At 69.0% G+C, this 226,327-nt stretch carries 214 protein-coding genes, 27 pseudogenes and 2 riboswitches (1 of these 243 cut by a window edge); of the genes and pseudogenes, 131 read left to right on the forward strand and 110 right to left on the reverse strand.

Annotated features, from left to right (window positions below):
* The 3 genes from A6P39_RS00005 to A6P39_RS00015 all read right to left on the reverse strand — a co-directional run.
* Positions 1-1,128, reverse strand: a 1,128-nt coding sequence (locus A6P39_RS00005) for an ADP-ribosylglycohydrolase family protein (protein WP_275883749.1), incomplete at its 3' end; no start/stop codon positions are given.
* Positions 1,129-1,145: 17 nt separating this feature from the next.
* On the reverse strand, positions 1,146-1,295 hold the full coding sequence (locus tag A6P39_RS00010; RefSeq protein WP_331454057.1) for a hypothetical protein: 150 nt from the start codon (positions 1,293-1,295) through the stop codon (positions 1,146-1,148).
* A 528-nt stretch (positions 1,296-1,823) separates the two neighbouring features.
* Complete coding sequence (locus tag A6P39_RS00015; RefSeq protein ID WP_067045793.1) at positions 1,824-3,224, reverse strand: 3'-5' exonuclease; 1,401 nt, start codon at positions 3,222-3,224, stop codon at positions 1,824-1,826.
* A 264-nt stretch (positions 3,225-3,488) separates the two neighbouring features.
* Between A6P39_RS00015 and A6P39_RS00020 the strand changes: the two genes are divergently transcribed.
* The 5 genes and pseudogenes from A6P39_RS00020 (at position 3,489) to A6P39_RS00045 (ending at position 8,408) form a co-directional block, all read left to right on the forward strand.
* Positions 3,489-4,223 carry a TnsA-like heteromeric transposase endonuclease subunit gene (locus A6P39_RS00020; RefSeq protein WP_079133386.1) on the forward strand — a complete coding sequence of 245 codons (735 nt, stop codon included), beginning with the start codon at positions 3,489-3,491 and terminating at the stop codon, positions 4,221-4,223.
* Between the two features lie 38 nt (positions 4,224-4,261).
* A pseudogene (locus tag A6P39_RS00030) lies at positions 4,262-6,383 on the forward strand (Mu transposase C-terminal domain-containing protein).
* A gap of 225 nt (positions 6,384-6,608) precedes the next feature.
* Entirely contained in the window at positions 6,609-7,463 is an 855-nt protein-coding gene (locus A6P39_RS00035; RefSeq protein ID WP_275883751.1) for an ATP-binding protein, read from the forward strand.
* Positions 7,460-7,855 (forward strand): annotated as a pseudogene (locus A6P39_RS45245) (TniQ family protein); the annotation flags it as partial. The gene A6P39_RS00035 and the pseudogene A6P39_RS45245, both read left to right, overlap by 4 nt.
* A 163-nt stretch (positions 7,856-8,018) precedes the next feature.
* Positions 8,019-8,408 carry a hypothetical protein gene (locus A6P39_RS00045; RefSeq protein WP_275883753.1) on the forward strand — a complete coding sequence of 130 codons (390 nt, stop codon included), beginning with the start codon at positions 8,019-8,021 and terminating at the stop codon, positions 8,406-8,408.
* 228 nt (positions 8,409-8,636) lie between these two features.
* Here A6P39_RS00045 and A6P39_RS00050 read toward each other — a convergent pair whose 3' ends face one another.
* The 4 genes from A6P39_RS00050 to A6P39_RS00065 form a co-directional block, all read right to left on the reverse strand.
* Positions 8,637-9,077 (reverse strand): hypothetical protein, encoded by a 441-nt coding sequence (locus A6P39_RS00050; protein WP_275883754.1) that lies wholly within the window; start codon positions 9,075-9,077, stop codon positions 8,637-8,639.
* A gap of 444 nt (positions 9,078-9,521) precedes the next feature.
* Positions 9,522-10,175: a hypothetical protein gene (locus tag A6P39_RS00055; RefSeq protein ID WP_067045785.1), complete on the reverse strand. Its 654-nt coding sequence runs from the start codon at positions 10,173-10,175 to the stop codon at positions 9,522-9,524.
* Between the two features lies 1 nt (position 10,176).
* Positions 10,177-10,428, reverse strand: coding sequence for a hypothetical protein (locus A6P39_RS00060; protein ID WP_067045783.1), 252 nt, complete (start codon positions 10,426-10,428; stop codon positions 10,177-10,179).
* Positions 10,429-10,614: 186 nt separating this feature from the next.
* Complete coding sequence (locus A6P39_RS00065) at positions 10,615-11,049, reverse strand: MarR family winged helix-turn-helix transcriptional regulator (RefSeq protein ID WP_067045781.1); 435 nt, start codon at positions 11,047-11,049, stop codon at positions 10,615-10,617.
* A gap of 84 nt (positions 11,050-11,133) precedes the next feature.
* Between A6P39_RS00065 and A6P39_RS00070 the strand changes: the two genes are divergently transcribed.
* The gene (locus tag A6P39_RS00070; RefSeq protein WP_067045779.1) at positions 11,134-12,003 is read left to right on the forward strand and encodes an alpha/beta fold hydrolase; all 870 of its coding nucleotides are present in this window, start codon (positions 11,134-11,136) and stop codon (positions 12,001-12,003) included.
* A 77-nt stretch (positions 12,004-12,080) separates the two neighbouring features.
* Here A6P39_RS00070 and A6P39_RS00075 read toward each other — a convergent pair.
* Positions 12,081-12,389 (reverse strand): annotated as a pseudogene (locus A6P39_RS00075) (transposase); the annotation flags it as partial.
* A gap of 165 nt (positions 12,390-12,554) precedes the next feature.
* On the opposite strand from A6P39_RS00075, the pseudogene A6P39_RS45250 reads away from it, so the two are divergent.
* Positions 12,555-12,803, forward strand: a pseudogene (locus tag A6P39_RS45250) (transposase); the annotation flags it as partial.
* A gap of 272 nt (positions 12,804-13,075) precedes the next feature.
* On the opposite strand, the gene A6P39_RS00085 reads toward A6P39_RS45250, so the two are convergent.
* From A6P39_RS00085 to A6P39_RS00105, 5 genes are all read right to left on the reverse strand, one after another.
* On the reverse strand, positions 13,076-13,300 hold the full coding sequence (locus A6P39_RS00085) for a hypothetical protein (protein ID WP_159396051.1): 225 nt from the start codon (positions 13,298-13,300) through the stop codon (positions 13,076-13,078).
* Complete coding sequence (locus tag A6P39_RS00090; RefSeq protein WP_067045773.1) at positions 13,270-13,983, reverse strand: hypothetical protein; 714 nt, start codon at positions 13,981-13,983, stop codon at positions 13,270-13,272. The genes A6P39_RS00085 and A6P39_RS00090 overlap by 31 nt, the downstream gene beginning before the upstream one ends.
* 156 nt (positions 13,984-14,139) lie before the next feature.
* Complete coding sequence (locus tag A6P39_RS00095; protein WP_159396050.1) at positions 14,140-14,976, reverse strand: nucleoside 2-deoxyribosyltransferase domain-containing protein; 837 nt, start codon at positions 14,974-14,976, stop codon at positions 14,140-14,142.
* Positions 14,977-15,138: 162 nt separating this feature from the next.
* Positions 15,139-15,336 (reverse strand): hypothetical protein, encoded by a 198-nt coding sequence (locus A6P39_RS00100; RefSeq protein WP_067045768.1) that lies wholly within the window; start codon positions 15,334-15,336, stop codon positions 15,139-15,141.
* A gap of 90 nt (positions 15,337-15,426) precedes the next feature.
* A complete protein-coding gene (locus tag A6P39_RS00105; protein WP_067045766.1) occupies positions 15,427-15,732 on the reverse strand; it encodes a hypothetical protein in 306 nt (101 codons plus the stop codon).
* Between the two features lie 17 nt (positions 15,733-15,749).
* Here A6P39_RS00105 and A6P39_RS00110 point away from each other — a divergent pair, with 17 nt between their 5' ends.
* From A6P39_RS00110 to A6P39_RS00130, 5 genes are all read left to right on the forward strand, one after another.
* Positions 15,750-16,070 (forward strand): hypothetical protein, encoded by a 321-nt coding sequence (locus A6P39_RS00110; RefSeq protein ID WP_067045764.1) that lies wholly within the window; start codon positions 15,750-15,752, stop codon positions 16,068-16,070.
* Complete coding sequence (locus A6P39_RS00115) at positions 16,031-16,411, forward strand: hypothetical protein (protein WP_275883755.1); 381 nt, start codon at positions 16,031-16,033, stop codon at positions 16,409-16,411. The genes A6P39_RS00110 and A6P39_RS00115 overlap by 40 nt, the downstream gene beginning before the upstream one ends.
* Positions 16,408-16,992, forward strand: a complete 585-nt coding sequence (locus A6P39_RS00120) for a hypothetical protein (RefSeq protein ID WP_275883756.1) — start codon at positions 16,408-16,410, stop codon at positions 16,990-16,992. Before A6P39_RS00115 ends, A6P39_RS00120 begins: the two co-directional genes overlap by 4 nt.
* A 335-nt stretch (positions 16,993-17,327) precedes the next feature.
* Positions 17,328-17,657, forward strand: a complete 330-nt coding sequence (locus A6P39_RS00125) for a hypothetical protein (RefSeq protein ID WP_067055517.1) — start codon at positions 17,328-17,330, stop codon at positions 17,655-17,657.
* Positions 17,658-17,729: 72 nt separating this feature from the next.
* Entirely contained in the window at positions 17,730-18,743 is a 1,014-nt protein-coding gene (locus A6P39_RS00130; protein WP_067055516.1) for an NAD-dependent epimerase/dehydratase family protein, read from the forward strand.
* Here the strand turns inward: A6P39_RS00130 and A6P39_RS00135 are convergent, their stop codons facing one another.
* Positions 18,744-20,069, reverse strand: coding sequence for a hypothetical protein (locus tag A6P39_RS00135; RefSeq protein WP_067055513.1), 1,326 nt, complete (start codon positions 20,067-20,069; stop codon positions 18,744-18,746).
* 261 nt (positions 20,070-20,330) lie between these two features.
* Here A6P39_RS00135 and A6P39_RS00140 point away from each other — a divergent pair, with 261 nt between their 5' ends.
* From A6P39_RS00140 to A6P39_RS00185, 10 genes and pseudogenes are all read left to right on the forward strand, one after another.
* Positions 20,331-20,897, forward strand: a complete 567-nt coding sequence (locus A6P39_RS00140) for an ATP-binding protein (RefSeq protein WP_159396198.1) — start codon at positions 20,331-20,333, stop codon at positions 20,895-20,897.
* On the forward strand, positions 20,894-21,490 hold the full coding sequence (locus tag A6P39_RS00145; RefSeq protein ID WP_234379257.1) for a hypothetical protein: 597 nt from the start codon (positions 20,894-20,896) through the stop codon (positions 21,488-21,490). The genes A6P39_RS00140 and A6P39_RS00145 overlap by 4 nt, the downstream gene beginning before the upstream one ends.
* 121 nt (positions 21,491-21,611) lie before the next feature.
* Entirely contained in the window at positions 21,612-21,977 is a 366-nt protein-coding gene (locus tag A6P39_RS00150; RefSeq protein ID WP_067055507.1) for a hypothetical protein, read from the forward strand.
* Positions 21,978-22,162: 185 nt separating this feature from the next.
* A complete protein-coding gene (locus A6P39_RS00155; protein WP_067055504.1) occupies positions 22,163-22,741 on the forward strand; it encodes a hypothetical protein in 579 nt (192 codons plus the stop codon).
* Entirely contained in the window at positions 22,735-23,400 is a 666-nt protein-coding gene (locus tag A6P39_RS00160) for a hypothetical protein (protein WP_079133806.1), read from the forward strand. Before A6P39_RS00155 ends, A6P39_RS00160 begins: the two co-directional genes overlap by 7 nt.
* Before the next feature lie 86 nt (positions 23,401-23,486).
* The gene (locus tag A6P39_RS00165; RefSeq protein WP_067055501.1) at positions 23,487-24,290 is read left to right on the forward strand and encodes a hypothetical protein; all 804 of its coding nucleotides are present in this window, start codon (positions 23,487-23,489) and stop codon (positions 24,288-24,290) included.
* A 12-nt stretch (positions 24,291-24,302) separates the two neighbouring features.
* Entirely contained in the window at positions 24,303-25,844 is a 1,542-nt protein-coding gene (locus tag A6P39_RS00170) for a B12-binding domain-containing radical SAM protein (protein WP_067055498.1), read from the forward strand.
* Positions 25,841-26,500: a dTMP kinase gene (locus A6P39_RS00175; protein WP_067055494.1), complete on the forward strand. Its 660-nt coding sequence runs from the start codon at positions 25,841-25,843 to the stop codon at positions 26,498-26,500. Before A6P39_RS00170 ends, A6P39_RS00175 begins: the two co-directional genes overlap by 4 nt.
* Complete coding sequence (locus tag A6P39_RS00180; protein WP_067055491.1) at positions 26,497-26,940, forward strand: NUDIX hydrolase; 444 nt, start codon at positions 26,497-26,499, stop codon at positions 26,938-26,940. Before A6P39_RS00175 ends, A6P39_RS00180 begins: the two co-directional genes overlap by 4 nt.
* Before the next feature lie 765 nt (positions 26,941-27,705).
* A pseudogene (locus A6P39_RS00185) lies at positions 27,706-27,783 on the forward strand (oxidoreductase); the annotation flags it as partial.
* A 396-nt stretch (positions 27,784-28,179) separates the two neighbouring features.
* On the opposite strand, the gene A6P39_RS00190 reads toward A6P39_RS00185, so the two are convergent.
* The 12 genes from A6P39_RS00190 to A6P39_RS00245 all read right to left on the reverse strand — a co-directional run bounded on the left by A6P39_RS00190 (position 28,180) and on the right by A6P39_RS00245 (position 41,152).
* Positions 28,180-29,442, reverse strand: a complete 1,263-nt coding sequence (locus A6P39_RS00190; protein ID WP_067055485.1) for a cation:proton antiporter — start codon at positions 29,440-29,442, stop codon at positions 28,180-28,182.
* A complete protein-coding gene (locus A6P39_RS00195; protein WP_067055480.1) occupies positions 29,439-30,530 on the reverse strand; it encodes an aminotransferase class I/II-fold pyridoxal phosphate-dependent enzyme in 1,092 nt (363 codons plus the stop codon). Before A6P39_RS00195 ends, A6P39_RS00190 begins: the two co-directional genes overlap by 4 nt.
* A gap of 16 nt (positions 30,531-30,546) precedes the next feature.
* Positions 30,547-31,026, reverse strand: coding sequence for a flavin reductase family protein (locus A6P39_RS00200; RefSeq protein WP_234379255.1), 480 nt, complete (start codon positions 31,024-31,026; stop codon positions 30,547-30,549).
* A 65-nt stretch (positions 31,027-31,091) separates the two neighbouring features.
* The gene (locus A6P39_RS00205; RefSeq protein WP_067055474.1) at positions 31,092-32,732 is read right to left on the reverse strand and encodes a tryptophan halogenase family protein; all 1,641 of its coding nucleotides are present in this window, start codon (positions 32,730-32,732) and stop codon (positions 31,092-31,094) included.
* A 42-nt stretch (positions 32,733-32,774) separates the two neighbouring features.
* Positions 32,775-34,181 carry an FAD-binding oxidoreductase gene (locus tag A6P39_RS00210; RefSeq protein ID WP_067055472.1) on the reverse strand — a complete coding sequence of 469 codons (1,407 nt, stop codon included), beginning with the start codon at positions 34,179-34,181 and terminating at the stop codon, positions 32,775-32,777.
* Positions 34,181-34,894, reverse strand: a complete 714-nt coding sequence (locus A6P39_RS00215; protein ID WP_067055469.1) for a hypothetical protein — start codon at positions 34,892-34,894, stop codon at positions 34,181-34,183. Before A6P39_RS00215 ends, A6P39_RS00210 begins: the two co-directional genes overlap by 1 nt.
* An 88-nt stretch (positions 34,895-34,982) precedes the next feature.
* On the reverse strand, positions 34,983-35,732 hold the full coding sequence (locus tag A6P39_RS00220; protein WP_067055466.1) for an SDR family oxidoreductase: 750 nt from the start codon (positions 35,730-35,732) through the stop codon (positions 34,983-34,985).
* On the reverse strand, positions 35,729-36,400 hold the full coding sequence (locus A6P39_RS00225) for a DUF6875 domain-containing protein (protein WP_067055463.1): 672 nt from the start codon (positions 36,398-36,400) through the stop codon (positions 35,729-35,731). Before A6P39_RS00225 ends, A6P39_RS00220 begins: the two co-directional genes overlap by 4 nt.
* Positions 36,401-36,419: 19 nt before the next feature.
* Positions 36,420-37,610 carry a cytochrome P450 gene (locus tag A6P39_RS00230; protein WP_067055461.1) on the reverse strand — a complete coding sequence of 397 codons (1,191 nt, stop codon included), beginning with the start codon at positions 37,608-37,610 and terminating at the stop codon, positions 36,420-36,422.
* Positions 37,611-37,615: 5 nt separating this feature from the next.
* Complete coding sequence (locus tag A6P39_RS00235) at positions 37,616-38,077, reverse strand: PPC domain-containing DNA-binding protein (RefSeq protein ID WP_067055458.1); 462 nt, start codon at positions 38,075-38,077, stop codon at positions 37,616-37,618.
* Positions 38,078-38,128: 51 nt separating this feature from the next.
* Positions 38,129-39,949, reverse strand: a complete 1,821-nt coding sequence (gene asnB / locus A6P39_RS00240; RefSeq protein WP_275883757.1) for an asparagine synthase (glutamine-hydrolyzing) — start codon at positions 39,947-39,949, stop codon at positions 38,129-38,131.
* A gap of 1,017 nt (positions 39,950-40,966) precedes the next feature.
* Positions 40,967-41,152 (reverse strand): hypothetical protein, encoded by a 186-nt coding sequence (locus A6P39_RS00245; RefSeq protein ID WP_159395937.1) that lies wholly within the window; start codon positions 41,150-41,152, stop codon positions 40,967-40,969.
* Between the two features lie 33 nt (positions 41,153-41,185).
* Between A6P39_RS00245 and A6P39_RS00250 the strand changes: the two genes are divergently transcribed.
* Positions 41,186-41,356: a hypothetical protein gene (locus A6P39_RS00250; protein WP_275883758.1), complete on the forward strand. Its 171-nt coding sequence runs from the start codon at positions 41,186-41,188 to the stop codon at positions 41,354-41,356.
* 81 nt (positions 41,357-41,437) lie between these two features.
* On the opposite strand, the gene A6P39_RS00255 is transcribed toward A6P39_RS00250, so the two are convergent.
* Positions 41,438-41,749 (reverse strand): DUF6624 domain-containing protein, encoded by a 312-nt coding sequence (locus A6P39_RS00255; RefSeq protein WP_331454193.1) that lies wholly within the window; start codon positions 41,747-41,749, stop codon positions 41,438-41,440.
* Between the two features lie 25 nt (positions 41,750-41,774).
* Positions 41,775-41,966, reverse strand: coding sequence for a hypothetical protein (locus A6P39_RS00260; RefSeq protein ID WP_107304220.1), 192 nt, complete (start codon positions 41,964-41,966; stop codon positions 41,775-41,777).
* Positions 41,967-42,183: 217 nt separating this feature from the next.
* Here A6P39_RS00260 and A6P39_RS00265 point away from each other — a divergent pair, with 217 nt between their 5' ends.
* Positions 42,184-43,098 (forward strand): transposase, encoded by a 915-nt coding sequence (locus tag A6P39_RS00265; RefSeq protein WP_275883969.1) that lies wholly within the window; start codon positions 42,184-42,186, stop codon positions 43,096-43,098.
* A 66-nt stretch (positions 43,099-43,164) separates the two neighbouring features.
* Here the strand turns inward: A6P39_RS00265 and A6P39_RS00270 are convergent.
* Positions 43,165-43,964, reverse strand: a protein-coding gene (locus A6P39_RS00270; protein WP_275883970.1) for an IS5 family transposase whose coding sequence is annotated in 2 segments (ribosomal slippage) — positions 43,165-43,626 and positions 43,629-43,964 — 798 coding nt in all. Because the reading frame shifts where the segments join, the coding sequence is not laid out codon by codon here.
* A gap of 101 nt (positions 43,965-44,065) precedes the next feature.
* On the reverse strand, positions 44,066-44,980 hold the full coding sequence (locus tag A6P39_RS00275) for a transposase family protein (RefSeq protein ID WP_199840913.1): 915 nt from the start codon (positions 44,978-44,980) through the stop codon (positions 44,066-44,068).
* Positions 44,981-45,059: 79 nt separating this feature from the next.
* On the opposite strand from A6P39_RS00275, the gene A6P39_RS00280 reads away from it, so the two are divergent.
* From A6P39_RS00280 to A6P39_RS00295, 4 genes are all read left to right on the forward strand, one after another.
* A complete protein-coding gene (locus tag A6P39_RS00280; RefSeq protein ID WP_234378735.1) occupies positions 45,060-45,716 on the forward strand; it encodes a transposase in 657 nt (218 codons plus the stop codon).
* A 98-nt stretch (positions 45,717-45,814) separates the two neighbouring features.
* Positions 45,815-46,747: a non-homologous end joining protein Ku gene (ku, locus tag A6P39_RS00285; protein ID WP_067039954.1), complete on the forward strand. Its 933-nt coding sequence runs from the start codon at positions 45,815-45,817 to the stop codon at positions 46,745-46,747.
* A 194-nt stretch (positions 46,748-46,941) separates the two neighbouring features.
* A complete protein-coding gene (locus tag A6P39_RS00290; protein ID WP_067039957.1) occupies positions 46,942-47,460 on the forward strand; it encodes a UTRA domain-containing protein in 519 nt (172 codons plus the stop codon).
* A gap of 291 nt (positions 47,461-47,751) precedes the next feature.
* Positions 47,752-48,495 (forward strand): hypothetical protein, encoded by a 744-nt coding sequence (locus A6P39_RS00295; RefSeq protein WP_159395944.1) that lies wholly within the window; start codon positions 47,752-47,754, stop codon positions 48,493-48,495.
* Between the two features lie 45 nt (positions 48,496-48,540).
* On the opposite strand, the gene A6P39_RS00300 is transcribed toward A6P39_RS00295, so the two are convergent.
* Positions 48,541-48,936, reverse strand: a complete 396-nt coding sequence (locus A6P39_RS00300; RefSeq protein WP_159395945.1) for a hypothetical protein — start codon at positions 48,934-48,936, stop codon at positions 48,541-48,543.
* 33 nt (positions 48,937-48,969) lie between these two features.
* Here A6P39_RS00300 and A6P39_RS00305 point away from each other — a divergent pair, with 33 nt between their 5' ends.
* Entirely contained in the window at positions 48,970-49,494 is a 525-nt protein-coding gene (locus tag A6P39_RS00305; protein WP_067039959.1) for a GNAT family N-acetyltransferase, read from the forward strand.
* Positions 49,495-49,868: 374 nt separating this feature from the next.
* Here A6P39_RS00305 and mobF read toward each other — a convergent pair whose 3' ends face one another.
* Together mobF and A6P39_RS00315 are read right to left on the reverse strand one after the other, a co-directional pair.
* Entirely contained in the window at positions 49,869-51,740 is a 1,872-nt protein-coding gene (mobF, locus tag A6P39_RS00310) for a MobF family relaxase (protein WP_079133148.1), read from the reverse strand.
* A 361-nt stretch (positions 51,741-52,101) separates the two neighbouring features.
* Positions 52,102-53,677: pseudogene (locus A6P39_RS00315) on the reverse strand (IS1182 family transposase).
* Between the two features lie 616 nt (positions 53,678-54,293).
* Between A6P39_RS00315 and A6P39_RS00325 the strand changes: the two are divergent.
* Together A6P39_RS00325 and A6P39_RS00330 are read left to right on the forward strand one after the other, a co-directional pair.
* Entirely contained in the window at positions 54,294-54,599 is a 306-nt protein-coding gene (locus A6P39_RS00325) for a small hydrophobic protein (RefSeq protein WP_067040367.1), read from the forward strand.
* A gap of 796 nt (positions 54,600-55,395) precedes the next feature.
* A complete protein-coding gene (locus tag A6P39_RS00330; RefSeq protein ID WP_234378752.1) occupies positions 55,396-56,802 on the forward strand; it encodes an IS630 family transposase in 1,407 nt (468 codons plus the stop codon).
* Between the two features lie 799 nt (positions 56,803-57,601).
* Here A6P39_RS00330 and A6P39_RS00335 read toward each other — a convergent pair.
* Positions 57,602-58,021 (reverse strand): hypothetical protein, encoded by a 420-nt coding sequence (locus tag A6P39_RS00335; protein ID WP_067040358.1) that lies wholly within the window; start codon positions 58,019-58,021, stop codon positions 57,602-57,604.
* Between the two features lie 145 nt (positions 58,022-58,166).
* Between A6P39_RS00335 and A6P39_RS00340 the strand changes: the two genes are divergently transcribed.
* Genes A6P39_RS00340 through A6P39_RS00350 form a run of 3 tightly spaced genes read left to right on the forward strand, consistent with a single transcriptional unit; the run spans position 58,167 to position 62,383 of the window.
* Positions 58,167-60,323 carry an MMPL family transporter gene (locus tag A6P39_RS00340; protein WP_159395960.1) on the forward strand — a complete coding sequence of 719 codons (2,157 nt, stop codon included), beginning with the start codon at positions 58,167-58,169 and terminating at the stop codon, positions 60,321-60,323.
* A complete protein-coding gene (locus A6P39_RS00345) occupies positions 60,324-61,001 on the forward strand; it encodes a response regulator transcription factor (RefSeq protein WP_067040355.1) in 678 nt (225 codons plus the stop codon).
* Entirely contained in the window at positions 60,998-62,383 is a 1,386-nt protein-coding gene (locus A6P39_RS00350; RefSeq protein WP_159395959.1) for a sensor histidine kinase, read from the forward strand. The genes A6P39_RS00345 and A6P39_RS00350 overlap by 4 nt, the downstream gene beginning before the upstream one ends.
* Before the next feature lie 46 nt (positions 62,384-62,429).
* Here A6P39_RS00350 and A6P39_RS00355 read toward each other — a convergent pair whose 3' ends face one another.
* On the reverse strand, positions 62,430-62,552 hold the full coding sequence (locus tag A6P39_RS00355) for a hypothetical protein (RefSeq protein ID WP_267893289.1): 123 nt from the start codon (positions 62,550-62,552) through the stop codon (positions 62,430-62,432).
* 9 nt (positions 62,553-62,561) lie between these two features.
* On the opposite strand from A6P39_RS00355, the pseudogene A6P39_RS00360 reads away from it, so the two are divergent.
* Both A6P39_RS00360 and A6P39_RS00365 read left to right on the forward strand, forming a co-directional pair.
* A pseudogene (locus A6P39_RS00360) lies at positions 62,562-62,859 on the forward strand (transposase); the annotation flags it as partial.
* 15 nt (positions 62,860-62,874) lie between these two features.
* Positions 62,875-63,402 (forward strand): annotated as a pseudogene (locus tag A6P39_RS00365) (transposase); the annotation flags it as partial.
* Positions 63,403-63,526: 124 nt separating this feature from the next.
* On the opposite strand, the gene A6P39_RS00370 reads toward A6P39_RS00365, so the two are convergent.
* The gene (locus A6P39_RS00370; RefSeq protein WP_067040349.1) at positions 63,527-63,772 is read right to left on the reverse strand and encodes an Lrp/AsnC ligand binding domain-containing protein; all 246 of its coding nucleotides are present in this window, start codon (positions 63,770-63,772) and stop codon (positions 63,527-63,529) included.
* Between the two features lie 55 nt (positions 63,773-63,827).
* Here A6P39_RS00370 and A6P39_RS00375 point away from each other — a divergent pair, with 55 nt between their 5' ends.
* The 3 genes from A6P39_RS00375 to A6P39_RS00385 all read left to right on the forward strand — a co-directional run bounded on the left by A6P39_RS00375 (position 63,828) and on the right by A6P39_RS00385 (position 65,550).
* Positions 63,828-64,358, forward strand: coding sequence for a GNAT family N-acetyltransferase (locus tag A6P39_RS00375; RefSeq protein WP_067040346.1), 531 nt, complete (start codon positions 63,828-63,830; stop codon positions 64,356-64,358).
* A 230-nt stretch (positions 64,359-64,588) separates the two neighbouring features.
* Entirely contained in the window at positions 64,589-65,272 is a 684-nt protein-coding gene (locus A6P39_RS00380) for a GmrSD restriction endonuclease domain-containing protein (RefSeq protein WP_079133164.1), read from the forward strand.
* Positions 65,269-65,550, forward strand: coding sequence for a hypothetical protein (locus tag A6P39_RS00385; RefSeq protein WP_067040343.1), 282 nt, complete (start codon positions 65,269-65,271; stop codon positions 65,548-65,550). Before A6P39_RS00380 ends, A6P39_RS00385 begins: the two co-directional genes overlap by 4 nt.
* 441 nt (positions 65,551-65,991) lie before the next feature.
* Here the strand turns inward: A6P39_RS00385 and A6P39_RS00390 are convergent, their stop codons facing one another.
* The 5 genes from A6P39_RS00390 to A6P39_RS00410 all read right to left on the reverse strand — a co-directional run bounded on the left by A6P39_RS00390 (position 65,992) and on the right by A6P39_RS00410 (position 69,359).
* The gene (locus A6P39_RS00390) at positions 65,992-66,321 is read right to left on the reverse strand and encodes a hypothetical protein (RefSeq protein ID WP_159395958.1); all 330 of its coding nucleotides are present in this window, start codon (positions 66,319-66,321) and stop codon (positions 65,992-65,994) included.
* Positions 66,322-66,694: 373 nt separating this feature from the next.
* Positions 66,695-67,378 (reverse strand): hypothetical protein, encoded by a 684-nt coding sequence (locus A6P39_RS00395; RefSeq protein WP_067040340.1) that lies wholly within the window; start codon positions 67,376-67,378, stop codon positions 66,695-66,697.
* 264 nt (positions 67,379-67,642) lie between these two features.
* Positions 67,643-68,502, reverse strand: a protein-coding gene (locus tag A6P39_RS00400; RefSeq protein ID WP_443053044.1) for an IS5 family transposase whose coding sequence is annotated in 2 segments (ribosomal slippage) — positions 67,643-68,148 and positions 68,148-68,502 — 861 coding nt in all. Because the reading frame shifts where the segments join, the coding sequence is not laid out codon by codon here.
* A 61-nt stretch (positions 68,503-68,563) separates the two neighbouring features.
* Positions 68,564-68,920 (reverse strand): hypothetical protein, encoded by a 357-nt coding sequence (locus A6P39_RS00405; protein WP_067040332.1) that lies wholly within the window; start codon positions 68,918-68,920, stop codon positions 68,564-68,566.
* 112 nt (positions 68,921-69,032) lie between these two features.
* A complete protein-coding gene (locus tag A6P39_RS00410) occupies positions 69,033-69,359 on the reverse strand; it encodes a hypothetical protein (RefSeq protein ID WP_234378751.1) in 327 nt (108 codons plus the stop codon).
* Between A6P39_RS00410 and A6P39_RS00415 the strand changes: the two genes are divergently transcribed.
* Positions 69,340-69,771 carry a hypothetical protein gene (locus A6P39_RS00415; RefSeq protein ID WP_067040326.1) on the forward strand — a complete coding sequence of 144 codons (432 nt, stop codon included), beginning with the start codon at positions 69,340-69,342 and terminating at the stop codon, positions 69,769-69,771. The genes A6P39_RS00410 and A6P39_RS00415 overlap by 20 nt on opposite strands.
* Positions 69,772-69,847: 76 nt before the next feature.
* Here A6P39_RS00415 and A6P39_RS00420 read toward each other — a convergent pair.
* A pseudogene (locus A6P39_RS00420) lies at positions 69,848-70,815 on the reverse strand (aldo/keto reductase).
* Between the two features lie 11 nt (positions 70,816-70,826).
* Positions 70,827-71,423 carry an NADPH-dependent FMN reductase gene (locus A6P39_RS00425; RefSeq protein ID WP_067040323.1) on the reverse strand — a complete coding sequence of 199 codons (597 nt, stop codon included), beginning with the start codon at positions 71,421-71,423 and terminating at the stop codon, positions 70,827-70,829.
* 102 nt (positions 71,424-71,525) lie between these two features.
* On the opposite strand from A6P39_RS00425, the gene A6P39_RS00430 reads away from it, so the two are divergent.
* Complete coding sequence (locus A6P39_RS00430) at positions 71,526-72,362, forward strand: helix-turn-helix domain-containing protein (protein ID WP_067040320.1); 837 nt, start codon at positions 71,526-71,528, stop codon at positions 72,360-72,362.
* A 265-nt stretch (positions 72,363-72,627) separates the two neighbouring features.
* Here A6P39_RS00430 and A6P39_RS00435 read toward each other — a convergent pair whose 3' ends face one another.
* From A6P39_RS00435 to A6P39_RS00450, 4 genes are all read right to left on the reverse strand, one after another.
* Complete coding sequence (locus A6P39_RS00435; protein ID WP_067040314.1) at positions 72,628-73,407, reverse strand: NAD(P)-binding domain-containing protein; 780 nt, start codon at positions 73,405-73,407, stop codon at positions 72,628-72,630.
* Positions 73,408-73,487: 80 nt separating this feature from the next.
* Entirely contained in the window at positions 73,488-73,898 is a 411-nt protein-coding gene (locus tag A6P39_RS00440; protein ID WP_199840694.1) for a hypothetical protein, read from the reverse strand.
* A gap of 86 nt (positions 73,899-73,984) precedes the next feature.
* On the reverse strand, positions 73,985-74,962 hold the full coding sequence (locus A6P39_RS00445; protein ID WP_067040311.1) for an aldo/keto reductase: 978 nt from the start codon (positions 74,960-74,962) through the stop codon (positions 73,985-73,987).
* A gap of 10 nt (positions 74,963-74,972) precedes the next feature.
* Positions 74,973-75,935, reverse strand: a complete 963-nt coding sequence (locus A6P39_RS00450) for an alpha/beta hydrolase (protein WP_067040308.1) — start codon at positions 75,933-75,935, stop codon at positions 74,973-74,975.
* A gap of 131 nt (positions 75,936-76,066) precedes the next feature.
* Here A6P39_RS00450 and A6P39_RS00455 point away from each other — a divergent pair, with 131 nt between their 5' ends.
* From A6P39_RS00455 to A6P39_RS00470, 4 genes are all read left to right on the forward strand, one after another.
* Positions 76,067-76,720, forward strand: a complete 654-nt coding sequence (locus A6P39_RS00455) for a TetR/AcrR family transcriptional regulator (protein WP_067040305.1) — start codon at positions 76,067-76,069, stop codon at positions 76,718-76,720.
* Between the two features lie 374 nt (positions 76,721-77,094).
* Positions 77,095-78,231 carry a tyrosine-type recombinase/integrase gene (locus A6P39_RS00460; protein WP_234378750.1) on the forward strand — a complete coding sequence of 379 codons (1,137 nt, stop codon included), beginning with the start codon at positions 77,095-77,097 and terminating at the stop codon, positions 78,229-78,231.
* Positions 78,228-80,342, forward strand: coding sequence for a tyrosine-type recombinase/integrase (locus tag A6P39_RS00465; RefSeq protein WP_199840693.1), 2,115 nt, complete (start codon positions 78,228-78,230; stop codon positions 80,340-80,342). The genes A6P39_RS00460 and A6P39_RS00465 overlap by 4 nt, the downstream gene beginning before the upstream one ends.
* 234 nt (positions 80,343-80,576) lie before the next feature.
* The gene (locus A6P39_RS00470) at positions 80,577-81,035 is read left to right on the forward strand and encodes a hypothetical protein (protein WP_234378749.1); all 459 of its coding nucleotides are present in this window, start codon (positions 80,577-80,579) and stop codon (positions 81,033-81,035) included.
* Between the two features lie 174 nt (positions 81,036-81,209).
* On the opposite strand, the gene A6P39_RS00475 is transcribed toward A6P39_RS00470, so the two are convergent.
* On the reverse strand, positions 81,210-81,473 hold the full coding sequence (locus A6P39_RS00475) for a hypothetical protein (RefSeq protein ID WP_067040300.1): 264 nt from the start codon (positions 81,471-81,473) through the stop codon (positions 81,210-81,212).
* Between the two features lie 228 nt (positions 81,474-81,701).
* Between A6P39_RS00475 and A6P39_RS00480 the strand changes: the two genes are divergently transcribed.
* Complete coding sequence (locus tag A6P39_RS00480; RefSeq protein ID WP_199840697.1) at positions 81,702-81,848, forward strand: hypothetical protein; 147 nt, start codon at positions 81,702-81,704, stop codon at positions 81,846-81,848.
* Positions 81,849-82,020: 172 nt separating this feature from the next.
* Here A6P39_RS00480 and A6P39_RS00485 read toward each other — a convergent pair.
* From A6P39_RS00485 to A6P39_RS00495, 3 genes and pseudogenes are all read right to left on the reverse strand, one after another.
* Positions 82,021-82,380: pseudogene (locus tag A6P39_RS00485) on the reverse strand (helix-turn-helix domain-containing protein); the annotation flags it as partial.
* A gap of 89 nt (positions 82,381-82,469) precedes the next feature.
* Positions 82,470-83,009, reverse strand: a complete 540-nt coding sequence (locus tag A6P39_RS00490) for a GNAT family N-acetyltransferase (RefSeq protein WP_331454060.1) — start codon at positions 83,007-83,009, stop codon at positions 82,470-82,472.
* A gap of 392 nt (positions 83,010-83,401) precedes the next feature.
* The gene (locus A6P39_RS00495) at positions 83,402-84,805 is read right to left on the reverse strand and encodes an ISL3 family transposase (protein ID WP_331454061.1); all 1,404 of its coding nucleotides are present in this window, start codon (positions 84,803-84,805) and stop codon (positions 83,402-83,404) included.
* Between the two features lie 94 nt (positions 84,806-84,899).
* Between A6P39_RS00495 and A6P39_RS00500 the strand changes: the two genes are divergently transcribed.
* Positions 84,900-85,226: a hypothetical protein gene (locus A6P39_RS00500; protein WP_234378748.1), complete on the forward strand. Its 327-nt coding sequence runs from the start codon at positions 84,900-84,902 to the stop codon at positions 85,224-85,226.
* The gene (locus A6P39_RS00505) at positions 85,223-85,804 is read left to right on the forward strand and encodes a DUF6262 family protein (protein WP_067040294.1); all 582 of its coding nucleotides are present in this window, start codon (positions 85,223-85,225) and stop codon (positions 85,802-85,804) included. The genes A6P39_RS00500 and A6P39_RS00505 overlap by 4 nt, the downstream gene beginning before the upstream one ends.
* A gap of 163 nt (positions 85,805-85,967) precedes the next feature.
* Here A6P39_RS00505 and A6P39_RS00510 read toward each other — a convergent pair whose 3' ends face one another.
* Complete coding sequence (locus tag A6P39_RS00510) at positions 85,968-86,513, reverse strand: AAA family ATPase (protein ID WP_067040291.1); 546 nt, start codon at positions 86,511-86,513, stop codon at positions 85,968-85,970.
* Positions 86,514-86,795: 282 nt separating this feature from the next.
* On the opposite strand from A6P39_RS00510, the gene A6P39_RS00515 reads away from it, so the two are divergent.
* The 3 genes from A6P39_RS00515 (at position 86,796) to A6P39_RS00525 (ending at position 89,318) form a co-directional block, all read left to right on the forward strand.
* Complete coding sequence (locus tag A6P39_RS00515; protein WP_067040288.1) at positions 86,796-87,443, forward strand: hypothetical protein; 648 nt, start codon at positions 86,796-86,798, stop codon at positions 87,441-87,443.
* Positions 87,440-88,474 carry a TniB family NTP-binding protein gene (locus tag A6P39_RS00520; protein WP_067040286.1) on the forward strand — a complete coding sequence of 345 codons (1,035 nt, stop codon included), beginning with the start codon at positions 87,440-87,442 and terminating at the stop codon, positions 88,472-88,474. The genes A6P39_RS00515 and A6P39_RS00520 overlap by 4 nt, the downstream gene beginning before the upstream one ends.
* 394 nt (positions 88,475-88,868) lie before the next feature.
* The gene (locus tag A6P39_RS00525) at positions 88,869-89,318 is read left to right on the forward strand and encodes a hypothetical protein (protein WP_159395956.1); all 450 of its coding nucleotides are present in this window, start codon (positions 88,869-88,871) and stop codon (positions 89,316-89,318) included.
* Between the two features lie 224 nt (positions 89,319-89,542).
* Here the strand turns inward: A6P39_RS00525 and A6P39_RS00530 are convergent.
* Positions 89,543-89,815: pseudogene (locus A6P39_RS00530) on the reverse strand (BREX system ATP-binding domain-containing protein); the annotation flags it as partial.
* A 209-nt stretch (positions 89,816-90,024) separates the two neighbouring features.
* On the opposite strand from A6P39_RS00530, the gene A6P39_RS00535 reads away from it, so the two are divergent.
* Positions 90,025-90,291 carry a hypothetical protein gene (locus A6P39_RS00535; protein WP_067040277.1) on the forward strand — a complete coding sequence of 89 codons (267 nt, stop codon included), beginning with the start codon at positions 90,025-90,027 and terminating at the stop codon, positions 90,289-90,291.
* Positions 90,292-90,435: 144 nt separating this feature from the next.
* Here A6P39_RS00535 and A6P39_RS00540 read toward each other — a convergent pair whose 3' ends face one another.
* Positions 90,436-90,987, reverse strand: coding sequence for a hypothetical protein (locus tag A6P39_RS00540; RefSeq protein ID WP_199840692.1), 552 nt, complete (start codon positions 90,985-90,987; stop codon positions 90,436-90,438).
* 125 nt (positions 90,988-91,112) lie between these two features.
* On the opposite strand from A6P39_RS00540, the gene A6P39_RS00545 reads away from it, so the two are divergent.
* A complete protein-coding gene (locus A6P39_RS00545; RefSeq protein WP_067040274.1) occupies positions 91,113-91,655 on the forward strand; it encodes a DUF6882 domain-containing protein in 543 nt (180 codons plus the stop codon).
* A gap of 78 nt (positions 91,656-91,733) precedes the next feature.
* Here A6P39_RS00545 and istB (A6P39_RS00550) read toward each other — a convergent pair whose 3' ends face one another.
* Positions 91,734-92,504, reverse strand: a complete 771-nt coding sequence (gene istB, locus A6P39_RS00550; protein WP_067040271.1) for an IS21-like element helper ATPase IstB — start codon at positions 92,502-92,504, stop codon at positions 91,734-91,736.
* Between the two features lie 342 nt (positions 92,505-92,846).
* On the opposite strand from istB (A6P39_RS00550), the gene istA (A6P39_RS00555) reads away from it, so the two are divergent.
* Both istA (A6P39_RS00555) and istB (A6P39_RS00560) read left to right on the forward strand, forming a co-directional pair.
* The gene (istA, locus tag A6P39_RS00555; protein ID WP_443052791.1) at positions 92,847-94,199 is read left to right on the forward strand and encodes an IS21 family transposase; all 1,353 of its coding nucleotides are present in this window, start codon (positions 92,847-92,849) and stop codon (positions 94,197-94,199) included.
* A pseudogene (istB, locus tag A6P39_RS00560) lies at positions 94,196-94,964 on the forward strand (IS21-like element helper ATPase IstB). The gene istA (A6P39_RS00555) and the pseudogene istB (A6P39_RS00560) overlap by 4 nt, the downstream one beginning before the upstream one ends.
* 57 nt (positions 94,965-95,021) lie before the next feature.
* On the opposite strand, the pseudogene A6P39_RS00565 reads toward istB (A6P39_RS00560), so the two are convergent.
* Positions 95,022-95,984: pseudogene (locus A6P39_RS00565) on the reverse strand (IS21/IS408/IS1162 family transposase); the annotation flags it as partial.
* A gap of 56 nt (positions 95,985-96,040) precedes the next feature.
* Between A6P39_RS00565 and A6P39_RS45255 the strand changes: the two are divergent.
* Positions 96,041-97,116 (forward strand): IS630 family transposase gene (locus tag A6P39_RS45255; RefSeq protein WP_443052792.1). Its coding sequence is split into 2 segments (ribosomal slippage): positions 96,041-96,530 and positions 96,530-97,116, totalling 1,077 coding nucleotides; the frame shifts between segments, so codons are not numbered across the junction.
* Positions 97,117-97,419: 303 nt separating this feature from the next.
* On the opposite strand, the gene A6P39_RS00580 is transcribed toward A6P39_RS45255, so the two are convergent.
* Complete coding sequence (locus tag A6P39_RS00580; protein WP_275883762.1) at positions 97,420-98,856, reverse strand: HEPN domain-containing protein; 1,437 nt, start codon at positions 98,854-98,856, stop codon at positions 97,420-97,422.
* Positions 98,857-98,892: 36 nt separating this feature from the next.
* Here A6P39_RS00580 and A6P39_RS00585 point away from each other — a divergent pair.
* Positions 98,893-99,692 (forward strand): IS5 family transposase gene (locus A6P39_RS00585; RefSeq protein ID WP_275883970.1). Its coding sequence is split into 2 segments (ribosomal slippage): positions 98,893-99,228 and positions 99,231-99,692, totalling 798 coding nucleotides; the frame shifts between segments, so codons are not numbered across the junction.
* Positions 99,693-99,959: 267 nt separating this feature from the next.
* On the opposite strand, the gene A6P39_RS00590 is transcribed toward A6P39_RS00585, so the two are convergent.
* Positions 99,960-101,855 (reverse strand): 3'-5' exonuclease, encoded by a 1,896-nt coding sequence (locus tag A6P39_RS00590; protein ID WP_067056300.1) that lies wholly within the window; start codon positions 101,853-101,855, stop codon positions 99,960-99,962.
* Positions 101,856-103,175: 1,320 nt separating this feature from the next.
* Between A6P39_RS00590 and A6P39_RS00595 the strand changes: the two genes are divergently transcribed.
* From A6P39_RS00595 to A6P39_RS00620, 6 genes are all read left to right on the forward strand, one after another.
* Positions 103,176-103,532: a hypothetical protein gene (locus tag A6P39_RS00595; protein ID WP_159396216.1), complete on the forward strand. Its 357-nt coding sequence runs from the start codon at positions 103,176-103,178 to the stop codon at positions 103,530-103,532.
* Entirely contained in the window at positions 103,529-105,595 is a 2,067-nt protein-coding gene (locus A6P39_RS00600) for a DEAD/DEAH box helicase family protein (protein ID WP_067056306.1), read from the forward strand. The genes A6P39_RS00595 and A6P39_RS00600 overlap by 4 nt, the downstream gene beginning before the upstream one ends.
* Positions 105,588-107,939, forward strand: a complete 2,352-nt coding sequence (locus A6P39_RS00605) for a stress protein (protein ID WP_275883763.1) — start codon at positions 105,588-105,590, stop codon at positions 107,937-107,939. Before A6P39_RS00600 ends, A6P39_RS00605 begins: the two co-directional genes overlap by 8 nt.
* 522 nt (positions 107,940-108,461) lie before the next feature.
* Positions 108,462-109,613 (forward strand): Mu transposase domain-containing protein, encoded by a 1,152-nt coding sequence (locus tag A6P39_RS00610; protein WP_234379287.1) that lies wholly within the window; start codon positions 108,462-108,464, stop codon positions 109,611-109,613.
* Entirely contained in the window at positions 109,610-110,419 is an 810-nt protein-coding gene (gene istB / locus A6P39_RS00615; protein ID WP_234379289.1) for an IS21-like element helper ATPase IstB, read from the forward strand. Before A6P39_RS00610 ends, istB (A6P39_RS00615) begins: the two co-directional genes overlap by 4 nt.
* Positions 110,409-111,059 carry a hypothetical protein gene (locus A6P39_RS00620; RefSeq protein WP_199841046.1) on the forward strand — a complete coding sequence of 217 codons (651 nt, stop codon included), beginning with the start codon at positions 110,409-110,411 and terminating at the stop codon, positions 111,057-111,059. Before istB (A6P39_RS00615) ends, A6P39_RS00620 begins: the two co-directional genes overlap by 11 nt.
* 60 nt (positions 111,060-111,119) lie before the next feature.
* Here the strand turns inward: A6P39_RS00620 and A6P39_RS00625 are convergent, their stop codons facing one another.
* The 5 genes from A6P39_RS00625 to A6P39_RS00640 form a co-directional block, all read right to left on the reverse strand.
* Positions 111,120-111,599, reverse strand: coding sequence for an HIT family protein (locus A6P39_RS00625; RefSeq protein WP_067056319.1), 480 nt, complete (start codon positions 111,597-111,599; stop codon positions 111,120-111,122).
* A 118-nt stretch (positions 111,600-111,717) separates the two neighbouring features.
* Positions 111,718-112,104: an HNH endonuclease gene (locus tag A6P39_RS45260; protein WP_443052793.1), complete on the reverse strand. Its 387-nt coding sequence runs from the start codon at positions 112,102-112,104 to the stop codon at positions 111,718-111,720.
* 329 nt (positions 112,105-112,433) lie between these two features.
* Positions 112,434-116,114 (reverse strand): hypothetical protein, encoded by a 3,681-nt coding sequence (locus A6P39_RS00630; RefSeq protein WP_067056322.1) that lies wholly within the window; start codon positions 116,112-116,114, stop codon positions 112,434-112,436.
* A gap of 208 nt (positions 116,115-116,322) precedes the next feature.
* Positions 116,323-116,769, reverse strand: a complete 447-nt coding sequence (locus A6P39_RS00635) for a hypothetical protein (RefSeq protein ID WP_067056325.1) — start codon at positions 116,767-116,769, stop codon at positions 116,323-116,325.
* A gap of 27 nt (positions 116,770-116,796) precedes the next feature.
* Positions 116,797-118,341 (reverse strand): restriction endonuclease fold toxin-2 domain-containing protein, encoded by a 1,545-nt coding sequence (locus tag A6P39_RS00640; RefSeq protein ID WP_067056328.1) that lies wholly within the window; start codon positions 118,339-118,341, stop codon positions 116,797-116,799.
* Between the two features lie 318 nt (positions 118,342-118,659).
* Here A6P39_RS00640 and A6P39_RS00645 point away from each other — a divergent pair, with 318 nt between their 5' ends.
* The gene (locus A6P39_RS00645) at positions 118,660-119,127 is read left to right on the forward strand and encodes a hypothetical protein (RefSeq protein WP_067056353.1); all 468 of its coding nucleotides are present in this window, start codon (positions 118,660-118,662) and stop codon (positions 119,125-119,127) included.
* Positions 119,128-119,172: 45 nt separating this feature from the next.
* Here the strand turns inward: A6P39_RS00645 and A6P39_RS00650 are convergent, their stop codons facing one another.
* Positions 119,173-120,462: a NucA/NucB deoxyribonuclease domain-containing protein gene (locus tag A6P39_RS00650; protein WP_234379290.1), complete on the reverse strand. Its 1,290-nt coding sequence runs from the start codon at positions 120,460-120,462 to the stop codon at positions 119,173-119,175.
* A 430-nt stretch (positions 120,463-120,892) separates the two neighbouring features.
* Here A6P39_RS00650 and A6P39_RS00655 point away from each other — a divergent pair.
* Positions 120,893-121,332, forward strand: a pseudogene (locus A6P39_RS00655) (transposase); the annotation flags it as partial.
* Between the two features lie 37 nt (positions 121,333-121,369).
* On the opposite strand, the gene A6P39_RS00660 reads toward A6P39_RS00655, so the two are convergent.
* Together A6P39_RS00660 and A6P39_RS00665 are read right to left on the reverse strand one after the other, a co-directional pair.
* On the reverse strand, positions 121,370-122,071 hold the full coding sequence (locus A6P39_RS00660) for a DUF6308 family protein (protein ID WP_067056356.1): 702 nt from the start codon (positions 122,069-122,071) through the stop codon (positions 121,370-121,372).
* A gap of 360 nt (positions 122,072-122,431) precedes the next feature.
* On the reverse strand, positions 122,432-122,962 hold the full coding sequence (locus A6P39_RS00665; protein WP_159396218.1) for a hypothetical protein: 531 nt from the start codon (positions 122,960-122,962) through the stop codon (positions 122,432-122,434).
* Between the two features lie 859 nt (positions 122,963-123,821).
* Between A6P39_RS00665 and A6P39_RS00670 the strand changes: the two genes are divergently transcribed.
* Both A6P39_RS00670 and A6P39_RS00675 read left to right on the forward strand, forming a co-directional pair.
* On the forward strand, positions 123,822-124,670 hold the full coding sequence (locus A6P39_RS00670; RefSeq protein WP_234379291.1) for a DegT/DnrJ/EryC1/StrS family aminotransferase: 849 nt from the start codon (positions 123,822-123,824) through the stop codon (positions 124,668-124,670).
* Entirely contained in the window at positions 124,655-125,086 is a 432-nt protein-coding gene (locus A6P39_RS00675; RefSeq protein WP_067056333.1) for an arsenate reductase/protein-tyrosine-phosphatase family protein, read from the forward strand. The genes A6P39_RS00670 and A6P39_RS00675 overlap by 16 nt, the downstream gene beginning before the upstream one ends.
* Here A6P39_RS00675 and A6P39_RS00680 read toward each other — a convergent pair.
* From A6P39_RS00680 to A6P39_RS00700, 5 genes are all read right to left on the reverse strand, one after another.
* Entirely contained in the window at positions 125,040-126,257 is a 1,218-nt protein-coding gene (locus A6P39_RS00680; protein ID WP_275883764.1) for a UDP-N-acetylglucosamine--N-acetylmuramyl-(pentapeptide) pyrophosphoryl-undecaprenol N-acetylglucosamine transferase, read from the reverse strand. The two genes, A6P39_RS00675 and A6P39_RS00680, sit on opposite strands and share 47 nt — an antisense overlap.
* Before the next feature lie 113 nt (positions 126,258-126,370).
* Positions 126,371-126,646 (reverse strand): hypothetical protein, encoded by a 276-nt coding sequence (locus A6P39_RS00685; protein WP_275883765.1) that lies wholly within the window; start codon positions 126,644-126,646, stop codon positions 126,371-126,373.
* An 18-nt stretch (positions 126,647-126,664) separates the two neighbouring features.
* Complete coding sequence (locus A6P39_RS00690; RefSeq protein WP_234379293.1) at positions 126,665-127,498, reverse strand: hypothetical protein; 834 nt, start codon at positions 127,496-127,498, stop codon at positions 126,665-126,667.
* A gap of 26 nt (positions 127,499-127,524) precedes the next feature.
* Complete coding sequence (locus tag A6P39_RS00695) at positions 127,525-127,950, reverse strand: transposase family protein (protein WP_067056339.1); 426 nt, start codon at positions 127,948-127,950, stop codon at positions 127,525-127,527.
* A 331-nt stretch (positions 127,951-128,281) separates the two neighbouring features.
* Positions 128,282-129,019, reverse strand: a complete 738-nt coding sequence (locus A6P39_RS00700; protein WP_067056342.1) for an SDR family oxidoreductase — start codon at positions 129,017-129,019, stop codon at positions 128,282-128,284.
* Positions 129,020-129,239: 220 nt separating this feature from the next.
* On the opposite strand from A6P39_RS00700, the gene A6P39_RS00705 reads away from it, so the two are divergent.
* Positions 129,240-130,064 carry a helix-turn-helix transcriptional regulator gene (locus tag A6P39_RS00705; RefSeq protein WP_067056345.1) on the forward strand — a complete coding sequence of 275 codons (825 nt, stop codon included), beginning with the start codon at positions 129,240-129,242 and terminating at the stop codon, positions 130,062-130,064.
* A gap of 350 nt (positions 130,065-130,414) precedes the next feature.
* On the opposite strand, the gene A6P39_RS00710 is transcribed toward A6P39_RS00705, so the two are convergent.
* Both A6P39_RS00710 and A6P39_RS00715 read right to left on the reverse strand, forming a co-directional pair.
* A complete protein-coding gene (locus A6P39_RS00710) occupies positions 130,415-131,920 on the reverse strand; it encodes an FAD-dependent monooxygenase (RefSeq protein ID WP_067056350.1) in 1,506 nt (501 codons plus the stop codon).
* 1,063 nt (positions 131,921-132,983) lie between these two features.
* Positions 132,984-133,733 carry a transposase family protein gene (locus tag A6P39_RS00715; protein WP_067045886.1) on the reverse strand — a complete coding sequence of 250 codons (750 nt, stop codon included), beginning with the start codon at positions 133,731-133,733 and terminating at the stop codon, positions 132,984-132,986.
* 349 nt (positions 133,734-134,082) lie between these two features.
* Here A6P39_RS00715 and A6P39_RS00720 point away from each other — a divergent pair, with 349 nt between their 5' ends.
* Both A6P39_RS00720 and A6P39_RS00725 read left to right on the forward strand, forming a co-directional pair.
* Positions 134,083-134,562, forward strand: a complete 480-nt coding sequence (locus A6P39_RS00720; RefSeq protein ID WP_159396055.1) for a hypothetical protein — start codon at positions 134,083-134,085, stop codon at positions 134,560-134,562.
* Positions 134,563-134,589: 27 nt separating this feature from the next.
* Positions 134,590-135,651 (forward strand): transposase, encoded by a 1,062-nt coding sequence (locus tag A6P39_RS00725; RefSeq protein ID WP_234378911.1) that lies wholly within the window; start codon positions 134,590-134,592, stop codon positions 135,649-135,651.
* Positions 135,652-135,736: 85 nt separating this feature from the next.
* Here A6P39_RS00725 and A6P39_RS00730 read toward each other — a convergent pair whose 3' ends face one another.
* Positions 135,737-136,063: an AraC family transcriptional regulator gene (locus tag A6P39_RS00730; RefSeq protein WP_331454062.1), complete on the reverse strand. Its 327-nt coding sequence runs from the start codon at positions 136,061-136,063 to the stop codon at positions 135,737-135,739.
* A 79-nt stretch (positions 136,064-136,142) separates the two neighbouring features.
* Entirely contained in the window at positions 136,143-136,697 is a 555-nt protein-coding gene (locus A6P39_RS00735; RefSeq protein WP_331454063.1) for an AraC family transcriptional regulator, read from the reverse strand.
* A 116-nt stretch (positions 136,698-136,813) separates the two neighbouring features.
* Between A6P39_RS00735 and A6P39_RS00740 the strand changes: the two genes are divergently transcribed.
* Both A6P39_RS00740 and A6P39_RS00745 read left to right on the forward strand, forming a co-directional pair.
* Positions 136,814-137,896 (forward strand): aldo/keto reductase, encoded by a 1,083-nt coding sequence (locus A6P39_RS00740; RefSeq protein WP_067045890.1) that lies wholly within the window; start codon positions 136,814-136,816, stop codon positions 137,894-137,896.
* Positions 137,897-137,957: 61 nt separating this feature from the next.
* Positions 137,958-138,710 carry an SDR family NAD(P)-dependent oxidoreductase gene (locus A6P39_RS00745; RefSeq protein WP_067045892.1) on the forward strand — a complete coding sequence of 251 codons (753 nt, stop codon included), beginning with the start codon at positions 137,958-137,960 and terminating at the stop codon, positions 138,708-138,710.
* On the opposite strand, the gene A6P39_RS00750 is transcribed toward A6P39_RS00745, so the two are convergent.
* Positions 138,711-139,349 carry a DUF4277 domain-containing protein gene (locus A6P39_RS00750; RefSeq protein WP_267893319.1) on the reverse strand — a complete coding sequence of 213 codons (639 nt, stop codon included), beginning with the start codon at positions 139,347-139,349 and terminating at the stop codon, positions 138,711-138,713.
* A 23-nt stretch (positions 139,350-139,372) separates the two neighbouring features.
* Here A6P39_RS00750 and A6P39_RS00755 point away from each other — a divergent pair, with 23 nt between their 5' ends.
* From A6P39_RS00755 to A6P39_RS00785, 8 genes are all read left to right on the forward strand, one after another.
* On the forward strand, positions 139,373-140,797 hold the full coding sequence (locus tag A6P39_RS00755; protein ID WP_267893318.1) for an IS1380 family transposase: 1,425 nt from the start codon (positions 139,373-139,375) through the stop codon (positions 140,795-140,797).
* A gap of 393 nt (positions 140,798-141,190) precedes the next feature.
* Complete coding sequence (locus A6P39_RS00760) at positions 141,191-141,562, forward strand: hypothetical protein (protein WP_067045896.1); 372 nt, start codon at positions 141,191-141,193, stop codon at positions 141,560-141,562.
* A 757-nt stretch (positions 141,563-142,319) separates the two neighbouring features.
* Positions 142,320-143,069, forward strand: a complete 750-nt coding sequence (locus A6P39_RS00765; RefSeq protein ID WP_067045886.1) for a transposase family protein — start codon at positions 142,320-142,322, stop codon at positions 143,067-143,069.
* 628 nt (positions 143,070-143,697) lie between these two features.
* Positions 143,698-144,033: a hypothetical protein gene (locus A6P39_RS00770; RefSeq protein ID WP_159395947.1), complete on the forward strand. Its 336-nt coding sequence runs from the start codon at positions 143,698-143,700 to the stop codon at positions 144,031-144,033.
* Between the two features lie 909 nt (positions 144,034-144,942).
* The gene (locus A6P39_RS00775) at positions 144,943-147,924 is read left to right on the forward strand and encodes a DEAD/DEAH box helicase (protein WP_079133152.1); all 2,982 of its coding nucleotides are present in this window, start codon (positions 144,943-144,945) and stop codon (positions 147,922-147,924) included.
* The gene (locus A6P39_RS00780; RefSeq protein ID WP_067039975.1) at positions 147,921-149,264 is read left to right on the forward strand and encodes an SWIM zinc finger family protein; all 1,344 of its coding nucleotides are present in this window, start codon (positions 147,921-147,923) and stop codon (positions 149,262-149,264) included. Before A6P39_RS00775 ends, A6P39_RS00780 begins: the two co-directional genes overlap by 4 nt.
* A 176-nt stretch (positions 149,265-149,440) precedes the next feature.
* The gene (locus A6P39_RS45265) at positions 149,441-149,812 is read left to right on the forward strand and encodes a DUF6233 domain-containing protein (RefSeq protein ID WP_443053045.1); all 372 of its coding nucleotides are present in this window, start codon (positions 149,441-149,443) and stop codon (positions 149,810-149,812) included.
* Positions 149,813-150,250: 438 nt separating this feature from the next.
* Positions 150,251-150,781: an IS5 family transposase gene (locus A6P39_RS00785; RefSeq protein WP_159395946.1), complete on the forward strand. Its 531-nt coding sequence runs from the start codon at positions 150,251-150,253 to the stop codon at positions 150,779-150,781.
* Positions 150,782-150,875: 94 nt separating this feature from the next.
* Here the strand turns inward: A6P39_RS00785 and A6P39_RS00790 are convergent, their stop codons facing one another.
* The gene (locus A6P39_RS00790; RefSeq protein WP_067039987.1) at positions 150,876-152,018 is read right to left on the reverse strand and encodes a D-alanyl-D-alanine carboxypeptidase family protein; all 1,143 of its coding nucleotides are present in this window, start codon (positions 152,016-152,018) and stop codon (positions 150,876-150,878) included.
* Between the two features lie 554 nt (positions 152,019-152,572).
* Here A6P39_RS00790 and A6P39_RS00795 point away from each other — a divergent pair.
* Complete coding sequence (locus tag A6P39_RS00795; protein ID WP_331454064.1) at positions 152,573-152,986, forward strand: hypothetical protein; 414 nt, start codon at positions 152,573-152,575, stop codon at positions 152,984-152,986.
* Here A6P39_RS00795 and A6P39_RS00800 read toward each other — a convergent pair.
* Entirely contained in the window at positions 152,910-153,212 is a 303-nt protein-coding gene (locus tag A6P39_RS00800) for a WhiB family transcriptional regulator (protein WP_067039972.1), read from the reverse strand. The two genes, A6P39_RS00795 and A6P39_RS00800, sit on opposite strands and share 77 nt — an antisense overlap.
* A gap of 573 nt (positions 153,213-153,785) precedes the next feature.
* Between A6P39_RS00800 and A6P39_RS00805 the strand changes: the two genes are divergently transcribed.
* The 3 genes from A6P39_RS00805 to istB (A6P39_RS00815) all read left to right on the forward strand — a co-directional run bounded on the left by A6P39_RS00805 (position 153,786) and on the right by istB (A6P39_RS00815) (position 156,888).
* Positions 153,786-154,079 (forward strand): hypothetical protein, encoded by a 294-nt coding sequence (locus A6P39_RS00805; protein ID WP_067039984.1) that lies wholly within the window; start codon positions 153,786-153,788, stop codon positions 154,077-154,079.
* 623 nt (positions 154,080-154,702) lie between these two features.
* Positions 154,703-156,121 (forward strand): IS21 family transposase, encoded by a 1,419-nt coding sequence (gene istA / locus A6P39_RS00810; protein ID WP_067039969.1) that lies wholly within the window; start codon positions 154,703-154,705, stop codon positions 156,119-156,121.
* Positions 156,118-156,888: an IS21-like element helper ATPase IstB gene (istB, locus tag A6P39_RS00815; RefSeq protein ID WP_067039965.1), complete on the forward strand. Its 771-nt coding sequence runs from the start codon at positions 156,118-156,120 to the stop codon at positions 156,886-156,888. Before istA (A6P39_RS00810) ends, istB (A6P39_RS00815) begins: the two co-directional genes overlap by 4 nt.
* A 676-nt stretch (positions 156,889-157,564) precedes the next feature.
* Here the strand turns inward: istB (A6P39_RS00815) and A6P39_RS00820 are convergent.
* Positions 157,565-158,835: pseudogene (locus tag A6P39_RS00820) on the reverse strand (IS256 family transposase).
* Between the two features lie 202 nt (positions 158,836-159,037).
* Here A6P39_RS00820 and A6P39_RS00825 point away from each other — a divergent pair.
* The 3 genes from A6P39_RS00825 to A6P39_RS00835 all read left to right on the forward strand — a co-directional run bounded on the left by A6P39_RS00825 (position 159,038) and on the right by A6P39_RS00835 (position 160,238).
* Positions 159,038-159,208: a hydrophobic protein gene (locus tag A6P39_RS00825; RefSeq protein ID WP_067040255.1), complete on the forward strand. Its 171-nt coding sequence runs from the start codon at positions 159,038-159,040 to the stop codon at positions 159,206-159,208.
* 247 nt (positions 159,209-159,455) lie between these two features.
* Positions 159,456-159,935, forward strand: a complete 480-nt coding sequence (locus A6P39_RS00830; protein ID WP_067040252.1) for an ATP-binding protein — start codon at positions 159,456-159,458, stop codon at positions 159,933-159,935.
* A 105-nt stretch (positions 159,936-160,040) separates the two neighbouring features.
* A complete protein-coding gene (locus A6P39_RS00835; protein WP_067040268.1) occupies positions 160,041-160,238 on the forward strand; it encodes a hypothetical protein in 198 nt (65 codons plus the stop codon).
* A 166-nt stretch (positions 160,239-160,404) separates the two neighbouring features.
* On the opposite strand, the gene A6P39_RS00840 is transcribed toward A6P39_RS00835, so the two are convergent.
* Positions 160,405-160,623, reverse strand: coding sequence for a hypothetical protein (locus tag A6P39_RS00840; RefSeq protein ID WP_067040248.1), 219 nt, complete (start codon positions 160,621-160,623; stop codon positions 160,405-160,407).
* 474 nt (positions 160,624-161,097) lie between these two features.
* Here A6P39_RS00840 and A6P39_RS00845 point away from each other — a divergent pair.
* Positions 161,098-161,806: pseudogene (locus tag A6P39_RS00845) on the forward strand (sigma-70 family RNA polymerase sigma factor); the annotation flags it as partial.
* Positions 161,807-161,825: 19 nt separating this feature from the next.
* On the opposite strand, the gene A6P39_RS00850 reads toward A6P39_RS00845, so the two are convergent.
* Complete coding sequence (locus tag A6P39_RS00850; RefSeq protein WP_067040245.1) at positions 161,826-162,161, reverse strand: ANTAR domain-containing protein; 336 nt, start codon at positions 162,159-162,161, stop codon at positions 161,826-161,828.
* A gap of 70 nt (positions 162,162-162,231) precedes the next feature.
* Here A6P39_RS00850 and A6P39_RS00855 point away from each other — a divergent pair.
* Positions 162,232-162,552, forward strand: a pseudogene (locus A6P39_RS00855) (Mu transposase domain-containing protein); the annotation flags it as partial.
* A 193-nt stretch (positions 162,553-162,745) separates the two neighbouring features.
* Here the strand turns inward: A6P39_RS00855 and A6P39_RS00860 are convergent.
* The 4 genes and pseudogenes from A6P39_RS00860 to A6P39_RS00870 all read right to left on the reverse strand — a co-directional run bounded on the left by A6P39_RS00860 (position 162,746) and on the right by A6P39_RS00870 (position 164,609).
* Positions 162,746-162,928, reverse strand: a complete 183-nt coding sequence (locus A6P39_RS00860; protein WP_067040242.1) for a cold shock domain-containing protein — start codon at positions 162,926-162,928, stop codon at positions 162,746-162,748.
* A 23-nt stretch (positions 162,929-162,951) separates the two neighbouring features.
* Positions 162,952-163,011, reverse strand: a pseudogene (locus A6P39_RS45270) (hypothetical protein); the annotation flags it as partial.
* 259 nt (positions 163,012-163,270) lie between these two features.
* A complete protein-coding gene (locus A6P39_RS00865) occupies positions 163,271-164,125 on the reverse strand; it encodes a SigB/SigF/SigG family RNA polymerase sigma factor (protein WP_067040239.1) in 855 nt (284 codons plus the stop codon).
* A 211-nt stretch (positions 164,126-164,336) separates the two neighbouring features.
* A complete protein-coding gene (locus A6P39_RS00870; protein ID WP_331454065.1) occupies positions 164,337-164,609 on the reverse strand; it encodes a DUF5133 domain-containing protein in 273 nt (90 codons plus the stop codon).
* Positions 164,610-164,729: 120 nt separating this feature from the next.
* On the opposite strand from A6P39_RS00870, the pseudogene A6P39_RS00875 reads away from it, so the two are divergent.
* The 3 genes and pseudogenes from A6P39_RS00875 to A6P39_RS00885 all read left to right on the forward strand — a co-directional run bounded on the left by A6P39_RS00875 (position 164,730) and on the right by A6P39_RS00885 (position 166,744).
* Positions 164,730-165,096, forward strand: a pseudogene (locus A6P39_RS00875) (ANTAR domain-containing protein).
* 292 nt (positions 165,097-165,388) lie between these two features.
* Complete coding sequence (locus tag A6P39_RS00880) at positions 165,389-165,841, forward strand: hypothetical protein (protein WP_199840690.1); 453 nt, start codon at positions 165,389-165,391, stop codon at positions 165,839-165,841.
* 69 nt (positions 165,842-165,910) lie between these two features.
* The gene (locus A6P39_RS00885; protein ID WP_067040234.1) at positions 165,911-166,744 is read left to right on the forward strand and encodes a transposase family protein; all 834 of its coding nucleotides are present in this window, start codon (positions 165,911-165,913) and stop codon (positions 166,742-166,744) included.
* A gap of 117 nt (positions 166,745-166,861) precedes the next feature.
* Here A6P39_RS00885 and A6P39_RS00890 read toward each other — a convergent pair whose 3' ends face one another.
* The gene (locus A6P39_RS00890) at positions 166,862-167,743 is read right to left on the reverse strand and encodes an SDR family oxidoreductase (protein ID WP_067040231.1); all 882 of its coding nucleotides are present in this window, start codon (positions 167,741-167,743) and stop codon (positions 166,862-166,864) included.
* An 88-nt stretch (positions 167,744-167,831) separates the two neighbouring features.
* On the opposite strand from A6P39_RS00890, the gene A6P39_RS00895 reads away from it, so the two are divergent.
* A complete protein-coding gene (locus tag A6P39_RS00895; RefSeq protein ID WP_067040228.1) occupies positions 167,832-168,410 on the forward strand; it encodes a TetR/AcrR family transcriptional regulator in 579 nt (192 codons plus the stop codon).
* A gap of 289 nt (positions 168,411-168,699) precedes the next feature.
* Positions 168,700-168,807 (forward strand): DUF6233 domain-containing protein, encoded by a 108-nt coding sequence (locus tag A6P39_RS00900; RefSeq protein ID WP_267893288.1) that lies wholly within the window; start codon positions 168,700-168,702, stop codon positions 168,805-168,807.
* A gap of 5 nt (positions 168,808-168,812) precedes the next feature.
* Here the strand turns inward: A6P39_RS00900 and A6P39_RS00905 are convergent, their stop codons facing one another.
* Together A6P39_RS00905 and ku (A6P39_RS00910) are read right to left on the reverse strand one after the other, a co-directional pair.
* Positions 168,813-169,172 carry a low affinity iron permease family protein gene (locus A6P39_RS00905; RefSeq protein ID WP_067040225.1) on the reverse strand — a complete coding sequence of 120 codons (360 nt, stop codon included), beginning with the start codon at positions 169,170-169,172 and terminating at the stop codon, positions 168,813-168,815.
* Between the two features lie 12 nt (positions 169,173-169,184).
* Positions 169,185-170,108, reverse strand: coding sequence for a non-homologous end joining protein Ku (ku, locus tag A6P39_RS00910; RefSeq protein ID WP_067040222.1), 924 nt, complete (start codon positions 170,106-170,108; stop codon positions 169,185-169,187).
* Positions 170,109-170,203: 95 nt separating this feature from the next.
* Between ku (A6P39_RS00910) and A6P39_RS00915 the strand changes: the two genes are divergently transcribed.
* The 4 genes and pseudogenes from A6P39_RS00915 to A6P39_RS00930 all read left to right on the forward strand — a co-directional run bounded on the left by A6P39_RS00915 (position 170,204) and on the right by A6P39_RS00930 (position 173,166).
* Positions 170,204-170,416 carry a hypothetical protein gene (locus A6P39_RS00915; RefSeq protein ID WP_067040219.1) on the forward strand — a complete coding sequence of 71 codons (213 nt, stop codon included), beginning with the start codon at positions 170,204-170,206 and terminating at the stop codon, positions 170,414-170,416.
* A gap of 51 nt (positions 170,417-170,467) precedes the next feature.
* Positions 170,468-170,746: a hypothetical protein gene (locus A6P39_RS00920; protein ID WP_159395955.1), complete on the forward strand. Its 279-nt coding sequence runs from the start codon at positions 170,468-170,470 to the stop codon at positions 170,744-170,746.
* 122 nt (positions 170,747-170,868) lie between these two features.
* Positions 170,869-171,285, forward strand: a pseudogene (locus A6P39_RS00925) (helix-turn-helix domain-containing protein); the annotation flags it as partial.
* A gap of 846 nt (positions 171,286-172,131) precedes the next feature.
* Entirely contained in the window at positions 172,132-173,166 is a 1,035-nt protein-coding gene (locus A6P39_RS00930) for an alpha/beta fold hydrolase (protein WP_067040262.1), read from the forward strand.
* Positions 173,167-173,319: 153 nt separating this feature from the next.
* Here the strand turns inward: A6P39_RS00930 and A6P39_RS00935 are convergent, their stop codons facing one another.
* The 3 genes from A6P39_RS00935 to A6P39_RS00945 form a co-directional block, all read right to left on the reverse strand.
* The gene (locus A6P39_RS00935) at positions 173,320-173,814 is read right to left on the reverse strand and encodes an SDR family NAD(P)-dependent oxidoreductase (protein WP_267893287.1); all 495 of its coding nucleotides are present in this window, start codon (positions 173,812-173,814) and stop codon (positions 173,320-173,322) included.
* Between the two features lie 13 nt (positions 173,815-173,827).
* Positions 173,828-173,953 carry an SDR family NAD(P)-dependent oxidoreductase gene (locus tag A6P39_RS00940; RefSeq protein WP_267893286.1) on the reverse strand — a complete coding sequence of 42 codons (126 nt, stop codon included), beginning with the start codon at positions 173,951-173,953 and terminating at the stop codon, positions 173,828-173,830.
* A 122-nt stretch (positions 173,954-174,075) separates the two neighbouring features.
* On the reverse strand, positions 174,076-175,035 hold the full coding sequence (locus A6P39_RS00945; RefSeq protein ID WP_067040209.1) for an SDR family NAD(P)-dependent oxidoreductase: 960 nt from the start codon (positions 175,033-175,035) through the stop codon (positions 174,076-174,078).
* Between the two features lie 160 nt (positions 175,036-175,195).
* Here A6P39_RS00945 and A6P39_RS00950 point away from each other — a divergent pair, with 160 nt between their 5' ends.
* From A6P39_RS00950 to A6P39_RS01000, 11 genes and pseudogenes are all read left to right on the forward strand, one after another.
* Positions 175,196-175,780, forward strand: a complete 585-nt coding sequence (locus A6P39_RS00950) for a TetR/AcrR family transcriptional regulator (RefSeq protein ID WP_079133162.1) — start codon at positions 175,196-175,198, stop codon at positions 175,778-175,780.
* Between the two features lie 70 nt (positions 175,781-175,850).
* Positions 175,851-176,105: a hypothetical protein gene (locus A6P39_RS00955; RefSeq protein WP_067040206.1), complete on the forward strand. Its 255-nt coding sequence runs from the start codon at positions 175,851-175,853 to the stop codon at positions 176,103-176,105.
* A 585-nt stretch (positions 176,106-176,690) separates the two neighbouring features.
* Positions 176,691-178,364 carry an NAD-dependent malic enzyme gene (locus A6P39_RS00960; RefSeq protein WP_275883766.1) on the forward strand — a complete coding sequence of 558 codons (1,674 nt, stop codon included), beginning with the start codon at positions 176,691-176,693 and terminating at the stop codon, positions 178,362-178,364.
* Positions 178,361-179,842 (forward strand): class II fumarate hydratase, encoded by a 1,482-nt coding sequence (gene fumC / locus A6P39_RS00965; protein WP_067047483.1) that lies wholly within the window; start codon positions 178,361-178,363, stop codon positions 179,840-179,842. The genes A6P39_RS00960 and fumC overlap by 4 nt, the downstream gene beginning before the upstream one ends.
* 576 nt (positions 179,843-180,418) lie before the next feature.
* Positions 180,419-180,973, forward strand: coding sequence for a hypothetical protein (locus A6P39_RS00970; protein WP_234378955.1), 555 nt, complete (start codon positions 180,419-180,421; stop codon positions 180,971-180,973).
* Positions 180,934-181,635: a hypothetical protein gene (locus A6P39_RS00975; protein WP_234378954.1), complete on the forward strand. Its 702-nt coding sequence runs from the start codon at positions 180,934-180,936 to the stop codon at positions 181,633-181,635. The genes A6P39_RS00970 and A6P39_RS00975 overlap by 40 nt, the downstream gene beginning before the upstream one ends.
* A 219-nt stretch (positions 181,636-181,854) precedes the next feature.
* Positions 181,855-182,949 (forward strand): LLM class F420-dependent oxidoreductase, encoded by a 1,095-nt coding sequence (locus A6P39_RS00980; RefSeq protein WP_234378953.1) that lies wholly within the window; start codon positions 181,855-181,857, stop codon positions 182,947-182,949.
* A 69-nt stretch (positions 182,950-183,018) separates the two neighbouring features.
* A pseudogene (locus A6P39_RS00985) lies at positions 183,019-184,597 on the forward strand (IS1182 family transposase).
* Positions 184,598-185,383: 786 nt separating this feature from the next.
* On the forward strand, positions 185,384-186,112 hold the full coding sequence (locus A6P39_RS00990; protein WP_067039885.1) for a hypothetical protein: 729 nt from the start codon (positions 185,384-185,386) through the stop codon (positions 186,110-186,112).
* 350 nt (positions 186,113-186,462) lie between these two features.
* Complete coding sequence (locus A6P39_RS00995; protein WP_067039888.1) at positions 186,463-186,720, forward strand: hypothetical protein; 258 nt, start codon at positions 186,463-186,465, stop codon at positions 186,718-186,720.
* Positions 186,721-186,825: 105 nt separating this feature from the next.
* Positions 186,826-187,058, forward strand: a pseudogene (locus A6P39_RS01000) (transposase); the annotation flags it as partial.
* 33 nt (positions 187,059-187,091) lie between these two features.
* Here A6P39_RS01000 and A6P39_RS01005 read toward each other — a convergent pair.
* Positions 187,092-187,526, reverse strand: coding sequence for a VOC family protein (locus A6P39_RS01005; RefSeq protein WP_067039892.1), 435 nt, complete (start codon positions 187,524-187,526; stop codon positions 187,092-187,094).
* Between the two features lie 635 nt (positions 187,527-188,161).
* Positions 188,162-188,356, reverse strand: a complete 195-nt coding sequence (locus A6P39_RS01010; RefSeq protein ID WP_067039894.1) for a hypothetical protein — start codon at positions 188,354-188,356, stop codon at positions 188,162-188,164.
* A gap of 208 nt (positions 188,357-188,564) precedes the next feature.
* On the opposite strand from A6P39_RS01010, the gene A6P39_RS01015 reads away from it, so the two are divergent.
* Both A6P39_RS01015 and mihF read left to right on the forward strand, forming a co-directional pair.
* Positions 188,565-188,813 carry a helix-turn-helix domain-containing protein gene (locus A6P39_RS01015; protein WP_067039928.1) on the forward strand — a complete coding sequence of 83 codons (249 nt, stop codon included), beginning with the start codon at positions 188,565-188,567 and terminating at the stop codon, positions 188,811-188,813.
* A 274-nt stretch (positions 188,814-189,087) separates the two neighbouring features.
* On the forward strand, positions 189,088-189,402 hold the full coding sequence (gene mihF / locus A6P39_RS01020) for an integration host factor, actinobacterial type (RefSeq protein ID WP_067039897.1): 315 nt from the start codon (positions 189,088-189,090) through the stop codon (positions 189,400-189,402).
* 176 nt (positions 189,403-189,578) lie between these two features.
* On the opposite strand, the gene A6P39_RS01025 is transcribed toward mihF, so the two are convergent.
* From A6P39_RS01025 to A6P39_RS01035, 3 genes are all read right to left on the reverse strand, one after another.
* On the reverse strand, positions 189,579-190,109 hold the full coding sequence (locus tag A6P39_RS01025) for a hypothetical protein (RefSeq protein ID WP_067039900.1): 531 nt from the start codon (positions 190,107-190,109) through the stop codon (positions 189,579-189,581).
* 2 nt (positions 190,110-190,111) lie between these two features.
* Entirely contained in the window at positions 190,112-190,669 is a 558-nt protein-coding gene (locus tag A6P39_RS01030) for a helix-turn-helix domain-containing protein (RefSeq protein ID WP_067039903.1), read from the reverse strand.
* Between the two features lie 342 nt (positions 190,670-191,011).
* A complete protein-coding gene (locus A6P39_RS01035; protein ID WP_067039906.1) occupies positions 191,012-191,596 on the reverse strand; it encodes a DUF6262 family protein in 585 nt (194 codons plus the stop codon).
* Between the two features lie 239 nt (positions 191,597-191,835).
* On the opposite strand from A6P39_RS01035, the gene A6P39_RS01040 reads away from it, so the two are divergent.
* From A6P39_RS01040 to A6P39_RS01050, 3 genes are all read left to right on the forward strand, one after another.
* Complete coding sequence (locus A6P39_RS01040) at positions 191,836-192,009, forward strand: hypothetical protein (RefSeq protein ID WP_159395942.1); 174 nt, start codon at positions 191,836-191,838, stop codon at positions 192,007-192,009.
* 231 nt (positions 192,010-192,240) lie between these two features.
* The gene (locus tag A6P39_RS01045) at positions 192,241-192,699 is read left to right on the forward strand and encodes a Crp/Fnr family transcriptional regulator (protein ID WP_067039909.1); all 459 of its coding nucleotides are present in this window, start codon (positions 192,241-192,243) and stop codon (positions 192,697-192,699) included.
* Between the two features lie 44 nt (positions 192,700-192,743).
* Positions 192,744-193,400, forward strand: coding sequence for a CBS domain-containing protein (locus tag A6P39_RS01050; RefSeq protein WP_067039912.1), 657 nt, complete (start codon positions 192,744-192,746; stop codon positions 193,398-193,400).
* Positions 193,401-193,482: 82 nt separating this feature from the next.
* On the opposite strand, the pseudogene A6P39_RS01055 reads toward A6P39_RS01050, so the two are convergent.
* Positions 193,483-193,647 (reverse strand): annotated as a pseudogene (locus A6P39_RS01055) (amino acid permease); the annotation flags it as partial.
* A gap of 687 nt (positions 193,648-194,334) precedes the next feature.
* Here A6P39_RS01055 and A6P39_RS01060 point away from each other — a divergent pair.
* The 3 genes from A6P39_RS01060 (at position 194,335) to A6P39_RS01070 (ending at position 197,250) form a co-directional block, all read left to right on the forward strand.
* A complete protein-coding gene (locus tag A6P39_RS01060) occupies positions 194,335-195,612 on the forward strand; it encodes a vanadium-dependent haloperoxidase (RefSeq protein ID WP_067039914.1) in 1,278 nt (425 codons plus the stop codon).
* A 157-nt stretch (positions 195,613-195,769) separates the two neighbouring features.
* Positions 195,770-196,219 carry a multicopper oxidase domain-containing protein gene (locus A6P39_RS01065; protein WP_199840682.1) on the forward strand — a complete coding sequence of 150 codons (450 nt, stop codon included), beginning with the start codon at positions 195,770-195,772 and terminating at the stop codon, positions 196,217-196,219.
* A 191-nt stretch (positions 196,220-196,410) separates the two neighbouring features.
* The gene (locus tag A6P39_RS01070) at positions 196,411-197,250 is read left to right on the forward strand and encodes a multicopper oxidase domain-containing protein (protein ID WP_199840683.1); all 840 of its coding nucleotides are present in this window, start codon (positions 196,411-196,413) and stop codon (positions 197,248-197,250) included.
* A gap of 396 nt (positions 197,251-197,646) precedes the next feature.
* Here the strand turns inward: A6P39_RS01070 and A6P39_RS01075 are convergent, their stop codons facing one another.
* Together A6P39_RS01075 and A6P39_RS01080 are read right to left on the reverse strand one after the other, a co-directional pair.
* On the reverse strand, positions 197,647-198,258 hold the full coding sequence (locus tag A6P39_RS01075; protein ID WP_067039916.1) for a sulfocyanin-like copper-binding protein: 612 nt from the start codon (positions 198,256-198,258) through the stop codon (positions 197,647-197,649).
* Positions 198,255-198,530 (reverse strand): SHOCT domain-containing protein, encoded by a 276-nt coding sequence (locus A6P39_RS01080; RefSeq protein ID WP_234378734.1) that lies wholly within the window; start codon positions 198,528-198,530, stop codon positions 198,255-198,257. Before A6P39_RS01080 ends, A6P39_RS01075 begins: the two co-directional genes overlap by 4 nt.
* 319 nt (positions 198,531-198,849) lie before the next feature.
* Between A6P39_RS01080 and A6P39_RS01085 the strand changes: the two are divergent.
* The 3 genes and pseudogenes from A6P39_RS01085 to A6P39_RS01095 form a co-directional block, all read left to right on the forward strand.
* Positions 198,850-199,055, forward strand: a pseudogene (locus A6P39_RS01085) (hypothetical protein); the annotation flags it as partial.
* Positions 199,056-199,406: 351 nt separating this feature from the next.
* A complete protein-coding gene (locus A6P39_RS01090) occupies positions 199,407-199,976 on the forward strand; it encodes a hypothetical protein (protein WP_067039919.1) in 570 nt (189 codons plus the stop codon).
* Between the two features lie 33 nt (positions 199,977-200,009).
* Positions 200,010-200,381 (forward strand): hypothetical protein, encoded by a 372-nt coding sequence (locus tag A6P39_RS01095; RefSeq protein WP_159395943.1) that lies wholly within the window; start codon positions 200,010-200,012, stop codon positions 200,379-200,381.
* A gap of 123 nt (positions 200,382-200,504) precedes the next feature.
* Here the strand turns inward: A6P39_RS01095 and A6P39_RS01100 are convergent, their stop codons facing one another.
* Positions 200,505-201,221, reverse strand: coding sequence for a class I SAM-dependent methyltransferase (locus A6P39_RS01100; protein ID WP_234378733.1), 717 nt, complete (start codon positions 201,219-201,221; stop codon positions 200,505-200,507).
* A gap of 91 nt (positions 201,222-201,312) precedes the next feature.
* On the opposite strand from A6P39_RS01100, the gene A6P39_RS01105 reads away from it, so the two are divergent.
* Positions 201,313-201,663, forward strand: coding sequence for a DUF6233 domain-containing protein (locus A6P39_RS01105; protein WP_079133145.1), 351 nt, complete (start codon positions 201,313-201,315; stop codon positions 201,661-201,663).
* A gap of 225 nt (positions 201,664-201,888) precedes the next feature.
* Here A6P39_RS01105 and A6P39_RS01110 read toward each other — a convergent pair whose 3' ends face one another.
* Positions 201,889-202,293: a hypothetical protein gene (locus A6P39_RS01110; protein ID WP_067039925.1), complete on the reverse strand. Its 405-nt coding sequence runs from the start codon at positions 202,291-202,293 to the stop codon at positions 201,889-201,891.
* Between the two features lie 124 nt (positions 202,294-202,417).
* The gene (locus A6P39_RS01115) at positions 202,418-203,686 is read right to left on the reverse strand and encodes a SpoIIE family protein phosphatase (protein ID WP_067055372.1); all 1,269 of its coding nucleotides are present in this window, start codon (positions 203,684-203,686) and stop codon (positions 202,418-202,420) included.
* Between the two features lie 195 nt (positions 203,687-203,881).
* On the opposite strand from A6P39_RS01115, the gene A6P39_RS01120 reads away from it, so the two are divergent.
* Positions 203,882-204,523, forward strand: coding sequence for a carbonic anhydrase (locus A6P39_RS01120; protein WP_067055375.1), 642 nt, complete (start codon positions 203,882-203,884; stop codon positions 204,521-204,523).
* A 46-nt stretch (positions 204,524-204,569) separates the two neighbouring features.
* Here A6P39_RS01120 and A6P39_RS01125 read toward each other — a convergent pair whose 3' ends face one another.
* Entirely contained in the window at positions 204,570-205,547 is a 978-nt protein-coding gene (locus tag A6P39_RS01125; protein WP_067055378.1) for an L-threonylcarbamoyladenylate synthase, read from the reverse strand.
* Positions 205,548-205,928: 381 nt separating this feature from the next.
* On the opposite strand from A6P39_RS01125, the gene A6P39_RS01130 reads away from it, so the two are divergent.
* Positions 205,929-206,735: a restriction endonuclease gene (locus tag A6P39_RS01130; RefSeq protein WP_067055381.1), complete on the forward strand. Its 807-nt coding sequence runs from the start codon at positions 205,929-205,931 to the stop codon at positions 206,733-206,735.
* Between the two features lie 332 nt (positions 206,736-207,067).
* A complete protein-coding gene (locus tag A6P39_RS01135) occupies positions 207,068-207,388 on the forward strand; it encodes a hypothetical protein (protein ID WP_159396195.1) in 321 nt (106 codons plus the stop codon).
* 11 nt (positions 207,389-207,399) lie between these two features.
* Here the strand turns inward: A6P39_RS01135 and A6P39_RS01140 are convergent, their stop codons facing one another.
* Positions 207,400-207,903 (reverse strand): hypothetical protein, encoded by a 504-nt coding sequence (locus A6P39_RS01140; RefSeq protein ID WP_159396196.1) that lies wholly within the window; start codon positions 207,901-207,903, stop codon positions 207,400-207,402.
* A gap of 311 nt (positions 207,904-208,214) precedes the next feature.
* Between A6P39_RS01140 and A6P39_RS01145 the strand changes: the two genes are divergently transcribed.
* A complete protein-coding gene (locus A6P39_RS01145) occupies positions 208,215-210,605 on the forward strand; it encodes a hypothetical protein (protein ID WP_067055390.1) in 2,391 nt (796 codons plus the stop codon).
* Positions 210,606-210,761: 156 nt separating this feature from the next.
* Entirely contained in the window at positions 210,762-212,639 is a 1,878-nt protein-coding gene (locus A6P39_RS01150) for an exo-alpha-sialidase (RefSeq protein WP_234379245.1), read from the forward strand.
* Positions 212,640-213,236: 597 nt separating this feature from the next.
* Here A6P39_RS01150 and A6P39_RS01155 read toward each other — a convergent pair.
* From A6P39_RS01155 to A6P39_RS01170, 4 genes and pseudogenes are all read right to left on the reverse strand, one after another.
* Positions 213,237-213,748: pseudogene (locus tag A6P39_RS01155) on the reverse strand (CorA family divalent cation transporter); the annotation flags it as partial.
* 72 nt (positions 213,749-213,820) lie between these two features.
* The gene (locus A6P39_RS01160; protein WP_067055393.1) at positions 213,821-214,267 is read right to left on the reverse strand and encodes a hypothetical protein; all 447 of its coding nucleotides are present in this window, start codon (positions 214,265-214,267) and stop codon (positions 213,821-213,823) included.
* A gap of 87 nt (positions 214,268-214,354) precedes the next feature.
* Complete coding sequence (locus A6P39_RS01165; protein WP_067055396.1) at positions 214,355-215,101, reverse strand: MgtC/SapB family protein; 747 nt, start codon at positions 215,099-215,101, stop codon at positions 214,355-214,357.
* A gap of 34 nt (positions 215,102-215,135) precedes the next feature.
* Positions 215,136-216,776, reverse strand: coding sequence for an NRAMP family divalent metal transporter (locus A6P39_RS01170; RefSeq protein ID WP_067055401.1), 1,641 nt, complete (start codon positions 216,774-216,776; stop codon positions 215,136-215,138).
* Positions 216,777-217,086: 310 nt separating this feature from the next.
* Positions 217,087-217,269: riboswitch (M-box (ykoK) riboswitch) on the reverse strand.
* A gap of 607 nt (positions 217,270-217,876) precedes the next feature.
* Positions 217,877-218,048, forward strand: a riboswitch (M-box (ykoK) riboswitch).
* A gap of 346 nt (positions 218,049-218,394) precedes the next feature.
* On the opposite strand from A6P39_RS01170, the gene A6P39_RS01175 reads away from it, so the two are divergent.
* From A6P39_RS01175 to A6P39_RS01190, 4 genes and pseudogenes are all read left to right on the forward strand, one after another.
* Entirely contained in the window at positions 218,395-219,741 is a 1,347-nt protein-coding gene (locus A6P39_RS01175; protein WP_067055451.1) for a magnesium transporter MgtE N-terminal domain-containing protein, read from the forward strand.
* Positions 219,738-221,030, forward strand: coding sequence for an NRAMP family divalent metal transporter (locus tag A6P39_RS01180; protein WP_234379247.1), 1,293 nt, complete (start codon positions 219,738-219,740; stop codon positions 221,028-221,030). The genes A6P39_RS01175 and A6P39_RS01180 overlap by 4 nt, the downstream gene beginning before the upstream one ends.
* A gap of 162 nt (positions 221,031-221,192) precedes the next feature.
* Positions 221,193-221,378: pseudogene (locus A6P39_RS01185) on the forward strand (IS30 family transposase); the annotation flags it as partial.
* A 95-nt stretch (positions 221,379-221,473) separates the two neighbouring features.
* Entirely contained in the window at positions 221,474-221,794 is a 321-nt protein-coding gene (locus tag A6P39_RS01190) for an IS30 family transposase (RefSeq protein WP_234379253.1), read from the forward strand.
* A gap of 617 nt (positions 221,795-222,411) precedes the next feature.
* On the opposite strand, the gene A6P39_RS01195 is transcribed toward A6P39_RS01190, so the two are convergent.
* A complete protein-coding gene (locus tag A6P39_RS01195; protein ID WP_067055406.1) occupies positions 222,412-224,874 on the reverse strand; it encodes a SpoIIE family protein phosphatase in 2,463 nt (820 codons plus the stop codon).
* 432 nt (positions 224,875-225,306) lie between these two features.
* Here A6P39_RS01195 and A6P39_RS01200 point away from each other — a divergent pair, with 432 nt between their 5' ends.
* Positions 225,307-225,942 (forward strand): TetR/AcrR family transcriptional regulator, encoded by a 636-nt coding sequence (locus A6P39_RS01200; protein WP_067055409.1) that lies wholly within the window; start codon positions 225,307-225,309, stop codon positions 225,940-225,942.
* A gap of 31 nt (positions 225,943-225,973) precedes the next feature.
* On the opposite strand, the pseudogene A6P39_RS01205 reads toward A6P39_RS01200, so the two are convergent.
* Positions 225,974-226,327: pseudogene (locus tag A6P39_RS01205) on the reverse strand (cytochrome P450); its annotated part runs 68 nt beyond the window's last position; the annotation flags it as partial.

Genomic DNA, 226,327 nt, shown 5'->3' on the forward strand with positions numbered 1-226,327 from the left:
GGAGGGCTCTGGGTAGGCGAACGTTGCGGCTTCACGCCCTTGGGAAATGTCCCACATGCGGCGCGCCTCGGAGTCGATGGCCTTGGCATCTTGCACGGTGCCAGGTGGCGGGCCCGCCGTGACGGCGCCTAGGAGTGCGCCAGCCATGGTGGCGATGGTGTCGGTGTCGGAGCCAAGAGTGTTAGCGGCGAGGAGCAGACCCGCTTCTGGTGAGTCGGCGTAGGCATGTGCGAGAACCGCGGCAAGCAAGGTGGTGACTGTGCCTGATCCGCGAGTCGCGTCGTTGAAGCCGCCCCACCGCTCCACCAGGGCCGCATAGGTCTCGGCGGTCAGGCGAGATTTGGGTTCGAAGACTTCGAGCGCTGCGCGGCATTCGTTGGCGACGGTGATCGCGGCTGAGCGGAAGTCGATGCCTGCCGCATCACTCCATGTGGGCAGCCACAGATACGCGAGTTCGTCGTCCTTCGCGATAACGTCCGGTACTTGCTCGAGCCAGTCGATTGCGGGGCGCCACTGCTTGGGACCAGGGAGTTCGTTGCTGTCGAGGGCGTGGGCCAGCAGGACGGCGTGCAGAACCGCGCCGAGGATGCCTCGGGGGTGACCGTGGGTGCTGACGGCGTTCCGTACGACGTCGCGGGTGATGTTGTCCCAGTTGGTGAGGTCCCGTGCGGACCAGACGTGAGGCTGGATGCGCATAGCGGCCCCGTTGCCGCCAATGTCGACGTAGCGGGCGGCTTTGGTGGCGAAAATGTTCTGGGACCACTTGGCTTCGACTCTCATCAAGCCGGTGGCTGCCGCTTTGGTCCCACGGCCGGCGCCGAGGGCGTAAGCCTGCCAAGCAACGACTTCAATCTTCGCGAAGGCCTCGGCGTCGAATTCCCCGTCTCCGCGGATGGCGCGTGAAGTTGCCAGGCGCAGCTGGGTGTCGTCGGAGTACGCGCCTGCGGGAAGCGGCATGTCGCGTCCGTAGCGTCCTCCCACGCGCCTTTTCCAGGGGACGGTGGTGGTGACGTCATCCCGTCCGATGCGGCGACGTACGCCATCGGCGTCGGTCAGTTCGGTGATGAAGCCGAGTGCGTCTCCGTACGCAGCCCACTGGGCCGAGGCGCGTACTGCCTCCCATTGCATGGCGCTCACCGTAGTCCTTACCTGCCGAACGTGACCGGGTCGACGATGATGTCGACCTCATCATGTTCGCTGACACTGACAATGGCCTCAGCCTTCGCTGCGTCCTCGTGCGTGAGGACGTAGATGCGCTGCAGGTGGCGGGTGGAAACGGCCTGCGGGTAGAGCACCTCTGCCTGGGGATTCGTCGGGAGGTGGGGCGCTCGGTTCCAGCGCGGCATCGTCTTGTTGAAGCCCTTGGGGACGCGGTCGGCGAAGAGGGCTTCGCCCCGGGCAGCCCTTCGACGGGGGTGATGCCGTCGTATCCCATGTTGCCTGGGGCGAACAGGACGCCGGGGTGCGTCATGATCACTGGGTCGAAGCTGAGGACAGCCCAGAACAGGTCTTCGTCTGCCCACCAGTCGTCGCTGCTGATGCGAAGGAAGCGGTGGTTGGGCTCACTAATGCTGAGGTTCACGTAGGACCAGTACTGCGGCGCTTCTCTGCGGATCTTGGTGTTCTGGTGGTAAATGCTCTCCAGGTACTGGTCTTGGGCCAGGAGCGCCCGGGCCTTGCAAAGCCGCTGCACGAGGATGCCGAGGAGACCTCGGTTCGTGGTGAAGTGCACCACCTCGGTGATCTTCCGTTCCTGAATGAGCGCGCCGATCCCTCAGCGGGTCTTTCGCCGTCCGATATGGACGGGCTGGGCTCCGTGGTGGTCATACGGCCTTCACCTCGTAGGTGTCCGGGTCCATGCAGGCGATGAGGTCGCTGGCCTCGGAGGGCTTGTAGGTGATGGTGAGCGTCTTGCGGGCGCGTCCGGCGGACATGGCCAGCAGGCGCAGATGGGCGTCTCGTTCGCTGTCGCCGGGCTCGGTGGCGTGCGGCATAACCTCGCTGTTGAGTCCGACGATGATCACGTGGTCGAACTCCAGCCCCTTGGCGGAGTGCATGGTAGACAGCGCGACATTCACCGGGCCGGTGGGCCATTCCCCGTTGCGGGTGAGTTCGACCCAGGCCAGTCCGGCCGCGTTCAGGCGCGTCTTGACGTAGTCGAACCATCCGCCGCCCTTGGCGTGGAGGATGGCAACGGACTCGTCGTTTTCCGGGCCGAGCTCGTTGAGGAACTGCACGAGGTGGTCCATCTGCTGGGTGAAGGTGCCCTGGACGAGCAGGGGCTTGTCGCCATCCTCCTCACACGAGGAGAGATCAGGGATCGCAGCGTCGTCCGTGGTTTCCACGTCGCGCAGCAGAGGGGCGGCGAAGGCTGCGATCTGGCGGGTGTTACGGAAGTTCTTCGACAGCAGCTTGCTGTTGTGCGGGCCCACGCTCAGGCCGACTTCGGCCCAGGTGAAGCGCTGGGGGTAGATACGCTGGGCGGCATCGAGGACGAAGGTGAGAGTGTGCTCGTCGGTGACGTGGTTGAGGACGGCCCGGACCTGGTTGGCGGAGAAGTCCTGGGCCTCGTCGACGACGACCACGTGGTAGGGGTCGTCGGCGCGCTTGGCAGCCATCGCGTTGGCCAGGTCGGACCAGTCCCAGGCCTGCTGCGGCTTCTTCCACTCCTGGAAAGGAAGGATCACCTCATCCAGCAGCCGGCGGCGCAGCGAGGCCGGCATGCGCGGGGAGCGGCCGCGGCCCTGTCGCTCGCACTCGATGTACTCATGCAGGCTGTCCGACATGAAGCGGCCTAGGACATAGTCCACTTCGGAGCGTACGAAGTCGTCGGACAGGGGCAGGGCCGCGGCCAGGGCGTCCAGCTTTCCGTTGCGCTCGTGCTCGCGGAGGATCCGCTCGTAGGGCACGCGGTCGGTGGCCCACTTGGCAAAGGTGGAGATCGTCAGCTCGACGTCGTTGCCTTTGATCTGCTCCTCGGTGAGTTCCTCGATGTATCCGCGCAGAGTCTTGTTGTAGGTGAGGACCAGGACGCGGACCGGGCCGTCGATGAAGCCGTCACGGCGGCGCCGCTGCCAGTACCGGACGGTGAACTTCAGCCGGTAGAGGGCAGTGGTGGTCTTGCCGCTGCCGGCGGCACCCCGGACGACGAACACCCCCGGCTTGTGATTGTTGATCACCGTGAGCTGCTCACTCGTCGGCTGCGTCGGCCTGAGAACCTTCATCCTCGCGGTCCCTCCCCAAGACTCGCTCCCCCGAACCTGAGGCCATGTTAGGAGTGACTGGCACCAGCCGGGTTGAAGATCGGACAAGCAGTCCGTCGCAAGTTTGCAGATAGTGACACATCCATCACCCATTCGGGTGATGGATGATGAGGTGCCCCTCCCTCAGAGAAGGCAGGCACTTGGCTGTCCGGCGTGGAGCAGCAGGGTGTCAACGGGTGGAACGGGGCAGGCGTCGAGGCGGCGTTCGCCACCGCTACCGGACACATGACGCAGCTGCCGTGGGACCAGTCGGCGGCATCGGTACGGTTCGAGGACCTGGGGCCGGTGTCCGCGTTTCCGGTCGTGCCGGGCCGCCGGTGGGGGCCGGGCTGGTGGTGGTCGGCGACCACCGGACGGCACGTCGTTCACGGTTCAACAGCGATGCGTACCCAGTTGATGGTCCTGGACCGGGACCCGGATGTGACCGGCCTGTCCGCGCGTCCGGTACGGCTGCTGTGGCGGGATCCCGACGGGCGGGTGCGCTCGTGGGTGCCTCAGTTGTTCGCCCGGTACGCCGACGGCACCGGCCTGCTCGCCGACTGCCCCTCCAGCCCGGCCGCCGGCAGGGACAGGGCGCAGCGGGTGCGGATGGTCCTGGAGGCGGCGTGCGCCCGCGTGGGCTGGTCATATCGGCGCCTCGAGCCACCTCCAGCGGTGCTGGCGGCGAATCTGCGGTGGCTGGCCGGCTACCGCCACCCCCGTTATCAGGGCCCGCCCCGGCTCAGGGCCGCGCTGGCCGATGCGTTCGCCGCACCCCGGCCGCTAGCCGACGGGGCGGCATCGGTGGGTGATCCGCTGCAGGTATTGCCGGCCGTCTATCACGCGCTGTGGTCCGGGCGCCTTGCGACGCGGCTCGATGAGCCGCTGCACGAGCGGGCGCTGATCTGCGCTGACGCAGAACGTGGTGAGGGCGTCGAAAGGCGGCTGAGCAACGTCGGCGGCGATCCGGAGAGAGGTTGAGCCCAGTGGGCGGCACACACGGTAAGAGCCGGCGGCCGATGGTGGAGGTCGGCGCGCACGTCGTCTACCGGGGCAGACCTGGCAGGTCGCTGCGTTGCAGGGCCAGCGGGTCTACCTGTTGCAGGAAGACGGCACTGAAGAAGCCTTGCTGTTGGGGCGGTTGTTCGCCGATCCGGGCTTCGAAGTGGTGGGCGCGCAGGCGCCGGACACGGTACCGCAGTGGGGGCTGTTCGAGACCGTTCCGCTGGCGGCCCAGCAGCGGGCGCTGGCGTGGCTGCCCCACATCCGGGAGGTCGAGACCGGGTGGCCGCACCCTGAGGGCAGCCGCGAGGGACAGGCGATGCGGCCGAGTACGACCCGGAGCAGTGGACCCTGGCGCAGCGGGATGCAGCCAAGGCGAAGGAGCTGACCGCGCTCGGCTTCACCCGGGTGACCCGCACGACGGTCGAGCGGATGCGGCACGCCTACCGCAAGCAGGGCTTGTGGGGGCTGGTCGACAAGCGCACGGTGCCGACACGCGGCCGTCATCCGACGGGGTATGCCGACGAGCGGGTCGTGGCCGCGGTGCTGGAGGCGCTACGGCGTCAGCGAGGCCGGTCGAAGGGGACGGTAAAGGGACTGCAGGTGCTGGTCGGGCAGATCCTGGAGGACACGCACGGGCGCGGGGTGGTGGAGATGCCGTCGCGGTCGTCGTTCTACCGGCTGGTGAGTGTGCTGGCCGACCCGGCCGAGCGTCCGGGACGTCCCGCGCGCACCGCCACCGCACCCGCCCGCGCCTCGTCGGCGCCAGTGGTGCTGCGGCCCGGGGAACAGGTGCAGATCGACACCACCCGCCTGGACATCATGGCCGTCTTGGAGGACGGCAGCCTGGGGCGGCCGGAGCTGACCATCGCCGTCGACGTCGCCACCCGCTCCATCCTGGCCGCCGTCCTGCGCCCGAACAGCACCAAAGCTGTCGACGCAGCCTTGCTGCTGGCGGAAATGGCCGTCCCCCATCCCGCCCGGCCCGCCTGGCCCAAGGCGCTGCAACTGTCGCGGGCCGAGGTGCCCTACGAGCGGATGCTGTCGCTGGACGAGCGGCTGGAGGGCGCGGCCGCCCGCCCGGTGGTCGTGCCCGAGACGATCGTCGTCGACCGCGGCAAGATCTACCTCTCGCAGGGCTTCGTCGCCGCCTGCGAGACGCTCGGGGTGAGCGTGCAGCCCGCCCCTCCGAGGCGACCGCAGGCCAAGGCTGTGGTGGAGCGGACCTTCGGCGCGATCAACGACCTGTTCTGCCAGCACGTCGCCGGCCACACCGGCTCCAACCCCCAGCGCCGCGGCTTGGCGACGGCGGCCGAGGCGCGGTGGACGATCCCGCAGCTGCAGGACTTCCTCGACGAATGGATCACCTGCGGCTGGCAGAACCGGCCCCACGACGGACTGCGCCACCCCGTCCTTCCCAAAACCGCCCTCACACCGAACCAGACGTGGGCCGCTCTGATCACCATCAGCGGCTACGTGCCCGTCCCGCTGACCGGGGCCGACTACCTCGAGCTGCTGCCGGTGCGCTGGCAGCCCATCACCGAACGCGGCATCCGCCTCGACTACCGCACCTACAACCACGAAGTCCTCGACCCACACCGCGGCCAGCGCTCCGGTGTCGCCAGCAAAGACGGCAAGTGGGAGGTCCACCACAACCCCCACGACGCGCGTCAGATCTGGGTCCGTCTCACCGACGGAAAGCTCCACGAGATCGGCTGGATCCACCGCGACCACGTCCACCAGCCCTTCAACGACGCCCTCTGGCGCCATATCCAGACCGAGGTCGAACAACGCGGGGACCGCGAGACGCACGAAGCCGACCTCGCCGACGCGCTCGACCAGCTCCTGCGCCGCACCCGCCACCCCGCCGGGACCGAGCACAACACCCGCCGCCGCAGAACCCCCCGCTCCGCAAGTACGGCAGCACAGCTGCCCGATCTGCCAGGCCAGCGGCGCCTCCTCAACACGGAGACCGCACCGGCCCCGGCCCCGGAGTGGAGCGAGAGCCTTGACGACCTCATCACCGTTGATGCGGCGGCCGAGACGGACACGAGCGATCCGGAAGGCGCGGGCGTGCTGGCGGCCGAGGCAGGCGGATACGGGCTGTGGGACGCCGAAGCGGAGGCCGAGCAATGGTGAACACCTCACCGGGCACGGGCAAGGCGGCGGGCAGGTCCCCGTCGGCAGTGGACCGGCCTCCCGGTGCCGCGGCAAGCACCGACGGCGACGCCGCTGAGGCGCAACAGCAGTCGGTGACCACCTGGGACGGTTTCCAAGCCTTCGCCACCACCCCGTGGCAGCCCTCCCCGCCCGGCGCGCCGCAGCCTCGCCGAACGCCTCGCCTACCACTCGCGGTTCGTCACCGTGCGCACCCCGGCCATCGACACCCTCGCCAAAAACGTGCGTACCCTGATGATCCTCGGCCGCCACCAGACGGTCACCGCACGGCCGTCCCTGATCGTCACCGGCCCCGCCGGCGCGGGGAAAACCACCGCGCTGCTCCAGGTCGGACGCGCCTGCCACCTCGCCCACACCCGCCGCCACGGCCCCACGGCAGCAGCCGGGCAGGTGCCCGTCGCCTACGTCCTGGTCCCGCCCGCCGCCAGCGCCAAGACACTGGCCACCGAGTTCGCCCGCTACCTCGGCATCCCCGTCGCCGCCGGCATGTCCCAGGCTCAGATCACCAACGCCGTCTGCCACACCTACACCGCCGCCCGGGTGCAACTGGTGATGATCGACGAGGTCCACCGGCTCAACCCCCGCACCACCACCGGCGCCCAGACCGCGGACCTGCTCAAAGACCTCACCGAACGCATCGGCGCCACCTTCGTCTACGCCGGCATCGACGTCACCGCCACACCCCTGTTCACCGGAGTACGCGGCGCGCAGCTCGCCGGACGCGCCTCCCTCATCGACTGCGCCGCCTTCCCCGCCCGCCTCGGCGACAGCGAGCCCTTCCGCGACCTCGTCAAAGCGATGGAGAGCGCACTCGACCTGCGCCACCACCGGCCCGGAACCCTTCCCCAGCAGGCCCCCTACCTCCATGAACGAACCGCCGGCCGCATCGGCAGCCTCGCCCGCCTCATCCGCCAGGCCGCCATCACCGCCCTCATCGACGGCACCGAACGCATCACCAAAACCACCCTCGAAGCAGTCCGCCTCGACCACCTCGCCGAACAGCACTACCGACCCCGAAACCGCAGTACCAGCACCCCATGACCCGGACAGACGTCACGGCCCGGGATACGGCCGCAGCCGTCCCCGCGCAGCGCAGTGTCGTCACCGCAGGGACATGGCTGCAGATCCCGTCAGCCGCGCCGGGCGTGCTCCACGTACGGCCGCTGACCGGCGAAGCGACCGCCTCATACGTGCAACGGCTTGCCAGCGCCTATCAGCTGACGCCTCCCCAGCTCCTCGACGGCGTCGGCGTCACCCTCCACGGTCACGGCGCCCTGCCGGCAGCCGAACTCCACCTCAATCACACCGCGGCCCGGCATCTCGCCGCCCTGGCCCGCATCCCGCTGCCCCACCTCAGGCGCGCCCTACCCCACCTCGCCCTGCTGGGCAACGCCCACGACACCCAGGCGGCCGCGACCTGGAAGCGGATGGAGGCCGGGCAGCAGCCCGTCCGCGCCTGCACTCTGTGCATCCGCCACCGCAGTCACGGCACCACCGACACCGCCTGGGTTCATCGGCCGCCGCACCGGCTGATGCCCACGCCACCACCAAGCCGCCTCCGACCCACGACTCACCACCACCGTCCACACCCAAGGCGTGCCCGAACTCGCCGCCGCGCACCACACCCACCAGCACCTGCTACGGCACCCCCGCGCCGCCACCGCCTGGACCACAGCACGCGCCATCACCACCCGCTGGTACGACCACCAGCAACACTTCACCCACCGCTGGCACCCCCGCCTCAACCAGCTCTGTGCGACCAACCCCCACCTGACCACCACAGGCAGCGCCTCCCCCGCACTCCTGACCCGCGACCTGGTGATCTATCCGGAAACCGTTGCCCTCGCCCGCGCACTCGCCACCCTGCCGAACCGGCCACATCGCGACGACGCCCTCAGCCTCATCGCCTGCCGGCTCGGCCTCGCCCGCCTGACCCCCAACGCGAACGACCCACTCCGCGTCTTCCTCACCCACACACGCCACTGACCAGCAGCATCACCGCCCAGGCAGCCGCGGGATTGACTCGCCTCGTACGGCCTCAGCTGCCGACGGTGCGGCCGGTCTGCGCCCACCGGCCATCCTGAGTGACACCGAAGCTGAGCCGCCAAGGCTTGTGCCCTTCGACTTCGCAGTCGGCCCACAGCCTGATCGTCGCGTTCTGGTACTGCCGCCGCCAGCGTTGCTCACCATCAGTGCCTTCGTACCAGGCCGGCTTTACGGAAGGGTCAAGTGCGAGCCGAGTACGGTCACCTGCTTCCAGCGGGAACGGCGTGACGGTCCGACCGAGTTGGTCGGCGCCGTCGACTCCGGGCCGGAACCGGTAGGGCCCCAGACGACCTGTGCGATCTCGTCCGGCGTCGGACCGCCAGCGAGTCCGGGTACCCCAGTACGGTCGAAGTCGTCGCGAATGATGAGTCGTATGCTCAGTCGGCCCAGCTGGGCCGGACCATCGAAGCGGACGTAGAGCAGCCCATCTGACTGCTCAAGTTTCAGCCGAAGCTGTGGAGTCAGCGCGTTGTGCCAGCGGTCCCGTTCGATCTGAGCGACAGATGCCGCGGTGCCGTTCGCCTGACGTGAAGCCTTCCAAGCGCCGAATGCAGCGAGTCCGCTGAACGCGGCTGAAGCGGCCGCGATGGATGTGTCTGCAATGCCCATGCGGGACTGTAGCCCAGATGGCGCAGTTGCCATTGGACGCACCAGTACGCCTCCAGGAAAACCGAGATCATTCCCACCCAACTACAGGACCGCAGCCCAACCACCCGAACAAGCAAACCGAACACGCAACCAGGCCACGCCCATCACGCCCGAACGCAGCCGCTCCAACCGTCCCCAGTCCCACCCCCAAAGACGGGGCACCAGTCCCAAACGACCAAGCCCCTGAAAATCAGGGCTCCGTCACAACGGCGCGGAGCAGCTGGAGGACATCGACCCCGCCTGGCCGGTGGAGTGGCAGCGTGCCGTCCACCTCACCCGCCAGCACCTTCAGGCCGGCGGCACCCTGCACCACTCACCCCGATCCGAGGAGTCGCAGGCATGGTTCGTCCCTACAGACGGCCGGCCGCGAGGAGGACGACAGCTCCAAGGGCGCCCGCGCCCGCGCTAGTGGCCAGCGAGACCAGCCAGGCGCGCCACCAGCCCGGGGGCCGGTCGGCCGGTCCCTCCCGCCCGGACTCGGCGCACAGGTACCCCGCGAATCCCGCGCCCGTGAGGAGAGCGGCTAGGAGCCAGGCGGGGGCCCTCGGCCAGGCGGTGCCTACTCGCGGTGAGCATGCGGGCCTGGACGAGCGCCCCCGCGAACAGTGCCAGGAACCTGAGCCAAGTCCACGGCGTGAGCAGGACGTAGGTGACGGGCAGCAGCAGGCCCAGGCCCCCGGCGCCGTAGGTGGTGTCGAACTCGTTGAACCGGACGGAGTTCGCGGACGTGCCTGCCGCCCCGGTCACGGTCGATCTGAACTCCCGGTCGGCCTCGTCGGTGCCCGCGACGAAGCCGACCGGCCGGTAGACATAGCTGTGGTCGTCGGATAGACCGGTGCTCCAACGTACGGTGACGTCCGTTCCCTCGGCGTCCGTATGCACCGTGTGCGTGCGGCCGGCCTTGATGTCCGCCACTAGCGCGCGCGTCGACCCGTGGGCCGGTACGACGCGCAGCAGCGTGGTGACGAAGGACAGCAGCAGCAGGAAGAGCCCCCAGCGGCCCAGACGCCACACCCTGTCGGGCCAGGTGTCGGCGACCCTGCCGACCTGCTGTGGCATCTCAGCCCACCTCCATGGTCCAGTAGTAGGTCTGGTACACGCTGGCGCCACCGTATCCCTGCTTGACGTCGCCGCCCCAGGGCGCCCAGTTGGGAATGTGCAGCAGAGAGGCACGTCCCGCGTCGTTGAAGGCCGCGAACGCCACGGTGAAGCTGCGGCTGCTGCGGTTCTCGTTGATCACCTGGTAGACCACGTCGTATCCGCCGGTGAAGGCGTCGGGCAACGTCGTGCCGACGCGGCCGCCGGTCGCCATACCAGCCAGGTCTTTTGGCAGGTTAGAGGTCGCGCAGATAGGCGGTCGGCAGACGGGGGCAGGCACGGTTCCGTGATCATGGAATTGCGACACTCTGTGACCACCGGAGATCCTGTGCCCGCGCTGCCATCATGGCTGACCGTACCGCTGTGGTGTTGGCGGCATCCCGGCGGTGGCTGCTGGCGTCTACGCGTCGTAGCCGGGAGCGGCTGCTCGAAGGGCGGCGGTCAGGTAGCGGTGAACGATGTCCAGTTCGCCCGGGGTGAAGTCCTCGGCCGCCTCGACCAGGTTGGCGATGAGCGGGCCGAAGAAGGACCGACCCAGTTCCACGGCTTTCTGCTCCACCGTCAGCACGACGCGTCGTCGGTCGTTTTCATCGCGCCTGCGGCGGACGAGCCCCAGGCGCTCCAGCCGGTCGAGCAGGGCAGTGGTGCCGGCCGAGTTGAGCCGCAGCGCCGCACCGAGTCGTCCCGGGGTGACGTCGGTGCCCGCCCGGTCGGCGTCAAGCAGGTGGATGAGGGCCCGCAGATCGGTCGGGTGCAGGCCGTTTCGTGCTGCGAACTCGGCGCCGCGCAGATCGAGTTCCACGGTCACTGCGCGCAGTAGATGGACCAGCCGCATCGCGGGGTTGATGTCATCACTCACCGGGCTAGTATCTCGCCAAGTGAGATACTTGGTCAACGAGACGATTGCCGGGGGTTCACCGTGTCCTCATCCCAAGAGTTCTTCGCCGCTTACGACGCTCTGCTCGCCCGCTGGCCGACCGGTACCGCCGAGATCGACGTTCCCACCCCGTACGGGACCACCCGTGTCCACGCCTTCGGCCCCGCTGACGCCACTCCAGTCCTCCTTCTACACGGAGGCGGTTCCACCGGCGCGGTCTGGTTCGCCAATGCCCCAGCTCTTGGCACACAACACCGGGTGCTGGCGGTCGACATCCTGGGCGATGCCGGACACAGCATCCCCGGCGGGCGCCCGCTGCGCACGACCACCGACCTGATGGCCTGGTTGGACGCGCTGCTCGACGGTCTCACCGTGTCCCGCACGCACCTTGTGGGCCACTCCTACGGAGGGTGGATCGCCCTGACCTATGCCCTGCACGCCGCGCCGCGGGTCGATCGGCTGGTACTGCTCGACCCGACCCAGTGCTTCGCCAGCTTCCGCCCGGGTTTCCTGCTGCGCTCGCTGCCGATACTGCTCCGCCCGACGCAAGCCCGCGCACGCGCCTACCTGGATCGCGAGACCGCAGGGACCGACACCGACCTGGGCTGGAAGCGGCTCTATGCCTTGGCGGTGTCGGGCTTCGCGAACCGGAAATTGGTCGTCGGCCGACGCCCGGACCCCACGGCACTGAGCGTTCCGCTCCTGGTCCTTCTCGCCGGCCGCAGCGACGCCCACGACGCCGCCAAAGTCGCAGCCTGCGCCCGCAAAGCCGTACCGGACGCCCGGATCGAGATCCTCGCCGAACTCACCCACTTCGCTATGCCCACCGCCATGCCAACCCAGACGAACCACCGGATCACCGACTTCCTGGCAGACAACCAGGAGAATCGAGCCGCCCCGGGCGCGGTTTGAAGGAGATCACGCGGAGCGGACTGCGCTGGGGCCATTCAGCAGCTCGATCCACACTGCGTGGGAAGGTACGCGGTCGTTCACGGTCGGCGCCGGGGGCGTCCCTCCCAGCGGTGGGTGGTCCAGGCTCGGCGGATGAGGCTACGCACGGTGATGACGGTGTCCGCGAAGTCGAAGAAGGTGTTGACGACCTCGATCCGGCGTTCGTAGCAGCGTGCAAGCCGGCAGAAGGCGTTCTGCCAGGCGTGGGTGCGCTCTACGTGCCAGCGTTGGGTGGACTGGATCGGGGCCTTCTCGCCCTTGTGGGCGATCCGGCCGCGGAGTCCGCGTTCGTCGAGAGTGGTGCGGGTCTTGCCCGAGTCGTACCCGGCGTCCAGGTGCACGGTGATGGCGTGATCGTGTCCCTCGTCGTGGTGTTCGGGATCAGCGGGTGGGAGTGCGCGGGCGTCTGCCCGGGGCGCACTGCCACGGGTGAGTACCGCTCCCTGAACAGGGGATGGGCCACCGCGTAACTCTCCTTGGTGAACAGTCAGTTCAACCACGAGGAGTACACGATGGCCCTGTCCCAGTCTGAGCTGATACGGCTGCTTGAGTCACTACGCTCGACCGACGGAATCGAGCTGATCCGCGCCATCGCGGAGCGGATGGTGCAGGAGCTGATCGAGGCCGAAGCGAGTGCCCACATCGGCGCCGAGTGGAACGAGCACACACCGACGCGGACCAACATCCGAAACGGGCACCGTGAGAAGGTACTCACCACGCTCGCCGGCGACCTGGACCTGGAGATACCGATGGCCTCCACCTGGGTAGCGGACGGGAAGCCTTGGGACGGCCGGGCCGCTGCAACCGCGCTTCAACCCACGAGGGCCTCTCTGGTCGCCGGCGCAGATGTCGCAATCCACACCAGGCCAGAAGGCCCTCACCCATTTCAAGATCCCTCACCCGAGACCTGCATCACCAACCTGCGTGGACAGAACACCTAGGCCGCTCATTCCCCGTGCGCCCAGCCCGCCTCCGAGGAGGTCGGGCTGGGCTCGGCGTCGCCGCTTTACAGGGCATCAGCGCGGCGAGGACGTCACAGATGCTGCTGGAGAGAGTCGCTGTGGAGCTGCTCCAGGACCTTCTCCATGCCGAGCAGGCCGGAGTCCAGGCTGATCTGCTGGAGCCAGCTGTCGATGAGCGCACGGCGCTCTGCAGGGTCGTGCTGGTCGACGCCCGGGTCAGCGAGCAGGTTGGCCCCACGGGAGGTGCCGACGTCCGGCACCAAGGTCAGTCCGTTCCCGGCGAGCAGGTCTGACACAGCGGCACCAACAAACCGAGCTTGCTCAGCGCGGTGGTCCAGTCAGTGACAATGGCCTGCTGCGCAGCCTTCAGCGTGACCTTCCCGGAGCAGACCGCGGTGTGCAGCTTCGTCTCCACCGGATCCTTCAGGTTGTTCACCGTCCCCGCCTTGTGCCCCGGATCGGCCGGCTCCACCCAAAGATTCCGAGCGTCGTTCGGGTCGCCGCCCAACTGAAGGCTGATGTCGTGGTCGTACTCCGCGTCGCCGAGACTGCCGGTGTAGCCGTAGGAGGCGGCGTTCAGCTTCTTCTCCTTGCCGGTGATCGCCGCCGGCGGCCGGATGTCCTTGGTGTAGCCGCCCTTGCGGCAGATCGTCTGTGCCAGATTCGCCTGCGTCACCGCCGGCGACACCGCACCCGGCGTGCACTTCATATCCGGCAGCGGCTCACCCCCCTCGTACCGGTAGTGGCAGCTGCCCGCGGGTGGCTGCTGCTGCACCGTGTACGTCTTCTGCGGCCCCGCACCCACCGGGATCTCGCCCACCGACCCTGCGGCCGGCGCCGAGCCCGACGGGCTGGCGGCCGACGCACCGTTCTTTCCCGCCGACCCTCCACCGGATTGCGTCCCGGACGACGAACACCCCGCCAGGACAAGGCAAGACAGCATCACCAGCGGGACAGCGCGACCACGCAACGAACTCATGACGACCCCTCACGGACGAGCAGCAGCTGAGCGAATGCTCCCCCACCCGTGCACGCGACTACTCCCCGGGGGCCGGGCGCACAGGCGCGCGGACCTTCATGCGGTCGAGCCCCCTGGGCCACAGGGCCGCGACGTGCTGTCACCTGCTCCGCACCGTCAGCATCGCCACGCCACACGAGGGGGTTGCGTACGAGGTGGGTCAGGGCCGAGGGGGTGCAGTTGGCAGAAGGGCCGCGGCCGCGCGGACGGTTGCCTGAAGACGTGTACCGTCACGTCCGGGCGCGCGTGGCGCAGTTGCTCCACCACGTCCAGGCGGCGCGGGTAGTGAGGGTGCGCGCCGACCGCGAGGCGGGTGCCGCGGGCGGCATGGGCTCCCAGTTCGTACAGGGCGACGGGCTGGACGGCGTCCGCGCAGAACCAGAACAGGATGACGTCGGCGATGCGCAGGTGCTCGTACTCCCAGGCAATCTGTTCCCCGGCCGCTGCCGCCTGCCCGGCCGGGTAGCTCTCACGGCGCGGGTTGAGAACAACGGCCGGGGAAGCGATCGCGTCGAGTTGGAGCACGGCGCGCATCTGCCAGTTCGGGCATCCGGTGATGCCGCCGCCCAAAAACAGCGAGGCGGCCTCGCCGTCGTAGCGTGCGGGCGCCTCGATGTAGCGCAGGGGGCGGGGCGGCAGCAGCGGGAAACCGGTGACGGCGATCGCGTGCAGCAGGTCCCGCACGAGGGCCTGGGCATCGGGGCTGGCGTCCGGGTAGGCCCGGAGTACCGGGGCCAGCCGCCAGGAGTCCAGCATCGGGTGCGGGCGCAGCATCTGCTCGATGGACGACGTCGCCAGGAGCCCGCCGGCGGACAGGCCGTCCAGTCCACCATCGGTAGCCGCGTGCGTGGACAGGATCCGGGCGCGGTGTTCCTCGGTCGCCTCCGGCCGCCAGCGGCCGTGCAGGTAGTCCGCGGTCAAATCCTCGGCCAGGCGCTGCAATTCGTCCCTCACACCGGCCAGCGTACGCAGCGAGGAGGTGCCGAATGCGGGTCGGGCCCTCCTTGCGGAGGGCCCGACCGTGGGGGTTGAGGTGCCAGAGGCTCTGGTCGTTCCCGTGGAGCAGACGCCGGAACGCGATCCGGGACAGAGGACCGCTGCGTTCTGCCTCTGGGGTCAGCAGACGTCGGCGAGTTCTTCGATCTGGTCGGCCAGGCGCTGGTCGGGGTGATGGAACTCGCCGCAGGCGTCCTCGACCTTGAGACGCTCCACGGCTTCACGCAGGACCTGTTCGTAGGGGGTGTGGAGCCAGATCCGCTGCTTGGGACGGCGGGCGAAGTTGATGTCGATGTCGAGGGCGAGGGCCTGGCTCATCCAATGCTCTGCGTCGCGGAGGTCGCCGCGGCGCAGGTGGAGGAGGTGGAGGCAGTAGGCGGCGGTGGCGTTTCCGGCGCCGGCGGCGTACTACCACCACCACTGCGCTCCCTCGGGTTTTGTGGCCAGGTTGAGCAGGCAGCCGAAGTGCAGGGCTCCGTCGATGTCGACGGGGTCGTCGGCGATGCCGGCCAGGTGCTCCGCGGCGTGGTCGCTGCGCAGGAGGTCGCAGGACAGCGCCGTCAGAGACCGGTCGGCGCAGTCCAGGCGGGTCGGGTGCTGGCCCTGCGGTGCCGGCTGGCCGCCGAACATGAGCACGGCGGTGACGTCCCGGACGATCTCCTGCTTCAGGTCGTCGAGGACCTCGTCAGTGATCGTGCCTGGAATAACCGCCAACGGGGAGGGTCGCACAGATGAGCGACAGCGCGCAGAATGCGGGGCACGGCGAGGAGATCCACCCGGTGCTCGGCCGGATGGGCACCTCGGGCGACCCAGCCGCGAAGGAGGCACTGCGCGAGCGCGCGGAGCACTTCACCCACACCGAGCCCGCATGGAAGGCGCGGCGCCGAGACACCGCCGATGTCGACCTGGACCCGCAGGACGACGCGGTGGAGTGGGCGCACACGTTCGTCCGGGGCGGCACCGACAAGACGGTGACAGCCGTGGACACCGATCCCCAGGGGAGCGCCACGGTGTGGCAGCTCGGCGCCGACGGCGAGGCGAGCCGGGCATAAGCACCGGATACAGCCCGATGGGCTACCGGCCCGAGCCGACCGAGGCACCCCCGACTGCCGCCCCCTGCGCGCCGGCCGACGACACCACGCCCGCGGAGAGGGAAGCGGCGCAGGCCGAGCGGCTGCGGCTGCACTGGTTCAACCATGTACGCCTGCGCGGGGCCAAACACAACACCGATGACGACTGGTTGCAGCTCGGATACCTGAACGGGCGCGCCGCGGCGCTGATCGAGCAAGGCCTACTGCCCGCCGCCCGTGAGGAGTTCGGCCGCATGCGCGCCATGGCGGAACGCTGGCGCGACCACCCCGAATACCTCAACGCGGTGGAACCCCCGGCATGAGCATCCAGCGACTGGAGCGACTGACGCCCGGAGGTACGGACACGTCCGATCTCGTCGTGTACGAGGGCGAGGTGGTCGAGGACGACGACAACGCCGCGGCGCTGGTGCGCTACCTCATCACCCAACACACCATGCTGGGGCCCGGGCAGCTGCCCCCGCTCGCCGACGCCCGGCCGGCCTGGACGGATGCCGACTTCCGGCTGACCGCCGAGGACGTCGCCGAGTTCGCCGAACCTGACCTCGCCGAGAACACCATCGTCAACCGGGACTCCACCGTGCGCGCCTTTGAAGCCTGGTGCGCCGAGCAGAACCCGCCCCGGCTGGCGCGCCCGTGCACCACGGCCACCTACACCTCCTACGGCCTGCGCCAGCAAGAAGGGCGAGTTCAAGCCGGACAGCGTCGGGCAGTACATGTCCCGCATCTACAACTGGCAGCCGGTGGATCTGCGTCCGGACCCCAGCCGCTTCAAGGGCCGCCTGCGCGCCTGGAAGAAGGAGTGTGTGAAGTCCGGGGGCGAGGTCGACCGGGCGGCCGCCGTCACCATCGAGTACAACCTGCGCATCATCGCGGCGATCGATGAGAGCACCAACATCGGCAAGCCCGACGCCTTCCTGGCGGCCCTGGCCTACAGCAACCTGCACCGGGAGATGGAGCTCGCCGACCAGCTCATCAAGCGCGTGAAGGTCCACGACACCGGCCTGTACGTGACCACGGCGACGTCCAAGACCGACCAGGCGGGCAAGGGCACCGGCCGGTTCATCCAGGACCGGGCAGACCTCCAACTCGTGCGCCGCGCCCGGGCCTGGCTGAGTGTGCTGCGCGAACTCGACGCGGCCGGCCCCGACGACCCGCTGTTCCGCGCCCTCACCCAGAAGGGCCGTCTGGTGAAGTACCCCCGAAGGCCGCAAGCGCCGGATGAAGATGCGCCCGGGCTCCCTAAACGAACGCCTGCAGCTGCTCGCCGACCGCGCCGGGGTGCCCTACATCGACGGCAAAAAGGTGCGCTCGCACTCGTGGCGGGCCGGAGCGAACACCGACATGATCGAGGCGGGAGTGCCGCTCGCCGAGCGCAACAAGGCCGGCCGGTGGGCGGACGGCTCCCGCACCGCGGACACCGTCTACGACCGCCGCCACGGCGTCGGGGAGCGCGATCCGCTCGCCGCGGTGCCGCTGTACGGCGGCCCCGCCCGAGCCGCGGTCGCACAGGCCCGCCACGAGCAGGCTGCGCAGGAAGAGGCGGGCTGATACAGGCCGTTGGGCGCCCGAACGGTGGATCGCCCTTCCACCCGTGCGGGCGCTCACGGCAGGATCACCCCCATGAGACTTCTGGTCATGGGCGGGACCTGGTTCCTGGGCAAGCACATCGTGGACGGAGCGCTCACGCGCGGGTGGGAGGTCACCACCTTCAACCGCGGGCGCTCCGGCCGTGACGCGGACGGCGTCGAGCCGGTGCACGGAGACCGTACGAGCCGCGTCGACCTGGAACGCCTCGCCGGGCACGGGCCGTGGGATGCCGTGATCGACACATCGAGCAGCGAACTCCCGCCGCGTGACGTCCTGGCCGCTACGACCGCGCTACGCCCGGCCGCCGGCCGGTGGGTGCACATCTCCACCGTGTCCGTGTACGAGGGATGGCCGCACCAGCCCCTCACCGACGCCTCACCGCTGCTGGAATGCCCGGCAGACGCTGACGAGTCCTACGGATACACCGGCGAGGACGGCTCACCCACCAAGTACGGCTTCCAGAAGGCGGGCGGAGAGCGTGCCGTGAGCGAAGTGTTCGGCGACGCCGCGGTGATGCTGCGCCCGGGCGTCATCCTCGGGCCCGGCGAGTACGTGGGCCGACTGCCCTGGTGGCTGGAGCGGGCCAAGCGCGGCGGCCGCATCCTCGCACCGGCCCCCGCTGAGCAGCGGATTCAGCCAGTCGACGTCCGCGATGTGGCCCGGTTCACCCTCGACCAGGCCGCCAGCTCCACGAGCGGCGGCTACAACATCACCCACCCCGAGGGCATGACCTTCCACGGCTTCCTCGACGCATGCCTGTCCGAGACGGGAGGGGCCGGGGCGCCAGTGTGGGTGGATCCGGACGTGCTGGTCGAGCAGGGCGTGAAGCAGTGGACCGAGCTGCCCCTGTGGCGCACCCACGCCGGAGTATGGGCGGTCGACTCCAGCCGTGCCGTAGTGGCGGGACTGGAGTGCCGGCCGCTCGCCGAGACGATCCGGGACACATGGCGGTGGTGGGCGGCCGATGGGCGTCCCGTGGACCACCCGCGATGGGCAGACCACGGGATTGCCGCGGAGAAGGAAGCGAAGATCCTCGCCTCTGTGTGATCAGGCCTCGATCGCGAGGAGGCCCACGTGCGGGCCGATCCTGTGAGGCGGGGAGACCCTGTTGAACTCCTCGATCTGCTCCCGCAGCGTCGCCGGGAGCTGCGCCCCGTGGTACTCGGGGCGGGCGAGATGGCGGGCGAGGCGCGCCGTACGGACGACGATGCCCGTCTTCCGGGCGTCTGCCGGCACCGTCCACACCATTTTCAGTGCCTCGGCCGCGCCGTCCACGTCACCGGCGAGGAGACGGGCGTGCGCGAGGTCGGCGGCCGCGCTCGCCCGCACGTGACTCGACTGGCGCTCCGGCGGCCGCTGCTCGATGAGGTCCAGCGCCCGCCGGGCGTCCGCCTCGGCCTGCGCCGCGTCCCCGATGAGGAGCCCGGTCGTGCTGGTGGACATGGCCTGCCGCTCCGGGGTGAACGCGAACTCGCCGCCGACCCCGTCGTGCAGCTCGTCGCGCTGGCCGTGGCCCTCTTCGCCGGAGAGCTGGATGGCGCGCCGGGCGGAGACCACGTCGCCCAGGTGCGCGTGGGAGCGGGCCTTGATGGCGAGCAGCCGACGGTGGGCGACGTCGCCGAGACCGCCGTAGGACAGCGCCTTGGTCGCCTTGGCGACCGCCTCGGTCGGGTTGCCGGTGTGGTAGGCGATGTAGGCCAGCGTCCCGTAGGCGTAGGCCTCCAGGGGCGTGAAGCGGGTGGCCTCGCCGAACACCGCGGCGGTGCGGGCCAGGCTGCGGGCTGACTGGAAGTACCCGAGGTCGAACGCGGCGACCGACAGCAGAGCGGCGGTCTGCCCGTTCAGGATCATCAGGTCTTGCTGCTGGATGGGGACCTGCGTCCGGTCCCGGTGGCTTTCGATCGACTGGCGGAGGGCATCCGCCGCCTCGTAGGCCTTCGCCGGGGGCATCAGGTGGTATCCCTGAGCCACGGCTGTCACCTGGTCGCGCAGTTCCTCGATGGTGTTGTCGGAGATGGACGCCGATGCACTGGTGTCGGCGGCCCGGTGGGCTTCTTCTGCGGTCATTCGAACTCGCTCTTCCAGGTCATACGCGGGTGCCTGGGGATCGCCCTCGGGCGGCGGCCTGAACAGCTCCTCAGCTGTGTGCTCGGGCCACATCGCCTCAAGAATCTGACAGGTCTCGGGGCCCGGCAGCCCTTGTAACTGGCCGCCCGTCCACCGCCTGAACTGCGTCTCACCGCACGTCGGGTTGTTGGGACTGTGCCCGAAGAGCCGTACACCGACCTCGGTGAACTTCTCCTCGAACCGCCGGTAGGTGAGCTTGTCGCGACGGCAGAGCCAGGCGAGCAGCGTCCTCGGTTCAGTCCTCATTCCGCTCCCAGTCTGCGACGCCGCAGTCGGCTGGCCTCCGAATCGATCCCTTCTCCGGAAGGGGATACCGCCGTTCCTCGCTGCGGCAACCTCCCCCGCACAGAAGCCACTTCCAAGCTACCCCGGGGCCACCTGTGTCGCACGGAAGTGTTGAAGAGGCCATGTTGCAGGCCATGGCGAAGCCATGTGGCGCAGGTGAACTCTGATCGCCTACTTCGCTGAGAGTGCCCGACCGACACACAGAAACCATGGGAGTCCCCCGTGAACCCCGCTACGCAGCAGTGCACCACTTCGGCTCAGGACGATGACGCGCTCACGTCCGCGGCATCCGAGGACATCACCGCCTCGCATCCGGTGAGCGCGACGCTGGTTCTCATGCCGTTACAGCCGGAATCCCTTGCGCGCTTGCAGTGGGACGGCGGTCTCCTGGCGAACGAAGGCATCCGCCGCAACGCCCGGTTGATGGCGCGTACCCGCCTGACCGTGGCCAACTGGACGGGCGACGTCGAAGCCGGCGCCCGGATCGCGGCAGAGCTGGCGAGCAACGCCGCCCAGCACGGCAAGCCGTTCACGGACGGGCGCGTCGTCCTGCGGCTCCATCTGCCGTCCGACGATGACGAGCTGTGCATCGAGGTAGACGACGCCGACCCCGAGTTCTGCGACTTCGAGGCGGCGGCAAGCGGCCTGCGGGGGGCGGAATCCGGGCTGGGCTTCGCCAGGCGCCAGGGCGCACGGCTGACCTGGGAAGTGAAGCGCGACAACGGCCGGGGCATCGGCAAGACGGTGCGGGCGCTGGTGCCCGCCGCCCGTGAGGAGGCGTCGGCGTGAGCATCGCTCAGCAGCTTCCCCAGCGGGCGAGGACCGCGCCGGAGCGGGCCATACCGCAGGCAGGGCCGCCCATCTTCCAGCAGCAGCCCATCGAGGTCGACCCCGCCTCCGTCGCTCCCGACATGCGCGACCTGGCCACGCGGGTGCGCCAACTCATGAGGGTGCGCCGGGACCAGGTGCTTCAGCTGCCCCTCGGCGGAAACTTCTTCGACATCGTCGTCACGGCGAGCGGCCCGGAGGCGCACGCCGCCGTATCCGTCATGGACGGAATCCAGCGCGTCGGCGATGAGCGGGCCGACGCGTGCGGGCCGGTGATCGAGGATCCCCAGCGGTCATGGCTCATCTGGCTGGTCCCGCCGGGCACGAGCAAGCAGTGGGCGCCGCACCGCCACGCGACGTGCCTCGGCCGGCCTCATCACCTCGCCCTCCCCGCGGTCACGTCGACGGAGCCGCCCGGCCCCTACTGGCTGCGCCCCTTCCGCGGCGACCGACTGGTTCCCCCCATGGCCCTGCGCCAGTTGCTGGAGCAGTTCCAGCCGGGCCCGGCACCGCACGAAGCGGTGCTCGGCTCGCTGTTGAGCACGATCTCGTGATTCAGCTCCCTTCCGCCAGTACGGCTCCCCCCGACCGCAAGGGAACGCCATGCCGATGCCCCTCAGACCGCTTCAACCGCAGGCCCGTGCCGCCCGGCTCGAAGCCCTTCGCCGGGAGCACATGGAACAGATCATCGCCAAGGCAGCCGCTCATCGCCGCACCGTGCGAGTTGCTCCGTACGTTCTCGCGCTGACCGGCGACGAGCGGCGCGCGGACCTCGACCTGATTGTGAAGTACGCCGAGGAGAGCGGCTGGCAGGTCACCCGGACGACCTTCGCCGACATGGCCCAGTCGCCGGCCATCACCCGACGGCCCGGGTTCGGAGCGGCCTGCCGGTACGCGGCGCAGGGCTACGCCCACGGCATCCTCGCCATCGCCCGGCCAGCCATAACGACCGACAACGACGCGTACGCCGCGGTGCTGGAGCACCTGCACGTCCGCGGACTCTTCCTCGGCTACCTGCCAGCGGCCGACACCACCCCGTAGACCCCTGCCTGGTGGCCAGGACGACCTCCCCCTTGGCCACCAGGCAGGACCAAGCTCCGCCCGTTTCCTGGCAACGGTAGTTGGCGCGGGCGGAGAGCGGCGCTGGGGCCTGCGCCCCCGCCGGGTCTCAGCGCCGCTCACTTGGACCTGGCACATCATCCGAACTCACTTGAAGGGGCCGCTCAGTGGATGCCGTTCTCCCGGGATTCGTCGACCAGCTCTTGACGCAGAGCCAAGATCCCAGCCACATCCCGGACATCACCGTGTTGGCTGCCACCGGTTGGCTCGCCCCCCTCGCCTCTCGCATCCTGCCCCTGCTCGACACCGGCACGTACCGCTCGGCGCGGTCGTTCCTCGCGCACGGCTATGCGTACGTGCGGCTCCAGGCAGACGGCGACGACGCCACGGTCTACCTGCGTATCTCGGACACACGCGCCCTGACGCCGTGGCGCGTACACGCGCCGTCAACGGTCCTCAACGTGGCCGGTGCCACCGCGCTGGAGTCGTACGCCAGCCGTGAGGACGCACGCGTCGGCCGGCCGCAGTATGCGCGCACGTTCGGCGCCGGGGAGTTCTTCACCGTGCACCCGGACACGCTGTGCTCGACTCGGGCCACCTTGTCCACGGTGCAGGTGCTCGCCACCACGGAGCCCGTAGCCGAACGTGAAGGGCCCCTGTCCGGCGAGGCGTACGCCATGTATGCCCGCCGGGCCCGCCGGTACCTCGAACAGGCCTCTCTCGCCCGGGTAGGTCGCTCGTGCTGACCTCCACCGCCTCATGGCTGGACAATATTCCGCCGCTGGACATGGATGACCCGCGCAAGTTCCAGCGGATCAGCCGCAACGTGCTCGACCGCCTCGCCGACGACCGGCCTCTCCTCGCCCAGCTCGTCAACGACGTCCTGCACGACCCGGATCGTCTGTCCGCCAGCTGCGTCACCTTGCTGCTCAGCCGGCTGTCGCTGTACCAAGCCCCGGACCGCGGGTTCGAGATTCGGCTGAACATGAGCCCCCGGCCGGACAACCAGCTCGTCCCGCACGACCATTGCTACGCCTTCGCCACCCGCATCCTCACCGGCGGCTATGTGCACGTCGTACGGCGTCGCACAGACGGCTGGACGGGCCCGTTCACCGGCGCGGACCTGGAACCGGCCGTCGTGACCGTCGAGCGGCCCGGAAGCGCCTACACGCTCGGCGACTCGATGGTGCACCAGGCCGTGATGGACCCACACACGGTCACCCTGTTCGTGCGCGGCCCGCGCCGTAAAAAGCTGTCCCATGCGGCCGAGGAGCTGATGCCTCCCCGGGACAGCTGGCCGGCGGCCGCCATCCCGGGGGATGCGCCAGAGGAGTCCCGGCCGTGCACGCTCGCCGAGTACCAGCGCATGCGCACCTACCTGATCGAACGCGACCTCATCGGCTGATGCCTCAATTCCGTGGCCGCGGCGCGTCGTACGGCTGCGACGCGAGAGGCTACGGCAAGCACATCCGGCACACCGAGGAGCAACCGATGAGCACCGTTCTGACCACCGATCACCCCGCCTGGCAGGCGTACGAGGACGGCACGCGCGCCCGTGCCGTCCGCACGACCTCCGGCATCTGGACCGTCTTCCACGACCGGGACGGCCTGCACATGGCGTGCGTGGACGGCACCGAGGACGTCAAGCCCGAGTTCGTCGCCACCGACCTCGCGCACCTTCCGCCCGCCGCCCCGGCCGCCCTCCGTGAAGGCCTCGCCGCCCTCGGCGTCACCCAGCGGCTCGCGAACCCGTGGCTGTGGGACGCCATCACTACGGCGGTCCTGCGGCAGGTTGTCCGCGCTGACCAGGCCCGCAAGGTCTACCGCACCTGGTGCAGCACCTACGGCACCACCGTCGAAGGCCCCCGGGGTCCGCTCGCCGCGGCGCCCGGGCCGGACTCCGTCCTCGCCCTGGCCGACGAACAGTTCGCCAAGGTCGGAGCGAAATTCCACCGCACCGCCCTGACGGCCGCTGCGACGCACTACAAGCGGCACCACAACGAGTGGGAGCAGCTGAAGGCCGGCGCCCTGGCCGCCGCACTCACCCGCATCCCGCGCATCGGCCCATGGACCGCTGCTGCGGCCGCCACGGACTTCACCGGCGACTTCAGTGTCTACCCGCACGACGACCTGGCCGTGCGCACGTGGGCCGCCAAGATCGCCTCCGCCTACCCCTGGCCCGACAAGAAGGACAAGGCGTTCGGTCCGCTGTGGACCGGATGGGCCGGGCCCGACCGCACCGCTCTGCACACCCTCACCCTCGCGACCCTCACCTGGGGGGCGCATGCCAGATGACTTGGAGGACGCATGCAGCAGTTAACGCTGATCGCGGGCGCCGACGACCCTCACACGCTCGACGCCCTGTTCATCAACGCGCCGCTGCGTGACTACACTCTGCGGCCCCGGACCAACGACTACACGCTTCCCGTGCTGGGCATGGCGTACATCGCCACCTACGCCCAGCAGTGCGGTTTCAACGTCGGCGTGCTCGACGCCGAGGCCCACGGCCTGGGCCTCGAAGCCACTGCCCGGATCGTCAACGAGGCCGCGCCCCGCTGGGCCGCCATGAACCTCCTCGCGCCCACCTACGAAATGTCCGCGCGGATCGCCACCCAGCTCGACCCGGGCATCGCGCTCATGGTCGGTGGCCACCACGCCAAGGCCATGCCGGACAGGGTCCTCGCCGATCCCCGCATGCGCCACCTACGCGCCCTGGTCCTCGGTGAGGGAGAGTTCCGGGTCGCCGCCCTCCTGGAGGACGAACAGAACCGGCGCTCGCTGCCGGGCGTCCTGTGGCGCGACCACCTGCTCGGCACGCGGGCCGCCGGCATCCCGGCGGACCCGAAGACCAGCGCGGCAGTACTGGGCCCCGACATCAACGGCCTGCCGTACGTGAATCGCGCGTTCCTACCCCAGGACCCCTACCAGGCGGCGCCGACGGCGACGGACCGCCGCCTGGCCGGCCAACGGCCCTGGCTCGGCGGGATCAGTGCCCGAGGGCACATGGAAGCCAACATCGTCGGCAGCCGCGGCTGCCCCTACAACTGCACGTTCTGCGGCGCCGCCGTCTCCGCCAACCTCGACGTCACGATCCGCGTGCGCTCCCCCGAGAACATCATCGGAGAGCTCGACCAGCTGCACGAGCACTACGGCGTGACCGCTTTCCGCTTCGTGGACGACCTGTTCCTTGGCGTGGGCCGGGTCATCGATGAGCAGATGGACGCCTTCACCCGCCACAGGATCGGTGACCGGTACGTGTGGGACGCCACCGGCCGGATCAACGTCCTCAACCGGCTCACCGACGCTGACCTGGACCGTCTCGTCACCAACGGGCTGCGGGAAGTTGCCCTCGGTATCGAATCCGGCAGTGACCGCATCCTGGCCGCGATGGACAAGCGGATCGACGCCGAGATGTCTGAGCGCGTCGCGCGCCGCCTGGTCGCCCACGGCATCGGCGTGAAGGGCTACTTCATCCTCGGCTTCCCCGGCGAGACCAAAGCGGACCTGGACGCCACCGTGCAGCACATCCGCAACCTGTGGGCCGTCGCCGACCAGAACCCCGGCGACGTCCGCGCCAGCGTCTTCGAGTTCCGTCCCTATCCGGGCACGCCCGTGTGGACCACCCTCACGGACGAGGGCTGCTACAACCCGGATGACCTCCTCGCCTACGGGGACATCGACCTCACCCAGGACGGCGCCGACGAGTCCATGCGCCAGCGCGACGAGTTCAACTTCAGCGTCGGCATCCAGTTCGGCGACGTGCCCCTGAGCGAAGTCCGTTCCACGCTGGCGATGCTCACCCGGGAGCAGCACGAACGGAACCAGGCCGGCATGGGGGCAGCGGCATGACCGGGGACCGCAACGGCTTCTTCGTATCGATCGACGGGCCGAGCGGCGTGGGGAAGTCCACCACCATTCGGGAGCTGCAAGCCCTGCTCTCCGCGCGGGGTGTCCCTGCTCAGTGGACCGTCGAGCCGCCACGGGGAGACTTCCTCGGGGACTTCACCCGGACCCACGGTGGCCAGCTTCACGGCATGGCCCTGGCCTGCCTTGTCGCAGCCGCCCGATACCGGCACGTCGAGACCACCATCGACCCCGCCCTCAGCCGCGGCGAGCTGCTGATATCCGACCGGTACATGGCCTCGACCCTCGTCCTTCAGAAGCTTGACGGCGTACCGATGGATTTCCTGCTCCTGCTCAACGACTACGCCCCAAAGCCCGACCTGGCGGTGATCCTGACCGCCTCCCCCGGCACGATCGCCGACCGCATCACCAAGGCCGGCATCACGCACCGATTCCGGGCCGACCCAGAAGCGCCCGCCCGGGAGGTCGAACTCTACCGCGACGCCGCGAACCTCCTCGAAGACCTCAGGGCCAAGGTGCTCGTGATCGATAGCACCGCCATCCCCCCATCGGAGGTCGCGCGCCGAATCGCTGACGCGCTCCCCGCGATGCCACTACCGTCAGATGCTTCAGCCATCACCCCAACCCCCCAGGAATCATGAGCGGACAGCCGGCACAGCCCACCATCGACACACACGTCCTTCTCCGTGACGGCGACAAGATCCTTCTCTCACAGAGAGGGGGCCCCTACGGCTACCGCCGGTGGCATCTGCCCTCCGGCAAGCTCGACCAGGGCGAAGCCCTCACCGTCGGGGCAGCTCGCGAACTGTTCGAGGAGACCGACGTCAAGGTCGACCCCGACCACCTGGAGCTCCTGCACGTCGTGCACCACCGGCAGGAAGACGGCTCCGAGCGCATCGGGTTCTTCTTCACGGCCACCGAGTGGGAGGGAACGCCCACGAACAAGGAGCCCGAGAAGTGCCTGGCGCTCCAGTGGTTCGCCGACCATGATCTTCCCGAGGACATCATCGAATACCCGGCCGCAGGCCTGTACAGCTGCCTCAACCGGACCAGCGCCCTGACGCTGCACGGCTGGCAGTAACTGCACCGCACCGGCCGGGCCCCAGACGGCCCCGCTCGTCCACTCCCCCCGTGGATGGGCGGGGCCTTGCCGTTTCTCCCGAACATCTCGGGGTCATCCGAGACCCTTTTCTGCACAGCTGGGATCGGGGAAATGCGCACCGATTTGTTCAGTGCGCAGACCCTGGTGGGTGCCTTCCTGGGCAATGGGCCCACCACCTCCAACACCGCGCCGCCGACCACGGCAGCACCCGCGCCCTGTACCGCCTGGCCGAGATCCAGGAGAAGGCCGGAGACCGGGAAGGCGCCGAAACTGCCCAGGCGCCACCTCAGCGGCCACACGTCGCTTGTCGCGAGGCAGTGCGGGCAGGCGCGGCTGCCGGTCAGCTGGAGCCACTGTTTGTGGAATCCATCCGGTCGGGCGGGTGGCCGCCGCCGTGGTCCAGGCCGCCGACCGCTCCTGGGCGCGCCACCCTGCCCAGGCACGCGGACCAGGCCATGGCCGTCAAACAGTAGCGGCAGGCCCCCGATCCGGACCAGTAGGAGCCGTCGGCCAGCAGCGCCAGCCCCGGCGGCCGTCGGGTGCTGGTCGCGCGAATCAGGAACTGCGTCCCTTGAGCTGCGACGTCTGTGAGCAAGCATGTGCGCTCCGCCGTCATGCTGCTTGGCCACCCGGGTGCGCGCCTCCTCCAGGCCCGCGTGTGGACGCTCGGGCATCCGTCGTGGGCCGCCTAGAACATCTTGAGTTCGCGCATTCCGAAGGGGCTTCGATGGCTCATTGGCGGCGGCGGGGGGGTTCGCCATCGAGCAGCCGGCGACCGTCGACGTGAACGAGATCGTCGTCCGGCCCACGGCCCAGAACTGAACCCGCCCAAGTCCGAGGCGCATTGCAGGCTCGGCCCCCCGGTCCCTCCTTGAGGCCTTTGCCTCCAACCGCCCTGCTGCACCCAATTCCACCAAACACGGGCCCGGACCCTGCCCGTTCGTACGCATGCGTGAACGATTGCGCACCCGGGAGGATGCAGCCGACACTCCGGGGTCACCCGTCGAAGGAGAAGACGTCGTGGACTCACGGTGCTGCCCACGAGCGCCACGGTGTACCCGTCGGCGGTGAGCCGGTGCGTGACAGCGGCCCCATGCCTGAGAGCCCGCAATGATCTGTCCGGCCCGGCATCGGCTGGTCCGACATGGGGCAAGGGGGAGGACGCAGACCGCTGCCTCCGGCACCTTGCCGCCGGGCTTGCGACTCCCTCACGGCCCGCTACGCGCGCAGTGTCCCCTGCGGAGTCGACCGCTGCTCCGCACCCAGCTCTCTCTTCGGCAACTGAGCCGCCGGAGCCACTGCTTTCAGGGCCGGGACCGTCATCACCGTGGTGGCCAGGGTCATGAGGATCATCAGGGAGTAGAAGGTCTGGTCGATGAGGTGCAGCTCCAGACCGGTGGACACGATGACGATCTCCGTGAGGCCGCGGGTGTTCATGAGGACTGCGGCGATCAGGGACTGACGGGGCTCGGCGCCGCACAGGTGTGCGCCTGCGTAGGCGCCCAGCGTCTTGGTGGCGGTGGCCACGGTGATGAGGAGGCCGAGGGTGAGGACCGTCTGGCCGCTGAACCCGGCGATGTCGACCTTGCTGCCCGCCATGAAGAAGTACAGCGGCAACAGCAGGCCGCCGGCCTGCCGCATCCGGGTGGCGATGCCCGTGCGGAGCAGGGACGGCATGGAGCGCGGTACCGCCGCCCCGAACGCGAACGCCCCGAAGATGAAGTGGATGCCGAGCCATTCGGTTGCGGCGGCCGATCCCAGGAGGCCGACGGCCAGGACCAGGAACGCCGTGTCCGCGCCGCCCGCCCCGCGACGGGCGGCGCGGCGCAAGAGCGCGGCGAGGAGGGGGCGGACCGCGCCGACCATGACCAGTGCGCACAGCGGAAGCAGGGCGAGCCGCACCGGCACGGCGGCGTGTGCGTACGCAATGACGGCGGCCAGACACACCCACGCCGCCACGTCCGTGACGGCGGCCGCGACAAGGACGACGGCTCCCGTGGGCTCGCGGCCCAGGTGGTGGTCGGCCAGGATCCGGGCCAGCACGGGCAGCGCCGTCACGCACATGGCCACCCCGACGAAGAGGACGAAGGCCGCATGGCTGCCCGGAGCATGGGCGGATGCCAGCGGCAGGGCGAGCGCCATCCCGCCGAGGAGCGGAAGCAGGAGCCCACCTGCCGCGATACCGCACGAAAGGCCTCTGCCGCCGTGCGGGAGGGCGTCCTTGGTTTCGAGGCCCACGAGGAACATGAACGTTGCCAGACCCACGTCGGCCAGGCCGGTGAGGGCCGGGCGCGCGTCGGCCGGCAGTACGCGGCCGCTCACCGCCGGGGACAGGACCATGGGGCTGGCCAGGATCCCGGCGACGATCTCGCCCACCACCGGCGGTTGACCCAGGCGGCCCAGCACGGCGCCGAGGAGCTTGGCGGCGGCGATGACGAGCGCGAGGACGAGGAAGAGGTCCGCCTGGGCGTTCCCGGTCACGTGTCCGCCGTTCGGAAGAGCCGGGCCGCATCGAGCACGCGCCGGTGGGCTTCGTCGCCGCCCACCGTGATGCGCACACCCGCTCCCGGATAGGCCCGGACCCGCACACCGGCCGCGAGTGTGACCTGGGCGAAGCGTTCCGTCGCGGCTCCGAGCGGGAGCCACAGGAAGTTCCCGAACGACGGCAGCGGATCGAGTCCCTCGGCGCGCAGGCCGGCCGACAGCAGCGAGCGCCCACGCCGTACGGTGTCGAGCCGGGCCGCGAGCTGTCCGTGCTGCTCCAGGGAGACCTGCGCGGCGTGTTCGGCGGTGCGGGTGACCGAGAACGGGAGCAGTGTCTTGTAGGCCAGGCCGGCCAGGTCGGGGGCGGCCAGGGCGTATCCGGCACGCAGCCCGGCGAGGCCGTACGCCTTGGAGAACGTGCGCAGGAGTACGAGCCGGGGAGCTGTGCGCAGCAGGTCCAGGTTGTGCGTCTCCTCGTGCTCGTCGAACTCCACGTACGCCTGGTCGAGGACGGTGACGACGTGGGGTGGCAGCGATCCGAGGAAGGCGGCCAGCTCGGTGCGCGGGATGCGGCGGCCGGTGGGGTTGTGCGGGGAGCACAGGACGACGATGCGGGTACGGGTGTCGACCTTTGCCGCGAAGGCGGACAGGTCGTGCTCGCCCGAGGGTGTCAGTGGGACCGGCGTGCCCTGGGCGCCCGCTGTCGTGATGAGGAAGGGGTACGCGTCGAAGCCGGGCCAGGGGTAGAGGACTTCGTCGCCGGGGCCGCACAGCGCGAGCAGCAGCTGGTGGAGGACGGCGCCGCTGCCGGGGCCGACCACGATTTCTTCGGGATCGGTGGCGAAGTGCCGGGCGACGGCTTGCCGCAGCGTGCGCGCCGTGGGGTCAGGGTACAGGTGGACGCTGCGCGCGCTGAGGCGCAGCGACTCGACGACCGCGGGGAGCGGAGGCAGAGTCAGTTCGTTGTTGGCCAGGTCGAGCAGGCCGTCGGCGTGCTTCGCCGGCGGATCCGCCGCGCGGTAGGCGGGAAGCCGAGAGATCTCCGTGGTACGGAGCGGGGCAGGGGGTACCTGGTTCGTGGGCATGGACGTCCTCGGCGGCTCAGTGGGACGGGGTGTTGTCGGACGGGGGGCACTGGTGCGGCCATGTCGTGAAGCGCCGCAACCCGTACAGGAGCGGGATGCCGGCACTGCGGACGATGGTGCGGACTTCGCCGAGCACCAGGGTGTGGTCGTGAACGTCGAGCAGTCCGGTCACACGGCAGTCGGCCACGGCGAACGCGTCGTCCGCGAGGTGCGGCAGACCGGAGGGTGAGCGGCGCCAGCACAGCCGCGCGAACCGGTCGGGCTCGGGCCCCGCGAACAGTTCGGCGGTGCGCCGCCCGCCGCTGTGCAGGAGGTTGACGGCGAAACCGCCGTGCGCGGTCACCGCCTCCAGCGTGGCGCTGCCTCTGCGCAGGCTCACCAGCAGCGTGGGTGGGGCCACGGTGACGCTGGTGAGCGAGGAGCAGGTCATGCCCCGCGGCGTGCCCTCGGCGTCCAGGCTGGTCACCACCGCGACGCCGGTGGGAAAGGAGCTCATCAGATCGCGGTAGCGCCGTTGGTGCGCAGCGCCGGCGACCTTCCGGTGCGGTGCGGTCGCGCCGCTCATGAGGCGCCGTGCAGGTGGCGCAGCAGCTGGTGGGTGGAGGGCAGGGAGCGCACCCACTCGTGCTGTTTCCGTTTGATGTCCGCGAACAGCTGCTCGGCTCGGGCGACGGATTCCGGTTTGTGGGCGAGCGAGGGCAGCGGATGGCGGGGGAGCATGCCGAGTCCGGCGAAGATGCAGTAGTAGCTGCCGTTGGTCCAGAAGTTGCGGAACTCGGCCTCGAAGTTCCCGTAGTAGGTGCCTTCGTCGCTGATGGGCAGGTTCACCGGCAGTCCGGCCCGGTAGGTCTCCGCCTTGTCCTTGATGCCGTCGGCGAGTTCCAGCTCCTTGTTGGCCCGCCAGAACGGTGTGTCCGTGCGGGGTGAGAAGTAGTAGTGGGCCTGGAGGAAGTCCCGGGTGTCGTCGAACATGTCCTGGATCTCGCGGTTGAACCGGTCGACCAGCACCGGGTCGAAGGTGCGGTCGGGGAAGTGTTTGGCGAGCATGTGGATGGCGGCGTAGACGAAGTAGATTCCGCTGGACTCCAGGGGTTCGACGAAGCAGGACGCCAGGCCGATGCCGACGCAGTTGCGCACCCACGCCCGCCGGTTGCGGCCGACGCGGAAGCGGATGTGGTTGAACGGTGTCTGTTCGGGGTCGAGCCCCCACAGCCGGGCGAATTCGGCGGTGGCCTGGTCACGGTCGGCGAAGCGGCTGGAGAAGACGTAGCCGCTGCCGAACCGGCCGAGCGTGGGTATCTTCCAGGTCCAGCCGGCGGGCATGGCGATGGAGGAGGTGTAGGGCTCGACGCCGTGTGTCTCGTCGTCGTGGGGCACGGCGGTGGCCACGGCGCTGTCGCACAGCAGGTGGTCGCTCATGTCCAGGAACGGCTCGCCCATGGCCTGGTTGATGAGCAGGCCGCGGAAGCCCGAACAGTCGATGAAGAGGTCGCCGTCCAGCAGCCGCCCGGACTTGGTGCGCAGTGCCGTGAGGTAGCCGCGCTCGTCGGTGAGGGCTTCGGTCATCTCGTCCTCGACGTGCTCGACGGCCTGCTTGGTCACCGCGAAGGTGCGCAGGAAGTCGGCGACGAGCTGTGCGTCGAAGTGCCAGGCGTAGTTGGTGGCGCGGCGTGAGTCGAGCCAGCGGGGCGCCTTGCGGGCGTCCATGATCGCCGTATCGACGAAACAGGCGTGGTCGTAGGGCTCGGTGGTCTCGCCGCGCAGTGTCTTGGCGGCCCAATAGTGGGACAGCGGGATGTGATCGGCGGACGGCAGCAGGCCGAAGGGGTGGTGGAAGGTGTCCGGGTGCCCATCGACCGTACGGGGGCTCGGACTGCCCTCGCCCGGGGTGCGCCAGTTGATGAACTTGACGGCCATCTTGTAACTGGCGTTACACTCGCGCATCCACTCCTCTTCGGCGATGCCGAGGTAGTCGAAGAAGGCGCGCTGGAGGTTGGGGATGGTGGCTTCGCCGACGCCGATGCGCGGGATGCTGGGCGCTTCGAGAACCGTGATCTGCACGGTGTTCTGCAACGCCTTGCCGAGGTAGGCCGCGGTCATCCAGCCGGCGGTGCCGCCGCCGAGAATGACGACCTTCTGGATCCGGGTGTCGTTGCGAGTGTCGTTGTGGGTGTCCAGGTGGCTGTCGGTGCGGGTGCTCATGGGCGTTGTCCTGATTCGTCGGTGATGAGGCGGAGGCGGAGGTCAGTCGGTGAGCAGGCCGCGGGCGTGCAGGTCGGCGACGACCGGGCCGGGGAGCCGGGCGGCACGGGCCTGGGCCCGGGTGAGCGCGGTGGGAATGCTCTGCTCGAACGTGAAGAGGCCGTGCGGGTCGTAGCGGCGCTTGACCTCCATGAGGCGCGGCAGGCCGTCGCCGTAGTAGGCGTGCAGCCAGTTCTCCAGATCGAGGTCCGGGCTGTTGACGTAGGCCCCGCCGGTCATGAACGGGAGCATCTCCGCGCGGGTGCCGGACAGCCAGTCCAGGTGTTCGGCGTCGCTGCCGGGATCGCTCCAGTGGCCGAGGTACTCCACGCACAGGAAGGCCGCCCGGTGCGCGAACGCGGAGTGATCGGGCGGCACGTCGGCCAGGACCGCTCCGCCCAGGCCGTACAGACCCGTCTTGACGCCGGGCGGCGCCTTCTCGTGCCGGCGGCCCAGGGTGCGCAGCGCCTCGGCGCCGAGTGGGCCTTCGGCCAGTGCGGGGGTGAACTTGGCGCGTACCGACGGCACTTGCTCGGTCCAGGTGCCGATGCTGTCCCCGTACGGCAGGGCGCGTACGGATGTCGCGCGAGGCCGGCAGGCGTTGGTCAACGGTCGGAGCAGGGCGGTGAGTTCACGCTCACCCCCTTCGAACAGGCCGGTGGCCAGGGCCCTGTCGGCGGAGGCGGGGAACAGGTTGAAGCGGGAGTTCACCCGCGGGTCCGCCTGGCTGAGCCAGTGCTGCCAGGCGTCGAGTGCGGCGATGCCGTCGCGCGCGTCCCATTCCAGCGTGAACAGGGTCACGTCGCCGATCGGGCGCATCGCGAAGGTGTAGGAGGTGACGATCCCGAAGTTCCCGCCACCGCCTCCGCGTGACGCCCAGAGCAGGTCCGGATGGTGGTCCGCGTCGACCGTCAGTTCCTCGCCGCGGGCGTCGATCAGGGTGAGTGCGACCAGGTGGTCGATGAGCAAGCCGCGGGAACGTACCAGCATGCCGATGCCGCCGCCCAGGACATGACCGCCGATGCGGATGTCGGGGCAGACGCCCGCGGGGATCGTGCCGCCGAGCGCCCACAGCGCCGCGTACGCCTCGCCGAGCAGGACACCCGGGCCGAGGGTGGCGCGGGTGCGGTCACCGTAGACCGCCAGCGCCCCCAGGCGCGACACGTCGATGACGATGCCGTCGTCGAGGCCGCTGAACCCCTCGCTGTTGTGGCCGCCGGAGCGGATCCGGAACGGGATGCCGCGCTCCCGGACGTAGCGGAGCGCCGCTGCCGTCTCGTGGCTGTCACCCGGCAGGACGACGGCCCTGGGCCGGTAGTCGAAGCGCTCGTTCCACAGGCGGCGCGCCCTTTCGTAGCGCGTGTCGCCGGGTGTCACCACCGTGCCGATGGTGTCCGGATACGCCCCCATCAGGCGGCGTCCTCGTGGCCACGGGCGAAGAACCTGATGGGCGTCCGCGCCGCCCGCTCCCCGTCGGCCGACGGCGGCTTCCAGGCGGCGAAGGTGTGGGTGACACCGCTGCCGCGGCTCTCCAGATAGCAGATGATGTTCAACGGCCAGCCGGCGCTGCGGAAGAGGTACTCGTCCATACGGCTGGGGTTCTCGCTCAGCAACTCCCTGCGTTCGTGCGGAGGGCCCACACGGTGCCAGTCCGGGTGCATGTGGACCGAGCCGAGCATCTCCAGGTCCGCCGCCTCGAACTCGCGGACCACCTTGAGGAGCTGGCGCGAGTCGCACCAGAATCCGCGCTCGCCGTCGTCGTACTGCTTGCCGAAGCGGGGCACGATGGTGTCCCGGAACTCCTCCAGCGGTACGTCGTCGACCGCGCGGACGTTGGCGGCGAAGGCGACGCGGCGAACGGTGAGGGCGTCGCCGTCCAGCGTGCCGCCGAGGAGGCCGAAGCTGTTGGGGCGGTGCAGACGCGAGCCGCCCGCGGCCACGGAGGCCAGCCCGAGCCGGTACTGGGCGACGGCGTCCTCGATGAACTCGGTGAAGACATCCGCGTCCGCGACGATCGCCGTGATGGCCGAAAAGGGGCTCACGGGCGCCGGAGCCTTCTTGTCGGGCTGCGCCGGGTGAGCGGTGCGTGGTGTGCGGGCTTGCGCCGTCCCGGATTCGGGCATGACGGCGCTCCTTTCCGTGTGCGGGGGTGGGTGCGGTCCGTGCGCCTTCAGGCGGGCACGGGTGACCGGGATGAGGTGGCCGGGCGGGTCAGACGATGCCGCCGTTGGACCGGACGACCTGTCCGTTGATCCATCCGCCGGCCGGGCCGACGAGGAAGCTCACCAGATCGGCGACGTCCTCGGGGCGGCCGATGCGGCCGAGCGGCACCTGCTGGGCGAGAGCCTCGATGTCCTCGGGGGTTCTGCCACGCAGGAACAAATCGGTGCCGGTCGGGCCCGGAGCCACGGCGTTGACCGTGACGTCGCGCCCGGCCAGCTCCCGCGCGAGGTGACGGACCAGTACCTCTACGGCGGCCTTGCTCGCGTTGTACACGGCCTGTCCCGGCACGCCCAGGGCCATCGATGAGCTGGAGAAGGCCAGGACGCGCCCGCCGGGCCGCACGTGCCGGGCCGCGGCCCGCAGGAGACGGCAGGTTCCCAGGAGGTTGACGTCGACCACGTGGCGCAGGTCCGCGTCGTCGGTCTCGGCCAGGGGGCCGCGTCGGCGGGCGTGGGCACCGGCACAGCCGATGACGATGTCGACGCCGCCGAACTCCTTGTCGGCCGTTGCGAACAGCGCGTCGACGGTTTCCGCACGGGCGATGTCACCGCGTACCGCGACGACGCGGACCGCCGTGGCCTTCTCGATCCGGCGCACCAGCGCATCGGCGGACGAGGAGTCCTGTGCGTAGCCGACGACGAGGTCGACGCCGCTGTCGGCGAGGCGCTGTGCGAGGGCCGCGCCGATGCCACGGGTGCCGCCCGTCACGATCGCGACCCGCCGGGTGGAGGCCGTCATCGCTCCTCCTCCGTGATCTCGCCGAGCGCAGCCTGGCCCCGGGCCGCCCATGGCGAGCCCTCGGCGCCCTCGAAGCGGCGCTCGTAGGCCTGGAGGAATCCGATGCGGTCGGAGACGGGATCGTCGGGGCGGTTGAGGAAGGGCAGGTCGGAGTCGACCATGTGCCGGATGGCGAGGAGCGGCACCGGGCTGCGCAGCGGCCTGAACCCGGGGTTGTGCAGGCCGCCCTGGGCGCTGCGCGGATGGAACTTGCCGATCATGAGGCCGGAGGCGACGAAGCTCGCCTTGAGCCTGCGGTGGGTCTCGTCCACCAGCTCGGCGGCGTCCTCCTCCGCGACGTCGGGCAGGATCACCACGATCGCCTTGTCCAAGGAGCCGGGCCCGGACGTCGGTTCCATCGCGAGGAAGGCGGTGCGGTGGGCGGCGATGGCCTCGTCGATGGCACCGCGGGTGCGGCCCTGGGTGCGGACCACGGTGAAGGCGACATGGTTCGCCGCCAGTGCGCGCGGCATGTAGGGGCAGACCGAGCCGCCGCGCCCGAGACCGGGATGCGGCCGGCACAGGAACTCCTCGCACCAGGCGGCGATGCGTTCGATGACGGGCAGGTCGCGGCTGAGGCGGGCCAGTTCGTCGTAGCGGTAGAGGGAGGGTGCTGCTGTCGTGTTCATGAAGCCCCCGTCCGGAAGATCACCAGGTGATGGGCAGACAGGCCAGGGCATGGGTGACCATGCCGGGCTGCCACGGCACTTCGTCCGCAGGGACGGCCAGGGCCAGCCCCGGAAGGTCGTGTACGAGGATGGAGAGGGCCTCGTGCAGCTGGATGCGCGCCAGATGGGCGCCGATGCAGTAGTGCGGTCCCTTGCCGAAGGCGAGGTGGGTGGGTGACGGCCGGTGGATGTCGAACCGGTCCGGGTCCGGGCAGCGTCGCTCGTCGCGGTGCGCCGAGGAGATCAGCGGCATGACGCCCTGCCCTTTGGCCACCCGCCCCGAAGGCAGGTCCACGTCTTCCTGGGCGACGCGCAGGAAGCCCACGTCGGCGGGGAAGTCGTGGCGCAGGATCTCCTCGACGGCCGGCACCACCAACTCGGGGTCGGCCACCAGGTCCTCGTACTGGTCGCGGTGCCGCAGCAGGCTGAACACCCCGCGCCCCAGAGTGGTCATGGTGGTCTCGTGGCCGGCGAGGAGCAGGGACCGCGCGGTGTCGATGAGCTCCGCCTCGGTGAGCCGGTCCTCGCCGTCGCGCGCCGCGATCATGGCGTCCAGCAGGTCCGTACCGGGCTCGCGCCGATGGCGCTCGACCAGGTCCGTCAGGTAGGCGTAGAACTCGGTGAGCCCCTTGGCCCGTGCGGCCGCCCGGTCGGGCCCGATGGTCATGGCCGTCTCGGACCAGTCACGGAACCGGTCGAGGTCGCAGTCGCCGACGCCGAGGATCTCCGCGATCACCCGGATGGGCAGCTGACGGGCCAGGGCGGTCATCAGATCGGCCGGTGGGCCGGCCGCCACCATGTCGTCGACGAACGCCTGCGCGATCGCGCGGATGCGCGGGCGCCATGCCTCGCTGCCACGCACGGAGAACGGGCGGGACAGAATCCGGCGCAGCCTGGTGTGGCGCGGCGGGTCCAGGTTGATCAGGGTGTCGCGATCCTCGGACATGTCCGCGTCGGGCTGGAGCCGGGGAGAACCGGGCCGGTTGAGGTCGCGGCTGAAGCGGGGATCGGTGAGCACGGCCTCGACGTCGGCGAAGCGCACCGCCACGCGGACGACGTCACCGCTGGGCAGCACGGCGTCGCCCAGCGGGTCGTGGGCGCGTCGCCAAGCGCAGCTGCGCGGTACCTCGCCCAGCGGCTCGTCGGGGAAGGGAAATGCCTCGGGTGCCATGGTGTTCAGTCCTCGAAGGTGAGCAGGGGGACGTCCCACAGGTCGGTGTGGACCGGCCGGCGCATCGCCGGCGCGAGGACCTCGATCACGAGCATTTCGGTGAGGTACTGAACGGTGGCCGATATCAGGTGACTTGAGTACGCGAGTGCCGCCTGCTGTTTGAGGCCGACAGTGACGTGCACGTGCGGGACGATCTCGTCCTTGGCGGGGTCGTAGGAGAAGGTGCCGCAGCCCATGGCCTCCACCTTCTCCAAATGGACCGGAAGGCGCACGGGCGCTTCGGGGTCTTCCACCCGCTGGCAGGTCCCCGCGATCTCGGTCTCGGCGAAGGCGGCGAGGAACATGGGGACGTATCCCTGCTGGATCCCGTTGTCCCTGCAGAAGCGGGCCAGGGACGGCAGGAAGTGCTCGCCGTGGTCGAAGTTGACTCCGAAGGTCCGGCCGGGTTTCAACTCGTGGGTACGCATGGGTGGTTCACTCCTGTCGGGCAGGTGTGCAAGGGGGAGCGGAGGACGGCGTCACAAGGTGATGCGCAGGTCCTGGGACTGGAGCCAGGTGTTCAGGTCCAGAACCATCTCCAGGCTGATGCGGGTCAGGGTGGACGTGGTCGCCCGGGGCGGTGAGTCGAGCAGGCTCCGGACGGCCCGCTGGTCGAGGAGCGGCAGCACCGGAGCGGTGCCGTCGGCGACCAGCCCGGCGAGGGAGGCCCGCAGGGCGAGGCCGTAGGCGGGGTCCTGGGTGGCCGGGTAGGGGCTCTTGCGCCGCTCCAGGACCGAGGCCGGCAGTACGTCCTGGACGGCGGCGCGCAGCAGGCTTTTCTCCCGCCCGTCGAACGTCTTCATCGACCAGGGCGTGTTGAAGACGTACTCCACCAGACGGTGGTCGCAGAACGGAACCCGCACTTCGAGCCCGTGCGCCATGCTCAGGCGGTCCTTGCGGTCAAGGAGCATCGTCACGAAGCGGGTCAGGTGCAGATACGAGATCTCCCGCATCCTGCGCTCCGTCGGATCGGTCGCGTCGAGGTGCGGCACCTCGGCCAACGCCTCGCGGTAACGGTCGCGTTCATACGAGACGACGTCGAGTTCCTTGCGCAGCGCCGGGTCGAAGAGATCGTCGGGGCGCTGTCGGCGCATCATGAACACCAGCCAGGGGAAGGTGGGCGCGGCCACCGCCTCGGGCAGGTGGAACCAGGCGTACCCGCCGAACACCTCGTCTGCCGACTCGCCGGACAGGGCCACCGTCGAGTGCTCCCGGACCGCCTGGAACAGCAGGAGCAGGGAGGTGTTCATGTCCCCACTGAACTGCGGGTGTTCCCATGCCCGGACCACATCGGCGCGCAGCGCGGGCTCGGCGAGCCGGGTGGCGTCGAGCACGATGTCGGTGTGGGTGGGACGCAGATGCCGTACGACGTCGTGGACGTACGGTCCGTCGGGTGAGCCGCGCATCCCGTCGTCCTCGAAGTGGTCGGCGAGGCCGGCGAAGTCCACGGCGAAGGAGCGCAGGCCGCCGTGGCGCAGCCCCAGGGCGGTGATGGCGCTGGAGTCGAGGCCGCCCGAGAGCAGGGAGCACAGCGGGACGTCGGCCACGAGCTGCCGCTCGACGATGTCTTCCATCAGTTCCCGCACCGTCGTGATGGTGGTGTCGAGGTCGTCGGTGTGGTCATGGGCCCGCAAGGTCCAGTACCGCCGCTTGCGCAGGCCCTCGCGCCCGAAGCGCAGGAGCTGTCCGGGGCGCACCTCGTGCAGCCCCTTGTAGAGGGAGTGCTCGGGAGTCCGGGCGATGGTGAGGATCTCGCGCAGGCCGTCGGCGTCGACGGCCCGCGGCGCCCGCGGATGCGCGAGGATCGCCTTGGGCTCCGACCCGAACAGAAGCCCCTCGGCGGGTAGTTGGCAGTAGAAGAGAGGTTTGACGCCCAATCGGTCGCGCACCAGCAGGAGCTCTTCCGTTCGGGTGTCCCAGATCGCGAAGGCGTACATGCCGTTCAGCCGCTCGACCACCTCTTCTCCCCACTGGAGGTAGCCGTGCAGGACCACTTCGGTGTCGCTGCGCGTATGAAAGCGGTGCCCCTTGGCTTCCAACTGAGCACGCAGCTCACGGAAGTTGTAGACCTCCCCGCTGTAGGTCAGGACGGCGGCCGTGGCCTCTGCGGCCATGGGCTGCCGGCCTCCGTCAGGGTCGATGACGGCCAGTCTCCGATGGCCCAGCGCCGCGTGGGGGCTCAGCCATGTTCCCGTGTCGTCGGGGCCGCGAGGGGCGAGCGTTTCGGTCATGGCGGACACGACGGCCCGCTCGGTGAGGAGGTTTCGTTCGAAGTCGACCCAGCCTGCGATACCGCACATTCGGCTGTCCATTCATGGTGTCCCGCGTACAGCGTGTCTCACCGTCACGAGGCGAGAGCGCGCTCGTATGCCGCCTGTTTTCGGACTTTCGCGTCCGCAGAGCGCGGAAACTCGACTGGAAGGTCCACCCGAGATCAGGACCTGTATCGGGAACTGGCAGTGCGCGCCAGCATCCGCCCCGTGGATGCACCGGAGACATTATCAAGGGTTTCGAAGTCGGGATTTCTCACGGTGTGGCTCTGGCCAGGATCAAGACGCATTGAGGCGGAGAGGAAACGGACACGCGACGACGGGATACGGGCATCTCGACATCACACTTCGGGCAATCCCCAGTTGCCGCAACGCAGTGACGGGAGCCGGAAGTGCGCAAACGGGCATGGGATCTTGCTTGGGTGGGTTGTGCTCGGCGCAGACTTGGCGTGGAAGGCGCGCTTCTAGCGAATTAGTGAAACATGTATATTTGAATGCCGAATTATTTGCCCAGAGTATTCACAATGTTTCGGCGGCGCCCTGTTGCTTTCTTTGTGGACTTGATGGTTGGGGGGCATGCAATTCTCTGCCGTGGTGGGCTTGGGTTTGTATCGAATCGCGATCTCGAAGCGGGGGGATCTACGCGGTGGCTGCTTCCACGCGCCGATGACCGCAGTGATTTCCTCGGCTCCAGGTCGACCTGCAGGGTCGCCGCCGATGCGGCTGGTTCGTCACGGCCCGGTTGAGGGAGCGGGCCACGGGCCGGACGCCTGGCGGACGTCCAGCAGCGCCCGCTCGCCGAGGTCGGCCAGGGCGCCGAGTCCGTCGGCGCGCAGGAGGGTGTGGTCGCGGCGGGCGGCGGGTCAATTCCCGCCTCGATCTGGCGGTCATTCACTATCTCGCCACCCCCTCGCCCTCGTCGCCGAGGAACACGCGGAGATCCTGGACGCCCCGGAGTAGCTGGATGGCGCACAACTCCACCCGGCCCAGAGCGCGGCGGACCAGGTCCACGTCCCCACGCGCCGAGCCTACGTGTGCGGGCGCACCTCAGCTGGCGGTGCCGGCCAGGCGACGCATGATCGTCATGAGTTCGTCGGGCGGGGAGATCCTCATCGTCCGGCTTTCCCGGTCGAAGACCGTGATCGATGTCAGGGTGCCGACGCGCCACCAGAACACCCGGGGGGACAGGCGTCCGGGGCCATCCTCGTAGGCGCCCTGCCCAAACTGCGCCAAGCCGTTGATGGCTCCGTGCGGTTGCAGGGCGCCTTGACCAAGCTCGCCCACAGCGGAACCACCAACTCCGGGTGGGCGACGCACATGAAGGTGATGGACACCCAGGACGCAGCAGCCTGGATCACGGAGCACATCGGCCCGCGCGGCGGTGTCCGCTACCGCCTGTGCCGTATCTGCACACCCGTGCTGCCCGCCGCCGAGTGACGCAAGGCGGGCGTGCAGCAATCAACTCGTCCCAGTTCTCCGTTGTTGGGGTGTCGTCCCTCGTAGCGGTGCTGTCTCGGGTCAGTGGCGTGCCGCGCTCAACGCCCTGTCCCGCATGCGTCGCTCGTACTCGGCGTGCGGCTTCAGGCCGAAGGCAGCCCGCCGTTCGTTCAGCCGCTGCGGATCTTCGATCAAATATGCCTTGATCCCGGTGCCGGTGCCGTCGTCCTGATACTGCGTCCCGTACAGCTGCGGTCGCCCCTCGGCCACACGCACGCGATCAGTGAGATAGACGTAGTGGATCGCGGGCACCTGCCCGGCGAGCGCCGCGTGCGTGACCAGCTCCATGGCCCGTCGCTGGAAGGCTGCGTCGTGGTCGGCGTGCTGCGCGATGAGCCACGCCGCGTCCGTGCCCTCTTCACCGACGAGGTCGACGCCCGGCCAGCCGTGCTGAACCGACGACCATCTTCAGCCAGGCGGTGTTGTCCCGGTCGGTGGCCTTCACCGACAGCCCGTCCTCGCGCTCTTTGGATCGCGCGGCGCGCTGCCGGGCCTCCTGGTCGGCGCGCTTGCGTGTCAGCAGCTCGGCGGCGATGTCGGGCAACAGCATGGCGGGGTCCTACCTTTCTTGATGTGGGTCTGAGCTGGTCATTCGTAAGATCGGCAGGCCCGGGGGTCCTGGGTATGGCTGGCATGGTGCCGCCGTCGGATGGCTCAAGGAACTTGGCCGCCCAGGGCCCCGCGACGACTCGACCGCTAACGAGTTGGTGCGTGATAGCGGGTGAGGTGTCGTGCCAGGCAGGTGGCATGATCTGGTTGTGGCGATCATGGTTAATCGGGCGGTGCTGGCGGATCGGCTGTTCACTGGGATCTCTCGACGGCATCTCGCCTGCCTGGTTGAGGAGTTGGCGGTGCCGTGGCAGGCCGGACTCGAGGGCCGACGCCATGCTGCACGAGGAGGAGTCCGGAAGCGGGCCGCGGGTGCCGGCGCCCGCCACCAGCTGGTGTTCGTCGACCGGCTGGTGGCCACGCTGATCCATCTGCGGCACGACCTGCCGCATTCGGTGCTGGGGCTGCTGTTCGACGTCGACCGCTCCACCATCACCCGTGCGATCGCAGAGATACGTACGCTCCTGGCCGAGCGGGGGTGCGCGGTCCCCGACCGTCCCGGCCTGCGACTGCGGACGCTGACGGACGTGTTCGCCTACGCCCAGGCCGAAGGCGTCGAGCTGCGGCTGGACGCCACCGAGATCCAGGTCCGCAGGCCGCCGACCAACCGCGGCGGTCGCCGTGCGTTCGTCTCGGGCAAGAAGAAGCAGAACACGATGAAGGCCACCGTGATCGCCGACTGGCGGGGCCGCACGTTATGGACCGATGCCCTGCGGCCTGGACGTATGCACGACGCCACGGCCGCCCGCAACGAAGGCATCGCCGTCTGCTTCCAGCACTTTCCCGATGTCGAGGTCCTCTTGGACGACGGCTACCTGGGCCTGAGCCGCGACCACCGCGGGCAAGCGATCACACCGCCCAGAAAACCCCGGCCCGGAGCATTGCCCGGCAGAGTCGAACAGTGGGAACGCGACCGTCACGGGCACTCCTCCGACCGCATCACCGTCGAACACGCCCTCGCCGACCACAAACGCTGGAAGCAACTGATGCGCTGGACCCATCGCCGCGACCGCCTGCCCGACACCTACCGCGCCATCGCCAACCTCGTCTCCGACCGCACCAACAACACCTGAGAACAGGCCACGACCAGGCCAAACACGCCTCACCCGCTATCACGCACCAACTCGTAAGAGGTCATCTCATTTGGTGAGTCTGCGGTAGCAGATCAGGGTGCAGGCGATGCTGGTGAAGGCCAAGAAGTGGACGGCCTTGCGTTCATAGCGGCGGTGCAGGCGGCGGCATCCGGCGAGCCAGGCCATGGTGCGTTCGATGGTCCAGCGGTGGCGTCCCAGGCGCTGGGAGGACTCGATGCCTTTACGGGCGATGCGGTGCCGGATGCCGCGCTGGCGTAACCATCGGCGCAGGTGGTCGTAGTCGTAGCCCTTGTCGCCGTGGAGCTTGGCCGGCCGTCGTCGGCGCGGACCGCGACGGGAGCGGATGGGCGGGATGCCGCGAACGAGCGGTTCGAGGGCCTGGCTGTCGTGCAGGTTGGCGCCGGAGATGCCGATGGAGATGGGCAGTCCGGTCCGCTCGGTGATCAAGTGGATCTTCGAACCGTACTTGCCTCGATCTACTGGATTCGGACCTGTCAGGCCCCCCTTTTCAGGGCCCGCACGTTCACCGAGTCGATCGCACAGCGAGACCAGTCCAGTTCACCCCGGGAGCCGAGTTCGTCGAGGACCAGGCGATGGAGCTTCGCCCACACCCGGGCTTTCGACCACTCGGTGAAACGCCGGTGAGCCGTTGGTCCCGACGGTCCGAACGAGGCGGCCGGCAGCTGCTGCCACGTACAGCCCGACGTGGCCACGAACACGATCGCAGCCAGCACCTCCCTGTCACCGTGCCGGCGCCGGCCGCCTCCCTGAGGCCGACTCGGCGCCTCCGGCACCACTCGCTGGAACAACTCCCACAGCCCATCCGGCACCAGCCGCTCAACGATCCCCACACCCGGAGCCTATCGAACGCCCCAAATGAGATGACCTCTTACGAGTTGGTGCGTGATAGCGGGTGAGGCGTGTTTGGCCTGGTCGTGGCCTGTTCTCAGGTGTTGTTGGTGCGGTCGGAGACGAGGTTGGCGATGGCGCGGTAGGTGTCGGGCAGGCGGTCGCGGCGATGGGTCCAGCGCATCAGTTGCTTCCAGCGTTTGTGGTCGGCGAGGGCGTGTTCGACGGTGATGCGGTCGGAGGAGTGCCCGTGACGGTCGCGTTCCCACTGTTCGACTCTGCCGGGCAATGCTCCGGGCCGGGGTTTTCTGGGCGGTGTGATCGCTTGCCCGCGGTGGTCGCGGCTCAGGCCCAGGTAGCCGTCGTCCAAGAGGACCTCGACATCGGGAAAGTGCTGGAAGCAGACGGCGATGCCTTCGTTGCGGGCGGCCGTGGCGTCGTGCATACGTCCAGGCCGCAGGGCATCGGTCCATAACGTGCGGCCCCGCCAGTCGGCGATCACGGTGGCCTTCATCGTGTTCTGCTTCTTCTTGCCCGAGACGAACGCACGGCGACCGCCGCGGTTGGCCGGCGGCCTGCGGACCTGGATCTCGGTGGCGTCCAGCCGCAGCTCGACGCCTTCGGCCTGGGCGTAGGCGAACACGTCCGTCAGCGTCCGCAGTCGCAGGCCGGGACGGTCGGGGACCGCGCACCCCCGCTCGGCCAGGAGCGTACGTATCTCTGCGATCGCACGGGTGATGGTGGAGCGGTCGACGTCGAACAGCAGCCCCAGCACCGAATGCGGCAGGTCGTGCCGCAGATGGATCAGCGTGGCCACCAGCCGGTCGACGAACACCAGCTGGTGGCGGGCGCCGGCACCCGCGGCCCGCTTCCGGACTCCTCCTCGTGCAGCATGGCGTCGGCCCTCGAGTCCGGCCTGCCACGGCACCGCCAACTCCTCAACCAGGCAGGCGAGATGCCGTCGAGAGATCCCAGTGAACAGCCGATCCGCCAGCACCGCCCGATTAACCATGATCGCCACAACCAGATCATGCCACCTGCCTGGCACGACACCTCACCCGCTATCACGCACCAACTCGTTATACACCGCCGTGGCTCTGCGGCCCGGCGCCGGAGCCGAGCACCACGAGGCCACCGTCGGCCTGGACCTGCTGGCCGACGAGGAGAACCCGGTGGACGCCTTCGGCGACACCGCCTACTCCGCCGGCGACACGCGCCAAGCCCTCCACCAGGCGGGACACCGGCTGTTCTTCAAACCCGCCCCGCTACGGCCCGCCGTCCCCGGCGGCTTCACCCTGGACGACTTCACCATCAACACCACCGCCGCCCTCGTGACCTGCCCCGCCGGGCACACGGTCCCCCTGGCGGACCCCGGCGGACAGCACCACCAGCGCAAGGCCGCCTTCAAGGGCCTGTGCACCCGATGCCCGCTGCGTGAGCGGTGCACCAAGGCCAAGGCCGGCCGCATCCTGACCATCCGCCCCCACCACGACCTCCAGGCCGCGGCCCGCCACCAAGCCGCCACCGACCCGGACTGGCAAGCCGACTACCGGCGCTGGAGACCACCGGTCGAACGAGCCGTCGCCTGGCTCGTCCAGCACGGCAACCGCCGCCTGCGCTACCGCGGAACCATCAACAACAACACCTGGCTCCACACCCGAGCCGCCGCCCTCAACCTCCGCCGACTGATCAACCTCGGACTCACCCACACCGGCGGCAGCTGGCAACTCGCCCCGCCAACCGCATAGCAACAGGGGCTGCCCGGCCTCCGGCCGGACAGCCCCCCACCAAGATCTTCATGAGGCTTCTAGGCTGGTGGTGCTCGGGGCTGCCCTGGAGGTGTGCCATGCCGAGCGTGTTCAGCGGCGCCCTCGTGTTCGGGCTTGTCAGCGTCCCGATCACCGTCGTCGGCGCGACCGAGGAGCACAGCGTCCGCTTCCGCCGGATCCACACTGTCGACGGCGGCCTGGTCCGCAACCGCTACTGGTGCGAAGTGGAGGACCGGGAGGTCTCGTACGGGGAAATCGGCAAGGGATACGAGCTGCCCGGCGGCCGCGTCATCCCGGTCACGGACGAAGAGCTGCGGGCCCTGCCGCTGCCCACCGCCCGCGCGATCGAGCTGATCGCGTTCATCCCGGCCCCCGCCGTCGACCCGCTCCGGATCGGCACGGGCTACTACCTCCAGCCACAGGGCGCCATCGCGCTGAAGCCGTACGTGCTGCTGCGGATGGCCTTGGAGCGCGCTTCCCGCGTCGCGGTCGTCCGGTTCGCGTGGCACGGCCGTGAGCGGGTCGGTCTGCTCCGGGTCCGCGGGGGAGTGATCGCGTTGCACGGTCTGCTGTGGCCGGACGAAGTCCGCGACCCCGCCGCCGTGGTCCCGCCGCCGGTCCAGCTGGAAGACGAGGAGATCGACGAAGCCCTGGCCCTGGTCGAGGCCATGACGCGCGACAGCCTCGAAGGTCCGCAGTTCGCCGATCACTACACCGACGCGCTGCACGAGGTGATCGAGGCGAAGCGGGACGCCCGCCAGCTGCCCGAGGTAGCGGAGCCGGCGGCCCGGCCGGGTCAGCTGGTGGATCTGATGGCCGCGCTGCAGCAGTCGGTCGACGAGGCCCGGGCGGCGCGCGGCGAGACGGGCGACGCGGAGGCGCACCAGGCGCCGACCGCGCCCGCGAAGAAGGCCACGGCTGGGGAGTCGGCGCGAAAGGCGCCAGCCCAGACGGCTTCCTCGAGGAACGCCGGGCGCAACGGTGGTCGGCGAGGCGCGCCAGCACGCTGACCTGCCGTGGTCGGGGTCATGGTCGGCCTGTCCCCCGCCGTGGCCAGGTCTGCGGGGTGTGCGCGGATAGAACTGCTTCCCGCGGCTGTCGCGTGGGAAGGAGGTGTCGGCGCCGGTCGTCGGCTTGCCCGCCCGGGCTGCACGACATCGTCCGCGCGACGCGCGGTGCAGTGGGCGGGTGCACTGCATCGTCGGTGCGCGCCCCGGGTGCCGGGCGCCCCGCACTCACCTCCGGCGGCGGCGTAGGCGCGCCCGCCGTCACCAGGACCGCGCTGGACGGACCCCCGGCACTGCTGTTGGACCAGCAGGACCAGGACGCCATCAACGTGGACCGCCTGATCCACGATCCGGCCACCGGCGCCCGCATGGCCCACCGTGTTCTGATCCCGATGGCCACCGCCGCCGATGTGCCCACTCTGGCCGAGCAGCCGGACGCCGAGATCATCGACCTGTACCGACAGCTTGCCGAAGCCGGACTCAGCCTGTCGTTCACCGAGCATGTCACCGCCCGCGCCCCCTATCCCGACGAGCGGACCGCACTCGGACTGAGCGACGCCAGCCCCCTCCTGATCACTTGCCGCGTGACCACCGACGCCGACCAAGGCCGCCCGTTGCTGTGCGAGGAGTTGAAGGTCCCCGCCACCACGTGCCAGCTCACCTACCCTGTGACCCCGACCAAGCCAGCCGGCAAGCGCACCGCCCGCCCCAAGTAAAGGCGTACAGCTCTCCGCATCCACGGTGACGTTGCCTGACGAGCGTTCAGGGTGACCCGCTATCCTATGTTCGGTTGTTCACTGACTGTGACGGTGTGAGGCAAGCTCGTCTAGCGCGTTAGGTCGAGTGAAACGGGGGCGGGAATGCTGGGGTCGTTGCTAGAGAATTTGATCATGGTTCTGCCAGGGCTGTTCTTAGTCCTGATGTTGATCAAGTTGGCCCGATCGCAGCGTCAAGGGCCCCACAGAGCGCGGATCAGCCCGCCTGTCCCGAAGACATCGCCGAGCGGAATGAGCGGCACACCAGCCTCGGCCGAGGAACGCCAGGCCAGGGCCGTGGAACGCCAAGCCAGGGCCTGGGAACGCCACGACAGGGCCGTGGAAGAGAAACGGAGGCGCGCGCCCGAATTACGAGCTGACCCGGAAATCGTCCTGGACAGCTACCTGCAATGGCTCAAGGGTCCGCAAAGAGAGCCATTCGGGGGGTGGAACCGCCAGTTCACACAGGCGGAGATGCACGAGGCACGCGACAGAGCACACCGCGAGAGCCTGGCGATAGAAGACGAACGCGGCTGGCGGCTCACCCGCCGTGGACGCCGCCTATTCGAAGAACACGCGGGAGACAGGAAGCGTATGGCCGAGGCAGAAAAGAAGAAGCCGCACGTCAAGATCGACGCACGCGGAGCCGGCACGGTGGCAAACACGATCGAAGGCAACGTCTTCGGGGGCACCGTGAACAACTACGCAGCCCCAAGTACACCGACACCGCCGGAAGTGGACCTGTCGGCCGTGTTGGAGCTGACGGAGACCCTGCGCAGACTACTTCGCGACGCTGAGGGTCTATCGGACCTTGATCGCGGTCGAGCCACACGCGACCTCGATGAGGTGGACCGCGAACTGAACGCCCCAGAGGGAGAACAGGAGCCGCGTCGCATCCGCGCGGCTCTGGAAGGCCTTGGCTCCTCGTTGCGAGGTCTAGACGGACTCGTCGAAATAGTGAATCAGCTCTGGGGCCACCTACGAGTCTGGTTCTGAGCCTGATAGCGCTGGAGCTCTTTCGATAGCGCCGCCGCCCCTCTCTCAACCGCTTACCGTGTGGCCCTCGACGCGGACCAGGGCCGCCCGTTGCTGCGTGAGGAGTTGAAGGCCCCCGCCGCCACGTGCCAGCTCACCTACCCCGTGACCCCGACGAAGCCAGCCGCCAAGCGCACCACCCGCCGACGATCCGAACACCGCCACGGGTTCGGCCGGCCGCCGGGATACTGCCGTGAACGGCGCCGGACCGGCGGTGGCTTCGGCGACGTGAACAGCGCCGCGCGCAGCCGGGATTGGCTTTATCGAGCAGTAGTGACGTCGCTTGTCGATGAGTTTGGGAGGCGCCCCGTTCCACGGATGGGTGGTGTTGATGAGTTTGGGAGGCACCGGGTCTCTTGCCAGGGCAGCATCGGGATGCTCCTGGTGAGAGGTGCTGGTCATGCCGCTGATGTCAAAGGTCGAGTATCATCTGACATGGCCTATGTGATCACTGCCGCTCATCCTGACGACGCCGCGGTATTGGGACCCTTGCATCTGCGGAACTGGCTGGAGAACTACCTCAACGCAGACGCGGGGGTCGATGAGGCCTGGATCCGTGAGCACCGCGGTTCGTCCGCCACTGCGGAAGGCATCACGCAGTGGCGAGAGTTCATCGAGGTAGCGAACCAGCACCCTGCCCCACACTTCTGCCGTGTCGTCCGGTCCGAGACGGAGATCGTCGGCTATCTCTGCGGCCACCAGGACGAGTCGGGATCGGTCACCCTCGGACCGATGTATCTGCTGGACCACGCCCAGGGGCACGGACTCGGCGGCTACATGATGACCGAGTTCCTCACCTGGGCAGGACCTTCACGCATCCGTCTGGGGGTCGCCGATTACAACGAACGGGCGATCCGGTTCTACCAACGCCACGGCTTTGAGATTGCAGGCGAGCGTTACCTCTGGCGAGGAAGAATGCCAACCCTGCCTATGGCCCGCGAGGCCCACGACTGCAGCTGAGCACAGACATCGGGCCGTGCCCGATCACCGCACCGCCGTCATTTCTCGTCAACATCTCAAGCAGGGATCAACAACTGCCGTCGAAACTCGTCGAGAAGCGCTGTCCCTTGGGATAAACGAAGCCACGGGATGCGTCCGCGAGTTGCTGGAGGTACTCCAGGCGTTCCGGCGACAGGTACGGCAGGATCGGGGCAACCATCGAGTCTCCCGCGCTCAAAGGAGATCGGTCCCCCGCACCCTCCCCGCTCCCGGCCGGCTCCGGGGTCGGACGGCCGGTCGCGTCCGGGCGCCTGGCACGGTGATTTCGTCCCCCGTCCCGCCGGACGGTCTCCGTCGCCCCGTTGCGCACCGCACGCCGTGGCGGTCCCCAGCCGTCACGGCTGGAAGCCCTGGCCGCGGCCGGGCCGCTGATGCTGCTGCTCATGCTCTTGGCGGTGCGGGTCGGCCGGGAGTTCACGGCCCTCCATCTCGCGACGGCGGGCGTCGGCCGCGCGGGTAAGGGCAGCGAGCCGCTCCAGGTTTTTGGGTGTCCGCATCCATGTCGCCGGGTCGGTCGTACGGCCCTCCAGATGCTCCTCGGGCATCGCAGCCTGCTGATGGACGTGGACGGCTGTGGCCCGCTGCGCCGGAGTGAGAGCGGCGTCCCGGCCCGGGTGGTCGACACCGTGCGGCGCGTCGGCCGCCCGGTCGTGGTGGTGGCCGTAGGCGCGCGCGCCGGCCGACGCCGCCGCGGCCGGGGCGTCGTCCAGAGCGGCGGGCACGGTGCTGGCGGCGCGGATCGCGTTCTGTACGGCAAGGCTGGCGACCTTGGCCCGCTCGTAGCGGGTAGCGGCCCGAGGCGGCTTGCCGTCGGCACCAACGATCCACCACCGGCCGGGCCAGACGAAGTCGGCGGTGTAGGTGAGCTGGTCGGGGGCGGGGGTCCGGCGGCCGGCTTGGGGAACGGTGAGCTGGCGGGAGTGGCGGGACAGGGCCGCATCGGCGATGTCGTCGTCCAGGCCGCGCGTGAACTCACGGCCGCGCAGGGTCTCCAGCAGGTGCCGGTGGGCTTCTGCCAGGACGTGGCGGCGGGCGAAGGTGCCGCGCACGGTGAAGACGACCGCGGCGACGTCGACGGCGGCGAGCGCGGTGTCCACCAGCGGGCCCACCCGGGCTCGGATCATCTTCCCGGCTGCCCGGCAGCGCTGAAGGAGCCCGTCGACCATCTGCTTGCCGAACTTGAGGAGCGCGGATGCCCGCCACCATGCGAGCAGCTGCCTCAAAGGTCGCGGGGTCTTCTTCTCGGGGCGGGTGTCCTGCGCCGCCCACCACCCGAGACCGTGGCGGGCGCGCTCGCCGGGAAGCCGCCCGTGGGTCTTCACGTACTGGTCGGTGATGCCCCCCAGGGCGTCCTCGATCCGCTGGCGGCGGGTGGACGACCAGTCGATCAGCTCCTGGTCGACCCCGGCTATCTCCATCACCGGGCGCAGGCCCGGCGTCACCTCCCGGGGAACGGTGGCCAGGCCGAACTCCTCGCACACCTCCGTCGTCATCGTGAGGGTGTAGAGCGTCCCGGCCGCAACGACGTGCTGGTACAGGCGGACGGTGTCCAACGCGTACCAGGTGCCGTCCGGGCGCTGTACTCGGTTCAGGATCAGGCAGTGCTCATGGAGTAGGGGGAAGCCGTCCCGGTTGTCGAAGTGACGGAACGCCGCAACGACCAGGGCAGGGGCCTTTGCGCGCTGGCGGCCTGACGACCACCGGGTTTCCGCGATCTCATCCTCCAGCCAGCGCAGCACGGTGGCGATGGCCCGCTCGTGCGCTCGCTCGATGACCCGCCGGGTGTGGTCGTCGCCCAGGGCCCACAGCACGATCAGGGACGCCTGCGGCCGGAAGACGAAGTCGAGGGCGAGCAGTGGGATCTGCTTCCGCTGCTCGATCTCTTCGATGGGCTGCCCAACAACGGTGGCCAGCCGTGCCGTCTCCCGGTCTGCGCCGTCGTCCAGCAGCTCGCGCTCCATCCGGTCGGCATCCGGGTGCCGGACCTCGCCGAATACCAACTCCATCTGCCGTTCCGTCACCGTCTCCCCGGCGGTGAGCCCGAGCGCGGACAGACCTCGGCCCATCCACACCCCGGGCGGGAGCCCAGCCTTCGCTTGGGCGTCCTTCAACTGCTGGCGAGCCGGACGGCGACCGTCCCCGAAGGCCACACCACGCACGTAGTACCGCCAAGCATTCCGCCTCTGAACCTTCGCCACACTGAGCATGCCCACAGGTGACACCGGCTCTGAACTGCAAAAAAGCGCGATCCCGTGCGGCGGGAGGGTTCACCAGAACTTCACGGCTGATCCCGCCGGGCGGGTGCTGGCGGCAAGGCCGCCCCCGCCTGACGAACACCATCTTTCGCGCTCATCGCCCCTACAGAGGGCCATCCAAATGCTGCGCGGCGACCAGCCACGCAAACCTGCGCCGCTCCTTCTCCGAGGTCGTCTTCGAGGCGGTCGTGCCCGACTTGAGTCACCAGCTTGGCCCACGTCTCCTCCCGGCCCCGAACAGAACCCGCCCCTAGAAGCCTCATGAAGATCTTGGTGGGGGGCTGTCCGGCCGGAGGCCGGGCAGCCCCTGTTGCTATGCGGTGGCCGGGGCGAGTTGCCAGCTGCCGCCGGTGTGGGTGAGTCCGAGGTTGATCAGTCGGCGGAGGTTGAGGGCGGCGGCTCGGGTGTGGAGCCAGGTGTTGTTGTTGATGGTTCCGCGGTAGCGCAGGCGGCGGTTGCCGTGCTGGACGAGCCAGGCGACGGCTCGTTCGACCGGTGGTCTCCAGCGCCGGTAGTCGGCTTGCCAGTCCGGGTCGGTGGCGGCTTGGTGGCGGGCCGCGGCCTGGAGGTCGTGGTGGGGGCGGATGGTCAGGATGCGGCTTACTTGGCCTTGGTGCACCGCTCACGCAGCGGGCATCGGGTGCACAGGTCCTTGAAGGCGGCCTTGCGCTGGTGGTGCTGTCCGCCGGGGTCCGACAGGGGGACCGTGTGCCCGGCGGGGCAGGTCACGAGGGCGGCGGTGGTGTTGATGGTGAAGTCGTCCAGGGTGAAGCCGCCGGGGACGGCGGGCCGTAGCGGGCGGGTTTGAAGAACAGCCGGTGTCCCGCCTGGTGGAGGGCTTGGCGCGTGTCGCGCGGTAGGCGGTGTCGCCGAAGGCGTCCACCGGGTTCTCCTCGTCGGCCAGCAGGTCCAGGCCGACGGTGGCCTCGTGGTGCTCGGCTCCGGCGCCGGGCCGCAGAGCCACGGCGGTGTATAAGCCGGTCTCGGGCCTCGATGGCCAGGTGGGCTTTGTATCCGTCCTGCTGGTGGGTGCGGGTCTTGTGGATGTGGCGGGCTTCGGGGTCGACGGTGGACACGACGCGGCCTGGAGCGGTCCCCTGGCTGATGCGCCAGCGTCCGTCGCGGCCGTCGGAGTCCTCGGCCGGCTCGACATCCTGCCCGGCGACCAGGGCCAGCAGGCCGAGTGCGTTGGCCGCCTTCTCGCCCAGTTCCTGCTCGGGCAGGTGGCCCAGCAGCCTGAGTGCGTCGGTGACCAGAGCGTCGACGAGTGCGGCGCGGGCCTGTTCGTCGTTCCAGGCGATACGGGGCTTGCCGGGATCGGTGTAGTCGTGCGCGGTGCACTGCACCGCGGCCACCTCGGCCGCGCCGGGGACCTCGCGGATCACCGCGCGGACGGCGGCGATGAGCTGGGTGACGGTGTCCTGGGTGGCGACCGCGTCGTCCAGCACGGTGGAGTCCAGCGCCCGCCGGTGCTTGCCCCTGAGGACACCGGTGACCCTCACGACCTCGCGCACGGCCTCGAACACGCGGTTCGGCCGAACCGAGCGGGAAAGGCGGCGGCGGAAGTAGGCCAGCAACGACGCATCGAACGCCAAGTCGTGCAGACCCAGCCCGCACGCGGCCTTCCACCGCAAGTCACACCGCAGCTCCTGGACCGTCTCGAAGTCCGACAGCCCGTGCAGGGCCTGCAGCGTGATCGCCGCGGCCAGGATCTGCGGCGGCATGCTCGGCCGCCCGTTCGCCGACGGGTACAGGTCCGCGAACATCTCAGCCGGAAACAGCGCACCACGGTGCTCGGCCAGAAACGCGAACACACTCCCCGCCGGGATCAACTCCCGGCAGGTCTCCCACACATCCGGCCCGACCGTCTCCCCGGCCCATTCCCCCATCACCACGAAACGAGTCTGGCCCCGCCACTCACGCGGCGGGGCCAGAACCCCAAGATCTTCATGACCCTTCTAGCACCAAACCAGCTCATGCCGCCTGGCACCTCCTTATCCAGGGCGTGAATCGGCTGCTGCGGTGACCTCCTTGGCGGCCCCGGTGCTGTTCGGCGCGAACGGCGGGCACATTCCACGCTCCCAGCCGCGCGAACGGCGAGACAGTCGAGCTGATCCAGCCCGAGCCACCTTCCTGCCCAACCCGCCCCCGCCTGATGTGGGTTCGGGGGTAAACGGGTCGAAGCACGTTTGGGCACGGGGGCGAGGCGGACCGGTATGGAACAGACAGCAGGCGGCAAGGACGGGCAATCGCTGCTGGGGGACGTCATCTCAGTGTCCGGCGCGCGTTCGAGGGAAGCGAGGAAATCGCCGTCGCCCGCGACCTCGCCCGTGGATTCCTCACCGATGTCCAGGCCCTGCACGGGCTGCCGGTGTCCGGACGCGCGATGGGCATGGTGCAGCTCGTGGTCAGCGAGCTGCCGCAGGTCTGCGTACGTCTGCCGACGGCGAACCGGGGTACCCGCACACCGAAGCCGAAATGTCCCTACACCTGAGGGAGTTGATGATGGCAGGCTTCGGGCACGGAACGCGCGGGTACCCCCGGTCACGTGGCCGGACGTGGCAACGGACCGGGCCGGACCGTGCGACGCTCGGGATCATCGGCACGATCTGTGCCGTTGCCGGCTTCTTCGCACTGGGCATCGCCCTCGGCCCGCTCGCGATGTTCTGCGGCTGGCAGGCCATGGGCCGCAAGTGGTCCAACGACCGCGACATCCCCGCCCTGGTGGCGCTGGTCCTGGGTGCGATCGACACGTTGCTGGCCGTCATCGCCCTGGCGGGCGCGGCGACGTGGGGCCACGGGCCGTTCTAGCCGACGGCAACCGGCCATGGGGGCGGGCCGCCTGCCGGTGCCGCCGTGGCGTGGCCCAGAGCGGGCCCACACCGCGGAGCCGCACGTCCGGCTCCGCGGCCCGGCAGGGCACTCGTCAACTCCGCTGCTGCTCCCGCTCGTCCACCAACCGAGCCACCTCCGCCCGCAGCAGGCGAACCTCCTCGCACCAACGCCCGCAAGTACGCACCCGGCCCGTGCCTGCTGACCATGGAGATCAACGGCGGCGCCATCAAGGTGACTGTCTGGGAACCGCCACGTTGGCCGGCGGGCTTGTCCGCGAGCTGCTCCACCTGGTCCACATGTCCGTCTCCTCGTGCTGACCTGAGCACCAGGGAGATGCCGCGCCCGGCAGGACGCGGCATCCCCGCGGCGACCGGCTCCAGGTAGAGTTCTGCAGCTTCGAGTCGAGGAGACAGCCGTTCAGCGGGTTGCCGGGAGCAGCGCGCGGACAAGGCGGCCGTCGACCGCGAGCGAGACGGCGAGCGGAGTCCGTAGCCCCGGCCACTCATTGCCCCTTTGACCCGTATCTGGTTCAGACCCCAATCGGGATTGAAGGTGATGGTGCCGCTGATCGAGTTGCTGCGGACGTGCGGGCTTTGCTCGAAGAACTGCAGGCCGGTGGTCTGGTCGGCCTGCCTGCGAACGGCCAGCGGCGGTGTGGATGCCGTGAGCGCGGTGTACAGACCGCTGTAGATGCCGGTGGTGGTGAGTTCCTGATGGAGGGTGTCGTGACTGGCGAACACGCGGGGACCTTCAGCCGATCGGTTCGCCCGCCATGCCCATCCGCACTGCCTGTCCGATAGCCCTGAGCGCCCCCGAACGCGTGCGGTTGAAGAAGATGGCCTACGGCCACAAGACCGAGCACCGGCTGCGGGTGCGTGCGCAAGTCGTCCTGCACGCCGCGCGCGGACGCTCCAACGCGCGCATCGCCCGGGAGACGGGGCTGCACCTGGACACCGTGCGCCGCTGGCGTGGCCGGTTTGCTCAGGCGGGCCTGCCCGGACTCAAAGACCGTCAACGCTGCGGCCGTCCCGCCTCGTTCACACCGCTGCAGGCCACCGAGGTCAAGGCGCTGGCCTGCCGACTGCCCGCCGAGACCGGAATGCCGCTCTCACGCTGGTCGTGCCCGGAACTGGCCCGCGAGGCCATCACCCGCCAGATCGTCACCGCAGTGTCGCCCTCCACCGTGCGACGCTGGCTGGCCGAGGACGCGCTCAAGCCCTGGCAGCACCGCTCCTGGATCTTCATCACCGACTCCGGCTTCCGCACCAAGGCTGCCCGGGTGCTGGACCTGTACGCCCGCACCTGGCAGGGCCAGCCCCTCGGCGAGGACGAGCACGTCATCAGCGCCGACGAGAAGACCTCCATCCAGGCCCGCTGCCGCTGGCACCCCACCCTCGCTCCCGGCAAGGCCCGCGCCATGCGGGTCAACCACACCTACGGACGCGGCGGCGCCTTGGCCTACCTGGTCGCCTACGACGTCCACCAGGCCAAGGTATTCGGCCGCACCGAGGCTCGGACCGGTATCGACCCGTTCATGGCCCTGGCCGCCCAGGTCATGAGCCAGGAACCGTACGTCAGCGCCAAGCGCGTCTTCTGGATTGTCGACAACGGCTCCTCCCACCGCGGGAAGAAGGCCGCAGACCGGCTGACCGCCTCATTCCCGAACGCGGTCATGGTCCACACCCCAGTGCACTCCTCCTGGTTGAACCAGGTGGAGATCTTCTTCTCCGTGCCCGTACAGGAGACGATCCACACCACCGCCCAAGGAGACCGGGTAGTCCGCACCCCTCGCTGGTCGCTGCTAGCCACCCTCGTCTACGGCCCCGGTGGCCCGCGCACCATCTCCCCGAGTTCGTCGGCCTCCCGCCGACGCCGCGCGATCGCCCAGGCCGCCGTGGACACGGGCCAGTACCAGGTGCTGGCGGGACAGGCCCGCGCCGCCGACCTGCCCCGCCCCACGCCGCATTTCACCGTCGTGCAACGAGCCGACGGCGCCGAAGGCCCGTGGCGCACCCAGCTGACCGACCGCGACCTCGGCGAAGAACTACGGGCCCTGCAAGGCGCCGTGTACTGCTTCGTGGCAGCGCTGTCGATGATGCGCGACTCCGAGATCCAGGAGATCCGCCGCGGAGCCCTCACCCACCACTACGGCACCCCGCCCTGCGCTCGTACAAGCTGAAGAACGAGGCGGAGCCCCTCGAGGAGAAGTGGTGGATCATCCAGCCCGTCGCCACCGCTCTGACTGTCCTCGAACGCCTGTCACAGCACCGCACCCACCTGTTCACCACCTTGGCCACCCCCGGCACCTCGGGCCGCGGCCGGGGAACGAGCCGGCGCGGCCTCAGCGCCCCGTACGTCATCGACACCTTCATCGCCCACGTCAACGCCCACCGCCACACCACCGGCCTCGAAGCCATTCCCGACGCGCGGGTGCGACCACACCAGTTCCGCAAGACCATGTCCGTCATCTGCGCTCAGGAACCCGACGGCGAGATCGCGCTCGGAATCCAGCTCACCCCTACGCCGCCCCCGACGGCGCCTGGATGCGCGAGTTCGACGACCGACTCGCCACCGCCGCAGCCACCAAACTCACCAGCCTGCTCACCGCCCGCACCACCGGCACCCCCATCGCCGTCGGCCCCGCGGCAGCCCGCCTGCAAGCCGGCCTCGACCGCGCCGCCGCTCAACTCCTCGCCCCCGCAGACCCGCAAAGGACACCGGCAGGGCTCCAAGCACTCGCCGCTGATCCGCGCGCAGCTGCCGATCTCAACCGGTCCGAACTCCCCGAGCTGCACTTCGGCACCCTCAACCACTGCCTATGGCAGCCGGAATGGGCCGAATGCACCAAGCAACTCCCAGAGAAGGAGGGCAGTGCGCCACTCATCGGGGGCATGCCAGCCCGCACGCTGCCGCAACTCCGCCGTCACCGCCGATCACGCCCCCGTCTGGCTGGCCGAACAACACGACCTCACCCAGCACTACGCGACCGCCGCCTGCCACCCGCCCGTCGAGCAGCCCTCCAAGCCCGCCTCGACGACGTCGAAACCATCACCACCGCCCTCGCACAGGACCAGTAAATGGCCGTCTCCCCAACCACCGAAACCAAACTCCGCGCCGCCATGACCCGCCTCCTGGCCGGACAGCCCCAGCACACCGACGGAGCCCTGACCAAGGAAAACCTCGCCCGCGAAGCCGGCGTCAGCCACGCCACCGTCCACCGCGCCACCGACGTTCTCGCTGAATGGAACACCCACGTCCCCCACCCCATCAGACGCACCCCCGGCGAACGCGCCCGTGACGAGACCCTCAACAACCTGCGCGCCCAGCTGACCCAGGCCCGCGGCCAAGCGCGCGAACTCCAGGGCCAACTCGACGCCCTGGCCACCGTCGCCGCGCACCTGTACGCCGAAACCTGGCCCTGCGCAGGCGCCTGCACGGCTCTCCTCCTACCGCGGCATACGGGACGAGTGAAAGCTGCTCGTAAGCATGCGGTTTCTAGCGTCCTGAGCGAGCTGTCACCGACTCTTGGAGGAAACCGTGGACGTGCTGAGCAGGTGGGTGGTCCGGCACCGGTTGTTGGTGTTCGCGGCCTGGCTGGCCATCACCGTGGTGGGCGTCCTCGTCGCGCCGAGCGTCTCGGGCCGACTGCAGCCCGGCATACACATGAGCGGTTCGGCCTCTACAGCCAACGCGCAGATCGAGGCCCGGTACGGCGGCGCCACCTCGGACCCCGGCGTGCTGGTCCTCGGACTGCCGAAGGGCGAGGCCGTGAATGCGCCGGCTGCTCGGGCCGGACTCCGGGCGGTGGACGCGGCGATCAAGAAAGCCGATCCCCAGGTACGGCTGGTCTCGTACGCCTCGACCGGGGCCAGGACGCTGGTGGGGAACGGGGGGACCAGCACCGTCGTGCTTGCGTACCCGCCGCACACGGGCGACGACATGGCGACCGGACAGATCGACGCGCTGGTCGACGCGGCCAAGGCGGCGGCGCCTCGGCTGACCGTGCACGGCACCAGCGTGAAGGCGTTGGAGGCCGGCAACACCTCGGGCAGCGGCAACTCCAGCGTCATGACCGAGTTGATCTTCGGTGTGCTCGGTGCGCTCATCGTGCTGGCGTGGGTGTTCGGCTCGCTGCTGGCGGCACTGCCGATCATCATGGCGCTGATCTCGGTGCTGACGATGCAACTGCTGATCTACGCACTGACCTGCATCATGCCGTCGTCCTCGCCGCTGAACCCCGCGGTGCAGTACATCGTCGCGCTGCTCGGCCTCGGTCTGTCCATCGACTACTCGCTGCTGGTGGTGACCCGCTGGCGTGAGGAGCGCGCCGCGGGCCGGAGCAACGAGGAGGCGGTACGGGCCGCGGTCAGGCGCGCGGGGCACTCGGTCTGGTTCAGCGGCCTGGTCGCCTCGCTCGGCCTGTTCGCCCTGATCGTGGTGCCCAACTCGCTGGCCCGCGGGATCGGCGTCTCCGGCCTCTTCATCCCCTCGACGGCTGTGCTGGTCGCACTCACCCTGCTTCCCGCGGTGCTGTCGAAGGTCGGTCCCCGGGTCGACTGGCCGCGACGGCGCCGGGCCGGGTCCGCGAGCCGCTTCTGGACCTGGTGGGCCGGACTCGTGATCCGCTACCGGGTGCTTGCGGCGGCCCTCGGCCTGGCGATCCTCGGCGCGCTGGCCGGGGTGGCAGCCACCATCAACATGGGGCTGCCGACCCCCTCGCACCTGGCGACCAGCGGCGTCTACACCGACGGCCTGCACGCCCTGCAGGCGGCCGGCTTCCCGGCGGGGACGCTCACCACGGTGCCGGTGTACGTGCCACACGCCCCGGAGGCCGCCTCGGTCGCCTCCTCCCTGAACTCGGTGGCGAGCCTGCACGGGGCCGTCGCGCCGGCGGGGGCACCCTGGCGGCACGGCGGCAGCGCCATGGTCTTCGCCATCCCACAGCACGAGGTGGGAACCTCGGTGGGCGGGACCTCTCTCGCTGACATCCGGCACACCGTGCCGCACGGCGTGCGCGTCGGCGGCGAGGGCGCGGTCAACCTCGACCTGACCCATTCCACCTACGGGGCGTTCCCGCTGCTGTTCACGGTGGTGGCCCTGGTGACGTTCCTGCTGCTGGCGCGCGGCCTGAAGTCGATCCTGCTGCCGGCCAAGGCGGTGCTGCTCAACATCCTCTCGGTCGCGGCCTCCTACGGCCTGCTGGTGCTGGTCTTCCAGCACGGCCTGGGGATGCAGACCTTCTGGGGCGCGCGCAGCTACGGCGCCGTGGGCACCCTCGCCCCCGTGCTGATCTTCGGCTTCCTCTTCGGGGTCTCCATGGACTACGAGGTGTTCATCCTCGCCCGCGTACGAGAGGGCTACGACCGCTCGGGCTCCACCCGGGGGGGCGTCGTCGAGGGCGTCTCGCGCACCGGAAGGCTGGTCACCAGCGCCGCGCTCATCCTCTTTCTCGCGCTCGCCTCCCTGTCGACGGCGAACGACATCACCGTCCGTCAGATCGCGGCCGGCCTGGCGGCCGGGGTGCTCCTCGACGCCGTCGTGGTGCGCATGCTCCTGCTCCCGGCGCTCGTCTCGCTCTTCGGGAAACTGAACTGGTGGATGCCGCCGCGCGCGGCCCGGCTGATGCGGATCCATCCCGCCCCGCCGCGGCTGCTGGACGAGCCGGAGCAGGAGCCGGTGGCGATCGGGGATGCTGGATAGATGCGCGTGCTGGTGGTCGAGGACGACCGGGACCTGGCCGAGTCGCTCGCCTGGGGACTCAAGGCCGAGGGCTACGTCGTGGACGTGGCGGACAACGGTGTGGACGGGCTGTGGAAGGCCCGCGAAACCCCACCCGATGTGATCATCCTGGACGTGATGCTGCCGGGGATGGACGGCTACCGGGTCTGCCGCACCCTGCGCGAGCAGGACCTGTGGATGCCGATCCTGATGCTGACCGCGATGGACGAGGACCTGGACCACGCCGAGGGTCTGGACAGCGGAGCCGACGACTACCTGGCCAAGCCGTTCTCCTACCCCGTGCTGCTTGCCCACCTGCGCTCCCTGACCCGCCGCGGGCTCGGCGCCAGGCCGGCGGTGCTCACCGCCGCCGGCCTGGCGCTGGACCCGGCCAGCCGCACGGTGACCCGCGGTGGCCGGGAGCTGGATCTCACCACCCGCGAGGTATCGGTCCTGGAGCACCTGATGCGGTGCAAGGGACGTGTCGTGTCCAAGTCCGAGCTGCTGGAGCACTGCTGGGACGTCAACTTCGAGGGCGGGCCGTCCGTGGTCGAGGTCCATGTGCACCGGCTGCGGCGGAAGATCGAGACGCCGGGCGGTCCGCCATTGATCGAGACGGTCCGCGGCGAGGGCTACCTGATCCGGGAGGACGGGCAGTGAGCGGCCGACGCGTGGGCCGCCGGGCCTGTTGGAGCACCGTACGTGCCAGGGTCACCGTCGTCGCCGGGCTCGCGCTCACGGCGGCAGTGACCCTCGGCCTGGTCCTCTTGTACCTGCTCCAGGTCGGATCCGCGCACCGCACCGCCGACGACCAGCTGCGCACCTACGCCGCGCAGGTCGAGCAGTCCGCGCGGGGCGGCCGCTGGCCGCATCCGCTGCCCGCCTCGGCCCTGGACCCCAACGCCCAGGCACAGGTGCTCACCCCGGACGGCACGGTCCTCGCCGCCAGCCGCGCCCTGCAGGGGCAGGGTGCCGTCTACGCCCTGCCGCCCGGCGCCGGAACCCCCGTACGACAGAACGCCGCGGACACGGCGGTGAACGGCGAGGTACGCGTGCTCGGCAGCCGGGCCACCGTCGGCGGCAAAGCGGTGACGATCATCACCCTCACCACCACCGACCTGCTCAGCCAGGTCAGTGAGACCTTCGCTCGACTGCTGTTGGTGGGCGTGCCCGGCATCCTGTTGCTGGCCTGCGGCACTGTGTGGCTGGTCGTGGGCCGGGCGCTGCGCCCGGTGGAGCGGATCCGCCGCTCGGTCACCGAGATCACGGCCGCGGACCTGTCGCGGCGTGTACCGCAGCCGGGCACCCACGACGAGATCGGTGACCTCGCCCGCACGATGAACGACATGCTCACCCGGCTCGACGACTCCGCGGCGCGGCAGCGGCGCTTCGCCGCCGACGCCTCGCACGAGTTGCGCACCCCACTGGCGGCGATCCGCACCGCGCTGGAGGTCGGCCTCGCCCACCCAAAGACCGCGCCCTGGCCGGAGATCGCCCGGCGAGCGGTACGTCAGTCGGAGCGCCTGGAGACGCTCGTGCACGACCTTCTCATCCTTGCCAGAAGCGACGACCGCCAGCTCGTGACGCGACGGCGTCGGGTCGATCTCGGCGAGCTGGTCGAGGAGGTACGCGCGACCAGCGCTGCGCCGCGGGTGCCCGTGGGCATCGACCGCGCGAAGACCGTTGTGGTGGTCATCGGCGACGCCGAGCACCTGAGCCGCATGGTGCGCAACGTCCTCGACAACGCCGTCCGTCACGCCCGGCACTCGGTCCAGATCTCGGTCCGGGACGCACCGCCCGATCAGGTGAGGATCGAGATCGCCGACGACGGTCCCGGAATCCCGCCCGAGGAACGCGAGCGCGTCTTCGACCGCTTCGTCCGGCTGGACGCCAGCCGGGAACGCACCAGCGGATCGAGCGGCCTCGGCCTGGCCATCGCCAAGGAGATCGCGACCGCACACGGCGGCCATATCGTCATCGACGAGGCCCCCGGCGGCGGTGCACTCGTCCTGATCACCCTGCCACGTGCCGCCACCGGGTGACCGCCTGGTGGGCTGAGACGCAGGTCCGTTCCGCCAAGAGGGGCCCTCAGTGCCGGACGCGGCGCAGCTCGAACAGCTTCTGGACGCCGAAATCGGCGGACCTCGACCCATCGATGACGGTCTGCTCTTCTTCTTGGATCAGTTCGGCCTTGTTTGTGATCGCGGGCATTGCCTCCGGGCGGGCTTTGGCGGCGTTGCTCCGGTGTCCCGCGACTCCGGGAAGATCAGCGGCAACCTGAAGCGCCCCAGCGATACAACCGACGCCTGCAACGTGTCTTCTACACCTCGGCGTTGTTCAGCATCCGCTACTGCGAGGACTCCAGACGTTTTACGAACGCAAGCGATCCGAGGGCAAGCGGCACACACCCGGGCAGTCCTCGCTCGCCCTTGCGCACCGCCGGGTCAACGTTCTCTGGGCTCTCCTCCGCGACGGTCGATGCTACGAGCCCGCAACGCCAAGCACCCTGGCAGCTTGACACACAGCATTAGGAATCCGGGAGGACTCATTCGACTGCCTGACCCTGCGTGGGGACGAGCTGTTCGAGCTCGTGGACGCGTTGCTGTGCGCGGATGGCCCGGTGACGTCGCCGGTGGACCTAACGTCGGTGGCCGAGCACCGACGTGGGCACGGCGCGATGTACGAGGCGGTGAACAGCGGGAACGCGGATGTGCCCCGGCTGAGGCAGGTGCTGGCCGGTCTGCCGATGCCGCGGGCCGCCGACGGACGCCTGGTCCTGGCGGTCGACGTCAGCAACTGGCTCCGCCCCGACGCGCCGACCAGCGCGGACCGCCTGTTCTGCCACGTCTACGGGCGCAGCGGACGGTCCTCGGACCAGTTCATTCCCGGCTGGCCGTACTCGTTCGTCGCCGCCCTCGAGTCGGGCCGGACGTCCTGGTGCCAGCTCCTGGACGCCTTACGTCTCGAACCCGAGGACGACGTCGCTGAGGTCATCGCTGTCCAGCTCCGCCGGGTGGTCACCGACCTCATCGAGATGGGCAGCTGGCACTTCGGCGACCGCAAGACCAGGACGGCCACTTGGATCGAAGAACCGGCGGCCCGCCACCCGCTACGACGTGGGCAAGACCGTGAAACGGCCCGCGAATATCACCGACCGAAACCGACTCAGACCATAAAGGACAAGCTCAGCGTCGCGTGCGAGCGCTGGACGGCTCGACGAGGCGATCGTCCAAGAGGCGGGTGCCGGCCTGTTTGACGTACTTCAGCACGGGTGAGACCTCCATGCTCTGCAGTCCGGTCAGGGACCCGATGCGTTCCGAGGTGAACTCGAACAGTTCGTCGAGGTCCCGGGTGTGTGCGACGGCATGGATGTTCCAGGGCCCGGAGATGGCTGCGGCGAAGGCGATCTCGGGTTCCTGCGCGACTGCCAATCGCGTCGTACTGGTACAGGCCGTCGCGCAAGGTGGTGCGGCTGGTGATCGGCCAGTGCAGTACGGGGCCGAACTGCGCCGCTTCGGCCACGCGGACCTGCCCGCTATCCGTCAGACCCTCCTGGACGTACACGCGGACGCCTACGCCGACGAGATGGACGACGAGTTCAACCAGCGCTTCCCCTGGTTCATCGACCACTGGGGCAGCAACCCCGGCTACGCCTGCGTCATCGCCTACGACGATGCCGAGCCGGTCGGCTTCGCCTACGGGGCCCCGGCCGCACCCGGCCGCGAATGGTGGAGCGAGCACCTCACCGAACCCCCGGCCGACGACTCGACCTTCAGCGTCTCCGAGCTGATGGTGCGCCCGCGCTGGCGCAAGACCGGCACCGCCGAACGCCTGCACGCCGCGCTCATCGCAGACCGGCCCGAGGCGCTGGCCGTGCTCCTGGTCGACCCCGACCACCCCAAGGTCCAAGCCCTCTACGAAACATGGGGCTACGCCCTGGTCGGCCAAAGGCAGCCCTTCCCCGACAGCCCCAACTACGCCGTCATGCTCCGCCACCTGACCCAGCCGGTTCCCTGACCATGACAGGCATCCCCGGCTAGCCGTCGGCCAGGTCCACGCGGCAGCCGACGTCAGGCCTACGGGGTGCCCGGAACCTCGATCACTCGCGCGAGGCGGAGGGTCGTTTCTCCGGTGAACCTCCGCCAGCCATCCGGGTGAAGCCGCTCAGGTACACCGATACCAGGAGCGTGAAGGACGCTAACTCTCTTGATCCGGCACCCTCTTGCCGGATCGAGAGAGGTCAAGGCATGCGCCAGATCAATGCGAAGCTCGCCCTGGTGGCCGCGGCCACCGCCGTGCTGCTCGCCCCCGTCACCGCCCCCGCCGCCACTGCAGCGCCCGCGTACACCACGGCCGGCACCACAACACTGCGCCGGGACCTTCCCGAGCCGCCGCCCGCCGAGATCGTCCGCAAGGAACTCGGCGAGCTGAACGTCGCCGCCCCGCATCCGATGACCGACTACTCACGGGCGAAGTTCCCGCACTGGATCATCCAGTACGGCACCTGCGACACCCGCGAGGTCGTCCTCAAACGAGACGGCAAGGACGTCGTCCAGGACCAGCAGTGCCGGGCGGTCTCCGGCAGCTGGGTCAGCGCCTACGACGGCAGGACCTTCACCGCCGCCGGCCAGCTCGACATCGACCACATGGTGCCCCTGGCCAACGCCTGGCGCTCCGGCGCGGACGAGTGGGACACCGCGCTGCGGCGGAAGTTCGCCAACGACCTCATCGAACCCCAGCTGATCGCCGTGTCCGCCTCCAGCAACCGGCAAAAGGGCGACCAGTCCCCCGACCAGTGGGCACCCCCGCTGCACTCCTACTGGTGCACCTACTCCCGCGCCTGGACACACGTGAAGTACACCTACCACCTCAACATCACCGAGGCAGAGAAGAACAAGCTGAACGAGATGCTGGACACCTGCGACGCATGACCGACAGCCCCAGGACCATCTCGTACCAGGACCAGGTCACAGCAGGGCCTGGCGGGGTGATGACCGACAACGTCGGCGTCATCACCGGCGAACTGACCGTACGCACAGATCTCGGTGCTGACGGGCGCACCGCGCGCGTCTGCGTCCAATACACCGGCGCCGAGGAGTGGTACACCCTCACCGGCAGCCCCGTGCCCGTCCCGGACGGCGACCTCGCGGCCTACCACCAGGGCCTGCTCGACCGCATCCGGCAAGGCCAGGCCGCCGAGGCCTCCTGATGCTGCGGGTGCCTGCGACCCGACCCACGTCGCGGCGCAGGCACCCACAGCCCCGCTGTGCGACAGTCACCGGCCGCCCCTCTTGCATCAAGGGATGCTTGATGATCCGAGCCGGCTCGTTCCTCGGGCGCCTCGTCAACGCCCTCACCGCCGAACCCGACCCGGCCGGGCCACGGGCCCAGCCTCGCGCGACGGTACATCGACGCCCTCGCCCGCCGACCACCGCGTACCTGCCCCAAGATCTTCGGCACGCAGCGACTCACCGCGACCGTTGTCCGTTGGCGACTCGCCCCAACGCGATTCCACTCCGGGCTCGGGCGAAGCCCCGTCCGGCCGGGGACTCCTGCCCGCCACACGACGCGGGTCTCGCTCGGCTGGGTGGTGCAGTTCACCCCGGTTTCACTCGGACTCAGAGTGCCGCTGCGGGCGATTTCCCTGCGGTCACAGAACCACTGCGCACTCTGCCTTGCCCATCCAACTCCTGAACCAGAGTGTTCCGGGCATTGCACAGTTCGGACCAACCTGATGCCGGTCGGCGAATACGAAGTGGTGGGCGACGGCCTCCATGTGCACGTCGCACACGAAGCTGCACTGCGCGCCGTGGAGTTCAGTGGCCAGTCGCCAGGCGATGTGCCAGGTACCGGAACGGCCGCATGGTTCAGCGCTCCTGACGCCGGAGCCGTCATCGTCTGCGTAGCCGCACGTGGGCTCGCCCGTATCTGGCCTCGGCTCGAGATCAGGGGTGATCACCGGATCAAAGCTCTCGCTCATGCAGTCTCCAGACGCGCTCCGCTGTTTCCACCTTACGCAGCCGATCCCGCATCCCTGTGCCCGCCGATGCCCGTGCACCATCGCATACGGAGTGATACAGAGCACCGGTGTTGCCAGGACGGTCAGCCAGTGCCCACTCCGGCCACCCGCTCGGCAACCAGCCCCGCGCGAACCACCGGCGCACAGCGCTGAGGCACCCAATCAGTCCGTGCAGACGCCCAGCGCGGACGACAGCAGGAGCGTCTCCCCGCGGTGCTCGTCAGCTCAAGGGCACCCTGTAGCTGCGTGCCGCGGGGCTGGGCACCGTCCGCTCAGCCCCTCAACGGCTCCTTGTGGCAGCTCACTTCGCACCGCCGCCTGGCAGCTCGGGCCGTCAGGCAGCCAGCCCGAGCTTGCTCAGTGCGGTGGTCCAGTCGGTGACGATGGCGTTCTGCGCGGCCTTCAGGGTGACCTTGCCCGAGCAGACCGCCGTGTGCAGCTTGGTCTCCACCGGGTCCTTCAGGTTGTTCACCCCCGAGCCCGGCTTGTGGCCCGGATCGGCCGGCTCCACCCACAGATTGCGGGCGTCGTTCGGGTCCCCGCCGAGCTGGAGGCTGATGAGGTGGTCGTACTCGGCGTCACCCATCTTGCCGGTGTAGCCGTAGGAGGCGGCGTTCAGCCGCTTCTCCTTGCCGGTCACCGCCTCCGGCGGCCGGATGTTCTTCGTGTAGCCGCCCTTGCGGCAGATCGTCGTCACCAGATTCGCCTGCGTGACCGCCGGAGACGTCGCCCCCGGCGTGCACTTCAGGTCCTCAAGCGGCTCACCGTTCTCCATGCGGTAGTGGCAACTGCCCGCGGGCGGCTGGGCCTGCACCGTGTACGACGACTGCGGCCCCGCACCCACCGGGATCTCCCCCACCGACCCCGCAGCCCCCGCCGTATTCGACGGCCCGGCAGCCGACGCACCGTTCTTCCCCGCGGACCCCCCACCCGCATGCGACCCGGAAGACGAACACCCCACCAACACAAGACAAGACAAAACCACCAGCGACGGGACAACGCGACCAAGCGAACCCATGACAACCCCTCACAGACGAGCAACAGCTGAGCAGATGCTCCCCCACCCTCACACCCGGATACTCCCCGGGGGCCCAGCGCACAGGCGCACGCCCCCTCGCGACAGGAGTTGTGAGCCCTGCGCCCGTGCCGTAACGCCTGCGCGAAGCCGTCAACTCTGTGGCCCGTCCGGCAACGTGTACGACGGTACGTCTCTTCGACGGGTACCTCACCCGAGTGCCGCCGTCCCCCGGAACGCGGTGAAGGCTAGGGGCTTTCGTTTGGATCATCTTGCGGACCAGAGGAAGATGCCCGCGATGTGGAGTCCGGCCAGGTAGATGGTCGCGGTCTTCTCGTAGCGGGTGGCGATGCCGCGCCACTGCTTGAGGCGGTTGATGCACCGTTCGACGGTGTTGCGCTGCTTGTAGATCTCCCGATCGAAGGACGGCGGCCTGCCGCCGCGGCTGCCTCGTCGCAAGCGATGGCCGCATTGGTCTGCCGGAATGGGGATCACCGCTCGGATGCCGCGCCTGCGCAGATGTTCGCGGATCGCGCGGGATGAATAGGCCTTGTCGGCCAGGATTACGTCCGGCCTGGTGCGGGGTCGTCCGCGCTGGCGGGGAACGCGCAGGCGAGCCATCACCTGAGTGAAGGCGGGTGCGTCGCCGGCTTGGCCGGCGGTGAGATGGAAGGCCAGGGGGCGGCAGTTTCTGTCAGCGGCGAGGTGGATCTTCGTCGTCAGTCCGCCGCGGGACCGGCCGATGGCGTGGTCGTCAGGTTCGCCGGCCGGGGCCCCTTTTTGCGGGCCCCTGCCGCATGCTGGTGGGCTCGCACGATCGTGGAGTCCACCGAGACAGCCCAGTTGAGGTCTTCGTCGGCGTCGGCCTGGGCCATCAGCCCGGTGAACACGCGCTCCCATGTGCCGTCGACGGCCCACATCCGCAGCCGGTTGTAGACACCGCGCCAGTTGCCGTACTTCTCGGGCAGGTGCACCCACTGCGTTCCGGTCTGGAACTTGAAGGCGATCGCGTCGATCACCTCTCGGTGATCCCTCCAGCGGCCGCCCCGCTTCGGCGTCCGATCCGGGAGTAACGGCTCGATCCGCGCCCACTGCGCGTCAGTCAACGGCACACCCGGACCAACGATCCGATGATCTAAACGAAACGCTCTAGCGGCTGAAACCGTAGTTGACCTGCACCGCTAGCGGCTAGCGGCGCGTCTGGCAGCCCCCGGAATCGGCCCCCGCCGGCGTCTCTGTGGGCGCCGTCGGGCTGCTAGCGAGGTGGGCCGCCGTGCCGGGCCGTCGGCCTGCCAGGTGGGGAGGAGCAAGAAGGGCGCCCTGGTACAGGAACTGGGCGGTGAGGGAGCGCAGGATCGTGGTGCTGCCGCCGCCGCTGGCGGTGCAGACCAGGACGTGCGGGCATTCGGCGTCCAGGTCGACGGCGATGGCCCGTCCGTCGGTGCTGATGCCGATGAGCGCGGTCGAGGCGGGGAGCGCCTCTATCTGCTCGCGCAGGTCGGGGGCGGCGAAGCTCAGCATCTTCGGGAGCGCGGTCTTCTTCATGGTGCGGTGTTCCTCTTCTGTGCGATGCGTGGTGAACCGGGGGAAGCGTGTCGGCCGGACCGGACACGGCCCATTTCGCGGACTTCGGCAGTCGTCTGACGGGCCGGGGCTGTCAGTCCAGGTCGGTGGTGCCGGAGGCGGCGCGGGGCCGGTTGCGGACCCAGCGCTTGAGGTCGCCGACGCGGTACAGGAGTTCGGCGCCGCGCTTGTCGACCGGGGCAGGGAAGGTCCTGTCGTTGGCGCGGGCGTAACGCAGCGCGGCGAGGGTGATGTCCGGCAGGTGGTGCCGGTGGGCCTCGCGCAGTCCCACCGCCTGGTCGTCGTCGGCCGGGGCCGTGGCCGTCGGAGTCGTCGGCGCGGTCCCGGCGGTGGTGTCGCCCGGTTCGGCGGCCGGGGCCGGGGCGAGACTCCAGGCGTCCGTGAGCAAGTCACGGCTCACGGTCGGCTCGGGAGGCATCTGGGAGACCCTCGGCCGTGCCGTCGGCTGGCCGACCGGCGACTACGACGCATGGACCTGGGTCACCTGGGAAGAAGCCGCCCGCGCGTACGGGCACGAGGTGACCACGTCACCGCCGGCGTCGAGGAAGGCGGTGTTCCTGGAGGCTGCGACCATCGCCGAACGCCTTCCCACCCCGGACTGCTCCGGCCATGACAGCCTCGAAGACGCCTGGGACAACGGCACCTTCGCGGTCGCCGCATCGCTGCGCAGCGCGGCCGCCGACGAGCCGTCCCCGGCCGACGCGCCGTTCACCGACGCCAGCGCCGCCTTCATGCAGATCGGCAATACTCCGTCCCTGGCCCTGTTCTCCCGAAGCTGCCGCGAAGTGACAAGTAACTCAGCGTGTCGTTAGGGCCTTGGCGTCTGTGCGCGGTTCAGGAACCTCGCTGCCGGTGAGGGCGGCGAAGTCGTGGTGCGCCTGGGCGTGCTCAGAACCCGGTGGGCAGCCGGGGCGTGTACGGATGCTCCAGCGCCGCTAGTTCGTCGCCGGTCAGCCGGACGTCCAGCGCGGCCGCCGCGTCGTCCAGGTGTCCCGGGCGGGTCGCGCCGACGACCGGGGCGGTGACCACCGGGTTGCCCAGCACCCAGCCGAGCGCAACCTGCGCCATCGGCAGGCCCCGGGCCCCCGCGACGCACTGCACGGAGTCCACGATCGGCCGGTCGACGTCCGCGAAGAACCGCCTGGCGACCGGATCCCCGGCCGAGCGGGCCGTCGCCTGTCCGTACGGGCGGGCCAGCCGCCCGGAGGCGAGCGGGCACCACACCAGGCTGCCCACCCCCTGGTCGGCGAGCAGCGGGAACATCTCCCTCTCCTCCTCGCGCTGCACCAGGCTGTACTGGTGCTGCATCGACACGAAGGCCGGGCCGCCGTCCCGCGCCGCGGTGTGCTGCAGCTTGGCGAACTGCCAGGCCCACATCGAGGAGGCGCCGACGTACCGGACCTTCCCGGCCGCCACCACCTCCCGCAGGGCCGCCACGGTCTCCTCGACCGGGGTCGCCGGGTCGAAACGGTGCAGCTGGTAGAGGTCCAGGTAGTCGGTGCCGAGGCGGGTCAGCGAGCCGTCCACCTGCGCCAGGATCGCCTCGCGGGACAGTCCGGAGCGCCCGGGCCGTCGTGCATCGGCAGGCCCACCTTCGTCGCGAGGACGACGTCTTCGCGCCGGGTGTACTGCCGGACCGCGCGGCCGACCAGTTCCTCCGAGGCACCGCCGCCGTACACGTTGGCGGTGTCCCAGAAGGTGATGCCGAGCTCGACCGCCCGCCGGAAGACCGCCGCTGCGGCCTCCTCGTCGAGCGCCCACGGGTTGTGCCCGCGGCCGCTGCCGCCGAATCCCATGCAGCCGAGCGCGATCCGGCTGACCGTCAGGTCGGTGCCGTCGAGCTTGACGTACTCCATCGTTCCCCCACTCACGCCGGGTACGGTTCGGCGGCCCGCGCGTGCTTCAACGCGCCTGCCCACCAGGACAGTTGGTCGAGCATGGTCTTGGCGTAGCCGGCCGCCTGCGGGTCGTCCGGGCGGCCGTCCGTCCAGGCGGTGAAGTAGTTCGGGAAGGCCAGGCCGTCCCGGATGGTCACCGCGTGCAGCTCGGTCAGCACGTTCTCCAGGTGCAGCACGGCGTGCCGGCCGCCGGCCGCGCCGCCGTAGCTCACGAAGGCGACCGGCTTGGCCGTCCACTGGGTGAAGTGCCAGTCGATGGCGGCCTTCAGCGAGGCGGGGTAGCTGTGGTTGTACTCCGGCGTGACGATCAGGAAGGCGTCCGCGCCCTCCAGGGCCTCGGTCAGCCCGGCCATCCCGGCCGGGCGGGGGTAGTCGGCGCCCGCGAACTTCGGCGGGGCGGCGGGCAGGGCCAGCGGGAGGTCCACCCCGGCCAGGTCGACCACCTCCACCTCGAACCCGCCGTGCGCGACGGCCTGTTCGGCCACCCACGAGGACACCACCGGGCCGAACCGGCCCTCCCGGACGCTGCCGACGAGGATCACCAGCTTGTGCGTGTTCTTCTCCATAGCCACCACCATCGGTCCGCCCGCCGGCCGCAACCAGACCGTGCCCAGGCTGGCCCCCGCAGGGCCACCCTCCGTGCTGCCGTCAACCGTTACGCTCGCCGCATGGGCACACCACTGGGGGACTTCATCCGCGCCAAGCGCGACAGCATCCAGCCCGAGACGCTCGGCCTGCCCGACCACGGCCGCCGCCGCTCGCCCGGGCTGCGCCGCTCCGACCTGGCCGTCCGCGCCGGCATCAGCGTCGAGTACCTGACCCGGCTGGAGCAGGGCCGCGACCGCAACCCCTCCCCGGCCGTGGTCCACGCGCTCGCCGACGCCCTCAGCCTCGACCCCGCCGAGCGCGGCCACCTGCGCTACCTCGCGAAGATCACCGGCGGCGCCTGCGCCGGCCGCACCCGGCCCGCCCCGCCGCCCCGCGATGTCCGCCCGGCCGTCCACGAGACCCTGCGCCTGCTCGAACCGGGCGTCGCCGCCGTCACCAACCGCCTCGGCGACATCCTCGCCCACACCTGCGGCTACGCCGCCGTCCTCGGCGCGGCCGGCCTGCTCGACGTCCCGGCTCCGAACCTCACCCGCTACGTTTTCACCGACCCCCGTTCCCGCACCCTCTTCCCCGACTGGGACGAGGTCGCCGACGAGCAGGCATTCGACCTCTGGCTCGGCCCCTCGGCCGAGAACTCCGAGTGGCTCAGCACCGAACTCGCCCCCGTGGCAGGCCCCGAGTTCACCCGCCGCCTGGGCACCCACCGCGTCCCCCGCCGCGGCCCGCTCCGCCTCCAGCACCCGGCCGGGCCCGAACTCCACCTGCTGCGCGAGACCTTGGACTTCACCGCCGACGCCCAGCAGCTCCTCGTCCTGCTCCCCGCAGACGAGGACACCGCTGCCCACCTCGACCAGCTCACCCAACTGGCCCCGGCCCGCCTGCGGGCGATCTCCTGAGCATGGCGAATTCGACGACCCGGTCCAGGGACCGCTTCCAGCCTTGTGTGGTGTCCACGACCAGGCAGGGGACGCCCAGCGAAACCGGGACCCACGACTCGATCGGCTGTTTCCCCTCCGCGATGCGGTGCAGGAGATCGGCGTCCGCGTGAACGGCGCGCCAAGGCATTTCGGCGGCTCGGCGGGTGATGTGCACGCGGGCGAGTTCGGGATCGACGACACAGCACACGACGCGGATGCTTGCCAGGTCCGCGAGCGGCTCCTGTTACTTCAGATCGGAGAGGAGGCCGTCCAGGGCCTCCTTGAGGGCTGCGGCGATGGCCGGATCGAACCACGTGGTGCGGATCCGCTCGTTGTTCCCTTTGGGCGTCTCGTGGTCGGCAGCAAGCTGATGCAGAGGGCGGCTCTCGTCATTCAGTGAGCGGCCGACGTTCTGAAAGAGGCCGCGCACATACCGGTCGGCGGCGTCGGGGGCGATGCCGTGGCCGGTGGCCCACGAGGTGAGCGTGGCGAGGTAGGCGTAGTGGGCGGTGAGGGTCCCGGTCAGTGCGGAGAAGACGTTGAAGGCGTCCTCGTCCGCGACGGGCAGCGCCCCGCCCAGCTGTTCGAAGAGAGCGTCCGCCACCGGGTGCGAGGGGCAGGTCACGGTGACGGAGCGACGCTCGCGCACGGCGGGCAGCGGGATGGCGCGGACGATCGGGGCGCCGGTGGCGAGGGTTCGACGCAGGTCGTCGATGGCGACGCCGGCCATCAGGTTGACCACGGTCTTGTCGTCGTCCATCTTCAGCCCGGCGAGCGCCTCGTGGTGGTCCTGGCGGCGCACGGCAATGATCACCGATTCGGAGCGGTCCACCACCTCCTGGTTGTCGGCGCACACCTGGACGCCCTCGAAGCGCTCGGACAGTTCGGCGGCGACGCGGGCTCCCCGGGGAGAGAGGAAGACCTCCGGCGACGCACCGCCCCCGCTGCGCAGGCCCTCGACGATGGCCTTGCCGATCTCGCCCACTCCTATGATGCCGATTCGCTGCACTGTGTCGTCCTCCATGGTGCGCGGTGGTCGTGGCTCGTGTTGGTGCGGCTCTGTACGGTCGCGATGGTTGCGTGCGGAGTCGAACGGAGCCGTCGTCACGTCGGTCGCCTTCTTCTCCACAGCGAGGTGACCGCGAAAACGCCCGCCAGACAGGGAATCATCCCGGCCCAGCCCAGCTCCGGCGGCAGTCCGGTCGCGCCGGAGGTGTCCTTGGTCAGCAGCCCGGCCAGTCCGGCGCTGGCGCCGAGCACGAACATCACGGTCGCGACGGGGCGGGCCCACCGCTTGCCTGCCTTGACGGCCCAGGCCGCCGTGAGCCAGCCAAGGACGCCGAGCGCTCCGATGACGGACGACACGACCAGGTAGGTGGTGACGGCCGAGTCGACCCGCGCCTGGGAGTAATCGGGATAGCCGGCCCGGATGTGATCGGCCAGCAGATGGGTGGTGCTGCGGTCGACGTACGTGGCGATCGTCGCGAGGACAGTGAGCGCAAGGCCCACGTACATCGCTGCGAGCGGCCCTCGTGCAAGGGGTGGTTGCGTCAACAGGGTGCTTCTCTCGTCAGTACTCTTCAGTTCTTCCTCAGTTCTCTTCATTGGTCGACCAGGGCGATGCCGTGGTCGCTGTACCGGGCCCCCTGGGCCCCGGCGTCGGGGACGGCGGCGTCGATGTCGCCGAGGTCGGTGGCGGTCAGGTGCAGGTCGAGGGCGGCCAGGTTGTCGCGCAGGTGGGGGCGGCGGGAGCTGCCGGGGATGGGGATGACGTGGCCGCCGCGGGTGAGGAGCCAGGCGAGGGCGATCTGGGCGGGGGTGGCGCTCTTGGCGGCGGCGAGGTGGGTGATGGCGTCGACGATGGCGAGATTGGCCTTGAGGTCGTCGCCGTTGTACCGGGGAGCGGTGGCGCGGAAGTCGTCGGGTTCGTAGCGCGTGGTGGCGCGGACGGCCGCGGTCAGCAGGCCGCGGCCGAGAGGGCTGTAGGCGATCAGGGTGGCGCCGAGACTGCGGATCGTGGGCAGGATGTCGATTTCGACATGGCGTTCCCACAGCGAGTACTCGGTCTGGACGGCGCTGATCGGGTGCATGGCGTGGGCGCGGCGGAGGGTGGCGGCCGAGACTTCGGACAGGCCGATGTGGCCCACCTTGCCCTGGGCGACCAGGTCGGCCAGGGCGCCGACGGACTCCTCGACGGGGACGGCGGGGTCGATGCGGGCGAGGTAGTACACGTCGATGTGTTCGGTGCGCAGACGTCGCAACGACGCTTCGCAGGCACGCCGCAGATCGTTGGGTGAGCCGGCGGGCACCAGGCCCTCGGCGGTGCGCCGGACTCCGGTCTTGGTGGCCAGCACGGCGCGGTCGCGGTGCGGTGCGAGGGTCCGACCGAGGAGTTCCTCGTTTGCTCCGTCGCCGTAGAAGTCGCCGGTGTCGAACAGGGTCACGCCCGAATCGAGGGCCTCCAGCAGGGTGGCTGCGGCCTCGTGCGGGTCGGCGGGGCCGTAGGTGCCGGTCATGCTCATGCAGCCGAGGCCAAGTCGGGAGACCGCCGGGCCGTCGTGTTCGAGGGTGGGGTGCATCGTTCCTCCGTCACTTCGCCAGGGCCGCGCGGAGGAACGCGAGGATCTCCGTCTGGGCGGCCTCGGCCTGTGGTTCCAGGCCGGGCAGGGTGAGGAACGCATGTCGCGCTCCCGGGTATTCGGTGAGCCGCACGTAGGTCCCTGCCTCGCGCAGCTGCTCGGCATAGCGGCGGCCGTGGTCGGCGACCGCGTCCTGGGTGGGCAGCACCACGAGCGCCGGGGCGAGCCCGCTCAGGTCGTCCGCGTACAGCGGCGAGACTGCGCGGGCGTCGGCCCCCGGCGGGACGGCGAGCCGCTGGAAGAGCCGCAGTTGCGGCAGGGCTCGGGTCGGGCTGTATGCGTACTCGGCGATCGAGGGGTAGTCGAACATCGTCTCGGTCACGTCGACCGCGGGGTTGACCAGCACTTGCGCCTTGAGCTTCAGGCCGGCCTCCCTGGCTCGGATGGCCGTCAGCGCGCTGATCAGCGCGCCGCAGCTCTCACCGAAGACGGCCGTGCGCGCCGGGTCGATGCCCCACTGGGCGGCGTGCCGCACCACGTGCTGCAGCACGTCCCAGCCGTCGTCGGCGGCGTTCGCGAGCGGACTGTCCGGGGCGACGAGGCGGTGCTCGACCGAGACGACGAGGGCGTGCAGCCCCGCGGCGAGGTGGCTGTTGGTCCAGTCGCACTGCACCGCCGTGCCCACGAAGCTGCCTCCGTGGACATGGACCACGAGTGGCAGGTCGGTTCGGGCTGCGGCTTCGTCGTCTCCGGTCGGGGTCGGCCGGTAGACCCGGACCGGTAAGTCGCGGCCGGGCAGCGCGAGCTCCTGCCAGACGATCGTGGAGCCAGTGTCCGGCTCTCCGAGGATCGTCCGTGCCGCGCTGGAGGCCCGGAAGCCGTTCTCCGCATCGCGGTAGGCGCGCAGTTCCTCCGTCGTGATCGCCGAGAAGTCCGGCTCCGGCGGCCGTGTCGCGGTAGTGGTATCGCTCATGTGCCCTTCTCCCCTCCCGGCCGGATGCCGGGTGTGTCGTTGTGGCCGGCCAGTGCGTTGACCTCATTATGCACGCACTGCGTGCATCAGCAAGTGCATAGGTTAGGCTGGGCCCGGACGAGAGGGGCGAGATGACTGGCCGAAGGCGATGGTCGAGCGAGGAGATCCTGGACACGGCGGCGGAACTGCTGCGCACGAGCGACGCCGAGTCGTTCAGCGTGCGCAAACTCGCCGCAGCGCTCGGGACCGACTCCTCCAGCCTCTACCGGCACTTCCGCAACAAGACCGAACTGCTGCGCGCGGTTGCCGACCGGATCCTGCTGGCCGCCATGGACGGCTACCGCCCCGAGGGCGACTGGAGGCAGCGCGTCACCGCCCTGGCCTTGCACCTGCGCGAGGCCTTCGGCGAGCAGCCCCAACTCGCCGCGGTGTGGGGACGCTACGGGTCCGGCGGCACCGGATCCCGATTGGTCATGGAGGAGTTGCTGCAGGCCCTGCGCGCGTCCGGCCTGCCCGACGAGGAGGTCCCGGTGCCATACCACCGCATCGTGATCCTCCTCGCCGCGCTGATCGCCTCCGAGGCCGGTATCAGCACCCTCACCCCCAAGGAGTACGAGCAGGGCATGGAGCAGTTCCGCGTCGCGGTGCTCGGCGCCGATCCCGATCGCTTCCCCGCCCTGGCCCACTTCGCCCGTGACATCCGCCCCCTCGGAGCAGATCGTCGCGCCGCATTCGAAGAGATCCTCGCCGCCGAACTCGCCTACATCGAGGCCCAGATCCCCTGACGTGCAGGATCACCTGTGCCATGCGGTCGGGTCGCGCCACTGCCGCAGGCCCGGTGCCGGAGGTCGGGTGTACGAGTAGCGGCCCAGGAAGTTGATGCGGTCGTACCGGAGCGAGGAGAGCCGGGCGGTCGTTCAGACCGAGCCTGCCCAGCCGCCCGCCGACTGGGCAGTGGGCACTCCGGGCGCGGGGCGGGGGCCGGGCACCCTGGCCGCGGCCGCGGCTGCGGCCAATTCGAGGTGGGAGTTCATGTCCAGCTCGGACCGGCCGTAGATCTCCTTATCTGGACACCTTCGAGTGACGCCTGAACCGGCGCCGTGGCGATCGAGGTGCGGGGTTCGTTGGGCCACCTGAGTGCGGGATTGGGGAGGCCGGTGTGCGGGTGGTCAAGGAACGCGATGGCGGCGTCGTACGGCGAGTCCGGTTGGTCGACGGCAGTGGTGAGCCGGTCGCGGCGGCCTGCCGGTTTCTGGATCATCTGGTCGACCGGGGTTTCTCGCCGCACACGATCTGCGCGTACGCGTACGACCTGCGGCGCCTGTTCACCTTCCTCGCTGCTGAGGGCATGGACTGGTGCGAGTTCCGGGGCCCGGATGCCCTGCGGCTGCTGGCGTTCCTGCGGCGGGCACCGTCGCGGCGGCCGGCCCAGCGGCTGGGCCTGACGGTGGTGGTCGGCGGCCCGGAGGCGCCGGGCAGTCTGCTCGCGCCGGCGACGGTGAATCGGATCCTGGCGGCGGTCTCCAGCTTCTACGACTGGGCGGTGGTCGCCGAGGAGTACGACGGCGACTCCCCGATGCAGAAGCGCCTTGACCCGGCACTTGCCCGGGTGCCGGACCGGCATCAGCCGTTCATGGGCCGAGCGAGCCGTCAGCAGCCGATGCGCCGCACGGTGACGGTCAGGCAGCCGCAGCGACTACCGCGTCCGGTGGACGAGGCGGTGCTGGAGCAGTTCATCGGCAGCTTGAAGCGGCTGCGGGACCTGGCGGTGTTCCTGCTGATGCTGGACGGCGGGCTGCGGCCGGGCGAGGTGCTGTCGCTGCACCTGGACGACATCTCCTACGGCCGCCGCCGGGTGACGGTCCGCAAGCGCGACGACCACCCGCGCGGGGTCCGCGGCAAGTCCCGCACCGAACGGGTCGTGGACCTGCACGAGCCTCGCACCCTGGACGCGGTCAGCCGCTATGTGATGCACGAGCGCCCGCTCGACGCGACCAGCCCGTTCGTGTTCCTGGTCGGAGGAAAGGGCACCCGCCGCCTGGAGCCGCTGGGCTACGACGCGGTGGTGCGACTGTTCGCGCGGCGGCTGGACAAACTCGGCCTGCGCACGCCGGAGACCACGCCGCACGCGCTGCGGCACACTCACGCCACCGCGATGTGGGAGGGCGGGATGCGGGAGCTGTCGCTGCAGAAGCGATTGGGACACGCGTCGCCGGAGTCGACGAAGGTTTATACCCGGGTCTCCGACGAGGCCGTGCTGGCCGACTACACCCGCGCGCTGGAGGGCAACCGGTGACCGCGCTCGCCCTGGCGCCCGCCCCGGAACTGGACCGCCGCCGGTGCCACGCGCCGAGGGAGGAGTACTTCGCCTGGGTCCGCGCGACGTTCGCCGACGCTCCGGCGTCGATCAAGTCCCGCCGCTACTTCTACAACCGATTCCTCAAGCACTGGCCGGAGTTGGAGGACTGGTTCGCCGAGCCCCTGCTGGTCCGCCTGGACCTGCGCGGACGCGATCCGCACGAGCCAGGCAAACGCCTCGGGCCGTCCCACGAGGCAGGCCCCTACCTCGCCTACCTGTCACTGGTGCACGGCCTCCGGCTGGACGCCGACTACGTCCTCAGCCGCAACTTCGACAGCCTGTTCGTCCCCAAGGTCGCCGCCGGCCTCGGCCTGGACCTGGATCTGCTCAATTCGCTCTCCCCCCGCATGCTCCAGCTCGGCTATGCGCCTGTCAGCGGCCGGTCCGTCCTCACCTGGACCTTCACCCGCCTTCTGCTGATGCGCGGCGACCCCGATCTGCGCGCGATCCGGCTCGACGACCTCACCGCGCTCGCCAAGGAGATCAAGCGCTACTGCGCCCGGCCAGAGGCCGGGTTCGTGCGGGCCAGCCATGTCTCCAACGCACGCCGCCGCATGCCCATGGACCAGCTCGCCGAGATCTACCAGAAGGCATGCCTGACCAGGCTGCACGGCGTCCATGTGCTGCTGTTCAACATCGGACAGGTCCCCGAGCCGCCGTTCCACGGCCTGAAGACCGCCGAACTCTGGCGAACCGAACTCACCCCTCCCGAGACGCCGCAGGCGCTCGCCGCGCCGGTGACGCGCTGGCTGTCGGGACGGTTGCAGACCAGCGACCGCGCGGAGTCGGTCCGCCACTCACGCGACGCCTTCCGCTACTTCCTGCGCTGGCTCGCCCAGGCCCACCCCGACATCAATGCGATGACCCAGCTGGAGCGCCGGCACGTCGAGGGCTTCATGGCCCACCTGCACGAACACATCAACGCCCGCACCGGACGGCCGCTGACGGCACGGTCCCGCTACACCTACCTCAGCCCGCTGCTTCAGTTCTTCCGCGAGACCAGCCAGTGGGGCTGGAGCGACGCCCCGGGCAGACCCCTGCTCGGCCGCTCGGACATGCCCAAACTCCCCTCCGCACTGCCGCGGTTCATCCCCCGGGACGAGCTGGACCGCCTCATGGAAGCGGTCGAGGAACTCGAAGATGCGCACCAACGAGCGGCTTTGCTCCTGCTGCGCTGGAGCGGCGCCCGGCGCGGGGAGATCGCACGGCTGACCCTGGACTGCCTGGACGCCTACCCCGACGGCTATCCGCGGCTGCGGATCCCGGTCGGCAAGACCTACACCGAGCGCATGGTCCCCCTGCACCCCCAGGCGGCGGACGCCCTGCGCGAGTTGATCGACGCGGCCAAGGCAGCGAACGCCGCGGCCCGCCACGACGCATGGGCCCAGCGGCCGGTCCGCTACGTGTTCATGCGGCGGGGCAAGCCCATGGGCCGTCATTTCCTTTATGCGGACGCCCTGGAGATCGCCTGCCGCAGGGCCGGGCTCGTCGACGGCGACGGCAATCCCACCGTGACCGCCCACCGGTTTCGCCACACGGTCGGCACCCAGCTCGCCGAAGGCGGCGCCCAGATCCAGACGATCATGGCGATCCTCGGGCACCGCAACGCGCAGATGTCGGCCACTTACTCCCACATCAGCGACCCCGTCCTGAAGGAGCAGTACGAGAAAGTCATCGCCGCCGGCGGACGGATCGCGGGCCCGGCCGCCGAGGAACTGCTGACCAGCCGGATCGGCGAGGACACCCTGAACTGGCTCAAGACCAACTTCTTCAAGACCGAACTCGAACTCGGCCACTGCCTGCGGGCACCCGCCGAAGGGCCTTGCGAGTGCGACCTCTACCTCCGCTGTTCGAAGTTCCTCACCACGAGCGAGTACGCACCGCGCCTGCGGTCCCGGCTCGTCCGCGAGCAGGAACTCGCCCAGGATGCCGTCGAACGCGGCTGGCCCCGCGAGGTCGAACGGCACAACGCCATCGCCGACCGAATCCGCGGCCTCCTCGCCGATCTCGGAGAGAGCGCCGAGCCCGGCCCTGACGATCACTGCTGAGCGGTTCGTTTCGGCAGGCTGAACGAGAGCCCGACGGATACTTGTCGGATGGATGGATCAAGGGCTTCTTGGGTCAACACCACGCACGATTGGGCCGGCATCGTGGACGCGGACCATCTCGGTCGGATCCGCCAGGGATCCGCAGAGTTGGCTCCGGGCGGGCCAGTACACCTTGTTCTTGAGATCGCTGCTTACGCCGCTGACGAGGCAGCGAGCCGGGGCGGCGGACGGTGTGTGGTCACGCTGCATACCGACGGATCGGTGTCGGTGAAGGATGACGGACGGGGCACCGACACTCGGGTCGATGAGCATGGCCAGGTGGTGAAGAAGCCGGTCATGGCCACGAAGGATCTTCGGTTCTTCGACCTCCCGGAGGCGGAGCGGCTTCCGGATGGACATCCGCGTCGCGGCATGTCCGTCGTCGCAGCGCTCAGCGAGTGGCTGATTCATACCAACCGCCGCCTCAACGGATCCTGGAGCCAGCGCTATGAGCACGGCGTCCCGGTGACCGATCTGCAGCCCGTCGAAGCCGACGGGACTACGGGGACCTGCGTCCGCTTCCTGCCGGACGAAGCCCTGCGTTCGCGGTGGTCGTTGACCGCGGGCGATCTGGCGCGGTGGTCCGAGCACTGGCCCGACCTGACTGTCCGCCTCGACGATCAGCGCGACGGCGAGGACCGGTCACGTCGGTGACCACGGGGCGGCACGGCCGCGCTCCGCCGGGGAGAGCGGCCCGGTCGGATCCCGATCCTGCGGGCCTGGTGCTCGACCTCGGCGACCTGGAGGCGGCAGGAGTCGGAGCCAGTCTGATCAGGGTGCACTTGAAGTTGAGCCGGACCCGCGCACGGAATTCGTCCAGATAAGGGTTCACATGGGTCCAGAACAGCGGGGACAGGGCCCGCCGGTCGGCGTCGGCGAGCCGCTTCTGCCACTTCTCCAGGCGAATGCGAACCCGACAATGGAGGCGCCGTGCGTGTCGATGTACTGCCGGTCGATCGCCACGTCCGTGAACTTGAGCAACAGCGCGAACCCCAACCGGTTCGCACCCGACTTGTTCCGCAGCCGCTCCTGGTCCTCCTCAAGCAGCGTCCAGACCTCGATCAGATCCTCCGGCTCCCACTCCTGCCGCACTCCGGGCTCCTTCCGGTCGCCATGACCGGACCAACGTCGCCGAGCACGGCGCGCGCGATGAGTCCAGAAGATCGAAAACGCTGACAAGCACACACCCCAGATCCGCTACAGAGAGCTACTTGTCACTTCGCGGCAGCTTCGGGAGAACAGGGCCTCCCTGAGCGGTCTGCGCGCCGAACTCCGCACGAGGGGTACCCGCTGCTCGTCGGACGGTACGCCGGCGCTGGCATGGGCAGGGTCAAGGGCCACGCAGGGCTGCTGTCCATCGAGCCGCTGCTGCTGTTCCAGTACCCCGACGCCGAGAGGGAGCAGGCCCACGCCGCGGGCGAGCACGGACTGTGCGGCGCCAACTGCGGCAGCGACACCGCGCCCTGACCGCCGGACCCTTACCTACTGATCTCGGCTCGTTAGGGTGATCTTTGCTGAACATCCCGATGTGGGTGTCGTGTTGTCGATAGTCCGTGGTGCGTGAGATATGCGGATAGGGGCGGGCTGACGCCTGCAGCACGGCGGCGCCGGGAAGCGGTGCGGATACGGCCTCGCGGGCCAGTTCCGGGCACGACCAGCGTGAGAGCGGCATTCCGGTCTCGGCGGGCAGTCGGCAGGCCAGCGCCTTGACCTCGGTGGCCTGCAGCGGTGTGAACGAGGCGGGACGGCCGTAGCGTTGACGGTCTTTGAGTCCGGACAGGCCCGCCTGAGCAAACCGGCCACGCCAGCGGCGCACGGTGTCCAGGTGCAGCCCCGTCTCCCGGGCGATGCGCGCGTTGGAGCGTCCGCGCGCGGCGTGCAGGACGACTTGCGCACGCACCCGCAGCCGGTGCTCGGTCTTGTGGCCGTAGGCCATCTTCTTCAACCGCACGCGTTCGGCGGCGCTCAGGGCTATCGGACAGGCAGTGCGGATGGGCATGGCGGGCGAACCGATCGGCTGAAGTGGATCACTGGCAAGCCACAGCTTGCCCCGCCCGCCGCGGGGACGGCCGATACTCCTGTCCTGTTTCAGGGCCGGTAGATGCACTCCGCCAGCGTCGTGTGCTTCTTCCAGCCCAGCGTCTCGTACAGCGCGCGCCCGGCGTCGGTCGCGCCGAGAACGCCGAGGACCGCGCCTGTCTCCAGGGCGTGGTCGGCAAGCGTACGCATCACGAAGTTGCCCAGCCCGCGCCGCCGATGAGCCTCCTCGGTCATCACCCGGTCCACGACCACGGCTTCCCCGAGGGATGCCATCTGCCCCTGGGCCGCCTGCTCGCCCACCGCGTCCAGCACCCGAGCGTAGGTGACGGCCCCAATGGCCTCCACGGTCACGGTGTACCCCTCAGGCGCGACCGGGTCCGTGGCCATCAGGTCAACGGCCATCAGATGGCCGGTCTCCTCCCAGGCCACCACCCACCCCGGGGACAGCCAGGACTCGATCTCCTCCGGCTCCGCGGGCATCTTCATCCAAGTCCGCGGCACGGACACCGAGGCCGCGGCGCTGCGGACCAACGACTCCTCGGCCGCGGGCAGGACATGACGCCCCACTTCGTCGGCGTTGCCGGCCACTTCGATATAGAACCCCCACGGCTTCTCGACAGGCGGAGGCGTCCGCCGGGACACGGCCCAGCCCGCCACCCAAGTCCTGACTATGTCCGCAACCATCAAGCCCTCCCGAAGCTGCGGCCGCACCAACGGCCAGGTAATAGACAGCAGTCGGGATCACACATTACGTTGCCGTGCAGCCTGCGGCATCTGTTTTGCCGGGCTGCAGCTCCTGAAGGCAGGAGTCAACCCCCGAAGGACTTCCGGAGCCGACCACTTAGTCATCTTCGCCCGCAGCGGTTCCAGCTTGCCGCGCACAGAGGCGTCCAGCCCCAGTTGTCCGCGTACAAGTGAACGTGGCCCTGGCAAGATTTTCGTGAAACGGGGCTGTGCCACCGTGCGCCGGTGACGCTCCGTCACGGGTAGCGGCGTCGGAGGTGTGCCATGAGGACGACGCGGTGGCGCAGGAGCGGAACGCCGGCGCGGCCGGCCATGATCCGTTTCTGGAGCTTCAGATCCGTGATCCGGCCTTCGTTGACGCCGGAGTTGAACGGGGTGGTGATCCCCTGCACAACTGCCAGCTGGTCTTCGCGAATGGCGTTGGCCAGGCTCGCCAAGGCAGACAGGCCAGAGTCGGCGAGTTGGTCGAGCCAGTCCGGCAGCGGGGCGGCGTCGCGGGCATCGAGCATGGCCGCGAACTGTCTTACCAGAGTGTGGGTTTGGTCGAGCTCCGGGCAGTGTTCAAGCAGCCGACGGAGTGCCTCGGTGGCGTGCAGGCCGCGCCGGGGCGGTGTGGTGGTGATCCACCGGGCGACCTGGCGGGGCGAGGGTGGCCGCTCGCGCGGTGTGTCGATCGGCAGACCGCGGCGTAGCGGCGCGATGGCCATCTTGACCCGCTGGTAGTGGCCGCGGTAGCCCTTCGCGGCAATCTCCTGGTGCAGCACGGTCGCGGTGTGCTCGCCTTCCTCCCACCGCTGCCTCAGATACTCCAGATACGGGTCGAGGCTCGTGGATCGGCGGGGCGGAGTGCGCCGTACGCACTCCTGCCAGCAGGCAGCGCGTGCGTACTTGGCCACGGTGCGGCGGTTCAAGCCGAGTTCGCGGGCTATCGCGCTGAGACTGTGGGCCGTGCCGGTGTATCCCTGGACGGTCTCGAACAGTCGCTTCGCGTGACGGCGGGCGGGAGAATCGGCCGCCTCGTACGGTTCGTCCGACGGCGGTGGGGCCGGTTCGGGTTCAGGTACTGCGGCGGCCAGGCAGTCGCGGTGGGCCGCGGCGACGTCCGAGACCCGCTTCGACAGCCCCTGCCACAGGTGAAAACGGTCGCTGACCTGCACCGCGTCCGGGGCTCCCTCGGTGACGCCCTGCCGGTAGACCAGCGAACCGTCCCGGCACACCACCTCGACGCCGGGATGCGCACGCAGCCAGGAGGCCAGCTGCTCGGCATCGCGCCCGGCCCACAACTCGATCGGCAGCCTCCTGTCGGCATCCACGAGCAGCGTGCCGTAGACGTCCGCGTACAACGCGAAGTCATCCACGCCCAGCACCCGCGGTGTCGCGGCCGACGGAAGTCCCATGCGCATCAACTGGAACAGCACACTCGTCCGCGACAACCGCCGCACCATCAGACTGATCAGCACCGGGCGGCCCCCGGCAGCGACATCGGCCAGCGTGCGGGAATACCGGCTGTGCACCCGCGCCGACGCGCACCGGCAGTCCGGACACGCCACCATCAACTCGCGGGTACGGGCAGAGATACGGACCACACCACCCGACGACCACACCCGTTCCACCTGCACCACATCCAGGTGCGGCGACACAGTTCGTACGAAGTCATCACACTCGCCGAAAGTCCCGCTACCCGTGACGGAGCGTCACCGGCGCACGGTGGCACAGCCCCGTTTCACGAAAATCTTGCCAGGGCCAGCTCAGGTCGTACGCCGACAGCAGTGGCGGTTGCTGGCCGAGGGCGCCCCTGACGACGCCACCGCCGACTACCTGAACGCCTACTTCGAACCCACCGCCCGCGCCATCGACGGCTTGGAGAAGGCCCTGGCCGGCCTCGGCCTGCTGGACGACGCCCTCGCCCTGGACCTGCGCAAACCCCAGGACTACTTCCACCGCGTGTGGTCCACAGCATTCCTCGCAGCCGACCTCGCTGTCGCAGGCGCCGAGGAGGAAAACGAGCACAGCGATACGTGCACAGCCGAGGACACCGACCCCGAACAGGACGTCGCATGAACAACGTCCCTGAACGCCGCACTGCTGCCGCCCTGGCAGCCCGCCGCAGCAAGACCGACACAGCCCTCCTGCGGGTCCACGAGTCCATCGCCCGGATCCAGCGCGAGAAGGCCCAGGTCAACGTCGCTGCTGTCGCCCGGCGGGCGAACGTCTCACGCACCTTCCTCTATGCCAACCCCGAGGCCAGAGCCGCCATCGCCACGGCGATGGCCGAGGCAGGTGACCGGCGGTCCCGGTTGCTCGTCGAACAGGACGACGAGCGCGAGGCAACCTGGCGCGAGCGCGCGCTGAACGCCGAGGACGCGCTCAAGGCCGCCCAGGGCGAGATCCTCGCCCAGCGCACCCGAATCGGCGAACTACTCGGCCAGATAAGGGATTTGCAAGCCGAGTGGACCGAAGAGGCCATCCAGCGGATCACCACCGAGAACACCACACTCAAACAAAGGGTCCGCCAGCTGACCACCGACAACCGCACCCTCGACGAGCGGCTCACAGCCGCCCGATCCAACCTCCGCTTCCAGGACCGACGCGTCGCCGACCTCGAAGCCCGCCTCACCGGGCCGGAACCACTGGCCTGATCGCATACCGCTGGCATCTCATGGCCCGTCCACCGTCCCGGCGGACCGGCCATCCAACGAGCCCCCGGCAACGAGTTACGGCAACGACTTCTACTGCCTCATCATGCCAAGAACCAGCAGGTCGGTGGCCGACCGCACCTCCACGATCACGCACCCGAGCGTCTTATCGGCCTGAACCCGTGTCGATTCGGGTCAGCACCAGGTCGGCCAACTCCTGCGGGCTCAGTTCGCCGTCCAAGAACACCGTGTCGCTGGGCAGAGTGTCGGCCGCGGCCATGCACGGTCCGATCCTGTCCTTGCACCAGCGCCGGACCTGCTCCTCCCGTTCGGGGTCATCCGGGGCGTGAATCCGGCCGTCGATCCGCTTCTCCAGGACCTCTCGGGAGACTTTGAGGAAGAAGTGGTGGACGTCGATACCCGCGTCCTTCAGCGCGCCGAAGATCTCACCGACATATTCGGAGTTGACCAGGGTCATGGGGACCAGAACAGGGCGGCGGTACTCCTGGATCAGTCCCACCGCCAGGTTGGCGACCTGTCGCCGCCACAGCGGCAGATCCTGGAAATCGCCGGTCGGGACCTCCACGATCTCCCGCAACACATAGCCGACCATCTCCGGGTCATAGACCAGTGCCTCGGGCCAGCGCGGACGCAACTCGTCCACGAGCGTGCTCTTCCCGCTACCGAACGCCCCGTTCACCCAGACGATCAACGCGATCCTCCCCGCCCCGTTGCCAGGCCCGCACGTCGGGCCCGGCATGTCAGATCAGCATGCCGCGCGGCCTGGACGCAGCCAAATTCCACGGCCCGGAGCCGGTTCACGTTGTCGAAGCCAAACGCCCCATTCCATCGTCACGAACATGTACTCTATGAATCGCCGCAGTTCAGAGCGGGTGCATGAGTTCCTGCGGTCGGTAAAAAGATCTGGCAGCACCGCCCCCACGAAGGACTGCGCCACCCCGTCCTGCCCAGAAAGGCCCTGGCCCCCAACGAGATGTGGGGCGCGCTGCTGGGCGCCTCCGGCTATGTGCCGCTGCCACTGGCCGGCGCCGACTACCTGGAACTGCTGCCCGTACGCTTCCACCCCGTCACCGGCCGCGGCATCCGCATCAACTACCGCACCTACGACCACGCCTGCCTGAACGAACACCGCGGCCGGCCCTCCCCCACCGGCCCCCGCGGCAAGTGGGAAATCCACCTCAACCTGCACGACGTGCGGCAGGTCTACATCCGGCTGCCCGACGGACGCCTGCACGAGATCCCGTGGAACCACCGCGACCACGTCCACACCCCCATGAGCGAAACCACCTGGCGCCACATCCGCGCCACACTCACCCAGCGCAGCGACCGCGACAAGCACGAGGCCGACCTGGCCGAGGCGGTCGACCGGCTCGTGCGCCGCGCCCGCCCCCTGCCCGCGCCCGCACCAGCCCCGCCCGCCACTGCACCGCCAGGCGCAGCGAGCGCGGCGGCACACGCCCTGACGATGACAAGCCACTACGCGGCGGAGGCCGAGGACAGCATCGACGCCGCCGAGCCCCTCGCACGTGACGAGGACGGCATCAAAGCCGACGGTGAAAAGGCCTCGCCGCCGGCGCGGTTCGCGCTGTACGACGCCTTCGAGGAGGCCAAGCACTGGTGACCAGCCCCGACACCACACCCACCGCGCCTCAGACGTCCTCGGCAGCGGTCACCACCTTCCACGGATTCGCCCGGTTCGCCACCACCACACCACCCGCACCGCCGCAGCCGGGACAGCCACCACGCTCCGCGGACGAACGCCTGGCCTACCACTCCCAGTTCGTCACCGTGCGCACCCCGGCCATCGAGAACCTCTCCCGCCAGGTGCGCACCCTGATGATCCTCGGCCGCCACCAGAGTGTCACCGCACGCCCATCCCTGATCATCACCGGCCCCACCACCACCGGCAAAACCACCGCCCTGCTCGAAGTCGGCCGCACCTGCCACCTGGCCCACACCCGCCACACCCAACCCGGCGATAGCAGCGTCCCCGTCGCCTACGTGCTGGTACCGCCCGGCGCCACCGCCAAGACCCTGGCCCAGGAGTTCGCCCGCTACCTCGGCATCCCCGTCACCACGCGCATGACCACCGCACAGATCACCGGCGCCGTCTGCCACACCTGCACCACAGCCGGAATCAAGCTGATGCTGATCGACGAGATCCACCGGCTCAACCCCCGCACCACCAGCGGAGCCGAGGCCGCCGACTGGCTCAAAGACCTCACCGAACGCATCCCCGCCACATTCGTCTACGCGGGCATCGACGTCACCGCCAGCCCCGTGTTCAGCGGAGTACGCGGGGCACAGCTGGCCGGACGCGCCTGTCTCATCGACTGCGAAACGCTGCCCGCCCGCACCGGCGACCGCGAACCATTCCGCGAACTCATCGCCGCCCTCGAGCAAGCCCTCGACCTGCACGCGCACCGGGCAGGCAGCCTGCCCAAGCTGGCCCCCTACCTGCACGAACGAACCGCCGGACGGATCGGCAGCCTCTCCCGCCTCATCCGCCAAGCCGCCATCGAAGCCATCTGCAACGGCAGCGAACGCATCACCAAACCACTCCTGAACAGCATCACGCTGGACCACCTCGCCGAGGAACACCACCGCCCCCGAAATCCCACCCACCGCCGCACCCGCTCCAGCGGCCGGTGACCTCTCCGGCCGCTCCAAAGCCCTCACTTCCGCTGCGAGCCGGCGCTGTGTGGCCCTCCGCGCCCGGCGCCGCTGCCCGCACGGCCTGACCCCCACCCAGCCCCCGTACCTATAGACGCGCCAACCATCCTGCGCAAAACCACCATCCCGCTCAGCATCACTGAGCAACATCAACAGCCAGCTCAACCCACACACCACCCGCCCCCCACCAACCCCCAGGCAGACTTTCCCCACAGACCGAATACGCCGCTCAACACAACTGAGCAACAACAGGCCACACCCAACATCAATAAGCAACCAGACCAGCTACGCCACAACACACCCCGCGCCTCCGTGTCCCGATCACGACACGTAGCATGACGCCGCCGAGCCGCGAAAGGGGGGGGCCTGACCTGTGGCAGGTGGTGCAGCGATCATCCCGCTCCTGGCGTTCGTTCTAGCCATTCCGCTGGCGCTGCTGTCGTACGCGGTCGGTAAAAGGACGTCCCTGAAGATGGGCCTGCTGTTCGCCTCGGTCTTGGTCGGCCTGCCCACTGTGCTGCTGATCGCCCCGCTCATCAGTCAAGGCGGCGCCTCCGAACCGTCGCCCCCCATCATCTACGGGAACCCCTACAAGCCCGGCTCGATTGCGGACGCCCAATACAAGCGCGGCTACGACTTCGCCGCCGCTCTCGCCAAGCAAGGGAAGAACCCGGGATCCGGCATGGCGGACGACGTCTCTCGCTGGTGCAGGGACCGGCTGACGCCAGCAGCAGGCTTCAAGGGCAAGGTCACTACGGCGATGATGCAGGGCTGCATCTGGGGATCCAACCAGCGCTCCGAACCTCCGTCGAATGCACCGTAAGGCCAAGTGAGGCGTCCAGTCACACCGGCACACCGAGGAGCCGAACGACCCCGGCCTAACTGATCGTTTCAGAATGCCGTCCTGCGGAGACGCTGGCGGCCTCATGGGGGTTACTGCAGCGGTGGTGTGAAGGGTGGCGGTGTGGCGGTCCTTGGTATGGATCGTGACGTCGATCAGATCGTGGTCATGATTGATCCACACGTGCTGGACGGTGCGGGGACCTCGAGTTCGCCGAGCCGGGCAAGGTCGAAGCCGGGCAGGCGCAGCTGTACGGCCCGCGGGGAGTCGAAGCGGGGGTCGGTGGAGAAGTCGGTGGCAAGGCGCTGCGCCAGCGGGGCGAGGCGTTGGATGCCTTGCTGGCCGTCGTAGAAGGCGGGGGTTCCGGTGATGACGAGGAACAGGCCGGGGAAGCGTCCGGCGTCGATCTCGACGAGGAGTTGCCGGAGTGCGTTGAGGGCTTTTTCGCGCACGTCGCTGCGGACCCGCTGCAGGGTTTCCGATCAGGGCCGCGCGAGGTAACCGTTTTGACGCCCCCGGTCCGGGCGCGCCGGTGAGAGCCGGGCTGGTGCCAGCCGCTCGCCGGGTGGGCGAGGCGCGTTTTCTGGCCAGTACTCGCAGGTAGCGGTACGCGAGGTCGGCTGGTGGGGGCATGATCGCGCTTGTGTTACACGACGACATGCCCGCTTGCGTGCGGTGGGAAATCCTGATGCACGAACGGTTCAGCGACGTGTGGATATGCAAAGACCTCGGCCGAGCGACCACCAGTGCGAACCCCGCCGAGCTGGGCCGAGCTGTCCTGGCCGCCTACCTGGTCGGCCGGGACAGCCGGGGCGAAACGTTCCGCGTCGTCGTCCGCACCGACCACGGCAACCACGTCGTCATCACTGCCGACCAACTCAACGGCCCCGACTGGGAAGCAGACCCGGCCGTCCGCCAGGCACTGCCCGCCTACCTCCGCAACGCCCTCGCCTGACGCCGGGCCCACGACGACCACATCGCCCGTCCTGCCCCGGCCGCTCACCCCGGCTCGAACCATCCCTGCCCGCCCTCAGAGGCGCCCACGCCGAAGCGCGGACTGCTGGCCGCCGAAGGCCACGGCTCTGGGCGACGGAAGGCATCACTCGTCGTCCATGATCGACCGAAGTTGTTCGGTGAATGCCTCGTCCTCTGCGGCGCCCGGGGTGCGCGTGTAGGTGCACACCAGGCACTGTCCGTACCCGACCCGGCCGAAGACAGGGTCAAGGCCCTGCACGCAGAGCGTCTCGTGCCCGCAGACGGGGCAGGTGTCGAGGTCGTGTCCGTCAGGGTTGTGCTTCGGGTGATAGGTGTTGGGATTAGCCACGTTCTCGGCGCGCCGGGTGGCTTCTTCCTCACCGATCCGTTCGAGGTACTCGGCAGCTCGTTTCTGGGAGGCCACGTCCTCTGCCTGCGCGATCTGCTGGATCCGGTCCTGCTGTTCCTCTCCCATCGCTCCAAGGCTCCTGTGACCGTCAAGGGCCATCAGGGCCTCGATGTGGCGATGCTGCAGACCTCCGACACCGCGGCCGTGACGGGCCGCCTGACTGGCCTCGATCCCGCTCCGGAGCGTGCGCACATCAATCTGGGTGTGCGACGAGAGACCAGGCGCCTGGAAGAGCGGGGCCGTGTCGTCCTGGGAAATCTCCGGCATCTGTGGACGATCACGTAATTCCCCAGCCGTTTGGTCACGTAATTCCCCACCCTGTCGGTAGCGAGAGGTCAGGTGCGAGAGGTCACCGCGCAGACTGATCAGTGACCTCTGGCAGACTCCGCGGCATGGGAATGTTCAAGCGGGCCAATGAGGCGGAGAGTGCTGGTCAGGCCGGGGAGCGAGCCGACCTGAGCATCCTGCTGCTGCAGGGCGAAGACATGATCGAACAGTTGGGTCGTGCCCACAGGTCCTGGGGGCTGGGTTCAGCGGACCGCTGGGATCTGGACCAGACGACCGGCATCATTACCTGGACCTTCCCGGACAAGACGGCGACGGCACCCGCGCAGATCCTCGGCAGCTTCAGCCCCGGCTCGGGCTCATGGCTGTGGGCCTGGGCCAACAAGAGCATCCTCCCCGACATGAGCCGCGACGCCCGCAGCTTCCGGGACTGGGCAGAAGGCAACGGACATCCCGCCCTTGCCCGGCCGAAGATCAACGCTGATGAGCAGGCTGCTTCAACTCTCGTAGCTTTGGCTGTCCGGATCACCGGGGCGACCGGCTATTACAAGGGGCCGGGAGGCAACTCCTTCGTGATCATCACCTTCGGGCCGGTCACCCTGACCGCTGCGGACGGCAAGGTCTCCACTTTCAACATCAATATCAAGTAGCGTCGGCGAACCGGGCCGAGGGGCGCCCGGGCCTTCATTGCTCAGGCGCCGATCCGATGATTCCTGCGGCCAGCCGTCCTACGAGGTTGCCGTTCCGTTCTTGTCGGCTGGGTTCCTAGGACGCTTGTTCGGGCGGTAGCTGGGTCCGTTCATGATGACCTGGTGGCTGGTGTTGATCAGACGGTCCAGGAGCGATTCGGCGACGACGGGGTTGGGGAAGAGGGGATACCAGTCGCTGGGCGCCCGGTTGCTGGTGATGATCAGCGAGCGTCCTTGCCGTTCAGAGACGAGTTCGTAGAGGTCGTCGGCCTGGGCGGCGGTCAGCTGGCGCATGGCGAAGTCGTCGAGGATCAGGACGTCGGGGCGGATCAGCTCCCGCATGCGCTTGTCCCAAGTGCGGTCGGCATGGCCGCCGGCAAGCTCGGCCAGGATCCGGCTGGTCTTGGCGAACCGGACGTTCGCACCCTGCCGGACCGCGAGGTGACCGAGAGCCTGGGCGACGTGTGTCTTGCCAACCCCGACCGGTCCGAAGAGGATGACCGACTCGCCGGCGTGGAGCCAGCGCAGGGCGGCCAGGTCGCGGATCTGGGCTGCGGGCAGTTTGGAGGAGGCGGTGAAGTCGAACTCCTCCAGGGTGACCTGCTGCTCGAACTTCGCTCGTTGCAGGCGTCGTTGGAAGGCTGCGGTCTCGCGGCGGGTGATCTCGTCCTGGCAGAGCACCTGGAGGAAGTCGAGGTGGCCGAGTTCTCCGCCGTGGGCCTGGGCCAGGCGGGCGTCGAGGGTCTCCAGCATTCCGGACAAGCGGAGGGCTTTCAGCGACTCGCGCAGGGCAGTGTCCATCACGCTCATCGGGCGGCCTCCTCGGCGTCAGCGTCGTCATGGCCGGGGTCGCCGTGGAGTTCGTCCGAGGTCTGGGTGGGGATGCTGGCGGCAAACAAGCCCTCAGGTCCGTGGAGGAAGGCCGCGGCCCCGGCGTCGCCGGTCTCCGGTTCGGGGTCGGTTGTCCGCGTACAAGTGAACGTGCACCACCTCGTACGGATGAGAGTGCACCGTTCTTGATGCGGTGAGGGGCAAGGGTCGCGAGTCTGCTGCTGTCGGTTAGGGGTGGCAGAGGGGCGGCTGACGGTGGTCTTGGATCCGCATCGCTGGCTGGAGCTTCGGCGGTTTCGCGGTTTGTATGAGTCCGGCGCGATGAGCCTGCGGGAGATCGCGAAGGAGACCGGGCTGAACCGCCGCACGGTCGCGAAGTACCTGTCGGGTGAGGTGTCGGCTGCGCCGCCGCAGCGGGAGCCGAACGGACGGCCACGGCGGCGGGTGGTGGACGAGGTTGCCCCGCTGATCGACGCGATGCTCAGGGCGGAGATCCTGCTCAAAGGGGCGGTGATCCACGAGCGCCTGGTCCAGGAGTACGGGGTCACGATCAACTACCAGCGGGTGAAGCTCTACCTGCAGGAGGCCAGGCCCCGGATCGCCGAGGAACTCGGGATCAGCCCGGGTGAACTGGCCGGTCTGCACCGCCGGTTCGAGGTGGTGCCTGGGGCTCAGGCTCAGGTGGACTGGGGTGATGAGGGCAAGGTCCTCGCTCATGTCGGCATTCCGAAGGTCTACTCGTTCCACATGACGTTGTCGTACTCGCGCGACCCGTTCTGCTGCTTCACCACCAGCCAGGACCTGGCGACCTTCTTCGACTGCCACCGGCAGGCGTTCGTGCACTTCGGCGGGGTGCCGATGACGATCGTCTACGACCGGACCAAGACCGTCGTGCGCCGGCACGTCGCCCCGGGCGAGGCGGTCCCGCTGCATCCGGAGGCGGTCGCGTTCGCCGGGCACTACGACTTCGATATCGACGTGCTGGCCGCCTACCGGCCGCAGGGCAAGGGTCGCGTCGAGCGGCAGGTCGGCATCGTCCGCGATCACGTGCTGGCCGGACGGGCCTTTGCGTCCATCGAGGAGATGAACGCCGCTTTCGCGGCCTGGGTGCCGCTGCGGCGTGCGAAGGTGCATGGCACTCATGGCGAGGTCATCGGCCATCGGGCGGTGCGTGACCACATGGCTCTGCGTCCGTTGCCCGAGACTCCGTATGTGGTCGCCCAACGGCATCTGCGGCACGTTGGCAAGGATTGCCTGGTCGCTTTCGACGCGAACCTCTACTCGGTGCCCGCCCGCAGGGTCCGCCCCCGCCAGCTGGTCGAGATCCGTGCCACGAAGTCCCAGGTCACGCTGCACTCGACGGTTCCCGGCTCGGACGGTGAGACTCTGCTGGCCGCCCATCCGAGGGCTGTGGGCCGCGGCGCCCGCATCGTCGACGACAGGCACTGGGACGGTCTGCCTACCGGCGCCGGCCGCCGCGTCACCACCGGCGACAGCCCGCCTTCGCCCCGCCGAGAGCTCTCATCTGGGCCGGAGGCCGGCCCGCTGCAGGCCCTGCTGAGCCGGGCCGCTGCTGCCCGCGTCGAGGTCGGCCGCCGTCCGCTGTCGGTCTATGACGAGCTGACCGGCACCCGCCCGTTCAAGTCCAACACTTCGACGAAGGAAGCCCGTTGAGCGAGCTGACCGGCACCCGCATCCGCACCACGGCCGTCAAGCTCGGCCTGCCTCACCTGGCCGATGTCCTGAACCAGTACATCCAGCGGGCTGACGAGGACAAGATGGGCTATCTCGACTTCCTCGACCTGGTGCTGTCCGAGGAACTCGCCGTCAAGGACGACCGGCGTTTTCGTCAGGGCCTGCGGCTGTCGAAGCTGCCGCACCACAAGACGCTGGACGACTACGACTTCTCCTTCCAGCCCGAGCCGACCCCGCAAGGTCAAGGACCTCGCCAGCCTCTCCTTCGTCGAGGAGAAGGCCAATGTTGCCCTGCTCGGCCCGCCCGGCGTCGGTAAGACGCACATCGCCGTCGCCCTGGCCGTCGCGGCCTGTCGGGCCGGCTACTCGATCTACTTCACCAGCCTCGACGACATGGTCCGCAACCTCAAAGCCGCCGAGGCGGCAGGTCGGCTGACCAGCAAGCTCGGCACGTATCTGCGGCCGGGCGTGCTCGTGGTCGATGAGGTGGGATACCAGCCCCTCGAGCGAGCGGAGGCGAACCTGGTCTTCCAGGTGATCTCCAAGCGTTACGAGAAGGGCTCGATCATCCTGACCTCGAACAAGGCCTTCAGCGAGTGGGGTCAGGTCTTCGGCGACGAGGTCCTCGCCACCGCCATCCTCGACCGCCTCCTGCACCACTGCGAGGTCGTTCCCATCAACGGCAACAGCTACCGGCTCAAGAACCGGCTCCAGGCCATCGAGCGTGACACCGACGTGGCCTGAGTGGTGCACGTATCCCCGTACTTGGCGGTGCACTCACACGAGTACGGGGACATCGGTCTCGGTGCCGGCGATCAAGATGCCTTTGATGGTGCGGTAGGACGGGTCTCCGACGGTGATGGCTTTGGTGCAGGCGGCCTCCAGGCGGCCGTCGCCGTACTTCTTCCGCAGCCCGAGGATCCCCTGGGCTGCCCGCAGCCGATAGAGGGCGTTGACTTCCAGCAGTTGGTCAACCACTTCCCGGCAGGCATCGCCGACCTCGGAGGCCTGGCCGCGGCACCACATCGGCGTCTTCATCTGGAACGCGATCTTCTCGGGCGGGTAGTCGTTCTTGTCCGTCCGCTTGCCCTGCTCCAGCGCGGCATGGGTCTTGACCAGTTGGCCCTCGTGGAAGACCTGCACCATGGTCGCGGTCGAGCGGACGTCGACCCTGCGGCCGATCAGCTTCCAGGGCACCGAGTAGAGGGTGCGGCCGACCTTGATGTGGATGTCCGGGCCGACCGCGGCGGTGGACCAGCGTGCCAGCACGAACGGCTTGTCCGGCAGCGGCAGCAGAGCCGGGGCCTCGACGGTCTCGAACACGGCCAGCGGGGCGGCCCCGCTCAGAGGCCGGGATCGCCGGCCGCCGGCCACGTTCCGCGACCAGGCCAGGGCTTCGGCTTGCATCTGCTCGACCGAGGTGAACTGCCGTCCGCTCCAGAACGAGTCGCGGACATAGGGCATCGGCCGCTCGACCCGCGGTTTGTCCTTCGGCTTGGCGGCGCGGGCTGGGTCGACCAACGTGCCGTAGTAGGTGGCGAGTTCGGCATAGGACTTGTTGATCTTCGGATCGTAGAGGTCTGGCCGGTCCACCGCCGTGCGCAGGTTGTCCGGCACCAGGCGGCGTGGGATGCCCCCGAAGAAACGAAACGCTTCGACGTGGGCCTCGGTCCAGGCGTGCTGATCCATATGGAGCACCGGCCGCACGAACATGTGCCGTGAGCAGGGCAGCACCATCACGAAGGCCCAGATCCGGTGCCGCTTCTGAGGTTTGCGCTTCGGGGTGACGGTGGTTTCGGCGGTGGGTGTATGCCAGTGGGATGAGGTATCCCGATGGGGGTGGCCTGACCGCGGTGGAGCGGGCCCGGCGGGAGCGGGTGCGGTTCCAGGCCGCCGAGATGTTCGCGGCCGGGATGCGGCCGCCGCAGGTCGCGCGGGCGTTACGGGTCTCACGGAAGTCCGCGTATGCCTGGCACGTTGCCTGGCGGGAAGGCGGCACGGATGCTCTGCGCTCCAGAGGGCCCTCGGGGGTGGCGTCGCGGATGCAGCCGGGCTGGCGGGCCTGGCTGGCCAGGGCGCTGGAGCAGGGACCGGCCGCGCATGGCTGGACGGAAGACCAGCGGTGGACGCTGGCGAGGATCTCGGTGCTCGTCGCCCGGCGCTTCCACGTGCGCTTCAGCCAGCCACAACTGTCGAGGATCCTGCGGCAGATGGGCTTTTCCGTCCAGGTTCCGGTGCACCGGGCCGCCGAACGGGACGAGGAGCAGGTGCGCCAGTGGCGGGAGGAGACATGGGCGCGCGTGGAAAGAAGGTGAGGGAGCAGGACGCGTGGCTGGTGTTCGAGGACGAGTCGGGCCAGGCGCTGCGTCCGCCCAAGTCCCGCACCTGGTCCCGCATCGGAGTGCCGCCGCAGGTCAAAGTCTCGGGGAAGGGATCGGGGCGGGTCTCGGTCGCCGGGATGGTCTGCGCGAAGCCGGGCGAGCGGACCCGTCTGATCTACCGGATGCTGGTGCACCACCCCGGTCGGCGCGGCGAGAAGAACGGCTTCAAGGAGCAGGACTTCGCCGCCCTGCTGGACGCCGCCCACCAGCAGCTCGGTGGGAAGACCGTGCTGATTTGGGACAACTCCACCCAGCATAAAGACGCGCTGATGCGCGAGTTACTGGCCGCCCGGCAACAGTGGCTGACCGTCTTCCGCCTGCCGGCCTACGCCCCGGACCTGAACCCGGCCGAAGGCGTGTGGGCGAACCTGAAGAACGACCTGGGCAACCTCGCCGCCTGCACCGTCGACGCCCTCGCCGACCTCACCCGCACCCGGCTGAAGAAGATGCAATACCGACCCGACCTCCTCGACGGCTTCATCACCGAGACCGGCCTCACCTGGACACCGCCATGACGTCACCCCGAAGCGCAAACCTCAGAAGTGCCGCCTCCCCCGGCTCTGCTCAGCAGGCCTGGCTGGCGTCGAGCAGTGCCTCGCCAGCGCCTCGGGCCGCCGCCACGTCACCGACCGGTTTAACGGGCCGTTCGCCACCGGCAGCCGTAGCTGGCTAGGCGGCGGCTCCCGCCAACGTGGCCAGCAGCGATTCCGCCAACCTGCTCGCCACACGAGCAGGGACTCTTCTGTGGCGTCCGGGCCGCTCGCGGCCAAATGCTCAGCGGTACCCGTGCGGCAGGACAGCGCCCGATCATGCGCATTTCAAGCGATATCGCCGATAAGCTCACGCATCGGTTCTTCTGCCGACGGGGCCACCAGCGCGCTGCGACGAGCAAGTTCAACGAAGCACAGCGCGAAGCAGCGCCGCACCTGCGCCAGGTCAGTACCGGATGTGACGACCCCGGCGTGGACCACACCGTTGCGTTGCTTGTACAGATCGTGCACGGCCTGGGCATACCCGAGGACGCCGGGCCGGCCACGCAGGAGAAGCCTGGTTCTGCGCTGCAGTTTCGCTGCGATGGCACCTGTGTTAGCGCCGTCGGTCAGCATCATCTCGAATGCCACCGCCAGGCTCACGATCTGCGACCAGCCCTCATCGGACTCATGAAAGGAGCGGCGGAAGTAGGTCAGCGCATCGTGAAGTTTGGTGTATGCCTTGCTCAGCGCGTCAGGTTTGGCGGCAGGTCTGCGCAGCAACGCGTGCCGCATGTAGCCGTCATAGACGACGTCGACCGCTTCCCGGGCTGCCTCGGCGAAACTACGACGGCGCGTCCAGTAGCGGGGGTGGATCTCGATGTTGAGCTCGCTGATCTCTGCCAGGGCGGCCTTGCGCAGTCCGATAGGGACGCAGTCGCCGTCGAGAGCACGGCGGTCAGCCGGGCTGTCGTAGAGATTGAGGTAATGGTGGATGTCCAGAGTCTCCTGGTTATTGGTACGCGCCGAGCTGAACAGGTATCCGCTGCGCATGTTGTTTGGGGGTTGCACCGCGGCAAGCAGACAGGCCAGCGCGCTGGCACCACGCAGGCGGCCCAGGACCAGCGGCTCTGTGTCGTAGTAGCTTCCGGGAGCCGTGGATATGGCGATCACCATGATCGGATTGCGTTCGAGCCAGCCCACGGGTCGACTGCGCCGCCAGTGCTCCAGCAGCTCCAGCGGGAGGCGCTTGCGCACGCCGAGAGCGCTGCGTACTGCATCGAGCGTCTCGCGGGTCCTGCTCCAGCGGTTGGTCTGAGGAAAGAGCGCAATTCCGGAGCCGGTGGGCGAGAAGATCCAGGATTGGGTGGTGCGAAACCGCAGCAGCCCGCCAGCGAGCAGTCCGAAAGAGTGGACGGGGAAGATCACCATGCCGGGGCGGGCCAACTGACGGTCGCGCACGATCTCCAGACACCTGTGTACCGGATCTTCGGCGCGGTCGACGGCTACTGCTCGGTAGAGCAGGCGATCCAGTGTCTCGGGGCCCAGGAAGGCTCTGCGTGACCACAGCTCCCGAGCCAGCTCGGCTCTGATGGAGGTGAGGTGGAAGGCGCTGGCGCGCGCCAGGGCGTCCTCGTCGAGTTCTGCCGCTGCCAGGTCCTCTACGGATCCGTACTGGGCAAGCTGTTCCGCATTGCTGCGCAGGAAGGCTGCGGATTTGCGAACGGTGTTCTTCCCTTGGGTCCGCACCTGGTTGATCTCCGCCGCCAGCTTCTTAGAGGTCATCTCATTTGGGGCGTTCGATAGGCTCCGGGTGTGGGGATCGTTGAGCGGCTGGTGCCGGATGGGCTGTGGGAGTTGTTCCAGCGAGTGGTGCCGGAGGCGCCGAGTCGGCCTCAGGGAGGCGGCCGGCGCCGGCACGGTGACAGGGAGGTGCTGGCTGCGATCGTGTTCGTGGCCACGTCGGGCTGTACGTGGCAGCAGCTGCCGGCCGCCTCGTTCGGACCGTCGGGACCCACGGCTCACCGGCGTTTCACCGAGTGGTCGAAAGCCCGGGTGTGGGCGAAGCTCCATCGCCTGGTCCTCGACGAACTCGGCTCCCGGGGTGAACTGGACTGGTCTCGCTGTGCGATCGACTCGGTGAACGTGCGGGCCCTGAAAAGGGGGGCCTGACAGGTCCGAATCCAGTAGATCGAGGCAAGTACGGTTCGAAGATCCACTTGATCACCGAGCGGACCGGACTGCCCATCTCCATCGGCATCTCCGGCGCCAACCTGCACGACAGCCAGGCCCTCGAACCGCTCGTTCGCGGCATCCCGCCCATCCGCTCCCGTCGCGGTCCGCGCCGACGACGGCCGGCCAAGCTCCACGGCGACAAGGGCTACGACTACGACCACCTGCGCCGATGGTTACGCCAGCGCGGCATCCGGCACCGCATCGCCCGTAAAGGCATCGAGTCCTCCCAGCGCCTGGGACGCCACCGCTGGACCATCGAACGCACCATGGCCTGGCTCGCCGGATGCCGCCGCCTGCACCGCCGCTATGAACGCAAGGCCGTCCACTTCTTGGCCTTCACCAGCATCGCCTGCACCCTGATCTGCTACCGCAGACTCACCAAATGAGATGACCTCTTAATGCTCGGCAGCCGCTCGTGTGCCGTCACTTCCCACCCCCTGATGACTGGTACCTTCACGTGCTCCCTGTGCTGAAGGCCAGGGATTCCGGCCTGAGTCGTCTGTCCCTTTCCGGAGGCTTCCTGCTTCAACGCGCCATGCGGGCGCGTGGATGATCTCTCACGATCGCCAGTTACGGGCTCACTGGCTCCGTCAGAATGGGCCTGTCACGCACCATGCATGGATCTGCGTAGGACGGAGCATCTCAGACGTATCTCACAGGCCGCGCGCCTTGTTCCAGTTGTTGATGCGCATCGCGTAGATGATGTTGCCAATGCCCCCCGTCAAGCAGAACAGCCAGAAGTGCACAGAGAATGACTGGCGGCGTCGCCGCAGATGATCCTTCCCAGCGACGGCAGTCGCCGCAGCAGACGCGGCAGCGGAGCGAGGATGTCGGGTTGGCTCTCCCAGTGACGCCGGAAGGGTAGTAGGAGTGATCCTGTGTTCGCCACGAGGCGCTTCGAAGACGATGACCTGGCGAGGCTCGGAGTCCCTGGCCGGGCGAGCGGCCGGTGCGCCGCCATACGGGCGACGTGGAGGCACGAGGGCGGCATCCGCTGTCCGTCCGGCGCGGCGGTAGCGTCCCTTCACGGTGAGAGCGAGCCCGGCGGCCTGGCGTAGTTCGGTCAGGGCATTTTCGAGAGTCTGCTCGCTTCCGTTGGGTGCTTTGGACTTGTCGACCATCAGGCGGGGCGTTCGGCCACGGGTGAATTGGACGAAGGTCGCCTCAGGGTCGGCGCACTGTTCAACCACCCACCGGACAGGAGCAGTGAACGTGCCTGCGGTCAGCTCGTCAGGCAGTTCGTACAGACGCCACGCCGGGCCCGCACCAGGGCCAGTGAATACCAGCGGGCCACAGGCTGCGACCGCCGCATCGGGCTGCGCGGCGGGCTTCATCTGCTGCTCGAGCCACTGTCTGGCGGCGGCCGGTGCCAGTACGGGCAGGCGATGCTGCGTCACCGCGCTGGGGCTGGGGACCGTTGTCGGGTCGGTGGCGATGACAAGGCGGGTGGTCTTGGAGGGCCGCACACCGATCGTGGCCCCGTGCCGCTCGGCCCAGGCCGTCAGGTCGCGCACGGCCGCGTCCTGGCCGACGGGCACGATGCGCACCCCCTTGAGCTCGTCCCCGACGCTGGGCAGATCGCGGGCGGCGAGATCGGACACGCCGAGCCGGCGCGCCAGGTCGGTCAGCTCCCGGACGGCTCGCGGCGACGGGTCCGGCATACGGGAACGCACCGTGTGCCAGACGGCGGAGTGTGTCTGGCGCACCGAGGCCTGATGGTGGCCGGCTGCACTGGCCAACGTGACAAGTCGCTGTGCCTCAGGGCCGGCCAGGCGCCCCTGGACGGCGAGGTCTTCGAGCACGCGCTGGTATTCGCCGGCGGCCACCGGATCCGGCGGCACCGTCCTGCCGCTCGGCAGCGCCGCGTGGATGTGCGCAGGCCAGCCCTGACGGCTGCCCGGTGCCCCTGCGATACGCGGCCGGCTGCGGACGGCCTCAGGCCATACCGGAAGCGCTCCGGATGGGCCGCCCGTCAATCCCAGCGGCTGCGGACTGGTGGCCAGCAGCGTGGTCAGGGCCCGGGCAGTGTTGCGGGCATCTTCCAATGCCGCGTGGCCGTTGGACGGCCAGGCTCCGGAAAGGTCTTTGACGATGCCCGCAAGCGTGTAGCCACGCAGGTCGGTCTGGGCACGGAACGCCGTCAGCGTGCACAAGCCGGCCACCCGCAACCTGGCGGCCCCAGCCCGCGCGAACTCCGCCTCCAGGAACGAGGCGTCAAAGGCCAATTTGTGCGCCACCACCAGCGCGCCGCGCATCAACCGCAGCAGCGTCCCCGCGACATCCGTGAACAATGGCGCCCCTGCGACGTCGCTCTCCCTGATCCCGTGATGTGACTGGTTCTGCCGCGACATCGCCCGCTGCGGGTCGACCAGAGTGGAAAACTCCTCCACCACCGTGCCGTCGGCCCGCAACCGCACCGCCGCAACCTCACACACACGATGACCGCGCGCAGGAGACAAACCGGTCGTCTCTACATCGACAACCGTGTACTCAACCTGCCAGGGATCCACGCCCTGAAGCCCCCGCCGCAAGAACACCGGCTCGAACACCGCGCACACTCCTTCCCCCCACATCCCTCACTCAAGCGGCGACATCTTGGCCGACCACTCGATCAGCAACACCACCGGGGATCCATGAAACGGATACGTCTACCGCGTGAGATCACATAAAAGCCGCACACTGGTGCACGCACTCGGCGGCTGGCCGCTGATCACTCACCAGCACACCAAGCCCGGTTTGGGCGCGGGCAACCAGCGGCGGGGCCGAGAGGTTTCGCACTCCTGCACCACGCCCCCGCTTGCCGATCCGGAAGGAACTCCGCCGATCAGCCTAGGATGTGCGCCCCCTCGGCGACCTTCTTCACGCCGCAATACCCACTCTTTACAGCTCCTCCCCATTCGTAGCGGCGTGATTCTATGTTCAACAAAGCTGAAGACGGAAGGTGCGATCAACGTCTTGACCTGTACTTTCCTTGCACAGAGCAACTACCGGCGCACATGTGGGCGATGGGGCGATCCTGTCGGCGCCCGGCTTAAAGCCGCGTCGACGAGCGTGCGACGCGCTCGCGCTCGCCGACTCGGTGATGTGTACGATCATTCCGGAGGCGCGGTTGCTGGCCGCGGCCGATCGATGCCCACCGCGTGCAGCAACTGGGGCTGACCGACGGCAGCGCACCGGGAGGGAACCCCCTCCTGAGGGCCTGGGATGCACCCACGGCTGTGGACCGGATTCTGGGCGTGGCACCTGCCGACGATGCATGGGCCGCATCGACGAGAACTCTGAGTGCGTGAACTCCTTGCGCCAGATCGCCCCAGGACCAGGTCGTGTACACAGTGAGCTCATAGGCATACGGGACGAGTTCGCCGAACCACATCACGGCCGGCTGGGAATAGGACCTCGGAGCGTCGCCTCTTCCGGTTGCCCGTGCGGAGCCGGGGCCCGGGGGGCGCAGTCTGTGCTGTTCGGCGAAGTCGGTCAGGGGCGGAAGGGCCCACGACGCTGCTGCCTGGACGGACCATGACTCTGTGACCACGGCAACTATTCGGTCACGAAGCGCCGTTGACCATCACATCACCTTCACATACCTGCCAGGATGCGGAAGCGGGCTTGGAAACGGGGGGGTTGTGGCAGCACCCTGGTGGTACGCGCGGCTAGCTGCGGTACGCGCTGTGGTCTATCAGCCTCCTGCCGGTCTGCATATGGACCGGCTACGGGCCGCCGGTTGGGGACAACAGCCAAGGATCGAACGGTTCCAGGGGCGTGAGCCCTCGCTGTGGTGGGGCAACACCACCCAGTCGCCGGCTCAGCAACATGCCCTACAGCTCTCCGAAGACGTCTCGACCGCTGAACTGCTCGTGAACCTCGCGGAGGTGCTCGAGCTCCCGGGCCAGGGGTCGGACTACCATTACGCGCTCCAGAGCACGGTCGCGGAGCTGCGTAAGCGACGCCAGGCAAGTCCGGGGCTGTTCGGCGAGATCGAGCGGCTGTGCCGCCTGGATCTGCAGCTGGCCCTGGCCGTTCCGGACGCGGTCTCGTTCGCAGAGGGCCAGTTCGTGTACATAGGGGCCGTGGACTGGCTGCTGGAGATGTACCTCACGGAGGGGCTGCTGGCAGATGCCCTGTGGGTGGCGGAGGTCGCCGAACGCGTCGGGGCCGGTGACAGGCCCCGCGTCCGCAAAGCGCGGGAGCGGGCAGCGCGTGTGGCCGCTGAGGACGCGGCCGTATGACAGGGCATCCCGGTCTGGCGCAGGTCCTACCCAGCGAGTCATTCCTGGAATACGCGTTCGTGCGATGGGTGCTGACCCCTGCGGCTCATCCGGCCATAGTCGACCGGGTGCGGGCGCAGGCGCCGCTGGACGTGGGCGGGCACTGCTACCGACTCGACTATCTCTTGGCGGGCGACCGGCTGCAGGTGGCGGTCGAACTCGACGGTTTCGCGGCCCATAGCGGCCGGGAGGCGTTCACCCGCGACCGGCTGCGGCAGAACGACCTCACTGCTGCTGGGCACGCGGTGGTCCGGTTCTCCTACGACTCCATCCGCACGAACACGGCCCGCTGCGTCGCCCAACTGCAGGCGGTCATGGCCCGTGACCCCGCCTTGGCCCTGCTTGTCATCGCCCATCCGCTCGTGGAGACACCCGCTATGGACCCCGATCCCCAAGCCGCCTTCGGCCCCTCGCCGCGCACCAGCACCGTGGCCGGCGACCGCGACTACTTCACACTCGCGCGGGCGGCCGTCGATGTGCGGACGTTGCGCGAGTGCCAGAAGCAGGCGCTGGCCGCGCTGAAGGACTTCTACGCAGCCGGCGGCACCAAGGCGGCGTGTGTGATGAGCGTCGGCGCCGGCAAGACCGCGCTGGGGGTGGCCGCTCTGCTCGCCGTGGCCCGCAGGCGCGCGCTGGTCGTCACACCGGGCAACGTGATCCGCGGGACGTTCGACACTGCTTTGGACCACCGGGCTGTCGGTAACGCCCTCTACGGGCTGCACGGCGGCCCGCTGAGCCCGGGGTGCCGGCCGCCGTCGGTGCTCACGGTGGACCGGGACGCAGGGGGTGTTCGCAAGGTAGATCGGCAGAAGCTGCTGGCCGCCGACGTCATCGTCACGAACTTCCATTCCCTGGGCAGTGGGCAGAACCCTGACGATCTGCTGGCCAAGCTGGCCCCGGACGATGTGGACTTCATCGTCGTCGACGAGGCGCACATCGCGGCGGCCGAGTCCTACCAGCGATTGTTCGTGCATTTCGCCTCCGCGCGCGTCGTGCTGATGAGTGCCTGCTTCACCCGCCTGGACGGCAAGCCGATCGATGCGGAGGTGGTCTACCGGTACCGCCTCATCGACTCCATCGCGGACGGCAACGCCAAGAACCTGCGCGTGCACCGGTTCGCCCCTGACAGCGCGGCCACCACCTACGAGCTGGTGTGGCCGGACGGCCGGCGGGAGGAGATCACCGGCAGGGACGAGCTGCTGGCCCTCCTCAAAGACGAGCGCAAGCTCTCGCGTATCACGGCCCGGTCGACCGAGCCGATCCGCCAGGTGATGCGCGTAGTGAAACGCCTGCTCGACCAGCAGCGCGACCTGCTGTTCCCGGTCAAGCCCCGGGTGCTGTTCGCGGCCATGGGCCGCCAGCACGCGGAGCAGATCGCGCGCCTGGCCAATGAGCACGGCATCGCCTGCGACGTCCTGCACCACTCGATGACCGACGCGGCCATCGCCAAGGTCCGCGAGCGGTTCGAGTCGGATGCCGGAGACTTGGACGGCATCGTGCAGCTGAAGATGCTGGGCCAGGGCTATGACTTCCCGCCCATCTGCTTGGTGGTGCCCATGCGCCCCTACGGCAGCTTCAGCGAGTTCTACCAGTTCATCGGCCGCGGCATCCGCATCCTGTCCCACCCCTCGCTGCAGGGCCGGGTGGGCCCTCAGCAGCAGTTCCTCGATATCGTCCTGCACGCCGAGCTCGGCCTGGACGACCACCTGGACACCCTCTACGCCGAGAACGACATGGACCCGGTCACCGGGACCGTCGCCGACGACGCGCCCGAGCCGATCGGCACCGCCCCGCTTCCCGGCAGCCGGGGCGGCGACGAAACCGGCAGAATGGACGCGTTCGTGCTCTTCGAACGCGGCGAGATCACCAGCCGCGTCGTGCACGACTCCGAGCGCGTCGAGAGCCGGCGCGCCGAACGTGAACGCGAAGCCCTCGCCCAGCGCTACGCACTGTATGCGGCCGGTACCGACAGCCCTGTGTCGTTCGAGCAATACGTCGATGTCGTACGAGCGCTGCATGACTGACAGCCTCGGCCGCACCCTCGCGGTCGCCACTGGCCCCGACGCCTTCCTCGCGGCCGAACGTGCCGGCGGACAGGAGGGGCGCTTCGCTCCGTTCGAGGAGCTGGCCGCGACCGTCATGACGACCAGCTTCACCGGCACGGCGCCGGTGGAACTGTCCGCCGACGGACACTTCTCCCTGCGCCTGCCGCCGTCGGCGCGCGCAGCCATGAACGGCTGGTTCGACCTCGCAAGGCAGCAGGCCAAGGGTGCCTGGTGGCTGCCCGAGAGCACCGTGGTCAAAGCCGGCCCGGTCAATCTGCCCGCCTACTACACGAGCAACCCGCGGTGGGCCGCGAACATCGCCGCCATGGTCTCCGCGCGCTCCCCACTCGCCAGCAACCCTGATGCATTCGCCTGCTGGGCGCTGCTCATCCCCTACGCCACCGACCTGCTCGCCCCGCTGGCCCTGCGCGGACCGCAGGCCGGCGCCCTCGAGCCCACCGCAGCCAGCGCCGCCTGGGCCGACGCCGAGGCCCGCTTCCGCGCCCTGGGCCTGCTCACCGCGCCCGTGGAAACAGCGCTCGCCCGGCTGCGCCCGGGAGGCGGCTGGTCCCGCCTGACCCAAGACCAGCAGATCACCGCCCGCCAAGCCCTGGTCCACGCGCTCACGCCGGCGGTCGACACCACCACCACCGCCCGCTGGCGCGCCACCCAGCTGGCGCTGCTGGCGCAGCGCTACTACCTCAAGGCGAAGAAGGGCCGCCCTACCGCCCGCACCGTCCTCACCAAGGCACTGCAGCCCACCCTCGCCGCGTTCTTCGACGGCGACTGGCTCGCGTTCCTCGACTACCTGGGCGAGCAGCCGGCCGACGACGAACAGATCGTCACGACCCTGCCCACCCCCCGCCTGTATGTGCGCGCCTCCGCGAAAGTCGAGCAGATCGCCGCACAGCAGAAGTTGCCCGTCGAGCAGGTCGCCTCGATGGTCGCCAGCTACCTGGGCAGCGACGAGATCCGCTCCCCCATCGAGCAGCGCGTCACCGTTCTACGCCACTACTGGGAGACCTTCGACGCCCTCCACGCCGCCCAGCGCCCCGGCCAACCGCCGCTGCTCGAGCTGGTCGGCGACCCCTGGATCCCCCCGGACGAGGACGAAGCCTTCCCCACCCCCGTCTACGAGCGCGTCCTGCCGCCGCAGCTCCTCGCCAAAACCGAGAAGCTGTGGGGCTCGGAATGCCATCCGCGCTACCCCGACCGCCTAGTCTCCGCGCTGCTGCCCCAGGCCAGCATGGCCGAAGCGTTCGGGCCCGCACTCACGTTCTGGCACGAAATCGCCCTGAGCACGTGGTACATCTGCGAAGGCCCCTACGCCCGCAGCGACCTACACGGCCTGGCTGACTACCACGCCCGCCGCACCGACGCTTTGAAGGCCACCGGCACCCCGGTCGATCTGAACCTGTTCACCGAACTCGCCGACGCAGACCAGCGCCTGGGACCGCCCCAGGACATCCAGCGCCCCATCAAGATGGACCACCCCGACGGCTACACCATCACCGCCACCACAACCGTCGGCCAGCGCCGCGACGGCTTCCCCCTCCTACGCGACATCATCACCCGCCACCGCCGGACCTGGGCCCGCCAACACCTCGAGACCGCACTCGGCTCATGGGAAGGACAGCTGCAGGAGGTCTCCCGCGAGCTCAACCGGGCCGCCAACGGCCGCGGGAAACCTCTGACCGTCAAGCAGTTCGCCCGGATCGCGGCACCCGTCGCGAACCGGTGGTTCGGCGGCGACCTGGCCGCCCTGTGCGCGGCCATCGGCGAGAAGACCCCCGTGCAGCAAGAACGCATCCACCTGCTGCCCTACGACCGCACCGCCCTGTGCCGCCACCTGTTCCACGCCCTGGGCGGCCGCTACGTCACCAACACCGGCGGCGACGTGCCCGGCTTCCAGCAAAGCTGGGCCATGACCCGCCTCGTGGCCCAAGCCCCCCGCCTCATCCAGCTCGAAGAACTCCTCGGCCGCACCCCCACCGAAAAGGAATTCCGCGCACCGTCCTACACCTGGCCCGAAGGCCTGACCTACCCGGCCTACACCGCCGCCACCCAGCAGGCCCGTCTCGACCTCCCCCTCACCCGTACCACCAAGGCAGAACAAGAACCCGCCACACAGCCCACACCCTCCACTCCCCCCGACCCCCGCAAACACCCCGACACCGACCCCGCAGCAGCCACCCTCACCACCAGCACCTCCGGTGCAGCCCGAACGCCGACGCACACTCCTCAACCGCCTACTCGGACGCAACTGAGCCAGAGGGCGGCGGCCCCGGCCGGGGCCACGCTCTCGCCGACAACTGGAACATGACCTGAACCTTCCACAGGGATCCGGACGAGGACGCGTACGAAGGGCTCCAGCGTGTCTGCGCGCTCTTCGGCCTGGACACCGCTCATCCCACGGCGGATAGGGGTAGCGCTCCATCCCTTCCTCGTTGATGGCGCTATTTGAATCTCCCCAGTTGCTGCTCGGTCGTGGGGCAAACTTGCTCTGTTGATCTCCCCACCCTTCGTGTGACCTTGTTCGGTCTTTTCGCGTGATGTTGCCCGGCGTGTCGAATGGGCCCGGGTGTGTCGTGGAGAGCCTGCGTGAGCCATGAGTTCGGCCTGGTCGGGGGCCTGAATGCTCACACGGGAGGAAGACGTGGACGCTCACGCTCTGCGTCGCCAAGGATGGACGATCTCGGCGATCGCACGGCATCTGGGCCGGGATCGCAAGACCATTCGCGCTTACCTCAACGGTGAGCGGGTCCCCGGTGAGCGACGGCAAGCGCCAGATGCGTTCGTGCCGTTCCTGCCGTATTGCCGGCAACGGCTTGCGGATGACCCCCACTTGTGGGCCTCGACGCTCTTCGACGAAGTGACCGCGCTCGGCTATCAGGGTGCGTACTCGACGTTCACGCGGGCGCTTCGCCGGTACCAGGTCCGCCCGCACTGCGAGCCCTGCCACGCCTCTACCGGCCGCAACGTCGCGGTGATCGCGCACCCGCCGGGCGAGGAGATTCAGTTCGACTGGCTTGAGCTGCCGGAGGCCCCGGAGGGGTGGGGAGTGGGTGAGCATGCCCATCTCCTGGTCGGGGCGCTCGCGCACTCGGGCCGGTGGCGGGCCGTGCTGTCGGAGTCCGAGGACTTCCCGCACCTGATCCAGGCCCTGGACGAGGTGATGCGCAAGCTCGGCGGGACCACGCGCAGGTGGCGGTTCGACCGGATGGCGACAGTCTGTTACCCCTCCAGCGGGCAGATGACCGCAGCGTTCGCCGCGGTCGCGAAGTACTACGGAGCCGGGGTGGACATCTGCCCGCCTCGCCGCGGCAACCGCAAGGGTGTCGTCGAGAAGGCCAACCACTCGGCCGCGCAACGCTGGTGGCGCACGGTTCCCGACGGGCTGAGTGTCCTCCAGGCCCAGTCCGGCGTCGACAAACTCGCCGTCCGGATGGACGAGCGGCGCCGCCGCATCGACGGCGTGGTGACCACGGTCGGCGAACTCGCCGCGGCCGAGCCGTTGTTGGACATCCCGGTGCGGCCCTTCCCGGCCGAGCTGGAGGTCGAGCGGACAGTCAGCCCGCAGAGCCTGGTGCAGTTCGACGGCAACTTCTACTCCGTGCCGCCGGGACTGCCCGGGGTCCAGGTCAAGGTGGTGCACCGCCTGGGCGAGGACCATCTGCGGATCGCGACCGCGGGCCGGGCGGTGATCGCCCAACACCGCCGGGCCCCGCGCGGCGCCGGGCAGACCGTCCGCGACGACGGCCACGTCATCGCGCTGGAGCGGGCGGTGCTGGCGTCGTTCTCCGACCGGGCCCCCTGCAAGAACAAGGTCCGCAAGCCGCCTTCGGCGGCCGCGCTCGCGGAAGCCGAGCGCCTGCGCGGCCAGACCGTGGCCGGCAGTCCGGCCGAACGGGTCGTGATCGACCTGTCCCACTATGCCGCCGTGGCCGACCGGCTGCGGAGTGTTCCCCCGCCGACGAAGGAGGAGAACCCGGAGTGAGTACGTCGCCCATGCAGATGAGCGAAGCACGCCGCTTCCAGCAGCTGCGAGGCCACCTGTCCTACCTCAAACTCAACGACGCTGCCGAGGCGTTGAACCGGGTCCTGGACCAAGCCCGCACCGAACGGATGTCGCTGACCGCGGCCCTGGAAAGGCTGCTGGAGATCGAGGTCGAGGCCACCGAGGCCCGCCGGCTGGCCGCCCGGCTCCGCTTCGCCTGCCTGCCCGAACCCTGGACACTCAACGACTTCGACTTCGCCGCCCAGCCCGGCGTCGACGAGAAACTCATCCGCGACCTGGCCACCCTGCGCTTCCTCGACGACGCCTCCAACGTGCTGTTCGTCGGCCCGCCCGGCGTCGGCAAGACCATGCTCTCCGTCGCCCTGGCCCGGGCCGCGGTCGAGGCAGGACACCGCGTCTACTTCACCACCGCCGCCGAGCTGGCCGCCAAATGCCACAAAGCCGCCCTCGAAGGCCGCTGGAAGACCTGCATGAACTTCTTCGCCGGACCGAAACTCCTGGTCATCGACGAACTCGGCTACCTCCCCCTGCCCGAAGACGGGGCATCGGCCCTGTTCCAGGTGATCAACCAGAGGTATCTGAAATCCTCGACGATCTTGACGACAAACGTCGGGATCGCCGACTGGGCCGGCGCCTTCGGTGACGCCACGGTCGCCGCCGCCATGCTCGACAGACTCCTGCACCGGGCCGCGGTCGCCGGCATCGACGGCCCCTCCTACCGACTGCGCGGCCACCAGAACCAGGCCGAGTCCCTCCGAGCCGGGGTGAACGCCCGTGTCTCCTGACAACGCCCCCGACACCACCGAGGTCACATCCGAGATGGCCCGTCGCTGTCCGGTCTGCGAGACCGTCTTCACCGTCGCCACCGCCACAAGCCGCCAGGTCTTCTGCTCACCCACCTGCAAGGAGACCAACCGCCAGAGCAAACCCGTCCAGCAGACCTGCCCGGCCTGCCAGACCGAATTCACCACCATGGCTGGCCAACGCCGGATCTACTGCTCGAACGAGTGCCGGATCACCTCCCGCACCAGCGAGGACGCCCAGGAGAAACGCACTTGTCCCGTCTGCGAGGGCCCCTTCGAGGTCCTCAGGACTGTCCGCCAGATCTACTGTTCACCAGCCTGCCGCAAAGACGCCGAACGCAGGCGCGACCAGGCCCGGGACGAAGACCGGGCCCGTCGGCTCGGCGAGACACCGACGCCACCGCCACTGCCGGAGCTGCCACCACAGCACAAACCGTTCAGTCGAGCATCATCACGCCAACCAGCCCTGGAACGCGACCCGTTGGAACCGACCGCGACCCGGAACTGTCCGCACTGCCAGCAGCCGGTCACCATCGTCGCGCTGCTGGCGACCCCGGAGGCCGCCCGCCCCTCAGTCCCCACGGCCATCCCTGACATCGTTCCGCTGCGAAGGACTCCATGACGTCCACCGACCGTCACTGATCAACGGGCCCGCCGACCTGCGGTCGGCGGGCCCACACCGTCAGTCCATCGAACGCAACCGGTCCAGTTCGCTGCCGATCGCATCCCGCAGCGCATCGTGCTGCGGGCCGAGCCTGAACCGCTCGTCACTCCACCGGTCACCCGGATACAGCCACACCGGCTTGCCCACCAGCTCAGCCGACTCCCACTCGAACCGCGGCCAGACATGGGCATGCAAGAACGGGTCCGTGTTTCCGAGGATCTCCAGGTTGACCCGGCGGAACTCGGGGTCCAACCGCCGGCAGGCCAGCTCAACCGCTTCTCCGAGTAGGTCCATGTCGGACAGAAACGACAGCCGCTTAGCCTTGGGCAAGTCAGACAGCCGTTGAACACCCGGCTCGTCCGCGAGGAGAACTGAGTACCCGGGCAGGAACTGAACGTCGCCGATCACCGCGAAGCCAGACTCAAGTCGCCGCAACACAGTCGGATTCTCGCTCCGCAGAGCAGCCCCGATCCGGTCCTTCCGCCAGTCACTGGTCATGGCCTGAGCCTATCCGCCGGTGATCAAGACCTGCTCTTCGCTCCCCACCCTCCCCACTCACTTCAAGAACCAACCAGGCGAGGCGAAGAGCGGCCCCGGCCGTTTTCAAGAATCGCCATCACCGTTGGACTTCTTCATGCTTCTCACGACGCAACCGTGGAGTGCGCTTTCGCCCGTAGTGGTGCTCGAACCACTGGCGCCGAGCGGGATCACGTATCTCGCGCTGTACCTGGGCTACAGGGTCGTTGATCCCCTCGACGGCCCGCGGTGGAAGGGCGTGGCGAGCGAAGCCGGCCTTCGGGTGCGCATGGTGCAGCTTCATGTCGCGCGCCCACTCAACTGCAGACCTCTTGTGCTTCCAGCTATTACACCGGTCGCAGGCAGGCACGAGGTTCCACCAGATGTCCCCTCCCGCCCTGCCTGCCAATGGCGCTTCGTGCTCAAGGGTCTGTGACTGCCGCTCGTCGCAGTACACGCACCGGCGCTCGTGTGCCATCAAAACCATGATCCACACCTAGAGGGGCTGATTCCCCCGATCCTTGCTCAGCACTTCTTGTCCAGCTCCCGCCATCTCCACCCCTCTGCCACTCAGCTCGGCGGCCTCGTACGGAGAGCCACTGACAGACAGCCTGGCTATCGCCGAAGTAGCAATTCCCGGATCGGACGGAGCACAGCTGCAGACACACCATCTGCAGAAAGCCACCGCCCACACCACCGGCACGGGTTGGATCCGGCAGGGCCTGACGGGCGTGGTCCGGAATTTCCGTGAAACCGAATACATCCGCGATGACGGGACACAGGGAAGCCCGCGGGTAGGTCCTCCGCGCCACCGACTCACTTGCTCCCGTTGGGCTTTGCCACTGGCGGGCACCATCCCGGCACGGGGTCTTCCGGGCTCGTCAGGACGTGTGCGAGGTAGTCGGTGATGGTGAAGGCGACTTTTGGGTCGGTGATGAATGCCGTGGGGTCGATGGTCTGGGTGACGATCAACGGAACAACGCTCCAGCTGACGTCTGTGGTGACTGCACAGGCGAGGGCCGCAGCGCGCGGTTTGGAGGCGACCGCGTTCACTTTGCGCAGGACCTTGACCAGGTGGCCCTTCTTGGGGTCTGTGAAGTGTTTGATGTGCCGGATCACCGCGTCCGGAGAGTGCCCGGGGTGGGGGCGCTTGGCCTCCACAACCCAAAGGCGGGCCGTTGCCGGATCGGCGATGAGCAGGTCGATCTCGCCTCCTGTGGTCGGCAGGCCGACGCGCTCGGCGTCCTTCTCCCTGAGGTTCGTGCAGTAGGGCAGGCCGAGGCGGTCAGCGACGGCGGCTATGTCCCTCTCCAGCTGCTGCTCCTTGGCCTGACGGTGCCTGGCGAGGGCCTCGCGGACAGGTTGAGGGAGATCCCGGTCGGGCAGGCGTCCGTCCTGGAACGCAGCCTCGTAGACCTCCTGCGCGATGTGGATCAGCCACGGCAGGATCAGCAGCTCGCCTGGGCGGGCAGCGACCAGCGGATGAGTGGCAAGTCGGGCGCGCCGCTCCACCTCGGTGTAGCGGTGTTCACGCGGATCGTCAGCGTTGTGGCGGTCGAGGGTGAGCCGGCCGATCGCGGCGCGAGTTTCCAGCTCAGGCAGTTGGGACCAGGCGGCCGCATCGCCCGCGAGCTTCTCGGGCGTGATGATGGCGTACCCTTCGGGGCCGGTCGGCCAGTCCACGGCCGTCCCGAGCACGGCAGTGAGGGCGTCGAATCCGAATCCCCACGCCTGGCGCAGCTCCCGATCCGCACGCGCGAGGGAGGAGCCGGGGAGCAGGCGGAGGGCAGTGAAGGCAGCTGGCGTCCTGCCCAGCTGAAGGCCGCCGGGGGGCGGGGAGGGTAGATCGGCAAGAGTAGTCTGTCGGCTTTGGGCCAGCCAGTGGTCGTGACGCACTCGGATCCAGGCGTTGTGGTCCAGTCCGAGGTGCGTGGCGGTTGCGGCCGGGTTGTCGTCGTCGGGCTGATCGATGGTGAAGACGCCGGTGTCGTGGACGTGGAGTTCCAGGTCGTGTAGTCCCCGAGCGCCGGCGACGGCTGTGATTCCGCTGTGCAGGATCAGTTCCGCGAGGGCGACCAGGTCGGCCACGGCCAGGAGGTCGGCGGCGCGGTCTCCTTCGGGTGGGGTGGCCAGTGCCTCCTGCAAGAGCAGGGTCAGCGCGGACGTGGCCCTCGTGTCGTCTCGGGTGCGATGCTGCGCCTCCTCGACCCAGTTGTCGGCCCAAGGCGCGGCCAGATTGAACAGGAGCTCGTGGTGGCGGCGGGTGCGGGCGCACCAGGCGGCGTTGAGGTGGCGAGCCAATTCGATGGTGAGTGCGGGCGCGAAGGAGCGGATCTCCGCAGCGAGCAGTGCCTCGAGGGCATGGAGAACCTGTTCGGCCGGGCGCATGGCCTCCCGCCCGCGCCACTGGCCGGCGGGGACCTGAGCTTCGCGAACGGCCGCGGCTGCAGAGCGCAGGGCTCGGACTTGAACGTGGCGGTCCTCCGGCACGGTGTACGCACACGCCTGGGCGGGCCAGTGGTTCTCGAAGGCGTTGAAGAGCAGGACCGGGTGGGCCTGGCTCCATGCCTCGATGAAGGTCCGGGTATCGGTGCCGTGGCCGGCGTCTCGGCCTTCCCGGATCCGAGCGACGCAGTGGTGGAGGGCATGGCCGAGAGCGCGGTGTCCTTCCTGCCCGTCACCCGCGAACGCCCCGAGGAGGTCGGGCTCAAGGACGAGTCGGACGAAGGCGTTGGCCGGGTCAACCGCAACAAGCAGGCGCAGGCCGTCGACGGGGGGCTGGGCATCTGTTGCGTCGTCGGGCTGCTGTGCCGCGTCTGGCAGTGCCGGGGTCAGATGCAGGGTGATCGGGGTCTGGTCGGGGAGAGTGAAGTGCCTGGCGATGTCCGGGTGAGCGGTGATGGTGGTGCGGACCGCGTCGGGCAGTGCCGAAAGGTCCAGCGGCGCCTCGCTCGGCGGGTCCAGGGGGACGATCACGGCGAGTGGCGGGTGGGTGCTGACAGCAACAGCCGCGCGGGGGGTTGCGTAGTGGTGCAAGTCCGCTTGCAGCCCCTCGGCTCCCTCGGGAAGGTCGACGATCTTGCTGGCTGTCCACTGCACGGAAGGGGGCAGGCCTGCATCCGCCAGGACTTTGTCGATGGGTGCCCAGGTGGCAGCCCGATCCCAGGACAGGTCTCGGCCGCTCCACGGGACGACGGCTACCTCGGGCGTGTGTTCGGCCGGCAGGAGGAGTGTCCCATTGCGGTGCCAACTGCTCCACGCATCGAGCAGATGCAGGTAGGCGATCGCGTCCACGCCCGGGTGCTGGGTCATCTCCAGCACGAACAGGGCCAGTGCGGCGGGATCCCCATGGGCGTCGGCTGCCATCTCGGCGAGTTCTTCGACGTGCACCATGAGGGTGTCGGTGACCACTTCACGCACGAGGAAGCGCGGGCCCGCGTACACCACCAGTCGGCTCTGCTGTAGTGCTGTGTGCTCCAGCAGGGCTTTTCGGGCGGCCTCCACCCGCGGACCGAGTTCCCCGTCTAGAAGCGCGCTGACGACCGCGATCTCCAGGCGAAGCTGAGGAGCGCTGATCCAGGCCACAGCGTCAGGGCGGGGCACGACGTCCAGCCGCAACACGTCGGCGGCCCGGATGACGGCCAGGTCCTGAAGGCGCTGGGCCACCTCCTGGGTGCCTTCCAAACCCTGTAGGAGCTGCTCTGCGGCCGCTACGACGGCTTGGAGCGCTTCGCTGGCCGGGACGGGGATCCTCCGGCCGTGGGCTCGTACGGCCAGTACGGGGCCGAGCAGCTGCCGCGTCGGGTCGTACTTCAGCTTCAGTTTCCCGATGTCCGCCGTCAGCCAGGCCAGTGCCCGGCCTGCTTGCTCCGGCTGCTCGCAGGCAGCAACGATCTCGTCAAGACAGTCGCGCTCTGCTGCCATGACAGCATCCACGCAGGCCTGGGTGAGCCAGCACGAGATCGTCTCCTCGTCCTCGTCCTCGTCCGGTGCCGGCCAGGCATACGCGGACTCCCTGATACGGCGGTCGGTGTAGCGCACGGCAAGCTCGATGACGTCACCGATGCCGAACCCGACGGAACCAACGAGGTGGTCGTCGACAGCGCGTGCGGTCAGCTGCAGGCTTCGCAGGACCAGCAGCGGGTGATCCAAGTCTCCCGGGTGCAGCAGCCTCCCGTCGAAGCACACGCCAGCTCGTACGTCATTCGGCTTGCCCTCGGTGAGGACAGCACGGCCTGGGGCAGCGTGTACCGCGGCCTCGACGAGTGTCGGCAGGACGTCGGCCGTGGCTATTGCGCCGGAGCGGCACCCGCCACGCGCGACGCGGGTCCACAGCAATAGGAGATGGTCGTGGAAGCGGGAGCAGGTCGACGCCATCAACGCCGCTTCCAGCAACGCCAGCAGTGACTCGGTCGAGTAAGGCGACAGGGCCTTGTCTATGGCCTTCCACTGCACACGCCGCTGCTGCGCGGACGTGCGCGGCGACGTGCTCGTCATCGCGGTGCTCCCGAGAGATTGATCCTGACCACTGCCAGGGTGGCAGCAAGAACACCATCGATGCTTCCGAGTTGACAATCGCGCTTACCGGTCAGCTGCAGCGGAGGCGGTCCGCCGTGTACTCGGGCGCACCAGCCGCAGCCACGCCGTGGCGTCGGTGGCGATTGGCAGTGAGGGGTGCGTCTGCGGCGACCGTGTTGGGGCGCTGTCAGTCGAGGTCGCCGGTCTCTTCGATGTGCTGGACGAGTGCTGCCACGATGCGTGGGCGGGTGGCGTCGGGGACGAGGGTGGGTTCCATGCCTTCCTCGATTCCCCAGTCCGTGTTGAACATGACGGGGACCTCATCGGGTGCCACGTTGTTCCGGAGCCACAGGGCGACCCGGGCTGCCATGTGGGCGTTGCACTCCCGGACGGATACGCCTTCGGGTTCCAGGCTGGCGAAGCCTTCCAGGGTCTCGTCGTCGAAAGTGATTCCGAAGATCATTGATGATCCGCGGACTGGGCCGTCTCCTTCGTCATCGATGCGGATGAATGTGTCCGGATTCCGCTCACGGAGCCGTGCCTCGAATCCCTCGAAGGTCAGGCCCCAGCTCTGCCCGCGCGGTGGGGTGAAGACGAACAGGGTGCGCAGTTCCGCGATCTCTTCGGGTTCCATAGCGGTACTTTCCTGGGGATGGGCTGGTCAGGGAACGTAGCGGGCGTGGCCTTTGACGCCGTAGGCCGCCATCATGATGCGCCAGTACTGGACGGCGTCTTGGTTGTTGGTGACTGTCTCGACTCCGCGCATCTCCTTGTTGCGTGGGTCGTTGAGTGCGGCGGCGTACTTGCGGAGTTCCAGGCGGTCATCCTTGTAGAGGAAGTCTCTGTCGCCGGTCGCGTGGTTCTTGCGGAGGTCTTCCAGCGAGCGGTAGCAGCGTTGGTTCGGCTTGTTCACGTATTTTGCTTCGACCGCCATCCCGTCGAGGTTGCGGAATCCGTCGACCATCAGGGTGTTGGACGGACTGATCCCTGCTGGGATTGGTACCTCGAACTCCGGGAAGCCCGCCACGCGCCTCTGGTAGGCCTGCTCGGCCGGCTTGCCGCCGGAGATGTCGCCCTTGCGTAGTGAGTCGAGCCATGTCTGGAAGTTCTGCCCCTGGCTGGGCGTGAGCTGTGGGAACCGCGGGTCGGGAGGGATCGCCGGGGGGATTGGCTGTATGTGCGGAGTGTTGGAGGGCAGGGGGCGGTAAGCGGCTGGGACCAGTGTCGGGACGCGGATCAGGGGGCCGAGGAACGGCGGTAGGTTGGGAAAGAGTCCGCCGTTGTCCGGCTGCGGCATCTTGACTCGGGACTGGGAGCTGTCCAGTGCGTGAGGGATGTTGCCGAGCGAGGTGATGCGCGTGTCGCCGGCTATGAGGTCGTGCAGGCCGCCGTCGTGGCCGTCGCCTCCGAAGCGTGGCTGTTCCCAGGGCCACAGGAAGTCACCGTCGAGTTCGCTGTTCTCCATGGGAAGGCGTTGTTTGGCGGTTTCGACGTGGTCGGCGTAGGCGTCGCAGGCGTTTGCGAGCATCGTGCAGGCCGTGGGGAGGTTCGCCAGGAGGGTGGCGTGGTCGCCCACTTCGCTGGGTGGTGGTGTCTTGCCGACGAACTTCTCGAAGAAGCTCTCGACCACGTCAGCGGTATGGCCCGCTTGATCGAGGGTGGCTGTCTTCCATGCGTCGCGGGAGTCCCAGTAGGTGTCGTGGAGGATCTTGGCCGCGCTGCGCCAGGTTGTGGCGACGGCCCGCAGTTTGTCCGGCTGTCCGAGGAATCGCTCGTTGAAGAGGTACTGATCGATGCCGCTGGTCTCGCCGACGACGTTCGGCAGGTCCTCGGCGTTGTGGCTGGCGCGCGGGCTGCAATCGGGGCCGGCCGGCTGATCACCGATCCCGGGCGTGAAGGGGCTCTGTTCCAGAAGCTTGGCTGCGACCTTGTCGTCACGCTTGAGGAGTTCCTCGGAGGCGTTGAGCAGGGCGCCCGCGCCGTTGGCCATCACCTGGTGGGCGAACCCGGACTGGTCGAAGACCGACTTGACGGCTGCGGTGTACACCTTGGCAAAGGCTCTGCCAGCCGCCCCGTCGCCCGCCATACCGCCATGGGCACTCAGCTCGGTGAACAGCAGGCCCACCATGTCGTAGACCAGATCCCGCAGCCCCACCATCGACCATGACGCGTTGACGAAGTTCTCCGTCTGATGCCGCAGATCCACCAATGCCCCGTCCCTCGCCTACGCCGGTGATCACCGTACACGGCCATAAAAGGCAAGCTCAGGCGAAGGGATGACGATGAGCCACCAGCGCCGACGTGTCCTTCACAGCACGGCGCGGCCGGTCCCCTCGGCGGGGAAACGTTCCAGCAAAGCCACCAGCGTGGTCGGACGGCCCGTGGAAAGCGGGCCCGCCGAGGACAACCGACGTCCTCCGGCCATGCCAGGGTCCAGGTGTGGCCGGAGGTGGCCCAGGCACGTGGCCGCCCGCCTACGATTGCTGCCGATAGCCAGCCGTCTGCGACTTACCGGGGGCACGACATGGCACAGCTTCTCCGTCAGCAACAACTTGACGTGTTCGTGGGTTACCACGCCTTCGGTCTGCAGGAGTCCGACGACGCTGTACTGGAGTTGCTGTTCCCGGACGAGTTCGACTTCGGCGCGTTCCTCAGCACCCACCCCGGTCGCCTCGACATCACCAGTGCCGGTCATACCCACACTGCACTGTTGACGGTCGAGGTGTGGGACGGCCCTGCGCCGGCGCAGGAGGCGGCTGCCTGGGAGGAGCAGGCGGAGGCCGACTTCGAGTCGGTGAGCGGTCAGGTGGCGGTGTGGTCGATGAGCCTCGGTCGGTCCGAGGACCTGATCACCTTGAGCAACACTGCCGGATCATGGCGCGTGCGCGTCTGTTCCACCGGCCGTGCCGCCGTCGAGGCTCTCGGCGAGAGTGAGGAGAGCATCAAGGGCGTGGAGCGGTACCTGGTGCAGTTCTGGCCTGCCCGGCCGTAGCCGGCCGATGCGGCGGGAGCAGCCGGGTGCTCCCGCCTTGAGTGGTCAGCCGCTGATCTCGACGATGAAGGCGTCGCCTTGGCCATCGAGGATGCGGTTCTTGGAGTAGAAGCTTTTCAGGATGAGACCGCCGGCCTGGTTGTCTTCCTTGGCGATGGGCTTGACGGAGAAGTTGAACTTGCGGACTTCCGGATCGTAGTCGTGCTCGGCTGCTCCTTCGTAGGTGCTTGCGAAGGGGTATTCGTCGCAGTCCCGGGTGTTGCCGTGGGAGTAGCCGGCGCCCCAGTAGCGTCTGCACTGCTTCTTCGCCGCGTTGCGGTTGTCGTCGTTCCGCTTGGCGTCCACGGTGCGGTGCAGAGGGTCCTCCACGTTCTGGCCCGGGACTTTCTTCGCCGACATGTACGGCTTGGTGTCTTCGGGGTGCGTGAAGGCCGTTTTGATGTGCTGGGCTTCGGCGCGTTCTTCGGCACCGGCCCTCGCACTGAGGACCATCGCCGTGATGTAGCTGAAGGTCGCCGCGCCCTTCGTCGCCGGGTTACGGCCACCGGTCGAGTTCGGCAGGTACGACGCCGCGTCCCACCGCGGTGCGAGCATGAACAGGGTGCCCTGCGTGGCCCCACTGAGCTTCCACGGGGCCGGAGGCTTGAAGCTGACCAGGGGTTCGTAGACCGCGGCAAGCAGATCGGATCGTCCGCTGCCCTGACCCGGCTTGGCGTTCACCGTCTCGTGGAACGTGCGCAAAGCCTCCAGCTGAGCCCAGGTCATGGTGCCGGGCGCGTTCCCACCACGGGTGAATCGGGCACCGGATGGCCAGGTCTTCGGGACCGTTCCCTTGGTGGTGATCGGCATTGACAACGCGCCTGTTTCACCGGTCGTCTCGAAGTCGGTGAAGTAGTACTGGAAGTCGATGGTGCGGCTGTCTCGTGCGATCGTGCCGACCACTCGCACGTTGAACATGCTCGCACCGGCGGGACGGCCGTTCATCAGCCACTCCTGCACGAACGAGGCGCCGTCGCACGCGGCAAACCGCGACTTCACATAGAACTTGTTGTCGCTGCCCAGGCCCTTCTTGCACTCGTCGTACGTCATCGTCCGCGGGGGCTCCGGCGCTGCCGCCCCCGGCCCGGTCGGTGAAAAGGCCTGGGCCGGCGTGGAGCCGGAAGCTCGATGCGATAGCGGTGCATACGAAGCGGCCGGCCCTGTCGTCTCCTGCGCCAGGCGCGCGCCAGGTTCGGCCCTCCCGGCCAGCGTCTTCAATCTGTCGTGGCCTTGAGGGGTCGCCAGTTCCTTCAGCGGCAGTTTCGCAGCACCGGTCGGCAGGACGTAGGACTCCACCCGCAGATCAGTACCCTCCTCAGCCCTCGCCAGTGCAGGAGCGGCCCCAGACACAACCACGAATGCCGTAACCGCCGTCAGCATCCGTCTGCTGGCACGCCACCATCCCCTACTGCGCATCGCAACCCCCGGGCTCGTGTCTTCCTTGGCCGCCGGACTTCACATCCGGCGCATGGTCAACACCCACCCTTAGGAACACGTGAACGAAAACTCGACTTCTTGCCCAGGATTGTCCTGATCACTACGCCTCATCGACCGAGATCGCCCCGTCCCTGCGCGCGCGGGCGGGAACCTGCCTCCGCGAAAACATGACCGCCCCTCGGACCTGGGAGGGGTGCCTCGCGGAACGCGGAGGGCGCACCTTCCCGAGTGATCGACTTCTGGTCATCGAGTAGTTCCGCGTTGCAGCGCGGGTCGGGAAGGCAGGCCCGTGCTGAGCGTATTCAACGAGGACGACACCCCCCAGAGCGGCTCCCTGATGGACGACATTGTCCGTGAGGGCGTCCGTCGATGCTCGTCGCGGCCCTGGAAGCTGAAGTAAACCAGTACATAACTGAGTTGGTGGACGAGCGGAACGATGCCGGTCGCCGTCTGGTGGTCCGCAACGGTCACCACCGCGAGCGGCCAGTGGCCAGCGCCGCCGGGCCGATTGCGGTGAAGGCACCGCGGGTGAACGGCAAGCGGGTCGATGGCGAGACGGCCGAGCGCAAGCGGTTCTCGTCCAATATCCTCGCCCCTTGGTGCCGGAAGTCCCCGAAGATCAGTGAGGCCCTGCCCGTGCTCTACCTGCAGGGTCTCTCCTCCAGCGACTTCGTGCCCGCGATGGAGCAGTTCCTCGGCTCGGCCGCTGGGCTCTCGCCGGCCAGGGTTGTAGTGCCTCAGGCTGAGCCATGCTGGCCGAAGCTCATCAAGGTGTTGTTGGCGCGGACGAGTCGGCGCCCAGCTTCCAGGCCACGACATCAAGGATCCGCAACCGCGACACGTCGTCGGGGGCCTGCGATGCCAGGGCTTCCCACTGCTCCGGCTGCTCCGCGAGGTCCCGGGTCATGCATTCGGCGAGAGTCGAGAAGAAAACTGCGTCAGGTCGCCCAGGCGTGGGATGCATCGGATAGTTGGTGTCCGCGCTGTAGTAGCAAGCTTTGACCTGCTGGTCGAAGAGCGGGATGAAGAGCGGGCGCTTCCGATGGAGGATCTTGGTCAACTTGGTCAATCCGATCCCGGGCACCTTTCCGGGGACGTCCAAGACGCCGATCAGACTCTCGAGCAGGGACCCGTGGCGACCATGGGCCACTGCGGTCTGCAGCGCGAGGTCCTGGGGTATGGCGGCCAGCCCGGCCTCCAGCGCCGGTCGCACAGCGTGCAGCGCGTACACAGCGGCAATCGAGGGACCGGCGTTGAGGAGCAACGGAGCGAGGAGGTCGCCATCATTCAGCTCGTCTGGACCGCTGCCTGTGGTCATCCGGTCGTATGCCGGGTACGCGAACGGCTTGCCCCCCTTGGCTTTCGCGGCGGCCCTGTTCGCCGACTCGTCGAAATAGGAGCGAACCCACCGGGCAGCTACCTCAAACTCCACATCACGCCCGCCAACTCGCACCTTCCCGTCGCTCACGCCGCCCCCGAACATCAGTTGTCACTCCACCGGCCCCTGCCCGCAGCCGCAAGGCAACACAGGCTCGACCGACTGCTGAAATGTCTAGTCACCGGCACTGACACGACCGGCCCCAACGCGCCCTGCGCAGCAGGCCGAATGATGTCACGCGACCAACGTCGGCTCGAATCAATCGTGAAAGGCTGCAGGTCGTCCACCGGCGGGGAAGGCCGAGGCCGTCGCGCCAACTGCGCGGGCCGGCTGGGGGATCGCGGCCTCAAGGCCGGGAAGTGTCTCCAGGATGTCGGGCAGATCTTCGCCGGAGGTACGTGAGTGAGTAAGCGGCAGCGTACGCGAACCCAGCCGATTGACCGCGCCCACCTACAGGAAGGGAGGAACCCAAATACGCATGCCGAGCTGCCGATAAGCGTCTGCGTTATCCCGGATCGTCCACCAGTTCCGGCGGGTGAGTTGCAAAGATGTCGACTGGCCGGGGTGGCGCTTGCCCAGGGCCGAGCAGATTTCTGTCAGGTCAGACGGGAAGGCCAGGACGCCCGTCACGGCGAACGCTTCGTAGACGACGAGCGCGTACCAGCGGACGCCGGGGATGCTCCGCACAGTGTGCTCGTTCGGCCAGTCGGAGAGAGGGTTAGCGAGGTACTTGACCTGTACGCACTCGCCGTCGGCTGATATCAGGTCGTAGTTCGCCTGCACCCGGGATTCGGCGAGTTGGCCTTGCCATAGGGCCCCGACCAGGTGCTCGGCGAACTCGGCAAGGGGGTCCCGGTTCGACTGGCCGAGTCCCAAGACCCCCAGCAGAGTTTGCCGTGCCAACCGGTAGGAGTCCAAGCCGCTCAACAGCTCGGCAAGGCCAGCGCCGTTCGGTGCGGGACACAGAACGCTATCGGTCACACAGCCACTATTTCGCGCCAGGCCGCAGACCCGCCAGAGGTACTGTGACATTGGAAGAATTTGGCCGCTGTCCGCTGCGGCGGCAGTCGGCCTGGCCCGCGCGCTCGGCGACGCGGGTTGGGCCAGCCAGCCGCGTCCGGGTGCCTCGTGGGGGCCTTGTCGGTTCCACTGTCTGCGGCAACCCGGGCGGCGGTGCGGTCACCGGTCACCGGTCACACAGACGGATGATCACCGTTTGTGCTTCGGCGGTTGTGGCTAGAGCGTCCTGGGCAGCCGAGGGTAGCCGAGCCGGCGCCGGTGGTGGCCGGCAGCGCGGTAGCAGGCAGTGCGTCGGGGCGGGCGAAGACCTAGGCGACGGTCCTGGTGACCACCAGCGCGAAGTCGGCTTCCGTGCAGCCGAGTTCATGCGTAAGGGTGAACCAACCCCACCAGCTCCGAATAACACCCCGCAGATCCGTGTGGCTGTGGCGGGCCGCGGCGCGCGATCCCCTTTCGCCAACCTCCGCCAGCCATAGCCCGAGTGCGCTAGGGGCGCCATGCCCGGCAAGCACTGGATAATCGACCTGGTAGGGGCTCCTCCGGTTCTGCTGGAGGCCACACGCGCGAGTGACCGGGGCCCTGGTCGCACCCAGGGGCCCCGGCCGGTGTGTGGGCGTTGAGGCGGGGTCGGCCGATCATGTGCCGGCCGGGCCCGCTTCACGCAGGCCTCGACTGTGCCGTCCGCACCCCTCCTATGTCCGCGTCGCGTTACCGCGCGAACTGCGCCACACACCCTGCGATCGCGGTGACCGCGCCGAGCACGGCAGTGATCACCTGCGCGCGAGCAGCCCATTCGAGCTGCCTGCGCTGACTGGGCACCTTGGCCCGCTTCCGCATGCTCGACCCGGCCACGCTCTGCGTCACCGATCAGCTCGTCATGGACGCCGTCACCGACCGCACCCGCGCCGTGATGCCGGTCCTGTTCGGCGGTCGGGCCATCGACTTCTCCCGCGTACGCAAAGAGCTGGCCTCGCGAGACATCGCCATCGTGGAGGACGCGGCGCACGCCTTCGGCTCCCGCAACGGCGCCCGCCGCGTCGGGGCCACCGGAGACCTGACCTGCTTCAGCTTCGGCCCAATCAAGAACCTCACCTGCGGGCAGGGCGGCATCGTCATCCCCCGCACTCGCGCCGAGGCCGCCACGATCCGCCGGATCCGGATGCTCGGCATCGTCCAGTCCCAGGCCGAACGCAGCCGCACGACCAGCTACCAGGTGGAGGGCTTCGGGCTGCGCTATCAGATGTCCGGCATCAACGCCGCGATCGGCCTGGCCCAGCTCGAGCACTTCGAGAAGGCTGAGACGACCCGCCGCATCCTGTGGCGGTCCTACCGGCGGGTGCTCACCGGCCTGGACGGCGTGCGCCTGGTCGATGTCGACCCCGACCGCTCCGTGCCGCACCTGTGCCAGGTCCTCATCCCTCACCGGGTCGAGGTCCACGCGCAGATGAAGGCTCGCGGCATCGGCGTCGGCGTCCACTACCCGCCCAACCACCTGCAGCCCGCATTCGCCCCGTGGCGGCGCGACTTGCCCGCCACTGAGCAAGCCTGCCGCGAGGTGCTTACGCTGCCGTTCCACCAGCACCTCACCGAGAACGACATCGACCAGGTCGTCACCGCCCTCGGTCAGGCCCTCAAGACCGTGGGAGCCGCATCGTGCGCAAGGTCCTGACCGTCTGCCTCGGCAACTACTGCCGCAGCCCATTCGCCGCCCTGGCGCTCGCCAAGCGGGGCGCCGGCGCACTCGAGGTCCGCTCCGCCGCGCTGATCGGGAAGTGGGAAGGCCAGCCCGCCAACGAGCAGATAGTCGAGGCCGCCAGGCGGCTCGGGCTCGACCTCACCAGCCACCGCGCCCAGCAGCTCACCTCCGAGATGCTCGACTGGGCCGACAGCATCCTGGCGATGGATGCCTCCGTGCTCGACGTCCTGCGCGAGATCGTCAACGACGACGTTCAGCCCAAGCTCGCCCTGTACCTGGGCGACCGCGACGTCCCCGACCCGATGGGCAAGGACCAGGACGCGTTCAACGCGTGCGCCGTCCTCATCGAGGCAGGGACGGCTCTCCACGTCGGCCAGACCCAGCAGTGACAGGCTGCCCCTGCGCGGCGGCCAGGATCTCGTCCACGAGCCTGTCCGCCGCGTCCGGGCGGCCGTACGCACGGGCCCGCTCCGCCATCGCCTGCCGCAAGGGGGCATCAGCCAGGAGCGGGCCCACCGCCGTCTGCAGCTGGCCCGGCGTCACCTCGCCGGTCAGCGCGATCGCCGCCCCGGCCTCCTCCAGATGCCGGGCGTTGTGGACCTGCTCGTTCCCCGCCGACGACGCCAGCGGCACGAATACAGCCGGCTTGCCCAGTGCGGTCAGCTCCGCCAGCGTCCCCGCCCCACTCCGGGACACCACGACGTCCGCCAGGGCCAGGACGTCGGGCAGTTCGCCGCTGACGAACCCCGCCAGGTGGTAGCGGGCCGCCAGCTCGGCCGGCAGCTCCGCCGCCCGCGCCCGCAGGCTCTCCTCATTCGTGGGACCGCACTGGTGGATGAGGTTCGCCCGCTGCAGCAGCCACTGCGCCGACTCGCCGACCAGCTCGTTGATCTGCTGCGAGCCCTGCGCCCCGCCCGTCACGTACACCATCGGCAGACTCCGGTCGAAGCCCCACAGGCCGAGTGCCTGGACAGCCCGCTCCGCCTGTCCAGACAGCACCTCGGGCCGCACAGGGTTCCCGGTCACCACGGCGACCGCCCGCGCCGACTCCGACAGCAGGTCCAGCGTCGATTCCGACGACACGCAGATCCGCGCAGCCGACGCAGCCAGCTTGCGGTTCGCTAGCCCCAGCCGCACCGTCTGCTCGTGCAGCACGAGCGGCCGGTGGCACATCCGCGTGGCACATCCGCGGACCAGCCACGTAGCCGCCCGTCGCGAGCACGACCCGTCGCGAGGCCCACGCCGCCTCTGCCGGCGCCGCCGCGCCTGCAGCACGCCGAGCGGCACCCGCGCCATGTCCTTGACGTTGGCCGGTGACACCAGCTTGATCGGGTTCTTCGAGCGGCGGATCTTGCCGGTCGCCACCGTGGTGAAGGGAATGCCCTCGGCCGGGGCAACGCGCGCCTCCAGCCCGTCAGCCGTCCCGATCCACAGCGTCTCGAGCGCCCGCCCCTCGGCGGCGAGCCGGGCCTGCAACGTGCGCACCGCGGTCAGCGCGGGATACGTGTGTCCACCAGTCCCGCCGCCTGTGACGACGAGACGGAAAGGGGCGCTGTGCATCGGGCTGCTCCTCGGCGAAACGGAGATCAGACGAGCCGCCACCCTAGCGTCTACGGCAGCACCGCTCGCCCGCCTTCACTCCGATCCACGCCACGCGTCGACAGCCGATCGACTCAGCCCACCCAGCCGGCGTCATACACCTTGATCCCGTCGACGTACGCGGTCAACGCCACCCAACGCCGCGAGCCGAACTGCAGTCCGCAATCCCAGCCGCCAGGAACCGACCAGGAGCCAGAATCCACCAGCGCGGCGGCGCTCCTCTCCATGACTTCCAGACGGCCCTGCTCGGGAAGCTCGGCCAGCGTCTCCTCCACCCGTACGCCAAATCCACTCTGCACGACATCGCACACCCCCATGACCGTGACATGAAACGGGTGGGTTCGCCCCATACCAGGGCCTTCGTGGTATCAGCCATGGTGGCCGAGCTGAGGCAGCAGACCATCGCCTGGCCAGAGGGCTTGCTCGGCCACGAACTCGGCAAGGTACATGCCGACCTCCGCCAGGACCGTCTCGCGCTCAGTGGCCCCGTAGACAAGGAGGTCATCGGCCGCCGCGTCGTAGGCGCGGACGTGGCTGTGCGGCCCGGTGCACAGCAGGGCCCGCGCGATCTCGGGCAGGCCGAGGCTGAGGGCGTCGCACCGACCTGCGTGGACGACCTGGACCAGGTCGGCGGTGACGCCCTCCCAGTCGCCGACCTTCGGCCAGTCGGCACCGCCGCTCAGTTCGTGGGTGAGGGTGGCCAGCGGAATGATCTCGCCGGATCGACGCCCGCGGGTGAGGAGATCGTGGATGCGCGCGCCGTCGGGCTGGCGCACCTGCGGGTGCAGCAGGGAGGCGGCGGCCACCACGGTGGTGTTGATCTCCTGGGCGCCGGGGCCCGGGTAGTACGGCTCGTGCGCGAAGAGGAGGTAGACGTCCGTGGTGCGGTCGGCCGGGCTGGATTCGGGTTGGGGCATGGACATGGTTCCCTTCGGTAGTGAGGCGCCGGGCGTGGGGCGAGGTGTGGCCAGCTGGCTGCCCGGCGGGTACGGGCCCTCCTGGCCGCCGGACTCGTTCGTTGCGCCGGAGCAGGCCTCGGTGCGGATGCGCTCCAGGGTCTGGGTGACTTGGCTGGCGAGCTGGACCATCAGCCGTTCACGATCGATGAGTTGGGCTGAGAGCGTGCGGGTGTCCTGGTCCTGGAGCAGGCCTGCGGCGTCCCACAGTGGTCTCCGCCAGATCCAGTACCGCAGCAACCTCATCGATGGATGTCTCGCCGGACCCGGACTCACGTTGACGACATCACGACAACAACGTCAGTAGCGGCGAGGGCTTCGGTGAACAGGGTCAAGGCGTCGTCCAGCGCGTCACCGTCTGTCTTGGCCAGGGCCCGGCCCCGGGTCGTAGTAGCCGGCACAAGGCCGTCGACACCCTGCGGCAGACCCAGCACTTCGAGCAGCCCGACGTTCGCACCCCGGGCCCACCGGGAGATCCCAGCCAGTGACCGTGCCCCGCACAGCACCGCCACGACCGCGACCGCGAGCAGGCCCGTGAACGGGTAGCGGCAACCCTGCCTGCGGCGCGGGTCAGGCACCAGCGTCAACACGTCCACCAACGCCACCACCTCCTGCGATCCAGCCAAAGTGTCCTGGTCAAGAGGGACTTCGATGTCATCGATGACGCAGGAGAGGTCCTCGATCAGGCAGGATGGCATCCGGGCACGGTTCCTTTGACTCACGCGGCTTCGACTCCACGTGATCAACGAGGACCGTGCCCTCCTGTGTCGACATCGTCAACTTTGAGGAGTCCGTGGGTGGACATGCGCGGCTGCGTCCTCGAAGTGGCGTGTGAGGACACTGATCAGGGAAGATTGCACGCGGACGCGGCTCCAAGTCGATCTCGGTCTCAGCAATCTTGATCATCTGGCGTCGCGTCCGTCGTTTCCATTCGGGCATGCCACCCACGGGCCGACGGGTCTGTGTTGCTATGTGACGCGTGGAGCAGTTCCGCGGGTGCGGGTCTCCGCACCGGAAGGGCGGGGGAGGTCAGCTCTGGGCGGTGGGCCGGACGACGATCTCGTTCACGTCGACCGCGGCAGGCTGTTCGATCGCGAAAGCGATGGCCCGGGCGATCGCGTCGGGCGGGATCGCGATGTGGTCCCGCATCTTCGTGATCTCTGCCCTGACCTGGCTGTTGGTTGACGCCTCGGCGAAGTCTGTCGCAGTCGCACCGGGTGAGACGGTGGTCACCCGCAGGGAGTCGCCGGCTTCCTGGCGCAGTCCTTCGCAGATGGCCCGGACCGCGAACTTGGTGCCGGCGTAGACCGCCATTGTCGGCACGATGCGAAACGCGGCCGTGGAAGCGGTGGTGATGAAGTGGCCGGTGCCCTGTGCCCGGAAGACCGGCAGCGCGGCGCCGATCCCGTGCAGCACACCCTTCACGTTGACGTCGACCATCTGGTCCCACTCGTCGACGCGCAGATCGTCGAGAGGCGAGATCGTGCCGACTCCCGCATTGCTGACGAGTACGTCGAGTCGGCCGAAGCATTCACCGGCCAGTGCGACCAGGGCCTGCAGGTCGTCCCGCCGGGTCACGTCGGTGCGGATCTGAACGGCCGCGCCACCCGCCTTCTCGATCCGGGCCACCAGCTCCGCCAGGCGCTCGGACCGGCGCGCGCCCAGGACGAGACGCGCGCCGCGTTCGGCGAGTAGCAGCGCGGTCGCCTCACCGATGCCGCTGCTGGCTCCCGTGATCGCTACCACTTTGCCCTTAATTCCGGACATGCAATCGTCCTCTCCATCCTCGGCACCGGGGCCGGGGTCCCGAGCGGCAACAGGTCCTGGAGGAGCGTCCGGAAACCGTTGCGCACTGGACGGCCGGGTGCCGGTGTGACCGTGTGAGGGCCGTCGGCAGTGCCGCGGCCCGTGCTCGCACACCAGTCTCCGGGCGCCTTAGCCTGGTATCCAGACCGTATTTATTCTGGAACTAGAGGTGTCATCCGTCATGCCCACGCAGCCGGACCAACGCCGTCAGCTGAGTGAGTTCCTGCGCAGCCGGAGAGAGCGCCTCACCCCTGACGAGGTGGGCCTGCCCCAGACCGGCCGTCGCCGGACTCCCGGACTTCGCCGAGAGGAACTGGCACTGCTGGCCGGGATCAGCGCCACCTGGTACACGTATCTGGAGCAGGGGCGGGAGATCCGCGCCTCCGAACAGGTGCTGAACGCCCTCGCCGCGGCGCTGCGGCTCGACCGGCACGAGCGCGATCATCTCCTCCAGCTTGCCGGTCACGCGCCTGCGGCTGAAGCCGAGGAACGCGAGCCGCTAACGGCCGAGGTGGGTGCCGTCCCCCTGCTGCTCCAGCCGAACCCGGCATACATCATCGGCGGCAACTATGACGTCCTCAGCCACAACCAAGCGGCCGACAAGCTGTTCCCGAAGCTCATCACCGAGGCGGACCGGCCGGCCAACCTCGTCCGCTGGGTGTTTCTCGAACCGGTTGCCCGGGACGTGCTGGTCGACTGGGAACCCGAGGCACGCGGCCTACTCGGCCGACTTCGGACGCTGGCCGCACGCCATTCCGGCGACCCGCGGTACACCCGACTGATCGAGGAGCTGAACGAGGCCAGCCCGGAAGTGCGGGACTGGTGGCCCCAGTACGACGTGCAGGCCCGGCACAGCGGTCGGAAACGGCTACGGCACCCGCAACGGGGAGCGATCGATTATGTGTACACCGCTTTTCACCTGGCCGACCAGCCGGAGCAGACGCTGGTGGTCTATCTCGAAAGCAGTGAACCGCCCGACGGGGGCGTAGCCGTGACCGGCGTATGAAGGAGGAGGTCGGTGGCAGTAACAGCGCTCACGGCACGGCGGCGGAGGGCCACCGGCTGAGCGCCGAGCAGTTCCTGAAGAAACGGGGCGGCCCTCACCGCGGGTGACGCGTGGGGGCCCAGCCATTCTTCGATGCTGCACACGGTTACTTCTCTGTCGGCTCCGGGGCGGGCGCGACCCCGATGGGGCACGACGAGCCCCAGTCCGTCTCGAACGGGGTGCTCAGCTTGACCCCGTCCCACCGAACCCGGCGACCCTTCATCTCGCCACCTGAGAACGCATCAGCCCTGCCGGGGTAGGTGATCCCGCGGGCCTCAGCGCGCGTCCCGCCGCGCGCGACCACGCCCCGCCTAGCTTTGTCCGACCACCTCGCCCAGCCACCGCGTCAAGGTTTCGCGTACCTCGTCCGGATCGGGGTCCTCGGCCGCCCAGGCGGCGTAACCGTCGGGTCGGACCAGTAGCGTGGGCCGCAGGCCGGCTGCGGGGGATGCGGTCACCACCCGCCCTTCCCACGGCGCGGCGACTGCGGCGACGTCGCGGCCCACCAGTACGAACGTGCCTCGTCGCAGGGCCTCATACAGCCGTGCCGGTTCCCCTGCCAGTCGGAGGTCCGGTACCCGGCGCCCGGCAAGCGGGTGGGAGCCCCAGGGTGCGGGGTAGGTGATCCCTATGCCGGAGATGCTGCGGGACGCACGCGGCTCTATGACACGTAGCTGGTGCGCGATGGCGGCCAACGAGCCGCGCAACGCGCGGACCGCAGGTGACCCGGTGATGACGGCCGTGAGGAGTGCGTGACTGACGTGCAGCACCCTTCGGGCCACCGGATGGCGCTCGGTGTGGTAGCTGTCCAACAACTCGTCATCAGCCCAGCCGCGCACGACAGCTGCCAGTTTCCAGCCGAGGTTGGCGGCGTCCTGCATCCCGGTGTTCATGCCCATGCCCCCGGCGGGCGAGTGGACGTGCGCGGCGTCGCCCGCGAGGAACACCCGCCCTTGACGGTAGCGGGGTACCTGTCGTTCGTCGCTGTGGAAGCGGGAAACCCAACGGGCATCGTGCATCCCGAGGTCGTCACCGATGGTTCGCCTCGTGATGTCCCGGACCTCCTCCATCGTGACCGGCGCATCGTCGGGCAGCTGCTGCTGTTGCCGGTCCCAGGCGATGACCCGGTACCAGCCGTCCCCGAACGGCGCGAAGAAGGTGAAGCCGTGCTGGGTCGAGGCGAAATTGAAAGCTTCGTCAGGGGCGCGTTCAAGCAGTACATCGGCCAGCATCACGGAGCGGATGGCCGACTTGCCGGGGAACGGCATGCCCAGGCTCCGCCGGACGGTGCTGCTCGCTCCGTCGGTGCCGACCAGGTAGCGCGCTCGAAGTGTGGCCGTGGCACCGTCCGGATGGTTCGTTTCCGCGTCCACGCCGCCCGGGTCCTGCCGTATCCCTGTAACCCGGGTCCCCCGCACTATCGTCGCTCCCGCTTCCTCGGCCCGGCGCAGCAGAAGACGCTCCACCTGCCATTGGGGGACGATCAGCAGGAACGGAAAGCGTGTGCGAAGGCCGGAGAAGTCGATGCTGATGCGGCCGAACGGATGCAACGCCCGGACCGGTGAGCCGAGAGCGAGTAGTTCGTCGGCCAGGCCCCGGGCGTCGAGTTCCTCCATGGTTCGTGCGTGGATGCTGAAGGCGCGGCTCAGGTTGGATTCGTGATCGCGCCGCTCCACCAGCGTGACGTTGACCCCGGACTCGGCGAGGTCGCCCGCCAGCAGAAGCCCGGTTGGCCCGGCACCGACCACCAGAACATCCACCGCTGATGCCCCGTGTTGGTCCGAAGAGCCACGAACCGACCCGCTGCCAGCATCCATATTTGTCAGTATCAGCCCCACTTGTCGGAATCGCTAGTTGAGCCGGCGGACCGCGCATCTGACCGTTTGCCATCCGAGGACCTCAACATTACGCCGACCCGAAGCGTCCTCTCGGCACCGCATGGATAGGAACGGTGGCCGATCGCGTGCGAGCTGGTTGTTCTCGGTACCATCGGAAATCCCGCTCTTGGGGTCACAATCCTCGCTACCGGCGTTGGCTGGTTCGCTGCACGGCGGGGTCACCGAAAAACCGCGGCCAGCCCAATCGATATTCACGCCAAATCTGCACCCTCGGCGCACGACGCAAGAAAGATTACGTGAGTAGTGATCAGCGCCCTCCCGCCCTTATTGTCAGACCTGCGGGTCATTGGTGGGTAAGCTCAGGGGCGCACGCGAGGCTCCAGCCTCCGACCATCTACATTCTTTATGGCGGGCTGCAGGCAGCGGGACCGCACCGGCCTATGGATGTGGCTATCGTAGCCCCATCCGATATCATCAGAGCCTTTCACACAGACAGTGTTACGCCTTACTTCTCGGCAGACGACGTGTGGATCTCTTCGACCTCGATTGCTGCCAACTGGATTGGCACAGACCCTCTAGCAGATGCAGAAGATCAGCGCGATTTGTTCATTTCCGGATTGCTTATCGGCATGGCCGGCTCCGTCGGAATCGTAGCAATCCAGGAGGCGATATCCTGGTGTCGCCGCGTACTTAAAAAGGAATGAAATGCCGCAAGATGGTCGACGCCGCTGAGCTTCGGGTTCTAGCCTCAATACCGGTAACTTAGGGCTTTGGTATTCGTTTGACTCGTTTGGGTTTGGTGGCGCCAACGAGGGTGATGGCCGCGGTGGTTGGGTGGTCTGCAGCCCGGTGGGCGGCGCGTTTGAGCGGCCAGTTGGCGACTTTGCGTTTGATGACGCGAGGGTTGGCCCGGCGGCGGCGCCGTGGCAGGAGGCGTTCGAGGAGTTCAGCGTGGGTGGCTTGGACCGCGCGTGCGAGTCTGCCGGGGGGAAAATGCCGCCTGGTCGGTGACCTGGCGACGCACGACGCGCAGTGAGCGTTTTCAGCGTTGCCTCTCCAGGGTGAGGACGGCTTTGGTGATGACGGTCATGCGGTTGGGGCTGATCCGGGATCTGCGGAAGATCTGCCAGGACTTCAGCCGTGTCATGCCGCGTTCGGCTGGTGCTCTCGCCGCGGACAGGGCCCGGTTGACGGTGCGCTGGGTGAGGGTGAGTTCACCACCCGGTGGCCGTTTGAGTCCGGTCGCAACCCAGGGGCCGGCACCTTGGTAGGCGCGGTCGGCGAGGATCGGGACGCCCTGGCGTTCGCAGATCCGGATGATGCGGTGGGTGCGGGCTGCGGTCAGGTCGTGGGTGCGGCCCGGCAGCGCGGGTGAGATCCACAGGACCTCACCGGCGGGGTCGGTGACGACCTGGACGTTCACGCCGTGCCGACGGTGCTTTGCCGAGTAGTCGGCTCGGCTGTCACCGACGCGGTCGCACTCGGCAAGGGTCCCGTCCAGCAGGACGAACTCCGGATCATGCTCGCGCAGAGTCTTGAGCAGGCCCGGGGCCCGCTCGGCGAGCAGGACGGTCACGGCGGTGACATACGCGTGGGCGGTGGCGACGGATATCCCGAAGCCGGATGCGAGCCGGGTAAGGGTGTCGTGGCGGCGTAGGTACACCAGAGCGACGAGCGCCCGTTGGTGCGGCGGGAGTTTGCACCGTCGGTCACCCTCACGGCTGACGATGAGCATCGTGACCCACTCGACGAGGGCATGCGGGAGGTCGAGTGCGGCAGGATAGGGAACCAACAGGGCTCCTGTGCCGATGGGTTGAGACTTCGAACACCTCCCCCAACGGCACGGGGGCTTTGTGCGTTGCGGCCCTCACCTCGGCCTCACCGGCGTCACCCAATCAGTAGCCAGGCTGAAAACGCTCAGTTAGGGCAGGGCTCGCACGCCGAGGTTCTCCAGGTGGACAGTGGCCGGGTTGCTGCGCCAGCGAGGAGTCGGCCCTACCGACCCGCTCTGACCTGGCGGAAGGACGGATCTAGGACGAACGCAGGATCCGCATCGGTAGCTTCGAGCGCCTGTCAGTGGACGGCGTCGCACAGCTTCCGGTTGCCAGGTCTATGGGCTCCGGGCCGAACTCAGGGGGAACATGCCAAGTTGGACCGGCAGTCTCGCCAAGGCCGTCGTCACCGGGCTCGTCGCTGTCAGTGGGGTGACTGCAGGTGCGGGCAGCGCCCATGCCGCTGGTGCGTATGCCTGCCGCTCCGGGTACCCGAACATCACAAACGGCCCATTGGTGACCGTGGTCGGCAACCACTTGATCGACCTGGACTCCTGCTACAGCGTCCAGACAGACGGCCGCACGATCGAAGCCCAGGTCCGCTTCGCGCAAATGACCGGCGGCGGACTGACGTACTGCGCGCATGCACTGAACGTGAACAACCTCTCCGCTTGGGCCCACGACTTCGGCTGCACCTCCACCTCCGCCTCCGCCTCCGACTCAAGCGGATTCGTGTGGGCGGGTTGGGACTCCCCGTACGGTGCATCGTGGGCGGAATGGAGGGCGCCAGCCGGCACGTACGTGGTCTCCGCGGGGGTCTGGTACCAACCTTGGGTATTCAGTGGCTGAGGTGAGCTGAGGCTGAGTCGGTAGAAGGTGCCCCGTGACCTGCAAGGATGTGAGTGTTTAGGTCATATCCAGCGCAGGAGCAAGGGCACCTTCTGGGTGAAGGCTATCGGCTGGGACGAGCGGCTGTCGGACAAGGTCAACGGCAAGGGCATGGTCGGGCACGCGGGTGCGGCACTGCTGCGCCGCTGCGCGGACCGCACCGGGGTGACGGGCGCGCTGGGGCAGGTGCTTCCACGCGGGTCGGGAGCCGGCTGGCGCGAGCGGGGCCAGCTGGTGGTGATGCTGGCGGTCGCCATCGTGCTCGGCACGAGGAGCCTGCTGGACGCCGAGGTCCTGCTCGCGCACCAGGCCGCGCTGTTCGGGGTGCCGGCCTCGGACTCCACGATGCGCCGGGCGCTCGCGGCGATCGACGAGAAAGTCCTGGCGAAGATTGCCAAGGCCCGGGCGAGGGTCCGCCGCGATGTCTGGAGTCAGGTCGCACTGCGGCCGGGCGGATTCCCCTGGCTGAGCGTGGTCGGCAAGCGCCTGACCGGTTGGATCATCATCGACATCGACGCCACGATCATCGCCTCCGCGTCCAAGAAGGCCGGGGCCGCGGCCACCTTCAAGCGGACGTTCGGCTTCCACCCACTCGCGGCATGGTGTGCCAACACCCAAGAATGCCTGGCCATGCTGCTGCGCGAGGGCAACGCGGGAGCGAACACCGTGGCCGACCATCTGCGCCTCCTGGCTGACGTCCTGCGGCAGATCCCCGACTCCTCGGCCGCCAAGATCCTCATCCGGATCGACGGCGCCGGCGCCACCCACGACCTGCTCGACCACTGCCCGCCCCCAGCTGACTCACCGCCAGCACCCCGGCGAGAGCAGGAAGGAGCGAACACACACAACCCCGGTGCCGTGGAGCCCGGGCGCAGCCGCAGCGACACGCGAAGGCCCTGCCCTGCCCACAACCGTGCGAGACGAAAGGGGCGAATCGACAAACCGTCAGCCGATCAGAAGCTCAGACGAATCGAGGTCGATATCACCGAACTGTGCAGGAGGCCCTTCTCCTATGCGCTGGCTGCGGAGCGATCACCCGAACGAGGCTGATGCGCGCGGAAGCTCGAGCAGCAGCTGTATCCCTCGGTTGGGAAATTGCTTCTGATGCCACATCAGTTCGATGATGCTCTTCAAATCAAATCGAGACGCACACCCCCTGAAGTCTGGCCGCGTCCTGGGCGGGCGGTGCGCCGAACATGCGCTTGTATTCGCGGCTGAATTGGGACGGACTGTCGTAGCCGACGGCGTGCCCGATCGCGGCGATGTCGTGGGGGTCGGCGATGAGTTGGATGCGAGCCTTTTGGAGACGCAGTTGCTTTTGGTATTGCAGCGGGCTCATGGCTGTGACAGCGCGAAAGTGCCGGTTGAGTGAGGAAATGCTCAGCCCGACATCGGCGGCGAGGTCGTCGATGCGGATGACTTCGGCATAGTGTGCCTGGAGCCAGCGGATGGCGCGTGCCACGAGGGAATGCCTGCTGTCCGCGAGTCCGATCTGCCTCACGATGGCCGCTTGGGGGCCGGTCAGGAGGCGCCAGTGGATCTCACGCTCGATCGTGCGCGAGGACGCGTTGGTCGACGGGGTTGCCGACGAGCCGGAGGCGTCGGACTGCTGCGTCGATCAGATCGTCGTCGGCGTCGCTCGTGCCAATGGCTGCGCCCGTGTCTCCCCTTCCCGTGCCGGGAGCGGCCCCGGCGTCGAGCAGGAGCTGTGCGATGACCGCGGGCTTGAGCCGAAGCCCGAAGAAGAGGGCGGGCTCGGCCGCGTCGGCGCGCGTGATCTGTGAGGTCAGGGGGAGGTCGAGGGTGACCACCAGGTACTGGCCGGCACGGTAGTCGAAGATCCGCTCTCCGAGGACGGAGCGTTTCGCCCCCTGGGCAACCATGGCCAGGCACGGCTCGGTGACTGTGCCGAGTGGTTCCGTCACCCGGTCGGTGGCGAAGACCTGCACTCCGTCGAGCCGTGTCGGCGGGGCGTTGCGCGTCGCGAGCCGGGTGATCTGTGCGCAGAGTTCGTCGAGCTTGTCCACCGTCCCATTCCACCACGCGCCCACACCGGGACGGCAAACGATCCCGGCGAAGCTGAGCGGATCGTGCATTGCTCTGAGCGTATTGGCCTAGGGCTGGGACGAGGTCGGTGGTCGGATGGAGGTACTGGCGGCGGGGCCGATCCGCTCCGCCGGTTCCCGTTATCCGACACATTGGGAGTTGCACCATGGCGCTGGACTCGTACGTCACGCTCGGCCGCTCGGGGCTGAGAATCAGTCCGTTCACCCTCGGTACCATGACCTTCGGTGAGGACCATGGCTGGGGCACCAGCCCGGCGGAGTCGAAGGACATTCTCGCGGCCTATCTGGGACGCGGTGGCAATTCCATCGACACAGCCAACATCTACACCAACGGGCACTCCGAGAAGATCATCGGCGACTACATCGCCGGGAAGGGGTCGCTGCGCGACCGTGTCGTGATCGGCACCAAATTCTTCGGGAACCTCTACGCGAAGGACCCCAATGGTGGCGGGGCCGGCCGCAAGGGAATCGTGCAGCAGCTCGAGAACTCGCTGCGGCGCCTGCAGACGGACTACGTCGACATCTACTGGCTGCACAACTTCGATCCCGTGACGCCGGTCGAGGAGACCATGCGGACCTTGGACGATCTCGTGGCGAGCGGCAAGGTCCGCTACATCGGATTCTCCGACGTGCCGGCGTGGCGGACCGCCGAGGCTGCCACCCTCGCACAGTTCCGGGGCTGGGCTCCTATCGTCGCGCTTCAGTTGGAGTACTCCCTGCTCGAGCGCTCCTCGGAGGGGGAGCTGATTCCGCTGGCCCAGGCCAAGGGCATGGGCGTGCTGCCGTGGAGTCCGCTGAAGAGCGGCTTCCTGTCCGGCAAGTACTCCAGCGCCCGTACCGGACCGGTCGACACCGCGCGCTCGGCCCTGGTGGGCACCCCGAGCCAGAGCGACTACGTCGTCATCGACGCGCTCAACGAGATCGCCGCCGAGGTCGGTGCCAGCCCGGCCGCTGTCGCCCTGAACTGGGTGAACAACCGCCCCGGCATCACCTCGACCCTGGTGGGGGCCCGCCGGCTGGCACAGCTGGAGACCAACCTCGACGCGTTCGCCGTCACCCTCACCGACGCCCAGCGCGCGACCCTCGACGAGGTCTCCGCCCCCACCTTGAACTTCCCCGCCGAGAACAACAGGACGCTCGCCGCCATGCTCGCGTTCGCCGGCGCGACGGTCGACGGCCAGGAAACCATCGTCTCGCCCCTGCTTCAGGCCAGTGCCACCCGCTACTGACCACTTGTCGCCACCCGCACGCGACGCATACGACGCGACACGACGAATGAAAGAGACGCAGATGACCCAGCAGTTCGCAGGCAAGACCGCACTGGTCACCGGCGGCGGATCCGGTATCGGTCGGGCGTCCGCCCTGGCCCTTGCCGCCGAAGGGGCGCTGGTGACGGTCGCGGGCCGCACCGCGGAGACCCTGAAGGAGACGGTGCGCCTGATCGAGGCCGCCGGCGGCTCGGCCCGCCATGTGGTGGCGGACATGACCGACGAGGCTCAGATCGAGCGTGCCGTCAAGGCCGCGACCGCGGACACCGGCCGCCTGGACATTGCCCTGAACAACGCGGGCTACGACGGCGAGTACCAGCTCACCAAGGACTACTCCACGGACATGCTCGACCACATGCTCGCCCTCAACGTGCGCGGCGTGTTCCTGTCGATGAAGTACGAGCTCCAGTACATGGTGGCGCAGGGCTCCGGCGCGATCGTCAACATGTCTTCCGGCGCGGCACTGGTGGGTGTCCCCGGGTTCTCCGGTTACACGGCTACCAAGGCCGCCGAAGTCGCCATGACCAAGAGCTCCGCCCTCGAGGTCGCACCCCAGGGCATCCGCATCAACGCCGTGTGCCCCGGCCTGGTGGAAACCCCGATGATCGCGGACATGCCAGCGGAGGACCGGAAGGCGTTCGGCGCTGCCCACCCCCTGGGCCGGATCGCCCGCCCGGAGGAGATCGCCGACGCCGTCGTCTGGCTCGCCTCCGACAAGTCCAGCTTCGTCACCGGCATCGCACTGCCCGTCGACGGCGGCTACAGCGTCCCGTAGTCACGGGCGAGACGTCGGCGGCGTATGAACCGGCCGACACTGGACGCAATGCCGCTCAGCACATTCCCAGCCGCCCGGGGTCTGCCCGACCCCGGGCGGCCGTACCCTGCGGCAAGCAGGCACTTCCCGGACATCCACGCCCAGTGGTGCTTGTGAATGTCCCACGACCGCGGCCATGGAGTCGTAGGCGCCGTGCAGGGAGATGCTGGTCATGTCCCAGTGCCAGCGCGTGGTGTCGATCCCGAACTCGGCTTTCGCCCTGGCGCCCACCGAGCCGTTGATCTGGGCCAGGTGCGGGGCGATCGCGTGCAGAGCACGGCCGATCCGGTCGTCGTTGAGGAAGTCCGGGGTGATGCCGAAGACCTCGTCCACCGCCCACTGCTCGGCCCACTTGTTCACCTTGAACATCGGCATCGGCGAGGAGAGCCGGTTGGCGATCAACGCCTCGATGACTTGTCTGTGGGTGATGTGGGTGACCTCGGTCCGCATCGGACACAGCCCATCGATGATCCCGGCGACGTCCAGACGGCGCAGGAACTGGCCTCGGGTATTGAGCCGGGCGAGTTGGTCTGACTCAGAGTTAGCGAAAGGTGCCTCGTGGCCTGCGAGGATGCGAGTGTCGAAGTCGTGTCCGCGCAGAGAGCAGGTGCACCTTTCTGGTGGTGGAGCGTACCGGGTGGGGCCGGCAGCTGTCTGTGACGGCCGACGGGAGGGGGTTGGTTGGGCATGCTGGGGCGGTGCTGCTGCACCGGGTCGCGGACCGGGTCGGGCTGACCGTCGCGCTCCAGCGACTGTGGCCGGCGGGCGGGAGCGCAACCTGGCGGAACCGTGCGCATGTGCTCCTCGGCCTGGCCTCGGCGATCGTGCTCGGGGCGACGAACCTGTCCGAGGCCGAGCAGCTCCAGGCCCACCATCAGGCGATCCTCGGCCCGGCCGGGTCTGACTCGACCGCGCACCGGCTGCTGGCGGGGATGGACGAGCGGGAACTGGGGCGGATCGCCAGGGCGAGAGCCCGGGTCCGGCGGCACCTCTGGAGCCTGCTCGCACTGCGACCGGGAGGTTTCCCCTGGCTGGCGGTGGCCGGCAAGGTGCTGACCGGCTGGATCGTGATCGACATCGACGCCACGGTCATCCTGGCCTCCTCCAAGAAGGAGGGCGCCGCGGCCACCTTCAAGAAGACGTTCGGCTTCCACCCCTTGGCGGCGTGGTGCGCCAACACCCAGGAATCGCTGGCCATGCTGCTCAGGCCGGGCAACGCCGGATCGAACACGGTCGCCGACCACCTTGCCGTGCTCGCGGACGCGCTTGGGCAGATCCCCGACAGCTCCCGGGCAAAGATCCTGGTCCGCGTCGACGGCGCGGGCGCCACCCACGAACTGTTGGAGCATCTGGAGAAACTGAACACCGCCCGGCGCACTGTGCGCTACCTGACCGGCTGGACCATCACCGCCGACGACGAGCAGGCCATCGCCCACCTGCCCGAGCGGGCGTGGGACGCGCTGCTCGAACAGGACGGCACACCCCACGAAAGCTACGGGGTGGCGGAGTTGACCGGGCTGAACCAGCGGTCGGGCTGGCCGGACGGGATGCGGCTGTTGGTCCGTCGGGTCAAACCGTCCGGGCGGCAGGTCAAGAAGCTGACCGTGTTCGAGAAGAAGACCGGCTGGAAGTACTCGGTCGTCGCCACGAACATCCGCCACATGTGGGGCATCGCCGGCTCCCACCAGCCGCAGTGGCTCGATGCCCTCAGCCGCTCCCACGCCACGGTCGAGGACCGCGTGCGCGGCGACAAGGCGATGGGCCTGCGCAACCTGCCGTCCAAGAAGTGGCAGGTCAACCAGGGCTGGGTGCTCGCTGCGAACATCGGCCATGACCTGGACTGCTGGGTCCGTCTCCTGGCCCTGCACGACCAGGACGATCTGGTGCGAGCCGAGCCCGACACGATGCGGTACCGGATCTACCACCTGCCCGCCCGCCTGGCCCGCCATGCCCGCCGCCGGTGGCTGCGGATCGAACACACCTGGCCCTGGGCCCACGCGTTCACCCTGGCCTGGCAACGGCTAACCGACCTCCCGGACGTCACCTAACGCTCCGGCCACCGCCTCGACGAGGACCAGGAAGGAGTGGAACGGCAGGACACCGGCCCCGTGGAAGCCGGCGCCCCCGCAGCGTCACGCGACGGCCCGCCCTGATGACCATGGGGACATTACGGGCGAACCGCCGAGTCGATCACCCCACGAAGGCAGCTGAAGGATCGAGGCCAAGGCCACTACTACGGTGACGTCCAGAGCCCGAGGACCACCATCGGATAGCTGGAAGCGACTGACAGCCGGTCAAGTGCTCCGGTTGGCGCACCTGCCCAACGGGAAGCCGATGTTCACCGCCCTGCACGACGGCGTCGGCGCGCAAGGCGATGGACCAGGACCAAGAGTTCTTGCAGTCCTGCGGCTCTTGGAGCCGCGGGCCAGAAGGAGCAGAAAATGACGCGCAAGGGTCTTATCCGAGTTGGTGCGCTGGCGCTCGTTACGTCCGCAGCGGTGTTCGCTGCACCGGGCTCCGCCAGTGCCAGTGTGTCCAACGACTATGTGACCGCCGATTCGAATTGCCAGGCCTTGGAGTTCACCAGGGTTGAAGGCGGCCACGACCACATGTACGTGGACCCGACGATCGACACTAACGGCGGTTGTGAATTCGGGATCTGGGACGCCAACGCCGGCCGGTGGGCCTACGGGCCTACTTTTTCACCCGCCGGTAACCAGGGCGACGTCTACGACGGTCCTGGCATGCGCCTCTACATCGTGGTGGCCGATATGTACAACGGCGGTGTGGGGGCCACCGGAATCCCCAACTGACCTCAGCGGCCGGGCTGCAGCCCTCCGTCGCGAACAGCATCCGCCGGCCCGCCGTCAGCAGTCACCTCGACACCGGCAGATGGCCGCTCTCCGAGACCAGGCTGCTCGTCTGCGGCGCCAGGTGAACTCGTCCGTGCCCGCCTCTGGGCGGCCTCGGGCCAGTGCCGCAACCGACCAGGGCTGAGTCAGGCGCTCTCGGCGCGCCGGGCGGGTGCGGCCAGGTGCCAGCCGCGGCGCTGTCGACTCCGCTGACGGGTCGTCGGGGGCCGTGGGCGACACCCGACGGCGGTGGCCAAGGGCCTGCCTGTGCCGTCGTTGCCGTCAGCGCTTCTGCTGCGAGCGGCTCCTGCGATTGCAGCCCATGGCATGCATAGCACCGGTCGGCTTCGTGCTTCAGTCCTTGACGATGTTGAGAGTGACCGTGTTCCGATGTCCGTCGTCAATTATCGCCAGGCCAGGAGCTGCTCGGGTTGGCACGAGGACGCTGGCTACGAATGCCGCGTCCGGGCCGCTCACGTGTACAGCTGCCAGCTGAACCTCGTGATGGTCCGCAGTGGTGAGTGTCAGTGGGACCACGCTGGCTGTGCCCGAGCGCACCGTCGCCGGGCCAGTGTCATCGTACTTGGCAGTGAGCGTTTTCAGCCTGGCTACTGATTGGGTGACGCCGGTGAGGCCGAGGTGAGGGCCGCAACGCACAAAGCCCCCGTGCCGTTGGGGGAGGTGTTCGAAGTCTCAACCCATCGGCACAGGAGCCCTGTTGGTTCCCTATCCTGCCGCACTCGACCTCCCGCATGCCCTCGTCGAGTGGGTCACGATGCTCATCGTCAGCCGTGAGGGTGACCGACGGTGCAAACTCCCGCCGCACCAACGGGCGCTCGTCGCTCTGGTGTACCTACGCCGCCACGACACCCTTACCCGGCTCGCATCCGGCTTCGGGATATCCGTCGCCACCGCCCACGCGTATGTCACCGCCGTGACCGTCCTGCTCGCCGAGCGGGCCCCGGGCCTGCTCAAGACTCTGCGCGAGCATGATCCGGAGTTCGTCCTGCTGGACGGGACCCTTGCCGAGTGCGACCGCGTCGGTGACAGCCGAGCCGACTACTCGGCAAAGCACCGTCGGCACGGCGTGAACGTCCAGGTCGTCACCGACCCCGCCGGTGAGGTCCTGTGGATCTCACCCGCGCTGCCGGGCCGCACCCACGACCTGACCGCAGCCCGCACCCACCGCATCATCCGGATCTGCGAACGCCAGGGCGTCCCGATCCTCGCCGACCGCGCCTACCAAGGTGCCGGCCCCTGGGTTGCGACCGGACTCAAACGGCCACCGGGTGGTGAACTCACCCTCACCCAGCGCACCGTCAACCGGGCCCTGTCCGCGGCGAGAGCACCAGCCGAACGCGGCATGACACGGCTGAAGTCCTGGCAGATCTTCCGCAGATCCCGGATCAGCCCCAACCGCATGACCGTCATCACCAAAGCCGTCCTCACCCTGGAGAGGCAACGCTGAAAACGCTCACTGCCTCCTCGAGCCGGGCATCCAGCCGCCGGGCGAAGACGCGGACTGTGCGCGAAGGCCACCAGCTCGCTCTTGAGGTCCCCGCTGCGTGCCAACAGCCGGACGATGTCGGGCAGCACCGTGGGAGGATCACCGTGTTCCACTACGGCTTCTTCCTGCCTGCTCTTGCCGTGTCGTGCGTTGTCGCGAGCCGCCGCCCCGGGGGCGCAATCTGTGCCGTGGTCCGGGAGTTGCACCGAAGACCGTACAGACTCGCAATCGGTGCGGCAGCGGGTGCGGCAATCCCTGTGCCGGGCATCGGGGGCGGCCCGTACCTGCACTTGCCAGGCTTGCCGAGGGGTCCCGGCTTCTTCGGGTTCTACCAACACCGGCAACCGCTGCGTGCCACGGTGTGCGCAGCAGCTTCCGCACCGCCAAAGGGGGGCCCGTGCGCCGTATCGTCTCGGCTGTCGTTCTGCTCGCTGTCCTGCCTCTCGCCGCCTGCTCCGCAAGAACCGCTTCCCGGGCAGCACCGGCCGTTACCGTGACGCGCACCGTGCCGGCCTCGGTGTCGCCCACCCCGACGCCTCCAACCGCCAGTCCTACGCCGACGTCCGCGACGCCGACCACGACGGCCGTCGTGCCCAAGTCGGCGCCCCCAGCGGCTCCTCGGCCGCATCTGAGCAACGCCTCGGCGGTGGTCTCGCAGTACTACCAGGACATCACCGATCACGACTATTCGGCCGCTTGGGCGCTCGGCGGCTCGAACATCGCCGGGACGACCTACAACCGGTGGGTGGCCGGGTTCGCCACCACCCAGAGCATCACCCTGGGCACCATCAGCGACTTCGGAGCCTTGCGCGTCCACGCCGTCCTGTATGCCACCCAGACCGACGGCGCGCTCAAGACGTATGCCGGCGACTACACCGTGGCCGATGGCATCCTCGTCGGCGCCTCGATCCGCCAGACCAGCTGACGGTTATCGGGCGGCGTAGCGCTAGCGCGCGTGTCTCCTCCAAAGACGAGATGCAACGGGATCCTGCACCGGGTGGTGCGGACTGGCGTGCAGTAGTGGACCTGCTGGAGCGGATCGCAGGAGTTGGGGGGGCTCGACCACTCGCGCGTTCCGGGTGCGTGCTGACCTGCCCGAAGGCCCCCTTCGCCTTGCAGGACAGCCGGGCGTCACGTCCCGTCGCACGCCTGCCCCCGAAGCGGCTCACCGACATGCCCCGAGCCGGGCCGCGCGCAGTGGCCAGGGCAGCACACCGGGTCCGCCGAGGCGGGGCCGGTGTGCTGCCCTGGGTGCACAGGCGTGCGCGGGGTTCCATGCCGCCAGCTCACCCGCCGGCCCCGAGCACGCTGACGGCCCCGAGCCCCGACCATCGGCCGCGATCCGGCAACAGCCCCTTCAACTGCCGCGGTCGGCCCTCATGGTCGGCCCGACCACAGGTGTCCGCCGGCCAGTCGAGTGCGCACCACCGGAGGCGCCGGCGGCCCTGGGGGGCTGCGCACCGGCAAAATGCAATGCGAGTGGCTACCCCCGCAAGGCACCCGGGGCCGGCGCGGTGATCTCGTGCGGCGTGGGTCTGAGCAGTGCGACGGACTCGACAAGCACCGCGCCTCCACCGAGGCCGGCATCCTCGTGTCCCTGCCCATCGACTGCGACGCGTGCAAGGTCGTCGTCCGCTGCGCCGGTCGGCGTCACGCTGGGCATCGAGCCGCTCAAGGACTGGGTGCACGCACGCTCATACGTCCTTTGCCCGGGCCGCGAGCACCCGTCACGACTCGATAGCATTCTGCCGTACAGCTTGTGGATGCGCGGTGACAAGGCGTGACGGTGTCGCTTCAGCGCATACCCGCACCCCGGTTCGAAGGGCATCCGGTCATGGCGCGTATCCTCCAGGTCGTCGAAGTGGATGAGCCTGCCGAGCAGAGGAACCCGGGAGCGGTTGTGCCGACTGCCTCAGTCGCGCTCAGCGCATGCGAAGCCGTCTTCCTGCCCGGAGATCCGGCCCGGGAAGGCCGTGTGGCGTTCTGGCGGGCGGACGGCGGCGAGCTGCCCGACTGCGGTGTGGAGCCGGGGGAGTTCACCGTCGTGCGGCCGCACGGGAACGGGATCCGGCGGCGGAGGGTGAGCGCGGTGCTGCTGCCGGTCGCGCAGGCGGTTCCCGTACTGACCCGCGCTCGCGCCATGGTGTCAAGCGGCAACGCCTCCGTTTCCGCCGCGTGGTGGGGAGCAGGGGCCCTGATCGCGCTTCAGCTTGCTGCGCGGGGGCGGCTGCTGCCGGGGCTGAGCCCCGCCGGGTTCGACGCCTGGCGGCTCGGTCCGCTGGACGGCGACGACGTGCGCCGGATACGCGACCTCGCGGCGGCGATGCCGCCGGAGGCGCGCGCGGTACCGCTGCCGGGCTCGTCGCCCGTGGCGCTGCCCGCCGCCGAGCCGCTGCTGCGGGCCTTTTTGGATGCGGTCGCGGACGGCCTGCCGCGCTCCCCGGCAGCGCGCCATCTGATGGCCGGTCCGGCCTTCGCTGTTCGGATGCCGGTGTCTATCCCCGAGCAGCGAGAGTGGGCGGCCGAGGTGGCCGCCGGGATGGACGCGGGCGTGCGCGTCTCCCTGCGTCTGGAGGCAGACAGCGACGCGTGGGACGGCGGAGACTTCGGCGACAGCGGCGGCGCCGGGCCAAGGTTCCGGGCCGTGGTGCAGCTGCACAGCCTCGCCGACCCCACCCTGGTGGCAGATGCGGCCGAGCTGTGGGCCGGGGCTGCAGCCGCTCAGGAGCAGTTCGGCGCCCGTACCCGTATCGACGCGCTGCTGGCGCTGCGCCGTGGCGCGAAGGCATGGCCGCCGCTGTCGCGCCTGCTCTCCTCGGCCGCGCCCGATGTGCTGCAGCTCGCCGACGACGAGCTGGTGGAACTGCTCGGCGAGGCTGCGGAGCGGCTGGCCGCCGCCGGAATCCAGGTCCACCTGCCAAAGGGCCTGACGAAGGAGCTGACCGCGACCGGCCTGCTGGAGCCGCCCCGGCGCAAAAAGACGCCCTCGGACCTCGAGACCTTCCTCTCCTCCGGGCAGCTCCTTGAATTCCGCTGGCAGTTGGCGCTGGGCGGGCAGTCGCTGACCGAGGAGGAGATGGACCGCCTCATCGAGGCGCACCGCCCGGTGGTGCGGCTGCGCGACCAGTGGGTGGTGGTCGACCAGGCGCTGGTCCGCAAGGTCCGCAAACAGCGCGGCCGGGAGCTCACCGCGATCGACGCCCTGGGCGCGGCGCTGACCGGCGAGGTGGAGATCGACGGCACGTCCGTACCGGTCACCGCGGGCGGCGCCCTGGAGCAGTTGCGCGCGCGGATCGCCGAGCCGGAGGCGGGCCAGGACGCCGCATCGGCCACTACCGGCCAGCCCGCGATGCTCGCAGCCACCCTGCGCGGCTACCAGCTGCGGGGACTTGCCTGGCTGGATCGGATGATCTCCCTCGGCCTGGGCTGCTGTCTCGCCGATGACATGGGCCTCGGCAAGACGATCACCTTGATCTCCCTCCACCTGCGCCGTCACGAGCGATCGGCCCACGGCCCCACCCTGGTGGTCTGTCCGACGTCCCTGCTCGGCAACTGGGAGCGCGAAGTGCAGCGCTTCGCACCCGGCATCCCCGTACGCCGCTTCCACGGCCCGGGCCGCACCCTGGACGACCTCACACCGAACGCCTTCGTCCTCACCACGTACGGCACACTGCGCCGCGACGCGGCGCTCCTGGCCGACACCGCTGTGCCGTGGGGCCTGCTCGTCGCGGACGAGGCGCAGCACGTCAAGAACCCGTACTCCGACACCGCGCGGGCGCTGCGCACCGTCCCCGCCAGCGGGCGCATCGCGCTGACCGGCACCCCGGTGGAGAACAACCTCTCCGAGCTGTGGGCCCTGCTCGACTGGACGACACCCGGCCTGCTCGGCACGCTCACCGCCTTCCGCGACCGCTACGCCCGCGCGGTCGAGGCCGACGGCGACCAGGACAGTGCTCACCGTCTCGCCCGCCTGGTTGGTCCCTTCCTCCTGCGCCGCCGCAAGTCCGACCCTGGCATTGCCCCCGAGCTACCGCCCAAGACCGAGACCGACCAGCCTGTCTCGCTGACGAAGGAGCAGGCGTCCCTGTACGAGGCGCTGGTGCGCGAGTCGCTGGCGGCGATCGGCGAGGCGGACGGAATGGCCCGGCGCGGCCTGGTGATGAAGCTGCTCACCGGCCTCAAGCAGGTCTGCAACCACCCGGCGCAGTACCTGAAGGAGAAGAACACCAAGCTCGCCGGCCGCTCCGGCAAACTGGAACTGCTCGACGAGCTGCTGGATGCGATCGTGGCCGAGGACGGCTCGGTACTCGTCTTCACCCAGTACGTCGAGATGGGCCGCCTGCTTCAGCAGCATCTCGCAGACCGTGGCATCGCGGCGCAGTTCCTGCACGGCCAGACGCCGGTGAAGCAGCGCGAGGAGATGGTCGACCGCTTCCAGCGCGGCGAACGGCAGGTCTTCCTGCTCTCCCTCAAGGCCGCCGGCACCGGCCTCAACCTGACCCGCGCCGGCCACGTCATCCACTTCGACCGCTGGTGGAACCCGGCGGTCGAAGACCAGGCCACCGACCGCGCGTACCGCATCGGCCAGAGGCAGCCGGTGCAGGTGCACCGCCTGATCGCGGAGGGGACGGTCGAGGACCGGATCGCGCAGATGCTCCAGCAGAAGAAGGGGCTCGCGGACGCCGTGCTGAGCCATGGCGAGGGGGCACTCACCGAACTCTCCGACGCCGAACTGGCCGAACTGGTAACGATGCGCCACAACACCACGCCTTGGAGCACAGACCGTCAGCGCACCACGAAGGGAAGCCGCACGTGAGCCCGCGCCCGACGAAGCCCCAGCAGCGGGCCCAGGATCAGCCCGCCCGCACTTTCCCTCCCTTCCCGCCGGCTCCCGGCCGCCGGGGCGGTTTCGCCTCCACCTGGTGGGGCCAGGCATGGGTGTCGGCGCTGGAGGAGTGCTCACTCGATTCCGGCCGCCTCACCCGCGGTCGCACCTACGCGCGGCGCGGATCCGTGGGCGAGATGACCGTGGCCCCGGGCCGGATCAGCGCCCCGGTGCAGGGCAGCAGGCCGCGCCCCTACCGGGTGTCATTGGCAATCCCCGTCCTCAGCGACGCAGCATGGGACCGGCTCCTTCACGCGGTGGCGGCACGCGCCGGGCACATCGCCGCACTGCTGGACCGCGACATGCCCACCGAGCTGGTCAAGGACGCGCTGAAGGCCGGCGTACGGCTGCTACCGTCCGCCAACGATCTGGAGCCGTCCTGCTCCTGCCCCGACTGGGGCTATCCGTGCAAGCACGGCGCCGCGCTGTGTTACCAGGTCGCACGCCTGCTGGACGAAGACCCCTTCGTGCTGATGTTGATGCGCGGCCGCGGCGAACAGCAGCTGCTGGACGAACTCGCCCGCCGCAACGCCGCCCGCGCGGCATCGCAGACGGCAGCCTCGGCCTCGGCTTCAGCGTCGGTTCCGTCCCCGCGCACTCCCGCCCCACCCACAGGTACACCGGCCCGAGAGGCCTTCGCAGCGCGCGCCGACCTGCCACCGCTGCCCGGACCGCCTCCCCTGCCCGAACGCACCGGGCACCCGCCCGTCTTCGAGGCCTCCCGCCCCGCCGAACCAGGCATCGACCCCGAGGCGCTTCACACCCTGGCCGCCGACGCAGCCGAGCGCGCCCGTCGCCAACTCGCCGCCGCGCTGGCGAACGACACACCACCCAATCCACCTGACCTGACGCAGTGGCAGGACGCTGTGCGCATCGCCGCCGAGCACCCACAGACAGCAGTCTTCGCCCGGATCGCCAAGAGCACCGGCCGCCCGCCGATCGAACTCGCCCAGGCGGTACGGGCCTGGAGTTACGGCGGCACAGCCGCACTCGCGGTCCTGGAGGACCCCTGGACCCCGGACCCATCCGTACTCACCCGCGCCCGAGCCTCGCTCGCCGAGGACTGGGCGGACGGACGCCCTCCCCCACTGCGCGCCTGGCGCAACCGCTTCACCGTCGTCGGCCGCGACCGCCAACTACGCTACGGCCGCGACGGCCGCTGGTACCCCTACGCGAAAGAGGACGGCGCCTGGTGGCCCATCGGCCAAAGCGACCCTGACCCCGCCACAGCCCTCGCAGCGCTGCTCGAACTCCAAGACCACCGCTCGTGACCATAACGTCACCCCAAGGGGCTCCGATCTTCGTCATACTCCCCGACGCCCAGGAAATCCGCGGACGGCTGCACGCCCGCCGACAGGTGAACGACGGCTGGCTCTACCAGGTAGGAATCCTGGTGTGGCAGAACGGTACAAACGGCTCCGCCGAACCCGCCGAGCAGCGAGTCTGGGTGAGCCCCGCACACGCACGCCCGGTACCCGGTGTCTCCTACGAACACGTCCCGACCCACCGTCTGTCCCAAACAGACACCCCGTCCCAAGAATGCCCGCCCGCATGGACACTCCAGTACCTCCCCCACCGCCCCGGACACCCGGGCGCCACACTCCTCCACGTCATCGGCTGCACCCCCAGCGACCGGACACTCACCCGGGAACAGGCCCTTGCCGCGCTCCGTCAACCCCGCACAACAGCCTGCATCGAGTGCGACGCAGCCCGATCCCTCACCCCGCAACAGCGGCCAACCAACCCCAACCACCAGACCCCACAACAGCGCGACGACGAACCCCGACAGGACACGAACCCCAGCGAAACACCCCCATAACCACCCAGCCCGAAAGAACGGCGCAACAAGAAACAGACAACGGCACAGCACCGGCAACAGCCGAACACCGCCAGCGCGGGCCCGCACCTACAGCCCACCGCTGCTCAGGCCGCCGGTCCACACCCCCGGGGCCGCGGCGGGTCCCGGAGACGACTGAAGTGTGGGCTTCCTCTGACGTTGGTGAAGGAAGCAGCAGGCTTCGTGGGCATCCGGGCGGACTGCGAACCGGCCACGGGCGGCAGTGGGCTGAGCTTGGTGTCGTAGCTCGCCCGTTCACTCAGAACAGCGCCAGGCCCTCACCGCTGGTGTCCGCGATGACTGGCCGGAACCGGGTGTCGGCAGCATGGAACTCGTCGCGTCCCGCAAGCTGGACCTTCCTCCAGCATCGTCGGTACTCGATGCCGGGTGCAGAGTCGGCGATACGGCACACGAGACGCCGTGGCAGAGCCTCGTCGGCCGCCCAGAGGAGGCGGTGCCGGAGGTGAGGGCCTGGGCCGTTCGCGGGGCGGGTTCACCAGCAAGATCCACCTGAGCGCGGACGGCCGCTGCCGTCCGTTGTCCCTGGTCCTCACACCGGGCCAGCGGGCGGACTTCACCCAGTTCAAGCCCGTGCTTGAGAAGATCCGTGTCCCGCGGGTGGGGCCGGGCAGGCCCCGCAAGAAGCCGGACAGCCTGGCAGCGGACAGGGCATACAGCAACGGGCCCTGCCGCGAGTACCTACGCCGACGGGGTATCCGGCACACCATCCCGGAGAAGACCGACAGCCGGGCCGCCCGCCTACGCAAAGGCTCACGGGGCGGACGGCTACCCGGCTTCGACGAAGACCGCTACAAGAAACGCAACATCGTTGAGCGGACCATCAACCGGGTCAAACAGTCCCGCGTAGTCGCCACCCGCTACGACAAGCGCGGCTACGTCTACCTCGGCACCACCACAGCGGCAGCCCTGGTCATCTGGCTCCGGACATGATCGGCCGGACAAGTCCTAGATCCGGCGGAGATCACGGGCGGAGCCAGAGTCGGATCGAGGCCACGGTGACGGTGCCGTGGAAGATGTAGCCGCGCTACCACCGGCGCCTGATCAGGAACGCGGCAAGCCCCAGCATCACTAGCGTCCCACCCACGATGACCGCGGCAGTGCTCAGGCTTCCCGATCCCGAACGGCTGGCGGCGCCCGGCTGGGACGGCGTACTGCTACGCAAAGCGCTCTTCGGGGCCACCAACTCGCCCACCGGGTTCACCTTGCCGTCCGCCTCGAAGCCCCAGTCAAAGAGCTTGGCGGCCTCCTTGTACACCTCGTTGTGCGCGCGCTTTTCCGGGTGCATCACGGTGACAAGCAGCATCCTGCCGCCCCGCTGTGCGACTCCGGTGAAGGTGGCTCCCGCCTCGGTGGTGTCGCCGTTCTTCACGCCCGCGATGCCTGGGTAGGCGGCCACGTCGATGTCCCCACTCAGCAGCCGGTTGGTGTTGCGGATCACGCCGGATCCGAACGGGGCGCTGACTGTCGAGCAGTAATCGCGGAAGTCCTTCTTGTGCAGCCCGGACCCGGCGATGAGCGTCAGGTCGTACGCCGACGACACCTGGCCCGGCTCGTCATAGCCATCGGGCGACACCACGTGCGTGTCACGCGCTTGCAGCTCGTCGGCGTGAGCCTGCATCTCCTCGACGGTCGACCGGACCCCGCCGTTCATGTGCGCCAGCGTGTGCACGGCGTCACTGCCCGAACGCAAGAAGACCCCGAGCCACAGGTCGTGAACGGTGTAGATGTGCCCCGCCTTCATCCCGACCACGCTGGACCCGACGCCCATGCCGGCCAGGTCGGACGGTTGGACCTTATGCCGGGTGTCCTTGCGGAAGCGGGGCAGCAGGGTGTCCGCGAACAGCATCTTCAGAGTGCTGGCGGGAGGCAGCCGCCAGTGCGCGTTGTGCGCGGCGAGCACCTCGCCTGATCCGGCATCCGTGACGATCCAGGAACGCGCCGTAAGCTCCTTGGGCAGTACGGGCACACCCAGGGCCAGGTTCACCTGGGTGCCGGGCCGGCCCAGCCTCTCCCCGCCCACGGTCGACATGCGGGCCGGGGGCGTAGCCGTCGGACTCGCCGAGGGCCAAAAGACCGCCAGGACGGGGGGCGCCGTCGCGGCCAGGAACGGCAGCACGACCGAGGTGACCAGCAGGGATCGCCGGGCGGACTTCTTCGCAGTGGACACGGTCGCGACCGTACCCACAGCGCACCACAAAGACCGGCTTTGTCCTGTGACACGCAGCCAATTCGATACCTCAGAGCGGTTTCAGAAACTTGCCCTGATCGCTTTGGAGTACCTGCGACGGACCGCCACGGCCAGGCTGGTCATCCGGAGAAGAAGGCCACGGCGAATGGCACCACTGGCCGGTGCGGCACACACCAATACCTCGTCACCGCGCGCCAGCCCGCGACATCGTTACTCAACCGAACCCTATGAAACAACCCCAGGTTGATCACCCAATACATAATTCAGAGCACATGAGAGGCCCGCTGTCCCCCGTCAGTGGGCCCGCATGTGAGCGGCCCGTCGCCCCCCGTCGGCGGGCCGCATAACCCGCCTGAGCCGACCGCGCCCTAGGAACGGCGATGCCAGACATGGAGCCTCCGCGAACTTGCGATGCGGGCCAAAAGGCTGGTGCGACCGGTTCTCAGGGTGCTTGTGCTGGCCGTAGGCAGGAGTCGCGGAGTGATCGTCCGCCCGGCCACCGGTAGCGGACGTTCACGCACAGGGCGGGCGCTTTGTGGGAGACGCCCGTCGAGCACGAGCCCTGGCCGCTGCGCGCGGCGCACTTCGACGACCTCGCCGAGAGCGTGACCCGTGCGGCAGGACTGCCCTCGCCCGCCGACGAGCCGGGCGCACTTCTCCGACGGGGTGCGCAAGGTCCACCTCGGTCTCTCACGGCCAGTGCGGCCGCAGTCAAGGAGGCAGGGATGAACCCCATCTGGGGACTTTCGTTTGGATCGCCTCGCGGACCAAAGGAAGATGCCCGCGATGTGGAGTCCGGCCAGGTAGATGGTTGCGGTCTTGCAGTCATAGCGGGTGGCGATGCCTACCCGGTGGCCATGGCCCAGTCGTTCAACCGCTGGCACTCGAGCGTTCGCGCCGTGTGTGCTCGGCGCGGGCCGCCTCGAGCAGACCGCGCCATGACGTGACGGTGGGCCGTCGACCCAGCAGGGCACGGCGCTCACGTTCCGTCATGCCTCCCCAGATGCCGTGCTCGATACGGCGGTCAAGGGCGAAGGCCAGGCATTCGGTGCGCACCGGGCAGCCGCTGCAGACAGTCTTCGCACGGTTTTGGGCCGCGCCTTCGACGAACAGCTCGTCCGGGGCAATGCCACGGCACACCGCGTAGGCACGCCATTCCTCATCCGCAATCACGCAGACGCCGTCCTCTCCCCCACCTCATCCCGCCGTCTGCCTCCCGGCGGGGTGCTCAGCGCTGACCGTACGACGACTGCACGAGGCAGAAATCCCGCGGCCAGCGACAATCCTTTCGGGCGACCTGTCCCTGATCCGTAGCGGCCGCAGCAGACCGCCACCACGCCACGCGGCGGGCGGCTCGAAGAACAGCCGCGACAGCTCCCGGGCGCCCTTCGGTGCCACCTGGGAGGGATCTGCGACCTGAGGCAGACCGACTGCGTCCGTGTCCGTCTTCGCCGCGGTCATCGTCATCATGATGCACCCCTCCCCATCGCTGCACGTTGCCGGCCTGCCTCGGGCCGACGACCGCGCGCTTTCCCCGACATCCACTAGCCATGCACACCCCGGATAAGAAAGGTGCCGCCTGACCGATGGCCGGCCAGCACGACACTCTCTTTGCCACCACGCCACCGGCGGACAGGCATGAGAGGACCGGGCGGGGGCAGACGCACCAACCGGAACAAATTGTTCCGCATCGGCGTGCGGCCCGCGCCGCACGCCGAACGCACGAGGGGGCTGAGTGAGGAGGAGATGAGCATGAAGGTGACGCGACGAATCGCGAACGCAGGCGTGTGTGCCGCGATCGCCGGAGGCGTTGTCCTGGCCGGCAGCTCGGCGATGGCGGCCACTCCCGCGGCGGCACAGCATTACCCGGTCCTGACCAGCACCACGGCCGCCGTCGAAAGCCACAACACGCCCCGGCAGCCCGCGGATCCCTGGATCGCCGGCCAACTGGCAGCCTTCTACCCTTCGGCCGCCCACCGGCTGGCCGCGTTCGACCCCTGGGTCAAGGATCAGCTGGCCCTCTCGCATCCCGGCAAGTGAGCGCGAGGCAAGTGAGCGCGAGGGGCGGCGGGACTTTCCCTTCTACCTCAAGGAGCCAACCTCTCCAGAGCTGAGGTGGCCCTCGACACCGTCCCCGCGCCCTGCCGGCCCCGACCACCCTCGCCTGACCGCGGCAGCACAACTCGACGCGGCGGCGAACGTCCACCGTGTCGCCTGCCAGGAACGAAGCCTCGCCAGGCCGCCATGCGTCAGCCCTGGTGATGGCAACTCCCCGTGCCCGCGTCGACTGAGTGACAGGCCCGGGACCCGGAGGCCATCTCGACGCCGGCGAGGTGGGGCAGGCCTGCGATGGGCAGCTCGGCCCGCAGGTACCGGCGCCGGCTCCGGATGGTGAAACCCGCGGCCCGAAGAGCTTCCCCGGTGGCCCGGCGGCGCTCCGGCAGACCGACTAGACCCCGGGACAGAGCGCACGCCAGCGTAAAGGCGTGCAGGGGCCGACTGTCGCAGCACTCAAGCGCCTGGGCGATCAGAGCCTGGGCTGTCGGCGTACACGTGAACGTACATAGCCGCGTACGGATGAACGTGCAGAGTTCTTGATGTGCTGAGGGCTGAGATTCGCCACTCTGCTGCCTGTTGTTCGAGGTCGCAGAGAGGGGTGGGCCGTGGTCTTGGATCCGCAGCGCTGGCTGGAACTGCGGCGCTTTCGCGGCCTGGTCGAGTCCGGAGCCATGAGCCTGACCGAGGTCGCCAAGGAGACTGGGCTCAACTGGCGGACGGTCAGCAAGTACTTGTCCGCTGACGGGCCTGCGTCGCCTCCACGCCGGACGGCGAACGGGCGGCCTCGCGCCAGGGTCATCGACGAGTTCGCGCCGCTGATCGACTCGATGCTGCGGGCGGAGATCCTGATGAAGGCCGCCGTCATCCACGAACGGCTGGCGAACGAGTACGGGTTCACAGGCAACTACCAGCGGACCAAACTCTACGTCCAGGAAGCGCGTCCCAGGATCGCCGAGGAACTCGGCATCACGCCGAAGGAACTGGCGGGCATGCACCGGCGTTTCGAGGTGATTCCCGGTGCCCAAGCCCAGGTGGACTGGGGTGACGAAGGCAAGATCCTCGCCCACCTGGGCATCCCGAAGGTCTACTCCTTCCACATGACGCTGTCGTACTCCCGCGACCCGTTCTGCTGCTTCACCACCAGCCAGGACCTGCAGACCTTCTTCGACTGCCACCGAAGGGCCTTCACGCACTTCGGCGGGGTGCCGATGACGATCGTCTACGACCGGACCAAGACCGTCGTGCGCCGCCACGTCGCCCCCGGTGAGGCGGTCCCCCTGCACCCCGAAGCGGTCGGCTTCGCCGGCCACTACGACTTCGACATCGATGTGCTGGCCGCCTACCGGCCCACCGGCAAGGGCCGCGTCGAACGCCAGGTGCTGATCATCCGCGACCACGTCCTGTCCGGACGGGCCTTCTCCTCCGTCGAGGAGATGGACGCCGCCTTCGCAGCCTGGGTGCCGCAGCGGCGATCCCAGATCCACAAGACGCACCGGGAGGTCATCGGCGAGCGGGCGGCCCGCGACCACGCGGCCCTCAAACCGCTCCCGCCGACCCCGTATCTGGTGGCCGAACGGCACCTGCGGCCGGTGGGCAAAGACTGCCTGGTCGCCTTCGGCGGCAACCTCTACTCGGTCCCCGCCCGCAAGGTCCGTCCTCGCCAGCTGATTGAGGTCCACGCCACGAAGTCCCAGGTCATGCTCCACTCGACCGTTGCTGACACCGGCGGGAACACGCTGCTGGCCGTTCATGAACGGGCGGTCGGCCGCGGTGTCCGCGTCGTCGAGGAGACGCACTGGGACGGCCTGCCCACCGGCAAGGGCCGCCGCACCACCACCGGCGACGTCCCGGCTCAGCCCCGGCGCGAGCCGACCCCGGGCCGGGAGGCCGGGCCGCTGCAGGCCCTGCTGAACCGGGCCGCAGTCACCCGGGTCGAGGTCGGCCGCCGTCCGCTGTCGGTCTACGACGAGCTGACCGGCACCCGCCCCTTCACCATCCACCCGAGCACGAGGGAAACGTCTTGAGCGAGCTGGTCAGCACCCGCATCCGCAGCACGGCCGGCAAGCTGGGCCTGCCTCACCTGGCCGAAGCCATCAACGAGTACATCCGGCGGGCCGACGAAGGGAAGATGGGCTATCTCGACTTCCTCGACCTGGTGCTGTCCGAGGAACTCGCCGTCCGTGACGACCGCCGCTTCCGCCAGGGCCTGCGGCTGTCGAGGCTGCCGCACCACAAAACGCTCGATGAGTACGACTTCTCCTTCCAGCCAGACCTCGACCCGCGCAAGGTCAAGGACCTTGCCACCCTCTCGTTCGTCGAGGCCAAGGCCAACGCCGCCCTGCTCGGCCCGCCCGGGGTCGGCAAGACACACATCGCCGTCGCCCTCGCGGTTGCTGCCTGCCGGGCCGGCTACTCGATCTACTTCACCAGCCTCGACGACATGGTCCGCAACCTCAAAACCGCCGAGACCGCCGGACGGCTCCTGAACAAGCTCGGTACCTACCTGCGGCCCAGCGTTCTTGTTGTCGATGAAGTCGGCTACCAGCCCCTCGAACGAGCCGAGGCCAACTTGGTCTTCCAGGTGATCTCCAAACGCTACGAGAAGGGGTCGATCATCCTGACCTCGAACAAGACCTTCAGCGAATGGGGACAGGTGTTCGGAGACGAGGTCCTCGCCACCGCCATCCTCGACCGCCTCCTCCACCACTGCGAGGTGATCTCCATCAACGGCCCCAGCTACCGACTGAAGAATCGCCTCAAAGCTATCGAGCGCGAGACCGAAGTCGCCTAACACCTCTGCACGTTCATCCGTACGCACCTCTGCACTTCAGCTCGTACGCCGACATGGGCCGTGGAAAAGTCCTCACGGCAGTGCAGCCACAACAGCAACGCCGAGCCGTCACCCGGCTGCCCGACGCAGGAGACGACACCGGCGAATACGGCCCCCGAAGCCCCAAAGCGTGCCCCGCATGCCGCACCACCCAGCAGACGTAAGACCGCGCCCCATACCAACAACCACTCAACCTGATCACGGTCACCGCAAGTGACGCGACCCGATCACCCAGCCCGCTATCTGACAAAGCCGCAGACCAGACCCCACACAGCGAGGCCCACACCCCCACCCGTGCCCCGCCGAAACACCCACGCCCCGACCACACCAGCACGCCAAACTGATCAACGCAGGCCAGCCCACCAGCCACTGATCAGAAAAGCCGCCACCGGACATGTGGGTGACGAAAGACAGGCACAGGTCGGGACGACGAGCCACCATCTGCTGGTCGCGGACCGCGGGCCTGGTCGTAGTGGCGGGCTGTGTCGGCGGCCACCGGGGCTGACACCAGGCGTGCCTCGTCCGTCAGCTGAAGGCGTGCGACCCATTCGCTCACGAAGCGGTCGACCACACTCTCGCAGCCGTGTTTCAGGACACCTGCGGGGCGTGTCAGCGACTTTGTGTAAGTCGGTTGGTTTCATTGGATGCTGAGCCGGTCCTCGAAGAACAGTGAGAACTGGTTGAGTGCCTCTTTCCAGTGTGCGGCGACGTGGTTCGCGTCGCGCGCTTTGGGGTTGATCTGCTCGCGGACGGCGAGGTAGAGGACCTTCAACGCGGCCTGCTCCGAGGGGAAATGACCGCGGTTGCGGGTGGCCTTACGGAGCCGCGAGTTGATCGACTCGACCATGTTCGTGGAGTAGACAACGGTCCTTATGGCCGGCGGGAACGCGAGGTAAGGCGTGAACTCCGGCCAGGCCGCCCGCCAGGTCCGCACGATCGCGGGGTAGCGTTCGCCCAGCTCAGAGGTCTCGAATGCGTCGAGGGCCTGTTCGGCGGCCTGCTCGGTCGGGGCCGTGTAGATGGCCTTGAGTGCCGGGACCAGCTTGGGGTGGTCGCGCACCGACGACAGCCTCAGCGAGGCTCTGGTCAGGTGGATCACGCAGGTCTGGACGGTGGCCTTGGGCCAGGTCGCCGTGACCGCGTCGGGCAGGCCTTTCAGCCCGTCGCAGGCGACGATGCACACGTCCTCGATGCCCCGGTTCCGCAGTTCGGACAAGACCGCCATCCAGGTGGTGGCGCCCTCGCCCTCGGAGCCGACCCACAAGCCCAGAACGTCCTTGCGGCCGTCCATGTCCACGCCGACGGCCAGGTAGACCGGCTTCGAGGTCACCGAGCCGCAGCGGATCTTCACCCACAGGGCGTCGATGTAGATGATGGGCCAGACAGCGTCGAGGGGCCGGTTCTGCCAGGTCACGAGCCGTCGACCACCGCGTCGGTGACCTTGCTGATCAGGTCGGGGCTGACCTCGACCCCGTAGATCTGAGCGAGATGGGAGCGGATGTCCCGCACGCTCATCCCTCGCGCGTAGAGCGAGAGGATCCGGTCGTTGAAGCCCGCGAGCCGACGGGCGTTCTTCGGGACCAGTCGTGGTTCGAAGTCGCCGTTGCGGTCCCGCGGCACCGCCAAAGTGACCGCGCCGGCATCCGTGAAAACCGTTTTGGGTGACGTGCCGTTGCGGGAGTTCCCCGACCCGTGACCAGCGGGATCACCGCGTTCGTAGCCGAGGTGTCCACTCATCTCGGCCTCCAGAGCCCGCTCCAGAACAGCCTTGGTGATCTCCGTCAGCAGCCCGCCCTCACCGAGCAAAGCCGCCCCAGAGGCGTCGGCGCTGTTCAGCAGCCGCTCGACGACCTCGTCGACCATCGCCTCCCCGGCCGCCGCGGCGACCGGTTCTGTCTTCTCCGCCATGACTTGTCCGATCCGCCTGGCCAAGGACCCGAGGCCGAGCCCACGGCCAGGCTGTCATGTCACGGACTTACACGATCTTTCAGACACGCTCCACCTGCGGCGTTGGGGTTCATTCACTGCCCTTCATTCGGCGGAAGTAACTCGTATTTGTGTGCTTGTAGGGTCGAAGTAAGGGTATCCGGTGGCCAGGAGGTTGATAACGATGGTTCCCCTGCTTCTGGTCCTTCTGCTGGCTCTGATCCTTTTCGGCGCGGGTTTCGCGCTGAAGGCACTGTGGTGGATCGCGGTGGTCGTGCTCATTGTGTGGCTGCTGGGCTTCGTCGTCCGCTCCGCGGACAGCGGTGGTCGAAGGGGCCGTTGGTACCGCTGGTAGACGGGGGCGCCTGAGCGCGAGGAGCATGCCGCGCGCAAAGAAGTGGGGTCTGGCCGGACGCGGCCAGACCCCACATGCGTGGTGTCGGTGATCCTGGCACAGCCAGGTCTTCGCCGGGAATCGCTGCCCCACATATGCCGGGTGATGCCATGGTGAGACGGAACCCACACTGAGGCAGTAGGCGTTACCTGTCTTGGCGGGGGTATACGCGCGTGCGTGGTGTGAACGGGTGGTGAAGGCGGCTGCGATGGAATCAGTGCCCGTGGGCGAGGGCGGCGCCACGCAGGGCGAGCAGGCCATTCAGACCACGATGGCCTTGGACGGTGACGGCACGGTCATTGCGCGGTCCCGTCATCTGGCTGCTGAGTTCCTCGCTCGCGTGCAGGCCGACCACGGGCTGCCGGTCTCTCAGCGTGCTATGGATCTGGCCCAGCTGGTGGTCAGCGAGCTGGTCACCAACGCCCACAAGTACGCTCCGGGGCCGGTGCCGCTGGATTTTCGGATCGCCGGTGACATGGTCGAGGTCGTGGTGTGGGACTCCGATCCGGTGCTGCCGATCGCCAAGGCCGCGGACGTCGGCCGTGTGGGGCAGCACGGCCTGGAGATCGTCATGGCCGTCTGCCAGGGCTTCGAATTGCAGCGGGAACCGGTCGGCAAGCGCATCACTGCCCGCATCGCCCTGCTGGACGACTCGGGCGGGGCGGTCACCGGACGCCGCCCCTTGTAGGCAGAGCCGGCCAAGGGCCACGGGACCTTCACGTAAGCGGGCTGGTAACCGGATGCGGGTGCGGGCACCCGTCTGCGGCCGTCTTTCGTGAGGGGGCCCGATACCGTGGTCATCGTTGCCTGCATGCTGCTGCCCATGGTGGCGTTGGTGCTGTACGGGATGGACCGTGTCGAGGACTGGCTGACCCACGCCTCGCAGCCATCCCGTCGCGCCCGCCGCCGGCACCTGCTCCTGATCCAGGGGGGCAGACAAGTGCCCCTTATGCGTCGGCAGACCGATCAGAAACGGTCCGACGCCGCCTGAGGGACGCCAGCAGTGGCCGACAAGGGCGATTGCCGTGTGAGTGGGGCCGGGCAGCAACCTCGTGACGGCGCTGGCGAGCGAGTCAGAGGGTCAACGAAGGGGCAGAGCGCAGAGATCGGCCGGCGTTCGTTCGGATCACTCACGCATTGATACGGCGGTAGGAAGCTCAGCCGAGTGCGAGCAGCACGGTGGCTGCGGCCGCGCCCAGTAGACCGGCAACCTGGCGCCGGTCTACCTGCTCGTGCAGCACGGTCCGTCCCAGGATCACGGGTAGCGCCGGGTACAGGGAGGCGAGGACGACGGCGACCGCGAGCATCTGCCGTTGAGTTGCGAGCAGGTACAGAATCAGTGCCAGGGCCGCGCCCGCTCCGGTCAGGAAGTGCACCCATTCGCTGTGTAGTGCCCCGATGGGCGGGGTCCAAGGCACTGGTGGGTTTCCGGCGCCTTGCGGTGGCCTCGAGGAAGATACCGGCGGTGCCGCTGCCGTTGAGGCAGCTCGACGTGGTTGGTTCACCGGCGTGCTTGTAGCGGTCGGTGCAGGTTGAGCCACGTCCGTTGAGGTGGTGCGGCCGTCCTGCTGGTAGGACTTCGTCGGCATCGAGCCCATGGCACCGAAAGCGTCGGAGCAGCCGGGGCGGTGCGGGATACCTGGATGCCTGGTTTGCGGGGGTGACCGGAGGGCAGGCGGGGTTTCGTGCTTCGGACCGCAGGCGCACGCCCGCGGGAAGTCCCGACTGCTGGCCCGGTCCAGCGTCACGGCGACTTCCTGTGAGGCAAACCCCTGACAGTACCGTTGGGGTCGGCCCCGCAAGCGCCGTCTTCGGGGACGCCCCTGAGATCGTTTCGGGAGCGATTCCGCATGCCGACCGACACATCGATGAGCCGCCCCGGCACGCCCCACGACGACCCTCGGCGGAACGCCTGCGCGGCGCACCCATGACGACGCCCCCGATACCGCGGGCCTGTTCGCCCGGCTGGCGCACCTGGACGACGGCCCCGAGCGGGACGCCGTGCGCGACGAACTCGTGGGCGCCTGGCTGCCCATGGCGCACCGGATCGCCTCCCACTTCCGCGACCGCGGCGAGTCGATCGAGGACCTGCGGCAGGTGGCGGCTTTGGGACTGGTCAAGGCAGTCGACCGGTTCGACCCCTCCCGCGGCGCCTTCGAGAGCTACGCCGTGCCGACCATCACCGGCGAGGTCAAGCGGCACTTCCGGGACCGGATGTGGGCCCTGCAGGTGCCCCGCCGGGTGCAAGAGCTGCGCCATCGCGTTCGCGTGGCCCGCCGGGAACTCGCCCAGAATCCGGGCAGCCCCGAACCGAGCGTGGCCGCCATCGCCGCCCACACTGGCCTCGCCGAGGACGAAGTCGCGGCGGGTATGGAGGCGCTGGAGAGTTTCAGCGCCCTGTCCCTGGACGCCGAACTGACCACCGGCGACGACGGCTACAGCCTCGCCGACACGGTGGCCGCCACCGACGGCTCCTACGACCTCATGGTCGACCACGAGGCCGCAAAGGCGGGGCTGCGCCGCCTGCCCGAGCGGGAACGAGCCACCCTCTCCATGCGTGTTGTGTCTCGGGCCCGGTTCACTTCGGGGGTGGAGCCCCGGGGATCTCCGTCGGGCCGTGGCGGTCGAGAGTCTCTTCCAGTTCGGCCCGGATGTCGGAGGGCATCTCTCCCGTGCGGCCCCAGATGAGGATCAGTTCCGCGACGTTGCGCAGTTTGATGTTCGTGTGCTGGGAGACCTCCTTCAGGACCTCCAAGGCCTGATCCGGGGACACCCGGCCCCAGGCGACGACCATCCCCATCGCCTGGTCCACGACCTGGTGCGAGGTGACGGCTTCCTTGAGCTGGTCGACCTGTTCCTCCAGCTCGACGATACGGTCTGTCTCATCACCGGCGGGGTCGGGATCCTTTGCCACCGGGCCATTCTCACCCTCAAGCGCGTGCTCGGGCACAGACGCGACCGGACGGGCTTGGGATTCCTCGGCCGAGCGGGCCAACGGCTATCTGGAAACCAGCTTCCTGCCCGGCCGCATCTTCGCCTCGCCGACCGACTTCAACATCCAGCTCGCCGACTGGCTGGCCAAGGCCAACCGGCGCATCCACCGCACCTTGCAGGCCCGCCCGGCCGACCGGATCGAGACGGACAAGGCCAGGATGCTGCCGCTACCGCCGGTCGATCCACCGGGCTGGTGGCGAACCTCGCTCCGACTGCTACGCGACCACTACGTCCGCATCGACACCAACGACTACTCCATCCACCCTCTGGCGATCCGCCGCAACGAGGTGAAGGCCGACCTGGACCAGGTCCTGGCCCTCTTCGAAGCCGACACGGGCGCAGGGTTTCCCGTCGCACCGGAGCTTGAGCAATCTCGGCGATCCTTGAGCGATCGAGCCATGGACGCCAAACGGTCCCCACCACGTGTAGCGCGGGTCGAGGTTGAGAGGCTCCGGACGAAGACCAGGCACTCTGCGCCCGGCCCCGTGCCAGCGGGAGTGTGGCCTACTGATCGAAGACCACGACGTTCTCGGCCTGGGGCCCCTTCGCTCCCTGCACCAGGTCGAATTCGACGCGGTCGTTGTCCATGAGGGATTTGAAGCCGTGGGACTGAATCGCGGAGAAGTGCACGAAGACGTCCGGCCCGCCGTCGTCCTGGCTACGGCATACGGAACCGAGCGGAGCCACAGCACAGCGCCGCGCTCCCTGGCCCGGCGGCTCGCGGCCAACAGGGCGCTGAGGCCGGCGCAGTCGCAGAACGCAACACCCACCAGGTCGACGACGGTGCGCGGGTAGGTCGCGGCCTACTGAAGAGCGTGGCGCAGCTCTCCGGCAGGCGACCACGTCCAGTTCGCCGGCTACGGTCACCACGCAGTGGTCGGGCCCTGGCGCGTGGAGCGTGACGCGCAACGGCTTGAGCACAGCGCCTTCTCTCTGCTGATGCTCGCGTGCTTTCAGGGGACACCCGTGGCGAAGCGATGTCCAGACGATCCGTCCGAGAACCGCAGGCTGCTCCGGCGGCAGCTGGTGTCACGCCGCGAGGCGGTCCCCGGGCCGCTCGGCCAGGGCTTCGGCGCGGATGCGGGCGCAGCTGCGGCTGATGAGGCGGGAGACGTGCATCTGGGAGATGCCGAGCCGGTCGGCGATGCGGCTCTGCGTCGCGTCCTCGAAGAAACGCATGTAGAGGATGGCCCGCTCCCGCTCGGGCAGCCGGCGCAGGCCGGCCTTGGCTGCCTCTCGGTCCACCACGAGGTCGTACGAGGCGTCGGGGGCGCCGAGGGTGTCGGCGAGGCTGTAGTCCTGGTCGCCGGTGGACGGTTCGGCGTCCAGCGACAGGGTGCTGAAGCTCTCCATCGCCTCCAGGCCGGTGTTCACCTCCTCCTCGCTGAGACCGGCGTGAGCGGCGATGGCGGCGACGGTGGGTTCGGCACCGCCTGGCTGCTGGGCGAGTTCCCTGCGAGAGACCCGCACCCGGTTGCGTAGTTCCTGCACCCGGCGGGGCACCCGCAGGGCCCACATCCGGTCGCGGAAGTGCCTCTTGACCTCGCCGGTGATGGTCGGCACGGCGTAGCTCTCGAAAGCCCCCCGGGAGGGGTCGAACCGGTCCACGGCCCTCACCAGCCCGAGGGCGGCCACCTGACGCAGATCCTCCACGGACTCCCCGCGGTCACGGAAGCGGCCGGCGATCCGGTGGGCCATGGGCAGCCAGGCGGCGACGAGTTCGCCGCGCACGGCGTCCCGCTCCGGGCCGTCGTCCAGCTCCATGAATCGGGCGAAGAGCTGGGCGGTGTCGGGGGCGTCGTCGTGGCTGTGTCGGCTGGCGGGTGAGGCGGCGGTGGCGGTCTCGGGCGTAGCGGGGTGGTGCGTCGACGGGTCGGTCAGCATACGGATTCGCTCCTGAACGGGTTTTCAGGGCGGTCCCGAAGACAACGTTCGTTTCAGGGGCCGGCCCGAACAGTGCTGTCAGGGTCTGCCGCAGAGGAGCCACCGAGGCTGCCGGTCAGTGCCGGCCCTCGACCTTCCTCCGCTGGCATGCGCCTCCGGTCCGAAGCACGAAAGCCCGCCTGCCCTTCGACACGGCAGGCAAACCCCCTCTTCATCCTGATGGGTGAAGAGGCCGGCGCCGTACCAGGGAGTCGGCCAGCTGCCGGCGGGCCACGAACAGCGCTGCGTCCAGTTGACGGGTGCCGGTGACGACGCACAGCGTGTACGTCGCATCCTCGAGCTTGCGGGCGGTCTCCGCGCTGCCGCCGCCCTGTGCCAGGCTCCGCCTGAGGCTTTCGCACCGCTCGACCAGCTCCCGCAGGAGCGACGGATCTGCCATCACCACGGTGACCGCCTCCGTCCCGGCCCGCCCGGACTGCCTCATCCCTGCCACGGTCGCAGGCATCCGGCACCACCGCACCCCGGACTCGCACGAACCTCAGGGCCCCACCCATACAGGACTCGTGCCCGCATGACGGAAGTCCGATAGGTGACAGCCTGTGCCATGGTGCACGGCTGTACCGAGGGTGAGAATGGCCGGGTGGCACAGGATCCCGACCCGTCCGGCGAGGAGACAGACCGCATCTTCGAGCTGGAGCAAGAGGTCGACCATCTCAAGGAAGCGATCACCTCGCATCAGGTCGTGACCAGGCGATGGGCATGGTCGTCGCCCTGGGCCGGGTGTCACCGGATCAGGCATGGGAGGTCCTCAAGGAGGTCTCCCAGCACACGAACATCAAACTGCGCAACGTCGCGGAACTGATCCTCATCTGGGGACGCATGGGAGAGATGCCCGCAGACATCCGGGCCGAACTGGAAGACGCCTCGACCGCCACGGCCCGACGGAAATCCCCGGAACGCCCCCGGAATGAGCGGGTCCTGGACCGAACTCCACCGGCGGCCCAGCCCGTTGCGGCGACGAGCTTCGAAACCGGCCAGGTCTCACCGGATCGCCCAGTTTTCCGGATCGCCGCCATGCCACTCGATGACATCGCACTGAGCCTCCGCCAACTTGAAATCACAGGTCAAAGGGCTGGCCTGACCGGCTCTCGGAGTGCTTGTACTGGTCGTCGGCGGCAGTCTGCGGAGTAGATCGTTTGCCAGAGCTGGAGGGCTCGCTGATTCCTGCTCGCCGGGGCCAGGCGGCCTTCTACCATCCGAGGCATGGATCCCGAATTGTTGGAACGGATCACCGCACGGCGTGCGGAGCTGGACGAACGTGAGAAAGTGCTCGCCAAGGAACTGGCGGAGGTGCGGGCCGAGCGGGACGAGCTCGCCGTCGCGGAGCGGGTTCTTGAGCGGGTGTGCGAACAACTCGCCGACGAACGCGCCTCGGCCGCGCCGGCGCCCGGGCAGGTGGGCGGACGGACGGTGATGCTGATCCCGCACCGCACGCCGGACATGGAGGAGACCATGCTCCCGCCGGACTACCAGCGCATTCTCGCCGCCGTGCGACAGGCGGCCGGACCGGTCATGGCCCGGCAGGTCGGCGATGCCCTGGGAATCGATGTCAGCGTGCGGTCCAAACTGGAGCCTCTGCGCGGGAAGCTGGTCAGACTCGTCGACCGCGGCTGGCTGCGCAAACTGCCCGACGGCCGCTTCACCACCCGCTTGTGACTTGGCCTGCCGCCTGCGATCGCGCGGCGCGGGCGTAACCACGGTGCCCCCGGCGGCCGTTGGATTTGTGTGACGAAAACCAAAAAGCACGCCGAGGAAACCTGCCCGTTTGTCTACCAGTGCCGCTTGCCGCTGTCTACGCGAACCGTCAACCACCTTGCCGATCTGCTGCGATGTCACCTGAAAGTAATCCGGTCCAGGTGGCGGATCCTGCCGCCTGGCAAGATCGCGGTGGTCGTCCTGGCCGTGCTGCGCCACGACCAGCGCCTGGCCGACATGGCCGGCGGCAACAATGTGTCCGAGTCCACCGTCCGCCGCTGGCGCGACGAGCTGATCGCCCTCCTCGCCGCGCAGGCACCGCGCCTGGACCGCAGCCTGAAGAAGGTCGCCAGGCAGGGCGGGGAGGTGGTACTGATCGACGGCACTCTCATCGCCACCCAGCGCCGCACCGGAAAAGCCGACCGGCGCAACTACTCAGGTAAACACCACCGGCACGGCCTGCACTTCCTCGCTCTGACCGACGAGCGGGGCCGGCTGATCTGGATATCCGCCGCCCGGCCCGGCCGCACTCACGACATCACCGCCGCCCGCCAGGATCACATCCTGGCCCACCTGCGCGCCGCCGGCCTCGGTGCCTTGGCGGACCTGGGCTTTCGCGGCTTGGACAACGACGTACTCGATCCTGTGATCGTCACCGGCTTCCATGCCAGCCGCACCCACAAGCTCACCCCCGGCCAGAAGACCGCCAACCGGGTCCTCGCCGTCGGACGGGCACCGGTCGAACACGGCTTCGCCCACCTCAAGAACTGGCGGATCCTCACCAAGCTCCGCACCGACCCCGCCCATGCGACCCGCCTCCTGCGCGCCTTGCTCGTCCTGATGGACTTCGAAGTCAATCGCTGACGGATCTGCTCAGCAGACAGTCACCACGACAACTTCGAGTATCCCGGCACCGGGCTCCAGCCCTTTGCCAGTAACTCATTGAGCCGAGCACAGACGGTCCCCTCGAGCCGGTGTGCGTCAGGGCTGAATGTTCTCCAGGTCCTCGAGGAGGCTGGAGTGGGTGGGCTGCCACCCGAGGGCATCGCGGGTGTGGGCGCTGGACGCCGGCTGGTCCATGGCGAAAATCGGACCGAACGGGCCGAAGTTGTCCTGCGGAACCTCCTCGACCGGCAGGCCCAGTCGCCGGCCGATGACTGTGGCGATGTCCCGCACCGCGTCGCCCTCGTCGCCGACGGCATGCCAGGCCGTCCCGGCCGGCGCGGACTCAAGGGCCAGGCGGAACAGGACCGCTGCGTCGAGCGCGTGCACGGCCGGCCAGCGCTGGGTGCCGTCGCCCGGATAGCCGGCCACCCCGGTGCGGCGCGCCTGATCGGTCAACAGGCCGGCGAATCCCCCCTTGCCCTCGTTGTGGACCGTGCGCGGCATACGGACAGCCGTGCTGCGCACACCGCGCGAGGCGAGGTCCAGCAGCGCGTTGACCGAACGGCCCCGACCGCCCACCGGTCCGTCGGTCGGCAGCGGATCGGCCTCGGTGGAGGCCCGCCCCGGCACCCATGGCGTGCCGGAGACCGTGACGATCGGGCGGTCGCTTCCGATGAGTTCCTGCCCCAGCACGGTGAGAGCGGCGCTCTCCTCGGCGATGGCCTGGGCGAGTGCGTCCGGACTGCTGTAGTCGCGTCCGAACGCCAGACTGATCACGCCGTCGCACTGCGCCGCGCCGGACCGCAGAGCGTCGAGGTCGGCCAGGTCTCCCCGCAGCACTTTGGCACCAGCGCGCTCAAGGGCCTGCGCGGAGCCGTCCGAACGAGCCAGTGCGAGAACGGTGTGGCCGCTGCCGAGCAGTTCGGCGACGACGGCCGAGCCGATGGTGCCGGTACCGCCGGTGACGAAGACATGCATGAGTTCTCCCTGAAAGTGATGGGACTCTTGTCCCATCACTGACTCTACACGGTGACGGGACAGGTGTCCCATCACCTATCCTGGTCTCATGGCTAGATGGCAACCAGGGGCGGCCGAGCGACTCGTCGCTGCGGCCGTCGACCTGTTCACCGAGCAGGGGTACGACGCCACCACGGTGACGCAGATCGCCGAGCGCGCCGGCGTCACCAAGAGCACCTTCTTCCGATACTTCTCCGACAAGCGCGAGTTGCTGGTCGCCGGGCAGGAGACGCTGAGCAGGCTGCTCGCCGACGGCATCACCGAGGCCCCCGCGAGCGCCAGCCCGCTCCAGGCGGTAGCAGCCGGTCTCGAGCGCGCGTCGAGTGCCATGGGACCGGCGAACCGCGAACTCGGCCCCCGCCTCAAAGCAGCCGTGGCAGCCAGCACCGAACTGCAAGAGCGCGACGCCCTCAAGAGCGTCGGCCTCGCGGCCACCATGACAGCCGCGCTCATCGCCCGTGGCGTCCCCGACCCGACCGCGCACCTCGCGGCCGAGCTGGGAGTCCTCGCGTTCAAACGGGGATACGCCCAGTGGTCCGAAAGCGATCGTGATGGCACCGAAGGGCTCGCGCCACACGCCCTGGCAGCCCTGGAAGACCTGCGTGCGGCAACTGCATCGCTGGGCTGATCGACGCCGCTCGGCTGTCGCCAGCCGGGCCCTGTCGGCGCTACGGGCACTTCGCCCGTCGACCGCCTCCGGGACGCCGTGCTCGTCCTGACAAACCTCGGAGCCGATCGCTGACAGATGACCTACTGCGCAGACAGTCACCCACGACCAGCGTGAGCACCCCGAGAGCCGGTCACGCCAGCCCTTTGACCCGCGGCTTCAAGTTGGCGGAGGCTCAGTCGGCCACATCCACCTCGTCGCCGCACTCGACGCCGGCACCTCGCAGCAGAACCGCCAGGTCATGCAGTGAGTGTGCCGTGCCGAGAGCCCTCTCACCGATGCACTCGACGCACTGCGGGATCAGGTGCCGGCGTGCCCCCACTGCCGGCCGGACACCGCACTCGGCATCCTCGACTGAGCCGATCAGACATCCTCTTCCATCCCGATCGCCCGGCGAAGATCCTCCTGCACTTTCCGGGCCTCGCCCTCCCCCTGCTCGAGCAGCGCCGTCGCGATCGCATCCAGCTTCCGCTGAATCGCGTGCTCAGCGCGCCGCTCCGCATTCTTCAGCAAAGCCAGCAACAGCAGATTCACGCACGTCATCAGGTCGCCGGCCAGCAATTGCTGCTGCACTGAGAGCCCCGCAGCATGCGCGGCCACGAAGAAGGCGACCAGCAGCACACAGAACGCGTAGAACACCGGCGCGCTGGTCACGTTCGACGCGATCTCGGCGAACCGCTCGAACCTGCCCTTGCGCCCCTCGGCGGGATGCCGAATCACCATCGCGGGCGCGCCTCAGGCACTCCGTGGCTTTCGGCCCGGCGTCTTCTTCGCCGCGGTCTTCCTGGCAGCTGTCTTCTTCGCCGGCTGCTTCTTCGTGGCAGTCTTCTTCTTCGGCTTCGCCAGCTCGTGCACTTCGGCCGGTCCGGCGTCCTCGCCGCGAGCCTCTTTCGCCTTCTGTACGGAAGCGTTCAGCGCAGCCATGAGGTCGAGCACCTGGGCCGGCTGCTCCGGCTCCGGCGCCGTGGGCAGCGGCTTCTGCTCACGCTTGGCCTCGATGATCTGCGCGATCGCCTCGGTGTAGTGGTCGGTGAACTCCTCGCCCTCGAGTGCGTCGACCGTCATGGTGTCCATGAGGGCGAGCGCGCCGTCAATCTCGTCCTCGGACACCTCCGTCGGTGCCGGGAGCAGCTCGGTGGGGTCGCGGATCTCATCGGGCCACAGCAGTTCCTGCAGGACCAGGGCGTCGCCACGGACCCGGAGCATGCCCAGCCTCTCCCGGCCGCTCCACGCGTACTTCGCGATGGCCACCTTGCTGGAGCGGCGCAACGCTTCGACGAGGAGCTTGTACGGCTTCGCGGCCACCTGCCCGCCGGCGGCGAGGTAGTACCCGGCGCCCATACGGATCGGATCGATATCCTCCAGCGGCGCGAACGCATCGATCTCGACCGCCTTCGCCGTCGGCAGCGGCAGGTTGCTCAGTTCCTCGTCCGTGATCGGGATGACCCGGTCCCGGGTCAGCTCATATCCCTTGCCGATCTCGGACTGGTCGACCTCGCGGTCCTCCAGCTCGCACACCTTCCGGTAGCGCACCCGGCCCATGTCCTCCAGGTGGTACTGGTGAAAACGGATGCTGTGATCTTCGGTCGCGCTCACCACGTTGATCGGAACGGTCACGAGACCGAAGCTGATGGCGCCTGACCAGATGGTTCGGGGCATCGGTAGACCTCCCTGAGTGCCCCGAGCACGACCAGCCTACGAACGGCACCGGCGTCCCGCATGCGCGCTCCCGGCGGCCGCCCCACCCTGGATGAGTGACCGGGACACCGAAGGTCGTCGTCTACCCGCCGGCCGAGGACGGTGGCCGGCGGGTCCGCGTCGTCGGCGGGGAGTACAACCTGCAGTGGGCGCGCTGCCTCAAGGCGGCCGTCACCGCGCACGCCGAGGCGTCCAGGGAGGACAGGTTAGAGCTGGAGCAGGCCGCGAAGAAGGCGGTCCGGCACGCCGAGGGGGATCCGGCCGGGTAGCCGCCGGTGCCGGCCAGCCCACTGCCGTCGGTACACGCCTACGCTTGGGGTGTGGGCGTGCGAATGTCGTGGGCGTGGGAGGTGGACGGGATGGCGGGCGCCGATTTCGCGTCCGTCGACGATGCCGCCACGGCCATGGCCAAGAGCGTGGAACTGGCAGCCTCTCACTTCGGGACGGACCGGCAGCGAGAAGTGGTCCGCTCGTGCGTGATCCCCATGAGCGACCGCATGCGCACCGAGGGCGCCCACACCCTCGCCGAGGGCCACAGGTGGTTCGGCGAGTGCCAGGGCCTGTACGTGCGGATGAACCCCGGGGGACGCGACAGCTAGCAGAGCCTCTAGGTGTGCTGTCCCGGGACGTTGGTGACACGCGGACTGGGTGCTTGAACAGGTGAGGGCCTTCTGGGTTCGGTGTGGATTGCGACATCTGCACCAGCGCTCAGCAGGCCCTCGTGTCCCACCGTAATGCCCCGCTGACGCCGACGGACAGGCTGCGTCTGGCCCGGTGTGTCGTCGAGGGCGGCTGGCCGCTGCGACGGGCCGCGGAACGCTTCCAGGTCAGCCACACCACCGCCGCGCGTTGGAGCAGCCGCTACCGCCGGCACGGTGCAGCGGGGATGCAGGACCGCTCCAGTCGGCCGCTCCGATCGCCGCGACAGACCCCGGCCGCCGTGGAAGAGCAGGTCGTCCGGCTGCGACGCGAGCACCGGATCGGTCCGGTGCGGCTGGCCGCGAGGACGGGCCTCGCCGCCTCCACCGCCCACCGCATCCTCGTTCGGCACCGTCTGCCCGTCCTGGCCGCCTGCGACCGGGCCACCGGCGAACCCGTCCGCCGCTACGAACGCGCCCGGCCCGGCGAACTGATCCACGGCACCGGCCCCCGCTTTGCCGCGGACGCTGCGGTCACGTCACAAGTGACCCGCGAACGGGGTCAGGCCCGAATCGATCAAGACGAGTGATGATCCGCCGGGGAAAGGCTCCGTCATCACCGAAAACAAACTTCCCCGATGCCGAGCGACACTACAGATACGTCATTCTCCAGGCGCCGTTCCCGGTCGACGAATATGTCTCGACCCTGTGAGCATATTCGCTGTGAATTTCTTTCTTCTCCCTTCAGCAGTACGTCGACGTAAAATATCACAGCCCCTTGGAAACAAGAAGCAGGTCTACGATGAGGACAGGTGGCTACTATCCGTTTCCCGAGGTCGTACTATTCCACCCGTGCGCTCGAAATCCACTCGCCGCGACCGCCTGACCTACAATGATACCCCGTGATTTTCGGCTCAGATATCACGGTCGTGCGAATTTCAAATAGAACCACACCGCCCAGTGACACGACCCTCGTACACGAGATATGTGAGGTGACGACCGTCATGGTCGAGCAGGGAACACCGTCGCAGCCGCTCCAGACGCTGCTGCGGCACGCGGATGCCGCGTCCGACGAGGCCAATGCCGTTTATGTCGACCGCATGCCGGGTGACCACCGGAACCACTCAGACGGAGCAATGTGCACATGTCCCGTCACGTTGCGACGTCAGCCATACGAGTGTTCCATGGCAGAGGAGTGAAGCGGCGTGAGACCCCGGCCATGAAGGTCCTCGACCACGGAGATCAGACACATCCGACTGCCGGCCCCTGCCTCGGCGTCACGCCGTCCGTGGCCTGCCCGCGCCCTCCTCGAACAAGGAGATTCACCGATGGAGATACGCGGACCCATGCATAGCCGTCGTCAATTCCTCGGAGCCGCAGCCGCAACCGCTGTGACGGCCCAGTTCGCCATGTGGGACACTGCGCAGGCACAGTCGGAATCGCGAGAACATATGACTCATCCCGGGGTTGATCCTGCGAAACGGACGTCCTTTGGCCCGGTGAAGCAGATCCACGCCGGGGAACTCGACGTGGGGTACGTCGAAGCCGGACCGGCGAATGGGCAGGCGGTCGTGCTCATGCACGGCTGGCCCTACGACATTCACAGCTACGAGGCGGTCACGCCGTTGCTCGCGGCCAAGGGGTACAGGGTGATCGTCCCCTATCTGCGCGGCCATGGCACCACGCGATTCCTGTCGAGCAAAACGCCCAGGAACGCACAACAGTCGGCGTTCGCCGTCGACATCGTCGCGCTGATGGACGCCCTGAAGATCGACAAGGCCGTTCTCGCCGGGTACGACTGGGGATCGCGGACGGGCGACATCATTGCGGCCCTCTGGCCGGAGCGCTGCAAAGCACTGATCTCGGTGACCGGCTACCTCATTGTGAATGCCGAGGCCAACAAGATGCCGACGCCGCCGAAGAGCGAATGGGCCTGGTGGTATCAGTACTACTTCTCTACCGAAAGAGGCGTACTCGGCCTCCAGGAGTATCGGCGCGATCTGGCCAAACTGGTCTGGAAGTTCAACTCCCCGACCTGGAACTTCGACGAGGCGACCTTCGATCGGACGGCAGCGGCATTCGGCAACCCCGATTACGTCAGCATCGTGATCGACAACTACCGCTGGCGCCTAGGGCTCGCGAAGGGTCAGCCGCGGTATGACGAGCTGGAAAAGCGTCTGGCCGCGGCGCCGGTCATCAAGGTGCCGACGATCACCATCGACGGAGCGCACGATCCGTTCACCCCTCCGGGGAACGGGTCCGCGTATCGCAAGAAGTTCGCAGGCAAGTACGCGCACCGGACCCTGGGCGTAGGGCACAACGTTCCGCAGGAGGACCCGCAGGGGTTCGCGGCGGCTGTCGTGGAGGTCGACGGGTACTGACCGGTACGGCGCCGCGAGGGGCCCACCGGGTCTGCTCGGAAGCGCGGACGAAGACTTCGTTGACGGACACCCTGCGGTCACGCGTGACGACGAAGGCGACCGTGTCCGCGACGTCCTCGGGGCGCAGCATCTCCATCCCGGCCAGCTGCCGGCTCAACGACGCTCTGATCTCGTCCCGCGAGTGCGTGACGAACTCGGGTCCACCGTCCCGGGTTCGACCACGCTCACGCGCAGTCGCTTCCGCATGACCTCCTGGCGCAGGGCCTCGGTGAACCCGTTCACACCGAACTTGGTCATGCTGTAGACCGCCGTGCCTGGCCGTGCCACACGTCCCGCGGTGGAGCTGATGTTGACCAGGTCCGCAACCCGGCGGGGCGAGTCCTCCGCCGCGCTCAGCAGGTGCGGCAGCGCCGCGTGGGTGACATGGACCATGGCCTGGAGGTTCACCGTCAGCATGCGCTCCCATTCCTGGGCCGGCGTGTTCAGGACCGGTCCGGCCATGCCCACACCAGCGTTGTTGACGAGGATGTCCACGCGGCCGAGTTCGATCACCACACGTTCCACGGCGGCCGTCGCCTCTTCCGGGTCCGTGATGTCGGCATCCACCCCGAGGGCAGCCCCGCCCTCGGCGCGTATCTTCCCGGCCAACTCCTCGAGCCGGTCACGGCCGCCGGGCGACCAGGGCGACGGCGGCGCCCTCCGCGGCGAGGCTCAGGGCGGTTGCCTCGCCGATGCCGCTGCTGGCGCCGGTCACCAGGGCAACGGTGTTCTGCAGACGTGCGGACATGACTGTCTCCTTGATCTGGATCGAGATCGAAACCGGGGGTCGGAATGCGTGACGGCGGCGATGCGGTGGTGGCCGCCCGGTGCACGTTGCGGGCCCGCGGCTGCTGGTGCTGGACGGTGCCGTCAGGCGGCCGTGGAGACGGTCGTGAGCATGTCGAGGGAGACCTGCCACAGGCGGGCCGCGTTATGAAGGTCCACCGCGTGGGCGGCGACGCCCCGGCGCACACCAGGCCGGTGCGGGCCGGCCTCGTTGCAGTCCTCGAAGTACCGGCCGGTCACGCCCTCGGCCAACGGAGAGGCGGCGAGCAGCACCGAGGTCGCGGCACCCTGCTCGATGTTCTTCCAGGACACGTCGGTGCTGGTGGGGTCGAACGAGGCCGGGCTGTTGGAGATGTCCCCGATGTGGCGGCCGAGCCGGGTGCTGGTGATGCGGCCCGGGTTGAGGGCGTTGACGGCGATGAGGTCGGTCGCCCAGCGGCGGCCCGCCTCGACCGCGAACAGGACATTGGCGGTCTTGGACTGGCTGTAGGCAGCCCATGGGTCGTAGGGGCGCTGCTTGAAGTTGATGTCGTCGAAGATCACGCCGCCGTTGACGTGGCCGACCGAGCTGACGGCGACCACGCGTGCACCGTGGGCTGCTGTCAGGGCGCTGTGCAGACCGGTGGCGAGGGCGAAGTGGCCGAGGTGGTTGGTGGCGAACTGCATTTCCCAGCCTTCCTTCGTCCGCTCCAGCGGCGAGGCCATCACGCCGGCGTTGAGGACCAGGATGTGCAGCGGCCCCCGCCACGCCGCCACAAAGGCGTGCACCGAATTCTGATCGGCGAGGTCGAGCGGCGCGGCGTCGACCGTTCCCGGACCGTTTGCCGGTGCGATCTCCTCCGCGACCCGCACGCCGACGGCCAGGTCGCGGACGCCGATGGTCACCTCGGCGCCGGCGGCGGCCAGGACCCGGGCGGTTTCACGTCCGATGCCGGAAGCGCCCCCGGTGACGATGGCGCGCTGGCCGCTCAGGCCGATGCCTGCCAGTACCTCGGCGGCGGTCGTCTGCACCCCGAACGGGGTCGTGAGGAGGTTGTCGGTCATGGGTTCTCCAGGAAGGCGACGGGAACGGGAGGCGAGTGCGCGTCCGATGGCACGCAGCCAGGGGTGTCGTACCCTCATATCCGGAACTGATTCCGGTTACGCCATCGAGAGTAAGCGGAACCGGTTCCGGTTGCAAGCGTGACGAGGAAGGGAGTCGCCGGTGACCGGCATCGATGGGGGCTCGGCGCGGCCCGGCAGGCCGCTGCGCGCCGACGCGCAACGCAATGAGGACCGACTGCTGGAGGCGGCAGCGGACGCCTTCGCCCGTGAGGGAGCGGGCGCCTCAGTCAAGGACATCGCCCGTGCGGCAGGTGTCGGCGTCGGCACCCTCTACCGCCGGTTCCCCTCCAAGGAACTGCTGATCGAGGCGATCTACCGGCAAGAAGTACAGCGCCTGTGCGAGGCGGCACAGCACCTCACCGCCACGCAGTCACCGGTGGACGCGCTGCGGACCTGGATGGAGCGCTTCATCGACTTCATGGCCGCCAAGCAGGGCATGGCCGACGCGCTGGCCGTGGTCCTCACCGACGAGAGCGAGAAGGTACACACCCGGTCACTGCTCGCCGACGCCATCGCCCACCTGCTCGGCGCCGCGGAGGGGCAGTCGGTGGCACGGCCAGGGGTCGAGGCGCAGGACGTGCTGATGGCCCTCGGCGGAATCAGCCTCATGGCCGCCAGCGAAGAACGACGCGACCTGGCCACCAGACTCATCGACCTGCTCCTGCACGGCGTCGTGACGAGCTGACGCGATCCGCGCGACTGCCGCCCCGTCGACTCCCTCGACGCCGCGATGGCCATGACGCCGGGCGGACGACGTGGCAGTCGGTGCGGAGGCACCCCTGAACGCGGGAAGCGACCTGGGTGGCGTCGACGCTGGGTGGTCCGACGAGTCCACTCACCGCAGCCACCAGCAGGAGCTGCGGCAGGCCGTACCGACACGGCTCGCCGCGGCCTTGGGCGGTACCGGTGCCTTGCCGGTGTCGGTCGGCGAAGGGCGACTGCGCGTCTCCTTCGACGGCGGGATCCCGCTGCGGCGGGCCGACGCCGCGCACGGCACGTCGGTGCGCTGAGCACCCTCTCCGAGGCCCTCCGCACCGGCAAGGCGCAGCACCTTCCGCATCGGCAGGAGTGCATCCGCCGCCCGCGTCAGGACGTCACTGTGTCCCCGGTACGGCCATGACCTCGCCATGCCGGTCTTTCCCCTCGGCCCGGTCGGAGGCCGTAGCGCGACAGCGCGCCGGCGGATGGTCACCGCCGTTGTCGTCGAGGGCCCAGGCCCTGCGCGGCGGGCTGGCCGCCGAGGCGACCGCGGACCGGGTACTCGATGCCGCGTCCGAGGCCACGACGATGTGACGGTGCTGGTCGTGGGACGCGCCGAAGCGCGAAGTCGCGCACCCCGTCGGCGAGTCGTTAGCCTGAATTCATACTCTGGCACCGATGAGGTCCCCACCGATGTGTGGGGCGGGCCCGCCGGGCCGCGCGCGTCGGCGAGTGATCGTCCCATGGGGACGCCGGGCTCATACCTCCATATTCCGCCGGGCCCCGGGCCGGTCTGACCGTCGCAGGTTCTGATCAAGATCGCACTCCGCATGGAGCGTGTCCGCGCAGTAACCCCGGGCAGTGCCGACTCGGCTTTCGCACAGAGGGAGATCGTCATGACCGACAGCCACGCGCGGACCCCAGCCATCCCCGGCGTCCTCGTCGATCCGCTGCGTAACCGCGGCGTTGCCTTCACACCTGAGGAACGGGAAGCCCTCGGCCTCACGGGGCGCCTGCCCTCCGCAGTGCTCACGCTCGACCGGCAGGCTCAGCGTGCCTACCAGCAGATGCAGGCTCAGAGCAGCGACCTCGCCAAGAACGTGTACCTGGAACAGCTGCACGACCGCAATGAAACCCTGTACTTCAAGGTACTCACCGAGCACTTGGCCGAACTGCTGCCGATCGTCTACGACCCCACCGTGGGCGAAGCGATCGAAAAGTACTCCCACGAGTACCGACGCCCGCGCGGCATCTTCCTGTCCGTCGACCGGCCCGACGACATGGAGAAGGCCTTCGCCACGCTTCAACTCGGGCCCGAGGACGTCGACCTGATCGTGTGCACCGACGCGGAGGAGATCCTGGGCATCGGGGACTGGGGTGTGAACGGGATCCAGATATCGGTCGGGAAGCTCGCGGTCTACACCGCGGCCGCGGGCATCGACCCGAGCCGTGTCGTTCCCGTGTCGCTGGACGTGGGTACGGACCGCGTATCGCTCCAGGAGGACCCGCTGTACCTGGGCAACCGGCATCCCCGCGTCCGTGGCGCCGACTACGACTCGTTCATCGAGAAGTACCTGGAGACGGCGTCGTCCGCGTTCCCCGACGCGCTCCTGCACTTCGAGGACTTCGGTCCCAGCAACGCACGGCGGATCCTGGAGCAGTACGGCGGCCGCTACCGGATCTTCAACGACGACATGCAGGGCACCGGAGCCATCACACTGGCCGCGGCCCTGTCCGCCGTCAAGGTCAGCGGTGTGCGGATGCGTGAGCAGAAACTGGTCGTCTTCGGCGCCGGGACCGCCGGCGTGGGCATCGCCGACCAACTGCGCGACACGATGATCCGCGACGGCGCGGACGCGGAGCGCGCCGCCGCACAGGTGTGGCTCGTCGACAAACAGGGACTGCTCATCCGGGACATGACCGACCTGCGCGACTTCCAGCAGACCTACGCGCGTGATCCGGCCGAGATCGCGGACTGGGAGCGGAGCGATGGTCAGATCTCACTGCTGGAAACGGTGCGCAGGGTCGAGCCGACCATACTGCTGGGCACCTCCACCGCGCACGGCGCGTTCACGCGTGAGGTCGTCGAGGCCATGTCCGAGGGCACCGAGCGGCCGATCATCTTCCCGATCTCCAACCCCACCTCCCGGATCGAGGCCATGCCCGCCGACGTCATCGCCTGGTCCAGGGGGAAAGCGCTCGTCGCGACCGGCATCCCCGTCGAGCCCGTCGAATACGACGGCGTGACCTACCGGATCGGTCAGGCCAACAACGCGCTGCTGTACCCGGGTCTGGGCCTGGGCGCGATCGTCTCCGGTGCGTCCCAGGTGACCGCGGGCATGCTGCTCGCGGCCGCGCAGGCGGTCGCCGACCAGGTCGACCCCTCGGGGCCGGGCGCCTCCCTCCTGCCGGCAGTGGACGACCTGCGGGAGTCGTCCGCGATCACGGCGACCGCGGTGGTGAAGGCGGCGCTCGACGACGGCGTGGCCACCTCCAAGCCGGTCGACATCGAAGAGGCTGTCCGCCAGGCCATGTGGCAGCCGGTCTACACCGACGGAGCAGCGGCATGAACACGGAACACTCCGCCGACGACCGGGCCGGGTCGGCCGCTCAGGACGAAGCCCCGCGGATCCGCGACATCCCCATCGGCCTGCACGCGTCCGGCTCCCGGCGGGAGACCGACTCCATGGGCGCCATCGACGTTCCCGCGGACCGCTACTGGGGTGCCCAGACGCAGCGGTCCCTGATCCACTTCTCCATCGGCGACGATCGGATGCCCAAAGCGGTCTACCACGCCTACGGTTACGTGAAGAAGGCCGCCGCCTCCGTCAACGGGCGCGCCGGACGGCTGCCGGCCTGGAAGGCCGACCTGATCCAGCGGGTGGCCGACGAAGTCATCGCGGGCGAACTGGACGATCACTTCCCGCTCTACGTCTGGCAGACCGGCTCCGGGACCCAGTCCAACATGAACACCAACGAGGTGATCAGCAACCGCGCCATCCAACTGGCCGGCGGCGAACTGGGCAGCAAGTCCCCGGTCCACCCCAACGACCACGTCAACATGGGACAGTCCTCCAACGACACCTTCCCCACCGCCATGCACATCGCTGCGGTCAAGGAGATACACGAACACCTGCTGCCCGCCGTGCGGGCGCTGCAGCATGCCATCGAGACCAAGGCACGCCAGTGGCACGACGTGGTGAAGATCGGCCGCACCCACCTGGAGGACGCCGTCCCGCTCACCGTGGGACAGGAATGGTCCGGCTACGCACACCAGTTGCACCAAGCCGTCGCCCGGGTCACGACATCCGCCGAGGGCCTGTACGAACTCGCCATGGGCGGGACGGCGGTCGGCACGGGGCTCAACGCCCCGCCCGGATTCGGCGAGCAGGTCGCGGCCGAGATCGCCGAGGCGACCGGGTACCCGTTCACCACCGCGCAGAACAAGTTCGCGGCCCAGGGCGGCCTGGATGCCATGGCCGGCGCGTCCGCCGGGCTGCGCGCCCTGGCGGTGCCCCTGATGAAGATCGCCAACGACATCCGGTGGCTGGCCTCCGGCCCCCGCTGCGGCCTCGACGAACTCATCCTCCCGGCGAACGAGCCCGGTTCCTCGATCATGCCGGGCAAGGTCAACCCGACCCAGTGCGAGGCCATGGTCATGGTCTGCATCCAGGTGCTGTCCGAGGACGAGGCCATCGCCTTCGCCGGCACCCAGGGCAACTTCGAACTCAACGCCATGCGCCCGGTCATCATCAACAACTTCCTGCACGCGGCCGGCATCCTCGCCGACGCCTGCACCAAGATGCGCGAATACTGCGTTGAGGGCATCCAGCTGAACCGGGACCAGATCGACGCCTACGTCGACCGGTCCCTCATGCTGGTCACGGCCCTCTCTCCCGTGATCGGTTACGACAAGGCCTCCGCGATCGCCCACAAGGCCGACGACGAGGACACCACCCTGCGTTCCGCCGCACTGGCTTCCGGTTACATCAGCGCCGAGGACTTCGACCGCATCGTCCGGCCCGCCGCCATGGTCGGTCAGGCATAGAACAACACGCGGCGGGGCCGCCTGCGCGTGGAGGCGCCCCGGTCGACGACGCCTACCGGCGGCAGATCGGCAGCCCAGCCGCACAGCAGGCCCTCGCGCGCTACCTGGACAGCCTGGAAGGCATGCCGAAGGAAAGCCCGCTCGGGGCAGCTCAATGTGCTGGGTACCTGCGGAGCACGGCGCCGACGACGACCGCCACTGTGGAGGCGGCGGGGCCCATGGTGGTTGCATGCACCGGTGCGCACCCGTGGCTGCTCCAGCCGTGGTGAGCCGCGCTCAAGGGGTCCACGGTGGAGGGAGCGGCGGATCACAAGCCGCACTCGGCGTTTGTCCAGGGCCATGCAACCTCCAGCCGTACTGGAGACGAGATCCGCCTCCGGTCAGTGCCCTGCCACACTGCCGGGCGCCCGACTGACTGACGGTATCTCCCGCCACTGACAAATGCGGGGGGGGTGCTGAGGCGTTGGGACCCACTGGGTTCGGCGCGCCGCTGCGCAGACAGTTGCCTCAGGGGGAAGTCCGAAGTGCACCTCCCCTCCTACTGTGGAGACCGTCACCGCAGGGATAGTTGGGGTCATGGCGCTCTTCGCCGCAGTGGCCCTCGGCGCCACCGAGGTCTACGTCCTGCAGGTCGGCCACGTCGAGCGCCCCCTCTCCCCGCCACGGGCTCCCTGGCAGGTGGCGCTGGTGGCGTTCGAGATCGCTCGCAGACACCGATTCGCCCGCGACATCGTGGACCCGCCGCCCGGCGTCACGGTCCGCGTGCTGCCGTCGGGCTCCGGCCCCGAGGAGGGCCCGGCCACGCTGCGACCGCTGCGGTACCGCAGCTCCGGCCGGATCGCCGAACGCATCGAGCGCGCCTACGCGGCCCCCTCCCGCTACCCGTTCTCAGCGCACCATGACCGGTGCGGGTGCGCATCGAGGACTTCCGGTGCGGCTGGCCGGCGCGGTGGTCACCGGGTTGCGCCGTACCACCACGATCACGCTGCTGCTCGCCCTCGTCCCCGCGGTGGCCGCGCTCCTCGTCGCCGCAGGCGTGCCCTGCGTGCCGGTCTCGCTCGCCACACGCCACACGCGGTGCGTGGCGGCTGGTGCGGATCGCCGGGTTCGCCCTGCTGTATCTCCTGGTGAACCTGCCCGGGCTGGTGGCCGCCGCCAGCCTGTGGGCGCGACGCGTGCCCGCCCGGCGGGACCACGGGAAGCGGCGCGCCGCGGCGGCCGCGGACGCGTTCGCGGTGCTGGAGAGGGTGCTGCGGCTGCTACCGCGTGCGGGCGAGCGGCTCTTCCGCCTCCGGGGGGAGGTGACGCCCCCGCTTCCAGTCGCGCACGGACACACGGCGGCGCCGGTCCTGGTGTTTGCGGGGGTCGGCGACTCCTTCCTGCTGCTCCCGACACTGCTCAGCGAGGCCGGGCCGCGTCCCCACACCGTCCTGAAGCGCGCCCTGCGTGCCGACCCCGCTATCGATGTCCTCATCGGGCGGGTCCCCCACTGCTTCCTTCCGCCCCTCGATGGGCGGGCCGAGAACGCGATGGGGGATCTGGCGGCCGGGCCGGGCCCGGGCGACGCGCTCGTGATCTTCCCGGAGGGCGGCAACTTCATGCCGCGCCGCCGCCGACGCGCGATCGCCTCGCTACGCCGACGGGGGCTGCCGCGCCGGGCGTCCCGCGCGGAACGCAACCCGCCGGCCGTGTCCCGCCGGGCGACGACGCCCGCAGCGAGTGGCTGCTCGGCCAGTGCTCGCGTCGACCGCTGGATCGCCGACCGCGCCACCCCGGACACGACGCACGCGTGAGGCCGGGCCGTGCGCGCGCCGGCGCCCCTGCGGACCGCGGGAGCCGCGCCGCAGCACCCGGCTCCTGACATGCGCCGATGGGCTGACGGCCGTCGAGTCGCACGCGGTCCGCCGCGGTCAGGAGCACGACGCGGCGCCGCACCCGATCCACCGGTCGTTCGGCCACATCGTCCCGGCGCGGGCGCGCCGCCCGCTTACGGTGCCGCCAGGAGGTGGGCGATGCGAGTGGGGTTGCACGCGCTCGGTATCGGTGACGGTGCCCGTCCCGAGGTCATCCGGGCGGTGGCCACGGCCGCGGAGGCGCACGGCTTCGCGAGGCTCTGGTGCGGCGAGCACGTGGTGCTCGTGGACGGGCCCGCCTCCCGCTACCCCTACTCCGCGGACGGCCGGATCGCCGTGCCCGCGGACGCCGACTGGCTGGACCCGCTGCTCGCCCTGAGCTTCGCGGCAGCGGTCACCAGCCGCATCGAGTTCGCCACCGGCGTGCTCCTGCTGCCCGAGCACAACCCGGTCGTCGTCGCCAAGCAGGCCGCCACACTCGACGTGCTCTGTGCCGGACGGTTCAGTCTCGGGGCAGGGGTCGGCTGGTCGGCCGAGGAGTTCGCGGCGCTCCGGGTCCCCTTCGCCGGGCGCGGGCGGCGCATGGAGGAGTACCTCGCCCCGATGCGCACCCTCTGGGCCGAGGACCCGGCCTCCTTCGCGGGGGAGTTCACCCGCTTCGAGGCCATCCGGGTCAACCCCAAGCCCCTGCGCGGCGGCCGACTCCCGGTCGTTGTCGGTGGCAACAGCGATGCCGCCCTGCGCCGCGCGGCCGCGCTCGCCGACGGCTGGTACGGCTTCAACGTCCCGGCGGCCGACGTGCCCGCCCGTATCGCCGTCCTCGCCCACGCGTGCGCCCGCAGCGGCCGCGCCTTCGACGAGTTCACGGTCGCCGTCGCCCTGGGCGACGGCACCCCCGAGCACCTGCCCGCGCTGGCCGCTGCGGGCGTCACCGAACTCGTCGTCGGCGCGCCCCCGCCGGGTACGGACGCGGCGGGCGTCTGGGGCGCCGAACTCGCCCGGACGTGGCTTCGCCCGTGGCCGTGGCCGACGGATGGCTTTCCGCAGCCGTGCGTTGATCGACTCGATCAGGTTCGTCGAGTAGAGGGTGAGCGGAGCCTGCGCTTTTCGGCGAAGCCGGGCAGGAGCGGTAGTCCTGTCGAGCCCAGGGGGCGGTGGGTGGGCGCACAGGACGGTCAGGCAGGTGACGGGGATGGCGGGGAGCCCCGCCGACGCGTCCTGAGCCGCGGTGTATCGGCTGCGGCCTTCCGCTAGAAGGGTCATGAAGATCTTGGGGTTCTGGCCCCGCCGCGTGAACGGCGGGGCCAGACTCGTTTCGTGGTGATGGGGGAATGGGCCGGGGAGACGGTCGGACCGGATGTGTGGGAGACCTGCCGGGAGTTGATCCCGGCGGGGAGTGTGTTCGCGTTTCTGGCCGAGCACCGTGGTGCGCTGTTTCCGGCTGAGATGTTCGCGGACATGTACCCGTCGGCGAACGGGCGGCCGAGCATGCCGCCGCAGATCCTGGCCGCGGCGATCACGCTGCAGTCCCTGCACGGGCTGTCGGACTTCGAGACGGTCCAGGAACTGCGGTGTGACCTGCGATGGAAGGCCGCCTGCGGACTCGGTCTGCATGACATGGCGTTCGATCCGTCGTTGCTGGCCTACTTCCGGCGCCGGCTATCGCGTTCGCCCCGGCCCAACCGGGTGTTCGAGGCGGTGCGGGAGGTCGTGAAGGCCACCGGCGTGCTGAAGGGCAAGCACCGGCGGGCGCTGGACTCCACCGTGCTGGACGACGCGGTCGCCACCCAGGACACCGTCACCCAGCTCATCGCCGCCGTCCGCGCGGTGATCCGCGAGGTCCCCGGGGCCGGCGAGGTGGCCGCGGTGCAGTGCACCGCGCATGACTACACCGATCCCGGCAAGCCCCGTATCGCCTGGAACGACGAACAGGCCCGCGCCGCACTCGTCGACGCTCTGGTCACCGACGCACTCAGGCTGCTGGGCCACCTGCCCGAGCAGGAACTGGGCGAGAAGGCGGCCAACGCACTCGGCCTGCTGGCCCTGGTCGCCGGGCAGGATGTCGAGCCGGCCGAGGACTCCGACGGCCGCGACGGACGCTGGCGCATCAGCCAGGGGACCGCTCCAGGCCGCGTCGTGTCCACCGTCGACCCCGAAGCCCGCCACATCCACAAGACCCGCACCCACCAGCAGGACGGATACAAAGCCCACCTGGCCATCGAGCCCGAGACCGGCTTATACACCGCCGTGGCTCTGCGGCCCGGCGCCGGAGCCGAGCACCACGAGGCCACCGTCGGCCTGGACCTGCTGGCCGACGAGGAGAACCCGGTGGACGCCTTCGGCGACACCGCCTACTCCGCCACGACACGCGCCAAGCCCTCCACCAGGCGGGACACCGGCTGTTCTTCAAACCCGCCCGCTACGGCCCGCCGTCCCCGGCGGCTTCACCCTGGACGACTTCACCATCAACACCACCGCCGCCCTCGTGACCTGCCCCGCCGGGCACACGGTCCCCCTGTCGGACCCCGGCGGACAGCACCACCAGCGCAAGGCCGCCTTCAAGGACCTGTGCACCCGATGCCCGCTGCGTGAGCGGTGCACCAAGGCCAAGGCCGGCCGCATCCTGACCATCCGCCCCCACCACGACCTCCAGGCCGCGGCCCGCCACCAAGCCGCCACCGACCCGGACTGGCAAGCCGACTACCGGCGCTGGAGACCACCGGTCGAACGAGCCGTCGCCTGGCTCGTCCAGCACGGCAACCGCCGCCTGCGCTACCGCGGAACCATCAACAACAACACCTGGCTCCACACCCGAGCCGCCGCCCTCAACCTCCGCCGACTGATCAACCTCGGACTCACCCACACCGGCGGCAGCTGGCAACTCGCCCCGGCCACCGCATAGCAACAGGGGCTGCCCGGCCTCCGGCCGGACAGCCCCCCACCAAGATCTTCATGAGGCTTCTAGGCCCGCAGCCCGCCGGATCCATCCCTCAGCGTGATGCGTACTCGATGTACAGGGGCGTCGCCAGAATGCTGCCGGATTTATCCACGGCAAGGATCCGTGCAACCCCCGCAAGCCGTACCGGTGGTGTCCACCCATCGGCAGGCGGCGCCTCGATTTCGCACAGCAGTGTCACGGATGAACCCCACTCCCCAACACCCCGCTACTCCCAGGACCCCGGGCGCACAGGCGCACACGCCTCCTCACAGGGACAGTCCTGCGACCAGGGCGGGCGCGTCAGACCTGCGCGAAACTGTGGACCCTGCCCCGGGGCAGTTGCGGCGCCGTCCGGCGTGTTTACCGCACCGATTCGCCAGGCTGGCGACACCCGCCCTCGCGGGAGGGCCGGCTCACCACTGTGCGATCTCGTGCCGGGCTGCACGACAAACAGGCCCTGGCGCAGCCGCCTCCCGTAACACGGATCAGTCATGGCTTTCGTAGCGACACGCAGCCAGCGGAGGGTGAGCAGGCGTCAGCAGTTCATCCGGGGGGGCTAATGGTCATTCAATCTGCCTGGTCTTCGAGCTGCTTCACATTCTGACGGTGCACCAGGCAGGGCCGTATATACCCCGGTCGGCCCCCTGCCGCACAGCTTTCGATATGACCCGGTATGACAGCTGTGAGTACTTTTGGTCGCAGTCGGCTGACGAGCCGACATCTCCGAGACATCCAGACAGGAGAAGCGACATGAAGCTCGCTCGTTCCACCATGGTGGCTGCAGGTCTCTCGTCCGCCGCGGCGCTCGCCGTGACCGGCATCACCTACGCCTCGGCGGCCTCCGCCCCGGCGCCCCAGGCGGTCCCGGCCGCCGCCTCGGCAGCACCCTTCGGCGGCGACTCCGGACAGAACAAGGCCAACAACAACGAAGGACAGGGCAAGGGCAACGAAGGAAAGGGCAACGAAGGCCGGGGCGAGCGGCGCGAGGAAGGCCGGCGCCACGAGGACAGAGGCCGGATCGAAATCAACGAGCGGTCCTACTCCGCCCACCCCGGCGACTGCATCACCGTCGTCAGCGGCCTGGGCGCCAAGACCCTCAACATCCGCAACGACAGCCACAAGCGCCTCGAGGTCTTCCGCGGAGCCGTCTGCGACAACGGCGCCCCCATCGCCACCGTCGGCCCCTGGAGCTCCTCCGACGGCGTCTGCCCGACGATCAAGGACGAGGACGAGAAGAAGAACGGGAACGAGAACGAGAACTGCGAGGAGCGCGAGCACCACGAGAACGGCGAGCACGACGAGAACGGCAAGCACGACGAGAACGGCAAGCACGACGAGCAGGGCGAGCACCACGAGAAGGGCGAGGACGGCGTGAAGGTCAAGAACGGAGTCGTCGCCAGCTTCCGCGTGGTCTGCGACCACGACGACCGCGGTGAGGGCGGCGAAGGCGGCTGGGGCGGCGAGGGCGGCCGGGACTGACCCCGAAGCCGAGCAGCCCAATACGGGGCCCCGGCCCGCCGGAATCGGGCCGGGGTACTCCCATCTCATTGTCCGACAACCCACGCGCCATGCGCGCACCACCGGCCCGGACACCAGACATCACACCCCTGGTGCCCGGGCCGACGCTCTTTCCCTTGTTGGTCGATCCACCTGGGGATATCCATCCCGAACGCTTCCCGCGGGCACAACTGACCGCGCCCTCGCCAAACGTTTTCCCTCCCGGCGTTTCCACCGCCCCGAACGGGTGAGAAAACGCGCCGGCGGAACGGACGAGGACGTATGCACGGACACGGGCACAGGCGGCCCATCACCGCCCGTACGATGATCGCGTGACAGCCCGCCGCGCCCTCGGCGCCGGTCCCCAGGCCCCCCAGAACATCCCCGCCGCCCAGGCCGACCTCCTCGACACACTCCCCGGGATCCGCCTGCCCGACCCCGACCAGCTACAGGCCCGCGGAGCCCTCGGCGCCCACCCGACGGCACCCCCCGCATCCCGGCGGACCCTCGGCACGGGCGGCCACGCCAACGCGCACGTCAGCGACCCCACCCATCCTCAGCACCCCACCAGCAAAAACTCCCCGCCCTGACATGCCGTCACTGACACCCACCCACTGACACCAAACCGGCACATCGCAGCTCAGCCCGCACACCGTGGGGATTGTCGACAGGAAACGACCCCAGCGGCCGTCCGCAAGGACACCGTGTTGATCGTGGACGGCCCCCTGGTTCCCACCCGCGACCACATCATCGCCGAGCAGTCGAAGAACTATCGGTACTCCACCAACCACCAGGTCGTCATCGACGCCGACTCCCAACGCGTCGTCGCCGTCGGCCGCTGCCCGGCAAGCGAAACGATTGCAAGGCGTGGGAACTTTCCGGTGCGAAGGCCGCCGTCGGCCGGGCCACGGTCATCGCGGACGAGGGAGGTGGCTCCCCGCCTCCCCGGCTCGAAGGATGTTCAGTCGATACAGAACTCGTTGCCCTCGATGTCCAGCATCGGGATGCACGACTCGTTTTCCTCATCGGCATACAGCGTTTGCACGTGGGTCGCACCGAGCGCGACCAGTCGTGCACACTCGGCTTCGAGCGCGGCGAGGCGCTCGTCCCCCACGAGCCCGATGCCGACCCGGACGTCGAGATGCACCCGATTCTTGACGATCTTGCCTTCAGGGACGCGCTGGAAGTAGAGGCGCGGGCCCACGCCTGAGGGATCACTGCAGGCGAACCATGATCCCTCCTTCTCAGGAGGCAGGGTGCGGTTGAAATCGTCCCAGGTGGTGAACCCCTCAGGTGGCGGCGGCATGACGTACCCCAACACTTCACACCAGAAGCGAGCGAGGCGCTCGGGCTCTGCACAGTCAAAGGTGACCTGGAACTTTTTGATCTCTGACATCGGCGCACCGTACCGCGTACCAGAGGGACCCCGCCCCCCATTTCCCCAGGCGGATCCGCCCGCCACCCGTCACATCCTGGGCCGCCTTGGACACCAAGTGATCAAACCGAACAGTCCGGGAGAATGACGCGACCGTGGCGGTGGAGCGCCCCAGTGGTCCTCAGGATCCAGTCCTGACCTACCATCTTCAGGCCAAGATCAGTTGCGGGACAGCCCTTGGCCTGGGTTGGGGCTTGAGGAACATCCATGCCGGATCGTGCGATAGGCCGTTCTCTCGGGCGCGGCTACTGGGGACTGGACTGGACGTCGGCCCGCGCGTTGCGCTCCCCGGCGGGTCGGGCTGCGAACGCGACGCGGCGGTGGGCCCGGCGGAGCGCGCGGCGGGCCATGTACGGCGGCTCCCGCCTCGCTCCCTTCGGTCCGTGGGCGACGAAGGCCCTGGTCTTCCTTGGGACCAGGGTTTCGTGCGGCCGCAGGGCGGTGTTCCGTACGGCCCGTCGGGGTGGTGGACTGTGGCGCTGCCGGACCGGTGGGCCCAACCACGGTGTACCGGTCCGGCAGCTGGGGAGCGCGGCGCCGGGGGGACCCGCGGGCTCCCTGGGGAGGCGGTGGGGGTCGTTCCCGCACCGTGCGGGTCAGTGTCTGGGCCAGGGGTAGCGGCGGGCGAGGATCGTCCACTCCTCGTCCGGCCGGCCGGGGACGAGGCGGCCGGCCGTCTCCCACTGTCGGGCGAGCGCGGTGAAGATCGGCTCCAGCGCGGGGCGGGGACCTGTTTCGCTTGTGCTGCGCTGGCCGCCGATGGCGGGGGCGAGCCGCATCGTCGTGGTCACGGAGGGTTCAACGCGGCCTGGGCCGTCCGGGTCACCCATGGACGGTGCCGACTTCGCGCAGGGCGTTGGCGACGGCGCTGGGCGCGGCCCGCTGCTGGGCCGCTGCATTCGTTTCTGACCGTGACGCCGCGTTGAATCCGTGGCCCTGACGCTCTGGTTCGTCAAGCTGAACCCGGCCTTCGGCTGCCGGAGACCGGGCCGATGCGCGATGATCACCACTTCGGATGTCGAACGGCGAAGCAGGGGACGAGTCATAGCCACAGGCGCACGGATCACCGGCGAGGCGCGCGACAGGCTTGCGAGCGAGCTGAAGAAGGCGTACGAGGGCGGGGCGAGCATCCGCGCCCTGGCCGAAGACACCGGGCGTTCCTACGGGTTCGTCCACCGCATCCTCACCGAGGCCGGCGTCAGCCTGCGCAACCGGGGCGGCGCACCCCGGAGCCGACCCGGCGCCTGAACACCGAACGCACCCGTGTCGGTGCCACCGGGGCCCGCCCGTGCCGTGGACGATGCATCTCATACCCCTCCCAACACCCTGCCCCGCCGACCTGATCCCGGACCCGACGGGCCAGGAACTCGCCGAAGAGCACCGCGACGGCCGGGAAACCGTCCTGAAGACCTGGACCAAGGAGCAAGGCGAAGCCCTCAAACCCTCATAAGTGCTGGTCAAAGCCCCTGGCCCGCGGACATGATGGAGCCGTTCAATGCCGCACAACCGTAAGGACCCCGTCATGGCTCTTCCTCCGCTCAGGCCCGAACAGCGCCGGGCCGCGCTCGACAAGGCCGCCGCCGCACGCAAGGAACGGGCCGAGGTGAAGGACGCCCTCAAGCACGGCAGGACGTCCCTTGCCGAGGTACTGGCCAGCGACTCCGCGGCCATCCGCAAGATGCAGGTCCGTGCCCTGCTCGAATCGCTCCCCGACATCGGCAAGGTCCGGGCCCAGAAGCTCCTCACGGAAGTGGGGATCTCCGAAGCCCGCCGCATCCAGGGTCTGGGCATCCAGCAGCGCGAACGCCTCCTGGAACGGTTCGGGCCGCTGGGCTGACCAGTGCGCCCGGTGGATGACGACGGCCCTGACGCCGGGCACGGGTCAGGGCCGTCAGCCACACGAGTTCCCGGCACAGGGGCCGGAGGAAGACACGGGTCGTCGTCTCCAACGCAGCCCGTCCCCGGAAGGTCACGTCCGCCCGGGACCGGGATCCGAACACGCCGAGGCAGCTGTCATGCCGCCGGGCGCTTCCACGCCCACATCGAGGGGCCGTGTTCCTTCAGGGCCTTGCACACCGCGTTGACCAACGACTGCGGGTTGACCGAGGAGACGGTCTTGGCCTGCGACCACTCCAGCGCGTACACGAACAGATCCCGCACGTGGTCCGCGGCCCCGGGATCGCCGGCCGCCGCAGTGAACAGCGCGTCGAACGACTCCGGGTCCTGCGAAGACCAGGCGGACATCAGCCGCAACCTCAGCGCGCGAGCCGGCGGCACCCGTTCGTACAGGCTCTCGGTCTGCTCCATGGCCTCGGCCAGGGGCTTGCCGGTCACCCACTCGTTGCCGGTGACCAGGGTGAGGTTGTCGACGAACGCCGCGGCGGTGCGGGCCATCGCCTGCAGGTCGTGGCTCTGCAGCGCGATCATCGCGTCCAGGCGCCGCCGGGCCTGCTCCGCCTCGGCGACGGCCGCCTGGAAGTAGACCTGTGCCAGTTGGTGGGCATCCGCCTGTCGGAGATCTTGACGAATGAGAGCGGACGGCACGGCTACTGCTCGCGCAGGCGTCTGCCCAGTTCCTCAATCATGGCGACGCGGTCGGGGTCCCGCTCGCGCAACTGCCGCCACCGTTCCTCCCGTTCGGCACTGTAGTGCTCCCGCGTGTGCTGTTCGGCGGCCAGGAGCCGCTCGGCGGTGACGCCGAAGAGGGGCGGCGCCCACTCCTGCCAGGCGATCCATCGATCCTGGGCGTGGTCGTAGCGGCTGGAGCTGAGCCGACCGCGGTGGCCAGTCGTCTCCGGCTGCCGGTAGGTTTCCTCGGCCATGCCGAGCGCCTGGGCCATCGCGGCGCGGCTGCGGCCGGTGAACACCCGCAGATGCGCCAGCAATTCGTGTTCGACGGAGCACAGGTCGGCCGGGGCGACGCCGACGGCAGCGGCCAGCTGAACGAGCGTCTCGGGCCGAGGGGTCCGAGAGCCCGCCAGGTAGAGATTCACCGCCCGCTCACTCACCCCGGCCGCTCGCGCGATCTGTGCCACCGAGGCGCCAGCGGCATCTCGGGCCGCGCGGAGCTTCGCCGGATCGAAGCCGTACTCCGTCTCACTCACATGCAGTTCATACCCCCGATCTCGGGAGGTTCGTTCACCCTGAACGAACCTCGACCGATAGGCGTGGGTGGAAGTTTGTTCAGGGTGAACGAACCGTCATACTGCGATGTGCCGTCTTCGTGGCAGTGAGCCAGCTGGGGATGCACCGCTCCATGACAGCCGCGAGATCGCGAGTACCACTGCCGTGTCAGTGGCGAGCACCGCCACGGGCTGACGACCAGCAGGAACACGGTTACTCCCGCTCAACAGTGACCCTCTGCTTGTGTTACGGGGAGTACTGCTGAGATTGGTAGTTGGCCCTCGGCTCTGTCCACCGGGCCGGTGGACAGAGCCGAGGGTGGGTCAGGTCGCTGACCCCGGGGTGGTGAGACGGACTTCGAGGTCAGCGATGCGTCGGTCCTGGAAGCGGAGGTTGGAGCGGGCGGCCTGAAGCCGCTCGTCGAAGGCACGGTTGTCGGCCGTCCGCTGCCGAACCCTCTGTTTGAGGGTGGTGTTCTCGGTGGTGATCCACTGGATGGCCTCCTCGGTCCATTCGGCGTGCAAGTCGCGCATCTGGCCGAGGAGTTCGCTGATGCGGGTGCGCTGGATAAGGATCTCGGCCTGCGCGGCCTTGAGACCCTCCTCGGCATTCAGAGCACGTTCGCGCCAGGTCGCCTCGCGCCCGTTGTCCTGGTCTGCGAGCATCTGGGTCCGGCGTTCTCCAGCCTCGGCCATCGCCGCGGCGACAGCGGTTCTGGCCTCGGCGTTGTCGTAGAGGAAGGTGCGCGAGACGTCCGCTCGGCCGGCGGCGGCTACACTGATCTGGGCTTTCTCGCGTCGGAGCCGGGCGATGGCCTGGTGGACGCGCTCAAGGGCGGTCTCGGTCTTGCGGCGGCGGGCGGCCAGGGCCGCAGCGGTGCGAGGTTCGGGGACGGTGGCGGTGTTCATGCGGCCGGCGGCGTTGCAGCAATTGCTTCGTCTCTCGGCTTCGTCCGCGGGTTCCAGGGCTCTGGCCCAACTTCGGTCGTGCTATGTCTGGCACCGGACTACCGTCAACTCGGTGGTCACGACCCGGCGGCGGAAGCCGTTACGGGCCAGCCGGCGCAGGTAGCCGCAGTGGTCGAGGTGCGCGTGGGCGATCACGAACAGGCGACCAGGGTCCTGGCGCGATCAGCAACTTGCTGCCGGTGACCGAGCCGGACGCCACCGAGAAGGGTCAGCAGCGCGGGCTGGGGCCGTACGGACCGGCCGTGTGCATCGGCAACACGCTCAGTCGTCATGTTCTCGCGCTCCTCGTGTTCATCGTCGTATTGAGGCCGATCGGCCCTGGTGGGTCGGCGGCGCCGGTGGTGTGCTGGTAGTGGCGGGAAGGACTCGTTGGGATGCGGAGAGCGGCTGGCAGCCGTGCACCGCGCGATCCGGACCCGCGAGAAGCGGGTGGCCCTTCCCGTCCGCCTTGCCATGACCAGCGTGCGGGAGCAGCTGGTCCAGCGTATGGGCCAAAGAACCCGAGCCGGGTCCGGGCGGCCCGTGGCGCGCGTACGCAAGGGCGCGCACGCTGGGATCAGCAACCCATGAAGGGAGCCGGTGCGATGACCTCCGCAACCACCATGACCACGGCTCTTGAGCCTGTGCACCGCGAACGGCTGATGGGCCTCGCCCGTGAGGTCTCCTTCCCGGCCGGTACCCGCCTGTTCGAGGAGGGGCACCGGGCCGACCGGTTCTGGATCGTGCGCACCGGCACCGTCGCCCTCGACCTGCACGTGCCCGGTCGGCGCCCCGCCGTCATCGAGACGCTCGGACACGACGAGCTGGTGGGCTGGTCCTGGCACTTCCCGCCGCACATCTGGCACCTCGGGGCCGAGGCGATGAGCCCGGTACGGGCCTGGGAGTTCGATGCCGAGGCGGTGCGCGCGATGTGCGCCACCGACGCCGAGTTCGGGCGGGCCGTAGCGGTGTGGGTGGGACGCGTGGTCGCTCAGCGGCTGCACGCCTCGCGTGTCCGACTGCTCGACCTCTACGCTCCGTACGGCAGCGGAGGCCTGACGTGACCGCCCGAGCGCCCGGCCCTGCCGGGGAATTCGAGGAGAAGAGCATGGACAGCAGCCCGCACCGGGTGGGCGACGTGATGACGCGCGCCGCCGTCGCGGTGGGCCGCAATGCGCTGTTCAAGGACATCGTCGAGCGCATGGAACAGTGGCAGGTCAGCGCCCTGCCGGTGCTGGAGGGCGACGGCCGGGTGATCGGGGTGGTCTCCGAGGCCGACCTGCTGCCCAAGGAGGAGTTCCGGGACAGCGATCCGGACCGGTTCACCCAGCTGCGCCGGCTGCCCGACCTCGCCAAGGCCGGGGCAGTCTGCGCCGAGGAGCTGATGAGCACGCCGGCCGTCACCGTCCACGCGGACGCGACGCTCGCCGAAGCGGCCCGCATCATGGCTCCGCGGCACATCAAACGGCTGCCCGTGGTGAGTTCCGAGGGCGTCCTCGAAGGCGTGGTCAGCCGCGGCGACCTGCTGAAGGTCTTTCTTCGCTCGGACAACGAACTCGCCGACGAGATCCGCCGTGACATCGTCGACGTCCTCTTCCCGGCGCCGATCGAGCCCATACACGTGATGGTCACCGACGGCGTCGCGACCCTGACCGGGCGCGTCGGTGGGGAATCTGCTCGGGTCGACCTGGCCACGCGCCTGATCCGGGGGGTGGAAGGCGTCGTGGGGGTGGACTGCCGTCTCACCGCCGCCGACGTGGTATGACCCTTCCGCGGTATGACCCCTCAGTGGCATTTGGAGTCAGCGACAGCCGTCAGCGTCACCCCTTGCCCCCGCTCGGATTCCTGGCCAGCCCCACGAGCAGTCCCGAGCCCGCCGCCCGCGCGGCCGGCGCCAGGGCGGCGAAGACCCCCGCACCGATCATCGAGCCCAGCCCGATGACGACGGCATCGAAAACGCCCAGCCTCCGCTCCAGCACAGCAGTTCCACCGCTCTGCGACGCCTGGCTCACTCCACACCACCATCTGCCGACATCCGGGATCCCGAGACCCTGTCGGGGATGAACAGCAGGTCGCGTGCATCGTGCTCCTCGACCTCCGAAGATCCGATCGGAGTTGTCCTCGCTCCCGAAGACGGTCACAAACCGGACACTAGTCGGCCGGGCATGGTCCTGCTGACGGTGGCAGCGGCTGCATGTGCCTGCCGGCTTTCCGCTTCCAGTCTCCGGCCGTGTCCGACACGGCCGGTGTTACAGCAGTTCCGCGTACGCTGCCGCCACATACGACCCGGGTCTGTGACCGCGATGCCTGAGTTGCGGCGCGGATCGGGGCCCGGCAGGCTGTAGCTGGCGATCGTCCTTGATGACGTGAGGAGGTGATCGGGTTGCAGAATCATGCGCGCCCGTTCAGCCCTCCAAAACGTTGGTGTGGGTGACGTGTGCCGCCTTAATGGCCGGTGTCCCGGTGAGTCCGGTCGTGATTCTGCAACGACCGGTCCAGCCCAGGTATCAACCGGACGAGACCCGGCTTCGCAATCCCCGTCCCGCTCCGGAGCGGATGCGCGGAGTGCTCCTTTGTGACGTGCACCAGGGACACACCGTTCGATCCGTGGTGTCCGCTGACCAGGTGGTCGGCCGTGACCCAGACGTGTACGGCAACGGTCGCCACGACCTGCCGCCGGCGACAAGGAGCAGCAGAGCATGGGTGGAAAGCAAAAGACACTCGTCATGCTGGCCGGAATCGCGCTGGCAGCCGGACTCACCAGCCCCGCTTTCGGGTCCGGCGCCGCTCACTCGCCGGCCCCGGCCACCGCGGCCACGAGGTCAGGGACCTCGGTCGTGGAATGGAACCGCGAACTCATCACCATCCTGAGCGATCCGAAGGCGCAGCCGGCCACCATCCAACCCACGCGCAGCTTCGCGCTCCTTCAGGCTGCCGAGTACGACGCAGTGGTGTCGATCACCCGGTCCGGCCCCGCCTACAAGTTCTCGGTTTCGGCACCGCGAGGCGCTCGTCCTGATGCCGCGGCGGACCAGGCAGCCCACGATGTGCTGGTCGCCCTGTACCCGGCCGAACGCGCAGGCGTGGACCAGCGGCTGAGCAGCCAGTTGTCCGCGATTCCGGACGGCCCGGACAAGCAGGCGGGTATGACGGTGGGAGCCACGGTCGCCCGCCGGCTGATCAGCCTGCGGTCCCACGACGGGTCCTCGGCGAAGCCGCCTCGCTTTCGCCCCGGCGACAAGGCCGGTGACTACCGGCCCACCCCTCCGGACTTCCCGACACCGGTGTTCACCAACTGGGGCTCGGTCAAGCCGTTCGTGCTGACGAGCGGACGCCAGTTCCGCCCGGCACCGCCACCAGCCGTGAGCAGCGCCGAATACGCCACCGCCCTGAACGAGGTCAAGAACCTGGGGAGCAAGACCGGTAGCGCCCGCACCCCCGATCAGACAGCAGCCGCGAAGTTCTGGGCGGCGGCGCCCGTCTGGAACGTCTGGAATCAGATCGCGCAGAACCTCGTCACTTCCCAGAACGCGAGCTTGGACCGGGCGGTGAAGGTCTTCGCCCGGCTCGACCTGTCCCTCGCCGACACCACGATCGCGATGTACGACGCCAAGTACGCCTACCGCGTGTGGCGGCCCGTCAGCGCCATACGGCTCGGCGCTACGCACTACAACCCGCACATCGTCGGCGATCCCCACTGGACCCCCCTGCTGACGACCGCCCCGGACCCGTCATATCCCAGCGCCCACGCCGCACTCAGCCAAGCGGCGGCAACCACGCTCACCAGGCTCTACGGCGCGCGGCATCGTCTCGCAGTGACATCGAAAGGCACCACCCGAACCTATGCCGGCTTCCAGGACGCGGCCACCGAAGCGTGGCTCAGCCGGACCTGGTCCGGCCAGCACACCTCAATCGACAACCGCGCGGGCCGACAACTCGGCTTCCAGGTGGCCGACTTCGTGGCAGTTCACCTCTGACCGTCCCGCACCGGGGCGACATCGATGCGCAGCAGGGCGGCGGCCGGAGGCCGGCGGCAGCGGGAGCCCCGGCACCACTGCCAGGGCCACGCTGCACCTGGGAACCCCTGTCCGTTCCGAATCAGTCAGGGCGGGACGCGTAGAAGGGAGCGCAGCCGTGGCCATCTCTCGTCGTGACGTCCTCAGACTGTGTGGCGTGTCCGCGCTGGCCGGAGTCGGCACGGGCGGGGTCGCCGACCGCTACTCGCGGGCAGCGACGAGCGCTCCCGTTCCTCCGGATAAGGCGGACTACACGCTGCGGATCGCGACCGGACGTGTCGAGCTCGCGCCGGGCACGGTCGTGTCGACCACGACGTACAACGGCCAGTTCCCGGGTCCGCTGCTGCGGTTCACCGAAGGCCGCCCGGTCGTGGTCGACGTGCACAACGACACGGCCACCCCCGAGCTGCTGCACTGGCACGGCCAGCGGGTTCCGGCCGACGTGGACGGGGCCGTCGAGGAGGGCACCCCGTACATCCCCGCGCACGGGATGCGGCGCCTGGCGTTCACCCCCGGGCCGGCCGGCTTCCGCTTCTACCACACCCATGTGGCAGCACTCGGCGCCTGACCCGCGGCACGTACTCCGGACAGGCCGGCCCGGTCTACATCGAGCCGAAGACCAACCCCGGCTCCTACGATCAGGAAGCGTTCCTGACGCTGAAGGAGTTCGAGCCCTCCCTCAGCCATGGCGGGGACATCCCGCAGATCTTCCTGGCCGGCTCCCCGGTGCCGGAGCTGAGACGCAGGGGCGAGCAGGCCATGGCCGGCTCCCTGGCCCGGGGCGTGCCGCGCGGGTACGAGGTCGGCTACCGCGCAGTCGGCGTCAACGGCCGCAAACTCGGGCACGGCCCTCCGGTCAGGGTCAGGACCGGACAGCGCGTGCTGTTGCACGTCCTCAACGCCAGCGCCACCGAGATCCGCAGCCTCGCCCTGCCCGGCCACACCTTCAAGGTCGTCGCGCTCGACGGCAACCCGGTACCCCGCCAGGCCGACGTACCAGTGCTGTGGATCGGCACCGCCGAACGCGTCTCGGCCGTCGTGGAAATGAACCACCCGGGTGTCTGGGTGCTCGGAGACACGTCGGACGACGACCGGAACGCCGGCATGGGCACGGTCGTGGAGTACGCCGACCGCAGCGGCACTCCGCGATGGAACGCGCCACCCTCACTCACTTGGGACTACCGCACTTTCGCCGACGCCGGCTCCACGAATCAGCGACCCGACCACACGATCGACCTGCTGGTGGAGAAACGCAACGCCGCCGAGAAGGGATTCAACATCTGGCCCCTCAACGGCGTCCCCTTCTCCCTGGACACCGACAGGCCGGTGCTGGACGTCGAGCGCGGCAGGCGGTACCGGATGCGGCTGCGCAACGCCTCCGACGACATCCACCCGCTCCACCTGCACCGCCACACCTTCGAGGTCACCCACATCGCCGGCACCCCGACCCGCGGCCTGCGCAAGGACGTCGTCATGCTCGGCGGCTACCAGACCGTTGCCCTTGACTTCACCGCCGACCAGCCGGGACTGTCCCTGTTCCACTGCTACCAGCAGCTCCACATGGACTACGGCTTCATGATCCTGCTGCGCTGCTCCTGACCATGCCAGGGCGCTGGCCACCTGCCAGAGAGTCAAGGTGCGCACCGGCACGCCGAGTGCTCCGGCCACCGGATCGAGGGCGGCGTGCACGACCGGCATGAACCGTCGGAGCAGGACCACCGTGGCGTACCCGTAACGGTCCAGCCATACTTCCGCTTGGCCCGTCCCAGCCCGAAGGCGGTGGATGCGCACTCCGGGGAGAGAGACGCGGCGGAGCGCACGACGACCCGGCTGGCAGCAGCAAGGTGTCGCGGGGCAGTAGAAAGCCGCCGCTTTGGCCGCCGTTACAGGCCCGCATCACCCTGCTCTCGACCGGACCGGGATAGCGGCTTCCCGCTGAATCGGGCGACCATCGGGAACCCTCTCCGGCAGACCCCTACCGCTGGTATGGCCCACTCACCGAGCGACGTCCAGTTCCGTGTACATCCCAGCCGCGTAGTGACCCGGGACATTGCACAGCAGCTCGTAGCGACCCGGTCGCAGCGTGACCGTGGTCCAGGCAGCCGCACCAGAGGCGATGCCGTCTCCAGCGCCACTGCCACAGGTGCGGGACGCCTCGCCAAGGCTGCCGGCTTCCGATACCCGGCCGTCGGAGCCGATGGCACGTTGTCCTGCGGCCTGCCTCGCCGGCAGCGGCAACACGATCGCCTCGTGTGTGAGGGTCCCCGCGTTGATGACGCGCACTGTGACCTTTCCTGCCGGAACGGTCGAAGGGTGGGCTACCAGGCGCATCATGCTCATGCCGTACCAACCTGGGTGGCCGTTGTTCGGCGCGGGCCAGTTCGGGCCCCGCATCATGCGTCCCGTGTCCCACACGGTCACGTCGACCGCACTGCCTGTCGCGGCCGGCGCGGCGCATCGGGCGTCCTGCGCTCGCCAGGGCGCCGGTCCCGCCGTGTGAAAGGCGCCGGACGCAGCCATCAGACTTGTCGTGGCGAGGCCCAGCACCAGGGCCGCCGCGGCGATGGCGATCGCCGCCCAGACCTCTCGGCGGCTATGCGGGTTCATCGGTGCTCCCGAAGCAGCGCGAGCCGGCGTTTGTAGTCGTCCTCGTCGATCTCCCCGCGCGCAAACCGCTCGGCGAGGAGGCTCTCGGCCCGTCGCTCCTGCCAGTCGCCAGCGCCAGGCGGTGGGGGCGAGCCCGGCTGGTGATGACGGGCACCGGCGAGGTAGCGGACGAGTGCGACGAGGCCAACGATCAGGACGGCCCAGAACAGCACCATGAACACCGTCATGATGATCCAGCCACCCCAGCCCCATCCGTCGCCGTACCACATCATGCCGATCACTTCCCTCGGCTGATTGCTCCAGCGCTACCAGGATGGATCAGTGAGACCTCAGTCGAACTGGGCCACAGTTCCCAGGTATAGGGCCGGTGGGCCCAACGCCTGATCTGGACCGGCGAAGCCACGTGGCGCTGATCAGGCGAAACAGCACTACATGTTCGGCCTCCTCCGCCCCCCACCTGAAGAGCGCGATCGCGCGGGATCTCTACGACCGGGCACGAACGGTCGCCCCACCATCCCTGGTGCTTTGAGCGCGATGGGCCGTCGGGCTGGGCAGTCAAGGCCATGATGACGAAGGACTGCCCCCTATTGGATGCCTTGCTGCCACCGTTCTCATCTGGTCCAACCGGCAGACGAAGGGGCACCGACCGTGGCTCAGCCGAACACCGACAACCAGCCCAAAGCACCGCTGATCGCCCTGGAATGCACGACCCTGCTGGTCGCCGCCTCATCGTCCATGACAAAGCCGCCAACCGCGTCGTCCTCCTCCAGCACAGCCAGAACGGCAAGTTCGCCGAGGAGAGGGAGCGTCAGGCCGTGGCACGGGCACACGTCTCTCGGGCCCCGGTCCGGACGCCGGGGGTGAAGCCGGCACTTGAGTAACCGGGGTCCGAGAATGCAGCCCGGTTCGGAGAGCAGAGTTGAGCATTGGGCACGTCCGCCCATGCGAGTGTTTGCAGTCTGGGCTTGATCTGGAAGTGTGTCACCTGGAGACGGCCCGACGGGCCGGGCTTCGCCTGCTCTCCGAGGGCGAAGCAAGGCCGCTGCGGGCATCGCTCCGGCATGCCCGCAGCGGTGTATTGCTCGTCTGAGCGGCCTGCGGCTGCCTGGGGGGCCCGTACGCGTGGCTTGGAGCGGTCACGGTGCGTTGTGCGGGCGGATGAAGAGCAGGGCGATGTCGTCGTGGCGGGGCGCGGATTGTCCCCGTTCAAGGGAGCCTCGCCGACCGCCACCGTGGTCGCCGCGGCAACGCAGCCCCCGCCGCCGATGAAGAAGGCCGACGGCCTCGAACTGCTTATCTCCGGCCTGTTGAACAAGGCCCCCGACAAGCGGCTGGGCGCCCTTGCCGCGCTGGAGAAGCTATCCAGTTGGCGCATCGCCACGAAGGAGATGCCGAAGCCGACCGCTGCCCCCGGCAATCTCCCGAACCGGGTATCGTCCGGCGTCGCCCGAGCAGATCCGAGACCGCATCCCACGAAGCCGCAGCCGAAGCCGCAGCGCCCCATCCAGCCGTCGGACATGGCCGCTGTCCGGACATTGCGAATCTGGGCAGGCGCCCTGGGCTTTATGACACTTCCGCTCATGATCGGCGGCTTTGCGGCTGGTATCAATGGGCAAAACGACCTTGGCATCGCCCTGATCGTCATGGCCGCGGTCGATTTCTTTGTCGTTCTGCCCCTCATCGCATATGCCGTCCACAGGCGAGAAAAGAGCTGGTGACCTGGTCTTTCAGTCGGGATGCGGGGGTGCGTCGTGTCCGCGGTTGAGCTGGGACATGAACTCCCGGTTGGCCGCGCGGGCGGCGGCGAGGTCGTCGTCACGGTCCTGGAGCGTGAGTTCCAGGTCGACGACCTGCTGTTCGAGGGTGGTGATGCTGGCCTGGAGCTGTTCGGTGTCGTCGGGGCAGCCAATGCCGGACTCGCGCCAGACCTGCTCGCCCAGGATCTCGCTGAGGCGGGCTTCGAGACGCCGGATGTGTCCGGCAAGGCGGGCGGTGCGGGCGTCAGCTGCCGCCAGGCCGGCTTGGAGCGACGCCCGGCTGACGGCTGGACCCCGGCCACCGGGAATCGTGGGCGGCTCGGCCAGCCTGGGCGTGGATCTTGTGATCGCTGCCGCTCATCCTGACGGCGGCCTTCGCCGCCGTGGGGGTCATGGGCCCTCTGATCGGCGTGATCGCCACCCGCCGGTGACTCGTGGCCGCCAGGCCGTGGTCGGGATATGACGCCCGGCCTCGCGAGCCCACCCGGATCAGCAGAACGGTCGGAACTCCTTGAAGTCCGGCGTCGGGCGCGGATCGGGCAGCCGGTACGCGCCAGTCCGCGGCCGACCGCTGGCCGCATCGGCGGTCCCGTCGGCCAGAGCGCCCGGTATCGGACGCCACCCCAGATTGGTCTCGAAGTACGCCACGGCAGCGGCGACCGATGGCCACCAGACATCGTCGAGCAGCACGACGCCGCCAGGTCGGACGATCTCGCCCAGGAAGTGGAGGTCGACGAACACATTGTGGAAGTGGTGGCTGCCGTCGACGAACGCCGCGTCCGCGGCGAAGCCCGCGTCGGCCAACCGGGCAAGGAACCGCTGCGATGGTTCGGTCACCAGCTCGGCGATGTCGTCCAGGCCGGCGCTGCGCAGCAGCTCCCACCCGACGCCGTCGTACGCCGTGAACTGGAACGGGTCGATCACCACATGCCGCGGCTTCCGTGAACCGGTGCGCAGCAGCGCCTCGCCGATCGCCAGCGCCGAGCTGGCATAGGCGAGTCCGATCTCAACGACCGTGCCGACTCGCTCGTCCACCAGGAGGTCACGTACCCGATCACCGTCACGCTCCGGCAGCGTGACGGTGGCGAAGTCCGGACCGCCATCGGGACTCCGCGGCGGCCCGTGCTCGGCGACCTCGCGGCGTACGGCGGCCACTCGATCCGGCCACTCGCCTGCGACTCCGTCCGGCTGCACGATCGAGTTCACCAGGACACTCCTTCTGCCTGAGGGCACGGGACGTGGCCAACTGTGACACTCAGAGCGGCCAATCGAAGCGCCCAGTCACAGGAGCGGGCAGGTGAACCAGCCGACCTCGCGTCTGGACATGCTGCGGTTCGCTCGCCGCGTCGTCGAGCAGCAGACCGCGCGGCAGCTCGCCCTGATCGACCGATGGATCGCCGACGAAGAACGACGCGAGCACGAGCGGCAGCAGGGCGCGGAGCGTCGGCCGCCGCAGCCGGAGTGGCTGATCCAGTACGGGCTCAACCGCAGCAACATCGACGCCGTACACACCGGCGACTGCTGGGCGGCCGCCAAGAGCGGACGGTGCCGACCGGCCACCCGGCAGCAGGCCCTCGATGCCCTGCGGCGCCAGGTACCGGCATGCCCCCACTGCCGGCCGGACACCGCCCTCGGCACCCCCGACTAAGCCAACGAAGACGAGCAGCTTTTCAAGGGGCGCGGAACGCCGACTACTTCCCTCCAGAGGTGTCTGGCGAAGGCGCCCTCGAAGGGGCCATAGTCCTCTTCGGGTGGGTCCATCCAACCCTCCGGGCGTGAAAGACGCGTTTTGCTGCTCGACTGCCCGGAAAGATCAGGTTCATTCCCCGGACGGGCGGCAGGCCGCAGCAGGCAGGAGCGCGGATCGGATCGGCTACTCGAGCGGGTCGGCACCGGGCACCGCGCGGGCCAGCGGCTGAAGGTCTCCGTACAGGGCGGCGTGGAAGGCGGCCGCGAGTTCACGGGCCCGCTCTTCGCTGCGCACGCCGTGCATCATGACGTACACCGGGCCCGCGTAGGCGTCCCACTCGATCTCACGGTTGCGGACCAGGCGCATGATCGCGGCCCGGACTGCATCGTTCACCGCCTCGTCGATCGTGTGGCCGGAGCCGGCGGTGAGCGCGTCCGCTTTGACGGACCAGCGCAGACGTCTCTCGGATTCGATGGCGACAAAGACCACCTGCTGCGCCATGGCCTGCCGGTACGCGGCGTGGAATGCGGCCGTGCCGGTGGCGTCCGGAGTGAGGTGAGCGGGGCAGGGGATCGGAAACTGCTGCACAACGGGAATCGTGACTAAGTTTTACCGCTCTCGGCCGTGTTGACGGGGCGGACTGCCAGGGCCGCCATGCGACCGCACCAAGCTGGCCGCCATCCCCATGGGCGCGCATGCACCGGCGACGACATCAGCCCGGTGAGTACGGGCGGGTCATTCGCTCCAGCCGGACGACGACGATAGCGATGTCGTCGCCCGCGCCGCTGGCGAGGCCCAGGCGGGCGAGGAGGGCGTCGGCGAGGTGCTCCGCGCCGAACTCGGTGCAGGTGGCGAGCGTGGAGGTCAGGCGGGCCAGGCCGGCGTCGATGTCCTCACCACGGCGTTCGATCAGGCCGTCGGTGTAGAGGACGAGGGTGTCGCCGGGAGTGTAGGTGGCGTTGGCCTGGGGCCGGGGGACGTGTTCGGGGCGGGCGCCCAGGGGCGGGTCGGTGGCCTGGTCGAGCAGCTCGCAGGAGCCGTCCGGGTGCAGCAGGACGGGCGGGGGATGGCCGGCGCTGCTGTAGACGAGCAGGTGGCTGTGACAGTCGACGAGGACCTGGACGGCGGTGGCGGCCAGCGCTCCCTCCACCGAGCGGGCGTAGAGCCCCAGGGCCTCCAGGGCCTGGGCGGGACCGTGGACGGTACGGGTGGCGGCACTCAACGCACTGCGCAGCCTTCCCATGACGGTCGCGGCCGACAGCCCGTGGCCGACCACGTCGCCGACCGCGACGGTGAAACGGTCTGCGGGCAGGTCCACCGCGTCGTACCAGTCGCCGCACACGTTCAGCGATCCCGTCGCGGGGAGGTAGCGCACCGCGATGTTCGGGTGCCGGGCCAGGTCCGGGGAGTGGAGCATGGCTTCCTGCAGGGTGACGGCGACGCGCCGTTCACGGGCGTGGGCCTGCCGCAGTTCCTCGTTCAGCTGCTGCAGCTGCCGCGCCCGGGCGTACAGCTCGGCCTCCATGGCCGCTTCCCGGCCGGGGCTGAACGCGGACTGCTGCGCGGTGCGGTGGGCCCGGACGACGTCGGTCATGTCCTCCGACCGGTGGATGATCCACGCGACCTTCCCGTCCAGGCCCAGGACCGGCACGTTGATCGCGGTCCACCACCGCTCCTTGAACACCTCGGGATTGCCGGGGACCGGTATGTCGTACTTCTGCAACGCCATGTGATCGGTCTGGCCGGTGGACAGGACCCGGTGCAGTGAGGCTTTCAGCGTGTCCACCCCGTCGGCCTCCGGGTCGGCGGGATTATCCGGGAAGACATCGAAAAGGTACTGCCCCAGCAGCTCGACCCGGCTTTGTCCGGTCACCTCGCAAAACGCCTGGTTGGCAGCGGCGATCACCAGGTCCGTGCCGAGCACCAGGCACGGGCTCGGAAGGGCGGCGAACACCCCCGGGTAGTCGATCTCCGATGTCACACGCATTCCCTGCCAGTCGCTCGCTTCTCAATCTACGAAAGGTCCAGCTCCCGCGCCCGCCGAGCCCGCTCAGGGGAAGCGGGCGGCACCCCTGCCCCGCGGCGGTGTCGTGGGATGGTGTGGGACGCCGTCGCGGAAGAGGCTTACGCAGGGCCAGGCGATGCGTCGCCTGGTACCGGGTCCTAGGCTGCGGGCATGACCGAGATCCAGAGCCCGACGCCCCGCGACGCCTTCGAGCTGCTGCTGGCCGGTAACCAGCGCTTCGTCGCCGGCACCCCCGAGCACCCCAACCAGGACGCCACCCGCCGCACCGAGATCGCCCCCTCCCAGCAGCCCTTCGCCGTGCTGTTCGGCTGCTCCGACTCCCGCCTGGCCGCCGAGATCATCTTCGACCGCGGCCTGGGCGACCTGTTCGTGGTCCGCACCGCAGGCCACGTCATGGGCCCGGAGGTGCTGGGCAGCATCGAATACGGCGTGGACATCCTCGGCGCGCCCTTGGTTGTGGTCCTCGGTCACGACTCGTGCGGCGCGGTCGGCGCAGCATGCGCCGCACTGGAGGACGGCATGACACCGGCCGGGTACGTCCGGGACGTCGTCGAGCGCGTGACCCCCAGCGTGCTGGCGGCACGGGCCGCCGGACACGTCGAGCCGCAGGAGATCCTCGCCGAGCACATAAGGCACACCGTCGACCTGCTGCTGGACCGCTCCCGGGTACTCGCCGAGAAGGTCGCCACCGGGCAGGCCGCCGTGGTGGGCCTGTGCTACCGCCTGGCCGACGGCAGTGCACAGCTCGTCGCGGCCCGCGGCCTCGATGCCGCGGTGCCCGCCGCATCCTGACCGCCCAGGCCGTGGCCGCCCGGGCACGCCACCACACCGATGCCGGTCACACGGCAGACCGGGGCCCCGCGGCCCGGCGGAGCCGGTTGGCGATCGCCAGTCCCAGCCCCTCCTCCGCCGGCAGGGACGCGACAATGAGGTCGCACCCCTGCCGGTCGAGTTCGCGCAGGAACCCGTACAGCCCGCGCGCGTAGGCGGCCAGCGAAGCCGGAACCGCCACCACGGCGTGCGCCTTCACCGGGGCGCCGGCGAAGGAGGCAGGCACAAAGACGCCCACCCGGTGCCCCAGCTCCTGCGCGAGCTCCGCTTCGGCGACGACCTTCTCGGGCTCGACGAGGACGACCCGCGCCCGCGGCGCGTAGTGGGACGGATGCTGGCCCGGCACCCGAACGCGGCTCGTCGAGGGCACCGCGACCGAGAACCCCAGCACCGCTTCGAGGTCCTCGCGCGTCACCCCGCCCGGCCGCAGGATGACCGGGGCATCGCCGGTGACGTCAACGATGGTCGACTCGACGCCGACCTCGCAGAGGCCGCCGTCCAGCACGAAGTCGACGGCGTCGCCGAACTCGGCACGGACGTCGTTCGCCGTGGTGGGACTGACCTGGCCGAAGCGGTTGGCGGACGGGGCCGTGACACCGCCACCGAACGCCTTCAGCAGCGCGAGCGCAACAGGGTGGTCAGGCACGCGCACGGCCTCCGTCTCCAGGCCACCGGTCGCTTCGAGGGGCACGCGGCGACCCCGCCGCAGGACCAGCGTGAGCGGCCCCGGCCAGAAGTGTTCGGCCAGCAAGCGGGCCGTCGCGGGCACGTCCTCGACCCAGTCGCCCAGCTGCTCCGCGCCGCCGATGTGGACGATCAGCGGGTGGGAGGGCGGACGCCCCTTGACCTGGAAGATGCGCGAGACGGCGGCGGGGTCCTCGGCGTTGGCGCCCAGTCCGTAGACGGTCTCGGTCGGGAGGGCCACCAGCCCTCCGGCACGCAGCACCCCGACCGCCTTCTCGATGTCACTGGTTCTCGCCGTCACCCCCGCAATCCTGGGAGCACAGAGGACCGGCGACGGCCATGATCAATCTCAGCGCCAACCGCGGTCTCATTGACCCCGAGCCGCTCAAGATCAACTACTGGCGGCCTTGGCGCTTATCTCGGCGACACCCCCTCAGGGACGATGGCCATCCACCGCTCGCGCAGCGAGGCGCCAGCGGCCGGGAGGTCCCAGGACCGCTCGGTGACCAATGCGTCGATCACGGCACCCAGACCCATCCTCTCGCGCCCGTACCGGCGCACCGCGCGCACGGCGTGCGGCTTCGACTCGATCCCAGTCGGCGCGGACGTAATCCACCGGCATGGAAGTGGGCGTCAGTAGCCGCACTCCGGCGATGTCAGTGCAGGTCAGTAGCCTGCCGCCATGATCCACAATGCTCATGACGACCTTTCGAACCTCAGCCTCGGTGACCTGCTCGACATCTTCGAGGACGGTTCCCACCCCGCGCTGTTCGGCGGCCTGTTCAACCACCGCCGCAGTGACGCCGAGGCAGCACGCCGGAAGAACCTGGAGACCATCCGCAGCAACGAAGCCTTGATGGCTACGCAGCTCGACATCGCCGCCCGCCGGGTTCTGTTGACCGCCCGGCACGACGTATCCGTACGCTACTTCGACGCCCTCACCGCGGAGATGGACATCTTCCGTCGACTCGTGGAGCGGACCGAGGCCCTCGCCCCGGACGCCTCGGTGACGGAGGCCAACACGCTCGGCAAGGAGGTCAATGCCTGGACCCGGCGCATCAGGGCCCTGGTCTCGGCATCCGATGACGAACATACACGCACGATGTGGGCGAACTCCTTCACCGATCTGTACGTGATGCACCACCGGGCGTTCGAGCACCACATATCCCACATGCTCACCTTCGACGGGTTCGCGGTCGAGCGCTGGAACGGCGGGGCCGGCGACCTGGCCGCCGACGTGATCGCCCGCCTCCCCGCCCCCGACGGCCGCCCTGCGATCGTGCAGTGCAAGCACGTACAGGACTTTGACACCACCAGTCTTGCGGTAGTGGCAACTGCCTGCCGGTGGCTGCTCCTGCACGGTGTACGTCGTCTGCGGCCCCGCACCCACCGGGATCTTCGTCGCTCCTGCAGGAACAGCCGTCCCCGACGCCGCCGACGACGCTCCGCCCTTCCCGTAGGCGTCCGACCCGGAGTGCGAATTGGATGAACAGCCAGCCAGCAGCAGGAAACAGAGCACCGGCGGCACGGCGCGGCAAATGAAACCAATGATGCCCCCTCACAGAACAGCGACAGCTGAGCAGATGCTCCCCCACCCGCCTGCCGTCCTACCTCTCGGGAGCCGGCTCGATGGTGTGACGCGCCAGTCGCGCACGGCGCACTTCTCCCGGAAGCGACGTACAGCTCTCCTGCTGTGGAGTAAGGGTGCCCCTGGACGGTGATCAGGGCTTCCGTGATTGTCCGCCGCACGCCGTAGTGTCCGCTGGCCTTGCCGTCACCGGCCGCTTGCCCGTTACTGACCCACGCTCCTAGCTTTCGGACGTGACACACGACGAGGCAAGGCCGCTGGAGGTCGTCCATCGAGCCGGGGATCCGCCGGGGCCGCCGCTGCATGTACGAGTGGGTGACGAGGTCGTCATCACCCTGTACGGTTCAGCCGCCTATGGGTGGACACCGGTGGAGGTGGTCACAGGGTCCTTGACGGTGATCGCGGCGGAAACGACAGACGGAACCGTACGGGCCACGGTCAGGGCGGCGGGTGTCGGTGAGGCCGAGCTGCGGTCGACGTCGTCGTTTCGCGGGGATCGGTTCGGGCCGCAGACGCGGCTGTGGCGGCTGCTGGTGCACGTCGAGTCGTCGTAGGCGTACGACTGTTACGCGACCGCGGTGAGGATCAGTTGCCAGGCCCTTGAGGGCGGACCGTGTGGGTCGGGGGTGTAGGTGTCGGTCGAGCTGAGCGTCGCGGTACCGGCAGAGGCGGCGCGCGCGGTGGCGGACCGAGTACCGTCGGGAGCGGTGTGGTCGTCGAGCAACGTGACGGTGTTCGGGTTGGAGTTCCTGACCGGTGCCCAGCTGTAGTTGGCCTCCGGCTTGAGGGTGAGATGAATAGTCGTTCCGACCTTGAGGCAGGCGGCACGCAGGGGGTTGTCGGCCAGCGGGTAGAGGACCGTGACGGTGCCGCTGAGGCACGGTCGGGTGGAGCTGGTGGCCGACGAGCCTGCAGGGGCCGAGGTCCCGTGGGACGACCGGGTCGAAGCGGGGACCGAGGGGGTGTTCTTGGCGGGCGCGGTGGCCCCAGGGCCGGACGTGCAGGCAGCGGCTGAAACAAGGAGGGCGAGCACGGCGAGTGAACGGGCACCAGTGCTGCGGTGTCTCATGATGCCCCCCGGTGAAGTCGGGACAGCCCGACGGTGAGACGCGGCTGAGGCTGAATCCGTTCCCCGGTCCGTCAAGGCGGGCGATGCAGGGAAATCCCTGGTACCGACACAGAGGAAACCCTGTGTTTTTACTGTGAGTTGGCTGAACTCTGTAAATTCTCGGTTGCTTCGCGCCACGCAGGCTGCGTCTCTCTTGTTGCGTGACATGTCCGGTGCAACGATCCCGGATTGCGAACACGCGCTCCATCGGCGTGAACGTCCTTCTCCTCCCCACCTGCCGGGCGGTCTCCGGCTGCTCGAAAGGATGTTCCGTGACCCGATCCAGACGCAGACGCGGCCGCGGCCGCATAGCCGCGCTCACCGCGATCCTGACCGCAGTCCCCGCACTCTGGCTCGCCGCCCCCGCGGCCCAGGCCGACCCCACACCCCACACCCCGGCGGCCCACCACTCAGCCGACACCGGCCCCGCCGTCCGCCACGACACCTCCCCCACCCTGCGCTCCATGGCGGCCCACGCCCACCACGGCCACCACGGCAAGAAGCAACAGGACGACGACCCCGGCGAGACGCGCCTCCCGCACCCGCCCGCGTCCCATATCCCCGACCCGGTCGTGCAGTCCAGCCCCGGCGGGCCGTCCGCCCCCTCCACGGGCACGAACTTCGAGGGCATCGGCGCCGGCAACTACTCGATCACCGGTGTCCCACCGGACCCGAACGCCGCCGTCGGCTCCAGCCAGATCGTCGAGACCGTGAACACCGCCTACGCGGTGTACTCCAAGTCCGGTGCCACCGTCCTCGCCCCGACCGACACCAGCACCCTGTGGTCCGGTTTCGGCGGATCCTGTCAGTCCACCAACGACGGTGACGCCGTGGTCCGCTGGGACACCCTGGCCAGCCGCTGGGTGGTGACGCAGTTCGCCAACGTGTCCTCGACCTCCGGCCCGTACTACGAGTGCGTGGCCGTCTCCAGCAGTCCAGACGCGACGGGCAGCTACTACCGCTACTCGTTCCAGTACGCGAACTTCCCGGATTACCCGAAGCTTTCGGTGTGGCCGGACGCGTACTACATCACGTACAACATGTTCACCGCCTCCGGCAGCTTCCTGAACGCCGAGGCGTGCGCGCTGAACCGGTCGGCCATGCTCACCGGCGCGAGCGCCACCCAGCAGTGCTTCACCACCTCGTCCTCCTACGGCGGCCTCCTCGGCGCGGACCTGGACGGCTCCACCACACCCCCGTCCGGTGAGCCCGAGCTGATGGTCGGCCTGGGCACCACGAGCACGACGCTGGCCTACTGGAAGTTCCACGTCGACTGGACCACCACCTCCAACTCAACCTTCACCGGCCCGTCGACGCTGACCGTCGCGTCGTACACCACCGCCTGCGGCAACTCCGGCACGTGCATTCCGCAGAGCGGGACCAGTCAGCAGCTCGACTCGCTCTCCGACCGGCTGATGTTCCGCTTGGCCTACCGCAACTTCGGCGACCACGAGTCGCTGGTCGTCAACGACGCGGTCACGGCAGGGAGTTCGGTGGGCGTGCGCTGGTATGAGCTGCGGATGTCCGGCGGCAACCCGACCGTCTACCAGCAGGGGACCTACGCGCCCGACTCCACCTACCGGTGGATGGGTTCGATCGCTGAGGACAAGGTGGGCAACATCGCCCTCGGCTACTCGCAGTCCTCCTCCTCGGTGCACCCGTCGATCCGCTACACCGGGCGCCTGGCCGGCGACACACTCGGGACGATGACGCAGGGCGAGGTCACCGCGACTACCGGCGGCGGCTCGCAGACCAGCTACAGCCGCTGGGGCGACTACACCTCGATGTCCGTTGACCCGACGGACGACTGCACGTTCTGGTACACGAACGAGTACATCCCCGCCAACGGCAACTTCAACTGGCACACCAGGCTGGCCTCGTTCACCCTGCCCAACTGCGGCTCCACCGCGAGCAACGACTTCTCGATCGGCGTCAGCCCGGCCTCCTCCAGTGTCGATGCCGGCTCGTCGGCGACCACCACGGTCTCCACCGCCGTCACCTCCGGTTCGGCGCAGTCGGTGAGCCTGTCGGCATCCGGACTGCCCAGCGGGGCGACCGCGAGCTTCAACCCGACCTCGGTGACCGCGGGCGGCTCGTCGACGCTGACCGTGGCGACGTCGTCGTCGACGCCGGCGGGGACGTACAACATCACGGTCACCGGCACGGGCGCCTCCGCCACCCACACGGCGACCTACACGCTGACCGTCACCTCGGGCAGCGGCGGCGGTGGGATCACCAGCGGAGGCTTCGAGACGGGCAGCCTGTCCGGCTGGACCTCGGCCGGGACCACGTCCGTGGTCAGCTCCGGTGCCCACAGCGGCACGTACGCCGCCCGGGTCGGCAGCACGTCCCCGACCAACGGCGACTCCTCCATCGCCCAGACCTTCACGGCACCGTCCGGGACCAGCACGCTCGGCTTCTACTACAACGTGACCTGCCCGGACACGCTCACCTACGACTGGGCCGCGGCCACGCTCAAGGACAACACCACCGGCACCACGACCACCGTGCTGGCCAAGACCTGTGTGTCGTCCTCCGGCTGGATCCAGAAGACCGCCTCGGTCACAGCCGGGCACAGCTACACGCTCACGCTCATCAGCCACGACGACAACTACACGGGTGACGCCACCTACACCCGCTACGACGACGTGACCCTGTCCTGACCGGCGTCGGGCCAGAGATCGGTTCCTGAAACGTCGCGCCCGGGGCGGACCTGCGCCGGTGGTCCGCCCCTCCCTCAAACGCCCTCTCCTCGGGGCGTACATCCCCCATCGACGACAAGGGGTCTCCTCATGTCGCGCACTGCTGTCCGTAGATCCGTGGCAACTGTCACCACCGCTCTGCTGTCGTTAGGCGGTCTCCTTCTCACCTCCCACCCGGCCCTGGCCGACGTCTCCAACGGCGGCTTCGAGTCCGGCAGTCTGACCGGCTGGACCTCCGCCGGGACCACCTCCGTGGTCAGCTCAGGAGCCCACAGCGGTACCTACGCCGCCCGGGTCGGCGGCACCTCCCCCACCAACGGCGACTCCTCGATCGCCCAGACCTTCACCGCGCCGACCGGCGCCACCCAGCTGTCGTTCTGGTACGACGTCACCTGCCCCGACACACTGACCTACGACTGGGCCACGGCCACCCTGACCGACACCACCACCGGCACCACGACGACCGCACTGGCCAAGACCTGCACCAACGGCCAGGGCTGGAAGCAAGTGACGTCGTCCGTGACCGCCGGCCACAGCTACACCCTCAAACTCGTCAGCCACGACGACAACTACGCGGGCGACGCCACCTACACCCTCTACGACGACGTCACCTTCACCACCGCCACCCCGCCGCCCGGCCTGGCCCAGGTCAGCACGGACCCGTTCACCAACTCCTCCAGCCAGCACGCCACCGAGCTGGAACCCGACACCTTCGCGTACGGCAACACGATCGTCGCCTCCTCGCAGGTCGGCCGGTTCACCGACGGCGGCTCCTCCGACATCGGCTGGAACACCTCTACCGACGGCGGCACCACCTGGCAGCACGGCATGCTGCCCGGCATCACCACCTACCAGGGCGGCACCTGGGCCCGCGTCTCCGACCCGGCCGTGGCCTACGACGCCAAGCACGGCACCTGGATGGTCACCGGGCTGGTCATCGACTCCAGCGTCAACGGCGCCGGCGTCAGCGTCAGCCGCTCCACGAACGGTACGAGCTGGCAGGACCCGGTGATCGCGGTCGGCAACGACGGCCAGGGCTACGACAAGGAGTGGATCGTCTGCGACAACTCCGCCACCAGCCCGTACTACGGCACCTGCTACGTCGAGGTCGACATCACGTCCTCGGGCAACGCGGTGGTGATGAGCCGCTCCACCGACGGCGGCGCGACCTGGTCGGCGCCGGTGGCTCCGTCCGGAGGCCCGAGCGGCCTGGGCGGCCAGCCCCTCGTCCAGGCGAACGGCACCGTCGTGGTCCCCTACTCCGCCAACGGCAGCTCCGTAGACGCCTTCAACTCCACCAACGGCGGCGCCAGCTGGTCCGCCAGCACCCTGATCGCCAACGTCTCCAGCCACGGCGTGGCCGGCAACCTGCGCGACGGTGAGGGCCTGCCGTCCGCCGAGATCGACGGCTCCGGCAAGATCTACGTCGCCTGGCAGGACTGCCGCTTCCGCTCCGGCTGCCCGGCCAACGACATCGTCTACGCCACCTCCAGCAACGGCACCAGTTGGTCGTCGGTAACCCGTGTCCCGATCGACGCCACCACCAGCGGCGTCGACCACTTCATCCCGGGTATCGGCATCGACCCCGCCACCTCCGGCACGACGGCGAAGATCGGCCTCTACTACTACTTCTACCCCAACGCCAACTGCACCACCTCCACATGCCAGCTGGAGGTCGGCTACATCTCCTCCGCCAACGGCGGCAGCACCTGGAGCAGCCCGGCCACCGTCGCCGGGCCCATGTCCCTGTCCCAGATCGCCGGCAGCACGCAGGGCAGCATGGTCGGCGACTACATCTCCACCTCCGTCATCGGCGGCAAGGCGGTCTCCGCCTTCGCCGTCGGCAAGGCTCCGACCAACGGGCAAGCCTTCGACGAGGCCCTCTACACCGCCGGCCCGCTCACCGTCACCGGCGGCAGCGCCCGCTCCACGACCCACGGCGCGGCGACCGTCCCCTCACCGCACCTCACCAGGCCGCTGCCGATCCGGCACTGACCCGAGAAAGCACACAGTGCGCCCCGGCGAAAACGCCGGGGCGCACCTTTGTTGAGTACGGGCCCAGGACTGTCGGCGCAGGAACCGGGCGCCGGACCACGACGCCACAGTGGCGTGCGGCGACGTGAGGAGGCAGGTGTGGTGCTGGAGCAGAAAAGACGCAGGCCGGGGCTCGGGGGCCGTGGTCCGGGGCCGCCGTCCTTGCGGTGGCCTGCCTTCTGGCCGCCTGTGGAAGCGGCGGCGGCAGCAGCTCACACTCCGACTCCACACCACCGCGCCCTTCCGCCGACCCGCACGCCACAACGCCGTCGGCAAGCGGTACAGGTGCGGCAGTTCACCCAACCTCGCCCTCCACGCCATCGGCGACGGCACCTCCCGGGACACCGTCGTCGCCCCCCAGTGACACCGCCAGGCCCCGCCCTACGGCCTCTCCGCCGTCGGGCTGCCTGGCGGGCTCCGTCACGGTCACCCACAGGGCCGGGGACGGCTCCGTCCAGAGCCTGTGTGTGCGATCCGGAACGACGGTGACCGTCGTCCTGGAGCCCCGCGCCCAGGGCCCCTGGCCACAGCCGCGCAGCAGCAACCCGATGCTGGCGCTGGTGACCTCCTCCGCCACTCGCGCAACGGTCCCAGGGAGCCGTGGCTTCCGTGGCGGACGGTGACGACGAAGTCGGGGCCGGCGAAGACCATGATCTCGCCGGTGTCGACGACCTCGCTGGTGGCGGTCAGCTGCTCGTGCTCGACGTAGGTGACGGTCTTGAAGACCGCGAACAGGACGTCGCCGCAACTCTCCAACTTGGGCTGCTGGTGGGCCTGTACGGCGTCCTCCACGGCGAGCGGGTGCAGGCCGAAGAACTCGGCGACGTCGGCGAACTCCGTCTCGGTCGGCTCGTGCAGGCCAAGCCACACGAAGTCGTGGCCGTGCTTGCGTACCTGCTGGACGGCCTCCTCAACGGTGTCCGTTCCGGGCTGCCGGATGCCGTCGCGGTAGACCACGCAGTTGACCACCGCCGAGCCGAGCGGGGAGCGGGCCGGGTGGCTGAGGTCCACGCGGCCGCGGCCCGGCGCGCCAGGCGGGCGACTTTGCGCAGGTTGCCGACCATCGACATGCGGGACCCTCCTTCGCCGGGTCCGGACAGTGTGCCAGGAGGCAGTGAACGGTCAGGAGAGCACGGCGGGGGTCAGTGGCGCTGGCGGGCGGCGTCGGTCAGCAGATGGATCACCTCGGGGGGCAGGTCGAGGTGGTGTGCGATCCACGCCGAGTCATGGCCGTGGGTGGCGAGGAGCCACGCCGTGTACAGGGTGTTCAGGCTCGGGGCGTCCGGGCCGAGCAGGAAGGGCCGGACGGCCTCCATCGGGAAGCCCTCCAGGGACCGGGCGGTGAACAACCCGTCTCCCAGGTGATCCGGCATGACCCTGCGGGCGCGTTGTTCGGCCTGTCGATGGTGGTGCCACAGGGCCGCGATCAGGAAGAACGCCGCGGTCGCGGCACCCAGCAGCACTCCGCCGACCACCGGCTTGTCGCGGGTGGGGGCGGTGTTGACCGCGACCGTCTCCAGTACGACGAGCGTGAGCACGCCGAGGAACGCCGCGCCCTCCCCGGTGCGGGGGTGGGGTACCGTCCGCATGCCGCACACCTCCCTGTCTTCCTCTTCATCGTGTCCTGCCGAGCGGACTGCTGTCCTGGGGCCGTCAGGCCCTCTGCTCGGGGGGGGTCAGGCCAGCACCCGCTGCCCTGCCCGGGGCGCCCGCTCGTCTTCGTCCTCGTCGTCCACGTGCCAGTGCAGGTCGTGCACCCCCGGCTCCAGTGAGAGGCGGGAGATGACCTGCTCCAGCGCGGCAGCCACGTCGCCGCTGATAGTGACGGCGGCACGCACGCTGGTGGTGTCCTCGCCCTCACGGCGGGCCCGCAGCCCCGTCGCAGTCAGCCCGGAGGCGGTCAGGGCCTGGGCGAGCAGGGCCCGGATGTGGGTCTCGGACCCGCGCTCGCAGCGCAGGTGCACGCTGGCCCGCACGTGGTCGTCCGGGTCGCTGCCGGCGGCCGGCGCACGGTCCAGCAGGCGTCCGGCCGGGCGCAGCAGCACGTGGATGCCGAGCACCGTCAGCGTGCCGAGCGCGGCCAGCGCGAGCCGTCCGGAGGCGGCCAGCACGCCGACCGCCGCCGAGCACCACAGGGTGGCGGCCGTGTTCAGGCCGCGCACGCCGGCGCCGTCGCGCAGGATCACCCCGCCGCCCAGGAAGCCGATCCCGGACACGACGTAGGAGGCCACCCGCGTCGGGCTGCCCCCGTCGCCCACCGCCACGCTGTACAGCACGAACAGCGTGGCGCCCGTGGCGACCAGGGCGTTGGTACGCAGACCCGCCATGCGCGCCCGCCACTGCCGCTCCACGCCGATCAACGCGCCGCAGGCCGCACCGGTGGCAAGCCGGATCAGGAAGTCCATCGTGGTCAGGGCGTGCATGGCACACCTCCTTCAAGGTGCGGTGGTTGGTGACTTACTGGCTGACCGCGACCTGCACGATCTTGATGACCACGAGAATCATGGAGACCAGCAGGTAGGTGCGCAGCGCGCCCATGCCGATTTTCTTGCCGCTGGACATCACGGCTGGGGCGAGGCTCTCCAGCGGCGGCATCCGCCAGGCGTCCCGGCCGGTGCGGTCGATCGGGTCATCCTTAGTGGCCGTACGGCGCCGGGTGAAGGCATACCCGGCGGCGAGCACCCCTGCGACCCCGCAGGCGGCCATGATGTCGACGATCACGTCCGCGCTGATGTCCGGGAACAGGACCGAGGCGGTCAGGATCACCGACAGCATGACCAGCACCCCCACCACGGCGGCGGTGAAGGCGTTGGTCTTCGGGCCGTTCACCCACGGGCCGAGGACCTGCTTGTCGTTGCACAGCAGCAGAAGGAACACGCTCGCGGACGGCAGCAGCACACCGGCGAGGGTCTGCACGCCCTCGGTCAGCAGGCCCAGCGGCGAGCCCGGGATCAGCACGATCGTGGCCGCGGCGGCCACGAGCCCGGCGTAGACGGCATAGAAACCCTTCGCGCCGCCCACCCCCCGGTGCAGGGAGTGCTTCATGCCCAGCACGTCACCGATCGCGTACGCGGTCGACAGCGAGACGGCGAACGCGCCGATGATCGAGGCGTCCAGCAGCGCGATCGCGAACAACACCCCGGCCAGCTTGCCCGCCTTGGTCTCAAGGCCCTGCGCGACCCCGGCGGTGTCGGTGAACTGGCCGAAGCCGTGCGTCCCCGAGAACGCGGCAGCCGTGAAGCCCATCATCGCGGCAGCGCCGATGACCACGATGACGATGCCGATCCACAGGTCGGCCTTCTCGTAGCGCATGAACCGCGGGGTGATCCGCTTGTCGATCACGTACGACTGCTGGAAGAACAGCTGCCAGGGGGCGACCGTGGTCCCGACGATGCCGATGATCAGCAGCATCACCGTGGACAGTTGCCCGGAGCCACCCGGCAGATTCGGGGTGATGAAGCCGGCGGCCATCTGCGAGGCGTGCGGGTGGACCATGAAGTAGATCGGCACCAGCAGCAGCGAGGCCGCGCACAGCGTCATCGCCACCCGCTCGAAGCGGCGGAAGGATCCGGTGAACGCCGACGCGATGATGATCACGGCGGCCAGCACCACCGCCGCCGCCTTGGGCAGACCCAGATAGCCGGCGGACAGCGTGATCCCGATGAACTCGGTCACCAGAGTGAGCGCGTTCAGCAGGAACAGGTCGATGACGCTGAACGCGCCCCAGAACTTTCCGAACCGCTCCAGGATCAGCCGGGCATGGCCGACACCGGTGACCGCGCCGAGGCGGAGCACCATCTCCTGGTTGATGTAGAGCACGGGCACCAGCAGGAGCAGGGTCCACAGCAGGTGGGTGCCGTAGTTCTGGCCGGCCTGGCCGTAGGTGGCGAACGCGCCGGCGTCGTTGTCGCCGACCATCACGATCAGGCCGGGGCCGACGATCGCCAGCAGCGTCTTCAGCTTCGCCGACAGGCCGCGGCGCTCGCCGTGGTCGTCCAGGCGGATGGTGCCCAGCGCGCCGTGGATGTCGCCGATGTGCGCGTCGTCGAGTACCGCCGCGCGGGGTGCGGCGACCGTGGTCACGGTGGTGTCGGTCATGGTGGTGCCTCCCTGGTCCCCCGGTCCGGGGGAGGTCGGGGGCACGCGGCAGCCATCACCCCTGCACGCCGAATGCGCGCAGGACAGCATCACCAGCGGGCGACAGGCATGCCCGTGGATGTGGCGCGACCGAGGTGCCGCGCGGGGAGGGTGGTGGTTACCGCGTGCCGGAAGAATGCGAGGACAAGCGGGTGCGGGGCCTACTTCGGCCCGGACTACTGCATTCCATGTCTCTCGCCTCCTTCCGGCCGGAGACGCCCACCGATGGGCGTCGTCATCGACTCGGCAAGGAGCGGCCAGCCCAGAGGGCGGCTCACCCCAACTCGTCAGAGCTTTGGCACTCCACGGCGTAATCCCAGCCGTTGAACCGGGTGGGAAGCCACTTGGCCTCACCCCTTAGGCCGGGGAGAGGTGTCCTGAACCTGGGCGTCTCTCGACGTCGTGGGGTCAGTGGCCTGTGTCCGTGAAGACGCCTCACCGAACGAGGTGCCTCTTCAAACCTCCACAAGGCTACGCCCGCGCCGGGGGTGCCGCTCACCCGATTTACGGAGCCTTGACGGCACACTGACCGCATTCTCACGAAGTGCTGATGCCCCAGCGAGGATGCGTGCTTCAGCGAGTATGCGTGCTTCCTTTGCCGGTCAGGGCCGACCGTGCGCGATCTACAGTGGCACTTGGACGACACGTGCCTCGTCGGAGGAAGGGGGGACTACGGCGGCGTGAGCGACCTCGACATCCGGTACGCGCGCCGCGCTGTGCGCCATGCCGCCCGGCAGCTGGCCGAGGACGCCCCGAAACTGACCGCGGGCTCCGCGGACGCGTTTCGTGCCGGGCTCGCCACCCGCACCGCCGGCCTGCGCAGAGCCGCGCTCGCCGCCGGATCACGGGCATACCCGAGGACATCATCGCCGCGGACGGGCGCCTGCCCGTCGCCGTCGTGCATGGGTGGGTGGCGGCCAGGTTCTCGCCAGGACACTCCGGTGACAGGTGACCGTGGCGGACAACGCCGGTGACGGCCTGTCTTCGACAGCCCTCGGTCAAGGACCGGTCATGGATTAGGGAGGCGGGCGGACGCGGGCGTAGTCTTTATGCGGTTTGAACAGACACCTCGTTCGGTGAGGCGTCTTCACGGACACAGGCCACTGACCCGACGACGTCGAGAGACGCCCAGGTTCAGGACAGGTCTCCCCGGCCTAAGGGGTGACCCCAAGTGGCTTCCCTTACGGGGATCACCCCGTGGAGTGCCAGAGCTCTGACGAGTTGGGGTGTGCCGCGGTCGAACGTGCCCGGCTGTCCCTTGCCGCAAGACCGCGACGCCCTGCGCGCGGCTGTGACCGGGAGGAGGCGACATGGACAGTAGTCCGGGCCATAGTCGGCCCCTCTTCGTGTTGTCCGCGCCGTCCTTCCGCGGCCCACGGTAGCTCGTTCCTCACTGACTCATCCGGTCCGCAGCCGGTGGCCCGTCCTGCTCACCAGTTTCGACAGGCCACGTGCCGGCGTATGCCCTGGCGTGCCTGCCACCGGCCGGTCCGGGGAGGAAGAGCGCTGCAGAGGGCCGCCCGCTGCCCCGTCATGACGGGGCGAGGGGGTGTTCATCTTGGCTGTCCACACTCTGCTCATGTCCAGCACGGCTCGGTTCCGCGACCGCCGGGTCCACCTCGAACGCCGTGTCACCGCTACCAAGGCGGTGCGCACCTCCCTGGTCTCGCTGGCCGGGCTGATCGGCGGCTCGGCCACCAATCAGGCGGGCGAGGAGGTCGGCCGCGTCGTCGACGTGGTCGCCCGGCTCTACGGCACGGAGCCGTATCCGCCGGTCACCGGGCTGATCCTGCGCATCGGCCGCCGACAGACGTTCCTGGCCGCGGAGGCCATCGGCAAGGTGCAGGCAGGCCACGTACAGCTGCGCACCGCCCGCGTCGACCTGCGCGACTTCTCCCGCCGCCCCGGCGAGGTGCTGCTGGCCAAGGACATCCTCGACCACCAGCTCGTCGACGTGGACGGCGTCCAGGTCACCCGGGCCGCCGACCTGTACCTCGCGCCCCTGGTCGGCCAGGTCGTGCTGGTCGGCGTGGATGTCTCCCTGCCGACCCTGCTGCGCCGGCTCGGCCCGCGCCGCTGGCAGGCCCGGCCGACCCCGGATCGGGTACTGGACTGGCAGGCGGTGGCGCCGTTCGCCGAGCAGGCCACCGAGGGGCCGCCGGAGGTGCGGCTGCGCGCCTCCCGCGCCGCGCTGCAGCGGCTGCGCCCCGCCGAACTCGCCGACATCCTCGAAGACCTCGGCCGCAACGAACGCCAGCAGCTGCTGGGCTGGCTGGAGCCGGAGCAGGCCGCCGACGCGCTGGAGGAAATGGAACCGCACGAGCTGGAGAATCTGCTACGTGAGGCCCAGCCGGAGCACGCCGCCCGCCTGGTGGACGAGATGGAGCCCGACGAGGCCACCGACGCCCTGCGCGACCTCACCCGCGAGGAGCGCGAGGCCCTGCTGTCCCGCATGCCGAGCGGCGAGGCCGCGGAGCTGCGACGGCTGCTGACCCACCGCGAGGGCACCGCAGGCGGCGCCATGACCACCCTGCTGATCACCTCCCGCCCGGACGAGACCGTCGCCAAAGTGCGGGCACAGCTGGCCGAACAGGCCGAGCACCGCACCGAGATCGACGCGATCGCTGTCGTGGACGACAACGGCCGGCTGCTGTGTGACCTCCCCCTGTTCGACCTGGCCGTCGCCGAGGACACCACCCCGATGGCCGACCTGGTGACCTGGCGATCCCAGTTCGGCCCGCCAGCCACCGTCCGCCCCGACACCCCCCTCGGCGAGGCCGCCGACCAACTGGTCGACTCCCGCGCCACCTCACTTCTGGTGGTCGACGACACCGACCGGCCCCTCGGCCGGATCCTCGCCGACGACCTGCTCGACTACCTGCTGCCCGAGCGCGGGCGCCTGCACTTCCGGAGGTTCCTGCAGTGACCAGCGACCTGGACACCACGACGGCCACGTCCCCCGCCGCCCCTGCCACGCGGCGGCGGGGCCTGAGCCGTATCGCGATGGTCGCTGCCATCGCCGGTCCCGGCCTGGTCGCCGCGAACGCCGGCAACGACGCCGCAGGCATCGCCACCTACGCCTCCGCCGGCTCCCAATTCACCTACGGCACCCTGTTCTTCATGGTGCTGGTCACCATCGCCCTGGTCATGGTCCAGGAGATGGCCGTACGCCTCGGCGCGCACACCGGCAAGGGTCTCGGGGCGCTGATCCGCGAGCAGTTCAGCCTCCGCCTGACCGCACTAGCGGTGTTCTGTCTCCTGCTGGCCAACACGGGCCTGGTCGTCAGCGAGTTCGCGGGCATCGGCGCCGCCTTCGAACTGCTCGGCGTACCAAAGTGGGCGGTCATCCCGCCGGCCGCGATCCTGCTCTGGTCGCTGGTCCTGTTCGGCTCCTACCGGTGGGCCGAACGCATTTTCCTCATCATGTCGCTGGCCTTCTTCGCCTACCCCATCGCGATGATCCTGGGCCACCCCCAGTGGGGCGAGGTCGGCAAACACCTCGTCGTCCCGCACATCGAGCCCAACAAGAGCTTCATCCTCCTCGCGGTCGCCCTGATCGGCACGACCGTCAGCCCGTACATGCAGTTCTACGCCGCGGCGGGTGTCGTCGACCGGGGCGCCAAACCCGAGGACTACCGGCTCATCAAGCTGGATGCCGTGATCGGGGCGGTGTTCGCCTGCATCATCAGCTTGACGATCATCATCGCCACCGCCGCCGCGATCGGCGGCACCGGCCCGCTGGACTCAGCCGCTCAGGCCGCCGAAGCCCTCAAACCGGTCGCCGGCCAGAACGCCGAACTCCTCTTCGCCATGGGCCTGATCGGTGCCTCCGCGCTCGCCGGTGCCGTCGTACCGCTCTCCGCCAGCTACGCCGTCGGCGAGGCCGCCGGAGTGGAACGCTCCGTCTCCCGCAGCTTCCGCGACGCACCGCTCTTCCTGGGCCTGTTCACCGCCCAGATCGTGCTCGGCGCGGTCGTGGCCATGACCCCGGTGAACGTCATCCAGCTGCTCATCGGCACCCAGGTCCTCCAGGGCCTGATCAGCCCCATCGTGCTGGTCTATCTCCTGGTCCTCACCAACCGCCGCTCCGTGCTCGGCGCGGCGGCCAACGGCCCTCGCTACCGGATCGGCGCCACTGTCGTGGTCGTCGGCGTCGCGGCCATGTCCACCATCCTGCTCGTCCAGACCGTCCTCGGCTGGTTCGGCCTCGGCTGATCCCACCCCGAGGAACCCGCCAAGTCCGGCCGACCGGACCCAGATTGCGGCTACGGATCGGCCGGGAAAACATTCCGGGGCCGCCGCACAGGGGCCACTCGGGGGCTGACCAGGCGCAGACTGGAACTCGAGGCCGAGTACTGGCGCCTTCTGGCGGCCGGGGTGGGCAGCGTCGACGCGTGCAGGCAAGTCGGCATCGGGCGCAAGACTGGCTACCGGTGGCGGGCTGAGAACGGTGGCCTGCAACCGGACTATCTCCCGGAAGCCTCGCGCTCGGGTCGGTACTTGTCGCTGCTGGAGCGGCGGAGGATCGTCTCGTTGCGTGGCCGCGGCCTAGGAATCCGGGAGATAGCCGGCCTGCTCGGACGGGCACCGTCGACAGTCAGCAGGGAGCTGCGGCGCAACAGCCGTCCGCACGACTACGGCAGATACTTGACGCCCTCATCGCCACCCTCAGCACGCTGCCGGAACAGGCACGTCGGAGTCTCACCTGGGACCAGGGCTCCGAGATGGCCCGCCATCACGAACTCGCGCCCTACTTCACCGACGGGATCTTCTTCGCACGCCCAGGCGGTCCCTGGGAACGAGGCACGAATGAGAACACCAACGGCTTGATCCGGCAGTACCTGCCCAAGCGCACGAACCTGTCCCTGCACACCGCTGACGACCTTCGCGTCATCGACCACCGGCTGAACAACCGACCCCGCAAGACACTGAGTAGGCAGACCCCTGCTCAAGCATTCGCCGCGGCTCTGGCACTCTGAGCCTGAAACGTTGCGATGATCATGCGAATCCACCTTAGAACCCAAGCGTCGGCAGTGGCTCACAATTCAGCCGTCGCCGACACCGGATCACCTCGGGCCCAGTGATTACACCACCACAGGGGACATGACCGACCGCCCCAGCAAAGTGAGTTTCGACGCTCCCGAGCCGGCAGCGACCGGAACTGGTGAGCCGGTCGACGATTGCGGTGGTCTACGCCCGGCCAGGCGAGGGGGGGTGGACCGTGCGATGAGGCAACGCTCAGGACCTGGCAAGTCGCCTCATCACCACGGCTGCGGCCACTGCGGCGAAGAGCAGGGCCGCACGGGGCGGCCGTGGACGTCATCGGCGTGGAACCCCGTCAGATCCTCTGCTGTCCTGGTCCGCCCCACCACCACGCCTCGGTCGTCCAGCACCGCGACTGCCGGCCGTCCAGGGCGGACATCCCGGCCGGGACCGGCACCAAAGACAACTCATAGCTGCTTGGGAGGCGCCTACCGAGTCGGCGTCTTCACCATTCACTGGGTGATCCATAACGCTGGCTTCCTGGTAAGAGCCCTGCGGCTACGAGAGACCGACACGCGCGGACGACCCCTGTCGCGCGCGGCTCGCCGACGGGTCACAGGGCACCGGCCGTGGAGGGCAGGTCCTGTTCGGCCCAGACGACCTTGCCGTCAGTTGCGCAGCGGGAGCCCCACCGGCGCGAGAGCTGTGCGACCAGCTGGAGGCCGCGGCCGTGCTCGTCGAGCGTGTGGGGATGGCGGGGGCGTGGCTGGCCGGTGTTGCTGTCGAAGACCTCGCACGTCAGCACCCGGTGCTGGATGAGCCGTAGGCGGCTGGGGCCGTCGCCGTGGCGGATGGCGTTGGTGACCAGTTCGCTGACGATCGACTCCACGGGCGTCACGAGTGGCTCCAGCCCCCATTCCCTGAGCTGACGGGCGGCCAGGTGCCGGGCTGTGGTGACGGTGACCGGTTCGTTCGGCAGGTCCCAGGAGGCGACCTGGGCGGGCTCGAGCGCGCGGGTCCGGGCAAGGAGCAAGGTGACATCGTCGGCCGGTGTGTGACTGCGCAAGGTCTCCATCACTCGCGAGCACATGTCCTCCGGGGATGCGCCCGGCTGTGCCAGGGCGGCGCTCAGACGGCGCAGGCCGGCGTCGATGTCCTCGTCCCGGGACTCGACCAGCCCGTCGGAGTAGAGGGCGAGCACGCTTCCTTCGGGCAGTTCCAGTTCCACGGACTCGAAGGGGACCAGGCCGAGGCCGAGGCCGAGCGGGGCTCCGGCGGGCAGATCGGGGACGGTGACCCGGCCCTGTGCGCCGACGATCAGGGGCGGCGGATGCCCGGCCCGCGCCATGGTGCACCGCCGGGTGACCGGGTCGTAGACGGCGTACAGACAGGTGGCGCCCACCACCGCGGGGGCCTGGTCGGTGTCGTCGGTGTCCTCGTCGTTCAGTCGCCGGACCGTGTCGTCGAGGTGCGTCAGCAGTTCGTCGGGGGGCAGGTCGAGGTCTGCGAGCGTGCGCACGGCGGTGCGCAGCCTGCCCATGGTCGCCGCGGCGTTGATGCCGTGTCCGACCACGTCGCCGACGACGAGGGCCACCCGTGCGCCGGACAGCTCGATCACGTCGAACCAGTCACCGCCCACGCCGTGGTCCATGTCGGCGGGGACATAGCGCGAGGCGACCTCGACGGCGGCACCGCCCTGCACCCGGTGGGGCAGCAGGTCGCGTTGCAGGGTGAGGGCCACGGTGCGCTCGCGCGCATACTGCAGGGCGTTGTCCAGGCTGAGCGCGGTCCGGGTGACGAGTTCCTCGGCGAGGAGCAGGTCGTCCTCCTGGAACGGCGTTTGTTCCTCGGAGCGGCCGAACAGCGCCAGTCCCAGCACGCAGCGCCGCGCACGGATGGGCACGACCATCAAGGAGTGGACGCCGCTGTCCCGCACCTTCTGCGCCCGCACCGGGTCGTGGTCGACCCACGGACCGGCCTGGGTGTCGAGCACCGGCTCCAGGTGAGACCTGCCCGTGCGCAGGGCGACGGCGAACGATGAGCTCGGGTGGGTGTGGATCACCTCTTCCCGCACCCACGGCAACTCCAGGAGTCCCAGGTCGATGGAGGCCACCCCGGCACGGCGCAGCAGCGGCGGGCGGCCGCTCGTCGTGCCGATCCGTGCCGAGGGTTCCACGCCAAAGGGAACCGACTCGACCATATCGACGAGGGCGTGGTCGGCCAGCAGGGGCACGGCGAGCTCGGCCAGTTCCTGCCCGGTCTGCATGACGTCGAGGGTGCTGCCGATGCGCGTACTCGCCTCGCTGAGGATGGCAAGGCGTTCGCGCGCCCGCCGGTTCCCGGTGACATCCACGGTCATGGAGCACACTCCCAGGGGCGTGCCGTCCGCGTCCTGGAGGCAGAAGAACGAGGCCGAGAACGCATGTTCACGGCGCCCGTCCGACACCGGCCACGCCCGGTATTCGTGGACCATGGTGGTACCGCTCTGCAGCACCTGCTGCATCACCACCTCGAGCGCTTCGGCCTCCACGGCGGGCAGCGAGTCCTTCAGACGGCGTCCGAAGCGCCGGTCACGGGGAATGCCGTCGTGGCGCTCCATGGCGTCGTTCACCCAAGTACAGCGCAACTGTGGGTCGTACACCACGATGCCGATCGGTGCATGGGCAAGGAGCGACTCCCGCACCGGTCCGTTGGCAGGCTCCGAGGACAGGGCGCCTATGTCGGTCACGGACACCAGCCACCGGGTGCCGGCGTCCTGTCCCCACAACAGCGAGACCCGCAGCGACATCTTGAGCGTGTGGCCGTCGCGGTGGCGGACCGCGGCGGTGCCGGACCAGCCACTTTGGGCACGGCGCTGCTCGGCGAACAGCGAAGCCATTCGGGCCTCCTCAGGGGGCGGTAGCACGTGCGCGGCGGATCGGCCCACCACTTCCGCGGCCGAGTACCCGACAAGTCGCTCAGCGGCCTGCGTCCACGCCGCCACCGTCCCGTCCGCATTGATCACCGCTATCGCCGAGTCCGGTATCTCGCCGGGGCTCACCGGCTTGGCGAGTGGCGTGTGGTCGGTATGCGTCATCGTGGTTGATCCCCTTCAGTTCGGAGGTGAGGGAGTGCCGGCATGTGGGCACGGCCGCCCGGTCTGTAGCCGTGGTGGACGGTGATGGGCAGGAGGCGGAGACCCCGGGGGTAGCGGGATCCTTGCGGTGCAGCGGGCGGCTTCCGCCGCTGCCCTGTGACCCGCAGCCCGGCATCCGCCACCTTTGCACCATTTTGCCCACTTCTGATGAAATAGTCATATACGACCGCTTCATCGTCAAGGCCACCGAAACTGATCGTTCAATCAAATATGGCCATGCGGTGCGACGGGGAAGGTGAGGCGGCCTCTGTCGCCGCTGCAATCACTGACCCCTGGGCGGCGAAGTTGGGGTCCGGCGAGGTTCAGGCTGGACAATTCACAGCGGCAGCGCGATGATGAATTCATCAGAACTGGTGACCTTGTGTGCGGTGTATGCCGATGTCAGCCTCACCCAGGAATCGCTTCGAACGCCGTCGGGCCGAGACCCGGCAGGCACTCGTCCGCGCCGCGCGGCAGCTCCTGGCCGATTCGGGCGATACGAGCGCCAGCATCCGGACCATCGCGGAACTCGCCGACGTGGGCTTCGGCTCGTTCTACAACCACTTCACGTCCAAGCCGGACCTGTTCGACGCAGCCGTGGCCGATGCACTGGAGGAGTTCGCCCGAGCCGTCGACAAACATCTGTACGGCGTCGACGACCCCGCCGAGCGCCTCGCGGCCGGTATGCGGCTCAGCGCACGCATGGCCAGCTCACACCCGGAGATCATGCGGATTCTCTGCCACAGCGAGTTCGGCCGCATATGCGCCGGCTGCGGACTGGCTCCGCGCGCGAGACACGACGTGGAGCAGGGCATGACTTCTGGCCGCTTCACCGTGGTCGACCCGATGATCGCCTTGACCGTGCTGAACGGCAGCCTGCTGGCGCTCCTGCAGCTCTGGTTCCATCAGCCCGAGGCCGACAGGGACCATGCAGCCGCAAAGATGGCCGAGACGCTCCTGCACATGCTTGGCGTCTCCGCGGACGAGGCCCGTGACCTCGCCCGGCGGCCCCTTCCCGCTGCGGCGTGAAGACGATGTGCTGTCTGCCGACGACGCGGCTTCACAGTTGGATGGACAGGTGGCGGGGGCCGCGGAGCATGGCGTTCTGGCGGTAGGGGGGCGGGTCCTCGACCAGGCGGGCGCTGCCGAGGTGGGGAAGCAGCGCGCTGAGCGCGATGTATGCCTCGATCCGGGCCAGGGGTCCGCCGTAGCAGAGGTGGATACCGCCGAAGCCGAGGTGTTGGTTGTCCGGGCGGGTGGGGTCGAACCGGTCGGGCTCGTGGAACCGCATGGGGTCGCGGTTGCCTGAGGCCAGCACCAGAATGACGACGCGTGTTGCGGGATCTTGGTGCCGGTGACGTCGATGTCGGCGTGCGGGATGCGCTCGCGCATGTGGACCGGGGGCTCGTTACGC

This window comes from Streptomyces sp. FXJ1.172, assembly GCF_001636945.3.
Lineage (GTDB): Bacteria > Actinomycetota > Actinomycetes > Streptomycetales > Streptomycetaceae > Streptomyces.

Coding starts and splice junctions, on each gene's coding strand:
- A6P39_RS00015 (WP_067045793.1), bottom strand. CDS start 3,224: ATGAAGGTTCTCAGGCCGACGCAGCCGACGAGTGAGCAGCTCACGGTG.
- A6P39_RS00020 (WP_079133386.1), top strand. CDS start 3,489: ATGACGCAGCTGCCGTGGGACCAGTCGGCGGCATCGGTACGGTTCGAG.
- A6P39_RS00050 (WP_275883754.1), bottom strand. CDS start 9,077: ATGGGCATTGCAGACACATCCATCGCGGCCGCTTCAGCCGCGTTCAGC.
- A6P39_RS00055 (WP_067045785.1), bottom strand. CDS start 10,175: ATGCCACAGCAGGTCGGCAGGGTCGCCGACACCTGGCCCGACAGGGTG.
- A6P39_RS00060 (WP_067045783.1), bottom strand. CDS start 10,428: ATGGCGACCGGCGGCCGCGTCGGCACGACGTTGCCCGACGCCTTCACC.
- A6P39_RS00065 (WP_067045781.1), bottom strand. CDS start 11,049: ATGCGGCTGGTCCATCTACTGCGCGCAGTGACCGTGGAACTCGATCTG.
- A6P39_RS00090 (WP_067045773.1), bottom strand. CDS start 13,983: ATGAGTTCGTTGCGTGGTCGCGCTGTCCCGCTGGTGATGCTGTCTTGC.
- A6P39_RS00100 (WP_067045768.1), bottom strand. CDS start 15,336: ATGAGCCAGGCCCTCGCCCTCGACATCGACATCAACTTCGCCCGCCGT.
- A6P39_RS00110 (WP_067045764.1), top strand. CDS start 15,750: ATGAGCGACAGCGCGCAGAATGCGGGGCACGGCGAGGAGATCCACCCG.
- A6P39_RS00120 (WP_275883756.1), top strand. CDS start 16,408: ATGAGCATCCAGCGACTGGAGCGACTGACGCCCGGAGGTACGGACACG.
- A6P39_RS00125 (WP_067055517.1), top strand. CDS start 17,328: ATGAAGATGCGCCCGGGCTCCCTAAACGAACGCCTGCAGCTGCTCGCC.
- A6P39_RS00130 (WP_067055516.1), top strand. CDS start 17,730: ATGAGACTTCTGGTCATGGGCGGGACCTGGTTCCTGGGCAAGCACATC.
- A6P39_RS00135 (WP_067055513.1), bottom strand. CDS start 20,069: ATGAGGACTGAACCGAGGACGCTGCTCGCCTGGCTCTGCCGTCGCGAC.
- A6P39_RS00150 (WP_067055507.1), top strand. CDS start 21,612: ATGGAACAGATCATCGCCAAGGCAGCCGCTCATCGCCGCACCGTGCGA.
- A6P39_RS00165 (WP_067055501.1), top strand. CDS start 23,487: ATGAGCACCGTTCTGACCACCGATCACCCCGCCTGGCAGGCGTACGAG.
- A6P39_RS00170 (WP_067055498.1), top strand. CDS start 24,303: ATGCAGCAGTTAACGCTGATCGCGGGCGCCGACGACCCTCACACGCTC.
- A6P39_RS00175 (WP_067055494.1), top strand. CDS start 25,841: ATGACCGGGGACCGCAACGGCTTCTTCGTATCGATCGACGGGCCGAGC.
- A6P39_RS00180 (WP_067055491.1), top strand. CDS start 26,497: ATGAGCGGACAGCCGGCACAGCCCACCATCGACACACACGTCCTTCTC.
- A6P39_RS00195 (WP_067055480.1), bottom strand. CDS start 30,530: ATGCCCACGAACCAGGTACCCCCTGCCCCGCTCCGTACCACGGAGATC.
- A6P39_RS00200 (WP_234379255.1), bottom strand. CDS start 31,026: ATGAGCTCCTTTCCCACCGGCGTCGCGGTGGTGACCAGCCTGGACGCC.
- A6P39_RS00205 (WP_067055474.1), bottom strand. CDS start 32,732: ATGAGCACCCGCACCGACAGCCACCTGGACACCCACAACGACACTCGC.
- A6P39_RS00210 (WP_067055472.1), bottom strand. CDS start 34,181: ATGGGGGCGTATCCGGACACCATCGGCACGGTGGTGACACCCGGCGAC.
- A6P39_RS00215 (WP_067055469.1), bottom strand. CDS start 34,894: ATGCCCGAATCCGGGACGGCGCAAGCCCGCACACCACGCACCGCTCAC.
- A6P39_RS00220 (WP_067055466.1), bottom strand. CDS start 35,732: ATGACGGCCTCCACCCGGCGGGTCGCGATCGTGACGGGCGGCACCCGT.
- A6P39_RS00225 (WP_067055463.1), bottom strand. CDS start 36,400: ATGAACACGACAGCAGCACCCTCCCTCTACCGCTACGACGAACTGGCC.
- A6P39_RS00230 (WP_067055461.1), bottom strand. CDS start 37,610: ATGGCACCCGAGGCATTTCCCTTCCCCGACGAGCCGCTGGGCGAGGTA.
- A6P39_RS00235 (WP_067055458.1), bottom strand. CDS start 38,077: ATGCGTACCCACGAGTTGAAACCCGGCCGGACCTTCGGAGTCAACTTC.
- asnB (WP_275883757.1), bottom strand. CDS start 39,949: ATGTGCGGTATCGCAGGCTGGGTCGACTTCGAACGAAACCTCCTCACC.
- A6P39_RS00260 (WP_107304220.1), bottom strand. CDS start 41,966: ATGCTGTTGCCCGACATCGCCGCCGAGCTGCTGACACGCAAGCGCGCC.
- A6P39_RS00265 (WP_275883969.1), top strand. CDS start 42,184: ATGGTTAATCGGGCGGTGCTGGCGGATCGGCTGTTCACTGGGATCTCT.
- A6P39_RS00275 (WP_199840913.1), bottom strand. CDS start 44,980: ATGGTTAATCGGGCGGTGCTGGCGGATCGGCTGTTCACTGGGATCTCT.
- ku (WP_067039954.1), top strand. CDS start 45,815: ATGCCGAGCGTGTTCAGCGGCGCCCTCGTGTTCGGGCTTGTCAGCGTC.
- A6P39_RS00295 (WP_159395944.1), top strand. CDS start 47,752: ATGAGCGGCACACCAGCCTCGGCCGAGGAACGCCAGGCCAGGGCCGTG.
- A6P39_RS00300 (WP_159395945.1), bottom strand. CDS start 48,936: ATGACCAGCACCTCTCACCAGGAGCATCCCGATGCTGCCCTGGCAAGA.
- A6P39_RS00305 (WP_067039959.1), top strand. CDS start 48,970: ATGGCCTATGTGATCACTGCCGCTCATCCTGACGACGCCGCGGTATTG.
- mobF (WP_079133148.1), bottom strand. CDS start 51,740: ATGCTCAGTGTGGCGAAGGTTCAGAGGCGGAATGCTTGGCGGTACTAC.
- A6P39_RS00325 (WP_067040367.1), top strand. CDS start 54,294: ATGGCAGGCTTCGGGCACGGAACGCGCGGGTACCCCCGGTCACGTGGC.
- A6P39_RS00330 (WP_234378752.1), top strand. CDS start 55,396: ATGCCCATCCGCACTGCCTGTCCGATAGCCCTGAGCGCCCCCGAACGC.
- A6P39_RS00345 (WP_067040355.1), top strand. CDS start 60,324: ATGCGCGTGCTGGTGGTCGAGGACGACCGGGACCTGGCCGAGTCGCTC.
- A6P39_RS00355 (WP_267893289.1), bottom strand. CDS start 62,552: ATGCCCGCGATCACAAACAAGGCCGAACTGATCCAAGAAGAAGAGCAG.
- A6P39_RS00380 (WP_079133164.1), top strand. CDS start 64,589: ATGCGCCAGATCAATGCGAAGCTCGCCCTGGTGGCCGCGGCCACCGCC.
- A6P39_RS00385 (WP_067040343.1), top strand. CDS start 65,269: ATGACCGACAGCCCCAGGACCATCTCGTACCAGGACCAGGTCACAGCA.
- A6P39_RS00390 (WP_159395958.1), bottom strand. CDS start 66,321: ATGAGCGAGAGCTTTGATCCGGTGATCACCCCTGATCTCGAGCCGAGG.
- A6P39_RS00395 (WP_067040340.1), bottom strand. CDS start 67,378: ATGGGTTCGCTTGGTCGCGTTGTCCCGTCGCTGGTGGTTTTGTCTTGT.
- A6P39_RS00405 (WP_067040332.1), bottom strand. CDS start 68,920: ATGAAGAAGACCGCGCTCCCGAAGATGCTGAGCTTCGCCGCCCCCGAC.
- A6P39_RS00425 (WP_067040323.1), bottom strand. CDS start 71,423: ATGGAGAAGAACACGCACAAGCTGGTGATCCTCGTCGGCAGCGTCCGG.
- A6P39_RS00430 (WP_067040320.1), top strand. CDS start 71,526: ATGGGCACACCACTGGGGGACTTCATCCGCGCCAAGCGCGACAGCATC.
- A6P39_RS00435 (WP_067040314.1), bottom strand. CDS start 73,407: ATGGAGGACGACACAGTGCAGCGAATCGGCATCATAGGAGTGGGCGAG.
- A6P39_RS00440 (WP_199840694.1), bottom strand. CDS start 73,898: ATGTACGTGGGCCTTGCGCTCACTGTCCTCGCGACGATCGCCACGTAC.
- A6P39_RS00445 (WP_067040311.1), bottom strand. CDS start 74,962: ATGCACCCCACCCTCGAACACGACGGCCCGGCGGTCTCCCGACTTGGC.
- A6P39_RS00450 (WP_067040308.1), bottom strand. CDS start 75,935: ATGAGCGATACCACTACCGCGACACGGCCGCCGGAGCCGGACTTCTCG.
- A6P39_RS00455 (WP_067040305.1), top strand. CDS start 76,067: ATGACTGGCCGAAGGCGATGGTCGAGCGAGGAGATCCTGGACACGGCG.
- A6P39_RS00480 (WP_199840697.1), top strand. CDS start 81,702: ATGGGCAGGGTCAAGGGCCACGCAGGGCTGCTGTCCATCGAGCCGCTG.
- A6P39_RS00505 (WP_067040294.1), top strand. CDS start 85,223: ATGAACAACGTCCCTGAACGCCGCACTGCTGCCGCCCTGGCAGCCCGC.
- A6P39_RS00515 (WP_067040288.1), top strand. CDS start 86,796: ATGTGGGGCGCGCTGCTGGGCGCCTCCGGCTATGTGCCGCTGCCACTG.
- A6P39_RS00535 (WP_067040277.1), top strand. CDS start 90,025: ATGCACGAACGGTTCAGCGACGTGTGGATATGCAAAGACCTCGGCCGA.
- A6P39_RS00540 (WP_199840692.1), bottom strand. CDS start 90,987: ATGCCGGAGATTTCCCAGGACGACACGGCCCCGCTCTTCCAGGCGCCT.
- A6P39_RS00545 (WP_067040274.1), top strand. CDS start 91,113: ATGGGAATGTTCAAGCGGGCCAATGAGGCGGAGAGTGCTGGTCAGGCC.
- istB (WP_067040271.1), bottom strand. CDS start 92,504: ATGAGCGTGATGGACACTGCCCTGCGCGAGTCGCTGAAAGCCCTCCGC.
- istA (WP_443052791.1), top strand. CDS start 92,847: ATGAGCCTGCGGGAGATCGCGAAGGAGACCGGGCTGAACCGCCGCACG.
- A6P39_RS00580 (WP_275883762.1), bottom strand. CDS start 98,856: ATGACCTCTAAGAAGCTGGCGGCGGAGATCAACCAGGTGCGGACCCAA.
- A6P39_RS00600 (WP_067056306.1), top strand. CDS start 103,529: ATGACAGGGCATCCCGGTCTGGCGCAGGTCCTACCCAGCGAGTCATTC.
- A6P39_RS00605 (WP_275883763.1), top strand. CDS start 105,588: ATGACTGACAGCCTCGGCCGCACCCTCGCGGTCGCCACTGGCCCCGAC.
- A6P39_RS00625 (WP_067056319.1), bottom strand. CDS start 111,599: ATGACCAGTGACTGGCGGAAGGACCGGATCGGGGCTGCTCTGCGGAGC.
- A6P39_RS45260 (WP_443052793.1), bottom strand. CDS start 112,104: ATGGTTTTGATGGCACACGAGCGCCGGTGCGTGTACTGCGACGAGCGG.
- A6P39_RS00630 (WP_067056322.1), bottom strand. CDS start 116,114: ATGACGAGCACGTCGCCGCGCACGTCCGCGCAGCAGCGGCGTGTGCAG.
- A6P39_RS00635 (WP_067056325.1), bottom strand. CDS start 116,769: ATGGAACCCGAAGAGATCGCGGAACTGCGCACCCTGTTCGTCTTCACC.
- A6P39_RS00645 (WP_067056353.1), top strand. CDS start 118,660: ATGGCACAGCTTCTCCGTCAGCAACAACTTGACGTGTTCGTGGGTTAC.
- A6P39_RS00680 (WP_275883764.1), bottom strand. CDS start 126,257: ATGCACAGCGCCCCTTTCCGTCTCGTCGTCACAGGCGGCGGGACTGGT.
- A6P39_RS00685 (WP_275883765.1), bottom strand. CDS start 126,646: ATGGGGCGAACCCACCCGTTTCATGTCACGGTCATGGGGGTGTGCGAT.
- A6P39_RS00690 (WP_234379293.1), bottom strand. CDS start 127,498: ATGAGGTTGCTGCGGTACTGGATCTGGCGGAGACCACTGTGGGACGCC.
- A6P39_RS00695 (WP_067056339.1), bottom strand. CDS start 127,950: ATGCCATCCTGCCTGATCGAGGACCTCTCCTGCGTCATCGATGACATC.
- A6P39_RS00700 (WP_067056342.1), bottom strand. CDS start 129,019: ATGTCCGGAATTAAGGGCAAAGTGGTAGCGATCACGGGAGCCAGCAGC.
- A6P39_RS00705 (WP_067056345.1), top strand. CDS start 129,240: ATGCCCACGCAGCCGGACCAACGCCGTCAGCTGAGTGAGTTCCTGCGC.
- A6P39_RS00710 (WP_067056350.1), bottom strand. CDS start 131,920: ATGGATGCTGGCAGCGGGTCGGTTCGTGGCTCTTCGGACCAACACGGG.
- A6P39_RS00720 (WP_159396055.1), top strand. CDS start 134,083: ATGCCAAGTTGGACCGGCAGTCTCGCCAAGGCCGTCGTCACCGGGCTC.
- A6P39_RS00735 (WP_331454063.1), bottom strand. CDS start 136,697: ATGCACGATCCGCTCAGCTTCGCCGGGATCGTTTGCCGTCCCGGTGTG.
- A6P39_RS00740 (WP_067045890.1), top strand. CDS start 136,814: ATGGCGCTGGACTCGTACGTCACGCTCGGCCGCTCGGGGCTGAGAATC.
- A6P39_RS00745 (WP_067045892.1), top strand. CDS start 137,958: ATGACCCAGCAGTTCGCAGGCAAGACCGCACTGGTCACCGGCGGCGGA.
- A6P39_RS00760 (WP_067045896.1), top strand. CDS start 141,191: ATGACGCGCAAGGGTCTTATCCGAGTTGGTGCGCTGGCGCTCGTTACG.
- A6P39_RS00775 (WP_079133152.1), top strand. CDS start 144,943: ATGGCGCGTATCCTCCAGGTCGTCGAAGTGGATGAGCCTGCCGAGCAG.
- A6P39_RS00805 (WP_067039984.1), top strand. CDS start 153,786: ATGAGCATGAAGGTGACGCGACGAATCGCGAACGCAGGCGTGTGTGCC.
- A6P39_RS00825 (WP_067040255.1), top strand. CDS start 159,038: ATGGTTCCCCTGCTTCTGGTCCTTCTGCTGGCTCTGATCCTTTTCGGC.
- A6P39_RS00830 (WP_067040252.1), top strand. CDS start 159,456: ATGGAATCAGTGCCCGTGGGCGAGGGCGGCGCCACGCAGGGCGAGCAG.
- A6P39_RS00865 (WP_067040239.1), bottom strand. CDS start 164,125: ATGCTGACCGACCCGTCGACGCACCACCCCGCTACGCCCGAGACCGCC.
- A6P39_RS00870 (WP_331454065.1), bottom strand. CDS start 164,609: ATGAGGCAGTCCGGGCGGGCCGGGACGGAGGCGGTCACCGTGGTGATG.
- A6P39_RS00880 (WP_199840690.1), top strand. CDS start 165,389: ATGGATCCCGAATTGTTGGAACGGATCACCGCACGGCGTGCGGAGCTG.
- A6P39_RS00890 (WP_067040231.1), bottom strand. CDS start 167,743: ATGCATGTCTTCGTCACCGGCGGTACCGGCACCATCGGCTCGGCCGTC.
- A6P39_RS00895 (WP_067040228.1), top strand. CDS start 167,832: ATGGCTAGATGGCAACCAGGGGCGGCCGAGCGACTCGTCGCTGCGGCC.
- A6P39_RS00905 (WP_067040225.1), bottom strand. CDS start 169,172: ATGGTGATTCGGCATCCCGCCGAGGGGCGCAAGGGCAGGTTCGAGCGG.
- ku (WP_067040222.1), bottom strand. CDS start 170,108: ATGCCCCGAACCATCTGGTCAGGCGCCATCAGCTTCGGTCTCGTGACC.
- A6P39_RS00930 (WP_067040262.1), top strand. CDS start 172,132: ATGCATAGCCGTCGTCAATTCCTCGGAGCCGCAGCCGCAACCGCTGTG.
- A6P39_RS00940 (WP_267893286.1), bottom strand. CDS start 173,953: ATGTCCGCACGTCTGCAGAACACCGTTGCCCTGGTGACCGGCGCCAGC.
- A6P39_RS00945 (WP_067040209.1), bottom strand. CDS start 175,035: ATGACCGACAACCTCCTCACGACCCCGTTCGGGGTGCAGACGACCGCC.
- A6P39_RS00960 (WP_275883766.1), top strand. CDS start 176,691: ATGACCGACAGCCACGCGCGGACCCCAGCCATCCCCGGCGTCCTCGTC.
- fumC (WP_067047483.1), top strand. CDS start 178,361: ATGAACACGGAACACTCCGCCGACGACCGGGCCGGGTCGGCCGCTCAG.
- A6P39_RS00970 (WP_234378955.1), top strand. CDS start 180,419: ATGGCGCTCTTCGCCGCAGTGGCCCTCGGCGCCACCGAGGTCTACGTC.
- A6P39_RS00980 (WP_234378953.1), top strand. CDS start 181,855: ATGCGAGTGGGGTTGCACGCGCTCGGTATCGGTGACGGTGCCCGTCCC.
- A6P39_RS00990 (WP_067039885.1), top strand. CDS start 185,384: ATGAAGCTCGCTCGTTCCACCATGGTGGCTGCAGGTCTCTCGTCCGCC.
- A6P39_RS01005 (WP_067039892.1), bottom strand. CDS start 187,526: ATGTCAGAGATCAAAAAGTTCCAGGTCACCTTTGACTGTGCAGAGCCC.
- A6P39_RS01015 (WP_067039928.1), top strand. CDS start 188,565: ATGATCACCACTTCGGATGTCGAACGGCGAAGCAGGGGACGAGTCATA.
- mihF (WP_067039897.1), top strand. CDS start 189,088: ATGGCTCTTCCTCCGCTCAGGCCCGAACAGCGCCGGGCCGCGCTCGAC.
- A6P39_RS01035 (WP_067039906.1), bottom strand. CDS start 191,596: ATGAACACCGCCACCGTCCCCGAACCTCGCACCGCTGCGGCCCTGGCC.
- A6P39_RS01045 (WP_067039909.1), top strand. CDS start 192,241: ATGACCTCCGCAACCACCATGACCACGGCTCTTGAGCCTGTGCACCGC.
- A6P39_RS01050 (WP_067039912.1), top strand. CDS start 192,744: ATGGACAGCAGCCCGCACCGGGTGGGCGACGTGATGACGCGCGCCGCC.
- A6P39_RS01060 (WP_067039914.1), top strand. CDS start 194,335: ATGGGTGGAAAGCAAAAGACACTCGTCATGCTGGCCGGAATCGCGCTG.
- A6P39_RS01070 (WP_199840683.1), top strand. CDS start 196,411: ATGGCCGGCTCCCTGGCCCGGGGCGTGCCGCGCGGGTACGAGGTCGGC.
- A6P39_RS01075 (WP_067039916.1), bottom strand. CDS start 198,258: ATGAACCCGCATAGCCGCCGAGAGGTCTGGGCGGCGATCGCCATCGCC.
- A6P39_RS01080 (WP_234378734.1), bottom strand. CDS start 198,530: ATGATGTGGTACGGCGACGGATGGGGCTGGGGTGGCTGGATCATCATG.
- A6P39_RS01120 (WP_067055375.1), top strand. CDS start 203,882: ATGACCGAGATCCAGAGCCCGACGCCCCGCGACGCCTTCGAGCTGCTG.
- A6P39_RS01130 (WP_067055381.1), top strand. CDS start 205,929: ATGATCCACAATGCTCATGACGACCTTTCGAACCTCAGCCTCGGTGAC.
- A6P39_RS01140 (WP_159396196.1), bottom strand. CDS start 207,903: ATGAGACACCGCAGCACTGGTGCCCGTTCACTCGCCGTGCTCGCCCTC.
- A6P39_RS01160 (WP_067055393.1), bottom strand. CDS start 214,267: ATGCGGACGGTACCCCACCCCCGCACCGGGGAGGGCGCGGCGTTCCTC.
- A6P39_RS01165 (WP_067055396.1), bottom strand. CDS start 215,101: ATGCACGCCCTGACCACGATGGACTTCCTGATCCGGCTTGCCACCGGT.
- A6P39_RS01170 (WP_067055401.1), bottom strand. CDS start 216,776: ATGACCGACACCACCGTGACCACGGTCGCCGCACCCCGCGCGGCGGTA.
- A6P39_RS01175 (WP_067055451.1), top strand. CDS start 218,395: ATGTCCAGCACGGCTCGGTTCCGCGACCGCCGGGTCCACCTCGAACGC.
- A6P39_RS01195 (WP_067055406.1), bottom strand. CDS start 224,874: ATGACGCATACCGACCACACGCCACTCGCCAAGCCGGTGAGCCCCGGC.
- A6P39_RS01200 (WP_067055409.1), top strand. CDS start 225,307: ATGCCGATGTCAGCCTCACCCAGGAATCGCTTCGAACGCCGTCGGGCC.